At 74.6% G+C, this 176,903-nt stretch carries 170 protein-coding genes and 2 rRNA genes; 59 read left to right on the top strand and 113 right to left on the bottom strand.

All coding sequences use genetic code 11. From position 1 onward, the window contains the following. Positions 1-66 precede the first annotated feature (66 nt). Positions 67-951, top strand: coding sequence for a hypothetical protein (locus DQ240_RS23130; protein WP_147261987.1), 885 nt, complete (start codon positions 67-69; stop codon positions 949-951). Positions 952-1,027: 76 nt separating this feature from the next. Here the strand turns inward: DQ240_RS23130 and DQ240_RS12605 are convergent, their stop codons facing one another. The 4 genes from DQ240_RS12605 to DQ240_RS12620 form a co-directional block, all read right to left on the bottom strand. Next, positions 1,028-4,252: a DEAD/DEAH box helicase gene (locus tag DQ240_RS12605; RefSeq protein ID WP_113839969.1), complete on the bottom strand. Its 3,225-nt coding sequence runs from the start codon at positions 4,250-4,252 to the stop codon at positions 1,028-1,030. Positions 4,253-4,281: 29 nt separating this feature from the next. Beyond that, a complete protein-coding gene (locus tag DQ240_RS12610) occupies positions 4,282-5,169 on the bottom strand; it encodes a tryptophan 2,3-dioxygenase (RefSeq protein ID WP_113839970.1) in 888 nt (295 codons plus the stop codon). A gap of 12 nt (positions 5,170-5,181) precedes the next feature. Further along, on the bottom strand, positions 5,182-6,216 hold the full coding sequence (locus tag DQ240_RS12615; protein ID WP_113839971.1) for a DUF3048 domain-containing protein: 1,035 nt from the start codon (positions 6,214-6,216) through the stop codon (positions 5,182-5,184). A gap of 76 nt (positions 6,217-6,292) precedes the next feature. Then, complete coding sequence (locus DQ240_RS12620; protein WP_233498680.1) at positions 6,293-7,375, bottom strand: DUF3048 domain-containing protein; 1,083 nt, start codon at positions 7,373-7,375, stop codon at positions 6,293-6,295. 196 nt (positions 7,376-7,571) lie between these two features. Here DQ240_RS12620 and DQ240_RS12625 point away from each other — a divergent pair, with 196 nt between their 5' ends. Then, a complete protein-coding gene (locus tag DQ240_RS12625) occupies positions 7,572-7,940 on the top strand; it encodes a DUF6221 family protein (protein ID WP_113839972.1) in 369 nt (122 codons plus the stop codon). A gap of 219 nt (positions 7,941-8,159) precedes the next feature. Here DQ240_RS12625 and DQ240_RS12630 read toward each other — a convergent pair whose 3' ends face one another. Beyond that, complete coding sequence (locus tag DQ240_RS12630; protein ID WP_304550094.1) at positions 8,160-8,534, bottom strand: type II toxin-antitoxin system PemK/MazF family toxin; 375 nt, start codon at positions 8,532-8,534, stop codon at positions 8,160-8,162. Then, positions 8,494-8,712 (bottom strand): ribbon-helix-helix protein, CopG family, encoded by a 219-nt coding sequence (locus tag DQ240_RS12635; protein WP_233498681.1) that lies wholly within the window; start codon positions 8,710-8,712, stop codon positions 8,494-8,496. The genes DQ240_RS12630 and DQ240_RS12635 overlap by 41 nt, the downstream gene beginning before the upstream one ends. Before the next feature lie 131 nt (positions 8,713-8,843). Here DQ240_RS12635 and DQ240_RS12640 point away from each other — a divergent pair, with 131 nt between their 5' ends. The 3 genes from DQ240_RS12640 to DQ240_RS12650 all read left to right on the top strand — a co-directional run bounded on the left by DQ240_RS12640 (position 8,844) and on the right by DQ240_RS12650 (position 10,866). Next, on the top strand, positions 8,844-9,947 hold the full coding sequence (locus tag DQ240_RS12640) for a hypothetical protein (protein ID WP_147261988.1): 1,104 nt from the start codon (positions 8,844-8,846) through the stop codon (positions 9,945-9,947). A 62-nt stretch (positions 9,948-10,009) separates the two neighbouring features. Continuing rightward, entirely contained in the window at positions 10,010-10,450 is a 441-nt protein-coding gene (locus DQ240_RS12645; protein ID WP_113839976.1) for a hypothetical protein, read from the top strand. Next, positions 10,447-10,866, top strand: coding sequence for a hypothetical protein (locus tag DQ240_RS12650; protein ID WP_147261989.1), 420 nt, complete (start codon positions 10,447-10,449; stop codon positions 10,864-10,866). Before DQ240_RS12645 ends, DQ240_RS12650 begins: the two co-directional genes overlap by 4 nt. 5 nt (positions 10,867-10,871) lie before the next feature. On the opposite strand, the gene DQ240_RS12655 is transcribed toward DQ240_RS12650, so the two are convergent. Further along, complete coding sequence (locus DQ240_RS12655; protein ID WP_113839978.1) at positions 10,872-11,732, bottom strand: MaoC/PaaZ C-terminal domain-containing protein; 861 nt, start codon at positions 11,730-11,732, stop codon at positions 10,872-10,874. Between the two features lie 51 nt (positions 11,733-11,783). Beyond that, positions 11,784-12,164 (bottom strand): hypothetical protein, encoded by a 381-nt coding sequence (locus DQ240_RS12660; protein WP_113839979.1) that lies wholly within the window; start codon positions 12,162-12,164, stop codon positions 11,784-11,786. A 117-nt stretch (positions 12,165-12,281) separates the two neighbouring features. On the opposite strand from DQ240_RS12660, the gene DQ240_RS12665 reads away from it, so the two are divergent. Further along, a complete protein-coding gene (locus DQ240_RS12665) occupies positions 12,282-13,055 on the top strand; it encodes an alpha/beta fold hydrolase (protein WP_233498682.1) in 774 nt (257 codons plus the stop codon). Between the two features lie 103 nt (positions 13,056-13,158). On the opposite strand, the gene DQ240_RS12670 is transcribed toward DQ240_RS12665, so the two are convergent. The 6 genes from DQ240_RS12670 to DQ240_RS12695 form a co-directional block, all read right to left on the bottom strand. Next, positions 13,159-13,671, bottom strand: coding sequence for a hypothetical protein (locus tag DQ240_RS12670; RefSeq protein ID WP_147261990.1), 513 nt, complete (start codon positions 13,669-13,671; stop codon positions 13,159-13,161). Positions 13,672-13,734: 63 nt separating this feature from the next. Continuing rightward, positions 13,735-14,139 carry a MaoC/PaaZ C-terminal domain-containing protein gene (locus DQ240_RS24280; protein ID WP_113839982.1) on the bottom strand — a complete coding sequence of 135 codons (405 nt, stop codon included), beginning with the start codon at positions 14,137-14,139 and terminating at the stop codon, positions 13,735-13,737. Beyond that, complete coding sequence (locus DQ240_RS12680; protein ID WP_113839983.1) at positions 14,139-14,630, bottom strand: MaoC family dehydratase N-terminal domain-containing protein; 492 nt, start codon at positions 14,628-14,630, stop codon at positions 14,139-14,141. The genes DQ240_RS24280 and DQ240_RS12680 overlap by 1 nt, the downstream gene beginning before the upstream one ends. After that, positions 14,623-15,717: an acyl-CoA dehydrogenase family protein gene (locus DQ240_RS12685; protein ID WP_199589280.1), complete on the bottom strand. Its 1,095-nt coding sequence runs from the start codon at positions 15,715-15,717 to the stop codon at positions 14,623-14,625. Before DQ240_RS12685 ends, DQ240_RS12680 begins: the two co-directional genes overlap by 8 nt. A gap of 2 nt (positions 15,718-15,719) precedes the next feature. After that, on the bottom strand, positions 15,720-16,643 hold the full coding sequence (locus DQ240_RS12690) for an SDR family oxidoreductase (RefSeq protein ID WP_113839985.1): 924 nt from the start codon (positions 16,641-16,643) through the stop codon (positions 15,720-15,722). Further along, positions 16,640-17,851 carry an acyl-CoA dehydrogenase family protein gene (locus DQ240_RS12695; protein ID WP_199589281.1) on the bottom strand — a complete coding sequence of 404 codons (1,212 nt, stop codon included), beginning with the start codon at positions 17,849-17,851 and terminating at the stop codon, positions 16,640-16,642. The genes DQ240_RS12690 and DQ240_RS12695 overlap by 4 nt, the downstream gene beginning before the upstream one ends. Positions 17,852-18,002: 151 nt before the next feature. On the opposite strand from DQ240_RS12695, the gene DQ240_RS12700 reads away from it, so the two are divergent. Then, positions 18,003-19,568 (top strand): Na+/H+ antiporter, encoded by a 1,566-nt coding sequence (locus DQ240_RS12700; protein WP_113840111.1) that lies wholly within the window; start codon positions 18,003-18,005, stop codon positions 19,566-19,568. On the opposite strand, the gene DQ240_RS12705 is transcribed toward DQ240_RS12700, so the two are convergent. From DQ240_RS12705 to DQ240_RS12720, 4 genes are all read right to left on the bottom strand, one after another. Further along, the gene (locus DQ240_RS12705; protein WP_113839987.1) at positions 19,569-20,963 is read right to left on the bottom strand and encodes a DUF4407 domain-containing protein; all 1,395 of its coding nucleotides are present in this window, start codon (positions 20,961-20,963) and stop codon (positions 19,569-19,571) included. Between the two features lie 98 nt (positions 20,964-21,061). Continuing rightward, the gene (locus tag DQ240_RS12710; protein ID WP_113839988.1) at positions 21,062-22,024 is read right to left on the bottom strand and encodes a hypothetical protein; all 963 of its coding nucleotides are present in this window, start codon (positions 22,022-22,024) and stop codon (positions 21,062-21,064) included. Between the two features lie 17 nt (positions 22,025-22,041). Further along, positions 22,042-23,067 (bottom strand): isopenicillin N synthase family oxygenase, encoded by a 1,026-nt coding sequence (locus DQ240_RS12715; RefSeq protein WP_113839989.1) that lies wholly within the window; start codon positions 23,065-23,067, stop codon positions 22,042-22,044. A gap of 134 nt (positions 23,068-23,201) precedes the next feature. Then, positions 23,202-24,158 (bottom strand): TIGR03619 family F420-dependent LLM class oxidoreductase, encoded by a 957-nt coding sequence (locus DQ240_RS12720; RefSeq protein WP_113839990.1) that lies wholly within the window; start codon positions 24,156-24,158, stop codon positions 23,202-23,204. A 20-nt stretch (positions 24,159-24,178) separates the two neighbouring features. Here DQ240_RS12720 and DQ240_RS12725 point away from each other — a divergent pair, with 20 nt between their 5' ends. Further along, the gene (locus DQ240_RS12725; RefSeq protein ID WP_113839991.1) at positions 24,179-25,141 is read left to right on the top strand and encodes an alcohol dehydrogenase catalytic domain-containing protein; all 963 of its coding nucleotides are present in this window, start codon (positions 24,179-24,181) and stop codon (positions 25,139-25,141) included. A 9-nt stretch (positions 25,142-25,150) separates the two neighbouring features. Here the strand turns inward: DQ240_RS12725 and DQ240_RS12730 are convergent, their stop codons facing one another. From DQ240_RS12730 to DQ240_RS12740, 3 genes are read right to left on the bottom strand one after another with little or no spacing between them, the layout of a single operon-like run. Further along, positions 25,151-25,906: an enoyl-CoA hydratase-related protein gene (locus DQ240_RS12730; RefSeq protein ID WP_113839992.1), complete on the bottom strand. Its 756-nt coding sequence runs from the start codon at positions 25,904-25,906 to the stop codon at positions 25,151-25,153. A gap of 45 nt (positions 25,907-25,951) precedes the next feature. After that, a complete protein-coding gene (locus DQ240_RS12735) occupies positions 25,952-26,827 on the bottom strand; it encodes an SGNH/GDSL hydrolase family protein (RefSeq protein ID WP_113839993.1) in 876 nt (291 codons plus the stop codon). A 17-nt stretch (positions 26,828-26,844) separates the two neighbouring features. Beyond that, positions 26,845-27,066 (bottom strand): hypothetical protein, encoded by a 222-nt coding sequence (locus DQ240_RS12740; RefSeq protein ID WP_113839994.1) that lies wholly within the window; start codon positions 27,064-27,066, stop codon positions 26,845-26,847. 108 nt (positions 27,067-27,174) lie between these two features. Here DQ240_RS12740 and DQ240_RS12745 point away from each other — a divergent pair, with 108 nt between their 5' ends. Then, positions 27,175-27,939: a DUF6308 family protein gene (locus DQ240_RS12745; protein WP_113839995.1), complete on the top strand. Its 765-nt coding sequence runs from the start codon at positions 27,175-27,177 to the stop codon at positions 27,937-27,939. A gap of 1 nt (position 27,940) precedes the next feature. Here DQ240_RS12745 and DQ240_RS12750 read toward each other — a convergent pair whose 3' ends face one another. Then, on the bottom strand, positions 27,941-29,488 hold the full coding sequence (locus DQ240_RS12750) for a class I adenylate-forming enzyme family protein (RefSeq protein WP_113840112.1): 1,548 nt from the start codon (positions 29,486-29,488) through the stop codon (positions 27,941-27,943). Positions 29,489-29,664: 176 nt separating this feature from the next. Between DQ240_RS12750 and DQ240_RS12755 the strand changes: the two genes are divergently transcribed. Next, entirely contained in the window at positions 29,665-30,084 is a 420-nt protein-coding gene (locus DQ240_RS12755; RefSeq protein WP_113840113.1) for a DUF1810 domain-containing protein, read from the top strand. Positions 30,085-30,086: 2 nt separating this feature from the next. Here the strand turns inward: DQ240_RS12755 and DQ240_RS12760 are convergent, their stop codons facing one another. Beyond that, on the bottom strand, positions 30,087-30,860 hold the full coding sequence (locus DQ240_RS12760; protein ID WP_158548663.1) for an EAL domain-containing protein: 774 nt from the start codon (positions 30,858-30,860) through the stop codon (positions 30,087-30,089). Positions 30,861-30,916: 56 nt separating this feature from the next. Here DQ240_RS12760 and DQ240_RS12765 point away from each other — a divergent pair, with 56 nt between their 5' ends. Further along, positions 30,917-31,957, top strand: a complete 1,041-nt coding sequence (locus DQ240_RS12765) for a glutathione S-transferase family protein (protein WP_113839997.1) — start codon at positions 30,917-30,919, stop codon at positions 31,955-31,957. Between the two features lie 22 nt (positions 31,958-31,979). Here the strand turns inward: DQ240_RS12765 and DQ240_RS12770 are convergent, their stop codons facing one another. Further along, positions 31,980-32,273, bottom strand: a complete 294-nt coding sequence (locus DQ240_RS12770; RefSeq protein WP_113839998.1) for a hypothetical protein — start codon at positions 32,271-32,273, stop codon at positions 31,980-31,982. Positions 32,274-32,681: 408 nt separating this feature from the next. Continuing rightward, entirely contained in the window at positions 32,682-33,743 is a 1,062-nt protein-coding gene (locus DQ240_RS12775; protein ID WP_147261991.1) for a hypothetical protein, read from the bottom strand. A gap of 146 nt (positions 33,744-33,889) precedes the next feature. Between DQ240_RS12775 and DQ240_RS12780 the strand changes: the two genes are divergently transcribed. Together DQ240_RS12780 and DQ240_RS12785 are read left to right on the top strand one after the other, a co-directional pair. Further along, positions 33,890-34,552 (top strand): nucleoside/nucleotide kinase family protein, encoded by a 663-nt coding sequence (locus DQ240_RS12780; RefSeq protein ID WP_233498683.1) that lies wholly within the window; start codon positions 33,890-33,892, stop codon positions 34,550-34,552. Positions 34,553-34,652: 100 nt separating this feature from the next. Further along, positions 34,653-35,276 carry an antibiotic biosynthesis monooxygenase gene (locus DQ240_RS12785; protein ID WP_113840001.1) on the top strand — a complete coding sequence of 208 codons (624 nt, stop codon included), beginning with the start codon at positions 34,653-34,655 and terminating at the stop codon, positions 35,274-35,276. Between the two features lie 14 nt (positions 35,277-35,290). Here the strand turns inward: DQ240_RS12785 and DQ240_RS12790 are convergent, their stop codons facing one another. From DQ240_RS12790 to DQ240_RS12805, 4 genes are all read right to left on the bottom strand, one after another. Further along, positions 35,291-36,367 carry an acyl-CoA dehydrogenase family protein gene (locus tag DQ240_RS12790; protein WP_113840002.1) on the bottom strand — a complete coding sequence of 359 codons (1,077 nt, stop codon included), beginning with the start codon at positions 36,365-36,367 and terminating at the stop codon, positions 35,291-35,293. Then, positions 36,367-37,530 (bottom strand): acyl-CoA dehydrogenase family protein, encoded by a 1,164-nt coding sequence (locus DQ240_RS12795; RefSeq protein ID WP_113840003.1) that lies wholly within the window; start codon positions 37,528-37,530, stop codon positions 36,367-36,369. Before DQ240_RS12795 ends, DQ240_RS12790 begins: the two co-directional genes overlap by 1 nt. Before the next feature lie 87 nt (positions 37,531-37,617). Further along, positions 37,618-39,876 (bottom strand): SpoIIE family protein phosphatase, encoded by a 2,259-nt coding sequence (locus tag DQ240_RS12800; protein ID WP_233498684.1) that lies wholly within the window; start codon positions 39,874-39,876, stop codon positions 37,618-37,620. A gap of 5 nt (positions 39,877-39,881) precedes the next feature. Beyond that, positions 39,882-40,700: an alpha/beta fold hydrolase gene (locus DQ240_RS12805; protein ID WP_233498685.1), complete on the bottom strand. Its 819-nt coding sequence runs from the start codon at positions 40,698-40,700 to the stop codon at positions 39,882-39,884. A gap of 165 nt (positions 40,701-40,865) precedes the next feature. Here DQ240_RS12805 and DQ240_RS12810 point away from each other — a divergent pair, with 165 nt between their 5' ends. Beyond that, positions 40,866-41,594, top strand: coding sequence for a hemerythrin domain-containing protein (locus tag DQ240_RS12810; RefSeq protein ID WP_113840004.1), 729 nt, complete (start codon positions 40,866-40,868; stop codon positions 41,592-41,594). A gap of 84 nt (positions 41,595-41,678) precedes the next feature. On the opposite strand, the gene DQ240_RS24285 is transcribed toward DQ240_RS12810, so the two are convergent. After that, entirely contained in the window at positions 41,679-41,810 is a 132-nt protein-coding gene (locus DQ240_RS24285) for a hypothetical protein (protein WP_255410897.1), read from the bottom strand. Positions 41,811-41,979: 169 nt separating this feature from the next. Here DQ240_RS24285 and DQ240_RS12815 point away from each other — a divergent pair, with 169 nt between their 5' ends. Together DQ240_RS12815 and DQ240_RS12820 are read left to right on the top strand one after the other, a co-directional pair. Further along, a complete protein-coding gene (locus DQ240_RS12815) occupies positions 41,980-42,612 on the top strand; it encodes an alpha/beta fold hydrolase (RefSeq protein WP_113840005.1) in 633 nt (210 codons plus the stop codon). Between the two features lie 71 nt (positions 42,613-42,683). Next, a complete protein-coding gene (locus DQ240_RS12820) occupies positions 42,684-45,014 on the top strand; it encodes an ATP-binding domain-containing protein (RefSeq protein ID WP_113840006.1) in 2,331 nt (776 codons plus the stop codon). 4 nt (positions 45,015-45,018) lie between these two features. Here the strand turns inward: DQ240_RS12820 and DQ240_RS12825 are convergent, their stop codons facing one another. From DQ240_RS12825 to DQ240_RS12835, 3 genes are all read right to left on the bottom strand, one after another. Then, on the bottom strand, positions 45,019-45,234 hold the full coding sequence (locus tag DQ240_RS12825; RefSeq protein WP_113840007.1) for a hypothetical protein: 216 nt from the start codon (positions 45,232-45,234) through the stop codon (positions 45,019-45,021). Positions 45,235-45,361: 127 nt separating this feature from the next. Beyond that, positions 45,362-46,600 (bottom strand): cytochrome P450, encoded by a 1,239-nt coding sequence (locus tag DQ240_RS12830; RefSeq protein ID WP_113840008.1) that lies wholly within the window; start codon positions 46,598-46,600, stop codon positions 45,362-45,364. A gap of 57 nt (positions 46,601-46,657) precedes the next feature. Next, positions 46,658-46,951, bottom strand: a complete 294-nt coding sequence (locus DQ240_RS12835) for a hypothetical protein (RefSeq protein ID WP_113840009.1) — start codon at positions 46,949-46,951, stop codon at positions 46,658-46,660. A gap of 194 nt (positions 46,952-47,145) precedes the next feature. Here DQ240_RS12835 and DQ240_RS12840 point away from each other — a divergent pair, with 194 nt between their 5' ends. Continuing rightward, on the top strand, positions 47,146-48,372 hold the full coding sequence (locus DQ240_RS12840) for a DUF222 domain-containing protein (protein ID WP_113840010.1): 1,227 nt from the start codon (positions 47,146-47,148) through the stop codon (positions 48,370-48,372). 77 nt (positions 48,373-48,449) lie between these two features. Here DQ240_RS12840 and DQ240_RS12845 read toward each other — a convergent pair whose 3' ends face one another. Together DQ240_RS12845 and DQ240_RS12850 are read right to left on the bottom strand one after the other, a co-directional pair. After that, a complete protein-coding gene (locus DQ240_RS12845) occupies positions 48,450-50,057 on the bottom strand; it encodes an SIR2 family protein (protein ID WP_113840011.1) in 1,608 nt (535 codons plus the stop codon). A 57-nt stretch (positions 50,058-50,114) separates the two neighbouring features. Further along, the gene (locus DQ240_RS12850) at positions 50,115-50,765 is read right to left on the bottom strand and encodes a hypothetical protein (RefSeq protein ID WP_147261992.1); all 651 of its coding nucleotides are present in this window, start codon (positions 50,763-50,765) and stop codon (positions 50,115-50,117) included. An 82-nt stretch (positions 50,766-50,847) separates the two neighbouring features. Between DQ240_RS12850 and DQ240_RS12855 the strand changes: the two genes are divergently transcribed. After that, entirely contained in the window at positions 50,848-51,684 is an 837-nt protein-coding gene (locus tag DQ240_RS12855; RefSeq protein WP_113840013.1) for a DUF1206 domain-containing protein, read from the top strand. 23 nt (positions 51,685-51,707) lie between these two features. Beyond that, on the top strand, positions 51,708-52,574 hold the full coding sequence (locus tag DQ240_RS12860; protein WP_113840014.1) for a DUF1206 domain-containing protein: 867 nt from the start codon (positions 51,708-51,710) through the stop codon (positions 52,572-52,574). 24 nt (positions 52,575-52,598) lie between these two features. On the opposite strand, the gene fabG is transcribed toward DQ240_RS12860, so the two are convergent. The 3 genes from fabG to DQ240_RS23270 all read right to left on the bottom strand — a co-directional run bounded on the left by fabG (position 52,599) and on the right by DQ240_RS23270 (position 55,130). Further along, on the bottom strand, positions 52,599-53,360 hold the full coding sequence (gene fabG / locus DQ240_RS12865) for a 3-oxoacyl-ACP reductase FabG (RefSeq protein WP_113840015.1): 762 nt from the start codon (positions 53,358-53,360) through the stop codon (positions 52,599-52,601). Between the two features lie 66 nt (positions 53,361-53,426). Continuing rightward, positions 53,427-54,638 (bottom strand): acetyl-CoA C-acetyltransferase, encoded by a 1,212-nt coding sequence (locus tag DQ240_RS12870; RefSeq protein ID WP_113840116.1) that lies wholly within the window; start codon positions 54,636-54,638, stop codon positions 53,427-53,429. A gap of 120 nt (positions 54,639-54,758) precedes the next feature. Then, entirely contained in the window at positions 54,759-55,130 is a 372-nt protein-coding gene (locus DQ240_RS23270; protein ID WP_158548665.1) for an STAS domain-containing protein, read from the bottom strand. A 210-nt stretch (positions 55,131-55,340) separates the two neighbouring features. Between DQ240_RS23270 and DQ240_RS23275 the strand changes: the two genes are divergently transcribed. Further along, complete coding sequence (locus DQ240_RS23275; protein WP_158548667.1) at positions 55,341-55,643, top strand: hypothetical protein; 303 nt, start codon at positions 55,341-55,343, stop codon at positions 55,641-55,643. A gap of 434 nt (positions 55,644-56,077) precedes the next feature. Here DQ240_RS23275 and DQ240_RS12880 read toward each other — a convergent pair whose 3' ends face one another. Then, positions 56,078-59,053 carry a sacsin N-terminal ATP-binding-like domain-containing protein gene (locus DQ240_RS12880; RefSeq protein ID WP_113840017.1) on the bottom strand — a complete coding sequence of 992 codons (2,976 nt, stop codon included), beginning with the start codon at positions 59,051-59,053 and terminating at the stop codon, positions 56,078-56,080. A 36-nt stretch (positions 59,054-59,089) separates the two neighbouring features. Here DQ240_RS12880 and ppk2 point away from each other — a divergent pair, with 36 nt between their 5' ends. Next, positions 59,090-60,043, top strand: coding sequence for a polyphosphate kinase 2 (ppk2, locus tag DQ240_RS12885; RefSeq protein WP_233498686.1), 954 nt, complete (start codon positions 59,090-59,092; stop codon positions 60,041-60,043). Position 60,044: 1 nt separating this feature from the next. Here ppk2 and DQ240_RS12890 read toward each other — a convergent pair whose 3' ends face one another. Together DQ240_RS12890 and DQ240_RS12895 are read right to left on the bottom strand one after the other, a co-directional pair. Further along, the gene (locus DQ240_RS12890; protein ID WP_113840018.1) at positions 60,045-60,905 is read right to left on the bottom strand and encodes a mycofactocin-coupled SDR family oxidoreductase; all 861 of its coding nucleotides are present in this window, start codon (positions 60,903-60,905) and stop codon (positions 60,045-60,047) included. Between the two features lie 53 nt (positions 60,906-60,958). Continuing rightward, a complete protein-coding gene (locus DQ240_RS12895; RefSeq protein WP_113840019.1) occupies positions 60,959-61,552 on the bottom strand; it encodes a TetR/AcrR family transcriptional regulator in 594 nt (197 codons plus the stop codon). A gap of 77 nt (positions 61,553-61,629) precedes the next feature. On the opposite strand from DQ240_RS12895, the gene DQ240_RS12900 reads away from it, so the two are divergent. Both DQ240_RS12900 and DQ240_RS12905 read left to right on the top strand, forming a co-directional pair. After that, positions 61,630-63,168 (top strand): aldehyde dehydrogenase family protein, encoded by a 1,539-nt coding sequence (locus DQ240_RS12900; protein WP_113840020.1) that lies wholly within the window; start codon positions 61,630-61,632, stop codon positions 63,166-63,168. Continuing rightward, on the top strand, positions 63,165-64,766 hold the full coding sequence (locus DQ240_RS12905) for a GMC family oxidoreductase (protein ID WP_113840021.1): 1,602 nt from the start codon (positions 63,165-63,167) through the stop codon (positions 64,764-64,766). Before DQ240_RS12900 ends, DQ240_RS12905 begins: the two co-directional genes overlap by 4 nt. Before the next feature lie 43 nt (positions 64,767-64,809). Here DQ240_RS12905 and DQ240_RS12910 read toward each other — a convergent pair whose 3' ends face one another. Further along, positions 64,810-66,150, bottom strand: a complete 1,341-nt coding sequence (locus DQ240_RS12910) for an MFS transporter (RefSeq protein WP_233498687.1) — start codon at positions 66,148-66,150, stop codon at positions 64,810-64,812. A 95-nt stretch (positions 66,151-66,245) separates the two neighbouring features. Between DQ240_RS12910 and DQ240_RS12915 the strand changes: the two genes are divergently transcribed. The 5 genes from DQ240_RS12915 to DQ240_RS12935 all read left to right on the top strand — a co-directional run bounded on the left by DQ240_RS12915 (position 66,246) and on the right by DQ240_RS12935 (position 70,840). Next, complete coding sequence (locus tag DQ240_RS12915) at positions 66,246-67,244, top strand: GlxA family transcriptional regulator (RefSeq protein ID WP_113840023.1); 999 nt, start codon at positions 66,246-66,248, stop codon at positions 67,242-67,244. A gap of 248 nt (positions 67,245-67,492) precedes the next feature. Next, complete coding sequence (locus DQ240_RS12920; protein WP_233498688.1) at positions 67,493-69,097, top strand: DEAD/DEAH box helicase; 1,605 nt, start codon at positions 67,493-67,495, stop codon at positions 69,095-69,097. A 91-nt stretch (positions 69,098-69,188) separates the two neighbouring features. Beyond that, positions 69,189-69,701 carry a hypothetical protein gene (locus tag DQ240_RS12925; protein ID WP_113840024.1) on the top strand — a complete coding sequence of 171 codons (513 nt, stop codon included), beginning with the start codon at positions 69,189-69,191 and terminating at the stop codon, positions 69,699-69,701. A gap of 228 nt (positions 69,702-69,929) precedes the next feature. Further along, positions 69,930-70,409 carry a plastocyanin/azurin family copper-binding protein gene (locus DQ240_RS12930; protein WP_158548669.1) on the top strand — a complete coding sequence of 160 codons (480 nt, stop codon included), beginning with the start codon at positions 69,930-69,932 and terminating at the stop codon, positions 70,407-70,409. Next, the gene (locus DQ240_RS12935) at positions 70,406-70,840 is read left to right on the top strand and encodes a hypothetical protein (RefSeq protein WP_113840026.1); all 435 of its coding nucleotides are present in this window, start codon (positions 70,406-70,408) and stop codon (positions 70,838-70,840) included. Before DQ240_RS12930 ends, DQ240_RS12935 begins: the two co-directional genes overlap by 4 nt. A 43-nt stretch (positions 70,841-70,883) precedes the next feature. Here DQ240_RS12935 and DQ240_RS12940 read toward each other — a convergent pair whose 3' ends face one another. From DQ240_RS12940 to DQ240_RS12970, 7 genes are all read right to left on the bottom strand, one after another. After that, positions 70,884-71,891 carry a sugar phosphate isomerase/epimerase gene (locus DQ240_RS12940; protein WP_113840027.1) on the bottom strand — a complete coding sequence of 336 codons (1,008 nt, stop codon included), beginning with the start codon at positions 71,889-71,891 and terminating at the stop codon, positions 70,884-70,886. 10 nt (positions 71,892-71,901) lie between these two features. Beyond that, a complete protein-coding gene (locus DQ240_RS12945) occupies positions 71,902-73,077 on the bottom strand; it encodes a Gfo/Idh/MocA family protein (RefSeq protein ID WP_113840028.1) in 1,176 nt (391 codons plus the stop codon). A gap of 74 nt (positions 73,078-73,151) precedes the next feature. After that, positions 73,152-74,201, bottom strand: a complete 1,050-nt coding sequence (locus DQ240_RS12950) for a substrate-binding domain-containing protein (RefSeq protein ID WP_113840029.1) — start codon at positions 74,199-74,201, stop codon at positions 73,152-73,154. A gap of 152 nt (positions 74,202-74,353) precedes the next feature. Then, positions 74,354-75,529, bottom strand: a complete 1,176-nt coding sequence (locus DQ240_RS12955) for an ABC transporter permease (protein WP_113840030.1) — start codon at positions 75,527-75,529, stop codon at positions 74,354-74,356. Beyond that, on the bottom strand, positions 75,526-77,097 hold the full coding sequence (locus DQ240_RS12960) for a sugar ABC transporter ATP-binding protein (protein WP_233498689.1): 1,572 nt from the start codon (positions 77,095-77,097) through the stop codon (positions 75,526-75,528). The genes DQ240_RS12955 and DQ240_RS12960 overlap by 4 nt, the downstream gene beginning before the upstream one ends. A gap of 214 nt (positions 77,098-77,311) precedes the next feature. Further along, positions 77,312-78,478 carry an ROK family protein gene (locus DQ240_RS12965; protein WP_113840031.1) on the bottom strand — a complete coding sequence of 389 codons (1,167 nt, stop codon included), beginning with the start codon at positions 78,476-78,478 and terminating at the stop codon, positions 77,312-77,314. 4 nt (positions 78,479-78,482) lie between these two features. After that, positions 78,483-79,166 (bottom strand): alpha/beta fold hydrolase, encoded by a 684-nt coding sequence (locus tag DQ240_RS12970; RefSeq protein ID WP_158548671.1) that lies wholly within the window; start codon positions 79,164-79,166, stop codon positions 78,483-78,485. Positions 79,167-79,315: 149 nt separating this feature from the next. On the opposite strand from DQ240_RS12970, the gene DQ240_RS12975 reads away from it, so the two are divergent. Continuing rightward, a complete protein-coding gene (locus DQ240_RS12975; RefSeq protein ID WP_113840033.1) occupies positions 79,316-80,758 on the top strand; it encodes an NAD(P)/FAD-dependent oxidoreductase in 1,443 nt (480 codons plus the stop codon). Between the two features lie 62 nt (positions 80,759-80,820). Here the strand turns inward: DQ240_RS12975 and DQ240_RS12980 are convergent, their stop codons facing one another. Further along, entirely contained in the window at positions 80,821-81,606 is a 786-nt protein-coding gene (locus DQ240_RS12980) for an SDR family oxidoreductase (protein ID WP_113840034.1), read from the bottom strand. Positions 81,607-81,680: 74 nt separating this feature from the next. Here DQ240_RS12980 and DQ240_RS12985 point away from each other — a divergent pair, with 74 nt between their 5' ends. The 3 genes from DQ240_RS12985 to DQ240_RS12995 all read left to right on the top strand — a co-directional run bounded on the left by DQ240_RS12985 (position 81,681) and on the right by DQ240_RS12995 (position 84,994). Further along, entirely contained in the window at positions 81,681-82,910 is a 1,230-nt protein-coding gene (locus DQ240_RS12985) for a lipase family protein (protein WP_113840035.1), read from the top strand. A 93-nt stretch (positions 82,911-83,003) separates the two neighbouring features. Continuing rightward, on the top strand, positions 83,004-83,939 hold the full coding sequence (locus tag DQ240_RS12990) for a S1C family serine protease (protein ID WP_233498690.1): 936 nt from the start codon (positions 83,004-83,006) through the stop codon (positions 83,937-83,939). 128 nt (positions 83,940-84,067) lie between these two features. Continuing rightward, complete coding sequence (locus tag DQ240_RS12995; protein ID WP_113840036.1) at positions 84,068-84,994, top strand: diguanylate cyclase; 927 nt, start codon at positions 84,068-84,070, stop codon at positions 84,992-84,994. 4 nt (positions 84,995-84,998) lie between these two features. Here the strand turns inward: DQ240_RS12995 and DQ240_RS13000 are convergent, their stop codons facing one another. Together DQ240_RS13000 and DQ240_RS13005 are read right to left on the bottom strand one after the other, a co-directional pair. After that, entirely contained in the window at positions 84,999-85,805 is an 807-nt protein-coding gene (locus DQ240_RS13000) for an SDR family oxidoreductase (RefSeq protein ID WP_113840037.1), read from the bottom strand. Between the two features lie 9 nt (positions 85,806-85,814). Further along, positions 85,815-86,783, bottom strand: coding sequence for a YafY family protein (locus tag DQ240_RS13005; RefSeq protein WP_113840038.1), 969 nt, complete (start codon positions 86,781-86,783; stop codon positions 85,815-85,817). 91 nt (positions 86,784-86,874) lie between these two features. Here DQ240_RS13005 and DQ240_RS13010 point away from each other — a divergent pair, with 91 nt between their 5' ends. Further along, complete coding sequence (locus tag DQ240_RS13010) at positions 86,875-87,399, top strand: DinB family protein (RefSeq protein ID WP_113840039.1); 525 nt, start codon at positions 86,875-86,877, stop codon at positions 87,397-87,399. A gap of 17 nt (positions 87,400-87,416) precedes the next feature. Here the strand turns inward: DQ240_RS13010 and DQ240_RS13015 are convergent, their stop codons facing one another. Further along, on the bottom strand, positions 87,417-88,346 hold the full coding sequence (locus DQ240_RS13015) for a hypothetical protein (protein WP_147261993.1): 930 nt from the start codon (positions 88,344-88,346) through the stop codon (positions 87,417-87,419). 99 nt (positions 88,347-88,445) lie between these two features. Here DQ240_RS13015 and DQ240_RS13020 point away from each other — a divergent pair, with 99 nt between their 5' ends. Next, entirely contained in the window at positions 88,446-88,640 is a 195-nt protein-coding gene (locus DQ240_RS13020; protein ID WP_113840041.1) for a hypothetical protein, read from the top strand. Positions 88,641-88,725: 85 nt separating this feature from the next. Here the strand turns inward: DQ240_RS13020 and DQ240_RS13025 are convergent, their stop codons facing one another. Further along, positions 88,726-90,411 carry a hypothetical protein gene (locus DQ240_RS13025; RefSeq protein WP_113840042.1) on the bottom strand — a complete coding sequence of 562 codons (1,686 nt, stop codon included), beginning with the start codon at positions 90,409-90,411 and terminating at the stop codon, positions 88,726-88,728. Positions 90,412-90,587: 176 nt separating this feature from the next. Between DQ240_RS13025 and DQ240_RS13030 the strand changes: the two genes are divergently transcribed. Next, on the top strand, positions 90,588-91,994 hold the full coding sequence (locus DQ240_RS13030) for an MFS transporter (RefSeq protein WP_113840043.1): 1,407 nt from the start codon (positions 90,588-90,590) through the stop codon (positions 91,992-91,994). 6 nt (positions 91,995-92,000) lie between these two features. Here the strand turns inward: DQ240_RS13030 and DQ240_RS13035 are convergent, their stop codons facing one another. Continuing rightward, positions 92,001-93,704, bottom strand: coding sequence for a CdaR family transcriptional regulator (locus tag DQ240_RS13035; protein WP_113840044.1), 1,704 nt, complete (start codon positions 93,702-93,704; stop codon positions 92,001-92,003). A gap of 163 nt (positions 93,705-93,867) precedes the next feature. On the opposite strand from DQ240_RS13035, the gene DQ240_RS13040 reads away from it, so the two are divergent. Continuing rightward, positions 93,868-94,329, top strand: a complete 462-nt coding sequence (locus tag DQ240_RS13040) for a heme-binding protein (protein ID WP_113840045.1) — start codon at positions 93,868-93,870, stop codon at positions 94,327-94,329. Positions 94,330-94,363: 34 nt separating this feature from the next. On the opposite strand, the gene DQ240_RS13045 is transcribed toward DQ240_RS13040, so the two are convergent. From DQ240_RS13045 to DQ240_RS13075, 7 genes are all read right to left on the bottom strand, one after another. Then, a complete protein-coding gene (locus tag DQ240_RS13045) occupies positions 94,364-94,801 on the bottom strand; it encodes a RidA family protein (RefSeq protein ID WP_113840046.1) in 438 nt (145 codons plus the stop codon). Further along, positions 94,794-96,416: a gamma-glutamyltransferase family protein gene (locus DQ240_RS13050; protein WP_199589282.1), complete on the bottom strand. Its 1,623-nt coding sequence runs from the start codon at positions 96,414-96,416 to the stop codon at positions 94,794-94,796. Before DQ240_RS13050 ends, DQ240_RS13045 begins: the two co-directional genes overlap by 8 nt. Continuing rightward, positions 96,416-96,859, bottom strand: a complete 444-nt coding sequence (locus tag DQ240_RS13055) for a non-heme iron oxygenase ferredoxin subunit (RefSeq protein ID WP_113840047.1) — start codon at positions 96,857-96,859, stop codon at positions 96,416-96,418. Before DQ240_RS13055 ends, DQ240_RS13050 begins: the two co-directional genes overlap by 1 nt. Further along, positions 96,856-98,307, bottom strand: coding sequence for an aldehyde dehydrogenase family protein (locus DQ240_RS13060; RefSeq protein ID WP_113840122.1), 1,452 nt, complete (start codon positions 98,305-98,307; stop codon positions 96,856-96,858). The genes DQ240_RS13055 and DQ240_RS13060 overlap by 4 nt, the downstream gene beginning before the upstream one ends. Further along, positions 98,307-99,539 (bottom strand): NAD(P)/FAD-dependent oxidoreductase, encoded by a 1,233-nt coding sequence (locus DQ240_RS13065; RefSeq protein WP_113840048.1) that lies wholly within the window; start codon positions 99,537-99,539, stop codon positions 98,307-98,309. The genes DQ240_RS13060 and DQ240_RS13065 overlap by 1 nt, the downstream gene beginning before the upstream one ends. Next, a complete protein-coding gene (locus DQ240_RS13070; protein ID WP_113840049.1) occupies positions 99,536-99,898 on the bottom strand; it encodes a Rieske 2Fe-2S domain-containing protein in 363 nt (120 codons plus the stop codon). The genes DQ240_RS13065 and DQ240_RS13070 overlap by 4 nt, the downstream gene beginning before the upstream one ends. Positions 99,899-100,010: 112 nt before the next feature. Further along, entirely contained in the window at positions 100,011-100,757 is a 747-nt protein-coding gene (locus DQ240_RS13075; RefSeq protein ID WP_113840050.1) for a TenA family transcriptional regulator, read from the bottom strand. A gap of 160 nt (positions 100,758-100,917) precedes the next feature. On the opposite strand from DQ240_RS13075, the gene DQ240_RS13080 reads away from it, so the two are divergent. Beyond that, positions 100,918-101,667 (top strand): DUF1275 family protein, encoded by a 750-nt coding sequence (locus DQ240_RS13080; RefSeq protein WP_158548674.1) that lies wholly within the window; start codon positions 100,918-100,920, stop codon positions 101,665-101,667. 3 nt (positions 101,668-101,670) lie between these two features. On the opposite strand, the gene DQ240_RS13085 is transcribed toward DQ240_RS13080, so the two are convergent. The 3 genes from DQ240_RS13085 to DQ240_RS13095 form a co-directional block, all read right to left on the bottom strand. Then, the gene (locus DQ240_RS13085) at positions 101,671-103,254 is read right to left on the bottom strand and encodes a hypothetical protein (protein ID WP_113840052.1); all 1,584 of its coding nucleotides are present in this window, start codon (positions 103,252-103,254) and stop codon (positions 101,671-101,673) included. Next, entirely contained in the window at positions 103,251-104,078 is an 828-nt protein-coding gene (locus DQ240_RS13090; RefSeq protein ID WP_158548676.1) for a phosphatase PAP2 family protein, read from the bottom strand. Before DQ240_RS13090 ends, DQ240_RS13085 begins: the two co-directional genes overlap by 4 nt. 137 nt (positions 104,079-104,215) lie before the next feature. Then, entirely contained in the window at positions 104,216-105,046 is an 831-nt protein-coding gene (locus DQ240_RS13095) for a phosphatase PAP2 family protein (protein ID WP_113840054.1), read from the bottom strand. Between the two features lie 366 nt (positions 105,047-105,412). Between DQ240_RS13095 and DQ240_RS13100 the strand changes: the two genes are divergently transcribed. Genes DQ240_RS13100 through DQ240_RS13115 form a run of 4 tightly spaced genes read left to right on the top strand, consistent with a single transcriptional unit; the run spans position 105,413 to position 106,993 of the window. Then, complete coding sequence (locus DQ240_RS13100) at positions 105,413-105,769, top strand: VOC family protein (RefSeq protein WP_113840055.1); 357 nt, start codon at positions 105,413-105,415, stop codon at positions 105,767-105,769. Positions 105,770-105,771: 2 nt separating this feature from the next. Continuing rightward, the gene (locus tag DQ240_RS13105; RefSeq protein ID WP_113840056.1) at positions 105,772-106,152 is read left to right on the top strand and encodes a helix-turn-helix transcriptional regulator; all 381 of its coding nucleotides are present in this window, start codon (positions 105,772-105,774) and stop codon (positions 106,150-106,152) included. Beyond that, entirely contained in the window at positions 106,149-106,679 is a 531-nt protein-coding gene (locus DQ240_RS13110) for an SRPBCC domain-containing protein (RefSeq protein ID WP_113840057.1), read from the top strand. Before DQ240_RS13105 ends, DQ240_RS13110 begins: the two co-directional genes overlap by 4 nt. Then, a complete protein-coding gene (locus DQ240_RS13115) occupies positions 106,676-106,993 on the top strand; it encodes a YciI family protein (RefSeq protein WP_199589283.1) in 318 nt (105 codons plus the stop codon). Before DQ240_RS13110 ends, DQ240_RS13115 begins: the two co-directional genes overlap by 4 nt. A gap of 10 nt (positions 106,994-107,003) precedes the next feature. On the opposite strand, the gene DQ240_RS13120 is transcribed toward DQ240_RS13115, so the two are convergent. The 6 genes from DQ240_RS13120 to hppD form a co-directional block, all read right to left on the bottom strand. Beyond that, complete coding sequence (locus DQ240_RS13120; protein WP_113840058.1) at positions 107,004-107,900, bottom strand: NAD(P)H-hydrate dehydratase; 897 nt, start codon at positions 107,898-107,900, stop codon at positions 107,004-107,006. Next, the gene (locus DQ240_RS13125) at positions 107,893-108,651 is read right to left on the bottom strand and encodes a histidine phosphatase family protein (RefSeq protein ID WP_113840059.1); all 759 of its coding nucleotides are present in this window, start codon (positions 108,649-108,651) and stop codon (positions 107,893-107,895) included. The genes DQ240_RS13120 and DQ240_RS13125 overlap by 8 nt, the downstream gene beginning before the upstream one ends. A gap of 63 nt (positions 108,652-108,714) precedes the next feature. Next, complete coding sequence (locus DQ240_RS13130; protein WP_113840060.1) at positions 108,715-109,605, bottom strand: phenylalanine 4-monooxygenase; 891 nt, start codon at positions 109,603-109,605, stop codon at positions 108,715-108,717. A gap of 2 nt (positions 109,606-109,607) precedes the next feature. Beyond that, positions 109,608-110,807 carry a fumarylacetoacetase gene (gene fahA, locus DQ240_RS13135; protein ID WP_113840124.1) on the bottom strand — a complete coding sequence of 400 codons (1,200 nt, stop codon included), beginning with the start codon at positions 110,805-110,807 and terminating at the stop codon, positions 109,608-109,610. Continuing rightward, the gene (locus DQ240_RS13140) at positions 110,804-112,000 is read right to left on the bottom strand and encodes a homogentisate 1,2-dioxygenase (RefSeq protein ID WP_113840061.1); all 1,197 of its coding nucleotides are present in this window, start codon (positions 111,998-112,000) and stop codon (positions 110,804-110,806) included. Before DQ240_RS13140 ends, fahA begins: the two co-directional genes overlap by 4 nt. A gap of 10 nt (positions 112,001-112,010) precedes the next feature. Then, positions 112,011-113,201 (bottom strand): 4-hydroxyphenylpyruvate dioxygenase, encoded by a 1,191-nt coding sequence (hppD, locus tag DQ240_RS13145; protein WP_113840062.1) that lies wholly within the window; start codon positions 113,199-113,201, stop codon positions 112,011-112,013. A 165-nt stretch (positions 113,202-113,366) separates the two neighbouring features. Here hppD and DQ240_RS13150 point away from each other — a divergent pair, with 165 nt between their 5' ends. The 3 genes from DQ240_RS13150 to DQ240_RS13160 are packed head-to-tail and all read left to right on the top strand — an operon-like array spanning position 113,367 to position 115,316. Next, positions 113,367-113,885: an Lrp/AsnC family transcriptional regulator gene (locus DQ240_RS13150; RefSeq protein ID WP_113840063.1), complete on the top strand. Its 519-nt coding sequence runs from the start codon at positions 113,367-113,369 to the stop codon at positions 113,883-113,885. Between the two features lie 50 nt (positions 113,886-113,935). Then, on the top strand, positions 113,936-114,328 hold the full coding sequence (locus DQ240_RS13155) for a hypothetical protein (protein WP_113840064.1): 393 nt from the start codon (positions 113,936-113,938) through the stop codon (positions 114,326-114,328). Positions 114,329-114,362: 34 nt separating this feature from the next. Then, positions 114,363-115,316 (top strand): hypothetical protein, encoded by a 954-nt coding sequence (locus DQ240_RS13160; RefSeq protein WP_113840065.1) that lies wholly within the window; start codon positions 114,363-114,365, stop codon positions 115,314-115,316. Between the two features lie 12 nt (positions 115,317-115,328). Here the strand turns inward: DQ240_RS13160 and DQ240_RS13165 are convergent, their stop codons facing one another. From DQ240_RS13165 to DQ240_RS23280, 6 genes are all read right to left on the bottom strand, one after another. Next, positions 115,329-115,928 carry a ClpP family protease gene (locus DQ240_RS13165; protein ID WP_233498699.1) on the bottom strand — a complete coding sequence of 200 codons (600 nt, stop codon included), beginning with the start codon at positions 115,926-115,928 and terminating at the stop codon, positions 115,329-115,331. A gap of 206 nt (positions 115,929-116,134) precedes the next feature. Beyond that, complete coding sequence (gene bla, locus DQ240_RS13170) at positions 116,135-117,124, bottom strand: class A beta-lactamase (protein ID WP_199589284.1); 990 nt, start codon at positions 117,122-117,124, stop codon at positions 116,135-116,137. 28 nt (positions 117,125-117,152) lie between these two features. Further along, a complete protein-coding gene (locus tag DQ240_RS13175; protein WP_113840067.1) occupies positions 117,153-118,358 on the bottom strand; it encodes an ABC transporter permease in 1,206 nt (401 codons plus the stop codon). Then, entirely contained in the window at positions 118,355-119,041 is a 687-nt protein-coding gene (locus tag DQ240_RS13180) for an ABC transporter ATP-binding protein (protein ID WP_113840068.1), read from the bottom strand. The genes DQ240_RS13175 and DQ240_RS13180 overlap by 4 nt, the downstream gene beginning before the upstream one ends. Beyond that, positions 119,038-120,111, bottom strand: coding sequence for an efflux RND transporter periplasmic adaptor subunit (locus tag DQ240_RS13185; RefSeq protein WP_158548678.1), 1,074 nt, complete (start codon positions 120,109-120,111; stop codon positions 119,038-119,040). The genes DQ240_RS13180 and DQ240_RS13185 overlap by 4 nt, the downstream gene beginning before the upstream one ends. Beyond that, entirely contained in the window at positions 120,108-120,605 is a 498-nt protein-coding gene (locus tag DQ240_RS23280; protein ID WP_158548680.1) for a hypothetical protein, read from the bottom strand. The genes DQ240_RS13185 and DQ240_RS23280 overlap by 4 nt, the downstream gene beginning before the upstream one ends. 139 nt (positions 120,606-120,744) lie before the next feature. On the opposite strand from DQ240_RS23280, the gene DQ240_RS13190 reads away from it, so the two are divergent. Together DQ240_RS13190 and DQ240_RS13195 are read left to right on the top strand one after the other, a co-directional pair. Next, positions 120,745-121,398: a response regulator transcription factor gene (locus tag DQ240_RS13190; RefSeq protein WP_113840070.1), complete on the top strand. Its 654-nt coding sequence runs from the start codon at positions 120,745-120,747 to the stop codon at positions 121,396-121,398. After that, on the top strand, positions 121,395-122,597 hold the full coding sequence (locus tag DQ240_RS13195) for a HAMP domain-containing sensor histidine kinase (RefSeq protein ID WP_113840071.1): 1,203 nt from the start codon (positions 121,395-121,397) through the stop codon (positions 122,595-122,597). Before DQ240_RS13190 ends, DQ240_RS13195 begins: the two co-directional genes overlap by 4 nt. 91 nt (positions 122,598-122,688) lie before the next feature. Here the strand turns inward: DQ240_RS13195 and DQ240_RS13200 are convergent, their stop codons facing one another. From DQ240_RS13200 to DQ240_RS13215, 4 genes are all read right to left on the bottom strand, one after another. After that, complete coding sequence (locus DQ240_RS13200; protein WP_113840072.1) at positions 122,689-125,565, bottom strand: vitamin B12-dependent ribonucleotide reductase; 2,877 nt, start codon at positions 125,563-125,565, stop codon at positions 122,689-122,691. Between the two features lie 119 nt (positions 125,566-125,684). Further along, the gene (gene nrdR / locus DQ240_RS13205; protein ID WP_113840073.1) at positions 125,685-126,239 is read right to left on the bottom strand and encodes a transcriptional regulator NrdR; all 555 of its coding nucleotides are present in this window, start codon (positions 126,237-126,239) and stop codon (positions 125,685-125,687) included. A 377-nt stretch (positions 126,240-126,616) separates the two neighbouring features. Then, a complete protein-coding gene (locus DQ240_RS13210; protein ID WP_147261994.1) occupies positions 126,617-127,237 on the bottom strand; it encodes a hypothetical protein in 621 nt (206 codons plus the stop codon). Positions 127,238-127,347: 110 nt separating this feature from the next. Beyond that, complete coding sequence (locus tag DQ240_RS13215; protein WP_113840075.1) at positions 127,348-127,923, bottom strand: LysM peptidoglycan-binding domain-containing protein; 576 nt, start codon at positions 127,921-127,923, stop codon at positions 127,348-127,350. A gap of 256 nt (positions 127,924-128,179) precedes the next feature. Between DQ240_RS13215 and lexA the strand changes: the two genes are divergently transcribed. Next, positions 128,180-128,965 carry a transcriptional repressor LexA gene (gene lexA / locus DQ240_RS13220; protein ID WP_113840076.1) on the top strand — a complete coding sequence of 262 codons (786 nt, stop codon included), beginning with the start codon at positions 128,180-128,182 and terminating at the stop codon, positions 128,963-128,965. A gap of 57 nt (positions 128,966-129,022) precedes the next feature. Here the strand turns inward: lexA and DQ240_RS13225 are convergent, their stop codons facing one another. From DQ240_RS13225 to hflX, 3 genes are all read right to left on the bottom strand, one after another. Then, entirely contained in the window at positions 129,023-130,132 is a 1,110-nt protein-coding gene (locus DQ240_RS13225) for a hypothetical protein (RefSeq protein WP_233498691.1), read from the bottom strand. After that, positions 130,104-130,850 (bottom strand): phosphatase PAP2 family protein, encoded by a 747-nt coding sequence (locus DQ240_RS13230; protein ID WP_233498692.1) that lies wholly within the window; start codon positions 130,848-130,850, stop codon positions 130,104-130,106. Before DQ240_RS13230 ends, DQ240_RS13225 begins: the two co-directional genes overlap by 29 nt. A 95-nt stretch (positions 130,851-130,945) precedes the next feature. Next, positions 130,946-132,460 (bottom strand): GTPase HflX, encoded by a 1,515-nt coding sequence (gene hflX / locus DQ240_RS13235; RefSeq protein WP_113840128.1) that lies wholly within the window; start codon positions 132,458-132,460, stop codon positions 130,946-130,948. A 160-nt stretch (positions 132,461-132,620) separates the two neighbouring features. Between hflX and DQ240_RS13240 the strand changes: the two genes are divergently transcribed. Then, positions 132,621-132,824: a hypothetical protein gene (locus DQ240_RS13240; RefSeq protein WP_113840077.1), complete on the top strand. Its 204-nt coding sequence runs from the start codon at positions 132,621-132,623 to the stop codon at positions 132,822-132,824. Between the two features lie 31 nt (positions 132,825-132,855). Here the strand turns inward: DQ240_RS13240 and dapF are convergent, their stop codons facing one another. The 3 genes from dapF to DQ240_RS13255 form a co-directional block, all read right to left on the bottom strand. After that, on the bottom strand, positions 132,856-133,734 hold the full coding sequence (gene dapF / locus DQ240_RS13245; RefSeq protein WP_233498693.1) for a diaminopimelate epimerase: 879 nt from the start codon (positions 133,732-133,734) through the stop codon (positions 132,856-132,858). A 73-nt stretch (positions 133,735-133,807) separates the two neighbouring features. Beyond that, positions 133,808-134,734, bottom strand: coding sequence for a tRNA (adenosine(37)-N6)-dimethylallyltransferase MiaA (gene miaA, locus DQ240_RS13250; protein WP_199589285.1), 927 nt, complete (start codon positions 134,732-134,734; stop codon positions 133,808-133,810). Then, entirely contained in the window at positions 134,731-135,462 is a 732-nt protein-coding gene (locus tag DQ240_RS13255; protein ID WP_113840079.1) for a hypothetical protein, read from the bottom strand. Before DQ240_RS13255 ends, miaA begins: the two co-directional genes overlap by 4 nt. Before the next feature lie 40 nt (positions 135,463-135,502). Between DQ240_RS13255 and DQ240_RS13260 the strand changes: the two genes are divergently transcribed. Continuing rightward, complete coding sequence (locus DQ240_RS13260; RefSeq protein WP_113840080.1) at positions 135,503-137,059, top strand: DUF349 domain-containing protein; 1,557 nt, start codon at positions 135,503-135,505, stop codon at positions 137,057-137,059. A gap of 58 nt (positions 137,060-137,117) precedes the next feature. Here the strand turns inward: DQ240_RS13260 and miaB are convergent, their stop codons facing one another. Further along, positions 137,118-138,590, bottom strand: a complete 1,473-nt coding sequence (gene miaB / locus DQ240_RS13265) for a tRNA (N6-isopentenyl adenosine(37)-C2)-methylthiotransferase MiaB (protein ID WP_113840081.1) — start codon at positions 138,588-138,590, stop codon at positions 137,118-137,120. 125 nt (positions 138,591-138,715) lie between these two features. On the opposite strand from miaB, the gene DQ240_RS13270 reads away from it, so the two are divergent. Beyond that, positions 138,716-139,135: a hypothetical protein gene (locus DQ240_RS13270; RefSeq protein ID WP_113840082.1), complete on the top strand. Its 420-nt coding sequence runs from the start codon at positions 138,716-138,718 to the stop codon at positions 139,133-139,135. 93 nt (positions 139,136-139,228) lie between these two features. On the opposite strand, the gene DQ240_RS13275 is transcribed toward DQ240_RS13270, so the two are convergent. The 5 genes from DQ240_RS13275 to DQ240_RS13295 all read right to left on the bottom strand — a co-directional run bounded on the left by DQ240_RS13275 (position 139,229) and on the right by DQ240_RS13295 (position 143,909). Beyond that, positions 139,229-139,879, bottom strand: a complete 651-nt coding sequence (locus DQ240_RS13275; protein WP_113840083.1) for a regulatory protein RecX — start codon at positions 139,877-139,879, stop codon at positions 139,229-139,231. Between the two features lie 4 nt (positions 139,880-139,883). Further along, complete coding sequence (gene recA, locus DQ240_RS13280) at positions 139,884-140,918, bottom strand: recombinase RecA (RefSeq protein WP_113840084.1); 1,035 nt, start codon at positions 140,916-140,918, stop codon at positions 139,884-139,886. A 217-nt stretch (positions 140,919-141,135) separates the two neighbouring features. Further along, positions 141,136-141,330, bottom strand: a complete 195-nt coding sequence (locus DQ240_RS13285; protein ID WP_113840085.1) for a DUF3046 domain-containing protein — start codon at positions 141,328-141,330, stop codon at positions 141,136-141,138. Positions 141,331-141,409: 79 nt separating this feature from the next. Beyond that, positions 141,410-142,759, bottom strand: a complete 1,350-nt coding sequence (locus DQ240_RS13290) for an MFS transporter (RefSeq protein WP_113840086.1) — start codon at positions 142,757-142,759, stop codon at positions 141,410-141,412. Between the two features lie 4 nt (positions 142,760-142,763). After that, entirely contained in the window at positions 142,764-143,909 is a 1,146-nt protein-coding gene (locus tag DQ240_RS13295; protein ID WP_113840130.1) for an acyl-CoA dehydrogenase family protein, read from the bottom strand. A gap of 107 nt (positions 143,910-144,016) precedes the next feature. Between DQ240_RS13295 and DQ240_RS13300 the strand changes: the two genes are divergently transcribed. After that, positions 144,017-148,615, top strand: coding sequence for an ATP-dependent helicase (locus DQ240_RS13300; protein WP_113840087.1), 4,599 nt, complete (start codon positions 144,017-144,019; stop codon positions 148,613-148,615). Here DQ240_RS13300 and DQ240_RS13305 read toward each other — a convergent pair. Further along, positions 148,612-149,178, bottom strand: coding sequence for a 1,4-alpha-glucan branching protein (locus DQ240_RS13305; protein WP_113840088.1), 567 nt, complete (start codon positions 149,176-149,178; stop codon positions 148,612-148,614). The genes DQ240_RS13300 and DQ240_RS13305 overlap by 4 nt on opposite strands. Positions 149,179-149,206: 28 nt before the next feature. Beyond that, positions 149,207-149,806 (bottom strand): antibiotic biosynthesis monooxygenase, encoded by a 600-nt coding sequence (locus DQ240_RS13310; protein ID WP_233498694.1) that lies wholly within the window; start codon positions 149,804-149,806, stop codon positions 149,207-149,209. A 186-nt stretch (positions 149,807-149,992) separates the two neighbouring features. Between DQ240_RS13310 and DQ240_RS13315 the strand changes: the two genes are divergently transcribed. From DQ240_RS13315 to DQ240_RS13325, 3 genes are read left to right on the top strand one after another with little or no spacing between them, the layout of a single operon-like run. After that, positions 149,993-150,883, top strand: a complete 891-nt coding sequence (locus tag DQ240_RS13315; RefSeq protein WP_113840090.1) for a MoxR family ATPase — start codon at positions 149,993-149,995, stop codon at positions 150,881-150,883. A 7-nt stretch (positions 150,884-150,890) separates the two neighbouring features. Next, on the top strand, positions 150,891-152,435 hold the full coding sequence (locus DQ240_RS13320) for a VWA domain-containing protein (protein ID WP_113840091.1): 1,545 nt from the start codon (positions 150,891-150,893) through the stop codon (positions 152,433-152,435). Positions 152,436-152,476: 41 nt separating this feature from the next. After that, positions 152,477-153,334, top strand: a complete 858-nt coding sequence (locus tag DQ240_RS13325) for a DNA-formamidopyrimidine glycosylase family protein (protein WP_113840092.1) — start codon at positions 152,477-152,479, stop codon at positions 153,332-153,334. 21 nt (positions 153,335-153,355) lie between these two features. On the opposite strand, the gene DQ240_RS13330 is transcribed toward DQ240_RS13325, so the two are convergent. Beyond that, entirely contained in the window at positions 153,356-154,186 is an 831-nt protein-coding gene (locus tag DQ240_RS13330) for a PspA/IM30 family protein (protein WP_113840093.1), read from the bottom strand. A 140-nt stretch (positions 154,187-154,326) separates the two neighbouring features. Here DQ240_RS13330 and DQ240_RS13335 point away from each other — a divergent pair, with 140 nt between their 5' ends. Next, positions 154,327-155,331 carry a carbohydrate kinase gene (locus DQ240_RS13335; protein WP_113840094.1) on the top strand — a complete coding sequence of 335 codons (1,005 nt, stop codon included), beginning with the start codon at positions 154,327-154,329 and terminating at the stop codon, positions 155,329-155,331. Between the two features lie 46 nt (positions 155,332-155,377). Here the strand turns inward: DQ240_RS13335 and DQ240_RS13340 are convergent, their stop codons facing one another. From DQ240_RS13340 to DQ240_RS13385, 10 genes are all read right to left on the bottom strand, one after another. Further along, on the bottom strand, positions 155,378-156,688 hold the full coding sequence (locus tag DQ240_RS13340) for an ABC transporter ATP-binding protein (protein WP_113840095.1): 1,311 nt from the start codon (positions 156,686-156,688) through the stop codon (positions 155,378-155,380). A gap of 61 nt (positions 156,689-156,749) precedes the next feature. Next, positions 156,750-157,583 (bottom strand): carbohydrate ABC transporter permease, encoded by an 834-nt coding sequence (locus tag DQ240_RS13345; protein ID WP_113840131.1) that lies wholly within the window; start codon positions 157,581-157,583, stop codon positions 156,750-156,752. Further along, positions 157,583-158,542, bottom strand: coding sequence for a carbohydrate ABC transporter permease (locus tag DQ240_RS13350; RefSeq protein ID WP_113840096.1), 960 nt, complete (start codon positions 158,540-158,542; stop codon positions 157,583-157,585). The genes DQ240_RS13345 and DQ240_RS13350 overlap by 1 nt, the downstream gene beginning before the upstream one ends. After that, complete coding sequence (locus tag DQ240_RS13355) at positions 158,539-159,789, bottom strand: extracellular solute-binding protein (protein ID WP_233498695.1); 1,251 nt, start codon at positions 159,787-159,789, stop codon at positions 158,539-158,541. The genes DQ240_RS13350 and DQ240_RS13355 overlap by 4 nt, the downstream gene beginning before the upstream one ends. Positions 159,790-159,953: 164 nt before the next feature. Then, positions 159,954-161,183 carry a DUF4032 domain-containing protein gene (locus DQ240_RS13360; RefSeq protein ID WP_113840098.1) on the bottom strand — a complete coding sequence of 410 codons (1,230 nt, stop codon included), beginning with the start codon at positions 161,181-161,183 and terminating at the stop codon, positions 159,954-159,956. 92 nt (positions 161,184-161,275) lie between these two features. Further along, positions 161,276-161,782: a TetR/AcrR family transcriptional regulator gene (locus tag DQ240_RS13365; protein ID WP_233498696.1), complete on the bottom strand. Its 507-nt coding sequence runs from the start codon at positions 161,780-161,782 to the stop codon at positions 161,276-161,278. Between the two features lie 36 nt (positions 161,783-161,818). Next, positions 161,819-162,229: a helix-turn-helix domain-containing protein gene (locus DQ240_RS13370; protein ID WP_113840099.1), complete on the bottom strand. Its 411-nt coding sequence runs from the start codon at positions 162,227-162,229 to the stop codon at positions 161,819-161,821. A gap of 169 nt (positions 162,230-162,398) precedes the next feature. After that, positions 162,399-163,067 (bottom strand): CDP-diacylglycerol--glycerol-3-phosphate 3-phosphatidyltransferase, encoded by a 669-nt coding sequence (gene pgsA, locus DQ240_RS13375; protein WP_233498697.1) that lies wholly within the window; start codon positions 163,065-163,067, stop codon positions 162,399-162,401. Between the two features lie 5 nt (positions 163,068-163,072). Beyond that, complete coding sequence (gene rimO / locus DQ240_RS13380) at positions 163,073-164,545, bottom strand: 30S ribosomal protein S12 methylthiotransferase RimO (RefSeq protein WP_113840100.1); 1,473 nt, start codon at positions 164,543-164,545, stop codon at positions 163,073-163,075. Positions 164,546-164,598: 53 nt separating this feature from the next. After that, positions 164,599-167,157, bottom strand: a complete 2,559-nt coding sequence (locus tag DQ240_RS13385) for a DNA translocase FtsK (protein ID WP_113840101.1) — start codon at positions 167,155-167,157, stop codon at positions 164,599-164,601. Positions 167,158-167,231: 74 nt separating this feature from the next. On the opposite strand from DQ240_RS13385, the gene DQ240_RS13390 reads away from it, so the two are divergent. After that, positions 167,232-169,175, top strand: coding sequence for a S9 family peptidase (locus DQ240_RS13390; RefSeq protein WP_113840102.1), 1,944 nt, complete (start codon positions 167,232-167,234; stop codon positions 169,173-169,175). Positions 169,176-169,216: 41 nt separating this feature from the next. Here DQ240_RS13390 and DQ240_RS13395 read toward each other — a convergent pair whose 3' ends face one another. Genes DQ240_RS13395 through DQ240_RS13410 form a run of 4 tightly spaced genes read right to left on the bottom strand, consistent with a single transcriptional unit; the run spans position 169,217 to position 173,176 of the window. Then, positions 169,217-170,917, bottom strand: coding sequence for a ribonuclease J (locus DQ240_RS13395; RefSeq protein ID WP_113840103.1), 1,701 nt, complete (start codon positions 170,915-170,917; stop codon positions 169,217-169,219). Further along, positions 170,914-171,810, bottom strand: coding sequence for a 4-hydroxy-tetrahydrodipicolinate synthase (dapA, locus tag DQ240_RS13400; protein ID WP_113840104.1), 897 nt, complete (start codon positions 171,808-171,810; stop codon positions 170,914-170,916). Before dapA ends, DQ240_RS13395 begins: the two co-directional genes overlap by 4 nt. 49 nt (positions 171,811-171,859) lie before the next feature. Further along, positions 171,860-172,348: a dihydrofolate reductase gene (locus DQ240_RS13405; protein ID WP_113840105.1), complete on the bottom strand. Its 489-nt coding sequence runs from the start codon at positions 172,346-172,348 to the stop codon at positions 171,860-171,862. A 12-nt stretch (positions 172,349-172,360) separates the two neighbouring features. Next, positions 172,361-173,176, bottom strand: coding sequence for a thymidylate synthase (locus tag DQ240_RS13410; protein WP_233498702.1), 816 nt, complete (start codon positions 173,174-173,176; stop codon positions 172,361-172,363). A 49-nt stretch (positions 173,177-173,225) separates the two neighbouring features. On the opposite strand from DQ240_RS13410, the gene DQ240_RS13415 reads away from it, so the two are divergent. After that, positions 173,226-173,636 (top strand): DUF1232 domain-containing protein, encoded by a 411-nt coding sequence (locus DQ240_RS13415; protein WP_113840106.1) that lies wholly within the window; start codon positions 173,226-173,228, stop codon positions 173,634-173,636. Here the strand turns inward: DQ240_RS13415 and DQ240_RS13420 are convergent. Next, positions 173,626-174,837 carry a winged helix-turn-helix domain-containing protein gene (locus tag DQ240_RS13420; RefSeq protein ID WP_113840107.1) on the bottom strand — a complete coding sequence of 404 codons (1,212 nt, stop codon included), beginning with the start codon at positions 174,835-174,837 and terminating at the stop codon, positions 173,626-173,628. The two genes, DQ240_RS13415 and DQ240_RS13420, sit on opposite strands and share 11 nt — an antisense overlap. A 64-nt stretch (positions 174,838-174,901) precedes the next feature. On the opposite strand from DQ240_RS13420, the gene DQ240_RS13425 reads away from it, so the two are divergent. Both DQ240_RS13425 and DQ240_RS13430 read left to right on the top strand, forming a co-directional pair. Beyond that, complete coding sequence (locus DQ240_RS13425) at positions 174,902-175,489, top strand: GNAT family N-acetyltransferase (protein ID WP_113840108.1); 588 nt, start codon at positions 174,902-174,904, stop codon at positions 175,487-175,489. Beyond that, positions 175,486-176,151, top strand: a complete 666-nt coding sequence (locus DQ240_RS13430) for a DUF2461 domain-containing protein (protein ID WP_113840109.1) — start codon at positions 175,486-175,488, stop codon at positions 176,149-176,151. Before DQ240_RS13425 ends, DQ240_RS13430 begins: the two co-directional genes overlap by 4 nt. Positions 176,152-176,272: 121 nt before the next feature. On the opposite strand, the gene rrf is transcribed toward DQ240_RS13430, so the two are convergent. After that, positions 176,273-176,389 (bottom strand): 5S ribosomal RNA (gene rrf, locus DQ240_RS13435). Positions 176,390-176,513: 124 nt separating this feature from the next. Then, positions 176,514-176,903, bottom strand: a 23S ribosomal RNA gene (locus DQ240_RS13440); the annotation flags it as partial.

A 176,903-nucleotide genomic window follows, 5' to 3' on the forward strand; every position in this document is an offset into this window, starting at 1 on the left:
GAGTCCTCTTCGGTGAGTTCCTTGGCGGGTACTCACAGAGCCTCACGCGGTGGCCCCTCGACGTCGGTGACCGACACGATCACCGAGGCCAGGGGCCCGATCTACACCACTCCAGGGGACTCACCCCAGCGCGACTGGATGATGGTGGCCGCCCACCGCTGGCGACGATCAGACACAAAGCAACGGTGGTGGGGCGGCTTTGCAGCGCTACTCGTCGCGTCGCTCATCGGGGCACCCTTCCGCCCTCTGTCCGAGGATGCTGCCGCAGGGGTCAGCCTCGTGGTCTTGGCTGTGTTCGGCGGACTCCTGCTCTTGGCGCTGTCGCGTCACCCGGTGAAACCGCGGCCAGTGACTTTCCCACCGCCGTCTCCTGAACAGGTGCTTGCCGCGGTCGACAGCACAGAGGCTCGTGTAGCCGCTGCGGCGAGCCGGGCCTGGATCGAGACCCTCCGAGAGCCGTCATGGCATTCGCCCTACCTCACGGCCAGCCGCGCCACCTTCGACGGCCAGTCCCAGCTCGACCAGATCGTGGACATCGCCCTACGCATCCATAGCGCCCGTGTATCTCTCGGCGCGCGGCCTGGCGGACCTGCCGCGCACCTGTGGGACCGCCAGCAAGCCACCTTGGAAGGAGCCGCCCATCAGCTCGGCCGACGAGCCGACGCCCTGATCCGCTATCGCGATCAGGCGGCACGACTGTCGTCCGAACTGAGAAGCCTCGAAGATCTCGAGCGCCTGACCGCAACATCCACTCAGATCGACGGCCTTGCACTGGAAGTCGCGCACGGCCATGACCCAGTTGACGGTGGACTCGCGCGCATGAATGACGAGGTGGCGGCCATACGTGACTCGGTCAATGACCTGCTGACGGAGATGATGCGTACCAGCGAGTTGCTGGCGCACCCAGCCGCCGTCTCGATCGATCCGAACCTCGGCCGGCCTTCTTCATGAGTCTTGGCAGTTAGCGCCCGCATTTGGCCACGAGCCATCGTTGCGAAGGTGAGTGCAGGCCGCGTGGCCGCTCTACCTAGCTGAACAGGCCGCGGATGTCCTCGGCGGTCAGCGGGCCGGTCAGCGCGCCGTCGTCGTCCTCCATCACGCGGGCGAACAGGTCGCGCTTGCGCTCCTGCAGCGCCAGCACCTTCTCCTCGATCGTGTCGGCAGCGACCAGGCGGTAGACCATCACGGTCTTGTCCTGGCCGATCCGGTGCGCCCGGTCGACCGCCTGCGCCTCCGCCGCCGGGTTCCACCACGGGTCGAGCACGAACACGTAGTCGGCCTCGGTCAGGTTCAGACCCGACCCGCCGGCCTTGAGGCTGATCAGGAACACCGGCACCTCTCCGGACCGGAATGAGGTGACGACCGCATCGCGGTCCGCCGTCGCCCCGTCCAGATACGCGTACGGCAGGCCGAGAGCGTCCAGCCGCGACCGCACCGACCGCAGGAAGCCGGTGAACGAGCTGAACACCAGCGCCCGGTGCCCCTCGGCGACCACTTCGGTCAAGTGCTCTAGGAACGCATCTGTCTTGCTCGACCCGATCCCCGCGTACGCCTCGTCCACCAGTGAAGGGTCCAGCGCCAGCTGTCGCAGCAGCGTCAGCGACCGGAAGATCGTGAACCGGTTGCGCTGCAGGTCGTCGACCAGGCCGAGCACCTTGCGCCGCTCGGCCTGCAGGTGGGTGTCGTAGACCCGGCGGTGCTTCGGCGCGAGCACGACCTCCAGCACCTGCTCCTGCTTGGGCGGCAGCTCGGTGGCCACCTGCTCCTTGGTGCGCCTGCGCATCACCGGCCGGATCCGCCGGCGCAGCGCGGCCAGCACCTCGGCGTCGCGGTTGCGCTCGATCGGCACCCGGTAGTGCTCGGAGAACAGCTTCGGGTTCGGGAACAGCCCCGGCGCGACGATCGACAGCATCGCCCACAGGTCCATCAAGTCGTTCTCCACCGGCGTCCCGGTGATCGCCAGCTTGAACCGGGCCGGCACCCGCCGCGCCGCCGCGTACGTCTTCGCCCGGTGGTTCTTCACGAACTGCGCCTCGTCCAGCACCAGCCCGCTCCACGGCAGCTCCCGGTACTCGGCCTCCCCCAGCCGCAGCAGCGCGTACGAGGTGACGACGACGTCCGCGCCGGCCACCACCGAGGCCAGCGGCGTCCCCCGCTTCCGGCCGGTCGCCGGCACCACCCGCAACCCGGGCGCGAACCGCTCCGCCTCCCGCACCCAGTTCGACACCACGCTCGTCGGCGCCACCACCAGCACCGGCGCGGCCAGCTCCCCCGCCTCGGCAGCACGGCAGAACAACGCCAGCGTCTGCAGCGTCTTGCCCAGCCCCATATCGTCGGCGAGCACCCCGCCCAGGCCGAGGTCCCACAGCACCGACAGCCACTGGTAGCCCTCGAGCTGGTACGGCCGCAGCTGCGCGGCCAGCGAGGCGGGAGGCGCCGCGGGCATCGCTGCCGAGGCATCCAGCAACCGGGCGACGTCGCGCGACCACCGCTCGCTCTGCTCGTCGACCACGCCGACCTCGACGAGCTCCTCCCACAGCCCCGCCTGGTACCGGCTGATCCGCAGGTCCGGCTCGTCGGAGGCGTCGGTCTCCTGCAGCGCCCGCGCCTCGTCGAGCAGCCGGCGCAGCCGGTCGAACTCCGGCCGGCGGACGTCGAACCACATCCCGCTGGGCAGCAGCAGGAACTCCTCCCCCAGCGCCAGCGCCGCGAACACCTGGACGAACGGGATCTCCTCCCCGTCCACCCGCACGGTGACGCCGAGGTCGAACCAGTCGCCGTCGGCGGTGTCGGTGGCCGACACCGTGATCACCGGGTCGGCCTCCGACCGGCGGTAGTCCGGCGCCGAGCCGACCTGCTCGACGTGCACGCCGGCCGCGGCCAGCCGGGGCAGCCACTCCGCGGTGAGGACGGCGGCGTCGATCCCCTGCAGCTCCGCGGTCCCCATCGGCCGCTGCGGGTGCCCCCGGTACAGCCGCGCCAGCCGCTCGGGTGGCAGCGGCAGGCCGCGGATGAGCCGGTCCTCGGCGACGGCGTCCCGACCGGTGTCGGGGACGACGCCCGTGCCGCGGGCCAGCGGCAGCCGACGGACGTCGTCCCCCGTCCGGTACAGCACCGACCAGGCGAGTTCGACCCGGTGGCCGGGGAAGTGCTCGACCCGCAGGCACAGCTCCGGCGGCCGCACCTCGGGCAGCTCCACCGAGGTCGAGCGCACCGGCAGCGCGCGGCGCAGCGCCGGGTAGAAGTCGCCGAGAAACCGCTCCCGGTCGGCCGCGGGCACCCGCACGACCCGCGCCGTCAGCAGCTTCTGCACCCCGCGCGGCACCTGCTGCAGCTCGGTCAGCACGAGCCCGCCCGACATCACCGCCGCCCCGTGCACCGGGCTGCCGATCAGCGTCAGGTCCCCCGCAGGCACGCGGACGTCGTCGGCCATGCGCACGACCGGCTCCAGGCGGAGGCCACCCATGCCGTCGTCGTGCACGTCGACCACGAGCTCGCCGGGCTCGGGCATCAGCCGCACCGGCCCGCCGCCCTTGGTCACCAGGGCGACGCCGTCGTCGACCGCCCGCCGTAGCGCCGGCCACAACCCGGGCCCGAACTCCTCCAGCACCACCGGAGGCTCCGCCGTGTTGCCGTACCAGTGATTCTGCCCGCGCACGCGCGAGGCCTCGTGCAGGCCGATCAGCGCGGCCACGTGCGCCGGGTCGCGGTTGGTGTGCCGCTCGTGCGGGAGGTTCCGCCACGACACCCCGGTGCGCACCCACTTCGCCCGAGCGCCCGGGACCACCGGCTGCAGCCGGATCGACGTCGGCCGGCCCGGCCGCTCCTCGACCGCGAACTGCACGCCCATCGGTACGAGCGCCCGGCCGCCCGCCCGGCCCGGCTCCTGCACCAGGTCGGCGAGCAGGCGCTCCCACGTCGGCAGCGGCGCGGGGACGGCGGCCGGTGCCCCCTCGGTGGGGACGTCGCGGGCGGCGACCAGCGTCGCGGCCACGTGCTTGCAGTCCACCGCGACCGGGCAGCTGCACGCGCCCCGCCACCGGTCGGCGGCCCGGTCCCAGCGGGCGAACGCGTGGTAGAGCAGCCCGCCGCTGCCGGCGACGTCCGCACCGATCTCCAGCCCGTTCGGCCGCACCTCGAGGTCGAGCACCCGGCCGTCGTGGGCGTAGCCGGCGCCGCGGCGGAACGCGTCCTCGCCGACCGACCGGCGGACCACCGGATCGGCCAGCAGGTCGCGCAGCTCCTCGGGCACGGACCGAGGCTAGGTCGGGACGGCGACGGTCACCGCCCGCCGTCCACAGGCGTGCCGATCTCGGTGCGGACGGCGTACAGCTCCGGGAAGAACGTCAGGTCCAGCGCCCGCTGCAGGAAGCCCAGGCCCGACGACCCGCCGGTGCCCGTCTTCGCGCCGATGGTGCGGCGGACCGTCAGCAGGTGCCGCGTCCGCCACATCTGGGAGTTGTCCTCCAGGTCCACCAGGGACTCGCACGCCTCGTACACCCGCCACGGCGTCTCCTCGGACTCGTAGATCCGCCGGAAGACCGGGACCAGGGCCGGTTCGAAGCGCCACGGCTCCCGCACATCACGCGAGAGCACGTGCCCGGGGATCTCGAACCCGAGCCGGGCCAGCAGCGCCAGGAACTCGTCGTAGAGCGTCGGAGACTCCAGCAGCTCGGCCAGCACCGCCTGCGCCTCGGGCTCGCTGTCGAACACCTTCAGCATTGCCGCGTTCTTGTTGCCGAGGACGAACTCCACCGCCCGGTACTGCGCCGACTGGAAGCCCGACGCGCTGCCCAGCGACCCACGGAACTGCGCGTACTCCCGCGGCGTCAACGTGGCCAGCACCGACCACTGCTCGGTCAGCGTCCGCTGGATGTTCTTGACCCGGGCCAGCGACTTCAGCGCCGCCCCGACCGCGTCGGTCGCCAGGTACGCCCGGGCCGCCCGCAGCTCGTGCAGCACCAGCTTCAGCCACAGCTCGCTGGTCTGGTGCTGGACGATGAACAGCAGCTCGTCGTGGTGCTCCGGGTCGCTGACCGGGTGCTGCGCGCCCAGCAGCCGCTCCAGGTCCAGGTAGCGGCCGTAGCTCATCGCGCCGGTCAGGTCGGTGCGCACCGACTCCTCGATCGGCCGCACGGAACGGTCGGGGTGGTCTCCGGACGACGTCATCCCCCGATCGTCTCAGCCGACGGTGACCGACCCGCTCCCGTTCGGCACGAGCTCCACCCACGTCGACCCGGGCGCCAGCACCACCGGATCGCCGCCGGGCAGCGTCAGCACGACGGGATCACCCACCGACTCCTTCGACCACTCCGCCTCGACCGTGTGCCCGCCGGTGGCGACCAGCGCCTCCCCGTCGCCGACCAGCACCGTCTCCGGCACCGCCGTGCCGGCGCTGTCGGTAAAGGCGGTGTCGACGAGGTCCACGCGCAGCACCACCACGTTGGTGGCCCGCATCCGTGCGCCGTCGGCCTCCAGCGCGGGCACGGTGCCCTCGGACCGCAGCCACGCGCCGTCGCCGCCGCTCCACTCCCACCGCGGCTCCGCGATCGCCGACAGCGCCAGGCCCAGGGCGCCCGTCGGTTCGCCGTCCGCCACCGCGGTGGCGTCCGCCCCGAACCAGAACTGGGTCGGCGGCGGGCCCTGGTGCTCGGCGTCCGCCTGGCCCAGCAGCGCGGCCGGGTCGACGTAGGTGTTGTGCGGCGCCACCCGGTCGCCGGTCCGGAAGAAGCCCGGGCCGGAGTCGGGCTGCACGACCTGCAGGCCGGCCGCGCGCGCGGCGTCGATGAAGGGCGCCTGCCCGCCGGAGAACGCGAGCAGGCCGCGCAGCGGAGCGGCGATGGGCGCGTCCATCGGCCGAACCGACCGCACCGGCCCCAGCGTCGGCGGCAGCGTCGAGTGGTAGACGGCGACGAAGCGGCTGATCCCACCCTCCACCACCTGCTCCCACACCACGTCGGCGGCGTTCAGCCCGGTCTGCGGGCGCGCGGCGTCGGAGTTCTCGACCTTCACCGCGAGCGCCGGCCGGGCCGTGTCCGCCCCGCCGGCGTCCACGCCGGTCAGCGGCCACGCGCCGGGCACCTGCTCCGGTGCCGATCCGTCGTCCGTGGCGCAGGTGACCGCGGCGGCCAGCAGGAAGCCGGCGACCGCGGCCGACACCGCCCGCCGGAAGCCGCCGCCAGAAGGACGGCGCGCTGGGGCGGTACGGGACGGCACTCGAGCACGCTAGGTCGGCAGCCGCCCGGAACCGGACCCGCCGCACCGGGCGCCGGGTGTCGATCCCGCCACGGAGTCAGCCGACGACGACCGAGCCCGTCCGGTTCGGCACGAGCTCGACCCACGTCGACCCGGGCGCCAGCACCACCGGCGCGCCGTCGGCCAGCGTGAGGACGACGGGATCGGCCACCGACGCCTTCGACCAGGTCGCCGCCACGGTGTGCCCACCGGTGGCGACCAGCGCCTCTCCCCCGCCGACCATCACCGTCTCGGGCACGGGGTTGCCCGCGGGGTCGCCGAAGTTCGTGTTGACGACGTCCACCCGCAGCACCACGACGTTGATCGCCCGCATCGGGGCGCCGTCGGCCTCTACGGCCGGCGTCGTGCCCTCCGAGCGCAGCCACGCGTTGTCGACCGCGCTCCACGTCCACTGCGGATCGGCGACCCGCGACAGCGCCAGGTCCAGGAGCGTCGCCGGCGTCCCGACCGCGGGCGCGGTCGGCGCCGCGCCCATCACGAACTGCGCCGGTGGCGGCGCCCGGTGCGCGTCGTCGGCCTGCGCCAGCAGCGCGGGCGGGTCGACGTAGGTGTTGTGCGGCGCGTAGCGGCTGGTGTCCCGGTAGAAGCCCGCGGACCCCATGTCGGCCGAGAGCACCTGCAGGCCGGCCGCGCGCGTGGCGTCGACGAAGGGCGCCTGCCCGCCGGAGAAGGCGAAGAGGCCGTGCAGCGGCGCGGCGATCCCCGGGTCCATCGGCCGCACCGAGCGCACGGGCCCGATCACCGGCGGCACCGTCGAGTGGTAGACGGCGACGAAGCGGCTGATCCCGCCCTCGACCATCTCCTCCCACACCATGTCCGCGGCGTTCAGCCCGGTCTGCGGTCGCGCGTCGATCGAGTTCTCGACCTTGACCGCGAGCGCCGGGCGGGCGATGTCCGCCCCGGCGCTGTCGACCCCGGTGAGCGGCCAGAGCACCGGCGGTGGCGGGGGTGGCGGCGGCTCGGGTGCGGGCGCCGCGACCGGATCGCGGGTGTCCCAGCCGGCGGTGTTCGCTCCGCAGGCCGCCGTCACGCTGAGCAGGACGCCGGCGACCGCGGCCGCGGCGATCCGGCGGACCCGCCGTCCGGAGGGACGACGACCTGGGGCGGAACGGACCTGCACGGCTCTCCTGCCCCGAACGACGTCCGGCCGCCCGAGCGGGGCCGATCTGCGCACGGTAGGGGTTCGGCTCCTCGATCCCCGGACGCCACGGGCGAGGTCGACGGCGCTGCCGGGCATCTGACGCCACAGCCGTTGCAGGCGCCCGTCCAGCCACTCGCTCCGAGCGCTGCGCCCCCCGAGCGAGGACCATCGCGTCATGGACCTGGCCGACTTCTTGCTGGCCCGCATCGAGGAGGACGAGGGCTTCGCCCGGGACGCGGTCGACGACGGTCACGACTGGCGGGTCGAGGAGAGCACGATCCGCCTGTGGCCCGAGGACCGCGAGCCCGCCGACGGCCACCTGGCCTTCCCCCGCGCGGTCCACGCCCGCCACGCGACGATGTGGTCCCCGGTCCGGGTCCTGCAGGAGTGCGCCGCCAAGCGGTTCATCGTGGAGGACTACCTGGCAGCACTGAACGCCCACCGCACCGGCTGGGACGTCCGCCGCCCCCGCGACTACCCGTTGCGCGCCCTCGCCGTCGCGTACGCCGACCACCCGGACTACCAGCCGGAGTGGCGCCTCTGAAGCCGGTCCGAGCAGAGGCCAGGTGCACCCGACGGTGCGCACGTTCGTCCGCAGCCCCGCCGCCGTCGTAGCGCGCGGCTGTCGTGCTCTGCCCACACAGCCGGGCAGAGCACGAGCGCGGGGAGACCACCTGCCCGTCGGTGCTCCGTCAGTGAGTGCCCCTCGCACGCACTGACGGAGCGTCCCGGGAAGGAGGGCCGGTCGCGGCGCGTGCCGCGGTCACAACTGCAGGTGCAGCCGCAGCGCGTCGTCGAGCGCGAGGACCAGCTCCTCCGACAGCTCGCCGAGGACCGGGCCGACCCGCTCCACCGCCACCGAGCGGACCTGCTCGGCCTGGGCCTTGGAGTCGACGGGCAGCCCGCTGGCTGCGGCCGGCAACAGCGTCTGGAAGGGGAACACCCGCTGCACGTTGCTGGTCACCGGCACGACCGTGACCACACCTCGCCCGAGCCGTGCGGCGATGGCGTTGGCGCGGTCGTTGCTGACCAGGACGGCGGGCCGACGCTTGCTCGCCTGGCTGCCCCGGACGGGTTCGAGATCGACCAGCCTTATCTCACCGCGCCGCATCGCCCAGCCCGTCACCGGCAGTCGCATCCCACTCCGCGTGGTCGCCGGCCGCGGCCCATTCGTCCCACGCGGCGACGTAGTCCGCCTCCAGCTCCGACTGCCGAAGAAAACTGAGCGCTCGCCGGATGACGGCCGATCGCGACGACAGACCAGTGCGGCGGCCGTAGTCGTCGATGAGTGCGACGTCCTCCTCGGTCAGGCTCACACTGAGTTCCACACTTCGAAGCTACTGACGCCTCAGCCAACTGCACGACCGTGTCGCTGCCCGCCTCCCTGTCCACAGGCGAACGGGACGTCGACCCGGACGGTCATTGACGCTCCCTACCTTGCGCCGGCATGACGAAGAAGCCCTCGCCCCCACTCGGGATCGAGAACGTGGACCGTGCGCAGTTCCGGTCGACCCTTCTCGACGGTTTTCGCGACGGTGTCGACGCCGCCTCCCCCGGACCGCTCCTCCGAATGGCGTCGATGCTGCTGAGCGTCACCAGCCATCCCGATGGCTCCCCGGAGCACACACCCGAGTTCATCCGCCGCCTGCTCGCCTGGAACTGCGTCGAGAGCTCGGCCGGCGCTCTTGCGATGGCCACGCTCGCTGGTCACGCCGATCTACGCAGGCGGGTCCGCCGCGACCTCGCCGACCGTGGACACTTCGTGCCGCGGTGGCTGGCCGACCTGCACCGATCCACTTCAGTCGCTCGAGCGGTCGAGGTGTCCGGCCCCTTCCGCGACCTCGACGACCTGGTCCTGGGCGTCACGACGCCGACCGGCCATCCGCTCACCGCCGTCGTCCGCGTCGACAACGAGATCCGTAGCCGAGACGTCGGCGGCGCACTGTTCGAGCACCCGCTCGACACGGTCGTCGACGGGATGACCCGACCGGGGGACCCGGACGTCCACGTCCGCGACATCTCGCCGGCCGACGTCCGCGCCCGCCTGGAAGCGGCTCTCAGCGGACCGGACGTCGACGCACTCATCGGGAAGAGCACCGACTGGTCGTCCCAGCGCCCCATCCTGCGGTGGATGCTCGCGCTGCTGACGGCCGGAGGCGATGCCACGGTGCCCGGATCGATGGACGACGTCGACCTGGACGCCGTCGCCGCCGAGTTCCTCGCCAGTCCGTGGGGGCGCCCCTGGACGCGCCGGGGCCTGCCTCTGCTGCTCGAGGAGATCCTGGCCGACGGGCTGGGCAACGGCATCGGTGATCCGTTGCTCTGGGCTCCGCACCACGTCCGCCGACTGCTCGGTGTGGAGCCGGCGGAGGCGCTCCTCGACCACCTCGACGCCGGGCGCACGCCCGAGCTGCTCCGCGACCTGATCCGCTACGGCCACGCCGAGCGCGGACTACGACCGGAGCTCATCGATCGCAGCCTCGCCGCCGTCGACCGTCACGCGGACTCGTTCCTCGACGCCGTCCGCGCCTGGCAGAGCGATGCCGGGTGACGGAGCGTCCACCTGTGGACAACGTCCGCGCCGATCGGCGGGATGAGCCAGAGTCCCGGCGCATGTCGACCAGACCCCACCCCGATGTCCGCACCACGAACGATGCCGAGCTGACCGAGCGGTGGCGCGCCCTGCTCCAGCTCGACGGCCCGCCCGTCCGCCGCTCACTGTTCCTGGCCTGGATCCGCCGCGACGGCACCATGGTCCCGCTGCTCATCCCGGTCGAGGACGTCCCGCTCGAGGCCGACCGCGAGATGCTCGGCAACGTCCACCACGTCCACAAGACCGTGGCCGAGTCCGAGGACGTCGATCCGCACGAGCTGCACCTGGCGATGCTGCTCGAACGCCGCGGGCCGGCGGGACTCTCCCCCGACGACCACGACTGGAGTTCGGCGATCGAGGCCGTGCTGCGGGACCGCGACGGCCTGGACTGCAGCCTGCACGTGGGCGACGGACGCACCGCCGTCTGCGTCCTCCCGCGCATGCAGTGGCCCGCGTCGTGAGCCCGTGGCCGGTGCTGGGCTCGGTCCTCCTGGCCGGGGCCACCGCGACGGCCCTCACCGTCGGCGTCACCGACAACGGCCCGGCCGGACCGATCACGCCGCGTGCTGCCCTCGAGGCCTACTTCTGGGCGGCCACCCGCGGCGACGGTGACGCGAGCTGGGACCTGCTCTGCGCGGACGAGCAACGATCCCAGGGCCCCCGCGACCAGTACCTCCGGACCATGGCGGACCTGCGGAGTGCATCGGACGAGGATCGCTTCCAGATGCGCATCAGCGGTCTGACGGTCGCCGACCCCTCCGCCGGCGGCGAGACCGTGGCGCGCTTGCTCTACTCCTCGGCAGACGGGTCGGCCTTCTACGAGTGGGTGCTCGTGACCTGGGAGCGCGACGGGTTCCGGGTGTGCACCGTCCTCTGACCGGCTCAGGCCGCGTCGACCTCGACGCGGCCGTGCTTCAGCACCGTCTGCCCGCCCGACTCGGCCTCGAAGGCGAACGCCCGGCGGCCCTCGGCGGTCGGACCCGCGTCGTACACCGACACCGTGATCTCGTCACCGGGGAACGCGTAGCGGGCGAAGCGCACCGCGATCCGCCGGATCCGGTCGGGCTCCCCGCCGGCGGCCAGCGCCACCAGCGCCCGGCTGGCGATCCCGAGCGTGCACAGCCCCTGCAGGAACTTGCCGCGGTCGCCGGTCATCGGCCGCGCCGCCCGGTCGTCGACGTGGATCACCGCCCGGTCCCCCGACGCCCCGGCGTAGCGGAACGTCTGGTCGGCCGTCGTCCCCAGCACCATCGAGCCGACCCGCCGCGACCGCGCCTCCTCCGGGAACGTGTGGTCGGCCATCGGACGCCCCTGGTCCCCGCCGGTCACCTCGCCGAGGTAGATCACCGACCAGAAGTGCTCGTAGACCAGCTCGCCGGCCTCGTCCACGCTCGCGACGCGGTTGAACAGGTTGAGCCCTCCGCGGTTGACGACGGCCGAGCTGACCTCACCGGTCGTCCGCAGCACCGTCCCGGGCCGCAGCGGACGGTGGATGTACAGGTCGGTCTCCCCGTGCCCCGCACCGAACCCACCGGCCAGCGCCTCGTGGTCCGGCCGCAGCACCGACGCCAGGAACGGCTGCAGCCCCGGCACCACCGCATACGTGGGCGGCACCGCCCGGCCGTCGGCGTACTGCGGGTTGTCGTCGTTGATCGCCAGCCCGAACGCCGCGATCTCCCCCGGGTCGCTCGAGCTCTCCACGGGCTCCGACGCCTGGCCGAACGGGATCTTCGTGGTGTCCATGGCCGCACTTCCTAGCGCACGCGGACACCCGTCCCGGACGAGAACCGAGGCTCAGTCCTCCAGCGAGCGGATCCACAGCGCCGCGGCGCCGTAGGCCAGCGAGCTGACGACCGCCCGCGTCGTCGTGCGGCTGCCGGCCTTCCCCGCGCCCGCCAGCGCGGTCAGCGTGTCGATGAGGTTCACCGCCGCCACCGCGGTCAGCCCCCGGTCGACCTCGTCGTCGGTCTTCGCGGTCAGCGCCAGCGCGGAGAGGGCCAGCGCCCGGCTGCCGAACAGCCGCTGCAGCTGCAGCCCGCCGGGCGTCACCGGCACCCCGTAGCCGTTGGCCACCACCCGCGGCGCCACCACGCTCACCAGCCCGAACGCCGCTCCTGCGGCACCCAGCGCCTTCGCCATCGACTGCTTCGACGTGCCCGTGGCGGTCTTCGCCATGGCCGACTCCCTCGGACCGGGATGGGGCGGCGCGCTCTCACCGCCCACCGCCACTCAACCAGCGCCCCCGCCGTCCCGCAGCGCGGACGGACCCCCTCCGCACTAGCGTCGGTCGCCGTGGCGGTCGAGCTGCAGCACCGCCCCACCCGCTGGGGCACGATGCGCAGCCGCACGGCCGGCACCCCGCGGACCGGTGTCCCCGAGGTCGTCGTCGTCCCCGGGCTCGCCGTCTCGAACTACCTGCAGCCGGCCGTCGAGGCGCTCGGCGCCTGGACCCGCGCGCACCTCGTCGAGCTGCCCGGCTTCTCCGGCAGCGGCGAGCCGCCGCACCCGATGGACGTCGCCCAGTTCGCCGACGCCGTCATCGAGTGGCTCGCCACGTCCGGCCTGCACCGCGTCGTCCTCGTCGGCCACTCCAGCGGCACCCAGGTCGTCGCCCACGTGGCGGCGCGCGAGCCCGAGCGGGTGGCGGCGCTCGTGCTCGCCTCCCCCACCGTCGACCCGGCCTTCCGCAGCCTGCGCAAGGTGCTGCTCGCCTGGCGGCGCAACCACGCGCTCGAGCCGCCCGACCTCGACGAGCAGCACGCCCCGGAGCGCCGGCGGGCCAGCCTGCGGCGGGTCCGGCACGCCCTCGCCGTCCACCTCGACGACCGCCTGGAGGAGACCGTCGAGCGGGTCGCGCAGCCCACGCTCGTCCTCTACGGCGACACCGACCGACTCTGCACCGAGGCCTGGGCCCGGGAGCTCGCCCACCGGGCTCCCGACGGCCGGTTCGTGGTCCTCCCCGGCGCGCACAGCTTCGTCTGGACCGCCCCCGACGCGTGGTCCGCGCCCGTCGAGGCCCTGGCCCGCGAGGTCGGGCACGGATCCCCGCCGGCACCCCCGGCGTAGGAGCCACAGAACGGAGCAGCCGCCCGGACCGAGGTCCGGGCGGCTGCTGTGTCGGTGCGAGGCCGCTCTGCTACAGCCCCTCGTCGTTCAGGTGTTCGGTCGATCAGTGGTGCGTGTGGCCCGTGCGGGTGTCGTGCGCGCCGTGCCAGTCGTCGTCGCCCTCGGGCTCCTTGGCCAGCAGGCCCGCGCCGACCGACCAGACGATGCCACCGAGGAGCGCGATCCAGACGCCGATCTCCACCTCGACCTCGGTGTCGAAGGACGCGACACCGGTGGCGTCGAAGAGGTTGCTCAGGGCCAGGAGCGTCGCGGCGATGCCGACGGCCATGGTGACCAGGGTCAGGCCGCGGTGCTGGCCGCCACGCGCGCGGCTCATCGCGTAGAAGAGCGCGATGACGAGGCCGACGCCGATGTAGGCGGTCAGCGGGTTGGCGCCGTCGGCGTCGTAGCCCGAGACCGACTCGTCGGCGTCGGTGACCGAGAACCAGTCGAGGAACACGGAGATCAGGAAGATCACGACGCCGGCAGTGGCGACATAGGCGCCGAGGGGGTTCGCCTTGCGCTCACGGGTGAGCGGGCGATCCGACGCGTATCCGGGGTTGTCTGCAGATGCCATGAGCGTCCGCTACCCGACGCGGACCGGCTCACCTGGGAGATCCCTGAACGTCACCTGAACGTGTCATGCGTCGAGGCGGGCCGAGGCCGTCCCGACGACGACGTCCCGGCCGTCCTGGTTCGTCGTCCGCACGGCGAGGTCGACCGAGTCCTCGTGCACCGCGGTCACCGTCAGCGTCGTGACCAGCGTGTCCCCGGGCCAGACCTGGCCGCGGAACTGCACGCCGAACGACAGCAGCGCGTCCTCCCCCACCCAGTCGGTCAGCGCCCGCCCGGTCATGCCCATCGTCAGCATCCCGTGCGCGAACACCCCCGGGAAGCCGGCCACCTGCGTCGCGAACACCTCGTCGGTGTGCAGCGGGTTGTAGTCCCCGGAAGCGCCGGCGTACATGACGATCTGCGTCCGGGTCAGGTCGTCGACGACCGTCACCTCCCGCGCGTCCCCGACCGCGACCTCCCCGCGCCGCATCACGCCTCCCCCGAGCCGGACGACGGCGGACGGCCCGTCTCCACCGCGACCGACCGCGCCGTCACGACCAGCTCGCCGTCGGCGTCCCGGTACTCGGTCACGTACGAGGTGAAGTGGAGCGTCCCGCCGCGCTTGCCCTCCTTGGTCCACTCCTCGCCCGGCCGGCTGGTCGCGGTCAGCACGTCGCCGACCCGCACCGGCCGGTGGTAGGTGAAGTGCTGCTCGGCGTGCAGCGTCGACGCCGTCCCGCCCGCCGGGTCCCCGCCCGGGATGCCGCCACCCGCCGATGCCGTGCCCGATGGAGTCCGGCCCGAGCCGAACCACGGCTCCCCCGGCGTCGGCCGCAGCGGGTGGGTCGGCTGGAACTGCGCACCGGCCGCCACGAACGTCGGCGGGGCAAGCCCGTCAGGGTCGTACGTCGCCGCCTCGCCCAGCGCCCGCCGGAACATCAGCACGTGCCCGGCCTCCACCGGGAAGGACTGCTCAGCCACGACCGGCCTCCAGCAACGTCATCAGCGCCTCCCGGTGCTCGGCGGGCGAGCCGAACAGCAGCTGCGCGCTCTTCGCCCGCCGGTAGTACAGGTGCGCCGGGTGCTCCCAGGTGAAGCCGATCCCGCCGTGCACCTCGATGTTCGCCGCCGCCGCCGCGAAGTAGGCGTCCCCGCAGAACGACGACGCCACCCGCGCCGCCACCGGCAGATCCGGCGCGTCGGCATCCACCGCGGCCAGCGCCGCCGCGGCCGCCACCTCCATCCGCGACACGTCGATCAGCATGTCCGCGCACCGGTGCTTGATGGCCTGGAACGACCCGATCGCCCGGCCGAACTGGTAACGCGTCCGCGCGTACTCGGTCGCCATCTCCAGCACCCGCTTCGCGCCGCCCACCTGCTCGGCCGTCTGCCCGGCGAGTGCCCGGTCCAGCAGCGCGGCAGCGATCCGCTCGCCGTCACCCTGGGAGCCGATCAGCGTCGCCGGCGTCGCGTGCAGCGAGACCTGCGCCTGCCGGCGGGTCAGGTCCAGCGTGCGCAGCGGCCGCCGCGACAGCCCGGGCGCATCGGCGCGGACGGCGAACAGCGACGTCCCGCCCTCGCATGTGGCGAACACGAGCAGCAGGTCAGCGGTCGCGCCGTCGAGCACGCCCTCCGCCGTCCCGTCGATGAGCCAGCCCCGCGACCCGGCCACCGCCTCGCACGTCGGCGTCCCGGTCATCCCGCCGACCGCCACCCGCAGCTCGCCGGACGCGATGCCCGGCAGATGGGCGGCCTGCGCACCAGCGTCGCCGGACAGCAGCAGCGCCCCCGCCCCGAGGACCACGGTCGAGAAGAACGGCGCCGGCAGCAGCGCCCACCCCATCTCCTCCAGGACGACGCCCAGCTCGGCGAACCCCGCCCTCGACCCGCCGTGCTCCTCGGGCACCACCAATCCGGTGAGCCCGAGCTCGCCGGCCAGCCGGCCCCACAGCGCGGCGTCGAACCCGGACGGGGAGTCCGCGATCCGCCGCACCTCGGCCTCCGGGACGGCGGACTCCAGGAACCCGCGGACGGAGGCGCGCAGGTCGTCGGCAACAGTCGTGGTCACGGTCATCCCCAGTACGGCCGGTTCAGCTCGAACTCGACGGTCGCGAAGTGCGCCGCCTCCTTCTCCAGCTCCGCGATGGTCCAGCGCTGGTCGGGCTTGGTGATCGCGTCGACGACCGCCCACGGCTGGAACAGGTGCACCCCGCCGCCCTGCACGTAGAAGACGCGGCCGGTGATCGGGCAGTCCCGCGTCGCCAGGTAGCCGACGAACGGCGAGACGTGGCCCGGGTCGTACGGCGCGAACGACCCGTCGTCGGGCAGCGGCGGAGCCTCGTCCGGCAACCGCCCGTCCACCGGCGGCTGGATCAGCCGGGTCGCCGCCGCCGGGGCGATCGCGTTGACCCGCACGCCGTACCGGGCCAACTCGTCGGCGGCGATCAGCGCGAAGCTGGCGATGCCGCTCTTGGCCGGGCCGTAGTTCGTCTGGCCGACCATCCCGAACAGCCCGGACACCGACGTCGTGCAGACGACCGAGGCGGCCACCTGCTCGCCGGCCTTCGACCGCGCACGCCAGTACCGCGCCGCAGCCCGGGTGGGCAGGAAGTGGCCGGTCAGGTGCGTGCGGAGGACGGCGTCCCAGTCCTCGTCGGCCATGTTCACGAGCATCCGGTCGCGCAGGATGCCGGCGTTGTTGACCAGCACGTGCAGGTCGCCGAAGGCCTCCAGCGCGGTCTCGACCAGCCGGGCGGCGCCCTCGGGGTCTGCCACGTCGTCGGTGTTCGCCACGGCCGAGCCGCCGGCCGCCTGGATCTCCTCGACCACCCGCTGCGCGACCGTGGGGTCGCTGCCCTCGCCGTGCGGAGAGCAGCCGAGGTCGTTGACGACGACCTGCGCGCCCTCGGCGGCGAACAGGAGCGCGTGCTGCCGGCCGATCCCGCGGCCCGCGCCGGTGACGATCGCGACCCGGCCCTCGAGCGCGCCGCTCACGACCGTCCCCCGCCCACCCGCAGGTCCTTGAACGGCACGTCGCGGTCCACCGCGGGCTCGCGGGGCAGCCCCAGCACCCGCTCCCCGAGGATGTTCTTCATGATCTCCGGCGTCCCGCCGGCGATCGCGTTGCCCGGTGCCCCGAGGAGGGACGTCGTCCACCGCTCGGCGTCGGCGTCGTCGTCGGCCCACGCCGCGCTGCCGAGCACCTCGAGCCCGACCTCGGCCGCGTGCTTGGCCAGCTGCGCGCCGGCGAGCTTGGCCACCGACCCCTGCGGGCCGGGGGTCCGGCCGGCCTTCACGTCCTCGCGGATCCGGGCCGACAGCAGCTCCAGCAACCGCTCCTCCACGAACACCGACGCGATCTCCTGCCGCAGCACCGGATCGGCCAGCGCCCCCCGCCGCCGGGCGAGATCGGCCAGCGCGGCGAACTCGCCGCCGCCCAACCGCCGGCCCAGCCCGCCGCCGCCGGCGCCGATCGACACCCGCTCGTTCATCAGCGTGGTGACGGCGGCCTGCCAGCCGCGGCCGACCTCCCCCACGACGGCGTCGCCGGGCAGGTGCACGTCGTCGAAGAAGACCTCGTTGAAGTTCGCGCCGCCGGTGATCTGCCGCAGCGGCCGGATCGTCACCCCCGGCGCGCGCATGTCGACGACGAACATGGTCAGCCCGAGGTGCTTGGGGACGGCGGGGTCCGTCCGCGCGAGCAGCAGGCCGTAGTCGGAGAAGTGGGCGCCGGAGGTCCATACCTTCTGCCCGTTGACCACCCAGTCCTCGCCGTCGCGCACCGCGCGGGTGCGCAGCCCGGCGACGTCCGAGCCCGCGCCCGGCTCGCTGAACAGCTGGCACCACACCTCGTCGCCGCGCAGCATCCGCGCCAGGTGCCGGTCGCGCTGCTCCTGCGAGCCGACCTCCAGCAGCGTCGGCGCGCACATCCCCAGCCCGATGAGCAGCGGCATCGTCGGGACGGCGTAGGGCTCGGCCGCCTCGTTGAACGCCAGCTGGTGCGCCAGCGTCAGCCCCTGGCCGCCGTACTCGACCGGCCAGGTCAGCCCGGCGAGGCCGGCGTCGAACAGCGCCGCCTGGAACCGGCGGGCGGCGCCGACCGCCTCAAGGGACCGGTCGCCTCCGTCCCCGCCGGTCAGCTCGACGTGCTGGGCGAACCACTCCCGGACGCGCTCCCGGAAGGCGTCGAGGGACTCGGTCACGGTGCTCCTCGGGGTCGGACGCACGCCGGTGGCGCAGGTCACAGCGGAGGTTGTCCGCGGAAACTACCGAGCCGGTGCGCCGGTGGTCGAGGGGGGGCCGGCGGTCGCACCGGTCCTCGGACGACACATCCGCGGCCTACTGTGCGGGACCGTGCTGCCGCTGGTCGTGATCGTCGTCTTCAGCCTCTGCGTCATCGTCGGCCAGACGATCGGGGCCCGGTACAGCGTCGCCCCGCCGGTGCTGCTCATCGTGTTCGGCGCGGCGCTGGGCCTGATCCCCGCCCTCGGCGACATCGAGCTCGAGCCCGACGTCGTCCTGCTGCTGTTCCTCCCGGCGATCCTCTACTGGGAGAGCCTCAACACGAGCATCCGCGAGATCCGCGCCAACCTGCGGGTCATCGTGCTGTCGGCGGTCGTCCTGGTCATCGCGACCGCGGCCGCCGTCGCCGGGATCGCGATGTGGCTCGGCATGGACCCGCACGCCGCCTGGGTGCTCGGCGCCGTCCTCGCCCCCACCGACGCCGCCGCCATCGCCGGCCTGGCCAAGCGGATGCCCCGCCGCACGCTCACCACACTGCGCGCCGAGAGCCTCATCAACGACGGCACCGCGCTCGTGCTGTTCGCCGTGACCGTCTCCGTCGCCACCGGCGAGGCCGACCCGGGACCGTGGGAGATCGGCTGGCGGTTCCTCGGCTCCTACGGCGGCGGCATCGCCGCGGGGCTGGTCGTGGGCTACGCGGTGATCGGCGTCCGCCGCCGCCTCGACGAGCCGCTGCGCGAGGGGGCGCTCAGCGTCGTCACCCCGTTCGCCGCCTTCCTGCTCGCCGAGGAGGTGCACGCCAGCGGCGTGGTCGCCGTCGTCACCGCCGGGCTGCTGCTCACCACCGCCGGCCCGCGGGTGATCCGCGCCCGGTCCCGCGTGCAGGCCTACGCGTTTTGGGACCTCGCCACCTTCCTGGTCAACGGCTCGCTGTTCGTGCTCGTCGGCGTGCAGGTGCCGGGCGTGGTCGACGACCTCGAGGACGGCCGCAAGCTGCACGCCCTGTGGGTCGCCCTCGTGCTGTGCGCCGTGGTCGTCGGCACGCGGCTGGCCTGGGTGCACGTGTCGGCGATGGTCATCCGCACGCTCGACCGGCGTCCCGTCCAGCGGCTGCGCCGGGCCACCTGGCAGACGCGGACGGCGGTCGGCTGGGCCGGCTTCCGGGGCGCGGTCTCCCTCGCCGCCGCGCTCGCCGTCCCCGACGACGTCGCCGACCGCGACCTCATCGTCTTCACGACCGTCGTCGTCATCCTGCTGACGATCATCGTGCAGGGCACCACGCTGCCGGCCGTCGTCCGCTGGGCCCGGCTCCCCGAGGACACCGCCCGCGCCGAGGAGGTCCACCTCGCCCGGGTGCGCGCCACCGAGGCCGCGCTCGAGGCGCTGCCCGGCGTCGCCGGCCGGCTCGGCGTGGACGGCGACCTGCTCGACCGGATCCGCGCGGAGTACGAGGAGCACGCCCGTGACCTGGAGGTCGAGTACGCCGAGGACGGCGACACCGGCGCCGAGCTGCGGGAGCTGGACCGGCAGCTGCGCCTGGACCTCCTCCAGCACAAGCGGCAGGCGATCATCGCCCTGCGCGACGGCCGGCAGATCGACGACATCGTGCTCCGCGAGATCCAGGCACAGCTCGACATCGAGGAGGTCCGTCTCCTCGGCCCCGCCTCGGCGGACTGACTAGGCGGGGACGCCGGGACGGCGGCGCGCGGTGCGCACCGTCCGGGCGGCGCTGCGGGCCAGCCGGATCGGGCCGGTGTCCCACAGGGCGCGCAGCGGGTCCTCGGCGTTGGCCGGCGGGGCCTCGGCCTGGGCCGGGGCGGGCGCCGGAGCTGCCGCAGCCGCCGCGGCTGCGGCCAGCGCGGTCCGCCGGCGGGCCAGGATCGCCTCCTTCTGCCGGTCGAGGCGTTCCTTCTCCGCCAGGACCAGCAGCTCCTCCTGCGCCTGGGCCACCTCGACCCGGGACTGCTTCTGCAGCTCCTCGATCTCGACGTCGCCACGGTCGCGCAGCGCGGCCAGCTCGTCGTAGGCCGACGGCGGGCCGAAGTTCAGCAGCAGCTTGACCAGCACCGGGAGCATCTCGACGCACAGGAAGAGCAGCGACAGCATCGTCTTGGCCGCCCACAGCGTGGTGCTGCGGTCGCTCAGCCGGTCCAGGGCCTCCAGCCGCATCAGGATGCCGCCGGACCCCTCATTCGTGGCGTCGAACTGGGCCTGCAGCCGGTCCTGGTCGGCGGTGAGCCGCTCCAGCTGGGCGGTGTCGGTGGCCAGCGAGGCCTGCGCGAGGGCGAAGCTGCGCTGCTCGGCGTCGGCGGCGGTCGCGCGGGCGTCGTCCAGGGCGGTGCGGGCGGCGGCCACGGAGCCGGCCGCGGCGTCGGCGGCCGCGGCGGCGGACTGGTACGCCGTCCCCTGCCCGGCTTCGCCGGTGCCGCAGGTGCCGTCCAGCTCGCACTGGGCGCGGGCCTGCAGCTGCTGGTGGGTGGCGACGGCCTGGTCCAGCGCGGTCTGCTTGGCGGCGACCTCGGCCTGCACCCCGAGCAGGGCCGGGTCGGCGGCGCCGCCGGTCGCGACGATCTGCTCCTCGAGGGCGACCTTCTCGGTCAGCTCGGGCAGGCCGGCGAAGCGGGTGTCGGACTCCAGGGAGGCCCGGTACTCGTCGGCCGCCTCGGCCTGCATCGTGACGATCTCGGTGTCGATCTCCTTGTGGAAGACCTGCAGCGTCAGCGGGGTGGCGATCACGACGCCGAGCACCAGCGCGAGGCCCAGCCGCGGGATCGCGAGCGCGATGTTGCGGCCGACCGAGGCGTCGTGGGCCATGCCGACGAGCAGCATCCGGTCCAGGTTGACGACGACGAAGCCCCAGCCCAGCCCTATCAGCAGCGCGACCGGCCACCACACGCCCAGCGCCATCGCGACGGCGAAGGCCATGGAGAGGACGGCGAGCCCACCGGTGCTCAGCAGCACCCCGCCGAGCGCGACGAACCGCGGACGCGCACCGGGGGACGCCTCCAGCAGCTCGGGGCGTGCACCACCGAGCGTCGCGAGGCCGTCCCCGATGCGCCGTCGTCGTGCCATGTCCTCTTCATCGGCACCCGGAGGCGGTCCCGGGAACGGCCTCGGTGCAGGGGCCCGCTGTGAGCTCGCGAACAGCGGGGGGCAGCGAGGTCCTTCAACTACTGCGCCGACAGGGGCCGGCCGTCCGGCGCGAGGAACGAGGTCCGCACCGCGTGGGGCGTGAAGCCGAGGACGTGCTGCAGCTCCCGGCCGACGAGCGTCCCGCGGGCGACCACCTCGCCGCTCCGGACCAGCTCGTCGCGCGGGCCCGCGCCGCCGGCGGAGCGGAACAGCGCGCCGACGTCCGCCCAGCCCGGTCCCGCGACCCCGGCCCGTACGCCCGGGCCGAACCGGAGGAGCAGCGCCCGCTCGAGCACCTCGACCGACGGCGTCATCAGCACCGGAGGTGTCGCGCCCCGCGGATTCGCGCCCCACCAGTGCCAGACACCGCGCACGCGCGTGATCCGCTGCCGGTCCGGGCGGCGGCCGCCGTCGAGGTACAGCTCGCCGCGGTCGGGGTCGATCACCGGGTCGGTGCCGTCGCCGCCGTCCCGGATCCAGTCGTGCAGCCGGGCGACGAGGGCGCGGGCCTCCTCTCCCAGCGGCTCCGCGACCGGCCGCCTCCACCCGGCCGAGGTGGCGGCCTCCGCGTCGAGCTCCGCCGGGGTGCGGCCGGCGAACTCCGAGACGGCCCGCGCCGCGGACCACCCGGCGGCCGTGGCGCGCAGCCGGCCGCTGTCGCGCTCGCGGACCTCGACCGTGCCGTCGGGACGCTCGGTGAGGTCGAAGCGCCAGGCGTCGGGGTGGCGGACCGGCGTGACGCGACCGGGGCCGGGGTGCCGTTCGGCCAGGAAGAGCTCCACGTCGGCTGCGGTCGGCAGGACGAGTTCCGGCCACGGTCCCCCGCGGTCGTACCGGTCGACCGCGTACTGCCCGTCGGCGCGCCGGGACACCACGACCCCGACCTCCCAGGTGCCGACCTGCACCGCGGCGCCCCGCACGACGATCGCCGTGCTGTCGTCCTCGATGCGGTCCCGCCGCCGGTCGAGGACCGCCATCAGGTCGGGATCGGGTGCGCCCACCCGGGCATGCTCCCCGGTCAGCCCCTGCTGGCCAGCACCCGGTCGGTCTCCCGGCCGGTGTTCGGGTTGCGCACCCCCGCCCGCGAGCCGGCCAGCTTCGCCGTCAGGTGCTCCTCGACGGTCACCGGCAGGTACCGGTCGGGGTGCTCCGCGTCGACGCACTGCGGCAGCGTCTCGATCACCGCGTCGATGTCGCCGTCGCAGAAGAAGGCCGCGGACCGGCGCCGGCGGACGGTGCCGTCGACGACCGGCGGCTTGACCCGGTGCAGCGTCGACAGCCAGCGGTCGTTGGTCCACCGCCCGGTGAGGTCCCCGAGGTTGACCAGCAGCGCGCCCTCGGCCGGCTGGACGTCGTGCCACGCGCCGTCGCCGCCGAGCACCTGCAGGCCGGGCACCCGGTCGGCCCACAGCACGGTGACGATGCCGTAGTCGGTGTGCGCCCCCATGCCGGTCGGCTCGCCGGTGACCGTTCCGGGCGGCAGGGCGTAGTCGTTCATCCGGAGGACGTCGACCGAGTGGTCGAGGTAGGCGTCGAAGAAGCCCTCCGGGAGGCCGAGCGCGTCGGCGGCCACGGTCGTGAGCGTCCGGGCGACCCGGCGGGCCTCGGTGAAGTAGGCCCAGACGCGGGCGTCGAAGCCGGGGACCTCCACGGGCCACGGGTTCTCCGCGTAGTGGTCGGCGGGCAGGTCGTCGCGGCCGTAGGTGGAGCGGGCGGCGCCGACGTTGAACGCCTCGAAGTAGTCGTTGCCGTCGGCGGCGTCGACCCCGAGGGAGAGCGACAGCGCCTCCGACCGCGGCGGGCTGTAACCGCGGTTGATCTCCGGCGGCGTCCGATACGCGCGCTTGACCTCCGGCGGGAGGGCGAAGAAGTCGTCCAAGGCGGTGGTGAGCCCGTCGATCACCGCGTCCGGCACCCCGTGGCCGACGACCTGCACGAACCCGACCTCGCGGCAGGCGGCGTCCCAGTCGCGGGCGACAGCGGCGCGGTCGCCGTCCCCGGTCACGTACGGGCTGACGTCGACGGTCGGCACCTCGAAGCTCACCGCGCCGACGCTAGGGGCGCGGTGTTTCCCGGCGGTGACGGCGGGAGGCCGGCGATGTGTCCCCCGCGGCGCTCGGGCTCTGCCCCGTACGTGGGGCAGAGCCCGAGCGAGCGGGGAGGTACCTGCCCGGCGGCTCAGCGGAAGGCGGGGAGCACGTTCTCCGCGATCCAGTGCAACCCGGCCAGGTGCCCCTCGAGGCTGTCCGGGGCGTCGGCGAGCGACGGCACGCTGGTGTGGGTGACGCCGAGCCCGGCCAGCCGGCCCACCTCGTCGACGATCTGCTGCGCGCTGGTCGGCCGGAACGCCGAGGGCTGCACCGTGTGGTCCGGGCCGATCCGCGGCTGCATGAGCGGGTAGTTGACGCCGAGCGGCCGGCCGTCGCGCAGGTCGGCGACCCGGTCGAGCATCTCGGGCAGCTGCTCGGGCTCCTCCAGCCACGGCCCCCGGCCCAGCGCCCCACCGGCCGGTGCCCAGCCGTCGCCCTCCCGCGCCGCGCGCCGCAGCGACACCAGCGACCGGCCGCCGAACCACAGCGGCGGGTGCGGCCGCTGCACCGGCTTCGGCTCGAACACCACGTCGGAGAACCGCACCCAGTCCCCCGCGAACTCCGGAGCCGGCGAGGTCCACAGCTCCTTCATCGCGGCGACGTACTCGTCCATCACCGCGCCCCGCTCCTCGAACGGCACACCCAGCGCGGCGAACTCCCCCGGCGCCATGCCGACCCCGAAGGTCAGCGTGACCCGCCCGCCGGACAGGACGTCGAGGGTCGACACGGCCTTCGCGAGGTCCACCGGGTGGTGGTACGGCAGCACGATCACCGCCGAGTTCACCCGGATCCGCGTCGTCGCCCCGGCCAGGAACGCCATCGCGGTGAACGCGTGCGGCCAGTGCGCGCCCATGTTCGCCGTCAGCGACGTGGGGACGACGAGGTGCTCGGAGACCGAGATCGAGTCGAACCCCAGCTCGTCGGCGGTGCGGGCGATCCGCTGGAAGTCCGCCGTCGTGAGCCGGGCCTGCCACGGCTCGGTGTCGCCGGCGTACCGGCTCGGTGGGTAGCGGTCGAGGCCGGGCAGGCCGGTCGAGAACCTCATCCTGTGCTCTCCTTCACGGCGTGCTGACCACCAGCCTCGACGCCGCGCGCACGGTAGCGGTCCGCGAGGTCCCCGAGCCGGTCGTCGAGCGGCCCACCGACGCCGTCGTCCGCGTCACCGCCACGTGCATCTGCGGCTCGGACCTCCACCCCTACCGCGGTGCCGGCGTCGCCCTGCCGATGCTCATGGGCCACGAGTTCCTCGGCGTCGTCACCGACGCCGGCTCCGCGGTCCGCACGGTCTCCCCCGGCGACCTCGTGGTCCCGCACTTCGCGGTCGTCGACGGCACCTGCGACAGCTGCCGGCGCGACGTCCCCGGCTCCTGCGCACGGCTCTCCTTCTACGGGCAGCCGGACGCCGAGGGGGTGCCCACCGTCGGTGCGCAGTCGCAGGTCGTCCGCGTGCCGCTGGCCGACGGCACCCTGCTGCGGGTCGGCGACCGGCCGGGCGACGTCACCGACGCCGATCTCCTCGCGCTCTCCGACGTCATGGCCACCGGCCACCACGCCGCGGTCACCAGCGGGGTGGGTCCGGGCTCCACCGTGGTCGTGGTGGGCGACGGCGCGGTCGGTCTGTCCGCCGTCCTCGCCGCCCGCCGGCTGGGCGCCGAGCGCGGCCGGGACGGCGTGGCCGCGGTCCGGGAGCTCCTCGGCCGGGACGGCGCCGACGCGGTGTGCGAGTGCGTCGGCAGCCAGGACGCCGTCGACACCGCCGTCGCCGTCACCCGGCCCGGCGGCGCGGTCGGCTTCGTCGGCGCGCCGCAGGCGGTCCTGCCCTTCCGCCGGCTGTTCATGCGGAACGTCCGCGCCGGCGGCGGCGTGGCGCCGGTGCGCGCCTACCTGCCCGACCTGCTCGACGCGGTGCTCACCGGCGGCCTCCGCCCCGGGCGGGTGTTCGACCGCGAGCTGCCGCTCACCGACGCCGCGGAGGGCTACCGGGCCATGGACGCCCGCGAGGCCGTGAAGGTGCTGCTGCGCCCCTGAGGGCCGGGATCAGCCCTTCTCGGCCTGCCGGCGCATGGACCACATCTGGGCCGGGCGCTCGAACTGCGTGGCGATCTCCCACGACACCGCCGTCGCCGTCTCCTTGCGGAAGTTGCCCACGGTCACCCGCGCCAGCTCCGGGTCGGCGGCGACGCGGGCGGCCAGCTCCCGGGCACGCAACTCCACGGCGTCGGCGTCCACGGCCTCCCAGGCCAGCCCGAGCTCCACGGCCTTGGCGCCGCTGATCTCCTCGCCGAACAGCACCATCGCCGCGGCCGCCTCCCGGCCGATCAGCCGCGACAGGATCACGAAGTGCCCGCCGCCGGGGTGCATGCCGCGCTTGAGGAAGCCGGCCAGCAGCCGTGCGTCGGTCGCCACGACCCGCAGGTCGGTGGCCAGCAGCATGTTCATCCCTGCGCCGACGGCCGACCCCCGCACCGCGGCGATCGTCGGCACCTTGACCTGGCCGAGCCGGTAGAAGGAGTCGTAGATCGCCGTCATGCCGTCGTAGAGGTCGGGCGCGGCCGGGTCCTCGCCGGCGGCCTTCAGCGTCGCGACGTCGCCACCGGCGCAGAACGACTTGCCGACCGCGGTGACCACCAGCGCGCCCACCTCCGGCCGGGCGTCGACCTCGTCGAAGGTGGCGCTCAGCTCGCGGGCCATCGCCGGGGTGAGCGCGTTGCGCCGGTCGGGCGCGTTCAGCGTCACGACCGCGACGCCCCCGTCGACCTCGAGCAGGACCTCACCGGAACCGGACTCGGCCACGACCACACCTCTTCACGCGTCGGAGAACCCTTCGCCGGAATCAGATCACGCCGGTCCCAGCACCTGCTCGACGGCGTCGGCGAGCAGCCGCTGCCCCTCCGGCGTCGGGTGCACGTCGTCCGGGTGCACCAGCCCGGCGCGCTCGGCCGTCCCGCCCGCGGCCTCCGCGAGCGGCCGGAACAGCGCGTCGACGTCGGCGAACGCGGCGCCGGAGGCCTCCGCCGCAGCGGCCAGTGCCCGGTTCAGCGGCTCGCTGCCGGGCAGCGGGACGGGGTCGCCGTAGTCCAGCGAGTAGTAGCCGAGGACGACGATCGGGCCGTCGTACCCGCCCTCGGTCCGCAGCGCGGCGAGGATGGCGGCGACGCCCGGCTCCACCTGCCGGCCCAGCGCCTCCCGCCCCTCCGGGGTGTCGCAGGCGCCGGACCGGTCGCACAGGAAGGCGTCGTTGGCGCCGATCTGCAGGGTGACCAGCTCGACGTCCTCGGTCCCCCGCAGCACCCGCAACGCCTCGTCGAGCTGGGAGCCGTCGTAGTCGACGTGCAGCGGGTACGCGTCGCGGAAACCCGGCTCCTGCCCGGCCACGTTCGTGCAGCCGTAGTTGTCCGCCGTGACGTCGCCGAAGCTCGCCGTCGACTCGCCGGGACAGGTCGTGTTGACGACCTCCAGCCCGCGGGCCTCGCCGATCAGCTCCGGATAGCCGACGAAGGCGTCGGGATCCGCGTAGCCGCCGGGGTGGTCGTCGACGAAGCCGAACGGGATCGAGTCGCCGAGCGCGAGGTAGGTGCCGCGCGCCTCGGCCGCGGGCGCGGCGTCCTCGGCGGAGTCGTCGGCGGAGTCGTCGGCGGCGCAGGCGGCCAGGGTCCCGGCGGTGAGGACGGCGAGCAGGGAGGCGCGGGCCCGCCGGCCCCGGGACCGGCGCATGGCCCCATCCTGACCGGTCAGCGGCCGTCGATCATCCCCGGCATCGGCGGGGCCTCCGGGCGGCTGCGGCCGGTGGCCCGGCGGACGATGCGGGCCACGGCGACCGTGTCGATCAGCGCCCCGACGGCGATCAGCACCCAGCCGGCCGTCGTCGAACCGGTGACCAGCAGGACGACACCGACCGCGAGGACGGCCATCGCGACCGCGACCAGCAGCAACTCCCGGGGAACGGCACCCATGGCGCCACCCTGGCACGTCCCGGCGACCGGCGGGGTGGTCGCTCACCCGGCCGGGCCGGCCGGTCGTGGGTAGCGTCGGACGCGACGACGACGTCGGAGGGGGACCCGATGGACGCCGACCTCGTGCTGCCCAGCGTCGGCCCCGAGCCGATCAGGGCGGACGACGCCCTGGCCGCCGTGACCGGCTACGCCCTGGGCCGGCGGCCGCTGCGCTTCCGCGCGCCGAACGCCCGCGAGGGGCGCTGGGTCCACGTGCGGGCGTTCGCCTTCGAGCGGTTCGACCGGCAGCCGCCGGAGACCTCGGCGCGCATGACCGACCGGGACGTACTGCTCGCCGAGGGCCTGCACGGACGCCTCGACCCGGCCGGCTGGACCGCCGTCCGCACCGCCCTGGACGCGAGCCTCCCCGTGGCCGAGGAGGCCGTCCGCCGGGCCGGCGAACGGGCCTTCTGGGAGCTCCCCGAGGAGCACACCAGCGTGCTCGCCGAGCCCGGCACCGTCGGCGCCGCGCTGCGGACCCTGGCCGAGGGACCGCACGCGCCGTACGTCCTCGCCGCGCTGCACCACCGCCGGCCGGCACTGTTCCCGCTGCTCGACGGGATCGCCCGGCGGCAGCTGTGGCCGCACACCGCCGAGGGCGACAGCGGTGTGCACGCCGTGGTGCTGCGCGAGCTGCGCGCCAACGCGGCCGCGTTCGCGCTGCTCGAGGCCTGGGTCCGCACCGCCCTGGGCATGCCGGTGACCCGGCTTCGGCTGCACGACGTGCTGCTCTGGCTCGCTGGCTCCCTGCGCTGGGAGACCGCCGTCGCCCTCGGCCGGGACGCCGTCGCCGAGACCGGGCCACGCCGGCCGGCCGCCGCGGGCGTGCGCTGACCTAGCGGCGCGGGACCTCGATCCAGTCGGACACCTCGCGCAGCGGCGCCTTGAGCACCTTGCCGCCGGCGTTGCGCGGCAGCGGCCCGCTGAGCACCCGCACGAACTGCGGCACCTTGAAGTCGGCCAGCCGCTGCCGGGCGAAGGCGACCAGGTCGGGCACCAGCGCCTCGGGGCCCACCCCTGCCCGGGGCAGGACGACCGCACCGACCTTCTCCCCCATCACCGGGTCCGGGACGCCGACCACGGCCACCTCGACCACGTCGGGGTGCTCGGCCAGTGCGTTCTCCACCTCGACCGAGTACACGTTCTCCCCGCCGCGGTTGATCATGTCCTTGGCGCGGTCGACGATCCGCACGATGCCGCCGGCGGGCACCTGGTCGATGCGCGCGACGTCGCCGGTGCGCAGCCAGCCGTCGACGAACGTCTCCGCCGTCCGCACCGGGTCGCCCCAGTAGCCGGCGACCACGTTCGGCCCGCGGACCAGCAGCTCCCCCACCCCGGTCAACGGGTCCGGGCGGTCGATCCGGACGTCGTCCACCGGAGCGGCGAAGCCGACCGCGTCGGCGTGCTCGGCGGCGTACTCGTGCGGCAGGAACGTCGCCAGGGCGGTGGTCTCGCTCAGCCCGAAGCCGTTCCCCACCCGCGCCTCCGGGAAGGCGTCGACCAGGCGACGGACCAGCTCCGGCGCGATCGGCGCCCCGCCGTAGCTCACGGTGCGCACCGTGGAGACGTCGGTGCCGGCGAAGCCGGGATGGCGCAGGACCAGCTCGTAGATGGTCGGCACGGTGGTGATCAGCGTGATCCCGTACTCGGGGATGGCGGCGAGGAAGTCCGCGGGCCTGAACTGCGGCATGACGACGGCGACGCCACCGAGCTCGACCTGGGTCATGAGCTGCGAGCAGCACCCGGTGACGTGGAACAGCGGCACGGAGATCAGCGTGGAGTTCGACAGCGCCGGGTCGCGGTCGAGCTCCCGGCAGCGGACGACGTTCTCGATGGTCGTCAGGAAGTTCTCGTGGGTGACCATGGCGCCCTTGGGCCGGCCGGTCGTGCCGCTGGTGTAGAAGAGCGCGGCCACGTCGGTGTGCTCCCGGTCGGCGTCCTCTGCGCCGTCCGGTTCGGCGTCCGGCAGCGGCTCCCCGGGGCGGACGACGTAGGCCGCGCCGCAGTCGGCCAGCACGTACTCGGCCTCGGCCTCGGCCAGCCGGGTGTTCAGCGGGACGACGACGCCGCCGGCGAGGTGGGTCCCCCAGAACGCCAGCACCCAGTCCAGGCCGTTGCCGATCCGCAGCGCCACCCGGTCCCCGGGCCCGACGCCCTCCGCGCGGAGCCCGGCCGCCACCCGGCGGCCGCGCTCCAGCAGCTGGGCGTAGGTGACGCTGCCGCCGCCGAGCTCCACCACGGCCGTCCGCTCCGGGTACCGGGCGGCGATGTCGAGCAGCAGCGCGACGACGTTGCGCCGCAGCCCCGTGTACCGCTTGACGCCGTCCGGGCCGACCTCGATCCCGCTGGTGTCGAAGGGGTAGCTCCCCCGGTCCCGCTGCATGCCGTCCTCCTCGACCACCGTTGCCTCTCGCAACCATCCTCCGCCCGTGACCGGCGCCACCGACGGGCGGCCGGGGTGTTCCCCAGCACGCTCGTGCTCTGCCCACACTGCTGGGCAGAGCACGAGCGCGCCGGTGCGAGGTTGGTCGGCGGCCCGGCGGGGGCATGGACCGGCGGGTGAGCGACCCCTTCGACCTGCAGCGCTTCGTCGACGCCCAGTCCGGAACCTACGAGCAGGCGCTCGCCGAACTGCGCGCCGGCGCCAAGCGCAGCCACTGGATGTGGTTCGTCTTCCCGCAGGTCGCCGGGCTCGGCCGCAGCACGATGGCGCAGCGGTACGCGATCTCCGGGCTGGACGAGGCGCGCGCCTACCTGGCGCACTCGGTGCTCGGGCCGCGGCTGGTCGAGTGCGCGCGGGCGCTGACCGGCCTGGCGGGGCGCAGCGCCGAGCAGGTGTTCGGCTCCGTCGACGCTCTGAAGCTCCGCTCGTCGATGACCCTGTTCGCCGCCGCGACACCCGACGAGCCGGTGTTCGGCGAGGTCCTCGACCGCTACTTCGCCGGCGAGCGCGACGAGGCGACCACCGCCCGCCTCTGACCTCAGGCCGGCAGCGCGCCCAGCTCGGACAGCGGCGACGGCCGGCCGAACAGCCACCCCTGCGCCCGCGGGCAGCCCATCTCCGCCAGGGCCGTCTGCTGCGCGACGGTCTCCACGCCGACGGCGGTCACGGTGAGCCCGGCCGCGGTCACCCGCTCGACCAGGTTGCGCACCACCGCGCGGTCGCGGGCGCTGTCGGCCAGCCCCGCCACGTAGGACCGGTCGACCTTGATCCCGCGCGCCCCGACCGCCTGCAGGTGACGAGCCGAGGTCCCGGCGGCGCTGACGTCGTCGACCGTGATCCCGAAGCCCGCGGCGGTCAGCGGGCCGAGGACGTCGGCGGCGGCGTGCAGGTCGTCGAGCAGCAGCGCCTCGCCGACCTCCAGGTCCAGCAGCGACCGGTCCAGTCCGGCGGCGGCCACGGCCCCGGCGAGCAGCTCGGGCAGTCCCGGCGACATCAGGCGTGCCCGGCTCACGTTCACCGACAGCCCGATGCCGGCCGGCGCACCGGCGGTGCCGCGCCAGGAGGCGAACTGCGCGGTCGCGGTGCGCAGCACCCAGTCGTCGAGCAGGTGCAGCTCGCCGTCACGGGCGAGCCGGGGCAGGAAGGACTCAGGCCCGAGCAGCCCCAGCCGCGGATGACGCCAGCGGACCAGCGCCTCGACCGCGACGGGTTCCCCGCCGGCCGGCCCGACGATCGGCTGGTACGCCAGGCTCAGCTCGCCCCGCTGCGCAGCGCCGCCGACACCCGAGCCGACGGGTTCCTCGACCTGCATGCCCGGAGTGTCCCGCATCCCGAGCGGACCGGCCGCCGGTCGGCGAGGCTGGGGCGGTGAGCGACGACACCAGCGGATCGGGCTACGTGACCGGCGGGCAGGAGTACTCCCGCGACACCAGCTACATCACCGACCGGATCACCGCCGACGGGTCCAGCGGCTGGAAGGTGGAGCCCGGCCGGTACCGGCTGGTCGTCGCCCGCGCCTGCCCCTGGGCGAACCGGTCGACGATCGTCCGGCGGCTGCTCGGCCTGGAGCCGGTGCTGTCGATGGGGATCTGCGGCCCGACCCACGACGAGCGCAGCTGGACCTTCGACCTCGACCCCGGCGGCCGCGACCCGGTGCTGGGCTACGAGCGGCTGCAGGAGGCGTTCCTGGCCCGCGACCCCGAGTACCCGCGCGGCATCACCGTGCCGGCGATGGTCGACATCCCGACGAAGGCCGTCGTCACCAACGACTTCCCGCAGATCACCCTCGACCTCTCCACCGAGTGGACGGCGTACCACCGCGACGGCGCCCCCGACCTCTACCCGGAGCACCTGCGGGACGAGATGGACGAGGTCATGCAGCGGATCTACACCGAGGTCAACAACGGCGTGTACCGCTGCGGCTTCTCCGGCTCGCAGCGCGCCTACGACAAGGCGTACTCACGGCTGTTCACCGCGCTGGACTGGCTGTCCGACCGGCTCGCCGACCGGCGCTACCTCATGGGCGACACCATCACCGAGGCCGACGTCCGGCTGTTCACCACGCTGGCCCGGTTCGACGCCGTCTACCACGGCCACTTCAAGTGCAACCGGTCGAAGCTCAGCGAGATGCCGGTGCTGTGGGCGTACGCGCGGGACCTGTTCCAGACCCCCGGCTTCGGCGACACGACGGACTTCCCGCAGATCAAGGAGCACTACTACGTCGTCCACGCCGACATCAACCCCACCAAGATCATCCCAATGGGGCCGGACACGTCGAACTGGCTGACCCCGCACGGTCGCGAGGAGATGGGCGGCTCCCCGTTCGGCGACGGGACGGCGCCCGGGCCGGTCGCCGCCGGCGAGGAGGTCCCGGCCGAGCACGGTCCCGGGGGCATCGGCCACCGCTGAGCCGGCCGGTCCGGCGGCCGGCTCAGTCGCCGCCGCCTCCCCCACCGCCGTCCGACCCACCGCCGTCCGACCCGCCGTCGCTGCCGCCGTCGGAGCCGCTGTCGCTGCCGCCGGACCAGCCGCCGGAGCCGCTGTCGCGGCGGTCGCCGTAGCTCGCGCCGCCGTCGCCGGGCCAGTAGGCGGGACCGGCGTCGGTCCCCCCGTCCCGCCGGGACGCCGGGCGGCCGGGACGGCGGGACGCCGAGACGCCCCGCGACGTCGCGACGACCACCGCGACGAGGACCAGCAGCACGACGAAGACGATCACGAGCTTCATGCCGCCACTCTGGCCGAGCGAGGTGTCCGCTGTCCCGCGCACCCGGCGCGGACAGCACGACGGGGGACGCGCCGGTCCTGCACGCGTCCCCCGTCGGCGGTCCCGGCCGGTGCGGGGAGGCCGGGAGTTCCCGGACGCCGCGACGTCCGTACTGCGGAACTCCAGCCCCCGTTGCCTCCCCGCCTCGTGCCATCCGCCCGCCCCGTGACCGGCGGAGGGCACGACCGGCGTGCGGCCGGCCGGTGCGTCGCTCGCGGAGGAGAGCCGACGTCCGGACCGGACGACCGCGGGCAGCCGGTCGGGGGGAGCGTCCGAGAGGCCTCCTCCGGGAGCGCGCGCTCGCGCTCCTCGGGCGGCCGCGGACCGGGCCCGCGCGTGCGGGCGCGGCCGGCGCGGCCGGGAGGAGGGTCAGTCGGGCGAGGTGCCCGGGCCGTCGGGGACCGCGCGGGCCGAACCGGCCGGCGACGGGTCGACGGGGGTCGTCGCGCCCGACGATGCGGGGACGACGGGGTGCGGCGCCGCGTCGGGCGCAGCGAGCGGGGGAGCCGACGCCGACCCGGTCACGGACGACGGAGCGGGGGCCGGGGCCACGGGCAGCGGGAGCTCGACCGGCCCCGGTGCGGCGGCGGGTGCAGCGGGAGGCGTGGAGGTGGACGCGACGCCCGAGGTCGGAACCGGCGCGGTCTGCGCGGCCGGGGACGGGACTGCGGGAGGCGCGGACGCCACGGCCGGCACGGTCGGCGCGGCCACGGCTGACGGCGGGGCCCGCAGCGCCGGCGGCTCGGTGGGCCGGACGGTCGGGACGGGGCCGGTCTCCGGCGGCAGGACGGCGAGGACGCCGGGAGCCGGTCGGAGCGCGTCGACGGCGGAGGTGAGCGGCGCGAGCAGCGGGGTCAGCACGGGCTGGAGGACCCGCTCGAGGACCGGCGCGACCGGGGCGACCACCGGCTGGAGGGCCTCGGCCACCGGCGTCAGGACCGGAGCCACCGCCTCGGTCACGGGCGCCAGCACGGGAGGAACGACCTCGGTCACCGGCGTCAGGACCGGAGCCACCGCCTCCGTCACCGGCGCCAGCACGGGGGTGACCGCCTCGACCAGCGGGACGACCACGGGAGCCGCCACCGGCGCGACCGCCCGGACGACCGGCTCCAGGACCGGCTCCAGGACCGGGGCCACGAGCGGCTCGAGGACCGGCTCGACCAGCGGCTCCAGGACCGGCTCGACGATCGGCGCCACGATGGGCTCGACGACCGTCGGCACCGGATCGACGGTCGGCGCGGGGAGGACCGGGGCGGCCGGGACCGGCTCCGGGAGGACCGCCTCGGCGACCGCGGGTCCGACGGGTGCGACCGGCAGCGCATCGGCGCGGGCGGTCGAGGACAGGACGGCCAGGGCGACGACGGCGGCACCGACGAACCCGACGAGCAGCAGCACCCGCCGCAGCCACGGGTCGAGGCCGGGACGCGCCACGGCGCCGTCCGCGGGGCAGCGCAGCGCCGGGACGGAGTGGCGTCCCGCTCGGCTGACCGTCCCGGCGTTCATCGCGCCCCGGTATGCCCCGGACCGCGCGGTTCCACGCGCGGTGTGCGGCGCGTCGCTCGGGGCATGCTGCGCGGGTGAGCCCCACCGCGCCGCCCGCCCCGCTCGACGACCTGGTCGACGCCGTCGCCACCCTGGCCGAGGACCGGCCGCGGGTGCTGCTCGGCATCGCCGGCGCCCCGGCCGCGGGCAAGACCACGCTGGCGCGGTGGCTGGTCGACCAGTTGACCGCGGAGGGGCTGCCGGCCGTCGGCGTGCCCATGGACGGCTTCCACCTCGCCGACGCCGCCCTCGACGCGCTCGGCCGCCGCGACCGCAAGGGCGCCGTCGACACCTTCGACGGCGCCGGCTACCTCGCGCTGCTGCGCCGGCTGCGCGCGGAGCGGGACACGACCGTCTACGCACCGGCCTTCGAGCGCGACATCGAGCAGCCGGTCGCCGGCAGCATCGCCGTCCACCCCGACGCCCGGGTCGTGGTCTCGGAGGGCAACTACCTGCTGCTGGACCAGCAGCCGTGGACCGAGGTGCGCGCGGCCTTCGACGAGGTGTGGTTCGCCGGGCTGGACGACGCCGTCCGCCGCGAGCGGCTGCTCGACCGGCACGTCCGGTTCGGCAAGAGCCCCGACGCCGCCCGCGCCTGGGTGGAGGCGGTCGACGAGCCGAACGCGCGGCTGATCACGGCCACGGCCGGCCGCGCCGCCCGGTACGTCGACCTCGACCGGTACGACCTGCGCGGCTGAGCCACCCGGGACCGAGGTCCCTGTCCGCCGCCGCCCCGCCCGAGGACCGTGGACCGCGCGGCGGTGCCGCCCGGGCTCCGCCGGCACGAGGAGGAGCGGCATGTACGCACGGACGACGACCCTCTGGGCCGCCCCGGGGCGGCTGGACGACGGCATCGCGCACGTCCGCGACAGGGTGATGCCGGCCGTCATGGACATGGACGGCTGCATCGGCATGTCGATGCTCGCCGAGCGGGAGTCCGGCCGGTGCATCGTCACCGCGGCGTGGGAGGACGAGGCCGCGATGCGGGCCGGTGCCGAGGGCGTCCGGGCCATGCGCGAGCAGGCACGCGAGGTCATGGGTGCCGGCGACATGCAGGTGCAGGAGTGGGAGATCGCCGTCGTGCACCGCCGGCACGAGGCCCCGGCCGGCGCGTGCACGCGGGTCGTCTGGAGCCGGTCGGACCCGGGCCACGTCGACCGCGTGCTCGACGCCTACCGGATGACGCTGCTCCCCCAGCTCGACGAGCTGCCCGGCTTCTGCAGCGTCAGCCTGCTGCTCGACCGGTCCCGCGGCCGCGCCGCGTCGGCGGTCACCTTCGACGACCACGCCTCGATGGAGGCCGGCCGCGGGGACGCCGTGCGCATGCGCGACACGTTCGTCTCCGCGATGGAGGTGACGATCACCGAGGTGGCGGAGTTCGAGCTGGTGCTCGCCCACCTGCGGGTCCCCGAGATGGCCTGACCGGCCGGCCCCGGTCAGCCCAGGCGGGTCAGCGCCCCCCAGAGCCCGTCGGGACCGTCGGCCAGCACGCCCGCGCCGAGGAACCGCGACCAGGTCGCCTCGTTGCCGGCCTCGTCGCGCCACGACCAGCACCGCCGGGTGAGGTGGTGCAGCCGGTACTCCTGGGTGAAACCGATGGCGCCGTGCACCTGGTGGGCGAGCCGGGCCACGACCTCCACCGCCGCGCCCGCGCGCACCTTGGCCGCGGCGGCCAGCAGCGGGAGCTCCGACGAGCCCCGCTCCAGGCCCTGCACGGCCGCGTCGACGATCGCCGTCACCGCGGTGACCTCGCCGGCCATCTCGGCCAGCTCCATCTGGATGGCCTGGAACTTGGCCAGGGGACGGCCGAACTGCTGCCGCTCGCCGGCGTACTGCACCGTCCAGGCGAGCACCTGCTCCAGGGCGGCGGCCAGCTGCACCGACCGGGCCAGTGCGTACCGGGCGCGGACGGCGGCGGCCTGCTCCGGCCGCAGCAGCGCCCCGGACGCCGCGACCCCGTCGAGCACCAGCGACCCGCGCGGCTCCCCCGCCAGGTTCGCCGCGGACGTGGCCTCGAGCCCGGACGCGTCGACCAGCGCGAGCACCGACCCCTCGATCCCGGCCGGAGCCGCGGCGAGCACGGCCACGTGCCGGGCCACCCCCGCCCACGGGACGTCGGTGGCCGTGCCGGAGAGCGTCCAGCGGCCGGGCCCGTCGCCGTCGTCGGAGGGCTTGGCGGTCACCGCGTCCGCGACGGCGAAGGTCAGCGGCTCGTCGGGCGCGGGCAGGTCGAGGTCGGCGGCGAGCAGCGCGGGCGCGGCCACGAGCAGCTGCTCGGCGACCGGCACGGCACCGGCGCCGGCAGCCAGCGTGCGCACGACGGCCACCGCGTCGGCCAGCTCGCCGCCCGAGCCGCCGGCCTCCTCCGGGACGCCGACCCCGGTCAGCCCCGCCTCGGCCAGCGCGGTCCACAGCCGCTCGTCCCAGCGGCGCTCGGCGTCCAGCAGCAGCGGCTCGGCGCCGGAGAGGATGTCCCGGACGGTCTCGACCACCAGGTCCTGGTCGGATGCCATCAGCGCAGCCCCAATCCACGTGCCACGATCCCGCGCAGGATCTCGTTGGTCCCACCGCGCAGCGTGTAGCCCGGTGCGTGCAGCTGGGCCTCGGCCAGCGCCCGGCCCAGCGGGTCGGGTGAGTCCAGCGACGCCGGGACGTCGACCACCCGGCGCACCTCGTCGACGACGTCGGCCTCGAACGTCGTCCCCACGTCCTTGACCAGCGCCGCGGCGATGTTCGGCAGCTCGCCGCGGTCCAGCGCGGCCGCGATCCGCAGCGACAGCTGGCGCAGCGCCAGCAGCCGCGCCGAGAGCCGGCCGAGCGTGGCCAACTGCGCCGGGTCCCCGGTGGCGGCCGCGCGGCGGCCGAACTCGGCGATCAGCGGGTAGGTCGACAGGAACCGCTCGGGCCCGGACCGCTCGAACGCCAGCTCCGCGGTCACCTGGTGCCAGCCCGCGCCCTCCTCGCCCAGCAGCATGTCGCCGGGGACGACGACGTCGTCGAACACCACCTCGTTGAAGTGGTGCCCGCCGTCCAGGATGCGGATCGGGTTGATCGAGATGCCCGGCAGCGACAGGTCGACCAGCAGCTGCGACAGCCCCGCGTGCCGGTTGGCCGGGTCCGCCGGCGAGGTGCGCACCAGCACGATCCCGTAGTGCGAGTGGTGCGCGTTCGACGTCCACACCTTGGCGCCGCTCACGACCCAGTCGCCGTTCGCGTCCCGGGTCGCCCTGGTGCGGATCGAGGCCAGATCGGAGCCGGAGTCCGGCTCGGACATGCCGATGACGAAGAAGCACTCACCCGCCGCGATCTTCGGCAGGATCTCCCGCCGCTGCGCCTCGGTGCCGTAGCGCAGCAGGTTCGGGCCCGACTGCCGGTCGGCGATCCAGTGCGCCGCCACCGGCGCCCCCGCCGCGAGCAGCTCCTCGGTGACCGCGTAGCGCTCCATCGCCGTCCGCTCGTGCCCGCCGTACTCCTTGGGCCAGGTCATCCCCAGCCAGCCCCGCTCCCCCAGCTTGCGGGAGAACGCGGGGTCCACGCCGGACAACCAGGTGTCCACGTGCGTGGTGAAGGTGCCCGCGGCCCGCTCGGCGGCGAGGAACTCCCGCACCTCCACCCGCACCTGCTCGGCCGCCTCCGACCGCGGCGCGGGCGCCAGGGTCAGTGCATCGCTGCTCATCGTCGCCGCAACTCCCCACCTCGCTGTGGTGCTGTCCGCACCGGTTGTACCTGTCCGCGGCCGTCGCCACCCGGCCGGGGACCGATGTCACACGCGGGCGAGCGCCAGGAGGGCGACGTCGTCGGCGCGGTGGGAGCCGGTCAGCTCGGACAGCAACCGGTCGCAGAGCTCGTCGGGCCCGGCGCCGAGGTGGGCGAGCGCCACCGCGCGGAGCGCCGCCAGCCCCTCGTCGATGTCGGCGCTGCGGCTCTCCACCAGGCCGTCGGTGAACAGCACGAGCGTGGCGCCGACCGGCAGGACGCCGGCCCACTCCGCGGCCGGCGCCGGCGCCGGCGGGGCGCCCAGCATCCGGCTGGGCCGCACGTCCAGGTACTCCGCGCCCTCGGCGGTGACCAGCAGCGGGCTGAGGTGCCCCGCGGAGGACAGCCGCAGCTGACCGGTCGCCGGATCGAGCGAGCCGAACAGCGCCGTCGCCATCCGCTGCAGCCCCAGCAGCGCCCAGCCGGCCTGGAAGCGGTCGATGATCGCGCTGGGGCTCGGCCGGTCGGCCAGCAGCACCCGGTGGACGCTGCGCAGCTGCCCCATCACCGCCGCGGCGGTGATGTCGTGCCCGACGACGTCGCCGACGGCCAGCGCCACGGTGCCGTCGGCCGGCAGCGGGACGACGTCGTAGAAGTCGCCGCCCACGTCGGCACCCTGGCTCGCCGCCACGTACCGCACGGCGACCTGCAGTCCCGGCACCGGAGGGGGCGCCGGCGGCAGCAGGTTGGCCTGCAGCGTGTGCGAGGTCCTCGTCTCCAGCTCCAGCCGCTGCGCCTTGTCGACGACCTGGGAGACCTGCAGGGCCAGCTGCTCGGCGACCTCGACGTCGGCCGCGGTGAACGAGCCGCGCTGCCGGCCGGCGCCCAGGGTGAGCACGCCCATCAGCCGGCCCTCGGCCATCAGCGGGACGGCGACCAGCCCGGCCAGCTCCAGCTCGCGGACGACCGCCAGGTGCCGCTCGTCCTGGGCGATGCGGGTCATCCACCCCTCGCTGACCTCGCGCACCCAGACCGTGCGCCCGCTGTCGGCCGCCTGCACGCTCGGGTGGGCGCCGCCCGACGTCGGCAGGTGCACCTCCCGCAGCCGGTCGGCGAGGTGCTGGCGGGCCGGGTCGGCGTGCCGGGCCGCCGGGCGGGTCCAACCGTGCTCGGTGAGCAGGTCGATGACGCAGAGGTCGGCCAGCCGGGGGACGGCGAGGACGGCCAGCCGCTCCACGGTCTCGGTCACCCCCGCGGCCGCCGCCATGAGCCGCGCCGCGTCGAGGAGGAACGCCGACCGGGCCGCCTGCCGGGCCGTCTCCTCGTACAGCCACACCCGCTCCAGCGCCTGCCCCGCCTGCCGGCCGAGGGTCCGCAGCAGCTCCGCGTCGGCCGCCGCCAGGTCGGCGGCGGTCCCCGGCTCGGTGAGGCTGATCAGCTCGCCGTCGCCGTCCGCCGGCCGGACCAGCAGCAGCAGGCCCCGCGGGCGGCCCTCGGCGGCCACGGGCACCAGGACCAGAGCGTCGACCCGCTCGGCCGCCATGACGGCGGCCAGCCCGGGCTCGGCGCGCTCCAGGTCCGGGCCGAGCGGCACCACCCGCACCCCACCGGGGCGCACCAGCCGCGCCCCCCATCCGCCGAGCCGCTCGAGCTGGGAGCGCAGCGCCGGCGAGATGCCCGACTGCGCCACCAGCCGCCCCGGGCGGCGGCCGGCCCGCCGTCCGGCAGGCGTCTCGGCGGGCAGGAGCCACACCGCCCCGCCGACCGCGCCGACCGCCGCGCGCCCCCGCTCGACCAGGGTCGCGGCCACGTCGTGCACCGACACCGCCGCCGCCAGCTCCGACACCGCCTGGTGCAGCCCGCGCGACCGGGCCTCGGCCTCCGCCGCGGCCCGCTGGGCGGCCAGCAGCGCACGCTCGTACCGGCGCCGGGAGGTCGTCTCGAACAGCGTCGCCCGGACCAGGAGCGGAGCGCCGGCGTCGTCCCGCAGCTCCACGGCGTTGACCAGGCACGGCAGCGCCGTCCCGTCGGGCAGCTCGAGGTCGAGGGCGATCTCGCGGACCGCGCCCTGCATGCGGAGCAGCGGCGCGACGTGGGTCTCGTGGAACACCCGGCCGCCGACGGTCAGCAGGTCGGGGAACGAGGCCCCGAGCAACTCCTCCGCCGTCCGGCCCGACCACTCCACGAAGGTGCGGTTGACCTTGACGATCCGCCCGCCGGGGAGCATGGAGAGGTAGCCGCAGGGGGCGTTCTCGTACAGATCCGCCGGGTCGTCCTCCAGCAGCCGGGTCAGCTCGACCGGCTCTCGGCGGGACGCGTCGTCCACGGCGCTCAGGCTCGGGTCCGTCCGGCCGGGACGGACAGCCACCCGCGGATCGCCGCGACCGTCTCGTCCGGGGCGCTCAGGTGCGGGCAGTGCCCGGTCGCCGCCAGCTGCACGAACGTGCTCCCCGGCACCTGCGCGTGCACGTAGCGGCCCACGACCTCCGGCGCGATGGCGTCCTCCGAGCACTGCAGGACGAGCGTCGGGACGGCGACGCCGGCCAGGTCGGCGCGGTTGTCGGAGAGGAAGGTGACGCGGGCGAACTGCCGGGCGATGTCGGGATCGGTGCGGCAGAAGCTGTTGGTCAGCTCCTCGGCGAGCTCCGGCTGCCCGGGGTTGCCCATGATCACCGGGGCCATCGCGGCCGACCAGCCGAGGTGGTTGGCGTCGAGGGAGTCCAGCAGGCCGGCGATGTCGGCACGGCTGAAGCCGCCGGTGTAGTCGCCGTCGTCGACGTAGCGCGGGCTGGGCCCGACCATCACCAGCGCTCCGAACAGCTCGGGCGCGGCCCGGACCGCGAGGACGCCGATCATCGCGCTGACGGAGTGGCCGACGAGGACGACGTCGGTGAGGTCCAGCTCTCGGCAGATCTCCACGACGTCGTCGGCGTAGCCGCGCAGCGAGCCGTACCGCACCGGGTCGTAGGCCGACAGGTCCGAGCCGCCGGAGCCGACGTGGTCGAACAGGACCACCCGGTGGTCGGTCTCGAACGCGGGCGCGACGTGCCGCCACATCGCCTGGTCGCACCCGAAGCCGTGGGCGAAGAGCATCGGACGTCCCTGGGGCGCCCCGCTGATCCGCACCCGGTTCCGGGCCACCACCGACACGGCCCGAACCTACGGGAGACGGCTCCGTCTGTGACCACCCGCGGCCCTGTCGTGACCTGTCCGGGACGGGACGCAAAGCCCTGTTGCCCGGGACCCGCGGGGCCCTACCGTGCCCGCCATCCCGCGCCGCACCCCCGGCCGGTCCGCTCCCGCATCGAGGTCCCCATGCCCACCCTCGCGGTCCGTCCCGCTCCCTCCCCGACCCCGGTCCCCTCCGCTCCCGCGGCGCCGTGCCGGGCCACGGCCCACCAGCTCGTGGTCCACCGGCTGGCACGCCGCGAGTTCCGCGTCCTCGCCCGCCTGGCCACCTGGGCCGCCGCCGACGACGCCGCCCGCACCGCCGCCCTGGCCGCGCACGCCGACCTCGTGGGCCGGGTGCTCCTGCACCACCACGCCCTCGAGCGCGAGCTGATCTGGCCCGCCCTGCTCCGGGAGCTGCCCGATCGCGACGCCGACCGCGCCCGGGACCGGATCGCCGACTGGACCGCCCGGTGCGCGCGGGTGGACCACCTGCTGCGCGACATCTCCACCGCGGCCCGGCAGTGGTCGGTGACCGGCACCGGGGCCGCCCGGGACGCCTTCGCGATGGCCTGCCTGGTGCTGGCCGGCGCGGTCGACGAGCAGACCGGCGAGGAGGAGCGGGAGCTGCTCCCCCTCCTGGCCGCCCTGCCCGCGCAGCGGTGGTCGGAGATCACCGCCTCGGCCGGGTGCGCCCTGTCGGGCCGGGAGCAGCTGTTCGTGCTCGGCCGGGCCCTGGAGGACGCGCCTCCCGGTGAGCGGTCCCGGATGCTGGCCGCGCTGCCGCCGGCCACCCGGACCGCGTGGCGGCTCTCCGGCCGCCGCCGCTACCGCGCCGCGGTCATCCGGTTGCGCGGCGAGCCGCCCGCTCCCTGACGGGGCCTCACTCCGACCGTCCCTTCGGCCTCGGCGCAGGGGCCCGCCGCGAGCGCGCGAGCGGTGGGGCGGCGAGGTCCTTCTTCAGTAGCGGGAGGTGCCGCACTCCGCGCAGCGCTTGCGGTGAACGCGGGACTCCCCCGAGCAGTTCGGGCACGTCCAGGTCGCCCGCTCGGCGGTGGTGGTGGGTCGTTCGACGGTGCTGGTGGCGCTCATGGCCTCCCCCTCTGTGCGGTGACCGGCGGGTCTCGCGGCGGTCACGACCGACGCTAGGGAGCCCGCGTGACGACGAGGTGACCTCCGGGTTGCACTCCTGGACGGGCCCGGTGAGTCCGCTCACGCGTGGCACCGATGAGAACGCCGTCCCGGGCCGGTCCGAGCTGCCGTGACCCCCACGTTCGTCCTCGTCCCCGGTGCCGGCGGGCAGGCCTGGTACTGGCACCGCGTCGTCCCCGAGCTGGAGCGGCGGGGCTTCCCCGCCGTCGCCGTCGACCTGCCGGCGGACGACGACACCGCCGGGCTGGCCGTCTACGCCGACGCCGTGGTCGCCGCGGCCGGCGACGCCGCGGACGTCGTCCTCGTGGCGCAGTCGATGGGCGGCCTGACGGCACCGCTGGTGTGCGACCGGCTGCCGGTGCGGCTGCTCGTGCTGCTCAACGCGATGGTGCCGCGCCCCGGGGAGACCGGCGGGGACTGGTGGGCCGCGACCGGTCACGACGTCGACGCATCCGACGACGCCTTCGTCCACGACGTGCCGGCCGAGGTGCTGGCGACCGCGCCACCGCCGCGCGACCAGTCCGGCCGGCCGTTCGAGGATCCGTGGCCGCTGCCGGCGTGGCCCGACGTCCGCACCGTCGTCCTGGCCGGGCGGGACGACCGCTTCTTCCCGCCCGACTTCCAGCGACGGGTGGCCGCGGAGCGGCTCGGCCTGGAGGTCGGCGAGGTCCCCGGTGGGCACTGCGCCGCGTTGGCCCGTCCCGTCGAGCTCGCGGACCGGCTGGTGTCGTTGGTCGGGTGAGCCGCGGCGCCTCCGGCCCCGCGGACGCGCACAATGGTCGGTCCGTCCCGAGCCGACCAGAGAGAAGCGCGTTGCCGTCCACCCGGTCCGATGTCGTCCCCCACTCCGAGCTGGCCACCGAGCAGGAGTACGTCACCGATCTGTACCGGCGGCTCGACGCCGCTCGCGACCTCGCCGCTCGCCGGCTGCGCCAGGCGATCACGTCCCCCGCGGTGTCCCCGCAGGACCTGCAGGAGCGCGACGCGACGGTCCGCTTCCAGTCGGAGCGGGTGACCGCGCTGGACGCGGCCGAGGCCGGTCTGGTCGTCGGCCGGATCGACCGGGCCGAGGAGGGCGCGCTCTACGTCGGCCGGATCGGGCTGGCCGCCGACGACGTCTCCACCGACCCGGCACTCGTCGACTGGCGCGCCCCCGCGGCCCGGCCCTTCTACACCGCGACGCCGATGCACCCGCTCGGGATCGTCCGCCGCCGGCACATCCGCACCCGCGGGCGCACCGTGACCCGGCTCGACGACGAGCTCATCGACGCGGTCGGGGCGGCCGACACCGAGGGGCTGCAGATCACCGGCGAGGCGGCGCTGCTGGCCGCGCTCGGCGCCTCGCGGACCGGCCGGATGACCGACATCGTCCGCACCATCCAGGGCGAGCAGGACCGGATCATCCGCGCCGACGCCAACGGCGTGCTGGTCGTGCAGGGCGGGCCCGGAACCGGCAAGACCGCCGTGGCGCTGCACCGGGCGGCCTACCTGCTCTACACGCACCGCGAGCGCCTGGCCCGGCGCGGTCTGCTGGTGGTCGGGCCGACGCCGACGTTCCTGCGCTACATCGCCGACGTGCTGCCCTCCCTCGGCGAGACCGGCGTGCTGCTGTCGGGGCTGGGCCAGCTGCGGCCGGGGATCGACGCGCGGGCCGCGGAGTCGCCGGAGGCCGCTGCCGTCAAGGGCCGGCTGGAGATGGTCGAGGTGCTCGAGCGGGCCGTCGCCGCCCGCCAGGTCGTGCCGGACGCCCCTCTCGAGATCGTCGTCGACGGGACGCCGCTGCGGCTGCGCCCGATCGACGTCGCCCGGGCCGGCCGGTCGGCCGTGCGGGCCGCCCGGCTGCACAACCTGGCCCGCCCGGAGTTCGCCCGCCGCATCGTCGACCTGCTCGCCAAGCGCTACGCGGAGAAGCTCGGCGAGGGGATCCAGGGCGGGCGGGACCTGTTCGGCCGCGACGACCTCGGCTCGCTCCGCCGGGAGGTGGCCGGCGACCCGGGCGTGCAGGCGCTGGTCCAGCGGCTGTGGCCGCGGCTGACGCCGGAGCGGTTCCTGCGCGAGTTCTACGCCGACCCGGCCGCGATCGCCGCCGCCACGCCGGACTGGAGCGAGACGGACCGGGCGCTGCTGCACCGGGCCGACGACTTCCCACCCACCCACTGGACGCCCGCCGACGTCCCGCTGCTCGAGGAGGCCGACGAGCTGCTCGGCACCGACGACTCGGCCGAGCGCAGCCGCGCCGGCCGCGACCGGCGCCGCCGGCTGGCCGAGGCGCAGGCGACGCTGGACCTGCTGCACGGCTCCCGCTCCACCGACCTGGAGGACGACGAGGAGGGCTCGCACCTGGAAGCCGAGGTGCTCAGCGCCGGCGACCTGCTCACCGCCGAGCGGCTGGCCGACCGGCAGAGCGAGCTGGACTTCCGCACCACCGCCGAGCGGGCCGCCGCCGACCGCACCTGGACGTTCGGCCACGTCGTCGTCGACGAGGCGCAGGAGCTGTCGCCGATGGCGTGGCGGCTGCTGGTGCGGCGCTGCCCGACGCGGTCGATGACCGTCGTGGGCGACGTCGCGCAGACCGGCTCGCTGGCCGGCGCCGACCGCTGGGCGGAGGTCCTCGACCCGCACGCGAAGGGCCTGTGGCGGCTGGAGGAGCTGACCGTCAACTACCGGACGCCGGCCGAGATCATGGCCGTGGCCGCCGACGTGCTGGCCGCCGGCGGCACCGGGCTCACCCCGCCGCGGTCGGTCCGCGAGGGCGGCGAGCAGCCGTGGGCCGCGCGGGTGGCGGAGGCCGAGCTCCCCGGGCGGGCCGCCACCTGCGCCGCCGAGTGGTCCGCGCACGAGGGGACGCTGGCGGTGATCGTCCCGCCCAGCCGGGTGGCGTCGGTGACCACGGCCCTGGCGGCGGCGCTGCCCGCGGTCTCCTCCGGACCGGACGCGGACTCCGCGCTCGGCCCGGTGGTGCTCACGCCGACCGAGGCCAAGGGGCTGGAGTTCGACTCGGTGCTCGTCGTGGACCCGCAGGGCGTGCTCGACGAGGGGGTGCGCGGCCGCAACGACCTCTACGTCGCCCTCACCCGCGCCACGCAGCGGCTCGGCGTCCTGACGCCCGGCCCACTGCCCGCGGAGCTGGCCCGCCTGGGCTGAGGGTCTAGCGGGACCGCGGGGCGCGGGTCGCGGGAGGACGACGGTGCGCCGAGTACTCCACGAAGCCGACCGCGGCGGCGGTGAGCACGAGGCCGGCCACGCCCCAGAAGACGAGGGAGACCCCGGCCGTCGTCGCGCGCTCGGTCTCGGCCCGGATCAGACCGACGAAGAGCATCAGCAGGGACAGCGCAGCCCCCAGCGGGGCGAGCCACCGGCTCATCGCGATCCCTCCTCGTCCTCGGTCGTCGTCCGGACCCACCGTCCCCCACGGCACCCGGACCGGCCACGAGGTCGGGAAGCGCGCCGGTCGCGCCCTCGCGGAGCGTGACCGGTCGGGCCACCGTCCGTCAGGCCGCGGTCTCCCGGACGTGCAACCGCACACCGCTGGCCGGGCGGGCCGGGATCCGCCGCAGGGAGATGGTCAGGTCCTGCTGGGGCGCCTCGGCGTCGAGCCGGGCCAGCCGCTGCGCCAGCGCGGCCAGCAGGCCGACGGTGATCTGCTCGCCGGGGCAGCGGTGGTTGGTGCGCGGGTCTCCCCCGCCCTGCGGGACGAACTCGAAGGCGCCGATCTCCCGGTCGAGGAAGCGCTCGGGACGGAACGCGTAGGGCTCGGGCCACAGCTCGGGGTCGTGGTTGGTGCCCCAGAGGTCGAGCAGCACCATCGAGTGCTTCGGGATGCGGACGCCGTCGTACTCCAGCGCCTGCGGCGCCCGGCCGCCGATGAACGGGGCGAACGGGTAGAAGCGGCGGACCTCGTGCGCCCACGCCTCGGCGAACGCCGCGTCGCCGCTCGCCAGCCGCTCGCGGTGCTGCGGCCAGCGGATCAGCGCGTGCCCGGAGTAGGCGACGAACCAGGCGATGGCGGTGGTCGGCCGGATGACGTTCAGCAGCTCGACGGCGCAGGTCTGCGGGCTGAGGAGCTCGCCGTCGGCGTCGCGGTGGTGGACGACGACGTCGACGACCGAGCCGGTGGGGACGGTCCGCCGCCCGGCGCGGACGTCGTCCACGAGGCCGGCCAGCCAGCGCTCCCGCCGCCCGCGAGCCCGCCGGGCGCGCCAGTGCCGCGGGCCGCCGGTGGCGAAGCCGTCGACCATCGCCGTCAGGTCTGTCGCCAGGGCCGGCACCTCGTCGTCGGTCACCGGGACGCCGGCCCAGCGGGTCACCGAGCCGGCCAGGACGCGCGCCGCCTCGTCGAACAGGACGATCTCCCGGCCGGCCCAGGTGGCCGCGGCGTCGTCCCAGGCCTGGGCGGTGCGCTCGACCAGGGCGGTGCTGCCGCCACCCTCCGGCCCGTCCTTCATGAGCAGGGCGACGAACATCGCCTTCCGCACCCGGTGCAGGTCGCCGTCGAGGGTGTGCACGGCACCCTTCCCGAAGAGCGTGCCCTGCACCGGCTCGGGGATCGCGTGCGCTCGGTGGACGTGCTCCTCGTCGTAGAGGAAGCGCCCGGCGTCGGGGCCGACGATCCCGGTGGCGGGCAGTCCGCCGAGGAGGACGCCGACGGTCCGGCTGCTCCGCGTGCGACGTGCGTCGGGCAGCCAGCCGTAGCCCTTGGCGAACAGCAGGGGCGAGTTCTCCAGGCGCATGAGATGCGGACTGCCCAGGGACCGGGCTCCTGACACGGACGGCCGATGTGCTGATCGCTACCGCCGATGGATGGTCAGCGCCCGGCCGGGGCGGCGGACCATGTCCCAGATCGCGGAGAACGGCAGCGCGACATCGACGCTGACCTCGTCGTCGTCCGCCACCTCGATCGTCAGCGGCGGTGTGCGCGTCCAGTCCATCCGTCCCCGCACGGTGTACGTGCCGGCCGGGAGCGGGACGGCGGCGGACTCCCCCTGTCTGAGCGCCGCGACCTCTCGGTCGTCCACGAGCACGCGGAGCCGCCGGAGTATGCCGCCGCCGTCACGGGGCCGGCTGAGTCGGAGCGTCGCCACGATCGAACGCTAGATCCGCACGGTCCCGCGGGCCGATCGACGACGACTGTCCATTGCGGGCAGCCCGACGGCAACGCGCTCCGCAAGTACGGACGCCAATCCGTGGACAAGCGTCTGACCTGCGGAAACAGGTCGCCCGCGGTCGTCGCAAGCGGTAGAATCGAACACACATTCGAAGGGGCGAGGAGGCGGTCGTGGGCGAGTTGCAGTCGGCACTCGACGAGCTCGCGGGCCTGGACCTCGACGAGTTCTCCGACGGGCCGCTGCTGGACCACCTCCGCGAGGTCGTGACCACGGTCAACCGCCTCACGGCTCACGCCGTCCGGGTGACGCGCCGGGCGGACGTGCGGCTGGCGTGCGAGCACGACGGCGCGAAGACGATGCAGTCCTGGCTGCGCGGACACCTACGGATCTCCGGCTCGCTGGCCAAGGACCTGGTCGGGCTGGGCAGGGTCCTCGCCCAGCTTCCGGCGACCGAAGCGGCGTTCGCCGCCGGCCACCTGGGGGCTGACCAGGTCGAGGTCATCGCGAAGATCATCGAACCGGCCCACCTCGACAAAGCCACCGCCCAGGGCATCGACGTCCGTGAAGTCGAGACCGCACTGGTCACCGTCGCCCTCCACGGCACCCACCGCGACCTGCAGCTCGCCGTCGGGGAGTACCTGGCCAAGCTCGACCCCGACGGCACCGAACCCGACCCCACCGAGGAGCGGGCCTTCACCCTCGTGCAGCATCCCGACGGCACCTGGACGGTGCACGGCACCCTCGACGAGGTCGGCGGGCAGAAGGTCGCCACCGCCCTGGAGTCCATGTCCGCCGCCGGCCGCTGCGCCGGCGACGGGCGCACCCGCTCCCAACGTGGCGGCGACGCCCTCGTCCAGCTCGCCGATCTCGCCCTGGCCTCCGGTCAGCTGCCGGTGCTGCGGACGGTCAAGCCGCACGTCATCGTCACCATCGGCATCGACGACCTCGTCGACCCCATCACCGGACCCGCCGCCGCCGACACCGGCCTCGGCGCGACCATCTCCGCCGCCCGCGCCCGCTGGACCGCGTGCGACTCCACCGTCACCCGCATCGTGCTCGACGCCGACGGGCTCCCGATCGACGTCGGACGCGAGCAGCGAGTGGTCCCCGCCCACATCCGCAAGGCCGTCGAACTCCGCGACGAGACGTGCGTGTTCGCCGGCTGCGAGGCGCCACGCTGGTCTGCGACAGGAAGGACCCCCGTGCCCCCCGCCCCTCGCAGGCTCGCGGCGGGCCCCTGCACGGGGGCCATCGCAGGAAGATGCGAGCGCCACCACACCAAGGTCCACCACGGCTACCGCGTCGAACGCGACGACACCGCACCACCCGGCAGCCGATGGCGCACCTACCGCCCCGACGGCACCGAGATCGTCATCCACGCACCGCTGCGCACCTGACGCCTTGAGCCGTGCCCATCCCCGCTGCCACTCCCTGGGCCGCGGGGCACAGGCGCGCGCCCGGCCGGATCCCAGGATCAGCCCGGGCGCTGCTCCTGGGGGCGGTCGTCGCGCGGGAGGGTGGCCTCGTCGACGGGGCCGTCTTCTGCCGGCTTCCCCGCCGAGCTCCCGGCGCCGAGCCGGCGGAGCAGCGCGTGGACCTCCTCCGCGGCCTCGGAGCGGTGCGCTGGAGCGGGCAGCCGGTCGGCGACCGCCTGCAGCACCTCCGCCAGGCCGCGCTCCTCCGCGTCGAGCAGGCCGCGGTAGGAGGGGTCGAGGAGGTAGCCGGTCGGCGGGGTCGAGAGGCAGCCGATCAGGTCGAGGAACACCTCCAGCCGGCGGGCGGCCTCGGCCGGCGCGGCGTCGGCCTCCGCCATCGCCACCGTCGTCACGTCCCGCTCCCACAGCCGGCTGCGCACCGGGTCCTCCCGCAGCGCCAGCACCGTGCCCGACCGCCGACCCGACGGAGAGCCCGGCAGCTGCACCGCCGAGCGCACCTGGTGGGCGATCCGGATCAGGTCGTCGTCCTGCATGGAGGTGCCGACGAAGAGCACGTGCCGGGTCAGCAGCAGCGACGGCAGGACCCCCGCCAGCGCCGCCCGGGTGTCACCGAACTGCAGGTACTCCTCGCGGGTCAGCACGATGCTCGCGGGGTGGGCCGCGTCGCCGTGCAGCTTCAGCAGCCACGGTGCTCCGGGCCGCGGCTCGTCGAAGGGCAGCACGGTGAGGTCGCGGCCGACGTCCGCGGCGGCCTGCTCCACGAGCGGGTCGTAGTTGGTGGTCACGAACTCCTGCACCGGCAGGTCCGCCACGAGCGCGTGCGCCAGCGCATAGCGGCCCGACCCGAAGCGCTCCTGGACGTAGGCCTCCAGCCGCTCGCGCCCCAGCTCCCGGGCGAGCAGCGCCGCCGCGTCCTGGGCCGGCAGCTGGGCCAGGCCCGCCCGCAGCCCGGCGTCGAGCCCCGACCGCGCCGCGAGCTCGTCGAGCAGCTGCTCCCACGTCGGCAGCCCCGCCGCCGCGCTCACCCCGGCGCCCACGAACAGCGCCAAACGCCCGAGGCGCGCCATCCGGCCGAGCTCCTCGGCCACCCGCACCAGCGGCTCCGGCAGATCCCAGCCGCCGTCCTCCCCCCGCCGGACCCGCTGCGCGGCCGCCAGGTCGCTCGGGCCGCGCAGCACCAGCGCGACGTCGACGCCGTGCTCGGCGGCCCCCTCCCGCAGCACCGGGAGCAGCTGCCGCAGCAGGTCGCCACGGGTGCCCGCCGCCCCGCCCCAGCCCGTGCCGAGAGCGGGCAGCCCGACCAGCCGGCGGGCCCGGCCGTGCCGCGGCCTCTCCACCGGCCGCGCGGCGACGGCGGCCAGCGCCTCGCGGGCGCCGTCCAGCAGCCACGAGAGGCCGCGTGCCTCGTCGACCACCGTGTCCACGAGCCACACGCAGGGGTCGCCCCCGAGCTGCAGCACCCGCTCGCCCCCCGACCACGCGAGATCCAGGCAGATGCCGTCGGCGTCCTCCGCGCCGACGAGCTCCTCCGGCACGAGCGACCGCCAGCTCGGGCCGATCCGCAGGGCCCGGCCGGTCGGCACGAGGACGTCGTCGCAGGACAGCCGCGTCAGGTCGGCCCCGACGACGAAGACGTGTCCCCCCACACGGCGCCGTCTACCCCGCGGCTCCCGCCGCGGAACGGATCCCGCCGCCGGGCGCGCTCAGCTGAGGACGCCGCACCCGCCTCCGGCGCAGGCGCAACCGGCGCACCCCGCGGGCTGCGGCTTCGGCGGCACCGGGCGGGCGGCCGCGGCGCGCAGCCCGGCGGAGCCGGTCACCAGCACCACGCCGAACACCGCCACGAGGATCGCCGCCACCGAGGTCGCCCCCTCGCGGGCCCGCTCCCAGTCCGCGCCGATCCCGGTGCCGACCAGCAGCAGGGTCACCAGCGCCGCCCAGACCAGCGCGACGATCCCGCCCCGGCGGGCGACCGCGCCCCGCGAGAGCAGGACCAGCGACCCCGCGAGCAGGGCCAGCGGAGCGACGACGAGGAGCACCCAGCCGGCCAGCGCACCCGGGACGGCGGCCACCGCCAGAGCGGCGACACCCGCGACGGCCGTGCCGATGCCGACCGAGCGCACCCGGCCGTCGAGCTCGTCCCGGCCGGGGCCGGCGACCAGGACCGCGCCGCGCACGGCGCCGAACAGCCCGAGGGCGCCGAGGAGCAGCCGGGCACCACCGTCGGTCCAGAAGGCGGAGACGGCCGCGACCGCCACCAGGGCCACGCCGAGGGCCAGCCACCGGGGCCAGGCCCTCCGGGCCACCTCGGGGTCCGCCTGCGTCACCGTCGTCGTCGCCGTACCGCTCACCACGCCCCCAGTGTCCCCCACCGGGCGAGATGATCACCGCTGTGCCAGATTCGACGCGCACGGGGGCGGCGGACGGGAGTGCGGGATGAACGTCGGGTCACCCATGGGCGCGGTGGATCGGGCCGGCCGCAGCGACGCGCTCGAGCACCTCGCGCGGGTCGGACTGCTGGCCTACGGCGTGGTGCACCTGCTGATCGGCTGGCTGGCGCTGCAGCTGGCGTGGGGCGGGGGCGGCGACTCCGCCGACCAGTCCGGGGCGATGGCCACGCTCGCGGACTCCCCCATCGGGAAGCCGCTGCTGTGGGTCGTCGCGATCGGGATGATCGCGCTCGCGGTCTGGCAGCTGGCCGAGGTGCTGCGCTGGCGGTCGGGGCTGTCCGCGTCGGGTGACCAGCGCAAGAAGGCGGTGCAGAAGACGGCGAAGTCGGTGGCCAAGGCCGTCGTCTACGTCGCCCTCGCCGTCCTGGCGATCCGGTACGCCACCGGCTCCGGCGGTTCGAGCTCGCAGCAACAGCAGCAGACGACCACCGGCGTGTTCGGCTGGCCCGGCGGCCGGTGGTGGGTGGGCCTCGCCGGCCTGGTGCTGATCGGCGTCGGGGTCTACCACGTCTACAAGGGCGTCTCGAGGAAGTTCCTCAAGCAGATCGACCTCGGCTCCGCCTCGCCGGGCGCGCGTCGCCTGGTGGAGCGGGTGGGCCTGGTCGGCTTCCCGGGCAAGGGCATCGCGCTCGGGCTGGTCGGCGCGCTGCTGGTGCACGCGGCGGTCACGTTCGACCCTGCCGAGGCCACCGGGCTCGACGGGGCGCTGCGCACGGTGCTCGACGCGCCGTTCGGCCAGTTCCTGCTCACGCTGGTGGCGCTGGGCATCGCTGCCTTCGGCGTCTTCTGCCTCATCCGGGCGAGGTACCCCGAGCGCACCTGAGCCGCGGGCCGCAGGATTCGGGGGTGCCCCTCGCCCGCGCGCTGCTCGACCGCGTGACCGGTGCCGTCGAGCGGGCTCGGGACGTGACCGACCACCCCGTCCTGGAGGCGCTGGCCCGCGCCGGCCTGGTCGCCTACGGCCTGCTGCACCTGCTGATCGCCTGGCTGGCGGTCCGCATGGCGCGGGGCCTCGGCGGGGCCGACGCCGACCAGACCGGCGCGCTGCAGACGGTGGCCGACGGTCCCGGCGGCCGGGTCCTGCTGTGGGCCATCGGCCTGGGCCTGCTGTCGCTGGCGCTGTGGCAGGCCGGTGAGGTGCTGCTGTGGTGGCGCGGCCTGCTCGACCCCCGGCACCGGCTGCGGACGGCGCTCGTGTGCGCGAAGTGCCTGGCCAAGGCCACGGTCTACGCGGCGTTCGGCGTCACCGCGCTGCTGTTCGCCGCCAGCGCCGGGTACCAGGCCGACGAGCGGCTGCAGGAGCTCACCGACGACGCGCTGGAGATCCCCGGGGGCACCCTCGCCGTGGAGGCGGTCGCCGTCGCGGTGCTGGCCGTGGGCCTCTACACGCTCTCCCGGGGGGTGACCGGCGGGTTCATGCGCGACATCGACCTGCCCGCCGCGCCGGACCGGTGGGAACCGGTGATCGAGGTGGTCGGCCGGATCGGCTACCTCGCCAAGGGGGTGGCGTTCGGGCTCGTCGGCGTCCTGCTGTGGCGGGCGGCCCGCTCGGCGGACGTCTCGACCGCCACCGGCCTGGACGGCGCGATGACGGCGATGGCCGGGGTGGACGCCGGACCGTGGCTGCTCGGCGCGGTCGCCGCCGGGTTCGCGGCGTTCGGGCTGTACGCCCTGGCCCGCGCGCGGTACCCCGACCGCGACCCGTCCAGCTGAACGGGCCGCGGCCGGGACGACGCGTCAGTTGCGCGGGCCGCCCGCGACGTAGAGGACCTGGCCGGAGACGAAGCCGGCGCCCTCGCTGGCGAAGAACGAGACGGCGTGGGCGATGTCCTCGGGCACCCCACCACGGGCCACCGGGATGGCCGCCGCCCGCTCGGCGACGTACTCCTCCCAGTTCCGCCCGATCCGCTCGGCGGTCGCCTTCGTCATCTCCGTCTGGATGAACCCGGGCGCGATGGAGTTCGCCGTGACGCCGAACTTGCCCAGCTCGATGGCCAGCGTCTTCGTGAAGCCCTGCAGACCGGCCTTGGCCGCGGCGTAGTTGGCCTGGCCACGGTTGCCCAGCGCCGAGGTGCTGGACAGGTTGACGATCCGGCCCCACTTGGCGTCGATCATGTGCTTCTGCGCCGCGCGGGTCATGAGGAACGACCCCCGCAGGTGCACCGCCATGACGACGTCCCAGTCGGAGTCGGTCATCTTGAACAGCAGGTTGTCGCGGGTGACCCCGGCGTTGTTGACCAGGACGACCGGCGGGCCGAGCTCGGCGGCGATCCGGTCGACGGCGGCGGTCACCTGGTCGCTGTCGCTCACGTCGGCCCCCACGCCGAGGGCGCGGCCGCCGGCGGCCTCGATCGCCTCGACGGTGCCCTTCGTGGCCGCCTCGTCCAGGTCGACGACCGCGACGGCGAACCCGTCGTCGGCCAGGCGACTCGCCGTCGCCGCACCGATGCCGCGGGCCGCGCCGGTGACGATGGCGACGCGCTGGGAGGACTCGCTCATGCTGGCTCCTTCACTGTCAAAGATGGAGGGATTGCATCATGCGGGCGGTGTTGGCCCGCCACGGGTTCAGACCCGCTCGAAGAGGGCCGCCAGGCCCTGGCCGCCACCGATGCACATCGTCTCCAGGCCGTAGCGGGCCTCGCGGCGGGCCATCTCGCGGGTGAGGGTCGCGAGGATCCGCCCGCCGGTCGCGCCGACGGGGTGGCCCAGGGAGATGCCCGAGCCGTTGACGTTCATCCGCTCGAAGTCGGAGTCGGTGAACCCCCACTCGCGGGTGCAGGCGAGGACCTGGCTGGCGAAGGCCTCGTTGAGCTCGATCAGGTCGACGTCGGACAGCTTCAGGTCGGCCTGGGCCAGCGCCTTGGCCGTGGCCGGCACCGGGCCGACGCCCATCGTCTTCGGCGGCACGCCGGCCACCGCCCAGGAGACGACCCGGGCCAGCGGGCGCAGCCCGAGCTCGGCGGCCTTCTCCGGCGAGGTGACGATGCACACCGCGGCGCCGTCGTTCTGGCCGCTGGCGTTGCCGGCGGTGACGGTGGCCTCGTCGTCCTGCTTGCCCATGATCGGCCGCAGCTTGGCGAGGGTCTCGACGTCGGCGTCGGGACGGATGTGCTCGTCGCGGTCGACGACGGTGTCGCCCTTCCGGCCCTTCACGGTCACCGGCACGATCTCCTCGGCGAACCGGCCGGCCTCGGTGGCCGCGGCGGCCTTCTGGTGGCTGCGGACGGCGAACTCGTCCTGCTCGGCCCGCCCGATCCGGTACTCGCGGCGCAGGTTCTCCGCGGTCTCGATCATGCCGCCGGGCACGGGGTGGTTCACGCCGCCGGCGGTCACCCGGCCGCGGGCCAGGCCGTCCTGCAGGAGCACGCCCGGGCCGGCCTTGACACCCCAGCGCATCGCGGTGGAGTAGAAGGGCGCATTGCTCATCGACTCCGCGCCACCGGCGAGCACGACCTCGGCCGCGCCGGTCTGCACGGACATCGCCGCGTAGAGGACCGCCTGCAGACCCGAGCCGCAGCGGCGGTCGATCTGCAGGCCCGAGGCGGTGACCGGCAGGCCGGCGTCCAGGGCGGCGACCCGGCCGATCGCCGGCGCCTCCATGGTCGGGTAGCAGTTGCCGAGGAGGACGTCGTCCACCGACTCCGGCGGGAGGCCGGTGCGCTCGATCAGCGCCTTGACCACGGTGCTGGCGAGCTCGTGCACGGGGACGTCGCGCAACGACCCACCGAAGCCCCCGACGGGCGTCCGCAGGGGCTCACAGATGACGGCATCACGCACGGGGACCTCCTCGACGGCGGCGACGCAGTCGGTCGCCGGGGCGCTCCGAGTGTGCCCCGCCACTCCGGCGGCGCGGCGCCGGGTCCCGACGGAGGCCCGGACACCGCGGGAGCCCCGTGCTCAGGCGGCGCCGACGCCGCTGTCGTCGGCCGGCTGGACGTGCTCGATGCCGAGGACGTGCTCCAGACCGGTGACCTGGATGGGGCGGAGGACCGCCCGGGTGGCCACGAGGACCCGCAGCCGGACGCCGAGACCGGTCGCCCGGCCGTGGGCGGTGACGAGCGTGTGCAGCCCGGCGGAGTCGAGGAAGGTCACCTGGCTGAGGTCGACGACGACCTCGGCCGGCGCGGCCGCCAGCACGGAGTCGAGGCAGGTGGCCAGCCGCGGGGCGGTCGAGCAGTCGATCTCGCCGACGGCGGTGATCCGGCCCCCGGCGGAGGAGGTGACGGACAGGAGATCGGGTGTGATGGTGCCGGTTCGGGTGGCTGTCACGGTGTCGTCTAACGAGTGGCGGGCCCGTACGGAGAACCTCGACCCGTGAGGGAGGGGGCGCGGCGAGGAGCTCGGCTGCGGTGCAGCGGCTGACTGTTGAACCGCACGGCCGAGGCTACGGGCGCGGGGCACCGGTGACAAGGCGCGGCGCCGCTGGTCATCGTCCCGTTCCCGGGCGGACACCCGCGGCGACGAGGCGATACTGGGCGCGTGCGCAGACGACTGGTGCCCGGTGCGGTGCTGTGGGTGGCCGCGACGGTTGCCGTGTTCCTCCTCCTCGACCCGGTCCTCGGCGCCGCCGTCGCGATCTTCGGTGGGGCCCTGGTCGCCCTCGTCGTCCTCGCCGCCGACTGGGACCAGCACTCCAGCTACGAGGAGCGGGAGATGGCACGCAACCTGCGGCGGAAGGAGAAGTGGGCGCGCAACGCCGACGCCCGGGCCCGCGACCGTGCCCGGTGGGAGGCGCACCAGGCCCGGCAGGCCGGGCGGACCGGGGCCGACGAGGACGCCTGACCGGTAATTCGCTGGCGCGGCGCCGGCGGCGTCCCTAGCGTCTGCGCCATGCGCTACTGAGCCCCCCGGCAGAGCCCCCCCCCGGTCGAGCACCGCTCCCCGCCGTCGCGCGTCCGCGCGTCCGCGCGTCCCCCACCTCAGGTATCCCTCTCGCCGGCTGCCCGCGCACCGGCGCGCACCTCCCCCGGAGGTCCCCTTGTCAAGCCCGAAGCACGCACTCCCTCCCGCCGCAGAGACGGCCGTCGAGCGCCTCGCCCGAGTCCGCGGCGGACTCCCCCCGCAGGACCGCTCCGGCGGTCCCCGCGACCGGCGGGGGTCCGCTCGGCCGTCGACGCGCGGCCACGCGCCCGGCGCCTCCGCCATCCCGCGCTGGAAGTAGACCCGCTACCGAGGGACGCCCTCCCGGCTCCGCGAGCCGGGAGGGCGCTCGCGTCTCAGACGGCGTCCTCGGCGGCGAGCCGGCCGGTCCCGTCCGGATCGGCGAACGCCTCGGCCAGGGCCTGCCGCAGCCGCCACGCGCCCGAGCGCCACGCCAGCGCCCGGCCGAGTGCGCCCGGGCTGCCGTCGACGGAGTCGACGTCGTCCCCCGGCCACCAGGCGACCGCACGACCGCCGGCGGTGAGCCGGTCGTGCAGCGCGACCTCACCGGTCAGCTCGGGCAGGCCCAGCCGGGCCGCGGCCAGCCCGGCGCCGGGCAGGTCCGCCCAGCGGACGACCCGGGTCGGGCGCCCGTCCACGGCGGCCGACACCTCCTCGCTCGCCAGCGGGACGTCGAGCAGGTCCGCGACCGCCCCCGGTGCCCCGCCGGCCGGCGCCAGCGCGGCGGTCACGAACGGGTACAGCCACGGCACGTCGAGCACCACCACCGGCTCCCGCTCGGGGTCCGCGACCCGGTCCGGCGCGACGCGGACCCGCGCCGGCGGTGGCACGTCCAGCCCGTCGAGCGCTCCCGCCAGGCGGGCGTAGACGGTGCGGAGGACGTCGGGCCGGACCCTCCGGGCCGGGTCGCCGAGCCGGTCCAGCAGCTCGACGGCGGTGTCGGGGTCGGCCAGGACGTCGGCGACGGTGACCGCCGGGGCGAGCAGCTCGAGCACGTCGGGCGACGCCTGCGCCACGTCGTACAGTCCCTGTAACTCCGCGCCGTCGGGTGCCCGCAGCCGGTCCGGGCGCCGGCCGTCGAGGACGGGATGCGTGCGCAGCCACCACCGCAGGTAGCCGGGGACGACGGTCTCACCGAGCCGCACGTCCGCGCACGCCTCCGCCGGCAGCGCGGCCAGCATCGGCAGCGCCCGCGACCAGTCGGTGACCAGCTCGAGGTCGCGGACCGCGGTCACCGGGGGCCACGGCGGCGGCGGCGGTCCGGACGGCAGCCGGTCGAGGACGGCGTCGGCCCACTCCTCCGCCCCGTCGACGTCGAGCTCGTCGGGATCCTCGGCGCGGACGACGGCGAAGGTGTCCAGCACCCCCACCGCGCTCAGGACCGCCGGATCGGTCGCCGCGACGGCGGCACCGTCCAGCACGCCGAGCGCACCCGCCTCCAGGACCTCCGCGAGGGGCGACCCCGGCAGCAGCAGCTCGCCGGCCGGTGCCCAGCCGCCGGCCGCGTCGGGCAGCGCGAGCTCGGCCAGCCACGGCAGATCCCCGGGCGCGGGAGAGGCCGCGGCCACGAGGGCGAGGACGGCGTCGGCCAGCGGACCGGGATCCCCGTCGGGCTCCTCGGCGGCGTCCATCGAGACCTCGACCGCAGCCCGCACCGCGGGGTCGGCGAGCACCTGAGCAGCGGTGGCGGGCCGGGCGCCGAGCCGTTCCAGCAGCCGCCGGGCCGCGGGGAGGGCGACGACGTCCGGATGGCACAGCCGCAGGCCCAGGGGCGCCAGCGCCGGCACGGGCAGGCCGGGCTCCGGCAGCAGCACCCCGGCCGGTCCGGGAGCGGTCCGGCCGTCGGCGAGCGGCACCGGCAGCGCGCCGAGCTCCTCGCGCTGCGCGCCCTCCAGCGCCGCGTACAGCCGCGCCCACCACGCCGCGGGGCGGTCGACGCCCGCCACGGCGTCGGCCACGTCGGCGGTGCCGACGCGGCGGACCCCGAGCGCGGCCAGGGCCGGAGCGGCCGACCGCCGCGACCACCCGTCGGGCAGCAGTCCGGGGACGACGTCGGCCAGTGCCGCCACCCGCTCGGGGGTCGGGTCGGCGAGCACCGCGGCCCGGCCGGGCGGCTGCCGGACGGCGGGGTCCGCGGCCGCCGGCAACCAGTCGGCGCTCCGCAGCCGGTCGAGCACCGCGGTGCCCAGCACGGCGTCGAGCTCGGCGGCGGCCAGCCCGACCCGCGGCACCAGGGCGAGCACCGCCGGGTCGTCGGCCGGCGCCCTCACGAGGTCGACGTAGGCGTCCGCGGCGGCCGCGACCAGTGCGTCGGTGACCGGGCCCGGCAGCACGTGCCGGCGGTCGGGCCCCAGCGGGAAGGGGGCCAGCAGCCGGACGGGCAGGGACAGCGGCTCGTCGCTCGGCGTGGGCGCGTGCACCGTCTGCGGCAGGGGCAGCGGCACCGGGGCGCCGCCGTCGTCGGTCGGCACGGCCCAGGTGACGGTGAACCCGCGCCGGTCCCGTTCCTCGGCGGCGCGGTCCAGCTCCGCCGGCAGCTCCCCGGACCGCTCGGCCAGCCGCCAGGTCGTCGTCCGCCCGGCATCGGTGAGGACGGCGGTGTCGCCGTCGCGCACGCAGGACAGGGTGCGCGACTCCCCGGCGACCACCTCGATCGCGACGAGCCCCGGCAGCGCCAGCAGCAGCTCGGCGGTCAGGGCGTCCAGCGCCGCCCGCACCGCGGACCGGGCGCCGGGTCGCAGCGGCAGCACGACCTCGGTGTCGAACCCGGGCGGCGGCGTCCCCTCCGCCGGCCACGGCAGCCGCAGCACCGGCACGCCGCCCTCCCGGCGGGCCACCTCCTCGGCCAGGACCGGGACGGCGGACACCTCGGCCCGGGTGCCCGCGGCGCTGAACCGCACCCCGCCGGTGGTGGAGACGACCGCCGGCTCGTCGCTGACCGCGAGCACCGCGGCGAAGCCGACCCCGAAGCGGCCGACGCTGCCGGGCTGGTCCCGCTTGGCCGAGGCGCGGAGGGTGGCCAGCCCCTCGACCCCGGCCGCGTCGAGCGGGGCGCCGGTGTTCGCCGCGCGCAGCTGGCCGCCGCCGGGGTCGTCGGCCAGCTCGAGCCGCAGCCGGCCCGGGACGCCGGCCCGCACCGCGGCGTCGGCGGCGTTCTGCGCCAGCTCCACCAGCAACCGGTCGCGGTAGCCGCCGCGGACCAGGTCCTCCTCGGCGTTGGCGTCCTCGCGGAAGCGCGCCGGCGAGGCCGACCACGCGGTCAGCACGTGCTCCCGCACGACCGCCGTCGCGAAGGGGTCGACGTCGGGCACGGCGTCAGCATGGCAGCGCGCGGGTAGTGCTCCGGGGTGAGCACCGACGCCCCACCGCTGGCCTCCACGATCGACCTCGCGCAGTACCGGCTGCAGGCGTTGCCCGACGTCGACTCCGACGAGGACTGGGACGACGACGGCGAGCTCTACGGCCCCGACGGGCGCCGGGTCGACACGTGGCGGGAGAACTACCCGTACGACGAGCGACTGCCGCGCCCGCAGTACGAGCGGGAGAAGCGCCGGCTGCAGATCCAGCTGCTCCGCTTCCAGAACTGGGTCAAGGAGACCGGCCAGCAGGTCGTCGTCGTCTTCGAGGGCCGCGACGCCGCGGGCAAGGGCGGCACGATCAAGCGGTTCACCGAGCACCTGAACCCGCGCGGCGCCCGCGTCGTCGCACTCGACAAGCCCTCGGAGCGCGAGCAGACCCAGTGGTACTTCCAGCGCTACGTCGCCCACCTGCCCGCCGCCGGCGAGATCGTGCTGTTCGACCGGTCCTGGTACAACCGCGCCGGCGTGGAGCGGGTCATGGGCTACGCCACCGAGGAGCAGTACCAGCGGTTCGTGCGGCAGGCGCCGGAGTTCGAACGGATGCTCGTCGACAGCGGCATCACGCTGGTGAAGTTCTGGTTCTCGGTCTCCCGCCGCGAGCAGCGGACCCGGTTCGTGGTGCGCCAGCTGGACCCCGTGCGGCAGTGGAAGCTCTCCCCCACCGACCTGGCCTCCCTGGACCGGTGGGACGACTACACCGCCGCCAAGGAGGCCATGTTCGCCGCCACCGACACCCCCTGGGCGCCGTGGACGGTCATCAAGAGCAACGACAAGAAGCGCGCCCGCCTCGAGGCGATGCGCTTCCTGCTGTGCCGCTCGGACTACGACGGCAAGGACGACGACGTGGTGGGCCGGCCGGACCCGGCGATCGTGGTCGCCGCCGCCGACGTCCTCGAGTCCGACCGGGAGGCGCTGGAACCGGGGAGCTCGGCGGCGAGCTGACTCAGCCGGGGGCGCCGGCGGTCGACACGCCCAGCAGGGCGCCGGCCTCGACCTTGAGCTGGAGGCCGGTGACGTACCGGGATGCGTCGGAGGCGAGGAAGAGCACGGCCCCGCTGATGTCGTCCGCCTCCAGCGTGGTCACCGGCATCTTGTGCATCGACGCGAAGCCGGGCTCGGCGTCGGCCCGGGTCGGGTTCTCCAGGTCGGGCCGGAACATCCGGTACATCATGTCGTTCTGCAGCATCGGGGTGTCGGTGTTGCCGGGGTGGACGGCGTTGACCCGGATGTCCCGCGGCGCCAGCTCGCCGGCCAGGTCGTGCACGAAGCGGGCGACCTCGCGCTTGCTGTAGGCGTAGCCCGCGGCGCCGCCCCCGCCGTTGCCCACTCCGCCGGGCATCATCGCCGCCATCGAGCCGGTGCAGATGATCGAGGCGCCGGGACCCAGGTGGTCGAACGCCGCCTCGACGGTGTTGATCACGCCCACCAGGTTGGTCGAGACGGCGTCGAACCAGGCCCGCGAGCCGTGCGCGGCGCCCAGCGGGCTGATCCCGGCGTTGGCCACGACGACGTCGAGGCGGCCCAGCTCCGCGACACCGGCCTCGACCGCGGCGGCCAGCTGCCCGCGGTCCCGGACGTCGGCGACGCGGGTGACGATGCGCCGGTCCAGGGCCTCGACCAGCCGCGCGGTCTCGGCGAGGTCGTCCTCGGTGGCCATCGGGTAGTCCACGGACGGCAGCTGCGCGCAGATGTCGACGGCGATGACGTCGGCGCCCTCCCGGGCCAGCCGGACGGCGTGGCTGCGGCCCTGCCCGCGCGCCGCTCCGGTGATGAACGCGACCCTGCCCTGCAGGCTGCCCGCCATGGTCCGACTCCGCTCCGCTGCGATTTACGAGACGCGACGGATTGTTGTGTGGGTCACCCGGACGTGTCCAGACCCGTGAAGAGGACCGCCACCAGCGCGTCCGCGTCCGCGGTCGTCAGGGGCGCGGCCTGCGCCAGGGCGCGGTAGAGGAGCACTCCCACGAGGGCGTCGGCCACCGGTCCGAGCGCGGCGTCGGCCCGGACCCGGCCCTCCTCCACACCCCGCGCCAGCCGGGCGACGAGCGCATCGTGGAAGGGCCCGGTGAACTGCTCGTAGAGCCGGGCGGCGTCGCTGGTGCGGTCGGACGCGGCGGCGGCCAGCGCCCGGACCACGGCTCCCCCGCCCGGCTGGCCCAGCCACGACGTGGCGGCACGCAGCCAGTCCCGGAGGTCGGCGACGACGTCCCCGGTGTCGTCCGGGGCGTGCCCGGCCGGCACCAGGTGACCCGACAGCGCCGCCTCGGCCACGACCGCGGACCGCGACGGCCACCGGCGGTAGACCGTCTGCTTGCCGACGCCGGCGCGCGCGGCGATGGCCTCCATGGTCAGGCGCTCGTAGCCGCCGGTGACCACCAGCTCGGCGGCCGCCCGGAGGATCGCCTCGTGCACCCGCGGGCTGCGCGGCCGGCCACGCTGCTTCCCGGGCACGGCGGGAGCCTAGGGCCCCGACCCCCGCCCCGGCGCTCGCCGTACGCGCCGGTAACAACGGCGGTAACGTCCACCACATGTCGCTCGCCGAGCAGCTGGACACCGTCACCGCGTCCACCGCGGGCACGGTCGACCGGCACGCCACCGCCCAGACCTTCGAGTCCACGAACCCCGCCACCGGCGCCGTCGTGGGGGTCTTCCCCGTCCACGACGCCGACGCCGTCGCCGAGACCGTGGCCACCGCCCGCCAGGCCGCCGGCACCTGGGCCGCCCTCGGGTACGACGGCCGCCGCACCCGGCTGGCCGCCTTCCGCGGCTACCTGGCCCGCCGCATCCACGAGCTCGCCGACCTCGTGCACCGGGAGAACGGCAAGACCCACGCCGACGCGATCCTCGAGATCACGCTCGCCATCGACCACCTGGCCTGGGCCGGCAACCACGCGCGCACGGTGCTGGGCCCGCGGCGGGTGTCCTCCGGGATGCTGGCGGCCAACCACGCCTCCTACCTGGAGTACCGGCCGCTGGGCGTGGTCGGCGTGATCGGCCCGTGGAACTACCCGGTCTTCACGCCGATGGGCTCGATCGCCTACGCCCTGGCCGCGGGCAACGCCGTCGTCTTCAAGCCCTCGGAGCACACCCCGGCGATCGGCGCCTGGCTGGCCGCCGCCTGGCGGGCGGCCGTCCCGGACGCGGCCGACGCCTTCCAGGTCGTGACCGGCTTCGGCGAGACCGGTGCCGCGCTGTGCGGTGCCGGCGTCGGGAAGCTGGCGTTCACCGGCTCGGCGCCGACCGGCCGCAAGGTCATGGCCGCCTGCGCGGAGACCCTCACCCCGGTGCTCATGGAGCTCGGCGGCAAGGACGCGATGATCGTCGACGACGACGCCGACGTGGCCGCCGCGGCCGACGCCGCCGTCTGGGGCGCGATGAGCAACGCCGGGCAGACCTGCATCGGCATCGAGCGGGTGTACGCCACCTCCGCGGTCTACGACCGGTTCGTCGCCGAGGTGACCGCCAAGGCCCGCGACCTGCGCCCCGGCTCGGACGACGACGCCGCCTACGGACCGATGACCATGGCCTCGCAGACCGACGTGGTGCGCCGGCACCTGGACGACGCGGTGGAGACCGGTGGCCGCGTGCTGGTCGGCGGCACCGTCGACGGGCGCTACGTCTCCCCCACCGTGATCGTCGACGCCCCGGAGACCTCCGCCGCCGTGTGCGAGGAGACCTTCGGCCCGACGATCACCATCACGCGGGTGCGCGACGCCGAGGAGGCGCTGGAGCGCACCAACGCCAACCCGCACGGGCTGGCCGGCTCGGTCTACTCGAACTCGAAGGCCAAGGCGATGGAGCTGGCCCGCCGGATGAAGAGCGGCATGACCTCGATCAACTCGGTGCTGACCTTCGCCTCGGTGCCGGCGCTGCCCTTCGGCGGTGTGGGCGAGAGCGGCTTCGGCCGGATCCACGGCGAGGACGGGCTCAAGGAGTTCACCCGGGCCAAGGCGATCACGCGCAAGCGGTTCTCGCTGCCGGTCGACCTGATGAGCTTCGGCCGGCCGGCGCAGGCCACCGACGCGCTCGCCCGGGTCATGGGCATGGTGCACGGGCGGCACCGGTGACGGGACCGCAGGACGAGTACGACGTCGTCGTCGTCGGGGCCGGCTCGGCGGGCTGCGCGCTCGCCGGGCGGCTGACCGAGGACCCGTCGCTCAGGGTCCTCCTGCTGGAGGCCGGCGGGTCCGACGACGTCCTCGAGGTGCAGATCCCGGCCGCGCTCTACAAGGTCTGGCGCACCCGGCGGGACTGGAACTACACGACCGAGCCGCAGCCGGGGCTCGGCGGACGCCGGCTCTTCTGGCCCCGCGGGAAGCTGCTCGGCGGGTCGTCGTCGATCAACGCGATGATCTACATCCGCGGCGCCGCCGCCGACTACGACGAGTGGGCCGAGCTGACCGGCGACCCGTCGTGGTCGTTCGAGAACGTGCTCCCGCTGTTCCGGCGCATGGAGGACAACGCCCGCGGCGCCGACGCCTTCCACGGCACCGGCGGTCCGCTGCGGGTGGAGGACCCCCGCTCCCCGCACGCGTGGTCACGGGCGGCGATCGAGTCGGCGGTGGCGGCGGGCTACCCGCGCAACGACGACTTCAACGGCGCCGACCAGGAGGGCGTGGGCCTCTACCAGCTCACCCAGAAGCGCGGCCGGCGCTGGTCGGCGGCCGACGCCTACCTGCACCCGGTCGTGGACCGCCCCAACCTGACGGTGCTGACCGGCGCGACGACCACCCGCGTGCTGGTCTCCGGCGGGCGGGCGACCGGCGTCGAGTACCGGCGCGGCGGGCAGCTGCACACCGCGCACGCCGCCGCCGAGGTCGTGCTGGCCGGTGGCGCGGTGAACTCCCCGCAGCTGCTGATGCTCTCGGGCATCGGGCCGGGCGAGCACCTGCGCGAGGTCGGCGTCGACGTCGTCCACGACCTGCCCGGCGTGGGCGGCGGCCTGCAGGACCACCCGCTGGTGCCGACCATCTGGCACACCCGGCACGGCAAGTCGCTGTTCCGCGCCGAGTCGCCGTCGGGCTACGCGAAGTGGTTCGGCGCCCGGCGCGGTCCGCTGACCTCGAACCTCGCCGAGGCGGGGTTGTTCACCCGGTCCCGGCCGGACCTCGAGGCCCCCGACCTGCAGTACCACTTCCTGCCGGTCAAGTTCTGGCGGCAGGCGGAGGTCGACCCCGACGTCGACGCGTTCACCGCGGCGGCCGTGCTGGTGAAGGTGCACTCGCGGGGCTCGGTCCGGCTGCGGTCGGCCGACCCGACGTGGGCGCCGGCCATCGACGCCGGCTACCTCACCGACGAGCGCGACCTCGACGCCCTGGTCTGCGGGATCGAGAAGGCGCGCGAGATCGCCTCGACCGGACCGCTCGCCGACGTCCTGGAGGCGGAGTGGTCGCCCGGCGCCGCGGTGTCCTCGAAGGACGCGCTCCGGCAGTCGGTCCGCGACACCCTCGAGTCGCTGTACCACCCGGTGTCCTCGTGCCGGATGGGCACCGACGACCAGGCCGTCGTCGACCCGCAGCTGCGGGTGCACGGGATCGAGGGGCTGCGGGTGGTCGACGCCTCGGTCATGCCGACGCTGGTCCGCGGCAACACCAACGCCCCGACGATCATGATCGCCGAGCGCGCCGCCGACCTGATCGCGAACCGCACCCCCGCCCCCGTCTGAGCGGAGTCGCTGGGTGACGGAAACCGTCACCCAGCGACTCCGTTCAGCCGTGGGCCTGGTCGGCGGTGGCGGTCTGCGGATCGGTCGGCAGCGTCGGGGGGACGGCGGGCGGCGGGACCGGGCGGGTGATCGACACCGACATCAGCGCCGCGGCCAGGCAGAGGCCACCGGCCAGCACCCAGGCCAGGTCGTAGGAGCCGGTCACGTCGCGGATGACACCGCCGCCGAAGGCCGCGAACGCCGAGCCGATCTGGTGGGAGGCGAACACCCAGCCGAAGACGATCGGCGCCCGTGATCCGAAGTGCTCCCGGCACAGGGCGAGCGTCGGTGGCACGGTGGCCACCCAGTCCAGGCCGTAGAAGACGATGAACACGACCATGCTGGCGTGCAGGTCGGGCCCGAACAGCGCCGGGAGCAGGAACAGCGAGGCGCCGCGCAGGCCGTAGTAGGCCAGGAGCAACAGCCGCGGGTCGACCCGGTCGGTCAGCCAGCCGGAGAAGATCGTCCCGGCGATGTCGAAGATGCCGACGACGGCGAGCAGCCCGGCCGCGGTGGTCACCGGCATGCCGTGGTCGTGCGCGGCCGGGATGAAGTGCGGCTGCACCAGTCCGTTGGTGGACAGCCCGCAGATGAAGAAGCCGCCGGCCAGCAGCCAGAACGCCCGTGACCGGGACGCCGTCAGCAGTCCCTGGACCGCGGTGCGGGCCGCGCCGGAGCGGACCGGGTCGACGTCGTCGGCCGCCGTCCCGCCGTAGGGGACGACGCCGACGTCGCGCGGCCGGTCGCGCAGCAGCCACGCCACGAGCGGGACGACGGCCAGCGCCGCCGCCGTGGTGCCCAGCGACGCCGCCCGCCAGCCCCACGTCCCGTCGATCCAGGCGACCAGCGGCAGGAACACCAGCTGCCCGGCCGCGCCGCCGGCGGTGAGGACGCCGGACACCAGGCCGCGGCGGGCCACGAACCACCGCCCGGTCACGGTCGCCACCAGCGACAGCGCCATCGACCCGGCGCCGAGACCCACCAGGACGCCCCACAGCAGGACCAGCTGCCAGCTCGCCGTCATGAAGACGGTCAGCCCGCTGCCGACGGCGACGAGCAGCAGGGCGCACACGACGACCCGGCGGATGCCGAACCGCTCCATCAGCGCGGCCGCGAACGGCGCGGTCAGCCCGTAGAGCGCCATGTTCACCGCGACGGCCGCCGAGATGGTCGACACCGACCAGCCGAACTCCTCGCGGAGCGGGTCGATGAGCACGCCGGGCACGGCACGGAAGGCGGCGGCACCGACCAGCGCGAGGAACGTGACCGCGGCGACCCACCACGCCGGGTGGATGCGGCGGGGTGCCCGGACGGGCGGGATGGGGCGGGCGGCGGTGCTGGTCACGACGGAGAGGATCCCTCCTGCCCGACGACGCGACGAGTGGCCCGACGGCCAACATGTGCAAGCATCCGGCCATGTCCCGAGGCCCGAGTCCGGCCATGCCGCACCCAGGCCACCCGGACCGGCACGAGGTCGTCGTCCTCGCGTTGGAGAACTGCATCGCCTTCGAGCTGGGGCTCCCCCACCGGCTGCTCGGCTCGGCCGTGGACGCCGACGAGCGCCCGCTCTACCGGGTGCGGGTCGCGACCCTCGACGGTGGCCCGGTGCGGTCCTCGGCCGGGTTCGGTGTGCTGCCCGAGCACGACGCCGCGGTGCTGGCGACGGCGCGCACGGTCGTCGTCCCCGGGGTCTTCGGCGGCCCGGCGATGACCGAGGGGCGGGTGCCCGACGAGCTGGCCTCGGCGCTGCGCGGCGCGGCGGCCGGCGGGGCCCGGCTGCTGTCCATCTGCACCGGGGCGTTCGTCCTCGCGGCCGCCGGGCTCCTCGACGGGCGGCCGGCCACCACCCACTGGATGCACGCCGAGGCCTTCCGCCGGCACTTCCCCGCGGTGCGGCTGGACCCCGGCGTCCTGTTCGTCGACGACGGCGACGTCCTCACCTCCGCCGGGAACGCCGCGGGCATCGACCTGCTCCTGCACCTGGTCCGCCGCGACCACGGCAGCGAGGTCGCCAACCGGGCCGCCCGGCGCAACGTCGTCGCCCCGTGGCGCGAGGGCGGCCAGTCGCAGTTCGTCGAGCGGCCGCTGCCCGAGCCGGGAGGCGCCGGTACCGCGGCCACCCGCACCTGGGCGAGCGAGCGCCTGAGCGAGCCGCTCAGCCTGGCCGACCTGGCCGGGCACGCGCGGATGAGCGTCCGCACCTTCACCCGGCGCTTCCGCGAGGAGACCGGGCTCTCGCCGCTGCGCTGGCTGGCCGCCCAGCGGCTGGCGCTGGCCCGGCAGCTGCTGGAGTCCACCGACGCCTCGGTCGACCGCGTCGCCGCCGACGCCGGGTTCGGCACGCCGGCCTCGCTGCGGCAGCACCTGCGCGCGGCGATCGGCGTGGCCCCGCACGCCTACCGGCGCAGCTACCGCGGGGGAACTCCCGCCGGGGTGTGACCGGACACTCCTCCTCGGAGGGACGTGCCCGGGGCCCGCGTCTGGTTGAGTGGGGAGACCGGCGCCGGTCCGCTGCCCATCCGGGGCGGCTGGACGCGACGTCGGACCGAGGCCGCGCCACCCTGGCGCGCCCGGTCGTCCGACGTCCCAGCCGACGACGTACGCGCCGCCCTGCTCCGAGCAGGTGTGCCGGCGCGCGTCCGCGCCGGTGCGATCGTGCGGCCACTCGAACGTCGAGGAAGTCGTAGATGAGCTCCCCCCAGAACACCCCCGCCCCGAACGCGTCCGGTGACGGCCGTCCGCGCCGCCGTCGCGGTGGCCGCGGCCGCGGCACCGGCACCGGCACGGGCCAGCCGACCGCTCCCGCAGCGGTCCGCCCGCAGACCGCCCCCGCACCGGCGCCGGCCGTCGTGCCCGCCGGCGACGTCGCCACCGTGCTGCCGACCGACACCACCTTCGAGGCGCTCGGCGTCCCCGCCCCGCTGGTCGAGGTGCTGACCGCCAGCGGCATCACCGCGCCGTTCCCGATCCAGGTCGCCACGCTGCCCGACACGCTCGCCGGCCGCGACGTGCTCGGCCGCGGCCGCACCGGCTCGGGCAAGACCCTGGCCTTCAGCATCCCGCTGGTCGCGCGCCTGGCCGCCTCCGACAGCCGCCGGACGCCCAGGAAGCCGCGCGCGCTGATCCTGGTCCCGACCCGCGAGCTGGCCAACCAGGTCGCCGCGGTCGTGAACCCGCTGGCCACCGCGCTCGGCATGCGCACCACCGTCGTCTTCGGCGGCGTCGGGCAGAACCCGCAGGTCCAGGCGCTGGCCGCCGGCGTCGACGTCCTCATCGCCTGCCCCGGCCGGCTCGAGGACCTCATCGGCCAGGGCCACGCCGACCTCTCCGCCGTCGAGGTCACCATCCTCGACGAGGCCGACCACATGGCCGACCTGGGCTTCCTGCCCGGCGTCAAGCGACTGCTGGACCGGACGCCGAAGGTGGGCCAGCGGCTGCTGTTCTCCGCCACGCTGGACAACGGCGTCGACGTCCTGGTCAAGCGCTACCTGTCGAACCCGACGACGCACTCGGTCGACCCGGCGGTCGCGCCGGTGTCGACGATGACCCACCACGTGTTCCGGGTCGACGCCGCCGACAAGGGCGAGATCGTGAAGCAGCTGGCCTCCGGCCTCGGCCGCAGCGTGCTGTTCATGCGCACCAAGCACCAGGCCAAGAAGCTGGCCAAGCAGCTCACCGCTGCCGGCATCCCCGCCGTCGACCTGCACGGCAACCTCAGCCAGAACGCCCGCGAGCGCAACCTCGAGGCGTTCAGCACCGGCGAGACGCGCGTGCTCGTCGCGACCGACATCGCCGCCCGCGGCATCCACGTCGACGACGTCGCGCTGGTCGTGCACGTCGACCCGCCGGCCGAGCACAAGGCGTACCTGCACCGCTCGGGCCGCACCGCCCGGGCCGGCGCCGGCGGCGTCGTCGTCACCATCGCCACGCCCGACCAGGCCGGCGAGGTGCGGCAGCTGACCCGCCAGGCCGGGATCACCCCGGAGGTCGCGGCGATCAAGCCCGGCGCCCGCGAGATCACCGCGCTCACCGGCCCCGCCGCGCCGTACGTCGAGCCGGCTCCGGTGCCCGAGCAGCAGCCGCAGGGCCAGGGCGGCGGGCGTCGTCGTCGCGGGGGTTCGGGCTCCGGGACCGCCTCGGCGAAGCCGGCGGCCGCCGCCGGTGGTCGAGGAGGCTCCGGCGGCTCCGGTCGGCCGAGCGGGCCGGCGCGCACCCGCGCCGAGCTGGCCGCCCGCGCCGGCACGCACTCCGCCGCCTCGTTCAGCGGCGGCCGGGCGCGCCGCGGGCGCTGACGCCCCAGGGTTGACCCGCGGGGCGCGGGGCACAGGGACGACGACGAGGACCGGCGACCGCCGCCCTCCCGACCGACCAGTGAGGTGCCCCGTGGGTCTGCCCATCACCCTGTCCGAGATCGGCCCGCGGCTGTCCGCCGGCGCGTTCATCCTCAACAGCGGCCTCGGCAAGCGCGGCGCGGACGAGGCGACCGCCGCCGGCCTGCACGGCTTCGCGGCGGGCACCTACCCCGTGCTCAAGAAGGTCGAGCCGGCGCAGTTCGCGCAGGGTCTCGCCGCGGCCGAGATCGGCATCGGCGCGGCGCTGCTGACGCCGTTCGTGCCGACCGCCGTCGCCGGCCTGCTGCTGACCGGCTTCTCGGGCGGGCTGCTCGGGCTGTACCTGAACACGCCGGGCATGCGGAAGGAGGGCAGCCTCGCCCCGACGCAGGAGGGCCTGGCCGTCGCCAAGGACGTCTGGCTGCTCGGCATCGGCGTCGGCCTGCTCACCCGCGGCTGGATCGAGCGCACGCCCCGGATCACGGTCAAGAAGGCCCGCAAGCAGGCCGAGAAGCAGGCCAAGCTGGCCGCCCGTGAGGCCCGGCGCGCCGCCCGCGCGGCCTGACGGCACGGGCGGCGGCGAACCGTTCCGGGACCGCCGCCCGAACGCCGGACGACACCGAGGTGCTGGTCCCCGCCGGTGCGGCGTCGTCGGCCGGACCCCCGGTCTCGGCGAGGTCACGACCTCCTGGGAGAACCCTGGACGAGGGTTCCGGCAACTGCTTCAAGGTTGCAGGATCTCGGTGGGACGGAGGCCGCCCGGCGCCCGTCCACCGCCCGCGAGGAGGACCCCGTGACCCGTCCGACCGGCACCACCCGCCGAGCCCGCCGTGTGGGGGCGGGCCTGCTCGCCGCCGCCGCCCTCGTCCTCACCGCGTGCGGGAGCGACGACGACGGCGGGAACGCGGCCGCCGACACCAGCAGTTCCGCACCCTCCAGCTCGAGCCCGAGCGAGACGGCCAGCGGCGCGCCCGGCGCCGGGGCGACCGACACCGTGCACACCCTCGAGGTGACGTCCGTCGACTTCGACTACGAGCTGCCCTCGACCGACCTCGCGGCCGGCGAGTACACGATCGAGCTCACCAACGACGGCAGCGCCACCCACGACCTCGTGGTCGAGCGGGACGGCGAGGACGTCGCCGGGACCGAGGACATCGGACCCGGCCAGTCCAGCGCGGTCACGGTCACGCTGGAGCCGGGCGAGTACGTCTTCTACTGCTCGATCGGCAACCACCGCGGCATGGGCATGGAGGTGACGGTGACCGTCACGTGAGCGCCCCCGTCGCCCAGCGGCGTGGCCTCGGCACGGCGGTCGCGCTGCTGCGGCTGGCCGGCGCCGGGCTGCTCGCCGCGATCGCCGGCATCCACCTGTACCTCTGGCGGGACGGCTACGACTCGATCGACGTGATCGGGCCGGCGTTCCTGCTGCAGACCGTCCTCGGGTTCGGCGGGGCGCTGCTGCTGCTCGTCGCCCCGCCGCGACTGCTGGTGTGGGCTGCGGTGCTCGGCCTGCTGTTCTCCGCGGGCTCGCTGGCCGCGCTGCTGCAGTCGACCCGTGGCCTGTTCGGGCTGGAGCCGGGCCTGTTCGACTTCGTCGAGTCCGACGTCGCCCCGCTGTGGCAGGAGACCTTCTGGGTCGAGGTCGCCGCCGTCGTCGTCCTGCTCGTGCTCACCGTGCTGGCCGCCGTCCGCCGGCGGGGCTGAGGAGGGGATCCGCCGGGTCGGGGCCGGCGGATCCCCTCCTCCGTCAGGTGCCGCTGGAGAACGCGGCGTCGAACGCGGCGGCCGGCGGGTCGAACGCGAGCCGGCGCACGAAGGCCAGTGCCTCGGGCGCGCCGACGAGGCGGTCCATCCCGGCGTCCTCCCACTCCACCGAGATCGGCCCGTCGTAGCCGATGGTGTTGAGCATCCGGAAGCACGCCTCCCACGGGACGTCACCGTGGCCGGTGGAGACAAAGTCCCAGCCGCGCCGCGGGTCGGCCCAGGGCAGGTGCGAGCCCATCCGGCCGTTGCGGCCGTTGCCGACCTGCTTCTTCGCGTCCTTGCAGTCCACGTGGTAGATCCGGTCGCGGAAGTCCCACAGGAAGCCGACCGGGTCGAGGTCCTGCCAGACGAAGTGGCTCGGGTCCCAGTTGAGCCCGAACGCCTCGCGGTGGCCGATGGCCTCCATCGTGCGGACCGTCGTCCAGTAGTCGTAGGCGATCTCCGACGGGTGCACCTCGTGCGCGAACCGCACCCCGACCTCGTCGAAGACGTCGAGGATCGGGTTCCAGCGCGCGGCGAAGTCGGCGTACCCGTCCTCGATCATCGACTCGGGCACGGGCGGGAACATCGCGACGGTCTTCCAGATCTTGGACCCGGTGAACCCGACGACGGTCGTGACGCCCAGTCTCGCCGCCGCGCGCGCGGTCAGCTCCATCTCGTGCGCCGCCCGCTGCCGGACGCCCTCCGGGTCGCCGTCGCCCCACACCCGCGGGTTGACCATGCCGCGGTGCCGCTCGTCGATCGGGTCGTCGCACACGGCCTGGCCGTTGAGGTGGTTGGAGATCGCGAAGACCTGCAGGCCGTGGCGCTCCAGGATGTCGAGGCGCCCCTGCACGTAGGAGTCGTCGTGCGCGGCCCGCTCGACGTCGAGGTGGTCGCCCCAGCAGGCGATCTCGAGGCCGTCGTAGCCCCACCCGGAGGCGAGCCGGCACACCTCCTCGAACGGCAGGTCGGCCCACTGGCCGGTGAACAGCGTGACGGGGCGGGGCATCGGGACTCCCTCAGATCTCGGTGAAGGTGGAGGCGTTGGCGGCGCTGCGCTCGACGGCGGCCAGGACCCGCTGCACCTGCAGGCCGTCGGCGAAGGACGGCGCGGGATCGACGTCCTTGGCGATCGCGGTGACCAGGTCGACCACCTGGTGGGTGAAGCCGTGCTCGTAGCCCAGGCCGTGGCCGGCGGGCCACCAGGCGCCGACGTAGGGGTGGTCGGGCTCGGTGACGATGATGCGGCGGAACCCGGCCGTCTCAGCCGGCTCGGTGCCGTCGAAGAACTCCAGGACGTTCATGTCCTCGAAGTCGAACGCCAGGCTGCCCTCGGAGCCGTTGACCTCGATGCGGATGCCGTTCTTGCGGCCCAGCGCGAAGCGGGTCGCCTCGAACGTGGCCACGGCCCCGCCGGAGAAGCGGCCGAGGAACAGCGCCGCGTCGTCGACCGTGACCTCGCCCATGCCCTCGCCGGCGACGCCGGACAGCCCGCCGCTGGACGCCGCGAGCGGCCGCTCGCGGACGAAGGTCTCCATGATCGCGCTCACGCCGGTGAGCTGCTCGCCGGTGATGTGCTGGGTGAGGTCGACGATGTGCGCGCCGATGTCGCCCAGGGCCCCCGACCCGGCCTTGTCCTTCTCCAGCCGCCAGGACATCGGCGCCGTCGGGTCGGCGATCCAGTCCTGCAGGTAGGCGGCGCGCACGTGCCGGATCCGGCCGATCCGGCCCTCGGCGACCAGCTGGCGGGCCAGGGCGACCGCCGGCACGCGGCGGTAGGTGAAGCCGACCATCGACCGGACGCCGCGGGCCGCGGCGCGAGCGGCCGCCTCCGCCATCGCCTCGGCCTCGGCCACGGAGTTGGCCAGCGGCTTCTCGCAGAGCACGTGCTTACCTGCCTCGAGGGCGGCGATCGCGATCTCGGCGTGGCTGTCGCCGGGCGTGCAGATGTCGACCAGGCCGACGTCGGAACGGGCGACGACCCGGCGCCAGTCGGTCTCGACGTCCGCCCAGCCCAGGCGGGCGGCGGCCTCGGCGACCCGGACCCGGTCCCGGCCGGCGAGGACGGTCAGCTCCGGCCGCAGCGGGAGGTCGAAGAAGTGCGGGGCGGTGCGCCACGCCTGCGAGTGGGCGGCGCCCATGAAGGCGTGGCCGATGAGGCCCACCCCCAGGGTCGGCCGGTCGGATGAGGTCATGAGGGTGCTCCCGGGGTGGGGTGGAGTCGCTCGGTGACGGGATCCGTCACCGAGCGACTCCGACGCAGGACGGGTCAGGACTCGAACGCGGCGTCGAGGAAGTCGTCGACGTTGTCGGCGGTGACCACCGGGGCGTTGAGCACGATCGTCCGCGGCACGCCCTGGGAGTTGAGGTCCGAGACGCTCTTGTCCTGAGCCACGAGTCGGGCCAGCCGGACGCCGTCGGCCGCCTGGGTGTGCGGGTAGATGACCGTCGCCTGGAGGACCGAGTCGTCGTCCCGGATGTGCCGCATCGCGTTCGCCGAGCCGGCGCCACCCACCATGAAGAACTCGTCGCGGCCGGCGTTCTCGATCGCGGCCAGGACGCCGACGCCCTGGTCGTCGTCGTGGTTCCAGATCGCGTCGATCTGCGGCGCCGCCTGGAGCAGGTTGGCCGCCTCGGCCTCGCCGGACTCGACGGTGAACTCCGCGGCGACGCGGTTGCTCACCTCCAGACCGCAGTCGGCCAGCGCGTCGGCGAAGCCCTGGCTGCGGTCCTGGGTGAGGGGCAGCGAGTCGATGCCGGCGATCTCGGCGATCACCGCGTCGGGCTGGTCGCCGAGCTGCTCGCAGATGTAGGTGCCGGCCGAGACGCCCATGCCGTAGTTGTCGCCGAGGATCGTGGCGCGGGCGGCGAACGGGCTGTTGAACTCGCGGTCGACGTTGATGACCGGGATGCCGGCCTCCATCGCCTCGAGCGCGACCGGCGTGAGGGCGTCGCCGTCGAAGGGCAGCAGCACGATCGCGTCGACACCGTCGTTGATGAACGTCTCGACCTGGGCGATCTGGGCGCTCACGTCGTTGGTGCCCTCGGCGACGATCAGCTCGACGTCGTCGTACTCCTCGTCGACCGCGCGGGCGGCCTCGGTGATGCCGGCCATCCAGCCGTGGTCGGCCGCCGGCGCCGAGAAGCCGATGCGGACGGTGTCGCCCTGCTCGTCGTTGTCGCTGGCGGCGTTGTTGCCGCCGCCGCCCGAGTTCTCCGGCTCGTTGCCCGTACAGCCGGCGACCATGGCGCCGGCGCTCATCAGGGCGACCGCCGTGTAGGTCATCCGGCGGAAGGGACGCTGCCTCGTTGCAGACATGGGATCTCCTCGGGGGTGTTCGCCGCCCTGGCTGGACCGCCAGGAAGTCGTGCGGATCGGACGTGCAGGTGGGGTGCTGGGTCCGGCGGGCGGGGAGCCCGGCGGCGTGGTGCCGGCCGCGGTGCGGTGCTCGCGAGGTCACTGCACCCCGGTCAGGTCGGCGGGAGGCCGGGGCGGGCGCCGCCCGGGCCACCCGGGTCGCTGGTGCCGCCGGACACCGCCCCCGCAGGGCTGCCCTGGGCGACGGCGGCGCCGGTCGGGGACCCGCCGTCGCCTGGTCGGCGGAAGGTGAAGCTGCCGGTGGCCAACCGCTGCTGGAGCAGGACGGCGGCGACGATGATGATCCCGCGGGCCACGGCCTGCGCGGAGCTGGAGAGGTCGTTCAGCGTGAAGACGTTGCCCAGCGTGAAGAAGATGATCACGCCGAGGACGGTCCCGACGATGGTGCCCCGGCCGCCGATGAGCAGCGTGCCGCCGATGACCACCGCGGCGATCGCCTCCAGCTCCCACAGCGTGCCGTGGGTGGAGCTGCCGGTGGTCGTGCGGCCCATGATCATCACGGCCGCGATGCCGCAGGTGATGCCGGAGAGCACGTAGAGCTTCACCGTGTGCCGCTGCACCCGGATGCCGGCGAGCCGGGCGGCCTCGGCGTTCCCGCCGACGGCGAAGGTGCGCCGGCCGAAGGTCGTCCGGTTCAGCAGGACCCAGCCGGCGACGGAGACGAGCGCGAAGATGATGACCAGCGTGGGGACGCCCAGCACGTCGCCGGAGAAGAAGTCGAGGAAGTCGCTGTCGCGGACGATCTGCGTGCGCCGGTTGGCGAGGATCTCGGCCAGGCCCCGGGCCGCGGTGAGCATGGCCAGCGTGGCGATGAAGGCGGCCAGCTTGCCGTAGGCGATGACCACACCGTTGACCAGGCCCGCGACCGCGCCGACGACGAGCGCCGTGACGACCATGACGATCCAGTGGACGTCCTCGGCGAGCTGCTGCGTGGCCAGGGTGGTGGCCCACACCGACGACAGCGCCGCGATGGCGCCGACCGAGAGGTCGATCCCGCCGCCGATGATCACGAAGGTCATGCCGATGCTGACCACGCCGACGATCGATGCCCCGCGCAGGATCGTCAGGACGTTGTCGACGTCGGCGAACCGGTCCCCGGCGGTGATCAGGCCGACGACGCAGAGGATGACCAGCGCGACGACGAGCCCGAGGTTGCGGCCCACCGGCCCGGCCATCAGGCCCGGTCCCCTGGGCTCCCGGCCGCGACCGGCCGGTGCCGCGGACCCGCCGGTCACCTCGCCGGTCGTCGCCGTGGTGCTGCTGCTCATGCCACGTCCCCTTCGTGCTGCGTCGTTGCCGGGACCGGGACGCCCTGGTGGGCGGTCCCCTCCATGACCAGGTCGAGCACCCGGTGCTCGTCGAGCGCGTCGGCGCGTTCCTCGGCGACGACCGCGCCGTCGGCGACCACCAGGACGCGGTCGGCCAGCCCGAGGACCTCCGGGATCTCGCTGGAGACGACGACCACGGCCACGCCCCGGTCGGCCAGGTCGCGCACCAGCGCGTAGATCTCCGACCGGGCGCCGACGTCGACCCCGCGGGTGGGCTCGTCGAGGAGCAGCACGCGGCACTCGCGCAGCAGCCAGCGGGCCAGGACGACCTTCTGCTGGTTGCCGCCGGACAGCGTGCGGACCTCGCGGTCGACGTCGGCGGGGCGCACGTCCAGCGAGCGCACCTGCTCGGAGGCCGCGGCGCGCTCGGACCCCCGCGCGAGGAAGCCCCCGCGGGCGAAGCGGGCCAGGCTGGAGATGCTGATGTTGCGGTAGACGGAGTCGCCGAGCAGCAGAGCCTGGCTCTTGCGCTCCTCGGGCGCGAGCCCGACCCCGGCGGCGACCGCGCCGCCGACGTCGCCGGTGCGCAGCCGCTTCCCGCCGACGCGGACGGTGCCGGTGGTCGCGCGCCGGGCGCCGAAGACGGTCTCCAGGATCTCCGAGCGCCCTGCGCCCACCAGCCCGGCGAGCCCGACGATCTCGCCGGGGCGCACCGAGAAGGAGACGTCGGAGAAGGACCCGCGCAGGGACAGGCCCTGGACCTCCAGCAGCGGCGCCTGGTCGGAGGCGGCCCGGGCCCGGCGCTCCGGGAAGACGTACTCGATGGCGCGGCCGGTCATCAGGGTGATGACCTCCCGCGTCGGGGTCTCCCGGGTCGGCAGGCCGGTGGCCACCGTGGCGCCGTCCTTGAGGACGGTGATCCGGTCACCGATCTGGCGGATCTCCTCCAGCCGGTGGGAGATGTACACGACGGCGACGTCGGAGGCGGTGAGGTCGCGGACGACGGCGAAGAGCCGCTCGACCTCCTCGTTGTCCAGGACCGCGGACGGCTCGTCCATGACGATCAGGCGCGCGTCCTGGGACAGCGCCCGCGCCATGCTGACCATCTGCTGCGCGGCGGCCGAGAGCGAGCCGACCTCGGCGGTGGGCCGGATCTCGGGGTGGCCGAGGCGGGTGAGCAGCCGGGACGCGGCCGCGTTGGCCACGGCCGCCCGGGTGATCCCGAACCGCGCCGGCTCGCGGCCCAGGAAGATGTTGTCGGCCACCGTGAGGCCGGAGACCAGGTCGAGCTCCTGGTAGATCGTGGCGATGCCCAGGCTCATCGCCGCCTGCGGGCTGCCGAGGGTCACCTCCTCGCCGCGCCAGGTGATCCGGCCACCGTCGGGCTGGTGCGCTCCGGCGAGGACCTTGATGAGGGTCGACTTGCCGGCCCCGTTCTGGCCGAGCAGGCAGTGCACCTCGCCGGCGCGCACGTCCAGGTCCACGCCGTCGAGCGCACGGACACCGGGGAACGTCTTCACGATGCCGTGCATCTCGAGCAGCGGCGCATGCCCCTGGGTCGAGCTCACCGGGCCTCCAGCGGGTCGGTGCCAGCGCAGGGTCGACCCGGGACGAGGCCCGGCACTTCTGCTCAACGCTGACCATTAGTGCGTGCAGGCGTGAACATATGGGCGGCGTCACACAGGGGTCAAGCGCCGGACGGCCAGTTACCGAAACGCAACCTGCGGAGGCCCCAGCGATGGCGGGGAGGGGGACGGCAGGGGTCGCGCCGGACCCCCGCGGTCAGCGGGCGAGCGCCTGGTCGACCGAGTCCTCGTCGAGGAAGCCCTCGACGGCCATGAGGGCGGCGCCGATGCGGCCGGAGAGGTCCGGGGCGGCGCTGACGGTGATCTCCAGCGATCGGGCGGCCAGCGGCATGGAGCGCCGGTAGACCGCCTCGCGGATGCCGGCGAGCAGGGGGATGCCGGCCTGGGCCACCCCGCCGGTCATGACGATCCGGTGCGGGTTGAAGAAGTTGACCAGCGCGGCCAGCACGGTGCCGATCGTGCGTCCGGCGGCCCGCACCAGCTCCAGCGCCGGACCGTCGCCCTGCGCGGCGAGCTCGATGACGTCACGCGTGGTCTGCACCGGCAGACCGGCCGCCAGGGCATCGCGCAGCAGGGCACCGCCGCCGGCCAGCGCCTCCAGGCAGTTGACGTTGCCGCACCGGCAGAGCACCTCGCGCCCGTCGGGCTGGGCCACGTGGATGTGCCCGATGTCGCCGGCGCTGCCCTGGGCACCCCGGTAGACGGCTCCCTCGACGATCACGCCGCAGCCGATGCCGGTGCCGACCTTGACGACGAGCACGTCCTGGTCGGACCCGGCCACGCCCATCTCGCCCAGCGCCATGACGTTCACGTCGTTGTCGACGAAGACCGGGCAGTCGTAGCGGGAGAAGGCGTGCGGGATCGGGTGGTCGTGCCAGCCGGGCATGATCGGCGGGTGGGACGGCCGGCCGGTCGAGAACTCCACGGGTCCCGGCACGCCGACGCCGACGGCACGGACGTCGGCGGTCGACAGCCCGGCCTCGGCGAGCACCTGCTGGGCGAGGCGGTCGGCCTCGGCGAGCACCGGTCCGGGCCCCTCGGCGATGTCGATCGCGTGCCCCGCCGAGGCGATGACCTGGGCGGAGAGGTCGGTCACCGCGACGTCGACGCTGGTCACCCCGAGGTCGACGGCGAGCACGCAGCCGGCCCGGCTGTTGAACTGCAGCAGCTTCGGGGGCCTGCCCCCGGTGCTCCAGCCGCGGCCCCCCTCCTCGAGGAGACCGGCGGTGATCAGCTGGTCGACCCGGGCGCTGACCGTGTTGCGGGCCGCTCCGGTCAGCGCCACCAGCTCGGCCCGGCTCCGCGCGCGGCCGGTGCGCACGTGGTGCAGCAGCGCGCCGGCCGAGGCGGAGGTGGAGGCCATGGCGTCATGGTGACACGCCCGATCCCCCGTTCCGGCCGTGCTCACCCACCGCTCCGGCCTGCGCCGCACGCAGGACGTCCGCCACGGCACGGGGGTGCGTCTGCACGGTCATGTGCACCGCCCCGGGCAGCTCGACCAGCCGCCCGTGCGGCGCGGCGGCGGCGACCGCCGCGGCGAACGACGGCGAGCAGAGCCGGTCACGGCTGCCGCGCACCACCGTCACCGGGACGGCGACGGCCGCCAGCCGGGCGGCGATCGGGTCGGGTGCCGCCTGCCGCCACAGCGCCGCCATCGCCCGCGGCCCGGTGGTCAGCCACTGGGCCAGCACCAGGGGCACCTGCCACCACGGTTCGGCCCAGGCGGTCGCCAGCCACCGGCCGACCAGGCCCCGGACCGACCGCAGCCGCGGGTCGGTGGTCGGGCCGAGCAGGACGACGGCGGCCACTCGCGGATCGGTCGCCGCGGCCGCCACCACCTGGCAGCTCTGCGAGTGCCCGACCAGCACCACCGGTCCGGCGCCGAGCTGTGCCCGCAGCCGTCCGGCGAGCCCGTCGACCGTCGGCACCGGTCCCCGCTGCCCCATCCCGGGGAGGACGACGACGTCGGCGTCCACCAGCCGGCGCAGCCGCGCCGACGAGCGCCGGTCCAGACCGAGGCCGGGGACGAGGACCGGACGGGGCGGGGACACCTGCCCTGGTCTACCGCCAGGAACCGCCGGACGCGATCCGGCCCCGGCCGCGTGAGGACCCCGCGGACGGGTAGGAGTCCCCACTGTGTCGTGAGTCGCCCGGGACCCGAGGGGGCGACACGGAGGAGAAGTGGGAGGATGGAGTCATCATGACGACATCACGAGCGGTCACCCAGACGGACGACAGCGCTGCGGCGACCACCACGTCCGGGCGGCCGCGTGTCGTCATCATCGGCTCCGGCTTCGGCGGCCTGTTCGCGGCCAAGGCGCTCAAGCGCGCCCCGGTCGACGTGACGGTGATCGGCAAGACGAGCCACCACCTCTTCCAGCCGCTGCTGTACCAGGTGGCCACCGGGATCCTCTCCGAGGGCGAGATCGCCCCGGCGACCCGCGAGATCCTCCGCGGGCAGAAGAACGCGCGGGTGGTGCTGGGCGAGGTGACCGAGATCGACCTGGCCGCCCGCACGGTCACGTCGTCGGTCCTGGGCCGGGTCACCGTGCACCCCTACGACGAGCTCGTCGTCGCGGCAGGCGCGGGGCAGTCGTACTTCGGCAACGACCAGTTCGCCGAGTACGCCCCCGGCATGAAGAGCATCGACGACGCCCTCGAGCTGCGCGGCCGGATCTTCGGTGCCTTCGAGCTGGCCGAGCTCGCCACCTCCCAGGAGGAGGTCGACCGCCTGATGACCTTCGTCGTCGTCGGCGCCGGGCCGACCGGGGTGGAGATGGCCGGCCAGATCGCCGAGCTCGCCCGCCGCACGCTCAAGCGGGACTTCCGCAACATCGATCCGACTCAGGCCCGGATCATCCTGCTCGACGCCGCTCCGCAGGTCCTGCCGTCGTTCGGCGAGAAGCTGGGCGACCGCGCCCGCCGGCAGCTCAACGGCATGGGTGTGGAGGTGCAGCTCGGCGCGATGGTCACCAACGTCGACGCCGACGGCCTCGAGGTCAAGGACCCCGACGGCGAGATCCGCCGCATCCACTCCGCCACGAAGATCTGGGCCGCCGGCGTGCAGGCCTCGGGCCTGGGCCGGATCCTCGGCGAGCAGTCCGGCGCCGAGGTCGACCGCGCCGGCCGCATCTCCGTGCAGCCCGACCTGACGCTGCCCGGGCACCCCGAGGTGCACGTCGTCGGCGACATGATGGCGTTGGACAAGCTGCCCGGTGTCGCCCAGGTCGCGATCCAGGGTGGCAAGTACGCCGCGAAGGCGATCATCAACCGGATCGAGGGCAAGCCCGCCCAGAAGCCCTTCACGTACTTCGACAAGGGCTCGATGGCGACGATCTCCCGCTTCTCCGCGGTCGCCGACATCGGGAAGTTCAAGTTCGAGGGCTTCATCGCCTGGGTGCTGTGGCTGGTCGTGCACCTGATGTACATCGTCGGCTTCAAGAGCCGCATCACGACCGTCTTCCACTGGCTGATCAGCTTCCTCGGCCGTGGCCGCTCGCAGCGGGTGGCCACCCAGCAGCAGGTCTACGGCCGGCTCGCGCTCGAGCAGCTCGGCCCGGAGTTCTCCGTGTCCAAGACCGGCGGGAAGAAGGACATGGAGGCGGCGGCCCAGGAGGACGTCACCGAGCGGCAGTCCGCCTAGCTGGACCCACGCGACGGCCCGCCCCCTCGAGAGAGAGGGGGCGGGCCGTCGGCGTACCGGGCTCAGGCGGAGCCGGGCTCGGCCATCTTCGAGTGGGCCGCGGACTTGAGCCGGTCCGGCAGCACGCTGTTGGCCGCTGCCTGGGCCTTGGTCATCAGCGAGCCGGCCACGACCTTGTCCTCCCCGGCCATGAGCGCCTCGTAGCCCTGCTTCGCGACCTGCGCCGGGTCGTCCTTGGGGCCCTGGCCGAGCTTGGTGTCCAGCAGGTCGCCGCGCTCGAAGAACTCGGTGTCGGTCGGGCCGGGCATCAGCGAGGTGACGGTGACGCCGGTGTCGCGCAGCTCCTGGGCCAGCGCCTCGGACAGCGACTGCAGGAACGACTTCGAGGCGTTGTAGACCGCCTGGAAGGGCCCGGGCATCGTCGAGGCGATCGACGAGGTGATGAGCAGCTTCCCCTCGTCGCGGGCGGCCATGTCGCGCAGGAACAGCTTCGCCAGGCGGAAGGTGGCGGTGACGTTCAGGTCGATGATCGCCTGCTCGTCCTCGATCGGGTTCTCCACGAAGGGGCCGCCCTTGCCGATCCCGGCGTTGAGCGCCACCGCGGCGACCGGCCGCCCGGCGGCGGTCACCGCGGCGTAGAGGCCGTCCACACCCTCACGGGTGCGCAGGTCCGCCCGGACGGGCGTCACCTCCACACCCTCGGCGCGCAGCTGGTCGGCGGCGGCGGTGAGCTCGTCGTCCTCCGCGTTCACCACCAGGTCGAAGCCGTTGGTGGCGAACTGGCGGGCGAGCTCGAGGCCGATGCCGCTGGAGGCACCGGTGACGACGGCGAGGGGGCGTGAGGTCATGGAGCCCCGGTACCCCGGCGCGGCGTCGCGGAACGCTTCCGGCGGGACCGGTGCGCCCGTGCTAGAACCGCCGAATGGTGCGGCGTCCGGCGATCCTGGTCCTCCTCGCGGCTCTGCTCGCCGGCTGTTCCGGAGGGGACGACGGCGACAGCGGTGGGGGCGGTGGAGGCAGCGGGGACGGCGAGACCGGCCGCGCGGCCCCGGAGGCGGTCGAGCTGCCGGCGGACGAGGACTTCTACGACCTCGACGACCTGACGGCGGCCGGTGCGCACGGCACGCTGCTGCGCTACCAGGAGGTCACCCCGACGGTCGTCGAGGACCGCCGGACCTACCGGATCGCCTACGCGTCCGAGAGCGTGGCCGGCGAGCAGGTCGTGGTCACCGGCACGGTGCTGGTCCCGGAGGCCGCGGCTCCGGCCGACGGCCGGCGGGTGCTCGCCATCGCGCACGGGACGACCGGGGGCGCCGACGCCTGCGCGCCGTCCCAGGACCCCTCCTACGCGGAGATCGCCGGCGTCGGGAGCGGTGTCGGCCCGGACTGGCTCGTCGTCGTCACCGACTACGAGGGGCTGGGCGGACCCGGCCGGCACCCCTACCTCGTGGGCGAGTCCGAGGGCCGCAGCGTGGTCGACGCGGTGCTCGCCGCCCGGTCCCTGCCCGGCGCCGATCCCGGCGACCAGGTGGGCATCGCGGGCTACTCGCAGGGCGGGCACGGCGCGCTCTGGGCCGCCCAGGTCGCCGCGGAGTACGCGCCGGAGCTGGACGTGATCGGCACCGTCGCCGGAGCGCCCGCGTCGGAGACCGACCTCGTCTTCGGCGCCGCCCCGCAGAGCGCCTCGGCCGGGTTCTCCCTGCTGCTGGTCGCCGGGTACGAGCAGGCCTACCCCGACCAGGCCGACCCGGCGGACATCCTGACGCCCGCGGGACAGGAGCGCCTCGGTCTCGTGGACGAGCTGTGCGTCGCCGACCTGCTCGGCGAGACGACCGGCGAACCCGAGCCCCTCTACCTCCCCACCGCCGCGTCGAACGAGGACTGGACCGAGCTGGCCGCGGAGAACGTCGCCGGGCAGGTGCGGCTCGACGACCCGGTCCTGGTCGTCCACAGTGCGCAGGACACCACCGTGCCCCCGGTCTTCAGCGAGCTGCTCCAGACGCGGATGTGCGACGCCGGTCAGGTCATCGAGCGGGTGGTGCTGCCGGAGGGCGGCTCGCACGTGGCCGCCGCCATCCCGGCCTACACCCAGGGACTCGCGTGGCTCCAGGGCCTCGTCGACGGCGCCGAGCCGGTCAGCACCTGCCCCTGAGCCGATTCGCTGTTCGCCCTCGGCGGACCGGGGGCCGAACCGCTCCCGGGCGGCGTTCACTGGTGGTGTAACTCGGTAATCGAGGAGGCTGCCGTGGACCCGGACACCGCCGCTCTGGACGCGTACTCCGCGACCGTCACCACCGTCGCCGCGGAGCTGACCCCGCACGTCGCCGCCCTCTCCGTGGGCGGCCCCGGAGGACGCGGTGGGTCCGGGTCGGCGGTCGTCGTCCCGGGGGACCGGCTGCTGGTCACCAACGCGCACGTGGTCGGCCGGGCGCGCACCGGCAGGGCGGTGTTCGCCGACGGCTCGGAGAGCGCGGTCGACGTCCTGGGCGCGGACCCGCTGTCGGACCTGGCCGTCCTCCGGGCGCGCGGCGCGGTGCCCGCCCCCGCCGAGCTCGGCGACGCGGCGCGGCTGCGGGTCGGGCAGCTCGTCGTGGCCGTCGGCAACCCCCTGGGGCTGGCCGGCTCCGTGACCGCGGGCGTGGTGAGCGGGCTGGGCCGCTCGCTGCCCACCCGGGACGGCCGGACGGCGCGCGTGGTGGAGGACGTCATCCAGACCGACGCCGCGCTCAACCCCGGCAACTCCGGTGGGGCCCTGGCGGACTCGGCGGGCCGGGTGGTCGGCATCAACACCGCGGTCGCCGGGTGGGGGTTGGGGCTGGCGGTGCCGGTCAACGACACGACGCGGCGCATCCTCGCGGCCCTGACGACCGACGGGCGGGTGCGCCGGGCCTACCTCGGGCTGGTCAGCACCCCTGCCCCGCTGCCCGCGGCGCTGGCCGCGCGCACCGGCCGGGGGCGCGGCCTGCGGGTGGTCGACGTGGTGCCGGGGTCGCCGGCGGCGCGGGCCGGCCTGCACGCCGGCGACCTGGTGCTCGAGGCGGGGCGCGCCCCGGTCGCGGAGGCCCAGAGCCTGCAGCGGCTGCTGTTCGCCGAGGCGGTCGGCGTCCCGCTGCCGGTCACCGTGCACCGCAACGGCGCGATGGTCGACGTCGTCGTCGTCCCCACCGAGCTCACCGGCTGAACCGCGGCGTGCCCGGCTCCCGAACCCCTCTCACCCGGGAGCTCACCCCAAGGGGGCGGACCGCGCCTCCGACCTGCAGGAACTCCCCCACCCGGCCGATGCTGTCCGGGACGAGAGGAGGGCCACCCATGCACGGCGACCGGAACACCGGCTTCGCGATCATGGCGGTGCTGTACGCCGTCAGCGGTGCGCTCTCCGCCATCGGCGCGGTGCGGCCGCTGCGCGCCGACACCCCGGTCGCGCTGCTGGCCGGGCTGGCCGTCGTCGGCGTCGTCGGCGCGTTCCTGCTCTGGGCCGGCCGCCACCGGCTGTCCGACCGGACGGCGCACGCGGCGCTGCTCGTCTTCAGCGCGCTGGTCGCGGTGCTCGCCTGGCGCTCGGTGACCGCGGTCGGGATCGTCGGCCTCGGACCGGCGATGGTCGCCATGGCGGTCTGGACCGGCCACTTCCTCCCCCTGCGCACGGCGCGGGTGCACGTCGCCGTGCTCGTCGTGCTGGTCACCGCCGGAGCCGTGGCGGCCGCCCCCGGCGGCTTCGCCAACGCGTGGGTGGCGACCGTCGTCACCGTCTGCGTGCTCGCCGAGGTGCAGGGCCGGACCTCGCTCAAGCTGATCCGGGCCGCCGCCACCGACCCGCTGACCGGTGTGGCGAACCGCCGCAGCTGGGAGGCCGAGGCGTCACGGGACCTGGCACACGCGCACCGCAGCGGCGAGCCGCTCACCGTCGCCGTCCTCGACCTCGACCACTTCAAGGCGGTCAACGACGGCGAGGGCCACGTCGCCGGCGACGACCTGCTCCGCGCTCTGGCGCAGGCATGGGGCAGCGAGCTGCGCGGCGCGGACCTGCTCGGCCGCTACGGCGGCGACGAGTTCGTGCTCTGCCTCCCCGGCACCGACGCCGTCTCCGCCCGTGAGCTCCTCGCCCGGCTCCGGGCCCGCCACGACGCGGCGTGGTCCGCCGGCACGGCGACCGCCCGCCCCGGGGACACCCTTCGGGACCTGCTCTCCCGCGCCGACGAGGAGCTCTACCGGGTCAAGCGGGCCCGGACCGCCTGAGGCGTCACGGCCGGCGCCAGTCGTCCTGGCGCAGGTGCGATCCGGCCATCGGGCCCATCTGCAGCATCCCGCCGTCGACCGCCCACGAGGCGCCGGTGACGTAGCCGGCCACCGGGGACGCCAGGAACGCGACCACCGCGGCCACCTCGCGGGCGTCGCCAGGACGGCGAAGCGGCACGCCCGGCCGCTCGTGGCCGGGTGCCGTCGGGTCCTCGTCCTCCTGCCCGGTCATCGCCGTGGCGATCTCGCCGGGCGCGACCGCGTTGACCGTGATGCCGTGCTCGGCGAGCTCGAGGGCGGCCACCTTGGTGAGCAGGCCCAGCCCGCCCTTCGCCGCGCAGTAGGCCGCCGCGCCCACCCGCGGCGCCACCTCGTGCACGCTGGTGATGTTGACGATCCGGCCGCCGCGGCCCGCGGCGACCATCCGCCGCGCCGCCCGCTGCAGGCAGAGGAACGCGCCGTCCAGGTCCGTGGCCAGCACCTCGCGCCACGTGTCGAGCTCCAGCTCCAGCAGCGGCGTGGAGTGCCCGGCGCCGGCGTCGTTGACCAGCACGTCGAGACCACCCAGGGCGTCGGCCAGCTCGTCGACGACGTCGGCGGCCCGGGGCAGGTCGGTGAGGTCCAGCGGGCGCAGCTCGGCGCGCCGGCCCAGCGCCCGCACCTCCTCGACGGTGGCCCGCCCGGCCGCCTGGTCGCGGTGCCAGGTCACCCCGATGTCGTGCCCCTGCTCGGCGAGCGCCACCGCGACCGCCCGGCCGATCCCCGACTCCGACCCCGTGACCACCGCGACCCGGTGGCTGTGCTCCGTCATGGGTCGACGCTAGGGAGGCGGCGCCGACCCCGCAGCGCGGGCGAGTCGCCCGCCCCAGGAGCGCACCTTCTCGACGAGCTCCGGCGGCTCGAGCACGGTGAACTCCGCCTCCGTCGTCCCGAGCGCGAACACCGCCCACTCCAGGGCGTCGGACTCCATCGACACCCGGCTGCCGCCGTCGCCGTCGTCGGTCACGGTGGCCCACCGCCCGATCCGCCGGCGCACCTCGTCGGCCGGCGCCCGCACCAGCGCGGTGACCGGGGTGCCCGGGCGCATGCCCAGGCCGGCCTGGACGAAGGCGACGGCGTCGTCGCCCGGCAGCCGGCGGGGCGCGAACCGGGCGCCGGTCGCCCGCGGGGTCCGCAGCCGGTCGAGGCGGAAGGTGCGCCAGTCCCCCCGGCCGGTGTCGTAGGCGACGAGGTACCAGCGCCGGCGCAGCGGCACCAGCCGGAACGGCTCGACCAGCCGTTCGGACTCGTCGCCACCGGCGGCCGTGTAGGCGAAGGACAGCCGCACCGTGTCCCGGCACGCCTGCGCGACGGTGGTGAGGACGGCGGGGTCGACCGCGGCGTCCCCGCCGTCCCACGGGACGGCTGCGGTGGCGGCGGCCAGCGCGTCCACCCGCCGGCGCAGCCGTGGGGGCAGCACGGGCACGACCTTGGCCAGGGCCCGGACCGAGGACTCGGCCATCCCGGCGACGGCCGCCTGCGCCGCCGCCTGCAGACCCACGGTGAGCGCCACCGCCTCGTCGTCGTCGAGCACCAGCGGCGGCAGCGACGCGCCCGGCGCGAGCCGGTAGCCACCGGACACCCCCGGGGTCGCCTCGACCGGGTACCCGAGGTCGCGCAACCGCTCGACGTCCCGGCGCAGCGTGCGCAGCGAGACGTCGAGCCGCTCGGCGAGGTCCGGTCCGGCCCAGTGCCGGCGGTCCTGCATGAGGGAGAGCAGACGCAGCGTGCGGTTCCCGGTGTCGGCCACGGGACGAGATTCTCCGGCAATGCGGTCAGGATCTGGCACCGATGGTCGAGAGGGTCGTCCCATCGGAGCCCGACGACGAGAGGCCAGAGCCATGACCGGCACCCTCAACACCCTGACCCGCGACCGCGCCGACCTGCTCGAGACGCTGCGCGCGCACCGCTTCTTCCTCCGGTACACCGTGCAGGGCCTGACCGAGGAGCAGGCGCGACAGCGCACCACCGCGAGCGAGCTGACCCTCGGCGGCCTGCTCAAGCACGTCGCGCACACCGAGTCGAGCTGGGCCGACTTCATCGAGCGGGGCCCGTCCGCGATGGCCGGCCCGGACGACCCCGAGCAGATGGCCCGCTGGCAGGCCGAGTGGCACATGGCCGAGGGCGAGACCCTCGCCGACGTCCTCGCGCACTACGACGAGGTCGCCGCCCGCACCGACGCGCTGGTCGCCGAGCTGCCCGACCTCGACGCCGACCACCCGCTGCCCCCGGCGCCGTGGTTCGAGCCCGGCGCGCGCCGCTCGGCCCGGCGGGTGTTCCTGCACATCGTGGCCGAGACCGCCCAGCACGCCGGGCACGCCGACATCCTGCGGGAGTCCCTCGACGGCCAGAAGACGATGGCCTGACCCACCCGCCCTGACCGTCAGCCGTCCTCGAGCCCGTGCAGGCGGGCCTCGGCGCGGTCCCGGGCGGCGGCCGCGTCGCGGGCCTGCCGCTCGGCGGTCGTCCGGTGCCGCTCGGCCCGGCGGAGCTCCGCGGCGACCTCGGTGGCCTCCTCCTCGGCGCGGGCGAGCTCGGCGGTGAGCTCCTCGACACGGGCACGCAGCTCCTCGTGCCGCTCGTCGAGCTCACCGGCGCGGTCGCGCTCCTCCGCGGCGCGCGCGGCGGTCTCCTCGGCCAGCGACTCGGCGGCCGCCAGCTCCTCCCGGGCCTCGGCCACCTCCCGCCGGTGCCGTTCCTCGGCCTCGCGACGGGCGGCCTCCTCCCGGTCCCGCCGCTCCTGCTCGCGGGCGCGCCGGTCGCCGTCGCCGGCCGTCCGGCGGCGGGCCGGGGCGGGAGCCGGCTCGCGCACCACCCGCAGCTGGGGCCGCATCCCCGTGACCCCGCCCATGCCGCTGTAGGACAGCGGCGAGGTCAGCCGGCCGGCCAGGACCGCCTCCCCCGCCTCCGGATCGGCCATGGCGGCCCGCAGGGTGTCCTCGACCTGGTTGGCGACGGCGGTGCTCACCGGGTGCCCCTGCTCCCGCGCTCCCGCCGCCGCCTGCCGGGTGAGCGCCGCCAGCAGCTTGCCCCGCTGGGTGTTCAGCGCGCGGAGCTCGTCCCCGGCGAGGGACTCCTGCGCCTCGCGCAGCAGACCGCCGAGCTCGATGAGGCCCTCGATCTCCTCCCGGTGGGACCGCACCAGGAGGTTGACCACCCAGGCGGCGGTCGAGGGCTTGGGCAGCGAGCCGATGGTCCTGGCCAGCGCCCGGTCCCCGTCCGCACGGGCGTCGTCCACCCGGGCGCTGCGGGCGGCCACGAACTCCTCGGGCGGCACCGCGTACAGCTCGTCGGCGACGTCGTCCAGCTCCACGGGGCCAGACTGCACCGCCGGGGTGAAGCTGCCCACATCCGGTCCAGGACGGAGCCGTTTCCCCGGCGACGGCGAGGGCGGGCTGGTAACACTGCCGTCATGGAACGGACCGTCTCCCCGCTGGCGCGCACCCTGACGACGGCGGCGCTGTTCGTGGTCGTCCTCGGCGTGCTGCCGTTCGTGTGGGACGCCGACGGCCCGTGGCTGGTGTTCGGCCCGCTCGCGGCCGCCGCCTACGCCGTGCACGCCGTCCGCGTGCTCTGGCGGCACGCGTTCAGCACCACGCACGTCTGAACCGGGACGCGCAGCAGCCCCGACCCGCTGGTGCGGTCCGGGGCTGCTGCCGTCTCCAGGGGTGCCCGGCCCGGAGCCGGGCGGGTCAGCCGAAGATGACCACGCCCAGCACCGTGGCGACGACGAGACCCGCCATGACCGGGACGAAGCACTTCCGCGCCAGATCGACCGCCGACACCCGGCAGAAACCCGCGACCGCGAGCAGCGAGGACCAGGCGACCAGCGTGCCGCCGCCGGACCAGATGTTGCCCATCTGGCCGATGGCCGCGAGCGTCGGGCTGCTGACCCCGGCGCCGTCGGCCAGCGACCCCGACAGCGCGCCGGTCAGCGGCAGACCGGAGAAGCCCGAACCGTCGAGACCGGCCACCACGCCGACCAGCATGATGCCGAACGCGGTCACCAGGCCGTTGGTCGGCAGCTGCTCCTGGGCCTTGACGACGAGGTCGAAGAGCAGGTTCGGCGCCTCCTCGCCTTCCCCGACCGACAGGATGCCGGCGGCGGACTCCCCGTCGCCGAGGAAGAAGAAGCCGGCGATCGGCAGGACGACGCCCATGGCCTTGAAGGCGAAGACCAGGCCGTCGACGATGTGGTCGGCAGCGGTCTCCATGAAGTTCGCACCGCTGCGGGCGAAGGCCGCGCCGAACATCACGAGGATCGCGATGCCGCCCACCAGGGCCGCCGCGTCGCCGCCCTGCAGGTCCGGCACCGAGTCCGACGCCGCCGCCACGATCAGGTACACGATCAGGGCGAGGTAGGCCAGCGGCACCAGCAGCGCGAAGGCCTTGGAGGCCAGCGGCTTCTCCACCGGCTGGATGGTGTGCTGCTCGGCCGGCACCGGACCGCCGGCCGGCGTGCCGATCAGCGCCCGGCCCTTGCCCAAGCGGGTGGCGATGGTCTCCGCCTCGTCGCGCGGTCCGGCCGCGCCGCCGACACCGACCAGCTCGCGCTGGCCCTCCACCGAGGGCCCACCGCCTCCGGTGCCGTCGCTGGGGAGGTCCCCGGTGGGCCGCCCGCCGCTGCGACGGGCCGCCGCACCGCCGCCCAGGTCGGCGGCGTCCTCGATCGCCTCGGCGTCGGCGCTGCCGCTGCGCCGGTCGGCCGCGGCCTCCCACTCCTGGAGCAGCTCGTCGGCGGGCCGGCGCATCTTGCGGATCTCCATCGCGTAGCCGATGGCCAGCGCCACGGCGCCGACGATCAGCGACAGGACCAGGGCGCGGTCGGCGACGGTCGTCGGGTCGGCGTTGGCCGTCGTGGCAGACAGCTGCGGCGCGACACCGATGATGTAGTCCGACGACAGCGCCATGCCCTGCCCGGCCACCGCGATCGTGAAGCCGATCGCCAGAGGGCGCAGGCCCGACCGGATCGCGACCGGGATCAGCACCGCACCGACGAGCGGGACGGCCGGGGTGGGCCAGAAGAACAGCGAGATGAAGTAGGTGACGATCACCAGCGTCCACCAGGACAGGTGGGCGTTGCGCATCACCTTGCGGAACGGGGCGACCATCCTGCGGTCGGACCCGAGACCCTCCAGGGCCCGCAGCATCGCGGTGACCATGGCGATGATCAGGAAGATGTTGAAGAGGCTCGTCGCCGCCACCAGGCTGGCGTTGAAGATCGACGAGAGTCCGGTCGACAGGCTCCCGGACCACACCAGCGCGGTGAGGAACGTGGCCACGACGGCCGGTACCACGATGTTCTTGCGCATGATCATCGTGGCGAGGATGACGACGACCCCGGCCAGGAAGACCCAGTGCGCTGCAGTGAGTTGCATCGACGCCCCTACAGGTGAGCCCAATGTGTTGGAGCAAGAAGCTCCCGGAGCGGGGCAGGCCCGTCCATGAGCGAAGTGCACATCCGGCCGGGCTGCGAATGTGCAGCGTGCCGTAGGACTGTTTCCGGTCTGTTGACAGTCTGGCCACCTCGGCGCAAGGGAGAGGACGACGGCACGTGACCACGGGGAGGACCACGCGGCCCCGGCCGGTCCCGGCGACTGCCGAGGAGGCCGGCCCGCCGCCGCGCGCGGGATGGCTGCTGGCCGCGCTGCTCGGGGCCACGTTCCTGGGGACCGTCAGCAACAACGTCGTCAACGTCCCGCTGCGCCAGATCACCGACGGCTTCGCCGCCCCGGTCACGCAGGGCGTGCTGGTCGCCTCCGCCACCGTGCTGGTCCTGGCCGTCGCCATGCCCACCACCGGCTGGGTCAGCGACCGGCTCGGCCGCCGCCGCACGCTGGTCCTGGCCATGTCGGTGCTGCTCGTCGGCACGGTGGGCGCCGCGGTCGCGCCCACGCTCCCGCTGCTGGTCGCCAGTCGGGCGCTGCAGGGCGTCGGCTGCGCGCTGGTGCCCACCGCCGTCATGGGCACCCTGGCCCGGCTCTGGCCGGCCGGCCGGCGCAACCGCGTCATGGGCATGTGGGGGGCGGCCAACGGCATCGGTCAGGCGGTCGGGCCGCCGATCGGCGGCCTCCTGGCCGACGCCTTCGGCTGGAGGTCGGTCTTCTGGCTGCTGGTGCCGATGACCGTCGCCGTCCTGGTCCTGGTGAGCACGATGATGCCGCGCGACACCGCGCAGCGGGTGCCGATCGACGTCCGGAGCATCGGCTCCCTCACCCTGGGCGTCGCCGCGATCATGGGCGCCCTGACCGTCGCGCCGCAGGACGGCGTGCCGGGGTGGGTGCCGGTCGCCGGCCTCGTCCTGGGCGTCCTGGCGCTGGGTGGGTTCGTCGTGTCGGGCCTGCGCCGGCCGGCGGGCTACATCGACCCGCGGCTGCTGGCCGAGATGCGCTGGCTGCGCAGCGCGGTCGGGGTGTTCGTCCAGCAGGTGACCCTGTTCTCGGTGCTGGTCGCGGTGCCGCTGCACCTCACCGGGGTGGTCGAGCTCTCCGGCACCGCCACCGGCCTGCTGGTCTTCCTGCTGCCGCTGGTGTGGGCGGCCTCGGCGCCGCTGGTCGGCCGGCTGGCCGACCGGATCGGACCGCGGGCGGTCCTGCGCACCGGGCTGGTCGTGCTGGGCAGCACCTCGGTCGCTCTCGCCGTGCTGCTCGGGGGCCGGTCGACGGCGGTCCCCGTCTTCGGCGTCGTCCTCGTCGTCGCCGGGCTGGGCGTGGCGCTGGTGCAGACACCGTCGCTGACCGGCGCGACCCGCTCCCCTGCCGGCCAGAAGGGCGCCGGGCTCGGGCTGTTCAACATGATGCGGTTCGTCGGAGCCTCGGTGGGCGCCGCGGCGGTGGCCGCCAGCTACCCCGACCACGACGCCTGGCTGTTCGGTGGGTGCGCGGTCCTGGCGCTGCTCGGCCTGGGGCTCAGCTTCGCCGGCCGCGAGGTGCCCGACGCGGCCCCCTCCCCCGCCGGCTGACCGCGGTCAGACCGGCCGGACGACCCGGTCCACCTCGGCGGCGGTGTCGGCGAGCAGGTCCAGGGTGTGGGCCAGCCAGACGGCGAACTGGTTCTCCGCCTGCCGCAGGTCCATGCCGAGCAGGCGGGACGCCCGGTCGAGCTTGTACAGCATCGTGTTGCGGTGGATGTGCAGGTCGCGGGCCGCGGCGTTGACGTTGCCACCGGCCGAGACGTAGGCGAGCACCGTGGCCTCCAACTCCCCCGCCGACGGGTCGCGCAGCGGGGCCAGCAGGTCGGTGGCGTAGGAGCGGCCGGTCCGGCTGGCGGCGACCTCCTCCAGCACCGCGTGCACCCGCAGCTCCTGGTAGCCGCAGACGGGAGCGAGGTCCAGCCGGCCCTGCAGGCCGTGCGCCAGCCGGGCCTCGCGGTAGCTGTCGGGGATGGCCAGCGCACCCACCACCGGCCGGCCGTAGGCCACCCGCACCGGGCGGTCACCCTGGTCCTTGCGCCGGCCGAGGTAGCGGTGCAGCGCCGTGGCGTAGTCGCTCACCGCGGCCAGCGCGTTGTCCGGCGTCCCCATCGTGCCGCGGCGCGCGGCCTCCCGGACGACGACGAGCACGTCGCCGACCATGGCCGCCTGGGTGTGCCGCTCCTGCTCGGGCAGCAGCCGGGCCGCCTCGCCGGCGATGCCCAGCAGCCGCGTCGGGGAGTCGGCGTCGGCCGCCGTCGTCAGCCCGGAGGCGACGACCACGCCGAACCAGGAGCGGGTGGGGAACGAGTAGTGCGCGGCACGGGCGCCGATGTCCTCCACCGTGGCGAACCGGCCGTGCAGCAGGCCGTGCACGAAGTCCCCGCGGGCCTGCTCCTTGGCGCGCAGCACGCTGCGCAGCCGGAGCATCTCGGTCCCGATGATCGGTGCCGCCTGCTCGACGAGGACCCGGTGCTCGGCGAGGTCGTGGGGGTGCGGGTCGTCGCCGTCCTCGATGAGCACCACCCAGCCGTCGTGCCGGCCACCGAGCACGATCGGCGTGAGCACGCAGGCCAGCTCCCGGCCGGCGATGGTGATCTCGGCGAGCCGCGGGTGCAGCTCGACGGGGACGCCGGCCGTGCCCAGCTCCTCGGCCTGCTCGGCGAACGCGCTGACCAGTGCGGCCGCCTCGACCAGTCGCCGCCCGGGCTGCTCGAGGGCGGCGAGGACGCCCTGGGCGTCGAACACCGCGACGGGCCGCTGGGACATGCGCGCCATCTGGCTGCACAGCGCGGACAGCTCGGCGCCGCGGTAGAGCAGCTCGGCCAGCGCACGGTGGACGGCGAGCCCGTAGCGCAGGACGTGCGTCTCCCGGGCCAGCGCGAGATCGGCGACCAGCCGGCTGACCACGGCGAAGGGGACGACGTCCGGCGTGGTGGCCAGCGGCAGGCGGACCGAGGCGTCCGGGCTCCCGTGCTCGGGGCGGTGACCGTCCACCAGCAGCGCTGCGGCCTCCCGCCGGGCCAGCGTGCCCGCCGCCGCGGCGACGTCGATCCCGGCGTCCTCCAGCTCCTCGGCGTGCGCGTGCACGAGGACCCCGGCCAGCGACCCGTCCTCGGTGGCGGCCACCGACCAGGGCGTCACCCACTCCAGGCGGGTGACCGCGGCGGTCCGGCCGCCGTGGATCCGGGCGCGCCGCAGCGCGGGCTCCTGCAACAGCCGCGCCAGCGTCAGCGCGTCATCGGAGTGGGCGTGCGGCATGGCTCGCTCCTCTGGTCACAGTGCACATACCGGGCCCCCGTTGGCACGGCAGTCTCACCATTGTCGGGGCCTGCGTCCAGCCGACATCGTGGGCTCTCCGCCGGCCTCCCTCCCCGGGGGGACGGCAGTCGACGACCCGGCTCCGCCCGGGGGAGGAGTACTCGTGCACCAGGTCTTCCGCATCACCCTCGACGACGCGCTCCCGGTCCTGCAGGCCGCCCGGGCCAAGGCCGAGGAGATCGGCGTCAAGCAGACGATCTGCGTGGTCGACGACGGCGGCAACGTCGTCGCCCTGCACCGGCTGCCCGGGGCCCGGCTGACCGGCGTGGAGATCTCCATCGCCAAGGCGTTCACCGCCGCCGGTCACGAGCGGGCCACCCACCTGTTCAACGAGCCGCCGAACGGCCCCGCGCTGCCGGGCAACGAGGCCTTCGGCATCAACCAGATGCTGCCGGGCAAGTTCGCGATCTTCGTCGGTGGCTTCCCGATCGTCCACGAGGGCCAGATCGTCGGCGGCGTGGGCGTCAGCGGGGGCAACGGGGAGCAGGACAAGGCCGTGGGTGCGGCCGCCCTGCAGGGCTTCGCCGACCACATCGCGAAGGTCGGCGTCGGCCAGCGCCCGTAGCCCGGCCCGACAGCACTTCGCGCGCGAAGTGCTCTCACCTGCGGACGGCGGCGAGGAGCTCGACCTCGACCGGCGCCCCCGAGGGCAGGGAGGCCACGCCGACGGCGCTGCGGGCGACGACGCCCCGCTCCCCCAGTCGCTCCACGAGCACCGCCGAGGCGCCGTCGGCCACCGCGCTGTGCTCGGTGAAGCCGTCCACCGCCGCGACGAACACGGTCAGCTTCAGGCACCGCTCCACCGCGTCCAGCGAGCCCAGCGCCTCGGCGATCGCGGTCAGCGTGTTGTCCGCGGCGACGGCCACCGCCTGCTGGGCGGTCGGCACGTCGATCTCCCGCCCCACCGTCCCGCGCACCAGCAGCACGCCGTTGCGCCGCGGCGTCATCCCCGCCGTCCAGACCAGGCCCCCGTGCACCACCGCGGGCACGTAGGCGCCCTGCGGCGGGACGGCCGTCGACACACGGTCCTCAGACACCCAGCGCCACCCCGTCCATCCGCGGGTCGGCCCCGCCGGCCAGCACGCCGCGCTCGTCGTCCACCGACACGACCAGGCCGCTGCCGCCGGCGCCCCACGCGCCCATGTCGCGGACGACGTGGCCGCGGGCGGTGAGCCCGGCGATCGTCGCGGCGCCCAGCCGGTTCTCCACCTGCAGCGTCTCGGGGCTGCCCACCGCGTCGGCGTCGCTGCCGGGGTGGACGGTGAACCGCGGCGCGGCGACGGCGGCCTGCGGGTCGAGCCCGCCGTCGACCAGGTGCGAGATCAGCTGCGTGTTCCACTGCACCTGCCCGTCTCCTCCCGGGGTGTTGCCGACGTGCCGCAGGCCGCCGGCCCGGTCGGTGACCACCCAGGCGTTGAGCGTGTGCAGCGGCTTGCGCCGGGGGGCGAGCGCGTTGGGATGCCCGGGGACGAGGTAGGCGCCCCGCCCGAGCCGGTTGTTCAGCGCGATCTGGGTGCCCGGGATCGAGATCCGGGCGCCGTAGGTGAACGCCAGCGACGAGATGGCGCTGACCGCGCGGCCGTCGGCGTCCACGGCGAGGCAGCTGGTGGTGTCCCCGGCCATCCCGACGCCCATCCCGGCGACGGCGGGCTCGCCGGCGAGCTCGGCCCGGGCCTCGGCCAGGCAGGCCGGGTCCAGCAGCGTGCGCCAGTCGTCGGTGTCGGAGCCGCAGCGCTCGTAGCGGTCCCGGAAGGCCCGTCGCGCGGCCAGCGCCATGCGGTGCACCGCCTCGGCACCCAGCGTCGGCAGCTCGGCCAGGTCGCCGTCGAGCAGCCCGCCCTGCTGCAGCACCATCCACCCCGGGGTGGGCGGCGGCGTCTGGTGCACCAGCAGTCCGCCGTAGGGGGCGACGATCGGGTCGAGCACCGGCACCGCCGCCGCGTCGGCCCACTCGTCGCCGGAGAACGGCGCCCCTCCGGCGCGCAGCAGGTCCACGGCGCGCTGGGCCAGCTCCCCCTGGTAGAGGGCGAGCGGATCGGCCGCCAGCAGCTCGATGCTGTCGGCCAGCTCCGGCGCGGGCAGCAGGTCACCGACCGCGGGCACCCGGCCGCCGGGCAGAAGCCACCGGCTGAGGGCCTCGTCGCGGACCAGCGACGCGGCGTGCTCGGTGATGTCGGCGCGGTTCTTGACCGAGCACGGCACACCGGACCGCGCGGCCGCGACCACCGGCGCCCACAGCTCGGCGAGCGACCGGGTGGCGCCGGCGGCGTGGAGGGTGGCCAGCGCGCCCATGGCACCGGGGACGGCGACCGACCGGGCCCCGCCCAGCGGCAGCGCGGTGAGGCCCTCGTCGAGGTAGCCCTCCGCGGAGGCGCCGTCGGGTCCGTAGCCGCTGCCGTTGACCGTCCACACCCGGCCGTCGGGCTCGCGGACCACGAAGAACGCGTCACCGCCGATGCCGCACTGACCGGGCAGCGTCAGCCAGGCCATGGCGGTCATGGCGAGAGCGGCGTCCACGGCGTTGCCACCGGAGGACAGGACCGTCGCCCCGAGCCGGCTGACCGCCGGGGAGCTGCTGGTGACCATCCCGCCCGTGGCGATGGTGGGACCGCGGCCGGCCTCCTGCTCCGGCGCCCAGGTGCCGGCGACCATCAGCCGGCCGCCGGTGGCTTCCGCCGCCGGGGTCCGCCCTCCAGCACGTCGCGCTCGGAGAGGCCGACCAGCACCTGGCCGTCCTCCTCGCGCACCGGGTAGGTGCGGATCGGCTCGGTGGCCGGCGGCTGGATGGGCGCGCCGGTCTCCAGGTCGAAGACGCTGTTGTGGCACGAGCAGCGGATGCCGTCGTCCTGCAGCTTGCCCGAGCTCAGCAGGCAGTCCAGGTGGGTGCAGTAGTTGCTCGTCGCGTACGCCTTGCCGTCGAGGCGGGCGACCGCGATCTCGATCTGCCCCGTCTCCGTCTCGGCGTAGAAACGACGCACGTAGCCCTCGGGCACCTGCCCCTTGCGGCAGATGCGGACGAACTCGCACTCGGTGCTGGCCGCGGCCAGCTCCGCGTCGGTGGCGGGGGTCGGCCTGGTGGTGTCGGGAGTGCTCATGCGCTCAGGTACACCGTCTTGTCGGCCGTGTAGAAGGCCATCATCGCTTCTCCTGCCTGTTCCTTGGACGTCTGCGTGCTGCTGTCCTTGAGGCCGCCGAACGGCGCGTTCATCGACTGGCCGGTGGTGGTCTGGTTGATCTTGACCAGCCCGGCGGGCACCTCGCGGGCGAAGCGCAGCGCCCGCCCGAGGTCGTCGGTGACGATCCCGGCGGAGAGGCCGAACCGGGTGGCGCCGGCGAGCTGGATCGCCTCGTCGAGCGAGCCGACCCGCAGCACGGCGAGCACCGGACCGAAGACCTCCTCGTTCGCCAGGGCCGAGCCGGGGTCGACGTCGGTGAAGACCGTCGGCCGCACGAAGTGGCCCCGGGCGAGGTCCTCGCCGTCGGGGGCGTCGGGGCCGCCGGCGACCAGGCGCGCCCCGTCGTCCAGCGCTCGGCGGATGTACCCGACCACGTTCTCCTTCTGCCGCGCGGTGGCCTGCGGGCCGCCGTCGACGCCGTCGGTCAGCCCGTTGCCCACCCGCAGCGCGGCAGCCCTGGCGGCGATCCGCTCGACGAGCGCGTCGTGGACGTCGCCGTGGACGAGCACCCGGCTGGTGCCGGTGCAGGCCTGCCCGGAGAGGCCGAACGCGCCCTTGGCGATCAGGGTCGCGGCGCGGTCGAGGTCGGCGTCCTCGAGCACGACCATCGGGTTCTTGCCGCCCATCTCCAGCTGCGTGCGCTGGCTGGCGCGGACCACGGAGTGGATCGACTCCCCCACCGCGGTGGAGCCGGTGAAGGTGATCGCGTCGAGCCGGTCGTCGGCGACCAGGGCCTTCGACACCTCGGCACCGCCGTGCAGGACGGCGATGGCGCCGGCCGGGACGCCGGCCTCGAGCAGCGCCTCGACCAGGCGGTTGCCCATCAGCGGGGTGACCTCGCTGGGCTTGAAGACGACGCCGTTGCCGGCGGCCAGCGCCGGGCCGAGCTTCCGGGAGGGGATGTTGAGCGGGAAGTTCCACGGGGTGATCGCGGCGACGACACCGACCGGCCCACGCGACGTGAACAGCAGGCTGCCGTCGCTGCTCGGGATGGTCTGGCCGGTGGTCCGGAGCGCCTCGCCCGCGTAGAAGCGCAGGTTCATCGGCGTCCGGGAGACCTCCATGGTGGCCTCGGCGCGGGTCTTGCCCTCCTCCCGGACGAGCTCCTCGACGAGGGAGGCGCGCTGCCCCTCGAGCACGGCCGCGGCCCGCTCGAGCACCGCGCCCCGCTGCTCGGGAGACCGCGCCGCCCACTCGTGCCAGCCGGCGAGGACGCCACTCACGGCGGCCTCGGCGTCCTTGGCGTCGGACTCGGGGAAGACGCTGACCAGGTCGCGCTCGTCGGCGGGGTTGCGCCGCTCGAGGGTGCGCCCGGTGACCGAGTCGACCCACTGGCCCTCGACCAGGTTGCGTACGTTCGCGCTCATCACGCGTTGACCTCCTCGGCGTCGAGCAGCTCGTCGAGCTCGACGCCCTCGTCGGCGAGCTGGTCGGCTCGCACGGGGATCTCCAGGTCGATCAGCTCGCGGGCGACGGAGACGTCCTCGCCGCGCTCGACGGTGGCGGCCGCGACCACCACGCCGTCCCGCAGCCAGAAGACCGTGCCGTCGAGCGCGGACAGGTCGCCGCGGGTGACCATCTCGTCGGTCGGGCGGATGCCGCCCAGGCCCAGGCCCTGGATGTTGACGTCGTACTGGTCGGTCCAGAACCAGTGCGGATCGGCGAAGGTCGCCGGCTTGCCCGCGACGGTCCTGGCGATCGCGGCGGCCTGCTGCTGCGCCACGTCGACGTGCTCCACCCGCACCCGGCCGTAGCGGGGGTGGTCGTGGGCGGCGACGTCGCCGGCGGCGAAGACGGTGGGGATCGAGGTGCGGCCGGCGGCGTCGGTCTCCACACCGTTGCCCGTGACCAGCCCCGACCGGACGGCCACCTCGACGTTGGGCTCGATGCCGATGCAGACCACCAGCTCGTCCACGACCTCGGTACCCGAGGGACGGGTCAGCGTGACGCCGTCGGCGGTGACCTCGATCGACTCGATCGGCTGGCCGAGGCGGAACTGCACGCCCCGGTCGGCGTGCAGCGCCTGCACGGCGGCGCCGATGTCGGCGCCCAGGCCGCGGGCCAGGATCAGCGGGTCGCGGTCGAACACGACGGCCTCGGCACCGCGGGCGCGGGCCGCGGCGGCGACCTCGGTGCCCAGGAAGCCGCCGCCCAGGACGCCGATGCGGGCGCCGGGGACCAGCCGCTCGCGCAGCCGGTCGCTGTCGGCGAGGGTCCGGATGGTGTGCACCCGGTCGCCCTCGACGCCGGGCAGCCGGCGGGGGCGGCCACCGGTGGCCAGCACGACCAGGTCGGCGGGGACGGAGCTGCCGTCGGTGAGGACCACCGAGGCGGTGGCGGCGTCGACCCGCTCGACCGGGGAGCCGGTGCGCAGGGTGACGTCGTTGGCCTCGCACCACTCGCCGTCGAGCAGCCACAGCCCGCTGTCGCCGCTGCCGCCCAGCCGCTCCTTGGACAGCATCGGGCGCTGGTAGGGGCCGGTGGGCTCGTCGCCGATCAGGACGACGGGGCCGGCGAACCCGCGGCGGCGCAGCGCGCGGGAGAGCGACGCGGCGACGTGCCCGGCACCGACGACCACGAGGGTCTGCTCCGCGGTCACGAGGTCACCGCCGGGACGTCCTCGAGCCCGCTGCTCTCCCGCGGGCTGACCGGCGTCGTGCCGACCAGCACGGCCCCCTCCTCGGTGACCATGACCGGCCAGGTGGCCTGGCAGCCGGGCTGGTCCTCGGGCCGGCCGGTGCGCGGGTCGAACTTCCACTGGTGGCCGGGGCAGATGACCTGGCCGTCGAGGACCGTGCCCTTGGAGAGGAACCGCTCCTTGTGCACGCACACGTCGTCCAGGGCGAACACCTCCTCGTCGATGAGGAAGAGCGCCACGGGCGTGCCCTCGACGGTCACCTGCTTCTTCTTGCGGCGGGTGAGCTCCTTGAGCTCGGCGACGTGCACCCACTCGCTCATGGGGTCCTCCGGGGGATGTCGGACGTCGTGGGGGGCGGACGCGGGGTCCGGATAGCCGAGCGGGGTGCCGGGGACGACGTCCCCGGCACCCCGCTGGAGGCCGACGGGTCGGTCAGGCCTGGGCCGACGCCTCGAGGTCGGGGGCGACGTAGGAGTCGTAGAGCGACTTCGTGTAGCTGTAGCGCATCTCGGCGCCCCAGCGGATGAACTGCAGGCAGCGCTGCTGCAGCTCGACGGTGTTGGCGTGCTCCAGGACGATCTGGAAGCCGCGCTCGCCGTGGACGACGTCCGAGGTGATGTGCAGGTCGAAGAACTCGATCTCGTCCTCGGTGAAGCCGTAGACCTCGCGCAGCGGGACGATCTGCTTCTTGTAGATGTCGGGGACCTGCGACTCCAGGCCGACGACGAGGGCGGCGGTGGCCACCACGAAGTGCTCGCGGTAGGCGGTGGCGTAGCACCAGGCCTGCAGCCCGCGGGTCACGGCGTTGGCGTTGTTCGGGTCCTCGATCCGCTCCTTGGTGGTCCCGCAGACCTCGCCGAAGCGGATCAGCAGGTCCGTGTGGCGGATGTCGGCCAGCTCCTCCTCGTACATGTTCTGCAGGAGGAAGTCCTTCGCCTCGGTGCAGGTGTCGGGGGTGTTGGCGTAGACGATGCCCAGGTAGTCGGCGAAGGGGCCGACGTACTGGTAGTGGTTCTCCGCCCAGCGGGCGAAGTGGTGGCGCTCGAGCTTACCGTCGGCCCAGGCCTTGCTGAAGGAGGCGTTCTTCGCCTCGCGGCCCTTGATGGCGTCGAGCATCGCCGCGCGGAACTCCTCGGGGCCGAGGAGCTCGGTGGTGCTGGGAGCGAGTGTCTGGGTCATGGTTCGCCTTCCTCTGTCGACTCGGGGGTCGGGGGGCTGTGACGAGAAAGCTAGGCGCCGGATGCGTCCGGCGATCACGGTCAACCTGCACACGGGTGGGGCGGATGCGTGGGCACTCTGCCCAGGAAGCCCGGCCCCCGGCATGCCAGACTCTGCAACCGTGTCCGGACCCGTCACCTCGACGTCCCCCGTCCCGTCCCCCGCGTCCGAGGACCGGCCGGACCCCGCGGCCCGCCGCGGCATGTCGACGGGGCTGCGGCAGTGGCTGGTCGTCGCGCTGGCGGTGCTGAGCGGGGCCACCGACGCCATCGGCCTGGTCGCCCTCGGTGGGGCCTTCACCAGCGTCATGACCGGCAACCTGGTGATCATGGGCGTCTCGGCCAGCACGACCGACGGCGCGCTGGCGATCGCGTCGGGCGGGGCGATCGTGGCCTTCTGCATCGGCGTCTACGTCGGCGCGCGCATCGCCGGCAGCGCTCGTCCCGGCGACCCGGTGTGGCCCCGCGCGGTGACCGTGGGCCTGCTCGTGGAGCTGGTGCTCCTGACCGGTTACGGCATCGGCTGGTGGGTCACCGGCGGCGAGCCCGGGTCGGTGCTCACCCAGGTGCTGCTCTTCACGATGGCCGGCGCCCTGGGCATCCAGAGCAGCACCGTGCAGCGTTTCGGCGTGAACGGGCTGTCGACGACCTACCTGACCGGCACGCTCACCACCGTCGTCATGAAGCTCGCCGGCGGCAGGGGTCTGCGCGAGGTGCAGGGCAGCCTGCAGATCCTGCTCGGCCTGGTCGTGGGCGCGGCAGCCGGAGCGGGGCTGATCGAGGTCGCCCCCGTGCTCGCCCCGGTGCTGCAGATCGGCTGCCTGGCCCTGGTGATCGCCGTCGCGGTCGTCGTCACCCGTCGCCGGCGCTGAGCCTCAGCTGCAGCTCTCGGCGTCGGCTCCGAGGACGCCGGACAGCGAGAAGTCGCCGGCGAGGACGTAGGTGCCCGGCGCCGGCGCACGGAGGCCGACCCAGCCGTCGTCGGTCGGGGTGAGGCAGGCGGTGAGCTCCGGATCGGTGGCGCTGCGCGCGACGAGGTAGCGGTTGGGTCGCACCTGGACGCGGTGCAGCCGGGTGTCGGGCACGTCGACGACCAGCTCCGCGGGCGTGGCGGAGACCAGGTCCAGGGGCTCGGCGACGATCGGGCTGGGGTCGGCGACCCGGTACAGCGTCCAGCGCTCGTCGGACCAGACCTCGGCGAGGTAGGGCAGGCCGGACCGGACCAACTGGTGCTCGGGTTCGTCGCGGGTGACCGGGTCGGCGGCGACCGCGACGTAGGCGACGGCGTTGTCGGCCAGCCAGGCGCGGTAGTCGGCGGCGTCCTGACCGCCGGGGGCGAAGAACTCCTCGTTGAGGTGGTTGTCGGTCTGGTCCTCCCAGCCCCGGGCCAGCGCCACCTCCGGCCCGAGGAGGTGCGATCCGCCGCGGGACCAGTTGTCGACCAGCTCGACCCGGTGCCCGGCCAGGTGCGGCTGCTGCAGCAGCTCGGTGCGCAGCGCGGCGTAGTCCTCGGCGCGGTAACCGTCGTCGAGGGCGGCCACCTCGTCGCGGGCGGCGGCGTAGACGGTCCACGCCAGCGCCGGCAGGAGCGCCAGCAGCAGCGGACGCCGGTCCCAGCGCGACCACACCAGGACCACGGCCGGCAGGACCAGGTAGGCGAAGCGCCCCATGTTCGCGCCGACCCCGGTGGGCACGAGGAACAGCACGGTCGCCGCGACGGCCGCGAGCGGCGCCAGCCAGCGCTGCGGGGTCCGCCAGAGGGCCGGCCACACGGCCGCCGCCGTCCCCACGGTGAGGGCCAGCGTCGTCCAGGGGAACTGGTAGGCGCCCGGGGCGCCGAACAGCGCGAACGGGACGGCGACACCGGCGGCCGCGCCGGCCAGGGCGCCCCGCACGGCCGGGGAGCGGGAGCCGCCGCCGGCGAGCAGCGGGAGGGCCACCAGCCCGGCGAAGGCCGGCACCAGCGGGCTGGCCAGGCCGGAGACCGCCAGCAGCGCGCCGCCGACGACCGGGCGGCGCGACCGCAGCGCGAGGACGGCGAGGAGCGCGATCGCCGCGCCCACGCCGAAGGCCACCCGCCCGGCGAGCAGGTTGCTCACCGCGGCCGCGGCGACCGCCCACCGGAACAGGACGGGGTGCGGCAGGCCGCGGGAGAGCGGGAAGGCCAGCGCCACGACCGCCAGCGGAGCCGCCAGCGCCAGCACGCGGGAGCCGACGAGCAGCGAGAGGAACGGCACCAGCGAGGAGTAGCTGCCCGGGGAGATGCCGCCGTACCAGCTGAACCAGTACGTCAGGCCCACACCGGAGTCCGCGGCCTGCTCGCGGGCCAGCGCCGCCTGCAGGTCGGCCAGCGGCGGGTCCAGCAGCCACACGACCGTGACCGCCGCGAGCGCGGCGAGCAGCGGGCCCAGGGCGAGCGCCCTCCGCCCGGCCGGGGCCGGGCCGCCGACCGCGGTCACGTCGCGGCGAGCGGGGCCCGCCGGTCGCGGAGCCGCCGCGCGCCGAGCAGGACCGCCGCGCCGACGGCGGCCAGCAGCGCCAGGCCGGCGAGGACGTCGAGCAGGTAGTGGTTCCCGGTGGCCATGACCGCCATGAACGTCACGAGCGGGTACAGCACCGCCAGCACCCGCACCCACGTCCGGCGGACCAGGACGAACACGACGATGCCGCACCAGGCAGCCCAGGCGCAGTGCAGCGAGGGCATCGCGGCGAACTGGTTGCTGATCGCGTTGCTGGCCGGGGCGCCGGAGGTGGGCCACCACCCCCAGGAGGAGGTCTGCCGCATGACGTCGGCGAAGCCCTCCCCCGACACGAGCCGCGGCGGGGCGGTCGGCATCAGGTAGAAGCCGACGAGAGCGAGGAAGGTGGTCGCCATCCAGATGGTGCTGGCCACCCGGTAGGCCGCCCGGCGCCGGCGGTAGAGCCAGATGAGGACCGCGCCGGTCAGGTAGAGGTGCCAGGACGCGTAGTGCAGCGCCATGACGGCCGCGAAGAGGTCCGAGCGCTGGGCCCAGTCGTTGAGCGGCCGCTCCCACGCCAGGAACGTGGCGTCCTCGATGCGGAGGATGGCCTCGGCGTTGGCGTAGGCCTGCGCGTGCACCTCGCCGACCCCGTTGCGGATGTGCGAGTAGAACTTGTAGAGCCCGTACAGGAGCACGAACTCGAACCACCAGGGCAGTCCGGCGGGGCGGCGGAGCAGCCGCGCGCGGCGCTCGGGAGGGGCGGCCGGAGCGAGCTCGTCGAAGGCGGCCCGGGTGCCGCTGACGGCCACTGTGTCGGTCACGCCCACTCCTCCTCGCCTCGCCGTCGCTCACTCCCGGTATCGGCCGCCGGGACGACGTCCGTGACCGCGGGAGCCGCGAACGGCCACCCTAGCGAGACCGGCAGGTCGGTGGCCTGCGCGTTTCTCCCTCAAGGAGATCAGACGGGCAGGGCCGGAGCCCGGCGGTCCTGCAACTGCCGGGCGCCCAGCAGCACCGCGCCGCCGACGACGACGATCAGTCCGACGCCGGCGACGACGTCGAGCAGGAAGTGGTTGCCCGAGCCCATGACGACGAAGAAGGTGCTCAGCGGGTAGAGCACGCCGAGCACGCGGACCCACGTGCGGCGGACCATCACGAACAGCACGACGCCGCACCACAGCGCCCACGCGCAGTGCAGGGAGGGCATCGCGGCGAACTGGTTGCTGATCGCGTCGCTGGCCGGCGCGCCGGAGGCCGGCCACCAGCCCCAGCCCGCGGTCTGGCTCATGACGTCCACGAAGCCCTCGCCGGTCATGAGCCGCGGCGGGGCGGTGGGCATCAGGTAGAAGCCGAGCAGGGCCACGGCCGTGGAGGCCATGAGGGTCGCGCTGACCACCCGGTACTGGTCGCGCCGGCGGCGGTACAGCCAGACGAGGACCGCGGGCGTCACCAGGAAGTGCAGCGTGGCGTAGTGGAGGGCGACCACCGCCGCGAGCGTCGCCGAGCCCTGGACCCAGTCGTTGAGCCCGCGCTCCCAGGCGATGTCCCAGGCGTCCTCGAACCGCAGGATCGTGAACGCGTTGTCGAAGGCGATCTCGCTGACGTCGCCGACGCCGTTGCGGACCAGGGAGTAGATGCCGTAGAGCGCACCCAGCAGCACGATCTCGCACCACCACGGCAGCCGCCCCGGACCACCCAGCCGGGGCCGGCAGGCCCGCGTCCCGAGCTCGGCCGCGCGGACGCGGCGCCCGGACACGAACGATCCACCGACGGCCACGGTGTCGGTCACGCGCCCTCCTCATCTCCCGGTCGTCCCGTCGATCTCCCCATCGGCCGATCCGGGGCGCTCCTTGACCGAGCCCGACCCGATGGAGGGCCGACCCCCCGACGCGCGTGCCTCTCGCGGGCGGCAGGCGCGCCCGTCCCCCGACCGCCGCTCCCCCCGGTCCGCGGCGCAGCGAGGCTGCGGTCGGTCACCCTACGCACCGATCCTCCGGACGGTGAACAGGTCTTTCCGTCCCGGCGTGCCGCCTCGTGTCACCCACCGTGACCGATCGGCACCACGCGGCGAACCTCCCGCCCGACCTCTTGCGGCCTTCCGTCAGCGTCCGCTAACGTTCGTCGGCACTGACACAGCGATCCTGAGGAGGCAGACATGGGTGCACCGGTGGCGTTCTTCGAGGTGAGCAGCCCCGACGCGGAGCGGGCTCAGCGCTTCTACGCCGAGCTGTTCGGCTGGTCGGTGGCGGCCGACCCGGAGATGGGCGGGTACGGCCTGGTGGACACGGCCGCGGGCGAGGCCGCGGTCGGCGGCGGCATCGGACCGGTCGAGGAGGGCGACACGGCCGGCGTCCGCATCTACGTCCGCGTCGACGACCTCGAGGGGGCGCTGCAGCGGGCCGAGCAGCTGGGCGGGACCCGCCTGGTGCCGCCGACGGACCTGCCGGCCGGGTACGGCCGATTCGCGCTGTTCGCCGACCCCGACGGCAACACCGTCGGGCTCTGGGACTGAGCATGCCCGCGGCGGCGGCCGGCGAGCCGCTCGACGAGACGATGCGCGCGCTCGCCGAGCCCCGACGCCGGGCGATCCTGCGGCTGGTGGCCACCGACGAGCTGGCCGCGGGCGAGATCGCGGCGGCCTTCGAGGTGACGCGGACGGCGGTCAGCCAGCACCTCACCGTCCTCAAGAACGCCGGGCTGCTCTCGGAACGGCGGGAGGGCACCCGGCGGCTGTACCGGGCCCGGCCGGAGGGTCTGGCCGAGCTCCGGGAGTTCCTGGACGGGATGTGGGCCTCGGCGTTGGATGACGCCCGGCGCCTGGTGGAGGCCGACCGCGCCGCCCGCGCCGCCCGAGCCGCCCGTGCCGCCGAGGACCGATCCGAGGAGGACCGATGACCGCCGCCCCCGAGCCGGCCCGCGTGCTGCCGCTGCGCCGTCCGCCCATCCGGCAGTCCACCGTGGTCGCCAGCGACCGGCGGCACACCTTCGAGGTCTTCGTCGCCACCATCGGCGCCTGGTGGCCGGTGGACCCGTTCTCCGCCGGCGGTGGGCGGGTCCGCGACGTGACGTTCGAGCAGCGGCCCGGTGGCCGGGTGTTCGAGACGTGGGACGACGGGAGCACCGTCGACTGGGGCACCGTGCGGTCGTGGGAGCCGCCGCACCGGTTCGCCATGAGCTGGCTGGTCACCGGGACGGCCACGGAGGTGGAGCTGACCTTCACCGAGCTGGGCGCCGCCCGCACGCTGGTGGCGGTCGAGCACCGCGGCTGGGAGGCGCTCAGCGACGCGGAGCTCTCCGCCGACTGCGCGCTGGCCGGCGGCTACACCTCCGGCTCGTTCAGCACCGGGTGGGCGACCATCCTCGGCTCCTTCGCGGCCACCGTCGGTGCGCCGTCTCCCCCTCTCCCCGAGGAGCACCCGTGAGCGACAAGCACTACTTCCTCTACAAGCTCGTCCCGCCCCGGCCGGACTTCGCCTTCACCATGACCCCGGCGGAGGCTGCGGTCATGCAGGAGCACGGCGACCACTGGGACGGGCTGCTGGCCGAGGGGACGGCGGTCGTGTTCGGCCCGGTGGCCGAGCCGACCGGGGCGTGGGGCCTCGGCGTCCTGGAGGTCGACGACCCGGCCGACGCCGAGCGGGTGCGGGAGACCGATCCGGCCGTCACCTCCGGGCTGCTCACCGCCGAGCTGCACCCGATGGTCGCCGGGTTCGCCCGCCCGTTCGTGGCCGGGTAGCCGCCGGCGGTCAGATCTCGATCTCGGCCTGCACCCGCGGGATCTCCGCCGGCAGCTCGCGGGCGAGGAAGCCCAGGCCGCCGATCGCCGCGGCCAGCCGCTCCCCCGCCCGGCCGTGCAGGTGGGCGGCCCAGACGGCGGCCTGGTCGGGCTCGGCGCCCCGCGCCAGCAGCCCGGCGGTCACCCCCGCGCGGACGTCGCCGGAGCCGGAGACGCCCAGCCCGGCGCCGCCGCTCTCGTCGCGCCACAACCGGCCGTCCGGTGCGGCGATCCAGGACACCACGCCGCCGACGGCGACGGTGGCCTGCACCTTCTCCGCGAGCTCCAGGGCGGCGCCGGCGAGGTCGTCGTCGACCTCGTCCTGCTCGCGGTGCAGGGTGAGGGCGAGCTCGCTCGGGTTGGGGGTGAGCACGGCCCGGCCCTCCATGCGCCGCAGGCACTCGGGGTCGGCGGTCACGCTGGCGATGCCGAGGGCGTCGAGGACGACCGGGCACTCCAGGCGCGGCAGCAGCCGGTCGGTGAGCCGCTGGGCCTCCTCGACGTCCTTCATGTCGGGGCCGATGAGCACGGCCGACGCGCCCTCGGCCAGCTCCTGGAGGCGGTCCACCCCGTCCGCGGCCAGGGCCCCGCTCGGCGTCTCGTCGAGACCGCGGACGAGTGCCTCGGGGAGGGCGACGGACAGGATGCTGGCGACGCTGGCCGCCGTCGCGACCTGGAGCTTGCCGACGCCGGCGCGCATCGCCGCCTCCGCGGCGAGGAGCACCGCGCCCGGGACCTCGGCGCTGCCCCCCACGATGAGGATCCGGCCGCGGGACTCCTTGCCGCCGGTCGGGGAGGGCAACCGCCAGCGGCGCAGGAGCTGCGGGGTGACCAGCTCGTGGTCGTGCTCGTGGGCGCGATCAGCCACGGCCGACCCCCGGCTCTCCGGTCACGGGCTCCTCCTCGGTGACGGCCTCGTCGGCGCGGGTCAGGTGGCCGACGGCGTTGGCCTCGACGAGACGCAGCGCGCTGCCCTCGCCGGCCTCGTAGCGGGTCACCGAGCAGTTCGCGATCGGCTCCCGCCTGTCCAGGTCGAGCAGCTCCGGTTCGCCCAGCTCCTCGAGGACGTAGCGGAAGACCATGATCACCGCCTGGTGCGAGGTGAGCAGCAGCCGCTCGCCGGGGGCCTCCAGCTGGGCGCTCATGATGACGCTGCGCACCCGCAGGGCGACGTCGGCCCAGCTCTCGCCGCCGGGCGGCCGGTAGTAGAACTTCCCGAGCAGGTCTCGGCGCTGCGCCTCCTCGGGGTACTCGGCGCGGATCCCGGCGCCGGTCATGCCGTCGAAGGCGCCGAAGTCGCGCTCCCGGAGGCGCTCGTCGTAGCGGACGGGCAGATCGAGGCCGGCCGTCTCGACGGCGATGCGGAGGGTGTCCGCGGCACGGGTGAACGGAGAGCTGAGCAGGGCGGTGGGCCGCTGGTCGGCGGGGAGGTCGCGCAGCCAGGCACCGAGGGCCTCGGCCTGGCCCCGGCCGGTGTCCGACAGCGGGACGTCGGGGTCACGGACGTCGAGCTCCAGGCGTGCCGCGCCGGCCTCCCCCGCACGGGCGGCCGACACGTTCCCCTGGCTCTCGCCGTGCCGGACCAGCCACAACGCGCTGGGACCGGGGATCACGGGCATGCGGCGCCTCTAGCCGGTGCGGCCGGAGCGCAAACGGAGCGCCCTGCGGCGGGCGGTCCGCGCTCAGGCCGGCGCGGTCACCCCGAGTCGCCGGGGCGTCTCGTCGTCCATCCCGGCGAAGAAGCCACCGACGACGTCGAGCAGGTGGTCCAGCGACTCGGCGCGGTAGAGGACCGGCTGGAAGTGGGTGATGTCGTACTCGGCGGTGCCCATCTCGCGCAGGTCCAGCGGCCGGATCTCGGCGGAGCGGAACTGCTCGATCTCGCCGAACGACGACAGCAGGCCCGCGCCGTAGCAGCGCAGCTCACCGCGCTCGACGATCACGCCGAACTCGCAGGAGAACCAGAAGACCTTGGCGAGGAAGCGCAGCGCCGCCTCGTCGGTCAGCCGGCGGGCGGCCTCGCCGGTGAGCCGGTGCAGCTCGGCGAACGGCGGTGCCGCCAGGGCCACCCCGTGGCCGATCACCTCGTGCACGAGGTCGGGCTCCGGCGTGTACAGCGGCTGCGACGCGTGCCGGATGTACTGCGTGGAGTGGAAGGTCCGGTCGGCCAGCGCCCCGTAGAACTGCCGCAGCGGCACCAGCCCGGGCGCGGGGTCGAAGGTGAACCCGGTGCGGGCGCCCACGCGCTCGGAGACCTCGGTCAGCTGCGGGATGCGGTCGGTGGGCAGCGCGACGTCCTCCCACGCGTGCAGGTAGGCCGAGTGCGCCAGCCGCCGGTGCTTGGCGGTGAGCTCGCGGCAGACCGTGCGCCAGACCTCGTTCTCCTCGTCGGTGTACTCGACGGCCGGCACCGGCTCCCCCGGGCGCCAGTCCAGCGCGACGCGGGCGATGGCGCCGCGGCGGGCGAGGTACACGGGGTCCGCCACCCCGGGGTGGTTGGGGGCGAGGTGCACGGTCACCGTGCCGTCGCCGTGCTCCTCGACCGGCGAGTACAGCTGGGCCTCGTCGAACATGGTCACTCCTCCCGGATCGGATGGGCGACGACGCGTCCGGTGACCTCGCCGAGGGAGATCCGGCCGCCGTCGGTGCCGGGCGCGGTGGCGCTGACGGTGACCTCGTCGCCGTCCTCCAGGAACGTGCGGGTGGTCCCGTCGGCGAGGGTCAGCGGCCGGGTGCCGCCCTCGGAGAGCTCGACGAGCGAGCCGCGCTGGTCGTGCCGCGGGCCGCTCACCGTGCCCGACGCGAAGAGGTCGCCGGTGCGCAGCGCGGCGCCGTTGGCCGTCAGGTGGGCCAGCTGCTGCGCCGGCGTCCAGTACATGTCGGCGAACGGCGGGCAGCTCACCAGCTGGCCGTTGAGCCGCAGCTCGAGAGTGAGGTCCAGTCCCCACGGGTGCTCGCGGTCGTCGAGGTAGGGCAGCAGCGTGACGTCCCGGGCCGGCGCGGGAACCCGCGCCGCCTCCAGTGCGGCCAGCGGCACGACCCACGGCGACACCGAGGTCAGGAACGACTTGCCGAGGAACGGGCCGAGCGGCGCGTACTCCCACGCCTGGACGTCCCGCGCCGACCAGTCGTTCACGACGCAGACGCCGAAGACGTGCTCGGCCAGGTCGCCGAGCGGCACCGGCGTCCCCAGCTCGGACGGCGTGCCGACGACGAAGCCGATCTCGGCCTCGACGTCCAGCCGCTCGGTCGGGCCGAAGGTCGGCGGGGTCCCGGGACGCTGGCCGGCCGGACGGACGACGGGGGTGCCGGAGACCCGGACCGTGCCGGCACGGCCGTGGTAGCCGACCGGCAGGTGCTCCCAGTTCGGCAGCAGCGGCGGGGAGCCGGGCCGCAGGATCCGGCCGAGGTTCTCCGCGTGGTGCCGGGAGCTGTAGAAGTCGACGTAGTCGGCCACCTCGACCGGCAGGTGCATCGTGACGCCGTCCCGGGGCAGGAGGTGCGGCTCGACCCGCGCCCGGTACCGGTCGTCGGTGAGCCACTCGGTGAGCTGTGCGCGCAGCTCCCGCCACGCCGCCGGACCGCGGGCCAGGAAGGCGTTGAGCGACCCGGTGGCATGGACGTCGTCCCCGGTGGCGGCGGCCAGGTCCAGGACGTCGTCGCCGACCGCGATGCCGGTGCGGGGCGGGGTGCCGGGGGTGGAGAAGACGCCGTACGGCAGGTTCGCCAGGCCGAAGCCGGTGCCGGCGGGCAGCTCGAGCCAGGTGTTCCTCACGGTCGCCGGCCCATGGACCAGCTCCACGCGTACCGGCCGTCGTCGGTGGCGGTGGCGCCCTCGCCCAGCTCCAGCGGCCGGAAGGTGTCGATCATGACCGCGAGCTCGTCGAAGCGCTCGGCGCCCAGCGCGCCCTCGACGGCGCCCGGCTGCGGCCCGTGGGTGTGCCCGCCCGGGTGCAGCGACACCGAGCCGCGACCGATGCCCGACCCCTTGCGCGCCTCGTAGTCGCCGTCGACGTAGAACATGACCTCGTCGCTGTCGACGTTCGAGTGGTAGTAGGGCACCGGGACGGCCAGCGGGTGGTAGTCGACCTTGCGCGGGACGAACGCGCAGATCACGAAGCCGGCGCCCTCGAATACCTGGTGCACCGGCGGCGGCTGGTGGACCCGGCCGGTGATCGGCTCGAAGTCGGCGACGTCGAACGCGTAGGGGTACAGGCAGCCGTCCCACCCGACGACGTCGAAGGGGTGCTCGGGGACGACGTGCACGGTGCCCGCCGGCCCGGCGGGACCGCGGTGCCGCACGTACACCTCGACGTCGGCGCCCTCGGCGAGCAGCGGCTCGGCCGGGGCGCGCAGGTCGCGCTCGCAGTAGGGCGCGGTCTCGAGGAACTGCCCGTAGCGGGACAGGTACCGCTTCGGCGGCGCGATGTGCGCGCTCGACTCGATCACGTAGGTGCGCAGCGACTCCTCGCCGGTGGGCACCCAGCGGTGGGTCGTGCCGCGCGGGACGACGACGAAGTCCCCCTGCCCGACCTCCAGCGCACCGAACGACGTCTCCAGGGTCGCCGTCCCGCGCTCGACGAAGACGCACTCGTCGCCGATGGCGTTGCGGTAGTACGGGCTGCTCAGCGAGCTGACGGCGTAGGAGATGCGGACGTCGGGATTGCCCAGCACCAGCCGCCGGCCGGTCACGGCGTCCACCGCCTTGTGCTCCTCGCCGGGGAAGAGGTCGTGCAGCTTCAGGTGCCGCGGCAGCAGGGGCGTGTTCGGGGTGAGCGACTGGTCGGGCAGCTCCCACGGGCGGGCGTCGACCAGCGCCGAGGGCAGGCCGCGGTGGTAGAGCAGCGACGAGTCCGAGGAGAAGCCCTCCTCCCCCACGAGCTCCTCGGAGTACAGCCCGCCGTCGGGACGCCGGAACTGGGTGTGCCGCTTGGGCGGGACCTCCCCCACCCGCCGGTAGAAGGCCATCGCTCGCCCCTCAGAAGTTCCCGCGCCGGGCCTGCTCGCGCTCGATCGCCTCGAACAGCGCCTTGAAGTTGCCCTTGCCGAAGCCGAGCGAGCCGTGCCGCTCGATGAGCTCGAGGAAGACCGTCGGCCGGTCACCGGTCGGCTTGGTGAATATCTGCAGCAGGTAGCCGTCCTCGTCGCGGTCCACCAGGATCCCGCGGGACTGGAGCTCCTCGATCGGCACGCGCACCTCGCCGATGCGCGCGCGCAGCTCCGGGTCCTCGTAGTAGGAGTCCGGGGTGGCGAGGAACTCGATGCCCTCGGCACGCAGCGCGTCGACCGTGCCGAGGATGTCGCCGGTGGCCAGGGCGACGTGCTGGGCCCCCGGCCCGCCGTAGTACTGGAGGTACTCGTCGATCTGCGACCGCTTCTTGCCCGGCGCCGGCTCGTTGAGCGGGAACTTCACCCGGTGGTTGCCGTTGGCGACGACCTTGCTCATCAGCGCCGAGTACTCGGTGGCGATGTCCGCGCCGACGAACTCGGCGAGGTTCGTGAAGCCCATGACCCGGTTGTAGAAGGCGACCCACTGGTCCATCGCGCCGAGCTCGACGTTGCCGACGACGTGGTCGATGGCCTGGAACAGCCGCGCCGGGGCGCCCGGCCTGGGGACCCGGGTCGAGGTCCGGGCGACGAAGCCGGGCAGGTGCGGGCCGGAGTACCGGGACCGGTCGACCAGGGTGTGCCGGGTGTCGCCGTACGCGGCGATGGCCGCGATCCGGACGGTGCCGTGCTCGTCGCTCACGTCGTGCGGCTGCTCGAGGACGGTGGCGCCCATCGCGGCGGCGTGCGCGATGCACCGGTCGACGTCGGGGACGGTCAGGGCGATGTCGACGATGCCGTCGCCGTGCCGGCGGTGGTGGTCGGCCAGCGGGCTGGCCGGGTCGTAGGCACCGGTGAGCACGAAGCGGGCGGCACCGGAGCGCAGGACGTAGGCGACGGAGTCGCGGTTGCCGGTCTCGGGGCCCGAGTAGGCGATCAACTCCATGCCGAACGCCGACTGGAAGAAGTGCGCGGACTGGGTGGCGTTGCCGACCACCCACACCAGCGAGTCCCAGCCGCTGACCGGGAACGGGTCGCCGGCGGGGTCGTGGTCGACGAGTCCGACCAGTTGCCGGAGCTGCTCGGGGTCCAGCTGCGCCGCGCGCTCGTCGTGCAGGGTCATGCGGGTCCCTCCGTCGTGGACGGTGTCTTGCGACGCAGGACACACCGGGGGCACGCTGCTGGGCAACCGGTCCTCCTGCTGGTGTGCCGGCTGCCCAGACGGGCCAGCTGCAGGTGCCCTCAGCTGATCGGACTGACCACCTCTTCGGGATGCAAGGAGAGCGGCATGGCGGACGGCGTCGCGTTGGACGCGCTGGACGTGGCCCTGCTCGAGGCGATGCGCGAGCACCGGCGGGCCGGCGTGCTGGAGCTGTCGCGGATCACCGGCGTCGCGCGGGGCACGGTGTCGGCCCGGCTGCAGCGCCTGGAGGACGCCGGGGTGGTCACCGGTTACGGGCCGGAGGTCGACGTCCGCGCGGCGGGCTTCGGCGTGGAGGCGTTCGTGACGCTGGAGATCGCGCAGGGGGCGGTCGACGAGGTGCAGCGCGACCTGGGCGCGATCCCGGAGGTGCTCGAGGCGTACGCCACCACCGGGCGCGGGGACGTGCTGTGCCGGGTCGCCGCGAGCTCCCACGAGGCGCTGCAGCGGACCCTGGTCCAGCTCGACCGGTCCTCGTGCGTGGTCCGGTCGACCAGCGTCGTCGTCCTGTCCCGGCTGGTCCCGCTGCGGGCACTCCCCCTGCTGCGGACCGAGGCGGCCACGGACGCCGGCCGGTCCGGCCACCGCCGCAATCCGGGTCGCTGATGGGTGAGTTCCCGGATGGATCGTCCGGGCGACGGCGCTAGCGTGCGGGCATGACCGCGTCCCCCTCGCGAGCGTCCCGCCCGCTGCTGGCGTCCCTCGTGTTCGGCGCTGCGATCGTCGCCGCGGTGGGCATCGCCGGCTGGCTGCTGCTGCTCCTGGTGAAGGGCACCGTCGTCATCGTGGGCTGGGCGCTCGGCCTGGCGCTGATCGCCGTGCCGCTGCTGCTGTCCCGGCGCATCGTCGGCGAGCACACCGGTGTGGAGCGGCGGCAGCGGCTGTGGACCATCGCCCAGGCGGTGGCCATCGGCGTGGCGCTGTGCGCGATCGCATACTTCGTCGGCGACCACGGCTGGCTGCTGATCGTCGTCCCGGCCGCGGTGGTCGCGGTGCTGCGGGGAGCCCGCGCCGTGCAGGCGTACCGGGAGGAGCGCGCCGTCCGCTGACCCACCGGGCCGGCCGGTCCGCCATGCTGCCGGGATGCGGCGGGTCTGGGGCGTGGTGCTGGCGGCGGTCTTGGCTGTGGCGGCCGGCTGCGGGTCGGACTCCGGCGAGGCCGCCGCGCCGGCCTCCGTGGGGCTCTCCCCGCCCGGGACGCCGCTGGTGGGCGGACTGGTCGTGCCTGTGGGGACCCATCTGGTCGGCCCGGTGTTCCCCGACCTGCCCCACCCGCTGGCGCGCTACGACCGCCAGGTGGCGGTGCTGCAGATCGACGGTGACCCCTTCGCCGCATGGGACGACCTCGCGGGCCAGGCCCAGGACATGGGCCTGCCCGTCGCCGCGAGTGGCGTGTGCACCTGGCTCGATTCTCGGTATCTGGCGACCCCCGTCACGGGCCCCGCTCCGGCGACCACGGCCGCGCTGGACTGCCGAGGCGGCGGGCACCGGTCGCTCCAGGACGGCCCGGGGGTCGGCATCGCGATGCGCATGTGGTGGTGGGACGCCGGGGCGGAGCTGCACGTCGACTATTTCGAGGGCGACCTCGGGGACCTCTTCTCCGGCGGGCCGACGACCGGCGACCCCGGTCCCGCGCCGGCGACGGCCGCGGACCGGCTCCCGAAGCGCGACGCGCCGGTCGCGGTCGAGATCGGCGAGCCGTTCGGGAGGGAGAACAACTGCTTCGAATCGGGCTACGACCGGCTGACCCTGCCGGCCGGAGCGCGCCTGGTCGGCGGCGGGACCACGCCCGGCTCCACCGGCGACTTCGCCGCTGTCCTGGCCGTCGAGGACCCGCGAGCCGTCCTGGGAGCGCTGCGCGACCAGCTCGACGGGCCGGACAGCTCCTTCGGGAACTACGGCCTCGACGAGGTGGCGCTGGCCGACGGGACCCTCGTCTGGAGTCTCACCGGCGGGGTCGAGGCCGGAGGCGGCGGGTGCTCCATGTGGTCCAGTCCCGACGGCACGGCCGTCCTGGTCACGACGTCCAGCGACTGAGCCGGTGGACGGTCAGTACGGCGGCGGACCGGGGAGCGCCGCCGCCGACGCCACGACGTGGTCGACAAGGCCGTAGCGGACCGCCTCCTCGGGCGTGAACCAGCGGTCGCGGTCGGAGTCGGCCTCGATCTGCTCGACCGGCTGGCCGGAATGGTCGGACTGCAATTCGTTGATCTGCCTCTTGAGCGCGCGCAGCATGTCCGCCTGGATGGTGATGTCCGACTGCGTTCCACCGACGCCCGCCGAGGGCTGGTGCATCATGATCCGCGTGTGTGGGAGCGAATAGCGCTTCCCGGGAGTTCCGGCCGAGAGCAGGAACTGCCCCATCGAGGCCGCCATCCCCATGCCGTAGGTGGCGACGTCGCAGTCGACGAAGCGCATGGTGTCGTAGAGCGCGAGCCCCGCGCTGACCGAACCCCCCGGTGAGTTGACGTAGAGGTGGATGTCCCGGCTCGAGTCCTGGGCCGAGAGCAGTAACATCTGGGCGCTCAGCTGGTTGGCGATCTCGTCGTCCACCTCGCGGCCGAGCAGGACGATGCGTTCGCGCAGCAGGCGCTCGTAGACGGCGTCGGAAAGGCTGGTCGCTGATCCCCCTCCACGCATCTCGGGCATCGCTGAGTTGTCGAGCAGACCATTCCGCATGATTCCGATCCCTACGCATTCCGGTGGGCGATGACTCCCGGAGCCTCCCGGAATGGGTCCGGAGAGGCACTGCGGGAACCCGCCCTTTCGCAATTCGCGGAATTCTTGTGCCGTGGGCTGAATGGTCTTGACGACACGACACCCGGTCGGCCCCGCGGCACCGGCGTGCGCCCCGGTCATCGGAACGCCGTGACGACGACGCGAGCGGCGGCGGCGAGGAGGGCGTCGTCGTGCGCGGCGTCGAGCTGGTCCCTGCTGGACATCACGGCGACCACGATGGGGGCGCGGCCGGGCGGGACCAGCACGGCCACGTCGTTGCGGGTGCCGTAGGCAGCGGTCCCGGTCTTGTCGCCGACCACCCAGTCCCCGGGGACGCCGGCACGGATGAGCGTGTCCCCGGTGGTGTTGCGGCGTAACCAGTCGGCGAGCTGCTCGCGGTCCTCGGCGTCGACGCCGAGGCCGTCCACCGCGTAGGCGCGCAGCCCGTTGGCCAGCGCCCGGGGTGTCGTGGTGTCCCGCGGGTCACCGGGCACCACGCTGTTGAGGTCCGGCTCGGTCCGGGAGACCTGCGTGACGTCGTCGCCCATGGCCTCGAGCGCCGCGTCGAGTCCTGCTGGGCCGCCCAGCTCCTGCAGCACCAGGTTGAGAGCGGTGTTGTCGCTGTGGCGCACGGCGGCGTCGCACAGCTCCTGGAGCGTCATCGCCGCCCCCACCCTGGTCCCGGTGACCGGCGAGTGGCCGGCCGCGAGGTCGCTCCGCTCGATCGGCACGCTGCGCTGCAGGTCCGCGGCCGACGTCCGGGCCAGGAGCGCACCGACGGCGAGGGCCTTGATCGTGCTGGCGTGGGCGAAGCGCTCGTCCGCGCGGTGGGCGAGCGTTCGTCCGGATCCCGTGTCGACCGCGTACACGCCCAGCCGAGCGTCGAACTGCTCCTCCAGCGCGACCAGCTCACCGGCCGCCGCGACCTCCTCGGCGAGGGGTGCCGGGGGCGTGGCGGACTCGACCGCCGCGGTGCCGGGGTCCGACCGGGGTGGCTCCTCGTACGACGACGAGCACGACGCGGCACCGAGGACGAGGAGGCAGACGAGGCCGCGTCGTGCCGTCCCGACGGCTCGTCGCCCTCCGGTCGGCGGGGCGGATCGGGAGACGTGACGGATGTCCGGCACGTGGCTGCCCTCCTTCGAGTTGGGCCGGTCAGGCGGTACGCAGGGCCTCGGTGGGCGGGAGCCGCGCGGCGCGTGCGGCCGGGTACAGCCCGGCCAGCACCCCGACGAGCAGAGCGGCGGCCAGGCCGCCGAGCAGCGCGGCCGCGGGGAGCACCGTCCGTTGTCCCTGGTGGGCCGTGTACGCCGCGGTCACGACGCTGCCGAGGACAACTCCGGCCAGTCCCCCCACCCCGGACAGCGCGAGTGACTCCACCACGAACTGGATCCTGACGTGCCGCCGGGTCGCACCCAGAGCCCGGCGCAGTCCGATCTCGCGCCGCCGCTCCAGCACGCTGAGGACCATGACGTTGGCGATCCCGACGCCTCCCACCAGGAGCGCCACGGCACCGAGCCCCAGGAGGAGCGAGGTGAACGCCCCGGATGCGGCCGCGCGAGCGGCGAGGGCGTCCGAGGGGCGGCTGACCGCCACCTCCTCCGGGTTCTCCGGGTCGGCCGCCCGGGCCAGCGACCGCTGCACCGTCTCGACCCGATCGGTGGCGGCCCGCACGTACACGGTGGTGGGCGCCGGCGCGTCGCCGTACACGACGGCAGCCTGCTCGTCGCCGATCAACACCGAGCGGTCGATCTCCGGAGCGAGCTCGATCGGCTCGAGGATCCCCACCACGGCGTAGGAGGAGCTCCCGATGACGACCTGACGGGAGCCCTCCACGGAGGAGATCCCCAGCCGCTCGGCGGCGACCGCTCCCAGGACCGCCACGGGGTACCCGTCGACCGCGTCGTCCAGGAACGTCCCGGCCGCGACCCGGCCACCCACCGTGTCGAGGAGGTCCGGGGTGGCCGTCTGGACCACGATGCCGTTGGTGTCGGCCTCCGGGATCAGGTCGCTGCGGCGCGCGGTGAGGTCGGTCGCCCCCACCGCCGCTGCACCCAGGACGCCGTCCATGCGCCCCATGGTCGCGGCCGCCGCGGTCGGCAACGTCGCCTCGCCCCCGCCGAGGGTGCTGCCCGGCTCGACGCGCAGGAGGTTCGTCCCCAGCCTGTCCAGTCGGTCGAGCAGCTCCGCTCGGCTGGACTCGGACAGCCCGAGGACGGCGATCATGGCGCAGATCCCGATGGCGATGCCCAGACCGGACAGCGCTGCCCGCAGCGGCCGCGCCCGCAGCCCGGCGATGCCGACCCGCCAGACGTCGGGGAGCAGCAGCCGGCTGGGTTCCGGAGCGCCCGGCGCGGTCACCGGCTCCCCTCCCGCCGGGCCGAGTCGTCCTCGATGCGGCCGTCCCGGAGGGCGATCCGCCGTGGCAGCGCGGCGGCCAGGTCCCGGTCGTGCGTGATGACCACGATCGTCGTGCCCTGCTCGTTGAGCGTGCGCACCAGCTCGACCACCTCCTGCCCCGCGGCGGTGTCGAGGTTGCCGGTCGGTTCGTCGGCCAGGACGACGTCCGGCTCGTGCACGACCGCCCGGGCGATCGCCACGCGCTGGCGTTCACCTCCGGAGAGCTCGGCGGGCGAGTGGGACAACCGGTGCCCCAGTCCGACCCGGTCCAGGGCGGCAGCGGCCCGTCGTAGCCGATCGCGCAGCGGGACGCCGGCGTACAGGAGGCCGTTGGCCACGTTGTCGACCGCGCTCACCGCGTCGAGCAGGAAGAACTGCTGGAAGACGAAGCCGATCCGTCGGCACCGGAGGGCCGACAGCTGTCCGTCCGTCAGCGCGGAGACGTCCTGGCCGGCGACCCGGACGGTCCCCGTGGTCGGCCGGTCCAGCGATCCCAGGAGGTTGAGCAGGGTGCTCTTGCCCGAACCGGACGGGCCGACGACGGCGAGCAGTTCGCCCGCGCTCACGCGGACGTCGACGCCGGTGAGCACGACCAGGTCGCCGTACTGCTTGCTGACACCGTCGAGGCCGAGGACCTCGGTCATGACGGCACCGTCACACGGGTGCCCTCGGACAACCCGGCTCCGGTCACCTCCACCAGGCCCTGGGCGAAGGCCCCGGTCTCGACCGGGACCAGGCGGAGACCGCCGGCCTCGGTGACCGTCTCCACCGCATGACCCCCGTCGGCCAGCGCGAGGAGGGCCTCCACGGGGACGGCGAGGACGTCCGGTCTCTCGCCGCGCGTGACCTGCACGTCCACCGCGGCGCCGTCCAGACCGCCCCGTTCGGCAGGGTCGTCGAAGCGCACGGTGGCCGTCACGGTGCGCTCCCCGGCGTCCGGTCCGCCGTCGGGCTGGGACACCGCGACGGTGGACACCGACGCCACGGTCCCCGCGGCGACCCGGCCGTCGGGCAGCTCGATCCCGGCAGGGTCGCCCACCTGCACGACCGACACGGTGCGCGCGTCGAGCTCCACCTCGACGAGTGGGGTCGTCCCGGTCACCTGGAGGACGGCGGCCCCCGGCTGGACCACGCCGCCGACGTCCGTCGCGTGCCCGGCGACCCGGACCGCGCCGGGGGCCACGACGGCAGCACCGAGGTCGACGGTGCCGGTCTGCTCGACCTGCAGCGTCTCCTGCCAGGCGCGGACGGCCCGGGCCGTCCGGCTGTCGAAGTGCTCGTCGGCCGCCCCACCGAGTTGCGACCCGTGACCGAGGTCGATCAGGTTCTGCTCCAGCAGCCGGACGTCGGGCCCGTCGGAGACGCCGACCTGCAACGTCCGGTAGAGCGGGGAGTCCCCGTAGAGCAGGACCGCCCGCCTCCCGTCGACCCCGAACAGCACCTGGCCGCGCTCCACCACCGAACCCTCGGCAGCCAGCAGGGTGATCTTCCCGGCGAGATCGGTGACGACGGTCGAGGTCGCTCCGTAGCCCAGGGTGCCCGAGACGTCCTCCTGCAGCAGCAGCGTGGTCAGCTGCACCTCCGCCGTCCTCGTCTCGACGCGGCCGGTGTCCGGGGCCTGCTCACCGGTGCCCCCGGCGAGCGCGATCGCGCCCGCGGAGACCGCCACGAGCAGGGCCACGGCACCGACGGCCAGGGCCACGCGGCGGCTCACGGCTGTCCCGGCAGGTCGATCCCCACCTCGCGGGCGCACTCCTGCCGCGCCTCGACCAGCGCCGGGTCGTCCAGGTCGACGCCTCCACCCAGCTGCTGGGTCACCTGGCCACCCGGCCCCGGACGGGGGTCGGGGACGTCGAAGCCCCGGTCCCGCAAGCAGCCCGACAGCGCGACCAGTGCATCGATGTCGGGCAGCGCGGCACCGGCTCCTCCCCCGCCACCCACCGGTGCCAGGTCCCGGCAGGCCTCCTGGGCGGCGGCGAGGGCCGCCTGGTCGACCGACCCGTCGACGACGACCGGCCGCCCGGGCGCGGGGTCGCGGACGTCGACGCCGTTGTCCCGCAGGCACTGGGCGAACGCGGCACCGGGGTCGTCGGCGGCCGGACCGGGCTCCGCGCCCCCGCCGTCGGTGCCGCACCCGGGCAGGACCATCACACCCAGCGCCGCCGTCATCGCGCAGCTCAGCCGGCGCATCGGCGCAGTCAGTAGCATCTCGGCCTCCTCCAGCCACCCGCTCTGGGCGGCGAAACCATGTCTAGGAGGCGTCGTGTTGCACGGACGCAAAGCGCGGGGCCGGACGGCAGGGCGGTCTTAACACCGAGCGAACCTCGTCCGAGAGATCCTTCCGGGGATGAAGATCCTGGTCGTCGAGGACGAGCCCTTCATGGCCGAGGCCCTGGCCGACGGCCTCCGGCGCGAGGGGATGGCCGTCGACGTCGCGTCCGACGGCGATCAGGCCCTGGAGAAGATCGTCGTCTCCGCGTACGACGTCGTCCTCCTCGACCGTGACATCCCGCGCGTCCCGGGGGACGTGGTCTGCCGAGCGATCGCCGACCAGCGCCCGGAGACGCGGATCCTCATGGTGACCGCGGCGGGCGAGGTCGGGGACCGGGTGGCCGGCCTCCAGCTCGGTGCCGACGACTACCTGCCCAAGCCCTTCGCCTTCCTGGAACTCGTGGCGCGGGTCCGGGCGCTGGGCCGCCGCCCCGCGGCGCGACGGCCGCCCGTCCTCGTCCGCGGCGACGTCCGGTTGGACTCGGGCGCCCGCCGTGCCTGGCGGGGGACGCGGGAACTGCCGCTCACCCGCAAGGAGCTGGCCGTCCTGGAGGTCCTCGTGGCCGCCGACGGTTCGGTGGTCAGCGCCGAGGAGCTCCTGGAGAGGGTGTGGGACGAGCACATCGATCCCTTCACCTCCGTCGTGCGGGTGACCATGTCGACGCTCCGGCGCAAGATGGGCGACCCGCCGCTGATCGAGACGCTGCCCGGTCAGGGTTACCGGCTGTGAGGGTTCGCTGGACCGTCTCCCTGCGGATCGCCCTGACCGTCGCGGCGTCCTTCCTCGTCGCCGGAGCGCTGCTGCTGACGGTGAACTTCGCGCTCGTCTCCAGCCGTCTGCCCGGGGACGAACTCGTCGTCCGCCAGATCCCCGAGGGCGTCGATCCGGCCGGCGACGGCAGCTGTGCCCCGGCGGACTGCCCGGACGTCTCGCCTCGGATCGACACGGCGATCGTCGACGCGGCGCGGCAGCTGAGACGACAGACGCTCGACGAACTGCTCACCCAGTCGCTGTGGACGCTCCTGCCGGCCACGGTGCTGGCCGCCGTGCTGGGGTGGGTGATCGCCCGTCGCGCGGTCAGGCCGGTGCACGCGATCACCGCAGCCGCACGGACCATCAGTGAGAACGACCTGCACCAGCGGCTGCGCGTGGAGGGGCCGGACGACGAGCTCAAGGAACTCGCCGACACCTTCGACGACATGCTCGGCCGCCTGGACACGGCGTTCTCCGCGCAACGCCGCTTCGCCGCAGCCGCCAGCCACGAGCTGCGCACCCCCGTGGCCGTCCAGCGCACGCTCCTCGACGTCACGCTGGCCGACCCGGACGTCGATCGGGAGCGCTTGCTGCTGATGGCGACCCGGCTCAGGCACCTGGGAGAGCGACAGGAACGCATCATCGAGGGGCTGCTCACCCTGGCCAGGGCGGGGCAGATCCGCGGTCACCGGGACCGGTGCGATCTCGCGCAGCTGACCAGCGAGGCGATCGCCGCCGTCCGGGCCGACGCCGATCGACGCGGGCTGCGCATCAGCACGGCGCTCGACCCCGCTCCCACGACGGGCAACGCCGCACTGCTGGGCAGGTTGGCCGGCAACCTGGTCGAGAACGCCGTGCGGCACAACCACGACGGCGGGGTGGTCCGCGCGACCACCGTCCTCGATCGGGATCGCAGTCGGCTCGTCCTCGAGAACGACGGGGACCCGTTGACCGACGTGGACGTCGAGCGGCTCTTCGAGCCGTTCCACCGCGGCGGGCGCGCGCGAGTGCACGCGGACCAGGGCACCGGCCTCGGGCTCTCCGTCGCGCGGTCCATCGCGGAGGCGCACGGGGGCACCCTGACGCTCCGGCCGCGCGCCGAGGGCGGCGCGACGGTGGTCCTCGAGCTCCCTGCCGCCTCCGCCGAGCCACCGGGGTCCGTTGCCGGAGCGTGAGCCCCGGGGCGAGGGACCCCAGACACCACCGGCCCGGCACCGCGAGTGCGGTACCGGGCCGGTGGACGGGACTACAGGACCGAGCCGATGATCAGCTGCAGCCGCTGGTGGAGCCGCAGCCCTCGCAGACGTAGCAGCTGCCGGCGGGGCGCATCTTCGTGCCGCAGGTCATGCACAGCGGCGCGTCGGTGGCGGTCCCGGTCACCAGCTCCAGCAGCTCGGCGGAACTGTGGGCCTCCTTGAGGTCCTTCTTGCCCTCGGCCTTGGCCTCCGGCTTGGCGGGGGCCTCGGTCGGCACCGAGTTGCGCAGCGCCTCGACGTCGACGTCCTCGTCCTCGACCACCGTGGCGGTCGAGGCGGGGGTGTCGTAGCCCGACACCTGCGCCGCGCGCTCCTCGGCGGTGAAGATGCCGAGGTTCGCGCGCTTGTCGACGGGCAGGTGGTCCAGCGCCAGACGACGGAAGATGTAGTCCATCACCGACTGGGCGATCCGGATGTCCGGGTCGTCGGTCATGCCGGCCGGCTCGAAGCGCATGTTCGTGAACTTCTGGATGTAGGTCTCCAGCGGCACACCGTGCTGCAGCGCGATCGAGATGCCGATCGAGAAGGCGTCCATGACACCGGCCAGGGTCGAGCCCTGCTTGCCCAGCTTGAGGAAGACCTCGCCCAGGCTGCCGTCCTCGTACATGCCGGCGGTCATGTAGCCCTCGGCACCGGCGACGCTGAACGACGTCGTCATGCTGGTGCGCTTCTTGGGCAGCCGCTTGCGGACCGGGTGCGACATCGCCGGCGGGGCCGCGACCTCGACGGCCACCTCCGCCTTCTTGCCGTCGTTCTTGCCCTTGCCGTCGGACAGCGGCTGGCCGACCTTGCAGTTGTCGCGGTAGATCGCCAGCGCCTTGAGGCCGAGCTTCCAGCCCTGGAAGTAGATGTTCTCCACGTCCTCGACGGTCGCCGTCTCCGGCATGTTGACCGTCTTGCTGATCGCGCCGGAGATGAACGGCTGCACCGCGGCCATCATCCGCACGTGGCCCATCGGGGAGATGGCCCGCTCGCCCATCGCGCAGTCGAAGACCTCGTAGTGCTCCGGGCGCAGGCTCGGGGCGTTGACCACGTGGCCGTTCTCGGAGATGAACTCGACGATCGCCTCGACCTGCTCGTCCTGGTAGCCCAGGCTGCGCAGCGCCCGCGGCACCGTCTGGTTGACGATCTGCATCGAGCCGCCGCCGACCAGCTTCTTGAACTTGACCAGCGAGAAGTCCGGCTCGATGCCGGTCGTGTCGCAGTCCATCATGAAGCCGATGGTCCCGGTGGGGGCCAGCACGGAGGCCTGGGCGTTGCGCCAGCCGTTGTCCGCGCCGATCTCCAGGCACTCCTGCCACTGCGCGGTGGCGGCCTTGAGCACGTCGGCGTCGTCGGCGCCGACCGGGCGGATCGCGTCGTTGGCCGCGGCGTGCTTGCGCATGACCCGGGCGTGGGCGTCGGCGTTGCGGGCGAAGCCCTCGTAGGCGCCGACGATGCCGGCGAGCTCCGCCGAGCGGCGGTAGGCGGTGCCGGTCATCAGCGAGGTGATGGCGGCGGCCAGCGTCTGCCCGCCCCGCGAGTCGTAGGCGTGGCCGGTCGCCATGAGCAGCGCGCCGAGGTTGGCGTAGCCGATGCCCAGCTGGCGGTAGGCGCGGGTGGTCTCGCCGATCGGCGCGGTCGGGAAGTCGGCGAAGCAGATGGAGATGTCCATCGCCGTGATGACCAGCTCGACGGCCTTCACGAAGTTCTTGGAGTCGAAGGTGCCGTCGTCCTTCAGGAACTTCATGAGGTTCAGCGACGCCAGGTTGCACGAGCTGTTGTCCAGGCTCATGTACTCCGAGCACGGGTTGGACGCGTTGATCCGGCCGGTCTCGGGGTTGGTGTGCCAGTCGTTGATCGTGTCGTCGTACTGGATGCCCGGGTCGGCGCACTCCCAGGCGGCCTGGGTGACCTTGCGGAACAGGGTCTTGGCGTCGACGGTCTCGATCACCGAGCCGTCCAGGCGGGCGCGCAGACCGAAGTCGGTGCCCTCCTCGACCGCGCGCATGAAGTCGTCGGAGACGCGGACCGAGTTGTTGGCGTTCTGGTACTGGACGCTGGTGATGTCCTTGCCGCCGAGGTCCATGTCGTAGCCGGCGTCGCGCAGCGCGCGGATCTTGTCCTCCTCGCGCGCCTTGGTCTCGATGAACTCCTCGATGTCGGGGTGGTCGATGTCGAGGACGACCATCTTCGCCGCGCGGCGGGTGGCGCCACCGGACTTGATGGTGCCGGCCGAGGCGTCGGCACCGCGCATGAAGGAGACCGGGCCGGAGGCGGTGCCACCGGAGGAGAGCAGCTCCTTGGAGGAGCGGATGCGGGAGAGGTTCAGGCCGGCGCCGGAGCCGCCCTTGAAGATCAGGCCCTCCTCGCGGTACCAGTTGAGGATCGAGTCCATCTCGTCGTCGACGGCGAGGATGAAGCAGGCGCTGACCTGCTGCGGAGCGCTCGTCCCCACGTTGAACCAGACGGGGCTGTTGAAGCTGAAGTACTGGTGCAGCAGCATCCAGGTCAGCTCGTGCTCGAAGACCTCGGCGTCGCCCTCGGTGGCGAAGTAGCCGTGCTCGCGGCCGGCCGCACCGTACGTCAGCACGACGCGGTCGATGAGCTGGCGCAGGCTGGTCTCGCGCTGCGGGGTGCCGACCGCGCCACGGAAGTACTTCGTCGTGACGATGTTGGTGGCGTTGATGCTCCACTCGGCGGGGAACTCCACGCCGCGCTGCTCGAAGTTGATGGAGCCGTCCCGCCAGTTGGTCATGACGACGTCACGACGCTCCCAGGTCACCTCGTCGTACGGGTGCACACCGGCGGTGGTGAAGACCCGCTTGACCTTCAGGCCCTTCCCCCGGGTCGGCGCCTTGGCGGCGCGACGCGTGCGGCCCGACAGGCGGTCCTCGGTCTCGGTCACTGAGCTCTCCCTCTGTGTCTGGAGCGCGGCGGGGGAAGCGCCTTCTCCGGTACTGCTGGTTGGTTGTGTACCCGCTGGTGCTGACAGTTCTCAGGTGGTGCCCGGTCGGACGACCGGTGTCATCCGTTCGGGCTGACGTCGGCCGCGGACGGGCCGCGCGTCCCGCCGCGCCGGCGCGTGGCGGGCGGTTCCGGCTGCATGCCGGGTAGCGGCAGCGTCCCGGCGGTCAGGTGCCGGGCACGCAGCTCGCTGATCTCCTTCTCGAAGTCCTCGATCGAGGTGAAGGCCCGGTAGACGCTGGCGAAGCGCAGGTAGGCGACCTCGTCGAGCTCCCGCAGCGGACGCAGGATCGCCAGCCCGACCTCGTGGGCGGGCACCTCGGCCGCCCCCGTCGCCCGAATGGCGTCCTCGACCTGCTGGGCGAGCTTCTGCAACTGGTCCTCGTCGACCGGCCGGCCCTGGCAGGCGCGGCGCACGCCGGCGACGACCTTGCTGCGGTTGAACGGCTCGCTCACCCCGCTGCGCTTGACGACGGCGAGCACTGCCTCCTCGACCGTCGTGAACCGACGTCCACAGGCGGGGCAGGAGCGGCGACGACGCGTGGTCGCCCCCTCCTCAGCCTCCCGGGTCTCGATGACCCGGCTGTCCGGGTTGTGGCAGAAGGGGCAACGCACGGCGGTACTCCCTCCCCCGGACTGCGCACCTCCCCCGCACCGCTCCCGGAGGCGACGCCGGCGGTCTCCGGGAGGGCCGCTGTGGACCCTGCTGGGGACAACCGGTGCACGACCGGGGGACGGGCTGGGGACGCCCTGTGGACGGACTTACATCGGTGCAACTACTAGATGTAGGGGAACCCTAGGCAGGGCTCCACTAGATGTGCAAGTGCGCCACGGCGTGGCGTGTTCCCGTTCTTCGCGCGGGTGGCCAGCGGCGGTCAGACACACCAGCAGTCACACGGACACGCCGACGAGGGCCGCGCGCCGAGTGCGCAACGACCCCCGCAGGGTGTAGTGCGTGTCGTCCGGACCGGTGCCGGACGGCCCGGATCGGATCAGGCGGACGAGGCCGCGGAGTCGCCCCACGGCCAGCCGGCGACGTCCTGCATCCGGATCGGCCGGGTCCACCGCTCGGACTCCGGCCCGCCGGGACGGGACCCCGGGACCGCGACCAGCTGCCCGGTGTCGTCCCCGGCACGGTGCCGGCCGACCACCGGCGTCGGCGCGGTCGCGGGCGCACGGTGCCGCCCGGCGTCGGGCTCGGCACACCGGACCACCGGGAACTCGGCCGTCAGGTCGGCCGCGTGCCGGCGGCGACGCGGGGCCGGAGCCGCCGACGGGCCCGAGGACAGGAGCCCCCGCAGCTCCGCCCGGCTCATCACCACCGTCTCGGCCGGGGTCGGGGCCGCGCCCGGGGCGACCTGGGGCCGCTCCACCACGGGGACCGCCACGGTCGGGACCGACGGGGGCTCGGGCAGGCGCACCGAACCGAGGTCGACCCAGCGGACCTGGACGGCACCGTCCACGTGGACGCGCACCTCCGCCTCGCACGCGCCGGACTCGTCGTGCCGCCACCCGAGCACGGCTCCACGTTCCCAGGACCCCTCCACGAGGACCTCGGCGTCGAGGGGCTGGGCGATGGAGGCCGTCGCTCGGCCACGGGTGTGAACTGGCACGGGCGAGACGGTAGGTCGACTCCCCCCGTGCACCCGGGGAGGACGCCGCCCCGAGGATTGACGAAGATGCCCCGCAGGATTGTGGACGTCGCCCCACCGGGACCGGTCGGTCACGGGAGCTCCAGCACCTGGCCCGGCACGACCGCGGAGCCCTCGAGGTCGTTGAGCCGCCCGATCGCGTCGACGACCGCCCGGACGTCCTCGCCGTCGTCGGCCACCGTCGTCGCGATGGACCAGACCGTGTCCCCGGGCCGGACGACGACACTGCTGCCACCGGCCAGCTCGAGCTCCTCCCCGCCACCCAGCAGCGCCGACAGCACCAGGACCGCCAGCGCGGCGGCGGCCACGAGCAGGGTCGTCAGCGCGCACCACCCGCGCCGGGTCAGCCGGAGCGGCGCCGCGGCCGGCTCCGAGCGGCGGGCAGCGTCGGACCGGGACCGGCTCCCGCGGACCGGACGGGGCTCGGGACGGACGGCGCGCCCGCCGGGGCGGGTCGGGTCGCGGCGCAGCGGCGGCGCTCCGGCGCCCGGCCCTCCGGTGCGGACCGGCCGCACCCCGACCCGCTCCGCGACCGGGCGGACCGGCCCGGCGACGCGCAGCCCCGTGCCGCCTCCCGTGGACCCCGCCCCCGCCGGGGACCCCTCGCCCCCGGCGACCCGCATGACCCCGCGCTCCGTGCCCGCCATCCCGGCGCCTCCTCCGCGACGGCCGCCGGGTTCCCGGCGACCGAACAAGCGTTCGATTCGAACATCAGTGCGATGTCTACCGCACGCCGCCGACAGGATCGATCCGACACGGCATCTTCGAACATGTGTTTGAGGAACTGCCGTCGACGCGCTACCGTCCGACCGGGCACCGCGCCCGGCGGCTCCCGCGGGGATCGCGGCCGGTGCCCCGAGGAGGACGGACGAGCCGTGGCGACACGGCCGGCGAGGAGGAGACGTGGCGGGCACGAGCGGGACGTCGGGGGGACGCGGCGGACGCCGCGCGAGCGGTACGGCCACGGGCACCACGGCCACCACGACCGGCAGCGCGACCGGGGAGGTCCGCACCTTCCCGGACCGGAGCGAGGCCGGTGACGGTCTGACCCAGCGACAGCGGCGCGTCCTCGAGGTCATCCGCGACTCGATCGACCGTCGCGGGTACCCGCCGTCCGTGCGGGAGATCGGCGAGGCCGTCGGCCTGTCCTCCGCCTCCTCGGTCGCCCACCAGCTGTCGGTGCTGCAGAAGAAGGGCTGGCTGCGCCGCGACCCCAACCGGCCGCGCGCGCTGGACGTGCGCCTGCCGGGCGAGACGCTCGTCGGCAGCGCCACGGCGACGCCCCCACCGGTCGCGGAGGACTCCGCCAGCCCGGTGCCGACCTACGTCCCGCTGGTCGGCCGCATCGCCGCCGGTGGCCCGGTGCTCGCCGAGCAGGCGGTGGAGGACGTGTTCCCCCTCCCCCGCGAGCTGGTCGGCGAGGGCACGCTGTTCATGCTCAAGGTCACCGGTGACTCGATGGTCGAGGCCGCCATCTGCGACGGCGACTGGGTCGTCGTCCGCCAGCAGCCGACGGCCGAGAACGGTGAGATCGTCGCCGCGATGATCGACGGCGAGGCCACGGTGAAGACCTACAAGCGCAAGGACGGGCACGTGTGGCTGCTGCCGCACAACCCGGCCTACGAGCCCATCCCGGGCGACGAGGCCACCGTCCTCGGCCGGGTGGTCACGGTGCTGCGGCGGGTCTGACCCGCTGCCGGCCGGCGCGTCCGCACGGCGCGCCGGCCGCTCGGCCGGCCGGCCCGGTCAGGCGCGCGGCGGCGGTGGCGCGCTGCGGCGGCGTAACCGACCCAGGATCCACACCGCCACAGTGGCCACGATCGCGGCCACCAGCCCCGCGGCGAACGGGGAGACGCCGTCCTCGGTCTCGGTGAGGACGTCGGTCAGCGACCCGTCGGCCGCTCCGGTGGCCGCCGCGGGCGCCGGAGCCGCGGCCGGCACGGGCACCACGGTGACCGCGCTCGGCACGCCCTCGCTGGCCACCACCAGCGCCGAGCCGTCCGCCGAGAAGCTGATCGCCTCGCCCTGCGGGGACTCCGGCAGCGGGATGCGCACCGGCGTCCCCGCCAGCGCGGCCGGGACGTCGGACCCGACCAGCGGCCAGACGTAGGCATCGGTGTACGTGCGCAGCGCCAGTGCGTGCCCGTCGGCGGCCACGGCTCCGCCCGTCACGAGGAGCTGCCCCGCCCGGCCCACCGGACCGCCCGGCGTCCCGGTGAGGGTGAGGTCGACCGAGCCGACCTCGACCAGGCCCACGGTCGCCGCCTCCTCCAGCGCCGACACCGGCCGGTAGACGTCGCTGGAGCCCAGCACCTCCTTGGTGACCACGTAGGGCGTCCCGTCCGGCGCCAGGAGCAACGCCTCGGCGTCCCGCGGGCCGTCCGGGTAGGCGAGCCGGTAGACGCTGGTCGCACCGTCCGGCCGGAGCGCGATGAGGGCCACCGTGGCCCGGGCCGCGTTGTTGTCCCCGGTGTCGGCCAGCCAAACCGTCCCGTCCGAGCCGACGGCCATGTCCTCGGGGTCGTAGGGGTCGACCGGCGCCCGGTGCACGGTCGTCGTCCGGCAGGCGGGGTCGAGCGCGTACACCGCGACCTCGTCACCACCGTCGTTGATGGCCAGCATGGCGCCGTCGGCACCGACCACCAGCCCCGAGAGCTCGGTGAGCGTGGGGTCGGTGATCTCGCACTGGACCGACGGCGCCGGCGGCTCCTCCGCGCGTGCTGCGGGTGCCGCCAGGGACAGCGAGATCCCGGCGAGGGCGACGGCGCCCGCGGCCCGGCCGATCGCCGCGCGGGGGACCGCACCGAGAGCCGGGACCGTCACGCGGTCACGCCGGCGGTCGGCCTGCTCGTACACGCACCCAGCGTGACATCACGAGTGCATCGAGTGCGTGAACCACGCCCAGCAGCAGGACGCCGACGGCCGCACCGACGACGGCGTCGCTGACCCAGTGGAAGTCCAGGGCGATCATCACCGCGGCGCAGAGGACCGGCCCGACCACCGCGAGGGCCCAGAGGAGGCGCTGGGCGGTGGGCGGCATGCCGAACTGGACGGCCTGCCAGCGGGCGACCCCCCACAGCAGCACCGCGTTGGCCACGTGCCCGGACGGGAAGGAGGCCCCGTCCTCGTGGTGCAGGTAGAGGCCCTCGTGACCGGGGGCGGTCCGGCCGATGCCCCACTTGAGGCTGTAGACGACCACGCTGAGCAGCACGAGGGCGAGGAGCACCCGGGGCAGCGGCAGCAGTGTCCGGCGACGGACGGCCAACCAGCCGATCAGGCAGGCGAGCACGACCAGCATCGTGCCGCGGCCGCCGATCTGGGTGACCACCCACAGCGGCCAGTAGGCGGCGGAGTCGCGCAGCCCCCACTCGGAGACGACGTCGGAGACCTCCACGTCGATCCGCTCGGTGACGCCCCGGCCGAGCACGTCGGCGGTGACGACGACGGTGACGACCAGGGCGAGGAGCATCGCCCACCACGGGGGCCGGCCGGCCGAGACCACGGCGGGGTGGCCCTGGACCGGGTCCTGCCGGAACGAGGCCTCGAAGGACCGTCGCACCACGCCGCTGGTCACCCGGTCACGGTACCGGGACGTGACCGCACCGTGACCTCGAGCGGGCGGAACGACCCCGCTGAGGGTCCCGCGCGGGGTGGCGCGACGGCACCGGCTCAGCCGACCGGCGTGCCGAACTCCTCGAGCGCCGCGGCGAGGGCGCCGTCCACCCGGGCGGACAGGCGCGTGCCGCCGGCCTCGTGGCTCTCGGTGAGCACCTCGCCGTCCCGGTGGACCCGGGCGACCAGGTCGCCGCGGTCGTAGGGCACCAGGACGTCGACCTCGGTCTCCGGGTGGGGCAGACGGGCGGCGAGGAGCTCCCGCAGCCGGTCGATCCCCTCACCGGTCCGGGCCGAGACCCACACCGCGCCGGGCAGCGCCTGCCGGAGGGTGAGCACGTCCTCCTCGGTCATCGCGTCGACCTTGTTGACGACGATGAGCTCGGGCACCGAGCGCGCGTCGATGTCCTGCAGCACCACCCGCACCGCGTCGATCTGGCCGAGCGGGTCGGGATCGGAGCCGTCGACGACGTGCAGCAGCAGGTCGGCGGCGGCCACCTCCTCCAGCGTGGAGCGGAAGGCGTCGACGAGCTGGTGCGGCAGGTGGCGCACGAAGCCGACGGTGTCGGTGAGCGTGTACTCCCGGCCCTCCTCGGTCTGCGCGCGGCGGACCGTCGGGTCGAGGGTGGCGAACAGCGCGTTCTCCACCAGCACGCCGGCACCGGTGAGCCGGTTGAGCAGGCTGGACTTGCCGGCGTTGGTGTAGCCGGCGATCGCCACGCTGGGGACGGCGTTGCGGCCGCGGCTCGCGCGCTGCGTCTCCCGCGCGGTCGCCATGCCGGCGATCTCCCGGCGCAGCTTGCTCATCCGCGACCGGATGCGGCGCCGGTCGGTCTCGATCTTCGTCTCACCCGGGCCACGGGTACCGATGCCGCCACCGCCGGCGACGCGGCCACCGGCCTGCCGGGACAGCGACTCACCCCACCCGCGCAGCCGCGGCAGCATGTACTGCATCTGGGCGAGCTCGACCTGGGCCTTGCCCTCCCGGCTGCTCGCGTGCTGGGCGAAGATGTCCAGGATCAGCGCGGTCCGGTCGACCACCTTGACCTTGAGGATCTTCTCCAGGGCGTTCAGCTGGCCGGGGGTCAGCTCGCCGTCGCAGATCACGGTGTCGGCGCCGGTCGAGGCGACGATGTCGCGGATCTCGTTGGCCTTGCCGGAGCCCACGTAGGTGCCGGCGTCCGGCGTCGAGCGCCGCTGGCTGACCGCCTCCAGCACCTGCGAGCCGGCGGTCTCGGCCAGGGCGGCGAGCTCGGCCAGGGAGCGGTCGGCGTCGGCCTGGGTGCCCTCGGTCCAGACCCCCACCAGGACGACGCGCTCGAGGCGCAGCTGCCGGTACTCGACCTCGGTGACGTCGGCCAGCTCGGTGGAGAGGCCGGCCACGCGGCGGAGACCACCACGCGCCTCGAGGTCGTAGCTGCCGGTGGTGTCGTCGGGCTCGTCCCACTGGCCGGCCGGCGCGGGGCGGCTCCCGAGGTCGCGCGGCTCGTCGGCGGGCTGGGTGGTGCCGGTCGCGCGGTCGGCGCGGTCCTGGGCGTCGGCGAGCACGGCTCGGTTCTGGGCGGTCGTCATCGTCTCCAGCGTGGCATGCCCCTCGTCGCGGGGCATCTGAGTTGTGGCTGCTGCTCGTGTCATCGCCCGGTACAACACCGCGCGGGCCCGCATGCATCCCGCCCGCGCGGGGGTAGGTCCTCCCCGACGGACGACATGCACGCCGATCGAGGAGGCAGCCGTGAGCACCAGCAGCACCGAGGGCGTCGAGGACCCGGGCGCGGACCCGAAGGGGCTGAACCCGCCGCGCAATCTGTTCGGCGGAGCCGACCAGGACACCGGCCGCGGCGAGCCGCGGGGCACCGGCAACGTCGGTCCCGGCGACAAGCCCGAGGCGCCGACGGACGACCCGGAGACCCGGGCCGACACCCCCGACCGGCCCTAGCCGGCCGCGGGCCGCCCCGGGCTGGTCGGAGTCACCCCAGCCACTCGGCGGTGAGCTCGCCGGCGGCGACGACGACCGCCGGACCGCGCAGCACCGTGGTGTCCGGGGCGACGTCGACGGTCAGCCGGCCGCCGGGGACGTCGACCACGACGGTCCCGGCGGTCGCGCCCCCGGCCACCAGGGCGGCGTAGGCGGCGGCGCAGGCGCCGGTGCCGCAGGAGCGGGTCTCCCCCACCCCGCGCTCGTGCACCCGCAGGCGGATGTGCGCGTCTGCACCCTCGCCCGCCGCCCGCAGCACGGTGATCAGCTCGACGTTCACGCCCTCGGGGAACAGCGCGGCGTCGAAGCGTGGCGGCGCCGCCAGGTCCAGCGCGTCGAGGTCGACGTCGGTGAGGCAGGCCAGGTGCGGGTTGCCCATCGACACCGCGAGCCCGTCGAACCGCCGGCCGGCCAGCTCGGCCGAGCCGCGGCCGAACTCGCGCGCCGGGCCCATGTCGACCCAGTAGGTCCCGTCGGCGCCGGCGCCCACCCGCCGGGGGCCGCCGCGGGTGCCGACCCAGACCCCGTCGGTGCAGGCGGCGCGGTCGAGCAGGCCCTCGGTGACCAGCACGTGCAGGAACAGCCGGATGCCGTTGCCGCACATCTCGGCCAGCGACCCGTCGGCGTTGCGGTGGTCCATGAACCACTCGCAGCGGGTGAGGTCCTCGCCGAGGACGGCGGGGGCGTCGGGCACGTGCACGCTGCGCACCACCCGGAGGACGCCGTCGCCACCGAGGCCGGCGCGGCGCTCGCAGAGCCGGCGGACCATGGCGTCGTCCAGCCGGCTCTCCGGCCAGCGGTCGCCGTCGGGATCGGGCAGGACGACGAAGTCGTTCTCCGTGCCGTGCCCGACGAGCACCCGGTTGCTCACTGCCGCCTCCTCGCTGACGCTCGTCGGCCGCGTTCGCCGCGCTGCTCCGCCCCTGGTGAGCTCGCGAGCTCGCTCACTCCCTGATGGTACGGGCGGTGATCAGCTTCCCCACCGCGTCGGCCAGGTCGGGACGGGCGGCGTCGAACCAGGTGGTCGCGGCGTCCCGGCGGAACCAGGACCGCTGCCGCCGGACGAACCGCCGGGTGGTCGTCACGGTGCGCTCGCGGGCCTCGTCCGGGCTCAGCTCGCCGTCGAGCTGGGCGAGCACCTGGGCGTAGCCGAGGGCGCGCGAGGCCGTGGGCCCCTCGCGCAGGCCGTCGGCGGCCAGCCCCTCCACCTCGGCGACGAACCCGCTCGCCCACATGCGGTCCACCCGCAGCGCGATCCGCTCGTCGAGCTCGGCCGGCTCCCGGTCCAGCCCGACGACGACGGCCGGGTAGTGCGGGCGCGGCTCCGGCAACGACGCCCGGAAGGGCCCGCCGGTCAGCTCGACCACCTCCAGCGCGCGCACGATCCGCCGTCCGTTGCTGGGCAGCACCGCCGCGGCCGCGGCCGGGTCGACATCGGCGAGGCGGGCGTGCATCGTCGCGGGGCCGACGTCGGCCAGCTCGGCCTCCAGCCGCGCCCGCAGCTCCGGGTCGGTGCCGGGGAAGTCGAGCTCGTCGAGGACGGCGCGCACGTACAGGCCCGAGCCGCCCACGAGGAACGGCACCACGCCGGCGGCCCGCAGCCGGTCGACCTCCGCGCGGGCCCGCGACCGGTACTCGGCGACCGACGCGGGCTCCCGGACGTGCCACAGGTCCAGCAGGTGGTGCGGGACGCCGCCCCGTTCGGCGAGGTCGGGCTTGGCGGTGCCGATGTCCATGCCGCGGTACAGCTGCATCGAGTCCGCGTTGACCACCTCGCCGCCCAGCCGGGTCGCCAGCGCCACGGCCAGCGCCGTCTTGCCGGTCGCGGTCGGGCCGACCACGGCGACCACGGGCGGCGGCGTACCGGTCACGGCGCCGTCCGGAGGGCCGTCCACGAGGCCACCAGGTAGCCGACGCCGAACGGCGCCGCGTCGTGGCGGAGCTCGGCTACGACCGGGCGCCCGGCGACGGCCCGGCCGACCGCGCGCCACACCGGGACCCCGGCGGCCAGCAGCCGCTCCCCCTCGGCGGCGTCGAGGTCGGCGACCGCGGCGGCGTCGCCCGCCGCGAGGGCGGCGGCGACCGCGGCATCGAAGGGCTCGGCGGCGTCGTCCAGGTAGCCGGGCGCCTTGACGCTGCGGCGCGCCGAGCCGTCCCCCAGGGCGAGGACCCCCACCGGGCCGGGCAGGCCCGCGAGCACGTCGCCGAGGTCCTCCGGCCCCGCACCGAGCCGCAGCCCGGAGTGGCCGGCCTGGTGGAGCAGCCAGGCGCCCACGGTGAGGGACAGGGGCGTGCGCCGGCCGCCGGGCCGGGTCCCGCCGGCGAAGGGGACCTCAAGGTCGACGCCCACGCCGCGCAGGTCCCCGGCGTCGCCCGCGCCGTACCGGCCGGTGGCGCCCGGACCGACGACGACGACGGCCTCCGGCGACGCCGCGAGGAGCGCCTCCACCGCGTCGGCGCAGGCCTGGCGCAGCGCCGTCGTCTCCGCCTCGGCGCGCCCCTCGACCGCGGGCAGCAGCAGCGGCGGGCACGGGCAGAAGGCAATCGACAGCTGCTCGGCCGGGGCGGGGGACGGGGATCCGGCCTGTTCAGTCGTCACGGCAGCAGTGTCGCCGATGCGACGTGGGACACTGCGGTGCGTGTCGAGCACGGAGAGCCCCGTAGACGGTTCGCAGCAGGTCCCCCCGCCCGCCGAGGCCGGTGAACCGGCCCGATCCGAGGCCGTCGCACCCGAGGCCGGGACCGCTGCCGCGCCGAGTCCTCAGGACGCAGAACTGGCCGATCCGACGGCCGCCGACCCGGCTCCCGAGCCGGGTGCCGAGGCCGCGCCCGACGTCGAGACGCCCGCGGCCGAGGCGCCGGCGGGCGAGGAGCCGGTCACGCCGGGGCCCCTGCCCGAGGAGGCGGCCGCGGCGATCGCCGCCGTCCCCGCTCCCGGCGCCGTCCCCCCGCACGCGGCCGGGGACGCGCCGGCCGCCGCGCCCGCCTCGGACCCCTCCGCGTGGGGCCGGGTCGACGAGGACGGCACCGTCTACGTGCGCACCGCCGAGGGCGAGCGGGCCGTCGGCTCGTGGCAGGCCGGCGACCCGGCCGCCGGCCTGGCCCACTTCGGCCGCCGGTACGACGACCTGGCCACCGAGGTGGGGCTGCTGGAGGCCCGGCTCAAGGCGCACACCGGCAACCCCGGCGAGATCAAGTCCAAGGCGCAGGCGCTGGCCGAGCAGATCCCGACCGCCACCGCGGTCGGCGACCTCGACGGCCTCGCCGCCCGGGCCCGCGCCATGGTCGAGACGGCGGAGGCCGCGTCCGCCACCTACCGGGCCGAGAAGGCCGCCCAGCGCACGGCGCAGATCGCCCGCAAGGAGGCGCTGGCCGTCGAGGCGGAGCAGATCGCCGCGGAGTCCACCGCCTGGAAGGCCGCCGGCGACCGGCTCAAGGCCATCGTGGAGGAGTGGAAGACGATCCGGGGCATCGACCGGAAGACCGACGAGGCGCTGTGGCAGCGGTTCGCCGCCGCCCGCGACGCCTTCGGCCGCCGCCGGGGTGCGCACTTCGCCTCCCTCGACGCGCAGCGCGGTGAGGCGCGGGCGGCCAAGCAGGAGCTGATCGCGGAGGCGCAGCGGCTGTCGACGTCCACCGACTGGGGGCCGACGAGCGCGGCGATGCGATCGCTCATGGACCGCTGGAAGGCCGTGCCGCGCACCGGCCGCGACGGCGACGACGACCTGTGGAAGCAGTTCCGCGCCGCCCAGGACGTCTTCTTCGCCGCCCGCACCGAGTCGGACAAGGCCCGCAACAGCGAGGAGCAGGCGAACCAGCAGGCCAAGGAGGAGATCCTCGCCGAGGCCGAGAAGCTGGACCCGAGCAAGGACCTGCGCGGCACCCAGAACGCGCTGCGCAAGCTGCAGGAGCGCTACGACGCCATCGGGCACGTCCCGCGCGGGGCGATGCGCGCGCTGGAGGACCGCATGCAGGCGGTGGAGCAGAAGGTCCGCGGTGCCGCTGACGCCGGCCGGGTCCGCACCGCTCCGGAGAACCCGATGGTGACCTCGATGCGGGCCGCCGTCGCCAAGGCCGAGGAGCAGCTGGCCAAGGCCGAGGCCGCGGGCGACCGGCGCCGGATCGACGAGGCCAAGGCCAATCTGGCCACCCGCCAGGAGTGGCTCGCCGAGGCGGAGAAGTCCGCGCGCCGCTGACGAAGGACCCCGCTGCCCCCCGCCCCTCGCACGCTCGGGGCGGGGGGCAGCGGGGCCTCTAGCAACCGGTGGAGACCGGGAGCGGCTCGGGGACGCCGATCCGCGGCATGCCCAGGGAGACGCCGGGGGTGGTCGGCTTCGTGTCGGCCTCGGCGGCGTCGCCGGCGCGCGTGCGGCGGTGGGACAGCAGCGGCCCGTCGGCCACCAGGTGGTGCGGTGCGGCCTGGGTGACCACGGTCTCGACGACGTCCCCCGGGCGGACCCCGGCGGCGGCCGTGAAGTGCACCAGGCGCCCGTCGCGGGCCCGGCCCGACAGCCGCCCGGTGCGGGCGTCCTTGCTGCCCTCGCCGGCCGCGACGAGGAGCTCCACGGTGCGGCCGACCTGGGCCCGGTTCTCCGCCCAGCTGATCTCGTCCTGCAGCGCGGTCAGCCGCAGGTAGCGCTCCTGGACGACCTCCTTCGGCAGCTGGTCGGCCATCTCCGCGGCCGGGGTGCCCGGGCGCTTGGAGTACTGGAACGTGAAGGCGCTGGCGAAGCGGGCCTGGCGGACGACCTCGAGGGTCTGCTCGAAGTCGGCCTCGGTCTCGCCGGGGAAGCCGACGATGATGTCGGTGGTGATCGCCGCGTCGGGCATCGCGGCCCGGACGCGGTCGATGATCCCGAGGTAGCGCTCCTGCCGGTAGGCGCGGCGCATCCGGCGCAGCACCTCGTCGGAGCCGGACTGCAGCGGCATGTGCAGCTGATGGCAGACCGCCGGGGTCTCGGCCATGGCGGCGATGACGTCGTCGGTGAACTCCCGGGGGTGGGGGCTGGTGAAGCGGATCCGCTCCAGGCCCTCGATCCGGCCGGTCGCGCGCAGGAGGTCGGCGAAGGCACCCTGCTGACCGAACTCGACGCCGTAGGCGTTCACGTTCTGGCCGAGGAGGGTCACCTCGAGCACGCCCTGGTCGACCAGGGCCTGCACCTCGGCGAGGATGTCGCCGGGCCGGCGGTCCTTCTCCTTGCCGCGCAGCGCCGGGACGATGCAGAACGTGCAGGTGTTGTTGCAGCCGACGCTGATGGACACCCAGCCGGCGTAGGCGGAGTCCCGCTTCGCGGGCAGCGTCGAGGGGAACACCTCGAGCGCCTCGGCGATCTCGACCTGCGCCTCGGCGTTGTGCCGGGCCCGCTCCAGCAGGGCGGGCAGCGAGCCGACGTTGTGGGTGCCGAAGACGACGTCCACCCACGGGGCGCGGCGCACGATCTCGCCGCGGTCCTTCTGGGCCAGGCAGCCGCCGACGGCGATCTGCATCCCCGGCCGGGCGTCCTTCACCGGGCGGAGGTGGCCGAGGTTGCCGTAGAGCCGGTTGTCGGCGTTCTCCCGGACGGCGCAGGTGTTGAGGACGACGACGTCGGCCTCGCCGTCCTCTGGAGCGGCGGTGTAGCCGGCGGCCTCCAGCAGCCCGGAGAGGCGCTCGGAGTCGTGCACGTTCATCTGGCACCCGTAGGTGCGCACCCGGTAGGTGCGGGCGGGGGTCTGCGCGGTGTCCATGTCGACAGCGAGGGTACGGCGCGCCGCCCACCGGCCGGCCGGATCACCCGGGGCGGATGGGACTCCCGGGGTGGATGGGGTCCGCCCCGGTCATGGCCCGGTCGAGGGCTGCCGAGAGATCGGTTGTGGACACTGCACTGCGACCCGCCGTCCCGCTCCCCGCGGTGATGCCCCAGGCCGACGGCCAGCCCGACGCGGCCCAGGAGTTCGTCAACCGGCTCCGTTCCGCGGCGCCGGCGTTCGCGGTCGCGGCCGGCGCCGACACGGCGGTCGTCCGCGAGGTCGTGCCGCCGGCCCGGCACCGGCGCGCCCGCTGCCGGCTGGTGCTGCGCTTCCCCGGCGAGGTGGAGGTCGACCTGACCTTCCTCGGCGCGGTGAGCCGCGGCTCCGTTCTCGCGGAGGACTTCGACGCGCTGATCGAGAACTGGTTGGCCAGCGACCGCAGCAACGAGTCCGCCTGGCTGGTGTCCGACGACGAGTCCCCCGACGGTCTGGCGATCGACGTCACCGCCTGGGCGCAGCTGCAGCGCTCCGCCGCGGTCTGATCCGGACGACGATCCCCGCTACGACGACGGCCCCGCTCCCCCCGGCCAGGGGGAGCGGGGCCGTCGTCGTCCAGGGGGGTGGCGGCCGGCCGGTCAGGGCAGCAGCGCGTCCAGACCGAGGTCGGGGTGGCCGGCGGTCTCCTCGTCCTCCCAGTCGGCATCCAGGGCCTCCCGGACGACGATGGCGGCCAGCCCGGAGCCGTAGCCCTTGCGGGCCAGCATCCCCACCAGCCGGCGCTGCGCGGTCTCACGGTCCACACGGCGCAGGCCCGGGACCCGGCGGGCGACCAGCCGGCGCGCGGTGTCCCACTCGTCCTGGTCGTCGACGAGAGCCAGCGCCTCCTCGACGTCGTCGTCCTCGACGCCCTTGGCGCGCAGCTCCGCCTTGAGCGCCCGCTTGGACAGCCCCCGGCCGGACTGGCGGGAGTCGACCCAGGCGCGCGCGAAGGCGGCGTCGTCGATCAGCCCCACCTCGGTGAGGCGGTCGAGGACCGCTGCGGCCACCTCCTCGGGGATCTCCTTGCGGGCCAGCAGCTCCTCGAGCTGACGACGGGTCTTGGCGGCTCCGGTCAGCGCACGCAGGCAGATGTCGCGGGCCGCCGCCTCCGGGTCGCGCGGGGCGCCGGCCGACCCGTCGGTCGCGCCCTCGGGCGACTCCGGGCCGGCCGCATCTCCGGACGGGGATGCGGCCGCCCGGCGCCGCCCACGAGGTGGGCCGAAGCCGCCGCCGAGACGGTTGCCCACCGGCTCAGAAGTCGGGGGCGTCGAGCGCCGCAGGAGCGTCGACCCGGGGACCGATGCCCAGCTTCTCCTTGATCTTCTTCTCGATCTCGTCAGCCAGGTCGGGGTTGTCCCGCAGGAAGTTGCGGACGTTCTCCTTGCCCTGGCCCAGCTGGTCGCCCTCGTACGTGTACCAGGCGCCGGACTTCTTCACGAAGCCCTGCTCGACACCGATGTCGATCAGACCGCCTTCGCGGCTGAAGCCGGTGCCCCAGATGAGGTCGAGCTCGGCCTGCTTGAACGGCGCGGCCACCTTGTTCTTGACGACCTTGACGCGCACCCGGCTGCCGACGGCGTCCGTGCCCTGCTTGAGGGTCTCGATGCGGCGGACGTCGAGCCGGACCGACGAGTAGAACTTCAGCGCGCGACCACCGGTGGTGACCTCCGGCGAGCCGTAGACGACGCCGACCTTCTCGCGCAGCTGGTTGATGAAGATCGCGGTGGTGCCGGAGTTGTTCAGCGCACCGGTGATCTTGCGCAGCGCCTGGCTCATGAGACGGGCCTGCAGACCGACGTGGCTGTCACCCATCTCACCCTCGATCTCGGCGCGGGGCACCAGGGCGGCCACCGAGTCGATGACGATGAGGTCGAGCGCACCGGAGCGGATCAGCATGTCCGCGATCTCCAGCGCCTGCTCACCGGTGTCGGGCTGGCTGACCAGCAGCGCGTCGGTGTCGACGCCGATCGCCCGGGCGTACTCGGGGTCGAGGGCGTGCTCGGCGTCGATGAACGCGACCACACCGCCGGCGGCCTGGGCGTTGGCCACCGCGTGCAGCGCGACCGTCGTCTTGCCGGAGGCCTCGGGGCCGTACACCTCGACGATGCGGCCGCGGGGCAGGCCGCCGACGCCGAGCGCGATGTCGAGGGCGATCGAACCGGTGGGGATGACCCGCATGGCGACCTCGGGCGAGTCGCCCAGCCGCATCACCGAGCCCTTGCCGAACTGCTTGTCGATCTGGGCCAGGGCCATGTCGAGGGCCTTGTCGCGGTCGAGCGTTGCCATGGTGTTCACCTTCGGGGAAGTCACGTGGGTGTGTGTCGAGCGGGTCGGTGCCGACGCTAGAGACGGGGTCCGACACTTCCGGGGCACCGACCAGACCTGTGGAGGAACACCCGGCCTGTGGAACACAGTAGGCCGAACACCTGTTCGACCGCCACCCTGACACGCCGTCCGTCACAGCCGTCCCATGAGGGACGGGACGACCCGAGCGAGGAGCCGCTCAGCGGTCCTTCTTGGGGACCTCGTACTCCTCGCAGATGGCCAGCCAGACCCGGCGCACGGGGAGGCCCGCCTCGATGGCGTCGGCCGCGGTACGCCCGCCCAGGGCGGAGAAGACGTGGTCGCGCACCACGCTCTGGGCCCTCATGGAGCCGAAGAGCTCGTCGAGCCGGGACCAGAACTCCTGCAGCCGCACGCCCCGACGCTAGCGCGCCGGCACCGGAGGGTGCCCGCGGCCGCGGGCCTACCCTGGCGCCGTGCTCACCACCGGCTCGTCAACCCTCGACACGGTGCTGGAGATCGGCATCGCGATCTGCCTGCTGCTGTCGCTGATCCTGTTGTGGCGCAACTACCGGGGCCGCTGATCCCCCGGGCGCCCGGCCGAGCACCCACACCACGACCAGCGGGACCACCAGCGCCGCGCTGACTCCCGACACCAGCCCGAAGCCGCCGAGGGTGAGCAGCGGTCCGCCGACCACGCCGGCCAGCGCCGCCCCGAGTCCCATCAGCAGGTCGGCGCCGCCCTGGGCGGTGGGGCGCAGCTGCGGCCCGACCGACTCGGTGACCAGCGTCGACCCGGCGACCAGACCGCACGACCAGCCCAGGCCGAGCAGGAACAGGCCGGCGCCCAGCTGTCCGGCGTCCTCCGGTCCGGCGGTGCCCGACAGCGCCGCGGCCGCCAGGAGCAGCACCGCCGCGAGCGCCACCACGGCCCGTCGCCCGAGCCGGTCGGCCAGCCAGCCGACGAGCGGGGAGAACAGGTACATGCCGGCCACGTGCACGCTGATCACCAGACCGATCAGCCGCAGCGTCGTCCCCTCGTGGCCGCCGGCGTGCCCCATGTGGACCGGCGTCATGACCATGACGCCGACCATCACGGCGTGCGAGACCACGACGGCGGTCAGCCCCAGGCGCCCACCGGGCGAGGCCCAGACCGCCGTCAGCGCGGTCCGGGTGGCCCGGGGCGGGCGGGTCGGCGCGGGGCCGTCGCCGTCGCGCAGCCGCCGGGCGAGCAGCAGCGGATCGGGCCGGAGCAGCCCCAGGAACAGCGCGGCGACGAGCAGGAACACCGCCGCGGACAGCGCGAACCCGCCGCCGAGCGAGGGCAGGCCCAGCCGGACGCCGAGGTCGGCGCCCGGACCGGCCAGGTTGGGTCCCAGCACCGAGCCGATGGTCGTCGCCCAGACCACCAGCGAGAGGTCCCGGCCGCGGCGCTCCGGAGCAGCGAGGTCGGCGGCGGCGTAGCGCGCCTGCAGCCCGCACGCGGTGGCCGCGCCGAAGGCGAACAGGCCGGCCATCAGCAGCGGCAGGGACGACAGCGCCGCCGCGACGACGGTGACCACCGCGCCGACCACCGCGACGGCGAACCCCGCGGCCAGCCCGGCGCGACGGCCGGACCGGTCGCTGATCCGCGCCAGGGGGACCGCCAGGACCGCTGCGCCGAGCACGCCGGCGGTCTGGCCGAGACCGGAGGCGGAGTCGCTGCCGGCGACGTCCCGGGCGAGCAGCCCGCCGAGCGTGATGCCGATCGTGACGCCGAGGCCGCTCAGCGCCGTCCCGCTGCCGAGGACGGCGACCGTGCGGCGCTGGACCCGGGCGAGGTCCGGCAGGGACCGGGTCTCCACCGCCTCAGAGGCCGATCGAGCGGCCGATGATCTCCCGCATGATCTCGTTGGTGCCGCCGTAGATCGACTGCACGCGGGCGTCGCGCCAGGCCTTGGAGACCGGGTACTCGTCCATGTAGCCGTAGCCGCCGTGCAGCTGCAGGCAGCGGTCGGCGACCTTGTTCTGCAGCTCCGTCGTCCAGTACTTGGCCATCGACGCGTCGACGGCCGACAGCTCGCCGGCGTTGAGCCGGCGCACGCACTCGTCGACGAAGGTGCGGGCGATCGTCGTCTCGGTGTGCAGCTCGGCGAGGACGAAGCGGCTGTTCTGGAAGCTGCCGATCGGCCGGCCGAACGCCGTCCGCTCGGTCACGTACTCGATCGTCTGCGCCAGCACGGTCTCGGCGGAGGCGACCGCGGTGACCGCGATCGACAGCCGCTCCTGCGGCAGGTTCTCCATGAGGTGGCCGAAGCCGGCGTTCTCCGTGCCGAGCAGGTTCTCCGCGGGCACCCGGACCTCGTCGAAGAAGAGTTCGGCGGTGTCCTGCGCCTTGAGGCCGACCTTGGCGAGGTTGCGGCCGCGGGTGAAGCCGGGCATGTCGCGCTCGACGACGAGCAGGCTCGTGCCGCGCGAGCCGGGGGCGTCGGGGTCGGTGCGGGCGACGACGATCACCAGGTCGGCGTTGATCCCGTTGGTGATGAAGGTCTTGGCGCCGCTGAGCACCCAGTCGGAGCCGTCGCGGCGGGCGCTCGTGGTGATCGCCTGCAGGTCGCTGCCGGTGCCCGGCTCGGTCATGGCGATGGCGGTGATCAGCTCGCCGCTGCAGAAGCCGGGCAGCCACCGCTGCTTCTGCTCGTCGGTGGCGAGGTCGCGCAGGTACGGGCCGGTGACGTCGTTGTGCAGGGTGAAGCCGACGCCGGAGGCGCCCACCCGGGCCAGCTCCTCGTCGACCACGGCGTTGTACCGGTAGTCGCGCACCCCGCCGCCGCCGTACGCCTCGTCCATGTCCATGCCGAGCAGGCCCTGCGCCCCGCCGGAGGTCCACACCTCGCGCGGCACGATGCCGTCGGCCTCCCACTGGTCGTGGAACGGGGCGACGGTCTTCTCGGCCCAGGCGCGCACGGTCGCCCGGAAGTCCTCGTGGTCGGCGTCGTAGAGCGTGAGGCGCATGGACGGCAGTGTGCCGCAGGACACCGACGGCGCCCGGTGTCCACGTCCGGGTGGCACGGATCGGTCGCGCACGGCGGACTGTCGTATCCCGGGGTGACACTGGCGGGGTGTCCGCTCTCGACCGGTTCTCCGAGGCCACCCGCGCGTGGTTCACCGGCGCCTTCGCCGAGCCGACGGCCGCACAGCAGGGCGCGTGGTCGGCGATCAGCTCGGGCGGTCACGCCCTGGTCGTGGCGCCCACCGGGTCGGGCAAGACCCTGGCCGCGTTCCTGTGGTCGCTCGACCGGCTGGCCAGCACCCCGCCGCCGGAGGACCCGCTGCACCGCTGCCGGGTCCTCTACGTCTCCCCGCTCAAGGCCCTGGCCGTCGACGTCGAGCGGAACCTGCGCGCGCCGCTGACCGGCATCGGGCAGGCGGCGCTGCGGCTGGGCCTGCCCCGGCCGGAGATCACCGTCGGCATCCGCTCGGGCGACACCTCCGCCGAGGAGCGCCGCGTGTTCGCCCGCCGGCCGCCCGACATCCTCATCACCACGCCCGAGTCGCTGTTCCTGATGCTCACCAGCCAGGCGCGGGAGGCGCTGCGCGGGGTGGAGACGGTGATCGTCGACGAGGTGCACGCCGTCACCGACTCCAAGCGCGGCGCGCACATGGCCGTCACCCTCGACCGGCTCGACGAGCTGCTCGAGCGGCCCGCCCAGCGGATCGGCCTGTCGGCGACGGTGCGGCCGATCGAGGAGGTCGCAACCTTCCTCGCGGGTGGCCGGCCGGTGGAGATCGTGGCGCCGCCGTCGCAGAAGCAGTGGGACCTGTCGGTCGTGGTCCCGGTCGAGGACATGAGCGCGCTGGGCCAGCCGACCGGCGAGCTGGACGGCTCGGCCGCCGGCAACCAGCCGCGGACGTCGATCTGGCCCGCCGTCGAGGAGCGCGTGCTCGACCTCGTCGAGGCCTCCCGCAGCACGATCGTCTTCTCCAACTCCCGCCGGCTGGCCGAGCGGCTGACCAGCCGGCTCAACGAGCTGGCCTACGAACGGCAGACCGGCGAGCCGGTGCCCGCCGGCTCGACGCCCGCGCAGCTGATGGCGCAGGCCGGCGCCGGCGGTGGCCTGCCCGAGGCGTTCAAGCCCGTCGCCGCCGCGCACCACGGCTCGGTCTCCCGCGAGCAGCGCGCGGTGGTCGAGGAGGCGCTCAAGTCCGGCCAGCTGCCCGCCGTCGTCGCCACCTCCAGCCTCGAGCTCGGCATCGACATGGGCGCGGTCGACCTCGTCGTCCAGGTCGAGGCGCCGCCCACCGTGGCCGCCGGCCTGCAGCGGGTCGGCCGGGCCGGGCACCAGGTCGGCGCGGTCAGCCGCGGCGTCCTGTTCCCGAAGTACCGCGGCGACCTCGTGCAGTGCGCGCTGGTCGCCGAGCGGATGAAGGCCGGTGCGATCGAGTCGATCCGCTACCTGCGCAACCCGCTGGACGTGCTCGCCCAGCAGATCGTGGCGATCGTCTCCGAGCGGCCGCGGACGGTCGACGAGGTCGGCTCGTTGGTCCGCCGCTCGGCGCCGTTCGCCGGACTGCCGGAGTCCGCGCTGCACGCCGTCCTCGACATGCTCGCCGGGCGCTACCCGTCCGACGCGTTCGCCGAGCTGCGGCCGCGGCTGACCTGGGACCGGGTGACCGACACCCTCACCGCCCGCGGCGGGGCCCAGCGGCTGGCGGTCACCAGCGGCGGCACGATCCCCGACCGCGGGCTGTTCGGGGTCTTCCTCGTCGGCGGCGAGACCGGCGGCCGGCGGGTCGGCGAGCTCGACGAGGAGATGGTCTACGAGTCGCGGGTGGGCGACGTCTTCCTGCTCGGGTCGTCGTCCTGGCGGATCGAGGAGATCACCCACGACCGGGTGCTCGTCTCCCCAGCCCCTGGCCAGCCCGGGAAGATGCCGTTCTGGCACGGCGACGCCCCCGGCCGGCCGCTGGAGCTGGGCCGCGCGCTGGGTGCGTTCCTCCGCGAGGTGGGCTCCGCCGGGCCCGAGGCCGGCGCCGAGCGCGCCCGCGCCGCCGGCCTCGACGAGTGGGGGACGGCGAACCTGCTCGCGTACCTGGGCGAGCAGAAGGCGGCCACCGGGCACCTCCCCGACGACCGAACGCTGCTGGTCGAGCGCTTCCGCGACGAGCTGGGCGACTGGCGGCTGGTCGTCCACTCCCCCTTCGGCGCCCAGGTCAACGCCCCGTGGGCGCTCGTGCTCGCTGCCCGGCTGCGCGAGCGGTACGGCGTCGACGTCGCGTCCATGCACTCCGACGACGGCATCGTGCTGCGGCTGCCCGACACCACCGGCGAACCGCCCGAGGCCGACCTCGCGGTGCTCGACCCCGACGACGTCGAGCGCGAGGTCACCGCCCAGGTCGGCGAGTCCGCGTTGTTCGCCAGCCGGTTCCGCGAGTGCGCCGCCCGCGCCCTGCTCCTCCCCCGCCGCGACCCGCGCCGGCGCACCCCGCTGTGGCAGCAGCGCCAGCGCGCCGCCCAGCTGCTGTCGGTGGCCAGCGAGTTCCCCGGTTTCCCGATCACCCTCGAGGCCGCCCGCGAGGTGCTGCAGGACGTCTACGACGTGCCGGGCCTCGTCGAGCTGATGCGCGACGTGCAGGCCCGCCGGGTGAAGGTGGTCGACGTCCAGACGCAGTCCGCGTCGCCGTTCGCCACCTCCCTGCTGTTCGGCTACGTCGGCCAGTTCCTCTACGAGGGCGACGCGCCGCTGGCCGAGCGCCGCGCCCAGGCCCTGGCCCTGGACACGGCGCTGCTGTCGGAGCTGCTGGGGCGTTCCGAGCTGCGCGAGCTGCTCGACGCCGAGGCGCTGGCCGAGGTGGAGGCGGAGCTCCAGCGACTGCCGGCCACCCGGCACCCGAAGGACCTCGACGGCGCCGCCGACCTGCTCCGCGTGGTCGGCGACCTGACGTACCCCGAGGCGGCGACCCGGGGCGTGCCGGCGGAGTGGCTCGACGAGCTGGTCGCCGCCCGCCGGGCGATCGTCGTGCGGATCGCCGGCGAGGAGCGGCACGTCGCCATCGAGGACGCCGGCCGGCTCCGCGACGCGCTCGGCACGGCACTGCCCGTCGGTGTCCCCGAGGCCTTCACCGAGCCGGTGACCGACCCGCTCGGCGACATCGTCGGCCGGTACGCCCGTACCCACGGGCCCTTCCAGCCCGACGAGGTCGCCCGCCGGCTCGGCCTCGGCGTCGCCGTGGTCACCGCGACCCTGCAGCGACTGGTCTCGATCGGACGACTCGTATCGGGTGAGTTCAGACCCGGTGGCACCGGCCAGGAGTGGTGCGACGCCGACGTGCTGCGCTCGGTCCGCCGGCGCAGCCTGGCCAAGCTGCGCCAGGAGGTCGAGCCGGTCCCGATCGGCACCCTGGCCCGCTTCACCCCGGCCTGGCAGTCGGTGGGCAGCCGGCTGCGCGGCGCCGACGGCGTCCTCGCGGTGGTGGAGCAGCTGGCCGGGGCGCTGGTCCCGGCCAGCGCGCTGGAGTCGCTGGTGCTGCCCTCGCGGGTGCGGGATTACTCCCCCGCGATGCTCGACGAGCTGACCAGCGCCGGCGAGGTGCTCTGGGCCGGCGCCGGCGCGCTGCCCGGCAACGACGGCTGGGTGAGCCTGGTACCCGGCGACATCGCGCACCTGCTGCTGCCCGACCCGCTGGAGTTGCCGGAAGAGGGCGGCTACGGCGCCGCGGTGCTCGATGGGCTCGCCGGTGGCCAGGCCATGTTCTTCCGCGGCCTGTCCGACCTGGTGGGCGCCACCGACGACACCGCGCTCGCCGACGCCGTGTGGGACCTGGTCTGGTCCGGCCACCTCACCAACGACACCCTCGCGCCGCTGCGCACCCGCCTCGGCGCGGGCGGCACCCACAAGCGCACGCCGGCACCGCCGCGGGCTCGGGTCTCCCGGTACGGCCGGCCGCGGCTGGGCCGCCCGGAGATGCCGACCCGCAGCGGTCCGCCGACGGTGGCCGGCCGCTGGTCCCGGCTGCCCGAGCGCGAGGGCGACCTCACGCGCCGGAGCACCGCCCGGGCCGAGGCGCTGCTGGAGCGGCACGGCGTGCTCACCCGCGGCGCGGTCATGGCCGAGCAGGTGCCCGGCGGGTTCTCCGCCGTCTACCCGGTGCTGCGGGCCTTCGAGGAGAACGGCCGGGCGCGGCGCGGCTACTTCGTCGAGACCCTCGGTGCCGCCCAGTTCGGCACGCCCGGATCGGTGGACCGCCTGCGCGGCTTCGCCTCACCCGACCGCGCACCGGCCGGGACCGTCGTGCTCGCCGCGACCGACCCGGCCAACGTCTTCGGCGCGGCGCTGCCCTGGCCGGAGCGTCCCGACCCCGCGGCCGCGACCGACGACGGCAGCGGCGCCGTCGACCTCGGCGAGGGCACCGGCGCCACCAAGCGCGGCAGCGGCCACCGGGCCGGGCGCAAGGCCGGCGCACTCGTCGTCCTGGTGGACGGCGACCTGGTGCTCTACGTCGAGCGCGGCGGCAAGACGCTGCTGTCCTGGACCGAGGACGAGGTCGCGCTCAAGGAGGCGGCGACGGCGCTGTCGGGGGCGGTCGCCGCCGGAGCGCTGGGCCGGATGGTGGTGCAGAAGGCCGACGGCGCCTCGGTGCACGAGTCGACTCCGCTGTCGGCGGCGCTGCAGGCGGCCGGGTTCGCGGCCACCCCGAGGGGCCTGCGGCTGCGCGGTTAGCGGACCACCGCGACCCGACGCCGGACCCGGGAACCGTCGGGCAGGGCGACGTCCGCCGTGACCTCACCCGGCGGTGTGCCGGCCCCGGTCGGCTCCTGCGGGTCGAGCACCCGGACCACCTCGACCTCGGCGGGCTCCCCCGGTCCCGACCAGCTGCCCGTGACCGTCGGGTCGACGGTGTCGCTGCGGGTCTGGTGGGCCGCCACGACCCGTCCCGTCGCGAGCTCCCGCAGTTGTGTCATGGCCACCGGGTCCCGCGCTCCGTCGTAGAACCACCGCGGGCCGAGGACGCCGTGCTGCGACGTGCCGACCAGCGCGCCGTCGTCGTCCAGCGGCGCGCCGCGGTAGGTCAGCGGTACCGCGTAGGTCGATGCGCCGGCCGTGTCGGTGACGAAGAGGACCTCGACGCCGACCTCGCCGGCCGGGTCGTCGAGGCGGAAGCCGCCCGAGCGGACCAGCGCCGGCGGGTTCCCGTGCGCCCGGTACCAGGGCTGCCGGGGCAGCCAGTCGCTCAGCAGGTCGAGCTTGCCCGGGACCAGGGTGGTGTCGTGGATGGTGGCCATCGGCGACCACCCTGGCACGACGCGGGACTCAGCGGCGGGCGCGCAGCCACGGGCGGAACAGCCGGGTGAGCGCCGGCATGACGACGTAGCCGAGCAGCAGCACGACGACGCAGGCCGACAGCAGCAGCCGCGCCGGCAGCGGCCAGCTGGACACGTGCGGGGTCACGAGCAGCTGGAAGCCCAGCGTGATGGCGAAGACGCCGAGCACCGTCAGGAGCGTCGTCCGCCACCGCGGACCGGGTTGCGCCGGACGGGTGAAGAAGCTGTCCAGGCCGGACACCCGCGAGACCCGCTCGCCGTCGACCATCTCCTGCATCCGCTCCAGGGCCTCGCGCCGCTGCGGCGAGCGCTCCCAGGCAGCCAGGGCGGCGTCGTCCCGGAACCGGTACACCAGGTGGTACTCCGAGCTGCCCGGCCCCGGCTTCAGCAGCGTGCCGCCGAGGTTCCCGGGGAGGGTCCGGGCCACCTGCAGGACGTCCTCGGCCCACTCCTCGAAGGCCTGCCGCCGGTGCGGCCGCACCACCCGGGCAGCAGTGACCGTGACCGGCTCGGGGCGGTGCCCGACGACCTCGGTCCGGGCCAGCCGGGAACGGAGAGCGAGGACCTGCACGCCCGGGTCAATGCCCACGCGCGGCGGAGTCATCCCGGTGTCGGCGGTCTCACAGCGGGGGTGCCCGGTCCGCCCCCGGCCGTACGACCACCACCCCGGCGTCCGGACCGCGGGCCGGACCCACCAGGTCGGCTACGTTGGCCGGCGGCCGACCCGGCGGGCGGTCACGGGTGACGGCCGCGCCGTCCTGGCCGAGAGGCACCGATGTCGGAGACGTTCGTCGAGCCGTCCGCGGCGGTCGCGACCCCGGAGGCGGTGACCGCGGCGCTGCGCGCGGTCGACTACCTGCCGGACGAGACGATCGCCGGGACCGTCCACCTGGCGGCCGCGCTGGAGAAGCCCGTCCTCGTCGAGGGACCGGCGGGGACGGGGAAGACCGAGCTGGCCAAGTCGGTCGCCCGCGCCACCGGCGCCCGGCTGATCCGCCTGCAGTGCTACGAGGGTCTCGACGAGGCCAAGGCGCTCTACGAGTGGGACTACCGCAAGCAGCTGCTGCGCATCCAGGCCGGGAACGCCGGGCAGCCGACCGGCGAGCGCTGGGACGACGTCGAGGGGGACATCTTCAGCGAGCACTACCTGCTGCGCCGGCCGCTGCTCGAGGCCATCCGCGCCGAGGACGACGTCGTCCTGTTGATCGACGAGGTCGACCGGCTCGACGTCGAGACCGAGGCGCTCCTGCTGGAGGTCCTCTCCGACTACCAGGTCTCCATCCCCGAGCTCGGCACGGTGACCGCCCGCCGCCGGCCGCTGGTGTTCCTGACGTCGAACAACAGCCGCGAGCTGTCCGAGGCGCTCAAGCGCCGGTGCCTGTTCCTGCACGTCGGCTACCCCTCGCCCCAGCGCGAGCGGGAGATCGTCCTCGCCCGTGTGCCGGGGATCTCCGAGCAGCTGGCCGGCCAGGTGGCGAACGCGGTCGCCGGCCTGCGGCAGATGGACCTCAAGAAGAAGCCGTCGGTGTCGGAGACGATCGACTGGGCGCGGACGCTGCTGCTGCTCGGCGTCGCGGAGGTCGACGGCGAGGCGCTGCTGCGGCACCTGTCCGTGCTGCTCAAGCACCAGAGCGACATCGAGCTGGCGCGGACCCGGCTCCGGTGAGCCCGGCGTGCTGACCGCCGTGGAAGGCCTGGTCGCCGAGCTGCGCCAGGTCGGGGTGCCGGTCCCGGTGAGTGCGGTCGTGGACGCCGCCCGCGCGATGACCCGCATCGACGTCCTCGACCGGGGCGCGGTGCGGGTCGCCCTGCGCGCGGTCCTGATCAAGGACGCCGGACACCTCTCGACCTACGACACCGTCTTCGACACGTTCTTCGCACTGCAGGAGCCGGCGGACGAGGAGCCCGACCTCGCCGCGGCCGGGGCCGGCGACGGCACCGACCCGGGAACCGGCGGGGACGGGGACGACGGCCACCGGGGCCCGCGCCGCGGTCCGGTCGGCGGCCTCCAGCACCTGGACGACGACGCCCTGCGCGACCTGCTGGTGCAGAGCCTGCGGGAGGAGGACGCCGCCCTGCTGCGGGCCCTCGCCCGCGTGGTGGTCGACCGGCACGCCGCCGTGAAGCCCGACCGGCCGCACGAGGCCGGCTACAACCTCTACCGGGCCCTGCGCATGATCGACTCCAACGAGATCGTCGTCCGCCTCGCCCACGCGGCGGACCCGGAGGCCGGCGCCGACCGCGTGCCGTCCGAGGTCGCCCGGCTGACGGCCCGGGCGCAGGCGCAGGAGCTGGGTCGGGCGCTGGAGACCGAGATCCGCCGACGCCTGGTCGCCGACCGGGGGGCGGAGGACGTGGCCAGGACGCTGCGGACCCCGCTGCCCGAGAACATGGCGTTCCTGGGTGCGTCGCCGACGCACGTGGCCGCGATGCGCGAGGCGTTGCGACCGCTCGCCCGCTCCCTCGCCGCGCGGCTGGCCCAACGGCGTCGGCAGCACAGGCACGGCCCGCTCGACGTCCGCCGTACCGTGCGCACCGCCATGAGCACCGGCGGCGTCCCCGTCACGCCGGTGTTCCGCCGGCCGCACCCGGCCAAGCCGCAGCTGGTCGTCCTCGCCGACATCTCCGGGTCGGTGTCGACCTTCGCGACCTTCACGCTGCAGCTGATCCACGCGCTGCGCTCGGAGTTCACCTCCATCCGCAGCTTCGCCTTCGTCGACGCCATCGAGGAGGTCACCGACCTCGTCGACCGCGCGGCGGACCCCACGGAGATCGCGCACGTGCTCAACGAGGCCGGGGCCGGCGTCGGGTTCAACGGGCGCAGCGACTACGGCAACGCCCTGGCCGGTTTCGCCGAGCGGTGGGCGCCGCAGCTGACCCGGCGCACCACGGTCCTCGTGCTCGGGGACGCGCGCGGCAACGACCTCGACCCGCAGACCGAGGCCCTCGCCACCGTGCGCCGGGCGGCAGGGGCGGTGCACTGGCTGAACCCCGAGCCACGGGAGTCGTGGGGCACCGGCGACTCGGACATCGACCGGTACGCCGAGCACTGCGACACCGTCGTGGAGTGCCGCACGCTCCGCGACCTGCGGGCCTTCACCGAACGACTGGCCGGGGTGGGCGCCTCGGTCGCCCCCGCGGGGCCGTCGGCCGTGGAGGACGCGCGACGACGCCGGCACGACCACGGCGGCGGGCACCACCACCACCACGCGCACTGAGCGCGGCGACCGCCTCCCCGGTGTCGGGGACACTGGAGGACGTGCCCGAGGGAGACACCGTCTGGCTGGCGGCGAAGCGGATGGACCAGGCGCTGGCCGGGGCGACGCTGCGCCGCGGCGAGCTGCGGGTCCCCCAGCTCGCCGCGACCGATCTCACCGGCCGCACGGTGCGCGAGGTGGTCCCCCGCGGCAAGCACATGCTCATCCGGCTGGCCGACGGCTGGACCCTGCGCACCCACTACCGGATGGACGGCAGCTGGCACGTCTACCGGCCGGGGGCGAAGTGGCGCGGCGGCCCGCCCTTCTCGGTCCGCGCGGTGCTGGCGACCGACCAGTGGGAGTGCGTCGGCTACCGGCTGCACGACATGGTCCTGGTCCCCACCGAGCAGGAGGACCGACTGGTCGGGCACCTGGGACCTGACGTCCTCGGCCCGGACTGGGACCTCGACGAGGCACTGCGCCGGCTGCGCTCCGGGCCCGACGTCGAGGTCGGCGTCGCGGTCCTCGACCAGCGCAACCTGTGCGGCCCCGGCAACCTCTACAAGGCCGAGGCGCTGTTCCTGACCGGCGTCCACCCCTGGGCGCGGGTGGCCGACGTCGACGAGAAGCTCGAACCCCTCGTCACCCGCGCCCGCACGCTGATGCTGGCCAACCGCGACCACCCGGAGCAGAGCACCACCGGGGACATGCGCAAGGGGTTCGACCACTGGGTCTACGGCCGCAAGGGCAAGCCCTGCCGGCGCTGCGGCACCCCGATCCTCATGGGCGACCAGGGCCCGGAGCTGCAGGAACGCGTCACCTACTGGTGTCCGCGCTGCCAGGCCTCGCGGTCACCCATCGACCCGCAGGCCCGCACCGGCGAGCCCGGCCGCCCCCGCCCGCGAGCCACACCGGGCTGACGGGCGGGGCGCGGTCCGCCCTCAGGCGGGGTCGGGGCGCTGCACCGGCTCGGCGACGGGGGCCGCGTCGGGCTGACGGATCGTCTGGCCCTCCTCGATCGCCGCGGGCTCGGAGCCGGCGGTCACGGCCCCGCCACCCATGGAGGCGCGGATCTGGTCCAGGCGCGAGGCACCGGCGACGTCGAGGGTCGCCTTCTGCACCTCGAGCATGCGGCCCTCCACCGAGGTCTGGGCGAGCTCGGCCTGACCGAGGGCGTTGGCGTACCGCGCCTCGATCTTGTCGCGGACCTCGGAGAGGCTGGGGGTGTTGCCCGGCGCCGAGAGCTCGTTGACCTGCCGCAGCGAGTCGGCGACGTGCTCCTGCATCTTCGCCTGCTCGAGCTGGCTCATGAGCTTGGTCCGCTCGGCGAGCGTGGTCTGCAGGCGCATCCGGCTCTGCTCCACCGCACCGCGGGCCTGCTCGGCGGCCTGCAGCGCCTCGTCGTGGCTGCGCTTGAGGTCCTCCATCGCCTGCTCGGCGGCCACCAGCTGGGTGGCGAACGCCTGGGCGGCCTGCTCGTACTCGGCGGCCTTGGCCGCGTCGCCCTTGGCCCGCGTCTGGTCCGAGAGCATCAGCGCCTGACGGGCCGAGGCCTGGAGCTTCTCCACCTCACCGAGCTGGCGGTTCAGGCGCATCTCCAGCTGACGCTGGTTGCCCAGCACGGCCGCGGCCTGGTTGGCCAGCGACTGGTGCCGCTGCTGCTCGGCCTCGATGGCCTGCGCGATCTGGATCTTCGGGTCGGCCTTCTCGTCGATCTTGGCGTTGGCCGAGGCCGTGAGGTACTTCCAGAGCTTCACGAACGGGTTGGGCATGAGTCCTCCGCTGTCGATCGCCGGCTGCGCCCCACCCCGGCCCCGTGGACCCGGCGGACGTCGTCCCCGTCATCGTCCCAGGTGTGCGCACCCCGCAGCCACCACAGGCCCCCCGGCACCGCCGCCGATACGCTCGGACGATGGTCGACGGGGTGCCGAACCTGACCGTGCTCGGCGAGCTGGTGGTCGACCTGATCCCCGATCCGGACGCCGGCGCCGGCCCGCGGGGCACCGCACCGCACTACGTGGCGCACCCGGGAGGGAACGCGCTCAACGTCGCCGTCGCCGCCGGCCGGCTGGAGGCCCCGGTCACCCTGCTGGCCCGGCTGGGCACCGGTCCGCTGGCCGCGGCGCTGCGCCGGCACGCCGAGCAGTCCGGGGTCGACGTCAGCCGATTCGTCGCCGCGGCGGAGCCGGTGAGCCTGGCCGTCGTCGGCCTGGGCCCGGACGGCTCGGCCGAGTACGGCTTCCACGTGGCCGGCGCCGCCGACTGGCAGTGGACCGACGACGAACTGGCCGCCGCCCTCCCCGACACGACGGCGGTGCTGCACGTCGGGTCGATCTCGAGCTGGACGCCGCCGGGGTGCGAGGCCATCGCCCGCCTGGTCGAGCGGCTCAGCGGCCAGGTCCTGATCAGCGTCGACCCGAACATCCGGCCCCCGCTGGCCGAGGGCCCGGTCGGTGCCTCGCTGGGCAACGACCCGGACGCCGTCCGCACCCGGTTGCAGCGGCTGATGGCGCACGCGGACGTCGTCAAGGTCAGCGCCGAGGACTTCGGCTGGCTGCACCCCAGGGCCGACCTGGACCTGGGGACGTCGGTCTGGGCCGAGCGGGGACCGGCACTGGTGCTCATGACCGACGGCGGGGCGCCGCTGCGCGTGGGCCGGCCGGGCCGTCCGCTGATGCGCCGGGAGATCCCGCAGGTGACCGTGGTCGACACGGTCGGCGCCGGGGACTCCCTCGCGGCGGGGCTCTTCGCCGGACTGCTGCGTCGCGGGGTCACCACCCGTGAGGCGCTGACCGGGCTGTCCGACGAGGAGCTGGGCGAGGTCGTGGACGAGGCGGCGCTGGTCGCCGCGCTCAACTGCACCCGGGCCGGCGCCGATCCGCCGACCCGGGCCGAGCTGGACGCCGCCCGGCGCTGACCGGCCCCGGGACGATCGCCCCTCGACCGGCCCGAGTCGGCCCCGGTCAGGCGGCGCCGGCGCGGGTGGCGCCGCCGCCCCCGGCACCGCCACTGCTGCCGCCGCCGATCGTCTGGCCCGTGGTCTGCGCGTGCTCCACCTGCTCCAGGCGGTCCTCGGTGGCCATCTCGGTGAGCCGGGCGCCGGCCTCCGCGTCGCGGGTCAGGTTCTCCCCCGAGTGCGGGTCGAACACGTGCACCTTGCGCGTGTCGAGCCAGAACTCCGCCTCGCGGCCCTCGCGGATGCGGCTGGTCGAGTCGATCGACACGATCGCCTGCGTCCGCAGCTCCTCGGCGTCCAGCTCCCGCGACAGGTCGCGCAGCTGCTCGCGGATCGAGTCCGGCGCGTCGTAGGGGATGTAGGCGAACTGCGAGTCGCCCAGCCACTCGGTGACGTCGACCCGGGCGCGGAACACCGAACCGTGCGGCCGCTTGGCCTCGTCGACGAGCGAGGCGTCCTCGAAGTACTCCGGCCGGATGCCGACGAGCAGCACGTCGCCCTTGCCCTGGACCGCGGCGGCCCGCTTCTCGTCCAGCTGGATCGGCCCGAACGGCGTCGACAGCCGGTTGCCACCCTCCAGGGACGCCGGCAGGAAGTTCATCGGCGGCGAGCCGATGAAGCCCGCGACGAACAGGTTGACCGGCTGCTCGTACAGCTCGCGCGGCGAGGCGACCTGCTGGATCCGCCCCTTGCGCAGGACGCAGACCCGATCGCCGAGCGTCATGGCCTCGGTCTGGTCGTGGGTCACGTAGACCGTGGTGATGCCCAGCCGGCGCTGCAGCCGCGAGATCTCCGTGCGCATCTGCCCGCGCAGCTTGGCGTCGAGGTTGGACAGCGGCTCGTCGAAGAGGAACGCCTCGGCCTGTCGGACGATCGCCCGGCCCATCGCGACGCGCTGACGCTGACCACCGGAGAGGTTCGCCGGCTTGCGCTCCAGGTGGTCCTTGAGCTCCAGCACCTCGGCGGCCTCCATGACGCGGCGGCGCACCTCGTCGTCGGGCATCTTGGACAGCCGGAGCGGGAAGGCGACGTTCTCGAACACCGTCATGTGCGGGTAGAGCGCGTAGTTCTGGAAGACCATCGACAGGTTGCGCTCGCGCGGGGCGAGGTCGTTGACCCGCTTGCCGCCGATGACCATGTCGCCGCTGGTGATGTCCTCCAGCCCGACGATCATCCGGAGCAGCGTCGACTTCCCGCAGCCGGACGGGCCGACCAGGATCATGAACTCGCCGTCGGCGATGTCGAGGCTGACGTCGTTCACGGCCGGGTAGCCGTCGCCGTACTGCTTGACGATGTTGCGCATCTCGATGGAGGCCATCAGTCCTCGTCCCCTCGGGAGGTCGGTGCGGTGGGGGGCAGTGCAGTGGGCATGTGGCGCGTCACCCCTTGACCGCGCCGTTGGTGAGGCCGGCGACGATGCGCCGCTGGAAGACCAGCACGAGGACGACGACCGGGATGGTGACGATCACCGCGGCCGCGGCGATCGCACCGGTGGGGTCCTCGAACTGGGAGGCGCCGGAGAAGAGACCCAGCGCCGCCGGCACGGGCCGCGCCGCGCTGGTCGACGTGAGCGAGATGCCGTAGACGAAGTCGTTCCACGCGATGAAGAAGGCGATGATCGCGGTGGTGAAGACGCCGGGGGCGGCCAGCGGCACGATCACCTTGCGGAACGCCTGCCAGGTGGTGGCGCCGTCGACCTGGGCGGCCTGCTCCATCTCCCACGGGATCTCCCGGAAGAAGGCCGACATCGTCCAGATGGAGATCGGCAGCGTCAGCGACAGGTACGGGATGATCAGCCCGGGCCAGGTGTCGTACAGCCCGATCTGCCGCCACACGTTGAACAGCGGCGTCACGATCGAGATGACCGGGAAGATCGCCACCACCAGCGCGGTCGACAGGATCAGCTTCTTGCCGGGGAAGTCCAGCCGCGCGATCGCGTAGGCCGCGAACATCGACAGCAGGCACGAGATGGCCGTGGCGATCAGGCAGATCCCGAAGCTGTTGCGCAGCGCCGGCAGGAACAGGTCACCCCCGCTGCCGGTGAAGATCGTCCGGTAGTTCTCCCAGGTGGCGCCATCGGGCAGGAACTGCTTGTTGGACAGGTCCGACGGCGCCTTGAACGACACCGAGACGATCCAGGCGATCGGGAACAGGCAGTAGACGAGGATCGCGATCCCGGCGACCCACCACCAGATCTTCTCCTTGCGGGACATCACTCACCCCTCGCCTGGGCCAGGTCGACCTTGAAGCCCTTGATGAACATCGCCGCGAGCAGGACCACGCAGAGGAACAACAGCACCGAGACCGCCGACCCCAGGCCGATCTCCAGCCGGGCGATCGTCTGCCGGTAGGCGAGGAAGGACACCGACTCGGTGTTGTTCGCGCCGTTGGTCATCACGAAGATCGTGTCGAAGACGCGGAAGGCGTCCAGGGTGCGGAACAGCAGGGCGACCATGATCGCCGCCTTCATGTTCGGCAGCGTCACCCGCCACAGCCGCTGCCACCAGGTGGCGCCGTCGACCTTCGCCGCCTCCTGCAGCACCTCGGGCACCTGCGCCAGGCCGGCGAGCAGGAGCAGCGAGATGAACGGCGTCGTCTTCCAGATCTCGGCCAGGCAGATGACCAGCAGCGACGTCCCCTGGCCGCCGAACCAGTCGGTGTCGGCCGAGATCCCGGGGATCCAGTCGAACCACCTGTTCACGAACCCGGTGTTGATGTCGAAGGCGAACTGCCAGGCGAACGCCGAGACCACGGTGATGACGGCGTACGGGATGAGGATCGCCGCCCGGATGACCGGCCGGATCGACTTCAGCGCCTTGGCCATCACCATCGCCAGGGCGAAGCCCAGGACGAGCTCCACCAGGACCGTGACGACGGTGATGAGCAGCGTGACGCCCAGCGAGGTCCACCACAGCGAGTCGCTGAGGATGACCCAGTAGTTGCTCAGCCCGTTGAACGACCGGTTGTCCGGGTCGGTGAGCCGGTAGGAGAACAGCGACTCGTAGACCGCCTGGAGGATCGGGTAGGCGGTGACGGCCAGCATCACGAAGAAGGCCGGCCCGGCCAGCAGCCAGCCGAGCTTGCGCTCGGCCTTCGACCGGTCGCTGATGGTGCCGTGCGGGGCGGAGACCGGTTGCGTCTTCTCCACCGGGGGGAGCGTCGTCTGGGTCATAGCAGCTGGTCTCCTGCCAGGACGGCGGTGATGAACTCGGTCGCCGTCTGCGGCGTCGAGTCCGGGTCCACGGAGCCCGGCGCGTGGTACTCGCGCTGGATCCCGCCGGACACCTCGCTGTAGTACGGCGTCTGCGGCCGCGGCGCGGCCAGCTCGAGCGACTCCCGGATCACCGGGGCCTGCGGGAACTCCTCCAGCACCTCGGGGTCGTCGAAGACCGAGGCCTTCGACGCGGGGTTGCCGTCGTTCACGAAGTAGAAGGCCTGGTTCTCCTCGCTGACGATGCACTCGGCGGCCTCGTAGGCGAAGTCGACGTTCTCGCTGAAGGCGCCGATGCCCAGGTTGATCCCGCCGTAGGGCGGGGCCGCCGGGGTGTCCTCGTCCACCCGGGGGTAGACGGCCGCGGCGTAGTCGTCGACGACCGACTGCTCCAGGCTGCCCGCCTCGACCGCCCCGAGTCCGCGGGCGTAGACGAACGGGTAGTTGACCTGGAAGCCACCGCGCTCGCTCTCGAAGCCGGTGGCCGAGGCGTCCTCGTTCTCCGTGGAGAAGGCCGCGCTGACCTGCCCGGAGTCCGCAACCGCCCGCATGACCTCGACGGCCCGGCGCCCGGCGTCCGACTCGAGGCCGAGGGTGATGTCCTCCGGGTCGTCGGAGTTCTCCTCGATGATGTGCCCGCCGGCGGACTCGATCAGCGCGTTGAACCAGACGGTCAGGGACTCGGCCCGGGCCCCCTGCGCGCCGATCAGCACGTCCTGGTCCTGCGCGGCGGCGATGATCTGGTCCCACGTCACCGGCTGCGACATGTCCAGCCCCGCGGCCTCGGCCACCGACGCCCGGTACCAGAGCACCTGTGTGTTGGCCCAGAACGGCACCGCGACCAGCTCGTCGTTCCAGGTCGACCCCTCGATCGCGCTCTGCACGACGTCCTCGGTGACTCGCTCGGCGAGGTCCTCGGGGACCGGCGCCAGGAAGCCCGCCTCGGCGAACTCGGGGATGAACGGCGGGTCGAGGCTCATGATGTCGATCGACGAGTCCTCGGCCGCGAGCCGGCGGATCAGCTGCTCGCGCTGACCGGCCGCGTCCCGGGGCAGGACCGCCGTCTCGATCTGGTAGCGACCCTCGGCGGCGTCGGTGCACCGGGACGCGATCTCCGCCTGCCCGCCCGCGTCCGGGTTCGTGTACCAGGTGAGCGTCGGCGGACCGCCGTCGTCACTGCCGCACGCGGCCAGCGAGGAGGCGAGCACGAGTGCCGCCGCTCCTCCGCCGAGGCCCCTGCGTCTCCGGTTGGACACCCGTCATCGCCTCCGTCCCGGCGAGCTCCGTCGATCACCGTGCTCGTACCGTGGCCCGGCTCACAGACGTCCGCAACTCGGTCGTCACCCGGACGTGACCACGGCATCCGCCGCGCTCAGGGCCGCTTCACCATCACCGAGGGGGTGGTGAGCTCCGACGGGGTGCGGGGCAGGACGGTGGTGAAGTAGGAGCGCGCCGCCCGCGTCGTCCCGACGTCCCGCCCGGCGCTCTCCGACAGGAACCAGCGGTGCTCCAGCACCTCGTGGAACACCTCGGCCGGCGCCAGCCGGCCGGCGAGCTCGGGCGGGATGGCCTCCACCACCGGCTGGTAGACCTCGGCCAGCCAGCGGTGCGCCGCGACGGTCTCGGGCACCGGCCCGCCGGTCTTCTGCTCCAGGTACGCGCGGAAGGCACGGATGTCGTTGAGCAGCCGGCGGGCCTGGCGCTCCTGGACCTCGAGGCCGGTGAGCCGGAAGAGCTCGCGCCGGTTCCCGCCGGGCTCGGAGACCCGCGTCTCCACCCGCAGCCGGACACCCTCGGCGGTGTCGACGAGTTCGACCTCGCCGACGTCGAAGCCCAGGTCGTTGAGCCGTTGCAGCCGCTCGGCGACGCGGTAGCGCTGCTCGTCGCGGGAGAACACCTCCTCCCGCGTCACCTCCTCCCACAGGGCGGCGTAGCGCTGCGGCAACCCCTCGGACACCTCGATCGGGTCGATGTCGTCGGGCAGCAGCCCGCCGTACCGCAGGTCCAGCAGCTCCGCACCCACCCGCTCCCGGGCCAGCTCGACGTCGTAGAGCCGCCGGCCGGTCGACAGCGACGGCTGCCGGTCGACGGTCTCGGCGTCGACCAGGTACGCGGCCAGGGTGCCGGCGTCGAGGCGGAAGAGGGTGTTGGACAGCGAGCAGTCGCCCCAGAAGATGCCGGCGAGGTGCAGCCGCACCAGCAGGACCACCATCGTGTCCAGCAGCTGGTCGGCGGAGTGGTCCACGGTCGGCCGGGAGAACAGGTAGCGGTAGGACATCGAGTACTCGAGGTACCGGGTGACCAGGATGGCCTGCTGGTCGTGCGGCCGGTCGACGCAGATGCCCAGGACCGAGACCGCCGGCAGCCCCTCCTGCTCGAACTGGCTCAGCAGGGCGTACTCGTGCCGCGCCAGCGGCTCGGCGATCTCCTTGAGCGCGTAGACCTGTCCCTCGGCGGCGACGAAGCGCACCACGTGCCGGGAGATGCCCCGCTGGGGGACGTCGAGGGTGAGCGCCGGGTCCCACTCCTCCAGCGGCTGGTGCCACGGCAGGGGCAGGAGGGCGGCGCCGTCGGTGGCCGGGGGTCGGAAGAGGTACCGCAACGCGTCCTCCGCAGGGCCGGGCGCGCCGGGCCGCTCCGTTGCGGCACGGCGGACGCCTCCACCCTGGCACGGCCGTCCCGCGGCCGCACGGCTCAGCCGGGCGGCGGGAGGACGGCGGTCAGGCGGCGGGCCTGGCGCCGGCGGGCGGGCGGGTCGGCCGGCTGCAGCACCAGGCCGAGCAACCAGCGGGCGGCGACCTCGGCACCCTCGGCGTCGGTCTGCAGCAGCGCGACGAGGGTGCCGGTGACCTCCGCCCACGGTTGCGGGCCGGCGCCGAGCAGCGCCAGGAGCTCCGCGGGGTCGGTGCTGGCCATCGTCCGCAGCACCGGGTGGTCGCCCACTGCGTCGGCCAGGAGAACGAGGGCCTCCCCGGGCGGGCGGCCGGTGGCCTCGGCGGTCAGCCGCCCCAGCTCCGCGCGCAGCAGCGCACGGACGACGTCGTCCTTGGTGCGGAAGTGGTTGTACAGGGTCGCCTTGGCCACCCCGGCGGCCGCGGCGACCGCCTGCATCGTGGTCGCGCGCACGCCCGTGGCCGCGAAGGCCTCGGCCGCACCGCGCAGCAGCCCGGCGCGCGTCCGCGACATGACGGGCCGGCTCACGCCCCGATCACGGCCCCGCCCAGAGGCTCGTGCTCATCAGGCCGCGAGCGAGACCGCCTCGCCGCGGCGCAGCGCGGACCGGGCGGGCTGACCGGCCCCGACGAGGGCGAGCGCGGGCTCCGCGGCCGGGGCGTTGCCCGCCGCGGCGGTCTCGGCCGGCTCGGACGCGGGACGCGCTCCGGCGGCAGCCGGCGGGAGGGGGTGCAGGCCGCCGTCGGCGCCGCGCATCTCCTGGCTGACCTCGGCGAGCAGGTCGGCGAGCTCGAGGTCGAGGGCGTCGCAGATCGAGGCGAGCAGCTCGGAGGATGCCTCCTTCTGACCGCGCTCCACCTCGGAGAGGTAGCCCAGGCTCACCCGGGCGGCGCCGGAGACGTCGCGCAGCGTGCGCCGCTGCCGCAGCCGGTGCCCGCGCAGGGAGTTCCCCAGCTGGGTGCGCAACAGCGTCATGGCCGTCTCCTGTCCTGCCTGTGCGGAAGCGGCGGAGCCCCGGGATCTCTCGGGGGGCGCCGTGCGCTCACGGTACGCGGCGCCCGTGACAGGAGCCCGCCCATCCCGGTCGCGTCCGCTCATGGCGTAACGCCGAGGTGGGGCCCGCGCTTCCCGGGGCCGGCCTTCCTCAGGCGGCGGTGTCGGTGCGCTCGCCGGCCCCGCCGGCGGCCGACGAGCGGCGGGCGGCGGCAGCCCGCATCGCGCGGGCACTGGTCCGGCGCAGGGTCAGCGCGCGGACCACGTAGTCCAGCCCGGAGAGCAGGGTCAGCGCCAGGGCGACGGCCATGAGCCACCAGCGGGCCGAGGCCAGGACGCCGGTCAGCGGCAGGATGTACATCCCGATGGCCAGCGCCTGGACGACGGTCTTGGCCTTGCCCCCGCGGCTGGCCGCGATGACGCCGTGCCGGATGACCCAGAACCGCAGCAGGGTCACCCCGACCTCGCGGACGAGGATCGCCACGGTCACCCACCACGGCAGCAGCTCGAGCACGGACAGGCCGATGAGCGCGGTGCCGGTCAGGGCCTTGTCGGCGATCGGGTCGGCCAGCTTGCCGAACTCGGTCACCTGGCCGGTGCGCCGGGCGATGAGCCCGTCGTAGCGGTCGGTGATGATCGCCAGCCCGAAGAACAGGGTGGCCCAGTAGCGCCGCTCGTCGTCGAGCCCACCGTCGCTGAGCAGCAGCACGGCGAAGACCGGGACGACGGCCAGCCGCAGCACGGTGAGCGCGTTCGGCACGTTGACCAGCCGCACCGACTGGACCGGCGTGGCAGCCGGGTCGGGAGCGACGTCGCTCACGGCGCTCAGCGTCCCGCCTCGGCGAGGGCGGGAGCGGCAGCGGGGACCAGGGCCGCCACCAGGTCTGCCACCAGATCGATGCCCTCGGTGTCCACGACCTCGGCGAGGACGATCTGCCCGGCGACGGCGTCGGCGGGGACGCCGGCCACGGTCGTCGTCCCGTCGGCGTCGGGGTCCTGGTGCGCGGCGTGGCCGAGCCAGACACCCCGCCCACCGTCGGCATGCCCCTCGGTGACGGAGAGGTCCTCGGTGAGCAGCACCTCGACCCGCTCGCCGATGCGGTCCTCGGCGCGCTGGGCGGTCAGCTCCTCGACCAGGTCGGTGATCCGGCGGACGCGGGCGTCGATCTCGTGCTGGTCGAGCTTGCCGGGCAGCCCGACGGCCTCGGTGCCCTCCTCGTCGGAGTAGCCGAACACGCCGACCGCGTCCAGGCGGCCCTCGACGAGGAAGCGCTCGAGCTCCGCGACGTCGTCCTCGGTCTCCCCCGGGAAGCCGAGGATGACGTTGGTGCGGAACCCCGCCGTGGGGGCCAGCTCCCGGGCCCGCTCGATGAGGCGCAGGAAGTCCTCGGTGCCGCCGAAGCGGCGCATGCGGCGCAGCAGCGTCGGCGAGGAGTGCTGGAACGACAGGTCGAAGTACGGCGCGACGCCGTCGGTCCCCGCGATCACCTCGACCAGGCCGGGCCGCAGCTCGGCCGGCTGGAGGTAGGCGACCCGGATGCGGGCGATGCCCTCGACGGCGGCGACCTGGGGCAGCAGCTTCTCGAGCGCGCGCAGGTCGCCGAGGTCCTTGCCGTAGGAGGTGTTGTTCTCGCTGACCAGCACCAGCTCGGTGACGCCCTGGCCGGCCAGCCAGCGGGCCTCCTCGAGCACCTCGGCCGGCGGGCGGGAGACGAACGCACCGCGGAAGGCCGGGATGGCGCAGAAGGCGCAGCGGCGGTCGCAGCCCGACGCCAGCTTCAGCGCTGCGGAGGGGCCCGACGCCAGCCGCTTGCGCTGCAGCCAGCCGTGGCCGGGGATCGCCGGGGCGTCGTCCCGCACGACCGCGGCGGTGCGCTCCACCGGGCTGATCGGCAGCAGCGTGCGCCGGTCGCGGGGGGTGTGCGGCACCAGGGGACGGCCGGCGAGGACGTCGTCGAGCCGGTCGCCGATGGCGCTGTAGTCGTCGAAGCCCAGGACGGTGGCCTCGGGCAGCGCGCCGGCGAGCTCGGAGCCGTAGCGCTCGGCCATGCAGCCGACCGCGACGACCTCGGCGCCGGAATCGGTCGCGGCCAGGATGGCGTCGACGGAGTCCTTCTTGGCCGACTCGATGAAGCCGCAGGTGTTGACCAGGACGGCGTCGGCGCCCTCGGCGTCCTCGACGAGGCGGTAGCCGTCGGCGGCCAGGCGGCCGGCGAGCTCCTCGGAGTCGACCTCGTTGCGGGCGCACCCGAGGGTCACCACCGCCACCGTTCGGGCAGGGCTGGGCGGCGGTGTCACCCGTTCACTGTAGTCGCCGCCCCCGCCCCCGTCGGGCGAACGGAGGGTGACGCTCAGCCCTCTGCTCCCCCGCCGCCGTTCTGCAGCAAGAAGAGCGTGCCCTCGAGCTCGTCGGGCTTGACGAGGACGTCGCGGGCCTTGGACCCCTCCGAGGGCCCGACGATGCCGCGGGTCTCCATCAGGTCCATGAGCCGCCCGGCCTTGGCGAACCCGACGCGGAGCTTGCGCTGCAGCATCGACGTCGACCCGAACTGGCTGGTGACGACGAGCTCGATGGCCTGGACCAGCAGGTCCATGTCGCCGCCGATGTCCTCGTCGATCTCCTTCTTCTCGCCGGCCGCGGCGGTGAAGACCTCCTCGCGGTACTCCGGCTCGGCCTGGCGCTTGGTGAACTCGACGACCGACTCGATCTCGGCGTCGGAGACGTAGGCGCCCTGGACGCGGACCGGCTTGCCGGCGCCGATGGGCATGAACAGGGCGTCACCCATGCCGATCAGCTTCTCTGCGCCCGGCTGGTCGAGGATGACCCGGCTGTCGGTGAGGCTGGAGGTCGAGAAGGCCAGCCGCGAGGGCACGTTGGCCTTGATCAGGCCGGTGACGACGTCGACCGAGGGCCGCTGGGTGGCCAGCACCAGGTGGATGCCGGCGGCGCGGGCCTTCTGCGTGATGCGGACGATCGACTCCTCGACGTCGCGCGGCGCGACCATCATGAGGTCGGCCAGCTCGTCGACGATCGTGAGGATGTACGGGTAGGGCTGGTAGACCCGCTCGCTGCCGGGCGGGGCGGTGATCTCGCCGCGCTCGACCTTGCGGTTGAAGTCGTCGATGTGCCGGACGCCCGTGGCCCGCATGTCCTGGTAGCGCTGCTCCATCTCCTCGACCAGCCAGGCCAGCGCGGTGGCGGCCTTCTTGGGGTCGGTGATGATCGGCGTGATCAGGTGCGGGATGCCGTCGTAGGGCGTGAGCTCGACCATCTTGGGGTCGACCAGGATCATCCGCAGCTGGTCGGGCGTGGCCCGCAGCAGCAGCGAGGTCAGCAGCGAGTTGATGCAGCTGGACTTACCGGCACCGGTGGCGCCGGCGACCAGCAGGTGCGGCATCTTCGCCAGGTTGGCGCAGACGAAGCCGCCCTCGATGTCCTTGCCCAGGCCCACCAGCATCGGGTGCGGGTCCTGCTTGGCGGCCGTGGACCGCATGACGTCGCCGAGGCTGACGGTCTCGCGGTCGGTGTTGGGCACCTCGACGCCGACGGCGGACTTGCCCGGGATCGGCGCGAGGATCCGGATGTTGTCGTTGGCGACGGCGTAGGCGAGGTTCTTCGTCAGCGCGGTGATCTTCTCGACCTTGACCGCGTTGCCCAGCTCGATCTCGTAGCGGGTCACCGTCGGCCCGCGGGTGAAGCTGGTGACGGCGGCGTCGATGTTGAACTGCTCGAGCACGCCGGTGATCGCCTCGATCGCGGCGTCGTTGGCCTGCGACTTGGCCCGCGGCGGGGTGCCGGGACGCAGCATCGTCAGCGACGGCAGCACGTAGTCGCCCTCGACGGGCTGGATGACCAGTTGCTGCGGCTCGTCGATCGGCGGCAGGTCCTCCGGCGGGGCGGTGCGGTCGACGACCTTCGGCCGCGGCGCGGGGACCGGGGGCAGGCCGGTCGGCACCTCGACGTGGTCGGGCCCGGTGACGCGGGTGGCCTCGGCGGCCTCGGCCATCGCCGCGTGGTCGATGACCGGTCCGGTGGCGAGCAGGTCCTCCGACAGGGCCGCCTTGCGCCCGCGACGGGTCGTCGGCGCCGGCTCCTCCTCGTCGTCGTACTCGTCCTCGTCGTAGTCGTCGTAGTCCTCGCGGCCGGTGACCCGGTCCATCCACTCCCGCAGCCGCTCGGGCACCTGGTGCACGGGCGTGGCGGTGATGACGAGCAGACCGAAGACGGCGAGCAGGACCAGCAGGACGACGGCGACCACGCGGCCCACGCCGGCGGCCAGCGGTGTGCCGACCGCCCAGCCGAGCAGGCCGCCCGAGCCGGGGTCGGTCGCCGACATGTCGGCGTCGAGCGCCACGACGTGGGCGACGCCGACGACGGAGAGGACCGCGCAGAGCCAGCCGATGACCAGCCGGCCGCGCGCCTCGGGGTTGGGGCCGCGGCGCAGCAGCCGCAGCGCCGCGAACAGCAGGACGACGGGCAGGACCATGACCAGCGCGCCGACCAGGAACCGCACACCGTCGGCGAAGCCGGCCCCGACCGGGCCGATGCCGTCGGTCCAGGCAGCCGCACCGAGGACGACGGCGAGGCCGAGCACGGCCAGGCCGACGCCGTCGCGGCGGTGCTCGGGAGCGAGGGGCTCGGTCTCCTCCGGACGGGCCACCGAGCGGGCCAGGCCACCGGCGCCACGGGCCAGCAGCCCCCAGCCACCGCTGACCACGCGCCACACGGAGGCGGCCGCGCCGGGTCCGGCCGGCTGCCGCGCGGGCGCGCGCCGGGCGCTGGTGGAGCGGGTGGCCGGCTTGCGGCCACCCTTCACCGGCGGCCGCTTCCGGCTCGCCGTGGACCCCGACCGGCCGCGGGTGGAACCCCGACCGGCCGCGGGGCGGGTCGTCGTTCCGCGCGCAGGCATGCGTCAGACGGTAATCCCGCCGAGCCCGCCGCCCGGGCAGGCGGACGCACGTGTTGCCGCCCTACGGTCGGGCCATGGCAGAGCGCGCGACCGTTCCCTCCGGCAGCTGGCCCACCCCGATCACCTCGGCGCTCCTGGTGCGCGCGGCGGCGCGGCTGGGCGAGGTGACCGTGGACTCCGGGGACCTGTGGTGGTCGGAGTCACGCCCGGGTGAGGCCGGCCGGTCGGCGCTGGTACGCCGCTCCCCCGACGGCGCGGTCACCGACGTCCTCCCTTCCCCGTGGAACGCCCGCACCCGCGTGCACGAGTACGGCGGTGGCGCGTGGACCGTCGCCGAGGGCGTCCTCTGGTTCACCGAGTTCTCCGACCAGCGGCTGTACCGGCTGGCTCCCGGCGACCCCGCCCCGGTCGCGGTGACCGCCGAGCCACCGGTGCCCTCCGGGGTGCGGTTCGCCGACCTGCGGGCGGTGCCCGGCGGCGTGCTCGCGGTGCGGGAGACCCACACCGCGTCCGGCGCCGCCGCCGACGTCGTGAACGAGGTCGTGCGGGTGGCCGACGACGGCACGGTCGAGGTCCTGGTCAGCGGCCCGGACTTCGTCTCCGACCCCCGGCCGGGGCCCGGCGGCGAGCTGGCCTGGCTGCAGTGGGACCACCCGACGATGCCCTGGGACGCCGCTCAGCTCGTGGTGCGCACGGCCGGGGGTGCGGAGACCGTCGTCGCCGGCGACCCCGGGGAGTCGGTGGTGCAGCCGGTGTGGGAGCCCGACGGCGGCCTGCTGTTCTTCTCCGACCGCACCGACGTCTGGTCGCTGTACCGGTGGCGTCCCGAGGGCGGGGTGGAGGAGGTGCTCGACGTGGGCGCCGACCTGGCCGGCCCGCAGTGGCAGTTCGGAGCCAGCCGGGTCGCGCTGTTCCCCGGCGGACGGCTCGTGGTCGCCGTCCCGGCCGAGGCCGGTGAACAGCTGGCCGTCCGGGAGGCCGACGGCGAGCTGCGCACGCTGCCGACGCCGGGGTACGCGTCGTTCCGGTCGCTGACCGCCTCGGGCGACGCGGTGGTGGTCGGCGCCGGCGGACCGGCCGCGGAGCCGGTGGTCCTGCGGGTGCCGCTGGACGGGTCGGCGCCGGAGGTCCTCCGCCCGGCGCGCGACCTGGGGCTGGACCCGGCGTGGTTCTCCCGGCCGGAGCGCGTCTCGTTCCCGACCCCGGACGGCGGCACCGGCATCGGGACCGCCCACGCGCTGGTGTACCCGCCGGCCAACCCCGACGTCCGGGCCCCCGAGGGCGAGCTGCCGCCCCTGCTCGTCGTCGTGCACGGCGGCCCGACGGCGGCGGCGGTCCCGGTGCTGAACCTGGAGGTGCAGTACTGGACCTCGCGGGGGTTCTGCGTCGCCGACGTCGACTACCGCGGCTCCACCGGCTACGGCCGGCGCTACCGCGACGCGCTGCAGGGCCGCTGGGGCGTCGTCGACCTGGACGACGTCATCGCGTGTGCCCGGTACCTGGCCGAGGCCGGGCGCGTCGACCCGGCGCGGATGGCGATCCGCGGCGGCTCGGCGGGCGGCTTCACCACGCTGGCCGCGCTCGCCATGCGGCCGGGCACGTTCTCCGCCGGGGCGAGCCACTTCGGCGTGGCCGACCTGGGCGCCCTGGCGCGGGACACGCACAAGTTCGAGTCCCGCTACCTCGACGGGCTCGTCGCGCCCTGGCCGGAGCGGGCCGACGTCTACGAGGAGCGGTCGCCGCTCACGCACGTGGACACCCTCGACACCCCGCTGGCGGTGTTCCAGGGCGACGAGGACCGGATCGTGCCGCTGGAGCAGGCCGAGGCGATCGTCGCGGCACTGCGCGAGCGGGGTGTGCCGCACGCCTACCTGCTGTTCGCCGGCGAGCAGCACGGCTTCCGCAAGGCGGAGAACATCCGGGCGGCGCTGGACGGCGAGCTGTCGTTCTACGCCCAGGTGTGGGGCTTCGACCTCCCCGCCGACGAGGGCATCGAACCCATCGAGGTCGTGCGCTGACGGAGTCGCTCGGTGACGGTCTCCGTCACCGAGCGACTCCGCTACACCTCGAGGACGGTGGGGATGATCATCGGGCGACGGCGGTAGGTGTCGCTGACCCACTTGCCGACCGTCCGGCGGATCACCTGCGAGAGGCGGTGGGCGTCGACCTCGCCGTCCTCCAGCGTGCGCTTGAGGTTCTCCTCGACCAACCGCAGCGCCTCGTCGAAGGCCGCCGGGTTCTGCGAGAAGCCGCGGGTCGACAGGTGCACCGGGCGCACGATGGTCCGGGTGGAGGGCTCCACGACGACGGTGAGCGCCACGAACCCCTCGTCGCCGAGGATCCGCCGCTCCTGCAGGGACTCCTCGCCGACGTCGCCGACGTTCAGCCCGTCGACGTAGACGTTGCCGATCGGCACCGAGCCGACGATCGAGGCCTTGCCGTCGACCAGGTCCACGACGACGCCGTCCTCGGCCAGGATGATCCGGTCCGTGGCCATCCCGGTCTGCTCGGCGAGCGCGGCGTGGGCGCGCAGGTGCCGCCACTCACCGTGCACGGGCATCAGGTAGCGCGGCTTGGCGACGTTCAGCAGCGTGCGCAGCTCACCGGCCGGCGCGTGCCCGGAGACGTGCACCATCGCCGTCTCCTTGTGGATCACCGTCGCGCCGAGGCGGGCCAGCCCGTTGATCACCTTGTAGACGGCGGTCTCGTTGCCCGGCACCAGCGACGACGCCAGCACGATCGTGTCGCCGGCCTCGATGGTCACCTGGTGGTGCTCGCCGCGGGCCATCCGGCCGAGCGCCGACAGCGGCTCGCCCTGCGAGCCGGTGCTGACCAGCACGACCTGCTCGCCGGGCATCTTCGTCGCCTCGTCGAGGGAGACCATCAGCCCCGGCGCCATGCGCAGCAGGCCGAGGTCGCGGGCGACGCCCATGTTGCGGACCATCGACCGGCCGACGAAGGCGACCTTGCGGCCGTGCTTCTCGGCGGCGTCGAGCACCTGCTGGATGCGGTGCACGTGGCTGGCGAAGCTGGAGACGATCAGCCGCTGGGTGGCCCGGCGGAACACGTCCTCCAGGACCGGGCCGATCGCCCGCTCGCTGGTGACGAAGCCGGGGATCTCGGCGTTGGTGGAGTCGGCGAGCAGCAGGTCGATGCCCTCGATGCCCAGGCGCGCGAAGGCGCCGAGGTCGGTGAGCACGCCGTCCAGCGGCAGCTGGTCCATCTTGAAGTCGCCGGTGTGCACGAGCAGCCCCGCGGGCGTGTGCACCGCGACGGCCAGCGCGTCGGGGATCGAGTGGTTGACGTTGATGAACTCGCAGTGGAACGGGCCGGCCAGGTGGTCGTCGCCCCCGGCCACCTCCACCAGCACCGGGTCGATGCGGTGCTCGCGCAGCTTGGCCCTGACCAGGGCGAGGGTGAACCGGGAGCCGACGAGCGGGATGTCCCCGCGCAGCCGCAGCAGGTAGGGCAGCGCGCCGATGTGGTCCTCGTGCCCGTGGGTGAGGACGACGGCGTCGATGTCGTCGAGCCGGTGCTCGATCACCCCGAGGTCCGGGAGGATCAGGTCGACGCCGGGCTGCTCGGCCTCGGGGAAGAGGACGCCGCAGTCGATGACCAGCAGGCGTCCCTCGAACTCGAGGACGGCCATGTTGCGGCCGATCTCCCCCAGGCCGCCGAGGGCCATGACGCGCAACCCCCCGTCGGGCAGCGGGGGCGGGGTCTTCAGGTCGAGGTGCGGCTGGGTGGTGGGGGCACTCACAGGCTGACGCCTCCGGCGGCGAGATCGTGGTGCAGCTGCTCGAGCTGCTCGGGGGTGGCATCCACCAGCGGCGGGCGGACCGGGCCGGCGGGGAGGCCGAGGGCGTTCAGTGCGGCCTTGACCGTGATGACGCCCTGGGTGCGGAAGACGCCGGTGCAGACCGGCAGCAGGCTCTCGTTGATCGACCGTGCGGTGGCGAGGTCGCCGGCCTCCACGGCCGCGATCAGCTCGGCGAGGCGGGGCCCGACGAGGTGGCCGATGACGCTGACCACGCCGACGCCGCCGATCGCGAGGATCGGGAGGTTCAGCATGTCCTCGCCGCTGTAGTAGGCGAGGTCGGTGCGGGCCAGCGTCCACGCCATGGCGCCGAGATCGCCCTTGGCGTCCTTGACCGCGACGATCCGCGGGTGCTCCGCGGCCCGCACGAGGGTCTCCACCTCGATCGGCGTCCCGGTGCGGACGGGGATGTCGTAGAGCATCACCGGCAGGTCGGTGCTGTCGGCGACGGACGTGAAGTGCCGCAGCACGCCGGCCTGCGGGGGGCGGTTGTAGTACGGGGTCACGACGAGCAGGCCGTGCGCCCCGAGCCGCTCGGCGGCCTGCGCCAGCTCGATGGAGTGCGCGGTGTCGTTGGTGCCGACCCCGGCGACGACGGTGGCGCGGTCGCCCACGGAGTCGAGCACCGCCTCCAGCAGGGCCCGCTGCTCGGCGTCGGTGACGGTCGGCGACTCCCCCGTCGTCCCGGACACCACCAGGCCGTCGTGGGCGCCGCGGTCGACCAGGTGGGCGGCCAGCTGCTGGGCGCCGGCGAGGTCGATCGAGCCGTCCTCGGTGAACGGCGTGACCATGGCCGAGAGCACGCGGCCGAAGGGCCGGGCCGGGTCGCTGGTCATGGGGTGAATCTACCCAGCGGCACCGGCCCCACCCGCCGCACGGGGCCGCTCAGCGCCGGTGGTCGGAGACCGCGTAGCGCAGCCCCGTGGACGGCGAGGTGGCCCAGCCCTCGGCCGGGGTGCGGGAGACCACCCGCCAGCCGGTGCCGAGCACGGGAGCGCGGGTGTCCCCCTCGACGGCGAGGTCGACCTCGGTGACGACCGCGCGCTCGGCGTGCGGCAGGAACTCCGCGTAGACGGTGCCTCCGCCGATCACCCAGCAGTCGGGGTACTGGCTGAGGACCTGGCTCACCGAGTAGGCCGGCCGCGCCCCCTCCGCCCACCACAGCGGGTCGCTGGTGAGGACGACGTTGGTGCGCCCCGGCAGCGGCCGGAAGCGCTCGGGCAGCGACTCCCAGGTGCGCCGCCCCATGACGACGACGGAGCCGGCGGTCAGCTCGCGGAAGTTCCTGAGGTCCTCGGGCAGGTGCCAGGGCAGGCCGCCGTCGGCACCGATGACGCGGGCCTGCGCCTGCGCCCAGATCAGGGAGATCGTCACGGCCCCGGCGGATCAGACGGCGACGGCGGCGCGGATGGCCGGGTGCGGGTCGTACCCGGCCACCGTGACGTGCTCGGGCGTGTAGTCGAACAGCGACGGCGCCGGCGCCAGCTCCAGGGTGGGGAACGGCCGGGCCGGGCGGGACAGCTGCTCGCGGACCTGCGCGTGGTGGTTGTCGTACACGTGGCAGTCGCCGCCGACCCAGATGAAGTCCCCGGGCTCGAGGCCCACCTGCGCGGCGACCATGTGCGTGAGCAGCGCGTAGCTGGCGATGTTGAACGGGACCCCGAGGAACATGTCGGCGCTGCGCTGGTAGAGCTGGCAGGACAGCCGGCCACCGGCGACGTGGAACTGGAACAGCGCGTGGCACGGGGCCAGGGCCATCTCGGGGATGGCGGCGACGTTCCAGGCCGAGACCACCATGCGTCGGGAGTCGGGATCGCGGCGGAGGGTGTCCAGCACGCCGGAGATCTGGTCGACGTGCTCGCCCGACGGCGTGGGCCACGACCGCCACTGCACGCCGTAGACCGGACCGAGCTCGCCGGTGGGCGACGCCCACTCGTCCCAGATGGTGACGCCGTGGTCGTGCAGGTAGCCGACGTTGCTCTCCCCGCGGAGGAACCACAGCAGCTCGACGACGATCGAGCGCAGGTGCACCTTCTTCGTCGTCAGCAGGGGGAAGCCGGCCGAGAGGTCGTAGCGCAGCCGCTCGCCGAAGAGGCTGACCGTGCCCGTCCCGGTGCGGTCGGACTTCGGCGTCCCGGTCTCCAGGACCCGCCGCAGGAGGTCCTCGTACTGCGTGTCGACCGGCTGCCCGGCGGTGCCCACCACGGGGATGCAATCTACGTGCCGGAACCGACAGGACACACTCTCCGACATGGAGTGGTGGGCCACCCTGCTGGTCGTCGCCGGTGGGCTGCTGGTGCTGTGGGCACTGGGCGTGGTGCTGCTGTGGCGGGCGCGTCCGGAGGACCTGACCCTCCGCGAGGCGCTGCGGCTGCTGCCCGACCTCGTGCGCCTGGTCCGCCGGCTGGCCCGGGACCCGGAGGTGCCGCGCGGCGTCCGCGTCCGGCTCTGGCTGCTCCTGGCGTACCTGCTCTCGCCGGTGGACCTGGTGCCCGATGTCGTCCCGGTCCTCGGCTACGCCGACGACGTCGTGGTGGTGGCCCTGGCCCTGCGCGCGGTGGTGCGGCGGGCCGGCGCCGAGGCGATCACCCGCGCCTGGCCGGGCAGCCCCGCGGGTCTGGCGGTCGTGCTGCGCCTGGCCGGGGCGCCGCTCACCGCGTGACCGCGGCCAGCTCGGGCGCGAGGTCCCCGGCCCCGGCGACGACGACCCGGTCGAGCTGCAGCCAGTCGGCCATCAGCCGGAGCTCGGCGGCGAGCTCGGTCGCGACCTCAGCGCGGTCCACACCGGCCTCCGCGTGGACCGCCTGCACGAGCAGGGCGCCGGCCCGGCGGTCGGCCTTGAGGTCGGCGCGGGCGACGAGCCGGTCACCGAGGAGGAACGGCAGCACGTAGTAGCCGTGCACCCGCTTCTCGGCGGGCGTGTAGATCTCCAGCCGGTAGTGGAAGCCGAAGATGCGCTCGACGCGGGGCCGCTCCCAGACCAGGGAGTCGAACGGGCTCAGCAGCGCGCGGGCGCGGATCCACCGGGGACGGCGGGCCGCCGGGTCGAGCCAGGCGGGGGCGGTCCACCCGTCGACGCGGACGGGGAGCAGCTCGCCGGCCTCGGCGAGCTCCTCGATCGCCGTCCGCGCCGCCGCCGGGCGCAGCCGGAAGTAGTCCCGCAGGTCACGCTCGGTGGCCACCCCGAGGGCCCGGGCAGCGGTGCGGACGAGCTCGCGGAACGCCGCGGCCGGCTCCGGGGTGGGGGTCTGCAGCACCGCGGGCGGCAGGACCCGTTCGGTGAGGTCGTAGACCCGCTCGAAGCCGGCGGTGCGGGACCGCGCGGTGAGGGCCCCGGTGAAGAAGAGCCACTCGAGCGCCACCTTCGCCGGGTGCCAGTTCCACATCGTCCCGGGCCGCTCGCGGCGGGTCTCCAGCAGCTCGCTGGCCCTGGTCGGCCCCTGCTCCCGCACCCGGTCGAGCACCTCGGCGACGTAGCCCGGGCGTTCCCGCTGCAACCGGACCATGTTCCCCCAGGCGTTCTCCTCGGCCGCTGCCATGCGCCACCGGAGGAACGGGTGCAGCCGCACCGGGAGGTAGGACGCCTCGTGGGCCCAGTACTCGAACACCTCGTGCCGGCGGTCGGTGAAGTCGTCGAGCGCCTCCCGGCGGTAGCCGCCCAGGCGGCTGAAGAACGGCAGGTAGTGCGACCGGGAGAGGACGTTGACCGAGTCGATCTGGACGACGCCGAGGCGGTCGGTCACCCGGCGCAGCTGACGGCTGTCGACCGCGCCGGCGGGGCGGGGGTCGGCGAAGCCCTGGGCAGCGAGCGCGATGCGCCGGGCCAGCGGGGCCGGCAGCCGGTCGACGACGGGGACGGTCACGCCTGCCGATCCTGCCCGGCCGGTATGACGGTCGCCGTCGGCGCCTGCGCCTACGCTGCCGGGGATGGAACCGCCCGCCTTCCCCCGGCTGACCGGGACGGCCGCCGTCTCGGTGCGCCCGGCCCGCGCCGACGACGCCGCCGACGTCGCCCGGGTCCAGGCCGTCGCGTGGCGGACGGCGTACCGGGCGGTGCTGCCGGCGGCCGTCCTCGACGACTGGGACGAGGCCGCTGCCGCCGAGGTGTGGCGGTCGGCGGTGGTGGAGCCGCCCACGCCGGCGCACGGGGTGCTCGTCGCGTTCGACGGGGAGACCGTGGTGGGGTTCGCCGCGTACGGGCCGCCCGAGGTCTCCCCCGACGGACCGACGGCCGCGGACGGTCCGACGACCGAGGTGGCGGCCCTGCTCGTCGAGCCCCGTTGGGGCCGGCGCGGACACGGCAGCCGGCTGCTGGCCGCGGTGGCCGACCTCGCCGGCGCGACCGGCGCCACCCGCCTGTCCATGTGGGTGCCGGAACCCGACGCCGTGACCAGCCGATTCCTGGAGTCCGCCGGATGGGCCCGGGAGGGCTGGGTCCGCACGCTCGACACCGGCGGCGAGCCGCTGCGCGAGGTGCGCTGGCACGCCGAGCTCGGCGAGGAGGAGGCGGGGTGACGTTCGAGGGCTTCCCCGACGAGGGCCTGGTCTTCTACGAGGGGCTCGAGGCGGACAACAGCAGGACGTACTGGACGCAGCACCGCCCGGTGTACGAGTCCTGCGTCCGCGCGCCGCTCCAGGCGCTCGCGGACGAACTGGCCGCCGAGTTCGGCACGGCGAAGCTCTTTCGTCCCTACCGCGACGTCCGGTTCAGCTCGGACAAGACGCCGTACAAGACACATCAGGGCGCCGTCGTGGAGGAGCCCGGCCGCGGCGCCGGTGCCCTCTACGTGCAGCTCTCCGCAGATGGTCTCCGGGTGGCCGGTGGCTCGTGGCGGCAGGAGTCCGACCAGGTGGCGCGGTACCGGCGGGCGGTCGTGGACGACGTCCAGGGCCCCCGCCTCGCGCGCGAGATCGCACGCCTCTCATCCGCCGGCTGGGAGGTGGGCGGCGACCGGCTCAGCCGTCCTCCACGAGGGTTCGAGACCCCTGACGACGACCGGGCGGACCTGCTCAAGCACCGGACGCTCAACGTGGCCCAGCAGTGGGAGCCGGCGGACTGGCTGCACTCCCGTGCCGCCCTGGACCGGGTCCGGCAGGCGTGGCGCGACGTGGTGGCGCTGAACCGCTGGCTGGCGGACAACGTCGGGGCCACGACGAAGGAGATCCGCCGCCGCTGACCGCGGCGCCTCTCCGGGCGATGTGGCGGTAGTGCCCCGGTGCACTGTGGCGGTATCGCACGGTTCCCGGAATGCAGGAAGGGCCCCAGCCGTGTGGCTGGGGCCCTTCCTGTAAATGGTTGTCCGGCGGTGTCCTACTCTCCCACCCCGTCTCCAGGGCAGTACCATCGGCGCTGAGAGGCTTAGCTTCCGGGTTCGGAAAGGGACCGGGCGTTTCCCTCTCGCCATGACCGCCGTAACTCTGTGAACTTCTCGACCGGCAACCCCCGCATCGCTGCGGGGGTGGGTCGTTCGTTCAGAGCTGCACAGTGGACGCGTTCGACTTCGACAGATCACGGTGTTCGTGGTGTGAAGTGGGTTGTGTGGTCAAGCCCTCGGCCTATTAGTACCGGTCAGCTCCACACCTCACGGTGCTTCCACTTCCGGCCTATCAACCCGCTGGTCTGGGCGGGGGCCTTACCCCATTGACTGGGTGAGAGACCTCATCTTGAAGCGAGCTTCCCGCTTAGATGCTTTCAGCGGTTATCCCTGCCGAACGTAGCCAACCAGCAGTGCACCTGGCGGTACAACTGGCACACCAGAGGTTCGTCCGTCCCGGTCCTCTCGTACTAGGGACAGCTCTTCTCAAGTCTCTTACGCGCACGGCGGATAGGGACCGAACTGTCTCACGACGTTCTAAACCCAGCTCGCGTACCGCTTTAATGGGCGAACAGCCCAACCCTTGGGACCTACTCCAGCCCCAGGATGCGACG

The organism is Blastococcus sp. TF02A-26 (assembly GCF_003319125.1).
Lineage (GTDB): Bacteria > Actinomycetota > Actinomycetes > Mycobacteriales > Geodermatophilaceae > Trujillonella.

Coding starts and splice junctions, on each gene's coding strand:
- DQ240_RS12770 (WP_113839998.1), bottom strand. CDS start 32,273: ATGAAGCTCGTGATCGTCTTCGTCGTGCTGCTGGTCCTCGTCGCGGTG.
- DQ240_RS12745 (WP_113839995.1), top strand. CDS start 27,175: ATGGACGCCGACCTCGTGCTGCCCAGCGTCGGCCCCGAGCCGATCAGG.
- DQ240_RS12705 (WP_113839987.1), bottom strand. CDS start 20,963: ATGGCACGACGACGGCGCATCGGGGACGGCCTCGCGACGCTCGGTGGT.
- DQ240_RS13335 (WP_113840094.1), top strand. CDS start 154,327: ATGGTCGACGGGGTGCCGAACCTGACCGTGCTCGGCGAGCTGGTGGTC.
- fabG (WP_113840015.1), bottom strand. CDS start 53,360: ATGAGCGAGTCCTCCCAGCGCGTCGCCATCGTCACCGGCGCGGCCCGC.
- DQ240_RS13385 (WP_113840101.1), bottom strand. CDS start 167,157: ATGCCTGCGCGCGGAACGACGACCCGCCCCGCGGCCGGTCGGGGTTCC.
- DQ240_RS12670 (WP_147261990.1), bottom strand. CDS start 13,671: ATGGCATCTGCAGACAACCCCGGATACGCGTCGGATCGCCCGCTCACC.
- DQ240_RS12955 (WP_113840030.1), bottom strand. CDS start 75,529: ATGAGCAGCAGCACCACGGCGACGACCGGCGAGGTGACCGGCGGGTCC.
- DQ240_RS12735 (WP_113839993.1), bottom strand. CDS start 26,827: ATGCGCCGGTCCCGGGGCCGGCGGGCCCGCGCCTCCCTGCTCGCCGTC.
- DQ240_RS12830 (WP_113840008.1), bottom strand. CDS start 46,600: ATGCGCCTGGAGAACTCGCCCCTGCTGTTCGCCAAGGGCTACGGCTGG.
- DQ240_RS12810 (WP_113840004.1), top strand. CDS start 40,866: ATGCCCACCCTCGCGGTCCGTCCCGCTCCCTCCCCGACCCCGGTCCCC.
- recA (WP_113840084.1), bottom strand. CDS start 140,918: ATGGCAACGCTCGACCGCGACAAGGCCCTCGACATGGCCCTGGCCCAG.
- DQ240_RS13425 (WP_113840108.1), top strand. CDS start 174,902: ATGGAACCGCCCGCCTTCCCCCGGCTGACCGGGACGGCCGCCGTCTCG.
- DQ240_RS13415 (WP_113840106.1), top strand. CDS start 173,226: ATGGAGTGGTGGGCCACCCTGCTGGTCGTCGCCGGTGGGCTGCTGGTG.
- DQ240_RS13050 (WP_199589282.1), bottom strand. CDS start 96,416: ATGGTCGCCGGCACCTGGGCGCCGGAGCAGGAGGCCGGCCGCGGTCCC.
- DQ240_RS13035 (WP_113840044.1), bottom strand. CDS start 93,704: ATGCCGCACGCCCACTCCGATGACGCGCTGACGCTGGCGCGGCTGTTG.
- DQ240_RS12980 (WP_113840034.1), bottom strand. CDS start 81,606: ATGACCTCACGCCCCCTCGCCGTCGTCACCGGTGCCTCCAGCGGCATC.
- DQ240_RS13075 (WP_113840050.1), bottom strand. CDS start 100,757: ATGACCCAGACACTCGCTCCCAGCACCACCGAGCTCCTCGGCCCCGAG.
- DQ240_RS12630 (WP_304550094.1), bottom strand. CDS start 8,534: ATGCGACTGCCGGTGACGGGCTGGGCGATGCGGCGCGGTGAGATAAGG.
- DQ240_RS13345 (WP_113840131.1), bottom strand. CDS start 157,583: ATGTCCCGCAAGGAGAAGATCTGGTGGTGGGTCGCCGGGATCGCGATC.
- DQ240_RS12985 (WP_113840035.1), top strand. CDS start 81,681: ATGGTGCGGCGTCCGGCGATCCTGGTCCTCCTCGCGGCTCTGCTCGCC.
- DQ240_RS13010 (WP_113840039.1), top strand. CDS start 86,875: ATGACCGGCACCCTCAACACCCTGACCCGCGACCGCGCCGACCTGCTC.
- DQ240_RS12640 (WP_147261988.1), top strand. CDS start 8,844: ATGACGAAGAAGCCCTCGCCCCCACTCGGGATCGAGAACGTGGACCGT.
- DQ240_RS13155 (WP_113840064.1), top strand. CDS start 113,936: ATGACCGCGTCCCCCTCGCGAGCGTCCCGCCCGCTGCTGGCGTCCCTC.
- DQ240_RS12790 (WP_113840002.1), bottom strand. CDS start 36,367: ATGGCATCCGACCAGGACCTGGTGGTCGAGACCGTCCGGGACATCCTC.
- DQ240_RS12785 (WP_113840001.1), top strand. CDS start 34,653: ATGTACGCACGGACGACGACCCTCTGGGCCGCCCCGGGGCGGCTGGAC.
- DQ240_RS12940 (WP_113840027.1), bottom strand. CDS start 71,891: ATGCCCCGCCCCGTCACGCTGTTCACCGGCCAGTGGGCCGACCTGCCG.
- DQ240_RS13350 (WP_113840096.1), bottom strand. CDS start 158,542: ATGACCCAGACGACGCTCCCCCCGGTGGAGAAGACGCAACCGGTCTCC.
- DQ240_RS12760 (WP_158548663.1), bottom strand. CDS start 30,860: ATGCAGGTCGAGGAACCCGTCGGCTCGGGTGTCGGCGGCGCTGCGCAG.
- DQ240_RS12610 (WP_113839970.1), bottom strand. CDS start 5,169: ATGACGTCGTCCGGAGACCACCCCGACCGTTCCGTGCGGCCGATCGAG.
- DQ240_RS13330 (WP_113840093.1), bottom strand. CDS start 154,186: ATGCCCAACCCGTTCGTGAAGCTCTGGAAGTACCTCACGGCCTCGGCC.
- DQ240_RS13165 (WP_233498699.1), bottom strand. CDS start 115,928: ATGCCCGAGATGCGTGGAGGGGGATCAGCGACCAGCCTTTCCGACGCC.
- DQ240_RS12660 (WP_113839979.1), bottom strand. CDS start 12,164: ATGGCGAAGACCGCCACGGGCACGTCGAAGCAGTCGATGGCGAAGGCG.
- DQ240_RS12720 (WP_113839990.1), bottom strand. CDS start 24,158: ATGAGGTTCTCGACCGGCCTGCCCGGCCTCGACCGCTACCCACCGAGC.
- DQ240_RS13295 (WP_113840130.1), bottom strand. CDS start 143,909: ATGCGCCTCACGCTCTACGACGCCGACCACGAGGACTTCCGGGCGACC.
- DQ240_RS12750 (WP_113840112.1), bottom strand. CDS start 29,488: ATGCAGCGGGACCGGGGGAGCTACCCCTTCGACACCAGCGGGATCGAG.
- DQ240_RS12975 (WP_113840033.1), top strand. CDS start 79,316: ATGACGACATCACGAGCGGTCACCCAGACGGACGACAGCGCTGCGGCG.
- DQ240_RS13215 (WP_113840075.1), bottom strand. CDS start 127,923: ATGGCGGGCACGGAGCGCGGGGTCATGCGGGTCGCCGGGGGCGAGGGG.
- DQ240_RS13130 (WP_113840060.1), bottom strand. CDS start 109,605: ATGTTCGACGAGGCCCAGCTGTACTCGCCGGTCGAGGAGCACGGCGAC.
- DQ240_RS12795 (WP_113840003.1), bottom strand. CDS start 37,530: ATGAGCAGCGATGCACTGACCCTGGCGCCCGCGCCGCGGTCGGAGGCG.
- DQ240_RS12965 (WP_113840031.1), bottom strand. CDS start 78,478: ATGGCCTCCACCTCCGCCTCGGCCGGCGCGCTGCTGCACCACGTGCGC.
- DQ240_RS13340 (WP_113840095.1), bottom strand. CDS start 156,688: ATGGCCTCCATCGAGATGCGCAACATCGTCAAGCAGTACGGCGACGGC.
- DQ240_RS12625 (WP_113839972.1), top strand. CDS start 7,572: ATGGACCTGGCCGACTTCTTGCTGGCCCGCATCGAGGAGGACGAGGGC.
- DQ240_RS13105 (WP_113840056.1), top strand. CDS start 105,772: ATGCCCGCGGCGGCGGCCGGCGAGCCGCTCGACGAGACGATGCGCGCG.
- DQ240_RS13055 (WP_113840047.1), bottom strand. CDS start 96,859: ATGAGCACTCCCGACACCACCAGGCCGACCCCCGCCACCGACGCGGAG.
- DQ240_RS13305 (WP_113840088.1), bottom strand. CDS start 149,178: ATGGCCACCATCCACGACACCACCCTGGTCCCGGGCAAGCTCGACCTG.
- DQ240_RS24285 (WP_255410897.1), bottom strand. CDS start 41,810: ATGAGCGCCACCAGCACCGTCGAACGACCCACCACCACCGCCGAGCGG.
- DQ240_RS12855 (WP_113840013.1), top strand. CDS start 50,848: ATGAACGTCGGGTCACCCATGGGCGCGGTGGATCGGGCCGGCCGCAGC.
- DQ240_RS13070 (WP_113840049.1), bottom strand. CDS start 99,898: ATGAGCGAGTGGGTGCACGTCGCCGAGCTCAAGGAGCTCACCCGCCGC.
- DQ240_RS13315 (WP_113840090.1), top strand. CDS start 149,993: ATGTCGGAGACGTTCGTCGAGCCGTCCGCGGCGGTCGCGACCCCGGAG.
- DQ240_RS12825 (WP_113840007.1), bottom strand. CDS start 45,234: ATGAGCCGGTGGCTCGCCCCGCTGGGGGCTGCGCTGTCCCTGCTGATG.
- DQ240_RS12995 (WP_113840036.1), top strand. CDS start 84,068: ATGCACGGCGACCGGAACACCGGCTTCGCGATCATGGCGGTGCTGTAC.
- DQ240_RS13100 (WP_113840055.1), top strand. CDS start 105,413: ATGGGTGCACCGGTGGCGTTCTTCGAGGTGAGCAGCCCCGACGCGGAG.
- DQ240_RS13180 (WP_113840068.1), bottom strand. CDS start 119,041: ATGACCGAGGTCCTCGGCCTCGACGGTGTCAGCAAGCAGTACGGCGAC.
- DQ240_RS12920 (WP_233498688.1), top strand. CDS start 67,493: ATGAGCTCCCCCCAGAACACCCCCGCCCCGAACGCGTCCGGTGACGGC.
- DQ240_RS12890 (WP_113840018.1), bottom strand. CDS start 60,905: ATGGCGGGCAGCCTGCAGGGCAGGGTCGCGTTCATCACCGGAGCGGCG.
- DQ240_RS13150 (WP_113840063.1), top strand. CDS start 113,367: ATGGCGGACGGCGTCGCGTTGGACGCGCTGGACGTGGCCCTGCTCGAG.
- DQ240_RS12945 (WP_113840028.1), bottom strand. CDS start 73,077: ATGACCTCATCCGACCGGCCGACCCTGGGGGTGGGCCTCATCGGCCAC.
- DQ240_RS13060 (WP_113840122.1), bottom strand. CDS start 98,307: ATGAGCGCGAACGTACGCAACCTGGTCGAGGGCCAGTGGGTCGACTCG.
- DQ240_RS23280 (WP_158548680.1), bottom strand. CDS start 120,605: ATGCTACTGACTGCGCCGATGCGCCGGCTGAGCTGCGCGATGACGGCG.
- DQ240_RS13140 (WP_113840061.1), bottom strand. CDS start 112,000: ATGGCCTTCTACCGGCGGGTGGGGGAGGTCCCGCCCAAGCGGCACACC.
- DQ240_RS24280 (WP_113839982.1), bottom strand. CDS start 14,139: ATGCGGCGCGGGGAGGTCGCGGTCGGGGACGCGCGGGAGGTGACGGTC.
- DQ240_RS12950 (WP_113840029.1), bottom strand. CDS start 74,201: ATGTCTGCAACGAGGCAGCGTCCCTTCCGCCGGATGACCTACACGGCG.
- DQ240_RS12900 (WP_113840020.1), top strand. CDS start 61,630: ATGTCGCTCGCCGAGCAGCTGGACACCGTCACCGCGTCCACCGCGGGC.
- DQ240_RS13110 (WP_113840057.1), top strand. CDS start 106,149: ATGACCGCCGCCCCCGAGCCGGCCCGCGTGCTGCCGCTGCGCCGTCCG.
- DQ240_RS13190 (WP_113840070.1), top strand. CDS start 120,745: ATGAAGATCCTGGTCGTCGAGGACGAGCCCTTCATGGCCGAGGCCCTG.
- dapA (WP_113840104.1), bottom strand. CDS start 171,810: ATGACCAGCGACCCGGCCCGGCCCTTCGGCCGCGTGCTCTCGGCCATG.
- DQ240_RS13000 (WP_113840037.1), bottom strand. CDS start 85,805: ATGACGGAGCACAGCCACCGGGTCGCGGTGGTCACGGGGTCGGAGTCG.
- DQ240_RS13125 (WP_113840059.1), bottom strand. CDS start 108,651: ATGCCCGTGATCCCCGGTCCCAGCGCGTTGTGGCTGGTCCGGCACGGC.
- DQ240_RS12655 (WP_113839978.1), bottom strand. CDS start 11,732: ATGGACACCACGAAGATCCCGTTCGGCCAGGCGTCGGAGCCCGTGGAG.
- DQ240_RS12645 (WP_113839976.1), top strand. CDS start 10,010: ATGTCGACCAGACCCCACCCCGATGTCCGCACCACGAACGATGCCGAG.
- DQ240_RS12740 (WP_113839994.1), bottom strand. CDS start 27,066: ATGGGTGCCGTTCCCCGGGAGTTGCTGCTGGTCGCGGTCGCGATGGCC.
- DQ240_RS13370 (WP_113840099.1), bottom strand. CDS start 162,229: ATGACGCTGTTGCGCACCCAGCTGGGGAACTCCCTGCGCGGGCACCGG.
- DQ240_RS13160 (WP_113840065.1), top strand. CDS start 114,363: ATGCGGCGGGTCTGGGGCGTGGTGCTGGCGGCGGTCTTGGCTGTGGCG.
- DQ240_RS12915 (WP_113840023.1), top strand. CDS start 66,246: ATGCCGCACCCAGGCCACCCGGACCGGCACGAGGTCGTCGTCCTCGCG.
- hflX (WP_113840128.1), bottom strand. CDS start 132,460: ATGACGACCGCCCAGAACCGAGCCGTGCTCGCCGACGCCCAGGACCGC.
- DQ240_RS13020 (WP_113840041.1), top strand. CDS start 88,446: ATGGAACGGACCGTCTCCCCGCTGGCGCGCACCCTGACGACGGCGGCG.
- hppD (WP_113840062.1), bottom strand. CDS start 113,201: ATGACCCTGCACGACGAGCGCGCGGCGCAGCTGGACCCCGAGCAGCTC.
- miaB (WP_113840081.1), bottom strand. CDS start 138,590: ATGGACACCGCGCAGACCCCCGCCCGCACCTACCGGGTGCGCACCTAC.
- DQ240_RS13025 (WP_113840042.1), bottom strand. CDS start 90,411: ATGCAACTCACTGCAGCGCACTGGGTCTTCCTGGCCGGGGTCGTCGTC.
- DQ240_RS13390 (WP_113840102.1), top strand. CDS start 167,232: ATGGCAGAGCGCGCGACCGTTCCCTCCGGCAGCTGGCCCACCCCGATC.